The 213,301-nt window shown below is 72.1% G+C and carries 190 protein-coding genes, 1 other RNA gene, 3 pseudogenes and 2 riboswitches; of the genes and pseudogenes, 79 read left to right on the forward strand and 115 right to left on the reverse strand.

Annotated features, from left to right (window positions below):
- Positions 1–137: 137 nt before the first annotated feature.
- A complete protein-coding gene (locus HJG45_RS20045; protein WP_171614349.1) occupies positions 138–1,145 on the reverse strand; it encodes an IS1595 family transposase in 1,008 nt (335 codons plus the stop codon).
- A gap of 107 nt (positions 1,146–1,252) precedes the next feature.
- Between HJG45_RS20045 and HJG45_RS20050 the strand changes: the two genes are divergently transcribed.
- On the forward strand, positions 1,253–1,477 hold the full coding sequence (locus HJG45_RS20050; protein ID WP_171614351.1) for a DUF6471 domain-containing protein: 225 nt from the start codon (positions 1,253–1,255) through the stop codon (positions 1,475–1,477).
- 21 nt (positions 1,478–1,498) lie between these two features.
- Here the strand turns inward: HJG45_RS20050 and HJG45_RS20055 are convergent, their stop codons facing one another.
- Both HJG45_RS20055 and HJG45_RS20060 read right to left on the reverse strand, forming a co-directional pair.
- Positions 1,499–1,849, reverse strand: a complete 351-nt coding sequence (locus HJG45_RS20055) for a hypothetical protein (RefSeq protein WP_171614353.1) — start codon at positions 1,847–1,849, stop codon at positions 1,499–1,501.
- A complete protein-coding gene (locus tag HJG45_RS20060; protein ID WP_171614355.1) occupies positions 1,846–2,340 on the reverse strand; it encodes a hypothetical protein in 495 nt (164 codons plus the stop codon). Before HJG45_RS20060 ends, HJG45_RS20055 begins: the two co-directional genes overlap by 4 nt.
- A 113-nt stretch (positions 2,341–2,453) precedes the next feature.
- On the opposite strand from HJG45_RS20060, the gene HJG45_RS20065 reads away from it, so the two are divergent.
- The 3 genes from HJG45_RS20065 (at position 2,454) to HJG45_RS20075 (ending at position 5,010) form a co-directional block, all read left to right on the forward strand.
- Positions 2,454–3,497, forward strand: coding sequence for a hypothetical protein (locus tag HJG45_RS20065; protein ID WP_171614357.1), 1,044 nt, complete (start codon positions 2,454–2,456; stop codon positions 3,495–3,497).
- A 98-nt stretch (positions 3,498–3,595) separates the two neighbouring features.
- The gene (locus HJG45_RS20070; protein ID WP_171614359.1) at positions 3,596–4,105 is read left to right on the forward strand and encodes an NAD(P)-dependent oxidoreductase; all 510 of its coding nucleotides are present in this window, start codon (positions 3,596–3,598) and stop codon (positions 4,103–4,105) included.
- Positions 4,102–5,010, forward strand: a complete 909-nt coding sequence (locus HJG45_RS20075) for a glycosyltransferase (RefSeq protein WP_171614361.1) — start codon at positions 4,102–4,104, stop codon at positions 5,008–5,010. Before HJG45_RS20070 ends, HJG45_RS20075 begins: the two co-directional genes overlap by 4 nt.
- A 252-nt stretch (positions 5,011–5,262) precedes the next feature.
- Here HJG45_RS20075 and HJG45_RS20080 read toward each other — a convergent pair whose 3' ends face one another.
- Positions 5,263–6,342 (reverse strand): N-acetylmuramoyl-L-alanine amidase, encoded by a 1,080-nt coding sequence (locus HJG45_RS20080; RefSeq protein ID WP_254452675.1) that lies wholly within the window; start codon positions 6,340–6,342, stop codon positions 5,263–5,265.
- 981 nt (positions 6,343–7,323) lie between these two features.
- Here HJG45_RS20080 and HJG45_RS20085 point away from each other — a divergent pair.
- A complete protein-coding gene (locus tag HJG45_RS20085) occupies positions 7,324–10,470 on the forward strand; it encodes an Rne/Rng family ribonuclease (protein ID WP_254452676.1) in 3,147 nt (1,048 codons plus the stop codon).
- A 496-nt stretch (positions 10,471–10,966) separates the two neighbouring features.
- Here the strand turns inward: HJG45_RS20085 and HJG45_RS20090 are convergent, their stop codons facing one another.
- The 3 genes from HJG45_RS20090 to HJG45_RS20100 form a co-directional block, all read right to left on the reverse strand.
- Positions 10,967–11,302 (reverse strand): hypothetical protein, encoded by a 336-nt coding sequence (locus HJG45_RS20090; protein ID WP_171614364.1) that lies wholly within the window; start codon positions 11,300–11,302, stop codon positions 10,967–10,969.
- A gap of 39 nt (positions 11,303–11,341) precedes the next feature.
- Positions 11,342–11,575, reverse strand: coding sequence for a hypothetical protein (locus tag HJG45_RS20095; RefSeq protein ID WP_171614366.1), 234 nt, complete (start codon positions 11,573–11,575; stop codon positions 11,342–11,344).
- A gap of 144 nt (positions 11,576–11,719) precedes the next feature.
- Positions 11,720–12,073 carry an antibiotic biosynthesis monooxygenase gene (locus HJG45_RS20100; protein ID WP_171614368.1) on the reverse strand — a complete coding sequence of 118 codons (354 nt, stop codon included), beginning with the start codon at positions 12,071–12,073 and terminating at the stop codon, positions 11,720–11,722.
- Positions 12,074–12,183: 110 nt separating this feature from the next.
- On the opposite strand from HJG45_RS20100, the gene HJG45_RS20105 reads away from it, so the two are divergent.
- Entirely contained in the window at positions 12,184–12,888 is a 705-nt protein-coding gene (locus HJG45_RS20105; protein WP_171614370.1) for a helix-turn-helix transcriptional regulator, read from the forward strand.
- Positions 12,888–14,135 carry a nitrate/nitrite transporter gene (locus HJG45_RS20110; RefSeq protein WP_171614372.1) on the forward strand — a complete coding sequence of 416 codons (1,248 nt, stop codon included), beginning with the start codon at positions 12,888–12,890 and terminating at the stop codon, positions 14,133–14,135. Before HJG45_RS20105 ends, HJG45_RS20110 begins: the two co-directional genes overlap by 1 nt.
- Here the strand turns inward: HJG45_RS20110 and HJG45_RS20115 are convergent.
- Positions 14,096–15,307 (reverse strand): pyridoxal phosphate-dependent aminotransferase, encoded by a 1,212-nt coding sequence (locus HJG45_RS20115; protein ID WP_171614374.1) that lies wholly within the window; start codon positions 15,305–15,307, stop codon positions 14,096–14,098. The two genes, HJG45_RS20110 and HJG45_RS20115, sit on opposite strands and share 40 nt — an antisense overlap.
- A 24-nt stretch (positions 15,308–15,331) precedes the next feature.
- Positions 15,332–16,771 (reverse strand): gamma-glutamyltransferase, encoded by a 1,440-nt coding sequence (locus HJG45_RS20120; RefSeq protein WP_171614376.1) that lies wholly within the window; start codon positions 16,769–16,771, stop codon positions 15,332–15,334.
- 400 nt (positions 16,772–17,171) lie between these two features.
- On the opposite strand from HJG45_RS20120, the gene HJG45_RS20125 reads away from it, so the two are divergent.
- From HJG45_RS20125 to HJG45_RS20140, 4 genes are all read left to right on the forward strand, one after another.
- Positions 17,172–17,924, forward strand: coding sequence for a DsbA family protein (locus HJG45_RS20125; RefSeq protein ID WP_171614378.1), 753 nt, complete (start codon positions 17,172–17,174; stop codon positions 17,922–17,924).
- Between the two features lie 48 nt (positions 17,925–17,972).
- Positions 17,973–18,791 (forward strand): MBL fold metallo-hydrolase, encoded by an 819-nt coding sequence (locus HJG45_RS20130; protein ID WP_171614380.1) that lies wholly within the window; start codon positions 17,973–17,975, stop codon positions 18,789–18,791.
- Positions 18,792–18,929: 138 nt separating this feature from the next.
- Entirely contained in the window at positions 18,930–20,087 is a 1,158-nt protein-coding gene (gene argE, locus HJG45_RS20135; RefSeq protein WP_171614382.1) for an acetylornithine deacetylase, read from the forward strand.
- Positions 20,084–21,121, forward strand: coding sequence for a succinylglutamate desuccinylase/aspartoacylase family protein (locus tag HJG45_RS20140; protein WP_171614384.1), 1,038 nt, complete (start codon positions 20,084–20,086; stop codon positions 21,119–21,121). Before argE ends, HJG45_RS20140 begins: the two co-directional genes overlap by 4 nt.
- 38 nt (positions 21,122–21,159) lie before the next feature.
- Here the strand turns inward: HJG45_RS20140 and HJG45_RS20145 are convergent, their stop codons facing one another.
- Together HJG45_RS20145 and HJG45_RS20150 are read right to left on the reverse strand one after the other, a co-directional pair.
- On the reverse strand, positions 21,160–21,930 hold the full coding sequence (locus HJG45_RS20145; protein ID WP_171614386.1) for a molybdopterin-binding protein: 771 nt from the start codon (positions 21,928–21,930) through the stop codon (positions 21,160–21,162).
- 208 nt (positions 21,931–22,138) lie between these two features.
- Positions 22,139–23,185 (reverse strand): GNAT family N-acetyltransferase, encoded by a 1,047-nt coding sequence (locus tag HJG45_RS20150; RefSeq protein ID WP_171614388.1) that lies wholly within the window; start codon positions 23,183–23,185, stop codon positions 22,139–22,141.
- Positions 23,186–23,788: 603 nt separating this feature from the next.
- Between HJG45_RS20150 and HJG45_RS20155 the strand changes: the two genes are divergently transcribed.
- Positions 23,789–24,865 (forward strand): hypothetical protein, encoded by a 1,077-nt coding sequence (locus HJG45_RS20155; protein ID WP_171614390.1) that lies wholly within the window; start codon positions 23,789–23,791, stop codon positions 24,863–24,865.
- Positions 24,865–26,601: a glycosyltransferase family 1 protein gene (locus HJG45_RS20160; RefSeq protein ID WP_171614392.1), complete on the forward strand. Its 1,737-nt coding sequence runs from the start codon at positions 24,865–24,867 to the stop codon at positions 26,599–26,601. Before HJG45_RS20155 ends, HJG45_RS20160 begins: the two co-directional genes overlap by 1 nt.
- 122 nt (positions 26,602–26,723) lie before the next feature.
- Here HJG45_RS20160 and argJ read toward each other — a convergent pair whose 3' ends face one another.
- Both argJ and HJG45_RS20170 read right to left on the reverse strand, forming a co-directional pair.
- Positions 26,724–27,962, reverse strand: a complete 1,239-nt coding sequence (gene argJ, locus HJG45_RS20165) for a bifunctional glutamate N-acetyltransferase/amino-acid acetyltransferase ArgJ (protein ID WP_171614394.1) — start codon at positions 27,960–27,962, stop codon at positions 26,724–26,726.
- 96 nt (positions 27,963–28,058) lie between these two features.
- Positions 28,059–29,078, reverse strand: coding sequence for a peptidylprolyl isomerase (locus HJG45_RS20170; protein WP_171614396.1), 1,020 nt, complete (start codon positions 29,076–29,078; stop codon positions 28,059–28,061).
- Positions 29,079–29,346: 268 nt separating this feature from the next.
- On the opposite strand from HJG45_RS20170, the pseudogene secA reads away from it, so the two are divergent.
- From secA to HJG45_RS20185, 4 genes and pseudogenes are all read left to right on the forward strand, one after another.
- Positions 29,347–31,843: pseudogene (secA, locus tag HJG45_RS20175) on the forward strand (preprotein translocase subunit SecA); the annotation flags it as partial.
- Between the two features lie 116 nt (positions 31,844–31,959).
- Positions 31,960–32,079 (forward strand): annotated as a pseudogene (locus tag HJG45_RS29640) (SEC-C metal-binding domain-containing protein); the annotation flags it as partial.
- A gap of 41 nt (positions 32,080–32,120) precedes the next feature.
- Positions 32,121–32,807 (forward strand): RluA family pseudouridine synthase, encoded by a 687-nt coding sequence (locus HJG45_RS20180; RefSeq protein ID WP_171614400.1) that lies wholly within the window; start codon positions 32,121–32,123, stop codon positions 32,805–32,807.
- Positions 32,804–33,214, forward strand: coding sequence for a hypothetical protein (locus tag HJG45_RS20185; RefSeq protein WP_171614402.1), 411 nt, complete (start codon positions 32,804–32,806; stop codon positions 33,212–33,214). Before HJG45_RS20180 ends, HJG45_RS20185 begins: the two co-directional genes overlap by 4 nt.
- 218 nt (positions 33,215–33,432) lie before the next feature.
- Here HJG45_RS20185 and HJG45_RS20190 read toward each other — a convergent pair whose 3' ends face one another.
- On the reverse strand, positions 33,433–33,924 hold the full coding sequence (locus HJG45_RS20190) for a YaiI/YqxD family protein (protein WP_171614404.1): 492 nt from the start codon (positions 33,922–33,924) through the stop codon (positions 33,433–33,435).
- On the reverse strand, positions 33,921–35,162 hold the full coding sequence (locus HJG45_RS20195) for an acyltransferase (RefSeq protein WP_171614406.1): 1,242 nt from the start codon (positions 35,160–35,162) through the stop codon (positions 33,921–33,923). Before HJG45_RS20195 ends, HJG45_RS20190 begins: the two co-directional genes overlap by 4 nt.
- Positions 35,163–35,598: 436 nt before the next feature.
- Here HJG45_RS20195 and HJG45_RS20200 point away from each other — a divergent pair, with 436 nt between their 5' ends.
- Genes HJG45_RS20200 through HJG45_RS20210 form a run of 3 tightly spaced genes read left to right on the forward strand, consistent with a single transcriptional unit; the run spans position 35,599 to position 40,180 of the window.
- The gene (locus HJG45_RS20200) at positions 35,599–36,729 is read left to right on the forward strand and encodes an efflux RND transporter periplasmic adaptor subunit (protein WP_171614408.1); all 1,131 of its coding nucleotides are present in this window, start codon (positions 35,599–35,601) and stop codon (positions 36,727–36,729) included.
- A 20-nt stretch (positions 36,730–36,749) separates the two neighbouring features.
- Entirely contained in the window at positions 36,750–39,851 is a 3,102-nt protein-coding gene (locus HJG45_RS20205; protein WP_171614410.1) for an efflux RND transporter permease subunit, read from the forward strand.
- Positions 39,848–40,180: a DHCW motif cupin fold protein gene (locus tag HJG45_RS20210; RefSeq protein ID WP_171614412.1), complete on the forward strand. Its 333-nt coding sequence runs from the start codon at positions 39,848–39,850 to the stop codon at positions 40,178–40,180. Before HJG45_RS20205 ends, HJG45_RS20210 begins: the two co-directional genes overlap by 4 nt.
- Positions 40,181–40,344: 164 nt before the next feature.
- On the opposite strand, the gene HJG45_RS20215 is transcribed toward HJG45_RS20210, so the two are convergent.
- The 3 genes from HJG45_RS20215 to HJG45_RS20225 all read right to left on the reverse strand — a co-directional run bounded on the left by HJG45_RS20215 (position 40,345) and on the right by HJG45_RS20225 (position 44,099).
- Positions 40,345–41,817, reverse strand: a complete 1,473-nt coding sequence (locus HJG45_RS20215) for an MDR family MFS transporter (RefSeq protein ID WP_171614414.1) — start codon at positions 41,815–41,817, stop codon at positions 40,345–40,347.
- Between the two features lie 158 nt (positions 41,818–41,975).
- Positions 41,976–42,980, reverse strand: coding sequence for an NADPH:quinone oxidoreductase family protein (locus HJG45_RS20220; protein WP_171614417.1), 1,005 nt, complete (start codon positions 42,978–42,980; stop codon positions 41,976–41,978).
- Positions 42,981–43,112: 132 nt separating this feature from the next.
- On the reverse strand, positions 43,113–44,099 hold the full coding sequence (locus HJG45_RS20225) for a tripartite tricarboxylate transporter substrate binding protein (protein WP_171614419.1): 987 nt from the start codon (positions 44,097–44,099) through the stop codon (positions 43,113–43,115).
- Between the two features lie 59 nt (positions 44,100–44,158).
- Here HJG45_RS20225 and HJG45_RS20230 point away from each other — a divergent pair, with 59 nt between their 5' ends.
- The 12 genes from HJG45_RS20230 (at position 44,159) to HJG45_RS20285 (ending at position 57,283) form a co-directional block, all read left to right on the forward strand.
- Positions 44,159–45,289, forward strand: coding sequence for a CaiB/BaiF CoA-transferase family protein (locus HJG45_RS20230; RefSeq protein WP_171614421.1), 1,131 nt, complete (start codon positions 44,159–44,161; stop codon positions 45,287–45,289).
- 139 nt (positions 45,290–45,428) lie between these two features.
- Positions 45,429–46,745, forward strand: coding sequence for a hydantoinase/carbamoylase family amidase (locus HJG45_RS20235; RefSeq protein ID WP_171614423.1), 1,317 nt, complete (start codon positions 45,429–45,431; stop codon positions 46,743–46,745).
- A gap of 27 nt (positions 46,746–46,772) precedes the next feature.
- Positions 46,773–47,102: a transfer-messenger RNA gene (ssrA, locus tag HJG45_RS20240) on the forward strand.
- Positions 47,103–47,205: 103 nt separating this feature from the next.
- Complete coding sequence (locus HJG45_RS20245) at positions 47,206–47,697, forward strand: SspB family protein (RefSeq protein WP_408902029.1); 492 nt, start codon at positions 47,206–47,208, stop codon at positions 47,695–47,697.
- 294 nt (positions 47,698–47,991) lie between these two features.
- Entirely contained in the window at positions 47,992–49,593 is a 1,602-nt protein-coding gene (locus HJG45_RS20250; protein WP_171614719.1) for a fumarate hydratase, read from the forward strand.
- Between the two features lie 25 nt (positions 49,594–49,618).
- On the forward strand, positions 49,619–50,053 hold the full coding sequence (locus HJG45_RS20255; protein WP_171614427.1) for a RidA family protein: 435 nt from the start codon (positions 49,619–49,621) through the stop codon (positions 50,051–50,053).
- Positions 50,054–50,092: 39 nt separating this feature from the next.
- Positions 50,093–50,491 (forward strand): VOC family protein, encoded by a 399-nt coding sequence (locus tag HJG45_RS20260; RefSeq protein WP_171614429.1) that lies wholly within the window; start codon positions 50,093–50,095, stop codon positions 50,489–50,491.
- Positions 50,492–50,594: 103 nt separating this feature from the next.
- Positions 50,595–52,040, forward strand: coding sequence for a lyase family protein (locus tag HJG45_RS20265; RefSeq protein WP_171614431.1), 1,446 nt, complete (start codon positions 50,595–50,597; stop codon positions 52,038–52,040).
- Entirely contained in the window at positions 52,040–52,297 is a 258-nt protein-coding gene (locus HJG45_RS20270) for a ribbon-helix-helix domain-containing protein (protein WP_171614433.1), read from the forward strand. Before HJG45_RS20265 ends, HJG45_RS20270 begins: the two co-directional genes overlap by 1 nt.
- A 288-nt stretch (positions 52,298–52,585) precedes the next feature.
- Positions 52,586–54,385 carry an FAD-dependent oxidoreductase gene (locus HJG45_RS20275; protein WP_171614434.1) on the forward strand — a complete coding sequence of 600 codons (1,800 nt, stop codon included), beginning with the start codon at positions 52,586–52,588 and terminating at the stop codon, positions 54,383–54,385.
- Between the two features lie 7 nt (positions 54,386–54,392).
- On the forward strand, positions 54,393–56,231 hold the full coding sequence (locus HJG45_RS20280) for a 2-oxoacid:acceptor oxidoreductase subunit alpha (protein ID WP_171614436.1): 1,839 nt from the start codon (positions 54,393–54,395) through the stop codon (positions 56,229–56,231).
- Positions 56,228–57,283, forward strand: coding sequence for a 2-oxoacid:ferredoxin oxidoreductase subunit beta (locus HJG45_RS20285; protein ID WP_171614438.1), 1,056 nt, complete (start codon positions 56,228–56,230; stop codon positions 57,281–57,283). The genes HJG45_RS20280 and HJG45_RS20285 overlap by 4 nt, the downstream gene beginning before the upstream one ends.
- Before the next feature lie 59 nt (positions 57,284–57,342).
- Here HJG45_RS20285 and HJG45_RS20290 read toward each other — a convergent pair whose 3' ends face one another.
- The 7 genes from HJG45_RS20290 to HJG45_RS20320 all read right to left on the reverse strand — a co-directional run bounded on the left by HJG45_RS20290 (position 57,343) and on the right by HJG45_RS20320 (position 64,854).
- A complete protein-coding gene (locus HJG45_RS20290) occupies positions 57,343–58,527 on the reverse strand; it encodes a hypothetical protein (RefSeq protein ID WP_171614440.1) in 1,185 nt (394 codons plus the stop codon).
- Between the two features lie 384 nt (positions 58,528–58,911).
- Positions 58,912–59,118, reverse strand: coding sequence for a hypothetical protein (locus HJG45_RS20295; protein WP_171614442.1), 207 nt, complete (start codon positions 59,116–59,118; stop codon positions 58,912–58,914).
- A 5-nt stretch (positions 59,119–59,123) separates the two neighbouring features.
- Positions 59,124–59,948 carry a sterol desaturase family protein gene (locus tag HJG45_RS20300; RefSeq protein ID WP_217362987.1) on the reverse strand — a complete coding sequence of 275 codons (825 nt, stop codon included), beginning with the start codon at positions 59,946–59,948 and terminating at the stop codon, positions 59,124–59,126.
- A 90-nt stretch (positions 59,949–60,038) separates the two neighbouring features.
- Entirely contained in the window at positions 60,039–60,728 is a 690-nt protein-coding gene (locus HJG45_RS20305; protein ID WP_171614444.1) for a GntR family transcriptional regulator, read from the reverse strand.
- Between the two features lie 249 nt (positions 60,729–60,977).
- Positions 60,978–62,273: a sorbosone dehydrogenase family protein gene (locus HJG45_RS20310; RefSeq protein ID WP_217362988.1), complete on the reverse strand. Its 1,296-nt coding sequence runs from the start codon at positions 62,271–62,273 to the stop codon at positions 60,978–60,980.
- 123 nt (positions 62,274–62,396) lie between these two features.
- Complete coding sequence (locus HJG45_RS20315) at positions 62,397–62,687, reverse strand: DUF6166 domain-containing protein (protein WP_171614448.1); 291 nt, start codon at positions 62,685–62,687, stop codon at positions 62,397–62,399.
- A 19-nt stretch (positions 62,688–62,706) separates the two neighbouring features.
- On the reverse strand, positions 62,707–64,854 hold the full coding sequence (locus HJG45_RS20320; RefSeq protein ID WP_171614450.1) for an acetate--CoA ligase family protein: 2,148 nt from the start codon (positions 64,852–64,854) through the stop codon (positions 62,707–62,709).
- 258 nt (positions 64,855–65,112) lie between these two features.
- On the opposite strand from HJG45_RS20320, the gene HJG45_RS20325 reads away from it, so the two are divergent.
- Positions 65,113–66,366: an ABC transporter substrate-binding protein gene (locus tag HJG45_RS20325; protein ID WP_171614452.1), complete on the forward strand. Its 1,254-nt coding sequence runs from the start codon at positions 65,113–65,115 to the stop codon at positions 66,364–66,366.
- Positions 66,367–66,531: 165 nt separating this feature from the next.
- Complete coding sequence (locus HJG45_RS20330) at positions 66,532–68,184, forward strand: NAD(P)/FAD-dependent oxidoreductase (RefSeq protein ID WP_171614454.1); 1,653 nt, start codon at positions 66,532–66,534, stop codon at positions 68,182–68,184.
- Positions 68,185–68,197: 13 nt separating this feature from the next.
- Here the strand turns inward: HJG45_RS20330 and HJG45_RS20335 are convergent, their stop codons facing one another.
- The 5 genes from HJG45_RS20335 to HJG45_RS20355 all read right to left on the reverse strand — a co-directional run bounded on the left by HJG45_RS20335 (position 68,198) and on the right by HJG45_RS20355 (position 74,260).
- A complete protein-coding gene (locus HJG45_RS20335; RefSeq protein ID WP_368040644.1) occupies positions 68,198–68,803 on the reverse strand; it encodes an NUDIX hydrolase in 606 nt (201 codons plus the stop codon).
- Entirely contained in the window at positions 68,800–71,703 is a 2,904-nt protein-coding gene (gcvP, locus tag HJG45_RS20340) for an aminomethyl-transferring glycine dehydrogenase (protein WP_217362993.1), read from the reverse strand. Before gcvP ends, HJG45_RS20335 begins: the two co-directional genes overlap by 4 nt.
- 23 nt (positions 71,704–71,726) lie before the next feature.
- Positions 71,727–72,104 (reverse strand): glycine cleavage system protein GcvH, encoded by a 378-nt coding sequence (gene gcvH, locus HJG45_RS20345; protein ID WP_171614458.1) that lies wholly within the window; start codon positions 72,102–72,104, stop codon positions 71,727–71,729.
- Between the two features lie 16 nt (positions 72,105–72,120).
- Positions 72,121–73,227, reverse strand: coding sequence for a glycine cleavage system aminomethyltransferase GcvT (gene gcvT / locus HJG45_RS20350; RefSeq protein ID WP_368040645.1), 1,107 nt, complete (start codon positions 73,225–73,227; stop codon positions 72,121–72,123).
- A 49-nt stretch (positions 73,228–73,276) separates the two neighbouring features.
- A riboswitch (glycine riboswitch) is annotated at positions 73,277–73,369 on the reverse strand.
- Positions 73,370–73,372: 3 nt separating this feature from the next.
- Positions 73,373–73,484: riboswitch (glycine riboswitch) on the reverse strand.
- 230 nt (positions 73,485–73,714) lie between these two features.
- Complete coding sequence (locus HJG45_RS20355) at positions 73,715–74,260, reverse strand: hypothetical protein (protein ID WP_171614460.1); 546 nt, start codon at positions 74,258–74,260, stop codon at positions 73,715–73,717.
- Positions 74,261–74,384: 124 nt separating this feature from the next.
- Here HJG45_RS20355 and ispH point away from each other — a divergent pair, with 124 nt between their 5' ends.
- The 3 genes from ispH to rnhA all read left to right on the forward strand — a co-directional run bounded on the left by ispH (position 74,385) and on the right by rnhA (position 77,000).
- Positions 74,385–75,368, forward strand: coding sequence for a 4-hydroxy-3-methylbut-2-enyl diphosphate reductase (gene ispH / locus HJG45_RS20360; RefSeq protein WP_171614462.1), 984 nt, complete (start codon positions 74,385–74,387; stop codon positions 75,366–75,368).
- Positions 75,369–75,577: 209 nt separating this feature from the next.
- The gene (locus HJG45_RS20365; protein WP_171614464.1) at positions 75,578–76,558 is read left to right on the forward strand and encodes a homoserine kinase; all 981 of its coding nucleotides are present in this window, start codon (positions 75,578–75,580) and stop codon (positions 76,556–76,558) included.
- Positions 76,548–77,000, forward strand: a complete 453-nt coding sequence (gene rnhA / locus HJG45_RS20370) for a ribonuclease HI (protein ID WP_171614466.1) — start codon at positions 76,548–76,550, stop codon at positions 76,998–77,000. The genes HJG45_RS20365 and rnhA overlap by 11 nt, the downstream gene beginning before the upstream one ends.
- 145 nt (positions 77,001–77,145) lie before the next feature.
- Here rnhA and HJG45_RS20375 read toward each other — a convergent pair whose 3' ends face one another.
- Positions 77,146–78,144: a glycosyltransferase family 1 protein gene (locus tag HJG45_RS20375; RefSeq protein ID WP_171614725.1), complete on the reverse strand. Its 999-nt coding sequence runs from the start codon at positions 78,142–78,144 to the stop codon at positions 77,146–77,148.
- Between the two features lie 71 nt (positions 78,145–78,215).
- Positions 78,216–79,025, reverse strand: a complete 810-nt coding sequence (locus HJG45_RS20380) for a UDP-2,3-diacylglucosamine diphosphatase (RefSeq protein WP_171614468.1) — start codon at positions 79,023–79,025, stop codon at positions 78,216–78,218.
- Between the two features lie 233 nt (positions 79,026–79,258).
- On the opposite strand from HJG45_RS20380, the gene HJG45_RS20385 reads away from it, so the two are divergent.
- Complete coding sequence (locus HJG45_RS20385; protein WP_368040646.1) at positions 79,259–80,257, forward strand: diacylglycerol kinase family protein; 999 nt, start codon at positions 79,259–79,261, stop codon at positions 80,255–80,257.
- Positions 80,258–80,329: 72 nt separating this feature from the next.
- Here HJG45_RS20385 and HJG45_RS20390 read toward each other — a convergent pair whose 3' ends face one another.
- From HJG45_RS20390 to HJG45_RS20430, 9 genes are all read right to left on the reverse strand, one after another.
- On the reverse strand, positions 80,330–80,512 hold the full coding sequence (locus tag HJG45_RS20390) for a hypothetical protein (protein ID WP_171614470.1): 183 nt from the start codon (positions 80,510–80,512) through the stop codon (positions 80,330–80,332).
- Between the two features lie 167 nt (positions 80,513–80,679).
- Positions 80,680–81,699, reverse strand: a complete 1,020-nt coding sequence (locus tag HJG45_RS20395) for a TIM44-like domain-containing protein (protein WP_171614472.1) — start codon at positions 81,697–81,699, stop codon at positions 80,680–80,682.
- A gap of 97 nt (positions 81,700–81,796) precedes the next feature.
- Positions 81,797–82,204, reverse strand: a complete 408-nt coding sequence (locus HJG45_RS20400; protein WP_171614474.1) for a hypothetical protein — start codon at positions 82,202–82,204, stop codon at positions 81,797–81,799.
- A gap of 130 nt (positions 82,205–82,334) precedes the next feature.
- Positions 82,335–83,663, reverse strand: coding sequence for a TldD/PmbA family protein (locus HJG45_RS20405; RefSeq protein ID WP_171614476.1), 1,329 nt, complete (start codon positions 83,661–83,663; stop codon positions 82,335–82,337).
- A 136-nt stretch (positions 83,664–83,799) separates the two neighbouring features.
- The gene (locus HJG45_RS20410; RefSeq protein WP_171614478.1) at positions 83,800–85,065 is read right to left on the reverse strand and encodes a pitrilysin family protein; all 1,266 of its coding nucleotides are present in this window, start codon (positions 85,063–85,065) and stop codon (positions 83,800–83,802) included.
- A gap of 198 nt (positions 85,066–85,263) precedes the next feature.
- On the reverse strand, positions 85,264–86,832 hold the full coding sequence (ligD, locus tag HJG45_RS20415) for a non-homologous end-joining DNA ligase (protein WP_171614480.1): 1,569 nt from the start codon (positions 86,830–86,832) through the stop codon (positions 85,264–85,266).
- 33 nt (positions 86,833–86,865) lie between these two features.
- Positions 86,866–87,891 (reverse strand): ABC transporter permease, encoded by a 1,026-nt coding sequence (locus tag HJG45_RS20420; RefSeq protein WP_171614482.1) that lies wholly within the window; start codon positions 87,889–87,891, stop codon positions 86,866–86,868.
- A gap of 13 nt (positions 87,892–87,904) precedes the next feature.
- Positions 87,905–89,413 (reverse strand): sugar ABC transporter ATP-binding protein, encoded by a 1,509-nt coding sequence (locus HJG45_RS20425; protein WP_171614484.1) that lies wholly within the window; start codon positions 89,411–89,413, stop codon positions 87,905–87,907.
- 34 nt (positions 89,414–89,447) lie between these two features.
- Complete coding sequence (locus tag HJG45_RS20430; RefSeq protein ID WP_171614486.1) at positions 89,448–90,461, reverse strand: sugar ABC transporter substrate-binding protein; 1,014 nt, start codon at positions 90,459–90,461, stop codon at positions 89,448–89,450.
- A 185-nt stretch (positions 90,462–90,646) separates the two neighbouring features.
- On the opposite strand from HJG45_RS20430, the gene HJG45_RS20435 reads away from it, so the two are divergent.
- Positions 90,647–91,603, forward strand: coding sequence for a TIGR03557 family F420-dependent LLM class oxidoreductase (locus HJG45_RS20435; protein ID WP_171614488.1), 957 nt, complete (start codon positions 90,647–90,649; stop codon positions 91,601–91,603).
- An 18-nt stretch (positions 91,604–91,621) separates the two neighbouring features.
- Here the strand turns inward: HJG45_RS20435 and thrC are convergent, their stop codons facing one another.
- Together thrC and HJG45_RS20445 are read right to left on the reverse strand one after the other, a co-directional pair.
- Positions 91,622–93,031, reverse strand: coding sequence for a threonine synthase (gene thrC / locus HJG45_RS20440; RefSeq protein ID WP_171614489.1), 1,410 nt, complete (start codon positions 93,029–93,031; stop codon positions 91,622–91,624).
- A gap of 86 nt (positions 93,032–93,117) precedes the next feature.
- Positions 93,118–93,765: a TetR/AcrR family transcriptional regulator gene (locus tag HJG45_RS20445; RefSeq protein WP_171614491.1), complete on the reverse strand. Its 648-nt coding sequence runs from the start codon at positions 93,763–93,765 to the stop codon at positions 93,118–93,120.
- A gap of 100 nt (positions 93,766–93,865) precedes the next feature.
- On the opposite strand from HJG45_RS20445, the gene HJG45_RS20450 reads away from it, so the two are divergent.
- From HJG45_RS20450 to HJG45_RS20480, 7 genes are all read left to right on the forward strand, one after another.
- Positions 93,866–95,410, forward strand: coding sequence for an FAD-dependent monooxygenase (locus tag HJG45_RS20450; RefSeq protein WP_171614493.1), 1,545 nt, complete (start codon positions 93,866–93,868; stop codon positions 95,408–95,410).
- Between the two features lie 56 nt (positions 95,411–95,466).
- Entirely contained in the window at positions 95,467–96,441 is a 975-nt protein-coding gene (locus HJG45_RS20455; protein ID WP_171614495.1) for a tripartite tricarboxylate transporter substrate binding protein, read from the forward strand.
- A 44-nt stretch (positions 96,442–96,485) separates the two neighbouring features.
- A complete protein-coding gene (locus HJG45_RS20460; RefSeq protein ID WP_171614497.1) occupies positions 96,486–97,091 on the forward strand; it encodes a DUF938 domain-containing protein in 606 nt (201 codons plus the stop codon).
- A gap of 36 nt (positions 97,092–97,127) precedes the next feature.
- Positions 97,128–98,720 (forward strand): GMC family oxidoreductase, encoded by a 1,593-nt coding sequence (locus HJG45_RS20465; protein WP_171614499.1) that lies wholly within the window; start codon positions 97,128–97,130, stop codon positions 98,718–98,720.
- A 154-nt stretch (positions 98,721–98,874) separates the two neighbouring features.
- Complete coding sequence (locus tag HJG45_RS20470) at positions 98,875–99,627, forward strand: Sir2 family NAD-dependent protein deacetylase (protein ID WP_217362989.1); 753 nt, start codon at positions 98,875–98,877, stop codon at positions 99,625–99,627.
- Between the two features lie 69 nt (positions 99,628–99,696).
- Positions 99,697–100,068, forward strand: a complete 372-nt coding sequence (locus HJG45_RS20475) for a hypothetical protein (RefSeq protein ID WP_171614516.1) — start codon at positions 99,697–99,699, stop codon at positions 100,066–100,068.
- Between the two features lie 54 nt (positions 100,069–100,122).
- Entirely contained in the window at positions 100,123–100,413 is a 291-nt protein-coding gene (locus tag HJG45_RS20480; protein WP_171614518.1) for a hypothetical protein, read from the forward strand.
- Between the two features lie 84 nt (positions 100,414–100,497).
- Here the strand turns inward: HJG45_RS20480 and HJG45_RS20485 are convergent, their stop codons facing one another.
- The 8 genes from HJG45_RS20485 to HJG45_RS20520 all read right to left on the reverse strand — a co-directional run bounded on the left by HJG45_RS20485 (position 100,498) and on the right by HJG45_RS20520 (position 105,624).
- Positions 100,498–100,764: a hypothetical protein gene (locus HJG45_RS20485; protein WP_171614520.1), complete on the reverse strand. Its 267-nt coding sequence runs from the start codon at positions 100,762–100,764 to the stop codon at positions 100,498–100,500.
- Between the two features lie 56 nt (positions 100,765–100,820).
- Entirely contained in the window at positions 100,821–101,153 is a 333-nt protein-coding gene (locus HJG45_RS20490; RefSeq protein ID WP_171614521.1) for a hypothetical protein, read from the reverse strand.
- 76 nt (positions 101,154–101,229) lie between these two features.
- A complete protein-coding gene (locus HJG45_RS20495; protein ID WP_171614523.1) occupies positions 101,230–101,622 on the reverse strand; it encodes a hypothetical protein in 393 nt (130 codons plus the stop codon).
- A gap of 85 nt (positions 101,623–101,707) precedes the next feature.
- On the reverse strand, positions 101,708–102,676 hold the full coding sequence (locus tag HJG45_RS20500; protein ID WP_171614527.1) for an amidohydrolase family protein: 969 nt from the start codon (positions 102,674–102,676) through the stop codon (positions 101,708–101,710).
- Positions 102,677–102,745: 69 nt separating this feature from the next.
- Positions 102,746–103,396 carry a trans-aconitate 2-methyltransferase gene (locus tag HJG45_RS20505; protein WP_171614529.1) on the reverse strand — a complete coding sequence of 217 codons (651 nt, stop codon included), beginning with the start codon at positions 103,394–103,396 and terminating at the stop codon, positions 102,746–102,748.
- Positions 103,397–103,634: 238 nt separating this feature from the next.
- A complete protein-coding gene (locus HJG45_RS20510) occupies positions 103,635–103,952 on the reverse strand; it encodes a hypothetical protein (protein WP_171614531.1) in 318 nt (105 codons plus the stop codon).
- A 96-nt stretch (positions 103,953–104,048) separates the two neighbouring features.
- Complete coding sequence (locus HJG45_RS20515; RefSeq protein WP_171614533.1) at positions 104,049–104,246, reverse strand: hypothetical protein; 198 nt, start codon at positions 104,244–104,246, stop codon at positions 104,049–104,051.
- Between the two features lie 490 nt (positions 104,247–104,736).
- Positions 104,737–105,624: an HWE histidine kinase domain-containing protein gene (locus tag HJG45_RS20520; RefSeq protein WP_171614535.1), complete on the reverse strand. Its 888-nt coding sequence runs from the start codon at positions 105,622–105,624 to the stop codon at positions 104,737–104,739.
- Here HJG45_RS20520 and HJG45_RS20525 point away from each other — a divergent pair.
- Positions 105,566–106,861, forward strand: coding sequence for a hypothetical protein (locus HJG45_RS20525; RefSeq protein ID WP_171614537.1), 1,296 nt, complete (start codon positions 105,566–105,568; stop codon positions 106,859–106,861). The genes HJG45_RS20520 and HJG45_RS20525 overlap by 59 nt on opposite strands.
- Before the next feature lie 262 nt (positions 106,862–107,123).
- Here the strand turns inward: HJG45_RS20525 and HJG45_RS20530 are convergent, their stop codons facing one another.
- From HJG45_RS20530 to HJG45_RS20575, 11 genes are all read right to left on the reverse strand, one after another.
- Positions 107,124–107,918, reverse strand: coding sequence for a hypothetical protein (locus HJG45_RS20530; RefSeq protein WP_171614539.1), 795 nt, complete (start codon positions 107,916–107,918; stop codon positions 107,124–107,126).
- 77 nt (positions 107,919–107,995) lie between these two features.
- Positions 107,996–109,477 (reverse strand): carboxypeptidase M32, encoded by a 1,482-nt coding sequence (locus HJG45_RS20535; protein ID WP_171614541.1) that lies wholly within the window; start codon positions 109,475–109,477, stop codon positions 107,996–107,998.
- A gap of 25 nt (positions 109,478–109,502) precedes the next feature.
- On the reverse strand, positions 109,503–110,204 hold the full coding sequence (locus HJG45_RS20540; protein WP_171614543.1) for an SURF1 family protein: 702 nt from the start codon (positions 110,202–110,204) through the stop codon (positions 109,503–109,505).
- The gene (locus HJG45_RS20545; protein WP_171614545.1) at positions 110,201–110,572 is read right to left on the reverse strand and encodes a DUF983 domain-containing protein; all 372 of its coding nucleotides are present in this window, start codon (positions 110,570–110,572) and stop codon (positions 110,201–110,203) included. The genes HJG45_RS20540 and HJG45_RS20545 overlap by 4 nt, the downstream gene beginning before the upstream one ends.
- 1 nt (position 110,573) lies before the next feature.
- Positions 110,574–111,419: a cytochrome c oxidase subunit 3 gene (locus HJG45_RS20550; RefSeq protein ID WP_171614547.1), complete on the reverse strand. Its 846-nt coding sequence runs from the start codon at positions 111,417–111,419 to the stop codon at positions 110,574–110,576.
- Between the two features lie 144 nt (positions 111,420–111,563).
- Positions 111,564–112,193, reverse strand: a complete 630-nt coding sequence (locus HJG45_RS20555) for a cytochrome c oxidase assembly protein (protein WP_171614549.1) — start codon at positions 112,191–112,193, stop codon at positions 111,564–111,566.
- 37 nt (positions 112,194–112,230) lie between these two features.
- Positions 112,231–112,359, reverse strand: a complete 129-nt coding sequence (locus HJG45_RS29265; protein WP_302479787.1) for a hypothetical protein — start codon at positions 112,357–112,359, stop codon at positions 112,231–112,233.
- Positions 112,356–113,294, reverse strand: a complete 939-nt coding sequence (locus HJG45_RS20560; RefSeq protein WP_171614551.1) for a heme o synthase — start codon at positions 113,292–113,294, stop codon at positions 112,356–112,358. Before HJG45_RS20560 ends, HJG45_RS29265 begins: the two co-directional genes overlap by 4 nt.
- 124 nt (positions 113,295–113,418) lie before the next feature.
- Positions 113,419–115,059: a cytochrome c oxidase subunit I gene (gene ctaD, locus HJG45_RS20565; protein ID WP_171614553.1), complete on the reverse strand. Its 1,641-nt coding sequence runs from the start codon at positions 115,057–115,059 to the stop codon at positions 113,419–113,421.
- Positions 115,060–115,107: 48 nt separating this feature from the next.
- Positions 115,108–115,986, reverse strand: a complete 879-nt coding sequence (gene coxB / locus HJG45_RS20570) for a cytochrome c oxidase subunit II (protein WP_171614555.1) — start codon at positions 115,984–115,986, stop codon at positions 115,108–115,110.
- Between the two features lie 221 nt (positions 115,987–116,207).
- Positions 116,208–116,534 (reverse strand): helix-turn-helix transcriptional regulator, encoded by a 327-nt coding sequence (locus HJG45_RS20575; protein ID WP_171614557.1) that lies wholly within the window; start codon positions 116,532–116,534, stop codon positions 116,208–116,210.
- Positions 116,535–116,744: 210 nt separating this feature from the next.
- On the opposite strand from HJG45_RS20575, the gene HJG45_RS20580 reads away from it, so the two are divergent.
- Positions 116,745–118,079 (forward strand): Nramp family divalent metal transporter, encoded by a 1,335-nt coding sequence (locus HJG45_RS20580; RefSeq protein ID WP_171614559.1) that lies wholly within the window; start codon positions 116,745–116,747, stop codon positions 118,077–118,079.
- Between the two features lie 44 nt (positions 118,080–118,123).
- On the forward strand, positions 118,124–118,801 hold the full coding sequence (locus tag HJG45_RS20585) for a transglycosylase SLT domain-containing protein (RefSeq protein ID WP_171614561.1): 678 nt from the start codon (positions 118,124–118,126) through the stop codon (positions 118,799–118,801).
- A gap of 30 nt (positions 118,802–118,831) precedes the next feature.
- On the opposite strand, the gene HJG45_RS20590 is transcribed toward HJG45_RS20585, so the two are convergent.
- The 13 genes from HJG45_RS20590 to phnC (HJG45_RS20650) all read right to left on the reverse strand — a co-directional run bounded on the left by HJG45_RS20590 (position 118,832) and on the right by phnC (HJG45_RS20650) (position 134,071).
- A complete protein-coding gene (locus HJG45_RS20590; RefSeq protein ID WP_171614563.1) occupies positions 118,832–119,476 on the reverse strand; it encodes a class I SAM-dependent methyltransferase in 645 nt (214 codons plus the stop codon).
- Between the two features lie 218 nt (positions 119,477–119,694).
- The gene (locus HJG45_RS20595; RefSeq protein ID WP_254452678.1) at positions 119,695–120,582 is read right to left on the reverse strand and encodes a DMT family transporter; all 888 of its coding nucleotides are present in this window, start codon (positions 120,580–120,582) and stop codon (positions 119,695–119,697) included.
- 177 nt (positions 120,583–120,759) lie between these two features.
- Positions 120,760–121,227 carry a GcrA family cell cycle regulator gene (locus HJG45_RS20600; protein ID WP_171614565.1) on the reverse strand — a complete coding sequence of 156 codons (468 nt, stop codon included), beginning with the start codon at positions 121,225–121,227 and terminating at the stop codon, positions 120,760–120,762.
- Positions 121,228–121,511: 284 nt separating this feature from the next.
- Positions 121,512–123,116 carry an ABC transporter substrate-binding protein gene (locus HJG45_RS20605; protein WP_171614567.1) on the reverse strand — a complete coding sequence of 535 codons (1,605 nt, stop codon included), beginning with the start codon at positions 123,114–123,116 and terminating at the stop codon, positions 121,512–121,514.
- Positions 123,117–123,190: 74 nt separating this feature from the next.
- A complete protein-coding gene (locus HJG45_RS20610; protein ID WP_171614569.1) occupies positions 123,191–124,501 on the reverse strand; it encodes an NtaA/DmoA family FMN-dependent monooxygenase in 1,311 nt (436 codons plus the stop codon).
- 64 nt (positions 124,502–124,565) lie between these two features.
- Positions 124,566–126,182 (reverse strand): ABC transporter substrate-binding protein, encoded by a 1,617-nt coding sequence (locus tag HJG45_RS20615; protein WP_171614571.1) that lies wholly within the window; start codon positions 126,180–126,182, stop codon positions 124,566–124,568.
- A 95-nt stretch (positions 126,183–126,277) separates the two neighbouring features.
- Positions 126,278–127,918, reverse strand: coding sequence for a long-chain-fatty-acid--CoA ligase (locus HJG45_RS20620; RefSeq protein ID WP_171614573.1), 1,641 nt, complete (start codon positions 127,916–127,918; stop codon positions 126,278–126,280).
- Positions 127,919–128,005: 87 nt separating this feature from the next.
- Positions 128,006–128,614 (reverse strand): hypothetical protein, encoded by a 609-nt coding sequence (locus tag HJG45_RS20625; protein ID WP_171614576.1) that lies wholly within the window; start codon positions 128,612–128,614, stop codon positions 128,006–128,008.
- Between the two features lie 62 nt (positions 128,615–128,676).
- Entirely contained in the window at positions 128,677–130,311 is a 1,635-nt protein-coding gene (locus HJG45_RS20630; RefSeq protein ID WP_171614578.1) for a GMC family oxidoreductase, read from the reverse strand.
- Between the two features lie 67 nt (positions 130,312–130,378).
- Positions 130,379–131,251, reverse strand: coding sequence for a phosphonate ABC transporter, permease protein PhnE (gene phnE / locus HJG45_RS20635; protein WP_171614580.1), 873 nt, complete (start codon positions 131,249–131,251; stop codon positions 130,379–130,381).
- The gene (gene phnE, locus HJG45_RS20640) at positions 131,248–132,150 is read right to left on the reverse strand and encodes a phosphonate ABC transporter, permease protein PhnE (protein WP_171614582.1); all 903 of its coding nucleotides are present in this window, start codon (positions 132,148–132,150) and stop codon (positions 131,248–131,250) included. The genes phnE (HJG45_RS20635) and phnE (HJG45_RS20640) overlap by 4 nt, the downstream gene beginning before the upstream one ends.
- Before the next feature lie 20 nt (positions 132,151–132,170).
- The gene (gene phnD / locus HJG45_RS20645) at positions 132,171–133,103 is read right to left on the reverse strand and encodes a phosphonate ABC transporter substrate-binding protein (RefSeq protein WP_171614584.1); all 933 of its coding nucleotides are present in this window, start codon (positions 133,101–133,103) and stop codon (positions 132,171–132,173) included.
- A 179-nt stretch (positions 133,104–133,282) separates the two neighbouring features.
- Positions 133,283–134,071: a phosphonate ABC transporter ATP-binding protein gene (gene phnC, locus HJG45_RS20650; RefSeq protein ID WP_254452679.1), complete on the reverse strand. Its 789-nt coding sequence runs from the start codon at positions 134,069–134,071 to the stop codon at positions 133,283–133,285.
- A 154-nt stretch (positions 134,072–134,225) separates the two neighbouring features.
- Between phnC (HJG45_RS20650) and HJG45_RS20655 the strand changes: the two genes are divergently transcribed.
- Positions 134,226–135,197 (forward strand): tripartite tricarboxylate transporter substrate binding protein, encoded by a 972-nt coding sequence (locus HJG45_RS20655; protein ID WP_171614586.1) that lies wholly within the window; start codon positions 134,226–134,228, stop codon positions 135,195–135,197.
- A 209-nt stretch (positions 135,198–135,406) separates the two neighbouring features.
- Here HJG45_RS20655 and HJG45_RS29270 read toward each other — a convergent pair whose 3' ends face one another.
- Positions 135,407–136,336, reverse strand: coding sequence for a transglycosylase SLT domain-containing protein (locus HJG45_RS29270; RefSeq protein WP_368040647.1), 930 nt, complete (start codon positions 136,334–136,336; stop codon positions 135,407–135,409).
- Between the two features lie 418 nt (positions 136,337–136,754).
- On the opposite strand from HJG45_RS29270, the gene HJG45_RS20665 reads away from it, so the two are divergent.
- The 3 genes from HJG45_RS20665 (at position 136,755) to HJG45_RS20675 (ending at position 141,602) form a co-directional block, all read left to right on the forward strand.
- A complete protein-coding gene (locus HJG45_RS20665; protein WP_171614588.1) occupies positions 136,755–138,089 on the forward strand; it encodes an ABC transporter substrate-binding protein in 1,335 nt (444 codons plus the stop codon).
- Between the two features lie 245 nt (positions 138,090–138,334).
- Positions 138,335–139,222 (forward strand): TauD/TfdA family dioxygenase, encoded by an 888-nt coding sequence (locus tag HJG45_RS20670; RefSeq protein WP_171614590.1) that lies wholly within the window; start codon positions 138,335–138,337, stop codon positions 139,220–139,222.
- Positions 139,223–139,394: 172 nt separating this feature from the next.
- Positions 139,395–141,602 carry a TonB-dependent siderophore receptor gene (locus tag HJG45_RS20675; protein WP_171614592.1) on the forward strand — a complete coding sequence of 736 codons (2,208 nt, stop codon included), beginning with the start codon at positions 139,395–139,397 and terminating at the stop codon, positions 141,600–141,602.
- Positions 141,603–141,615: 13 nt separating this feature from the next.
- Here the strand turns inward: HJG45_RS20675 and HJG45_RS20680 are convergent, their stop codons facing one another.
- Positions 141,616–142,194, reverse strand: coding sequence for a tyrosine phosphatase family protein (locus HJG45_RS20680; protein WP_171614594.1), 579 nt, complete (start codon positions 142,192–142,194; stop codon positions 141,616–141,618).
- Between the two features lie 147 nt (positions 142,195–142,341).
- On the opposite strand from HJG45_RS20680, the gene radA reads away from it, so the two are divergent.
- From radA to HJG45_RS20715, 7 genes are all read left to right on the forward strand, one after another.
- Positions 142,342–143,784 (forward strand): DNA repair protein RadA, encoded by a 1,443-nt coding sequence (radA, locus tag HJG45_RS20685; RefSeq protein WP_171614596.1) that lies wholly within the window; start codon positions 142,342–142,344, stop codon positions 143,782–143,784.
- Positions 143,785–143,868: 84 nt separating this feature from the next.
- The gene (locus tag HJG45_RS20690; RefSeq protein ID WP_171614598.1) at positions 143,869–144,864 is read left to right on the forward strand and encodes a tripartite tricarboxylate transporter substrate binding protein; all 996 of its coding nucleotides are present in this window, start codon (positions 143,869–143,871) and stop codon (positions 144,862–144,864) included.
- Positions 144,865–145,001: 137 nt separating this feature from the next.
- Entirely contained in the window at positions 145,002–145,562 is a 561-nt protein-coding gene (locus HJG45_RS20695; protein WP_171614600.1) for a CvpA family protein, read from the forward strand.
- Between the two features lie 7 nt (positions 145,563–145,569).
- Complete coding sequence (gene purF / locus HJG45_RS20700) at positions 145,570–147,051, forward strand: amidophosphoribosyltransferase (RefSeq protein ID WP_171614602.1); 1,482 nt, start codon at positions 145,570–145,572, stop codon at positions 147,049–147,051.
- Positions 147,048–147,764, forward strand: coding sequence for an SDR family NAD(P)-dependent oxidoreductase (locus HJG45_RS20705; RefSeq protein ID WP_171614604.1), 717 nt, complete (start codon positions 147,048–147,050; stop codon positions 147,762–147,764). Before purF ends, HJG45_RS20705 begins: the two co-directional genes overlap by 4 nt.
- An 11-nt stretch (positions 147,765–147,775) precedes the next feature.
- Entirely contained in the window at positions 147,776–148,615 is an 840-nt protein-coding gene (locus HJG45_RS20710; protein WP_171614606.1) for a 23S rRNA (adenine(2030)-N(6))-methyltransferase RlmJ, read from the forward strand.
- A gap of 1 nt (position 148,616) precedes the next feature.
- Positions 148,617–149,597, forward strand: a complete 981-nt coding sequence (locus HJG45_RS20715) for an NAD(P)H-dependent glycerol-3-phosphate dehydrogenase (RefSeq protein ID WP_171614608.1) — start codon at positions 148,617–148,619, stop codon at positions 149,595–149,597.
- A 169-nt stretch (positions 149,598–149,766) separates the two neighbouring features.
- On the opposite strand, the gene HJG45_RS20720 is transcribed toward HJG45_RS20715, so the two are convergent.
- The 12 genes and pseudogenes from HJG45_RS20720 to HJG45_RS20770 form a co-directional block, all read right to left on the reverse strand.
- Complete coding sequence (locus tag HJG45_RS20720) at positions 149,767–150,654, reverse strand: TauD/TfdA family dioxygenase (RefSeq protein ID WP_171614611.1); 888 nt, start codon at positions 150,652–150,654, stop codon at positions 149,767–149,769.
- A 209-nt stretch (positions 150,655–150,863) separates the two neighbouring features.
- Positions 150,864–151,463 carry a class I SAM-dependent methyltransferase gene (locus tag HJG45_RS20725; RefSeq protein WP_171614613.1) on the reverse strand — a complete coding sequence of 200 codons (600 nt, stop codon included), beginning with the start codon at positions 151,461–151,463 and terminating at the stop codon, positions 150,864–150,866.
- A 55-nt stretch (positions 151,464–151,518) separates the two neighbouring features.
- Positions 151,519–152,235, reverse strand: coding sequence for an endonuclease III (nth, locus tag HJG45_RS20730; protein WP_171614614.1), 717 nt, complete (start codon positions 152,233–152,235; stop codon positions 151,519–151,521).
- Between the two features lie 178 nt (positions 152,236–152,413).
- Complete coding sequence (locus HJG45_RS29495) at positions 152,414–152,650, reverse strand: Hpt domain-containing protein (protein WP_368040649.1); 237 nt, start codon at positions 152,648–152,650, stop codon at positions 152,414–152,416.
- Positions 152,651–152,837: 187 nt separating this feature from the next.
- Positions 152,838–154,997, reverse strand: a pseudogene (locus HJG45_RS20735) (ATP-binding protein); the annotation flags it as partial.
- Positions 154,954–155,412, reverse strand: coding sequence for a hypothetical protein (locus HJG45_RS20740; protein WP_171614618.1), 459 nt, complete (start codon positions 155,410–155,412; stop codon positions 154,954–154,956). The pseudogene HJG45_RS20735 and the gene HJG45_RS20740, both read right to left, overlap by 44 nt.
- 89 nt (positions 155,413–155,501) lie before the next feature.
- Complete coding sequence (locus HJG45_RS20745; protein WP_171614620.1) at positions 155,502–156,422, reverse strand: hemolysin family protein; 921 nt, start codon at positions 156,420–156,422, stop codon at positions 155,502–155,504.
- On the reverse strand, positions 156,419–156,925 hold the full coding sequence (gene ybeY / locus HJG45_RS20750; RefSeq protein WP_254452680.1) for an rRNA maturation RNase YbeY: 507 nt from the start codon (positions 156,923–156,925) through the stop codon (positions 156,419–156,421). The genes HJG45_RS20745 and ybeY overlap by 4 nt, the downstream gene beginning before the upstream one ends.
- 46 nt (positions 156,926–156,971) lie before the next feature.
- A complete protein-coding gene (locus HJG45_RS20755; protein WP_171614630.1) occupies positions 156,972–158,078 on the reverse strand; it encodes a PhoH family protein in 1,107 nt (368 codons plus the stop codon).
- Entirely contained in the window at positions 158,075–159,472 is a 1,398-nt protein-coding gene (gene miaB, locus HJG45_RS20760) for a tRNA (N6-isopentenyl adenosine(37)-C2)-methylthiotransferase MiaB (RefSeq protein WP_171614632.1), read from the reverse strand. Before miaB ends, HJG45_RS20755 begins: the two co-directional genes overlap by 4 nt.
- A gap of 197 nt (positions 159,473–159,669) precedes the next feature.
- Positions 159,670–160,629, reverse strand: a complete 960-nt coding sequence (locus HJG45_RS20765; protein ID WP_171614634.1) for a 1-acyl-sn-glycerol-3-phosphate acyltransferase — start codon at positions 160,627–160,629, stop codon at positions 159,670–159,672.
- A 72-nt stretch (positions 160,630–160,701) separates the two neighbouring features.
- On the reverse strand, positions 160,702–162,753 hold the full coding sequence (locus tag HJG45_RS20770; RefSeq protein ID WP_171614636.1) for a protein-disulfide reductase DsbD: 2,052 nt from the start codon (positions 162,751–162,753) through the stop codon (positions 160,702–160,704).
- 291 nt (positions 162,754–163,044) lie between these two features.
- Between HJG45_RS20770 and HJG45_RS20775 the strand changes: the two genes are divergently transcribed.
- Positions 163,045–163,359, forward strand: a complete 315-nt coding sequence (locus tag HJG45_RS20775; RefSeq protein ID WP_171614638.1) for a hypothetical protein — start codon at positions 163,045–163,047, stop codon at positions 163,357–163,359.
- A 79-nt stretch (positions 163,360–163,438) separates the two neighbouring features.
- Positions 163,439–165,964, forward strand: a complete 2,526-nt coding sequence (hrpB, locus tag HJG45_RS20780; RefSeq protein ID WP_171614640.1) for an ATP-dependent helicase HrpB — start codon at positions 163,439–163,441, stop codon at positions 165,962–165,964.
- A 147-nt stretch (positions 165,965–166,111) separates the two neighbouring features.
- On the opposite strand, the gene HJG45_RS20785 is transcribed toward hrpB, so the two are convergent.
- Genes HJG45_RS20785 through alr form a run of 4 tightly spaced genes read right to left on the reverse strand, consistent with a single transcriptional unit; the run spans position 166,112 to position 169,184 of the window.
- Positions 166,112–166,474: a hypothetical protein gene (locus HJG45_RS20785; protein ID WP_171614642.1), complete on the reverse strand. Its 363-nt coding sequence runs from the start codon at positions 166,472–166,474 to the stop codon at positions 166,112–166,114.
- Between the two features lie 18 nt (positions 166,475–166,492).
- The gene (locus tag HJG45_RS20790; RefSeq protein ID WP_171614644.1) at positions 166,493–167,305 is read right to left on the reverse strand and encodes an ABC transporter ATP-binding protein; all 813 of its coding nucleotides are present in this window, start codon (positions 167,303–167,305) and stop codon (positions 166,493–166,495) included.
- Positions 167,306–167,310: 5 nt separating this feature from the next.
- Positions 167,311–168,099: an ABC transporter permease gene (locus tag HJG45_RS20795; RefSeq protein ID WP_171614646.1), complete on the reverse strand. Its 789-nt coding sequence runs from the start codon at positions 168,097–168,099 to the stop codon at positions 167,311–167,313.
- Positions 168,099–169,184, reverse strand: a complete 1,086-nt coding sequence (gene alr, locus HJG45_RS20800; RefSeq protein ID WP_171614648.1) for an alanine racemase — start codon at positions 169,182–169,184, stop codon at positions 168,099–168,101. The genes HJG45_RS20795 and alr overlap by 1 nt, the downstream gene beginning before the upstream one ends.
- 310 nt (positions 169,185–169,494) lie before the next feature.
- Here alr and HJG45_RS20805 point away from each other — a divergent pair, with 310 nt between their 5' ends.
- A complete protein-coding gene (locus HJG45_RS20805) occupies positions 169,495–170,094 on the forward strand; it encodes a hypothetical protein (protein WP_171614650.1) in 600 nt (199 codons plus the stop codon).
- A gap of 34 nt (positions 170,095–170,128) precedes the next feature.
- Here HJG45_RS20805 and HJG45_RS20810 read toward each other — a convergent pair whose 3' ends face one another.
- The 3 genes from HJG45_RS20810 to HJG45_RS20820 form a co-directional block, all read right to left on the reverse strand.
- Positions 170,129–171,646 (reverse strand): replicative DNA helicase, encoded by a 1,518-nt coding sequence (locus HJG45_RS20810; RefSeq protein ID WP_171614652.1) that lies wholly within the window; start codon positions 171,644–171,646, stop codon positions 170,129–170,131.
- Between the two features lie 221 nt (positions 171,647–171,867).
- On the reverse strand, positions 171,868–173,097 hold the full coding sequence (locus HJG45_RS20815) for a cyclopropane-fatty-acyl-phospholipid synthase family protein (RefSeq protein ID WP_171614654.1): 1,230 nt from the start codon (positions 173,095–173,097) through the stop codon (positions 171,868–171,870).
- Between the two features lie 104 nt (positions 173,098–173,201).
- Positions 173,202–174,344, reverse strand: a complete 1,143-nt coding sequence (locus tag HJG45_RS20820; protein ID WP_171614656.1) for an MFS transporter — start codon at positions 174,342–174,344, stop codon at positions 173,202–173,204.
- 191 nt (positions 174,345–174,535) lie between these two features.
- On the opposite strand from HJG45_RS20820, the gene HJG45_RS20825 reads away from it, so the two are divergent.
- The 3 genes from HJG45_RS20825 (at position 174,536) to fdxA (ending at position 178,495) form a co-directional block, all read left to right on the forward strand.
- A complete protein-coding gene (locus HJG45_RS20825; RefSeq protein WP_254452681.1) occupies positions 174,536–177,727 on the forward strand; it encodes a helicase-related protein in 3,192 nt (1,063 codons plus the stop codon).
- A 25-nt stretch (positions 177,728–177,752) separates the two neighbouring features.
- Positions 177,753–178,067: an RNA-binding S4 domain-containing protein gene (locus tag HJG45_RS20830; RefSeq protein ID WP_171614658.1), complete on the forward strand. Its 315-nt coding sequence runs from the start codon at positions 177,753–177,755 to the stop codon at positions 178,065–178,067.
- Between the two features lie 95 nt (positions 178,068–178,162).
- Positions 178,163–178,495, forward strand: coding sequence for a ferredoxin FdxA (fdxA, locus tag HJG45_RS20835; protein ID WP_171614660.1), 333 nt, complete (start codon positions 178,163–178,165; stop codon positions 178,493–178,495).
- 69 nt (positions 178,496–178,564) lie between these two features.
- On the opposite strand, the gene HJG45_RS28930 is transcribed toward fdxA, so the two are convergent.
- Both HJG45_RS28930 and HJG45_RS20845 read right to left on the reverse strand, forming a co-directional pair.
- Entirely contained in the window at positions 178,565–179,143 is a 579-nt protein-coding gene (locus tag HJG45_RS28930) for a response regulator (RefSeq protein WP_171614662.1), read from the reverse strand.
- Entirely contained in the window at positions 179,097–180,254 is a 1,158-nt protein-coding gene (locus HJG45_RS20845) for a sensor histidine kinase (RefSeq protein ID WP_171614664.1), read from the reverse strand. The genes HJG45_RS28930 and HJG45_RS20845 overlap by 47 nt, the downstream gene beginning before the upstream one ends.
- A gap of 248 nt (positions 180,255–180,502) precedes the next feature.
- Here HJG45_RS20845 and HJG45_RS20850 point away from each other — a divergent pair, with 248 nt between their 5' ends.
- Positions 180,503–181,651 carry a YbfB/YjiJ family MFS transporter gene (locus tag HJG45_RS20850; protein ID WP_171614666.1) on the forward strand — a complete coding sequence of 383 codons (1,149 nt, stop codon included), beginning with the start codon at positions 180,503–180,505 and terminating at the stop codon, positions 181,649–181,651.
- 96 nt (positions 181,652–181,747) lie between these two features.
- Positions 181,748–183,745 (forward strand): DUF4139 domain-containing protein, encoded by a 1,998-nt coding sequence (locus HJG45_RS20855; protein WP_171614668.1) that lies wholly within the window; start codon positions 181,748–181,750, stop codon positions 183,743–183,745.
- A 303-nt stretch (positions 183,746–184,048) separates the two neighbouring features.
- Here HJG45_RS20855 and HJG45_RS20860 read toward each other — a convergent pair whose 3' ends face one another.
- The 8 genes from HJG45_RS20860 to HJG45_RS20895 form a co-directional block, all read right to left on the reverse strand.
- Positions 184,049–185,059, reverse strand: coding sequence for a D-2-hydroxyacid dehydrogenase (locus HJG45_RS20860; RefSeq protein ID WP_171614670.1), 1,011 nt, complete (start codon positions 185,057–185,059; stop codon positions 184,049–184,051).
- Positions 185,060–185,073: 14 nt separating this feature from the next.
- Entirely contained in the window at positions 185,074–185,862 is a 789-nt protein-coding gene (locus tag HJG45_RS20865; protein ID WP_171614672.1) for a class II aldolase/adducin family protein, read from the reverse strand.
- Positions 185,863–185,878: 16 nt separating this feature from the next.
- A complete protein-coding gene (locus tag HJG45_RS20870) occupies positions 185,879–186,769 on the reverse strand; it encodes an amidohydrolase (RefSeq protein ID WP_171614674.1) in 891 nt (296 codons plus the stop codon).
- A gap of 16 nt (positions 186,770–186,785) precedes the next feature.
- On the reverse strand, positions 186,786–187,577 hold the full coding sequence (locus HJG45_RS20875) for an enoyl-CoA hydratase-related protein (RefSeq protein ID WP_171614676.1): 792 nt from the start codon (positions 187,575–187,577) through the stop codon (positions 186,786–186,788).
- Between the two features lie 78 nt (positions 187,578–187,655).
- Positions 187,656–187,916, reverse strand: a complete 261-nt coding sequence (locus tag HJG45_RS20880) for a hypothetical protein (protein WP_171614678.1) — start codon at positions 187,914–187,916, stop codon at positions 187,656–187,658.
- A gap of 59 nt (positions 187,917–187,975) precedes the next feature.
- Positions 187,976–189,454 (reverse strand): ATP-binding protein, encoded by a 1,479-nt coding sequence (locus tag HJG45_RS20885; protein WP_368040648.1) that lies wholly within the window; start codon positions 189,452–189,454, stop codon positions 187,976–187,978.
- Positions 189,455–189,480: 26 nt separating this feature from the next.
- Entirely contained in the window at positions 189,481–190,161 is a 681-nt protein-coding gene (locus HJG45_RS20890) for a response regulator transcription factor (protein WP_171614680.1), read from the reverse strand.
- A gap of 153 nt (positions 190,162–190,314) precedes the next feature.
- Positions 190,315–191,457 (reverse strand): trypsin-like peptidase domain-containing protein, encoded by a 1,143-nt coding sequence (locus HJG45_RS20895; RefSeq protein ID WP_171614682.1) that lies wholly within the window; start codon positions 191,455–191,457, stop codon positions 190,315–190,317.
- Positions 191,458–191,878: 421 nt separating this feature from the next.
- Here HJG45_RS20895 and phnC (HJG45_RS20900) point away from each other — a divergent pair, with 421 nt between their 5' ends.
- From phnC (HJG45_RS20900) to HJG45_RS20920, 5 genes are all read left to right on the forward strand, one after another.
- Positions 191,879–192,679 carry a phosphonate ABC transporter ATP-binding protein gene (phnC, locus tag HJG45_RS20900; RefSeq protein WP_171614685.1) on the forward strand — a complete coding sequence of 267 codons (801 nt, stop codon included), beginning with the start codon at positions 191,879–191,881 and terminating at the stop codon, positions 192,677–192,679.
- Between the two features lie 32 nt (positions 192,680–192,711).
- Positions 192,712–193,695, forward strand: a complete 984-nt coding sequence (gene phnD / locus HJG45_RS20905; RefSeq protein WP_171614687.1) for a phosphate/phosphite/phosphonate ABC transporter substrate-binding protein — start codon at positions 192,712–192,714, stop codon at positions 193,693–193,695.
- Entirely contained in the window at positions 193,692–194,579 is an 888-nt protein-coding gene (phnE, locus tag HJG45_RS20910) for a phosphonate ABC transporter, permease protein PhnE (RefSeq protein WP_171614737.1), read from the forward strand. Before phnD (HJG45_RS20905) ends, phnE (HJG45_RS20910) begins: the two co-directional genes overlap by 4 nt.
- Entirely contained in the window at positions 194,576–195,409 is an 834-nt protein-coding gene (phnE, locus tag HJG45_RS20915) for a phosphonate ABC transporter, permease protein PhnE (RefSeq protein WP_171614689.1), read from the forward strand. Before phnE (HJG45_RS20910) ends, phnE (HJG45_RS20915) begins: the two co-directional genes overlap by 4 nt.
- A 143-nt stretch (positions 195,410–195,552) precedes the next feature.
- On the forward strand, positions 195,553–196,554 hold the full coding sequence (locus HJG45_RS20920; RefSeq protein ID WP_217362991.1) for a tripartite tricarboxylate transporter substrate binding protein: 1,002 nt from the start codon (positions 195,553–195,555) through the stop codon (positions 196,552–196,554).
- Positions 196,555–196,579: 25 nt separating this feature from the next.
- Here HJG45_RS20920 and HJG45_RS20925 read toward each other — a convergent pair whose 3' ends face one another.
- From HJG45_RS20925 to HJG45_RS20950, 6 genes are all read right to left on the reverse strand, one after another.
- On the reverse strand, positions 196,580–198,001 hold the full coding sequence (locus HJG45_RS20925) for an amidase (RefSeq protein ID WP_171614691.1): 1,422 nt from the start codon (positions 197,999–198,001) through the stop codon (positions 196,580–196,582).
- Positions 197,998–198,972, reverse strand: a complete 975-nt coding sequence (locus HJG45_RS20930; RefSeq protein WP_174890531.1) for a nitronate monooxygenase family protein — start codon at positions 198,970–198,972, stop codon at positions 197,998–198,000. The genes HJG45_RS20925 and HJG45_RS20930 overlap by 4 nt, the downstream gene beginning before the upstream one ends.
- Positions 198,973–199,050: 78 nt before the next feature.
- Entirely contained in the window at positions 199,051–200,256 is a 1,206-nt protein-coding gene (locus HJG45_RS20935) for an HPP family protein (protein WP_171614693.1), read from the reverse strand.
- Between the two features lie 387 nt (positions 200,257–200,643).
- A complete protein-coding gene (gene typA, locus HJG45_RS20940) occupies positions 200,644–202,473 on the reverse strand; it encodes a translational GTPase TypA (protein WP_171614695.1) in 1,830 nt (609 codons plus the stop codon).
- Between the two features lie 214 nt (positions 202,474–202,687).
- Positions 202,688–203,050, reverse strand: a complete 363-nt coding sequence (locus HJG45_RS20945; protein ID WP_171614697.1) for a hypothetical protein — start codon at positions 203,048–203,050, stop codon at positions 202,688–202,690.
- A gap of 105 nt (positions 203,051–203,155) precedes the next feature.
- The gene (locus HJG45_RS20950; RefSeq protein WP_171614699.1) at positions 203,156–204,172 is read right to left on the reverse strand and encodes an adenosine kinase; all 1,017 of its coding nucleotides are present in this window, start codon (positions 204,170–204,172) and stop codon (positions 203,156–203,158) included.
- A gap of 154 nt (positions 204,173–204,326) precedes the next feature.
- On the opposite strand from HJG45_RS20950, the gene HJG45_RS20955 reads away from it, so the two are divergent.
- The 6 genes from HJG45_RS20955 to HJG45_RS20980 all read left to right on the forward strand — a co-directional run bounded on the left by HJG45_RS20955 (position 204,327) and on the right by HJG45_RS20980 (position 209,800).
- A complete protein-coding gene (locus tag HJG45_RS20955; protein WP_171614701.1) occupies positions 204,327–204,977 on the forward strand; it encodes an EI24 domain-containing protein in 651 nt (216 codons plus the stop codon).
- Between the two features lie 285 nt (positions 204,978–205,262).
- Complete coding sequence (locus HJG45_RS20960) at positions 205,263–205,787, forward strand: polymer-forming cytoskeletal protein (protein ID WP_254452682.1); 525 nt, start codon at positions 205,263–205,265, stop codon at positions 205,785–205,787.
- 65 nt (positions 205,788–205,852) lie between these two features.
- Positions 205,853–206,338: a hypothetical protein gene (locus HJG45_RS20965; protein ID WP_171614703.1), complete on the forward strand. Its 486-nt coding sequence runs from the start codon at positions 205,853–205,855 to the stop codon at positions 206,336–206,338.
- A 99-nt stretch (positions 206,339–206,437) separates the two neighbouring features.
- Positions 206,438–207,349 carry an AEC family transporter gene (locus tag HJG45_RS20970; RefSeq protein WP_171614705.1) on the forward strand — a complete coding sequence of 304 codons (912 nt, stop codon included), beginning with the start codon at positions 206,438–206,440 and terminating at the stop codon, positions 207,347–207,349.
- 113 nt (positions 207,350–207,462) lie between these two features.
- Complete coding sequence (locus HJG45_RS20975) at positions 207,463–208,431, forward strand: tripartite tricarboxylate transporter substrate binding protein (protein ID WP_171614707.1); 969 nt, start codon at positions 207,463–207,465, stop codon at positions 208,429–208,431.
- Between the two features lie 331 nt (positions 208,432–208,762).
- Positions 208,763–209,800: a cyclopropane-fatty-acyl-phospholipid synthase family protein gene (locus tag HJG45_RS20980; RefSeq protein ID WP_171614709.1), complete on the forward strand. Its 1,038-nt coding sequence runs from the start codon at positions 208,763–208,765 to the stop codon at positions 209,798–209,800.
- A gap of 202 nt (positions 209,801–210,002) precedes the next feature.
- On the opposite strand, the gene HJG45_RS20985 is transcribed toward HJG45_RS20980, so the two are convergent.
- Genes HJG45_RS20985 through HJG45_RS20995 form a run of 3 tightly spaced genes read right to left on the reverse strand, consistent with a single transcriptional unit; the run spans position 210,003 to position 213,106 of the window.
- Positions 210,003–210,296 carry a hypothetical protein gene (locus HJG45_RS20985; protein ID WP_171614711.1) on the reverse strand — a complete coding sequence of 98 codons (294 nt, stop codon included), beginning with the start codon at positions 210,294–210,296 and terminating at the stop codon, positions 210,003–210,005.
- Between the two features lie 14 nt (positions 210,297–210,310).
- A complete protein-coding gene (locus HJG45_RS20990; RefSeq protein WP_171614713.1) occupies positions 210,311–210,775 on the reverse strand; it encodes a DUF488 family protein in 465 nt (154 codons plus the stop codon).
- Between the two features lie 18 nt (positions 210,776–210,793).
- On the reverse strand, positions 210,794–213,106 hold the full coding sequence (locus tag HJG45_RS20995) for an NADP-dependent malic enzyme (protein ID WP_171614715.1): 2,313 nt from the start codon (positions 213,104–213,106) through the stop codon (positions 210,794–210,796).
- Positions 213,107–213,301 lie beyond the last annotated feature (195 nt).

Below are 213,301 nucleotides of genomic sequence, written 5' to 3' on the forward strand. Positions count from 1 at the left end.
ATCGTGCCCTTCCGACCGTCATAAGAACCCGCTCCGAGCGGTTCCGCCACGTCAGCTTCGTCCGTCATGCCCGCTATCTCGGCAGGCAAGCCCGGGCATCTCAAGGCCACTGATGGCTGACGCTTACGCCGTGAAGTCTATGTTTGGGGGATCACAGACGGGCCATTGACCATCGCCCTCTGCCAGTATCCACAGAAATCCACGCTCGGCCCCGCCATCATCGCCAGCCCGACCACACGCTTGACCTGCGCCCCGTTCGGATCGCGCCGATGATCCTCGCGCCAGCCGGCTTCCTGGGCGTAGCGCACGAGGTAGGTCCCGGCGATGTGGTGATGGTGGCCGATCTCGCCCCGGCGCATCCGCGAGAAGAAGCTTTCGGCGCCGTTCGTGTGGGTGCCGTCCAAGCTGTAGGCGACCTGATGGTTGATCCGCTTCACCACGTAATGGGCGTGCAGCGCATCCCAGGAGCTGGCTTCGTCGGCGTGGATTTCCGTCTCGGCCGCGACGCGGCTGCGGATGAAGGACAGGGCGGCGGCTTCGGACGGGAAGGCGGTCGGCAGGGTCAGGCTGTCGCGCTGCCGGATCACCACCACGCACTTGCGCTTGCCGGTCTGGTTCACAGCCAAGCGGCGGTCCTTGCGGTCCTCCTTGCGGTTGGCCGGCTTCACGTAGCCGCCGAAGTAGCCGCCGTCGATCTCGACAACCTCGCCCTTGCCGCCGAGCCGGCTCCCCTTCATCTCGGTTGCCATCGCCTCGCGCAGCTTATGCGCCAAGACCCAGCTCGTCTTGTACTGGACGCCGAGGTCGCGGGAGAGGGCCAGGGCGCTCTTGCCCTTCACCTCGTTGCAGAAGATCACGATGGCCGCCAGGTAGGTTTGCAGCGGCATCTTGTGGTGCGCGAACAGCGTGCCCGAGGTCAGGGAGAAGTCCTTGCGGCACGCCTTGCAGCGGTAGCGCAGGGAGCCGTTCGGCCGCCGGGCCTCGTAGCAGGTGGGGCAGCCGCAATGCGGGCAGACGGCCTTGCCGCCCGTGTCGGACCAACGGATGGACGCGAACATCGCCTCGGCATCCCGGTCCGACATGCGCAGGATGGACGCGATGGTCAGCGTCCTTGCGCGTGCGGAGAGGAGGAAATGCTGGGCCAATGTCGCCATATCCGGTGTCGATACATCGAATATGGTGATAATCTGCGTTGTGGTCAAGCCAGAAAACACCGAATATGATGATATCCACCCTGGATTCGGTGAGGCGCATGGATGACACGGACTGGCAGGCGAAAGTGAAGGGCATCCTCCGGGCCGAGCTAAAGCGGCGGAACCTCGGCTACCGGGAACTGGCCGAGCGGCTGGAAGCCCTCGGCGTGCATGAGAATGAGCGGAACATCGCCAATAAGATCAGTCGGGGCGGATTTTCGGCTGTATTCTTCGTCCAATGTTTGGAGGCGATAGGGACAAAGGAAATCAGGTTTGATTATTGATTCCGGATTCCCATGACTTGGTTATGTCCACTCCCATGTGGAGGCCAGCATCAAAGTTGGTTTGAAGTCAGAACTCCAGATCGAGGACTTTTGACGCCAGTAGAAAAAATACGAAGAGCCCGTATTTTCAGAACGCTTTTCACTTCTTTGCCCGTCCTTTGAATAAAGAACTACGTAATCTCCTGCCTTCACAGGAATTGTTTCAAACCAATAGGCGTGATTAACAGGACCACTATATACCTTTCCGTCAGGTGATCTTCTCGTGCATAATAGGATATACTTACCTATGGCAACATCTGCCACAGCCCGCAGAACAACCCGTTCACTCTCAAGATCGCCTGCGGCTTCCACGCCAACAATCTTCAGAGTCATGAGAGTACCTTCGCAAGCACACCGGTGATAACAAGAATTGCGGATAGTACGCAAAATACAACCCCAAGCGACCATGCATTGACTATTGAAAGGTAGCTAGGGGATGCGCCAAGCCCTGCAGAACCCACTGCCAGACAAACATACGACAAAATATCAATCCATTTTGACTTTTTGTTCTGCTCAGATAGTCTTGCAATCTCCACTCTTTGATCGTGGTATAAGGATGCGATTTTCTTTTGCTCAGCATTGTCTTGTTCAAGGCGCTCAATGTCTGCAATCAAAAAACGAGCAACAGCTGGTACTGCCACCTCCTCGTCATTAAGGTCCCTTCGTGCTGACTGCAGAAATCCACGCGCAGGCTCCTTCTTTTCCGTTGCCGCAGCGATGTCTGGAGAAATGGGAGTGCTCCCACTCTCTTCGGTCGCTGAAGTCGTCCGAGGTGCCATGGGAAAGCGATAAATTGCGCAAGGAGGGCGGTCAATCATGCCCACAAAGCCCATTCGCCGTGTTGAGCCCTCCGCGCCGTAGGGCAACGTCATAGGTGACGAGAACGCTGAGGTGCGCCTTGCGGCCACTACTAGCAGCCCTCGCGGCAGGCGCCGGCTTGTTCGCGTACATGGCGGGCAGTCGCTCACATGGGCGCCACCCAACTCAGCCAAGGTATGACACCGATCAGCGCCGCAGTACCGCCACTAACGGCGACCAAGAAAGCCAGCGGGATCAACCAGACTGGGCCAAGGCAGCGGAACGTGAAGCCGAGGACCGAGCCGCCCAACGCAAACGCGACGAAAGCGACGAGCAGGGGCGTCCCGGGCCAAAGCGCGATGGGCGTGAGAGGGAGGATAGCAAAACCGCCGCACAGCAGCCCCAACCCCGTGATGACCGGGTTGAGTCCAGTGACCGAACGGCCCGCGCGCTTGAAGCTATATTCGAGGAGTATAAACGCCAGAGCGCCGAAGAACGCCGACAGCGCCCACAGGAGGATGCGCGCAACGAGAACGTTGCCCGTCTGGCTTTGGCGTCCACGATTGTAGCCGGCGCCGTGCTCGTAACCTCCGTGTGGCAATCGCTCTCGGTCCAAGGACAGCTCAACGCGGCCGTCACCACCAACAGAGCTTGGATTGCCATAGAGCCCAAAATGGAAACGCCTATTGCCTTCAACGCCAAAGGCGGGCAGTTCGAAATCAGCGTAACTTTGAAGAACGTAGGCCACTCGCCCGCCACCGACGTACGCGTTGCGGCCCTCGGCAGCGCGTTGGAATTCGGAGTGCCCCGCTCTGCGGTAACAGAGATAACGCCCGCATGCGAACGAGCGCGCGATGATTTCCTGGCGCCTCTTGCCCTGTTCCCCGACGAAACCCAAACGCGCACATTTGAGGTGCGCATAAGCGAAGGCGTTTTGGAACGCAGTGTAATGCCTGATACCGGCCCACGGGGTGATACGGTGATCCCGCTTCTGTACGTTTGTACGACCTACAGGGACGCGGGCAATGGCGGGGCACAAGCACGAACTGGCCTCGCCTACACCATCGGCCTGAAGGGCGAGCGCATTGGTTCTATCAAGTCGGTTCCCATCGCGCCCACCAACGCGACCGCAAGCGACTTCCTGATTAAGCGAGACTTCTACGGCGCGAGCATTGTTGAATAAGCCGCTCGCCAGCAGGCCAGCCAACAAACTCAACACGCACGAAACATTGCGGGTCTTCGCACGTGGGGCGTGGTGGCAGGTGCTACCTGATACCGGACATGTCCTATGGCTGGGCGAAGCTGACCGCCGAATACCTCGCCCGCCTCGCCCATGCCCGGCACGGGCTGCGCACGGTCTGCTTCCGGCCCTTCTCCGGCTACGGCGAGGACCAGGACGCCGCCTATCCCTTCCCGGCCATCTGCCGCCGCGTGCTGGCGGGGCGCGGCGCGGCGGAGCTCGCCGTCTGGGGCAGCGGCCGGCAGATGCGCGACTTCATCCATGTCGATGACTGCATCCGCGGCGTGCTGACGATGATGGACCGGATCGAGGATGGCAGCGCGGTCAACCTCTCGACCGGCATCCTGACCAGCTTCACCGACCTCGCCGCCATGGCGGCCGAGTTGGCCGGTTGGCGGCCGGCGGTGCGCGGCCTCGCCGGGCAGCCGGAGGGGGTCTTCGCCCGCGGCGGGGATACGCGGTTGCAGGAGTCGCTCGGCTTCCGCGCCGCCATCCCGCTGCCGGAGGGCCTCGCCCGGGCGCTGGCGCATCTCGACCGGGCCGGGCCATGAGCATCCGGCGGGTCGCGGTCTTCCACTGCACCGCGCGGGTCGGCTCGGCCTGGTGCTGCGCCGAGGGGATCTCCCTCACCCTCGCCGCCATGGGCTACCAGGTGATGGATTGCGGCCATCCGGGCGCGGGCGGCCCGCCGGTCGAGGCGCTGCGCGGGGCTGACTTCATCCTCCTCGGCGCCGTCGAATGGTATGGCGAGATGCTGGAGCAGCGCTACGGCGCCGCCTGGGCGGCGCTGCCCATGCCGAAGCTCGCCTGGTACGCGGAATCGGCGCATCGGGACGACCGCGACTTCCCCTTCGGCCGCTACCGGGCCCTGGCCGACCGGCATTATTTCCCGGCGGCGCAGGATGCGATGGAGTTCGGCGGCACCTGGCTGCCCTTCGGCGCCGATCCGGTGCTCTTCGCGCCGCGCCCGGTGCCGAAGCGGCACGACGCCGCCTTCCTCGGCTCGCTCTACCCGAAGCGCGTCGAATACCTGCGGCGCATCGGCCTGCCGCTCGCCCGCATGGCACCGGTGGCCGATCCGGATCCGGTCCGCAGCTTCGCGCGGCTGGCCGAGGCCTATTGCAGCACCCGGATCTTCGTGAACCTGCCGGCCTATTCGCGGCTGCTGGTCACCAAGGTGACCGAGGTGATGGCCTGCGGCACGCTGCTGCTGACGCCGGCCATGGACCATCCCAGCGGCCTTGCGAATATGGCGCAATTCGAGGATCGCCGGCACCTGGTCTACTACCCGCCCGACCGGCCGGAGGTGCTGGAAGGCCTGATCGCCCATTATCTTGCGCGGCCGCAGGAGCGTGAGGCGATCGCCGCGGCCGGCCGCGCCGAAATCCTCCGGGCCCATAGCCTGGAGGCGCGGCTGCGGCGCCTGCTGGCGGATGCCGAGGCCCTACAGGGCTGACCTCCGCCGGGCACGGGCCACGGGGAGAGGCCGGGCCCCTCCCCGCACGCCGTATCAGGTGCCGAGATGCACGCCACCCCTCTGCTCATCGAAGCCCTCGCGCCGGGCTTCATGGTCGACTGCGATGTTCACGCAGACGAGGAGGGCAGTGCTGACGAGGAACGTGACCATGGGTGACAACTCCGCGTTGCCGTTCCTCCCATCGCTCCCCGTCATGTTGCACCGCAGCATGGGGCGCTGCAAGGAAAATCGTCAGAGTTCCGCAAGGGCCGCGTGGCGGGTGCCGAGATAGGCGGTGATCGTCTCGGCCAGCGCCTTGGCGAGCTTCTTGCGGTGGTCCACCCGGTTCAGCGCCGCCTCATCCGCCGGATGCGAGAGGAAGCCCATCTCCACCAGCGCCGAGGGCACGTCCGGCGCCTTCAGCACGACGAAGCCGGCGCGCCGGTGGGTATGGGGCAGCAGCGGCACCTCGCCACCGAGCGCCGCCACCGCGAAGCGCGCCAGCTGCTCCGAGCCGGAGCGCGTCTCCTGCCGCATGAGGCTGAGCAGGATCCGCTGCACCTCCGGCGGCACCGAGGGCAGGCGCAGCCCGCCGCGCTGGTCGGCAGCGTTCTCCCGCCTGGCCAGGGCCGCCGAGAACCGGTCGGTCGCCGTCTCCGACAGGGTGTAGACGCTGGCGCCGCGCGCCCCCGGCGCGGAATCGGCATGCAGCGAGAGGAACAGCGCCGCCTCCCGCTGCCGCGCCAGCTCGATCCGCTGGCCGAGCGGGATGAAGACGTCGCGGGAGCGGGTGAGCAGCACGCGGCATCGCCCCCCCGCCTCGAGCTGCCGCTTCAGCTCGAGCGCCGCCGCCAGGGTGATGCGCTTCTCCTGCGTGCCGCGGACGCCGATCGCGCCGGGATCCTTGCCGCCATGGCCGGGATCGAGCACCACCAGCGGCAGGCTGGTGCGCGGCCGCGCCGCTGCCGCCAGGCTGCGGCCATCGGCGATGCGCGCGAAGCCGGAGGCCGGCCCGGGCGCCAGCTCGATGATCAGGCCATGGCTGGAGACGCGCGTGACCGGCAGGGCGACCGGCCGCGTCAGCAGGATCGCCAGCCGGTGGCCGCTGCCGCGACGGTGCTGCTCCAGCCGCGTCACCAGCCCCTTGCCCGCCTGCCGCGCCGGCCAGCCCTTCGGCGCCTGCGGCATGTCGAGCAGCAGGCGCGGCGGGTCGAGCGCGGCCGAGAGCCGCCATGGCGCGGCATGCGCCAGCGGCAGCGTCAGCCGGGTGCGGCCCCGCGCCACGGTGAGAACCGGCCCGGCCCCCGCCGCCCCCGCGAGGACGGCGGCCATGAGGGTGAGCAGCCCTCGTCGTCCCAGATCGGGCCGCCCCAGATCGGAGGATCCCTCCCCCGCCGTCACGCCGCAGGCTCCCTCCAGCGGCCCGGACCCGTCCCCTGGTCCGGTCGAACTCTGCCCCATCCTTGCATCATCCCCCGAAGATGCAGGGCGTGGTCTACCATTCCGGACCGGGGCGGCGCCATGCCCGTGCCGTTCGGGACCCGTGCCGGCGATCACGGCCTCCAGCCGCGGCAGGACGTGCTTGCCCTGCGCCCCGGCAATGCGGTCGGAGGGTTGCGAGGCGGACAGGCAGGCTATGAAGGCACCGGCATTCGGCCCCGCGGGCAAGGGCTGCGGGACCGCCGTGGCGAATCGGCAACGGGCCTTCAGCCCGCCCCGCCGCCAGCAGCCTTGTGAAACCGGCCCCCCCTCGCCTATTGTGATTCGCCCCGGCGGCGCCCGCTGCCGGCGGAGATCTGGGCGCAGCCGCGCCGGCAGGCGTAACCCCGGCATCCGGGGGGCCGAGGATGCGGCGCGCGGCAATGGCCTGGCTTGGGGTGGCGGTTCACAACCGCGCCCGCGTTTCGCCGGGTTGCCATGTCGGGTCCGCCCCTTCCGGGGCCGTCCGGCTCGCCCTCTCCGCTCCTGCGGGACCTGTCGCGCCATGACCCTCGGCAGTCCCTGGAATACACGGGGCTGCTCCCGGTGCCAGCGTGACCGACGCCGTTTCGCCCGCGCGATTGCGGGCGTCGCGCCTTGCGCGTGGGCACGAACCTGGGGCGTCCCGGGGGACCGCTGCCTGCCGCGATCGGCGTGCCGGTGTCCCGTGGCTGCCCCGCCGAGAGAGGACGGGACGCCGGCGCATGGGAACACCTGCATGACGCAAGTCAGCATGATGGGTGTCGGCGCCGCGCAGTCGTCCTCGATCGGGCCACGCCACCCCGATCCGCCGTGCCGCGCCTCCGCGCCGGCCGGCGCGGAGCCACCGCTTCAATGACCAAGCGCATGCTGATCGACGCATCCCACGCGGAAGAGACCCGCGTGGTGGTGCTGGACGGCAACCGGCTCGAGGAATTCGACCTCGAAGCCGCAACCAAGCGGCCCCTCAAGGGCAACATCTACCTGGCCAAGGTGGTCCGGGTGGAACCCAGCCTGCAGGCCGCCTTCGTCGAGTATGGCGGCAACCGGCACGGCTTCCTCGCCTTCAGCGAGATCCATCCCGATTACTACCAGATCCCTGTCGCCGACCGGCAGCGCCTGCTCGAGATGCAGGCCGCCGAGGCGCGCGAGGAGGAGGAGGACGAGGATACGGCGCCGGAATCGGCCATGGACCGCGCCGAGGGCGGTGCCCGGCACGCACAGGCCGAACCCTCCGAGGCCGAGGCCGCGCCGACCTCGCCCCAGGATGATGACGCCCCAAGGGAGGAGAGCCAGGGGGAGGAGAGCCAGGGGGAGGAGAGCCAGGGGGACGAAGCCCAAGGGGACGTAAGCCAGGCGGACGACGAACACCGGCAGGACGCCGCCGAGGCGCCGATGCCCGCGGCGAGCGACGAGACGCTGGCCAGCACCGAGCTGGCCGCCGTCGGCCCCGACGTCCCGGCCATGGAGAGGCCGGACGAGCCCGCTCCGGAGACCGCCGCCCCCGCCGAGGCCACGGCGCCGGAGGAGGAGCCGGCCGCTGCCGAGGGCGAGTTCCAGCCGCCCGCGACGGAGGCCGCGCCGCTGGCCCGCGGCCTCGGCGAGCAGCCCGAGCTCGGCGCACCGCTGCGCAACGGTCACGATCGCAACGGCCATGACGGCCATGCCGGCCGCCACCACGCCGCCGAGGAGGCGGAGGAGGAGGATGCGCCGCCGCCCGAGACCATCGGCGGCGAGGGCACCGAGGATGTCTCGCGCGAGCGCCGCATCCCGCCCCGCTTCCTCCGCCACTACAAGATCCAGGAGGTGATCCGCCGCCGGCAGATCATGCTGGTGCAGGTGGTCAAGGAGGAGCGCGGCACCAAGGGCGCGGCGCTCACCACCTACATCTCGCTCGCCGGCCGCTTCTCCGTGCTGATGCCGAACAGCCCGCGCGGCGGCGGCGTCTCCCGCAAGATCACCTCGGCCACCGACCGCAAGCGCCTGCGGGAGGTGATCGACGAGCTCGGCCTGCCGCAGGGGATGAGCCTGATCGTGCGCACCGCCGGGGCGCAGCGGCCGAAGCCCGAGATCCGGCGCGACTGCGAGTACCTGCTCCGCCTCTGGGACAGCATCCGCGAGCGCACGCTGGAATCCACCGCGCCGGCGCTGATCTACGAGGAGGCGGACCTCATCAAGCGCAGCATCCGCGACGTCTTCTCGCGCGACGTCGAGGAGGTGCTGGTGGATGGCGAGGACGCCTTCCGCGAGGCGCGCGAGTTCATGCGCATGCTGATGCCGCAGCAGACGCGCAAGATCCAGCTCTTCCGCGACGGCGGCCTCTTCGCGCGGCACCAGGTCGAGCAGCAGCTCGACGCCATGCATTCGCCGACCGTGCAGCTCCGCTCCGGCGGCTACGTCGTCATCAACCAGACCGAGGCGCTGGTCGCCATCGACGTGAACTCCGGCCGCTCGACGCGCGAGCGGCATATCGAGGACACGGCGCTGCGCACCAACCTGGAGGCGGCGGACGAGATCGCCCGCCAGCTCCGCCTGCGCGACCTCGCCGGCCTCATCGTCATCGACTTCATCGACATGGAGTCGAGCAAGCATGACGGCATGGTGGAGCGCCGGCTGAAGGAGGCGCTGCGCCACGACCGCGCCCGCATCCAGGTCGGCCGCATCAGCCATTTCGGCCTGCTCGAGATGTCGCGCCAGCGGCTGCGGCCGAGCCTGACCGAGACCACCTTCGTCATCTGCCCGCATTGCCAGGGCCGCGGCCAGGTGCGCTCGGTCGAGAGCAGCGCCCTGCAGGTGCTGCGCGCCATCGAGGAGGAGGGCGCCAGGCGCCGCGCCTCGGAGATCGCGGTGCATGTGCACAGCAGCTGCGCGCTCTACCTGCTGAACCGCAAGCGCGACAAGCTGGCGCAGATCGAGGCGCGCTTCGGCATGTCCGTGGTTTTCGAGCCGGACGACACGCTGCTGCCGCCGGGCCTGCGCATCGAGCGGCTGCGCGCCGCCGATCCGGGCCGCCAGATCGAGGCGCCGCCGGCGGCGCTGCGCATGGACTACGCGCCGGAGCCCGAGCCGGAGGAGGCCGAGGAGGTCGAGGCGGAGGAGACGGAGGCCGAGGCCGCGGCGGAGGGCGAGGGCGAGAGCGAGGGCGACCGGGACAACCGCCGCCGCCGCCGCCGTCGCCGCCGCCGCACCAACGGGACCCGGTCCGACGAGGGCACGCAGGAGGCCGCCGGCGAGACGGAGGGCGATGAGGCCGAGGGTGAGGACGGCGAGGCGGAAGCCGCGACCGGCGCCGAGCCCTCCGCCCCCGCCGAGGCGCCGGCCGCGGGCGAGATGTCGGCGGATGCCGTCGAGGCGGGGACCGAGCCCGGTGGCGAGGCCGAGGGCGAGCAGGGCCAGCGCCGCCGCCGCCGCGGGCGCCGCGGGCGCAGCGCGCCGGAGGGCCGCGCGGAAGGCGAGGCACCGGCCCGGCCGGCGCAGCCCGTGGCCGCGCGCTATTCCGGCCCGACCCCGGCCGACCCCTTCGCCGGGCATGTCGATGACATCCTCGCCGCGATGGAAGCCGCGGAGGCCGCGGCCGAGGCGGCCGCCGCCGCCAGCCGCCGGGCCCGCGCCACCGCCGCGGCGGCGCCGGTCGTGGAGCAGGAGACGGCGGCTCCCGCCGAGGCGCCGCCCGAGGTCGAGGCCATCACCACCGCGCCGGAAGCCGGCCTGACCGAAGCGGCGATGCTGCCGCCGGCCGAGGCGGATGCCAAACCGGCGGATGTTCAGGCCGAGGATGGTGCGCCGACGCCCGAGGCCGAGGCTCCGGCCGCCGCCGTGGCGGCGGATGCGCCGGAACCGCAGGCCACCGCGCCGATCGAGCCGCCGGCCGCATCGGAGCCGGTATCGGCGCCGGAGGCACAGCCGGAGCCGGAGGTCGTCCAGGGCCAGATCATCCAGCCGGTCAGCATCGACGCGCTCGACGACGCCGCGCCGCGCCGTCGCGGCTGGTGGAAACGGTAAGGGGAGCCGCCAGGCTCCCCGCCAGGCGCGGTCCAGGACTGGCCTGGAGCGTGATCGCTTGGGGTGGAAACACCGAAAAGCGCGACTCACGCGATCAAACAACGGCCTGGACCATGATCCGTGACCCCGTGTGGGCGGATCATGGTCCAGAGCGTGGGAGGCCATGCCGCGCGAACGGCCCCATGCTCCGGCGTCCAGCCTGCAATCGGCGGATGGGGTTGTGGTGTCGGCCGGTCAGGCGCGCGATGCGGCGCCCTGGTCATGTCCCGAAGGTGCCATTACGGCGACGGTCCGCATGACGGTGGGATGGACGGCCGCCGCATCCACGGCGCTTGCGCGGCAGGGCAGGCACAGGCCGGCCTCATACCAACGGCCGTTGATGTCGGCACATCAACGGCCGCCATCGCTATCCCCGGGGCACCGGGCGGTTTGCCCGGTGAATTCTGGCTATGCCGATCGGGCGCTCGGCATGAATGGCCCATTCATGCCGCTGGCCTCACGCCCGCACGGCGACTGGCACGGCCTCGGTCATCTGCTGCAGGTCGCGCAGCGTGGAGCGCAGCAGCTCCACCTCCTCCTCCGAGAGCGGGCCGTCGCGCTCGTCGCCGGCTCGGCGCACCACCGTCGCCAGCTTCAGCACCGCCTCGGCCATGGTGGCGGCACGGGCATCGGCCAGCGCCGCGAGGGTGCGCGTCTCGGCCTCCAGCAGCAGGTCCAACAGGTCCTCATCCTCGGTCTCAGCCGATTCGACCTGGATCAACCGGGCGGACAGGGCCGGGATGTCGGCGGCGGGCGGAATCGGGAGCGGGCGGAGGGGAATGACCTGGGACATGAATGAAGCTCCGGCATGAAAGGGGAATGAGCGGGAAAATCAAGGGTTCTTCAGCCCGGCGCCGTTCTGCACCGGCAGGACGCAGACGGGCGGGCACTGCGTCACTTGGCCGCCGCGGGCCTGGAAGGCGGCGACAAGGGCCGCGACCTCGGCCTCGCCTGGTTTCGGCAAATCCTGGCACCGCGCCTTATGGGCGAGGATCGTGGCAAGGGTGGTTCGGCGAGCCTGCGCGGCGGAGGCAGCGGGGGACAGCGGGCGATGGGCGGCGCTCATCTTCAGTCCTCACAAATGCGCGATCCGCATATTGCATACGAAAATGTGAGGAACCCGACAAGCGTTATTCTCGAGATTTCGCGATCATTCGCCAGTCAAACTTGCATCGGTGGCGACAATTCCTGGCGGCGGTCGTTCGGACGCTCAGCCGCCGCCATGGACGGCCCGCGAATCCGCCGGCGCCTGCTCCCGCCGTTCCGTCATGCCGTAATCCCGCAGCACCGCCGCCACCCGGAGCCGATAGCCGGCGAAGATCCCGTCCCGTCCCGCCGCCTGCGCGCCGCGATGCGCGGCCTGGGCCCGCCAGCGGGCGACCGCGGCCTCATCCTCCCAGAAGGAGAGGCTCAGCAGCTTCCGCGGGTCGCTGAGGCTGCGGAAGCGCTCGACGGAGATGAAGCCAGGCATCGCCTCCAGCACCGGACGCAGCCGCGCCGCATGGTCGAGATAGGCCTCCATCCGGCCCTCGGCCGGCTCCACCTCGAAGATCACCGCGATCATGGCCCTTGGCTCCCGTCCCTCGACGCGCCAGCCTGCCACGGCATGGCACTGCCCGTCCTTCGCCCGGCCCCGAAGCGCCGCGGCCAGGACCGGGCTAGGCTGCCGCCATCATGACCAGCCCCGCCGCCTTCGCCGCCACCGCCGCCCTGCTCGCTGAGCCGCCGCGCGCCGCCATGCTGCAGGCCCTGCTCTCGGGCGAAGCCCTGACGGCGGGCGAGCTCGCCCGGGTGGCCGGCATCGGCGCGCCGGCGGCGAGCGCGCATCTGGCGCGACTCGTCGAGGGCGGGCTGGTCGCGGTGCATCCGCAGGGCCGCCATCGCTACCACCGCCTCGCCTCGGAAGAGGTAGCGGCGGCGATCGAGACGCTGGGCGGCCTCGCCGCCGCGGTCGCGCCGCCGCCCCGCCGCTGGCCGCATGGCGAGGAATTCCGCGCCGCCCGGCTCTGCTACGACCATATGGCGGGGCGACTCGGTGTCGCGCTGCATGCCGGGCTGACGGGGCGCGGCTGGATCGCCCCCTCCCCCGGCGGCTGGGCCGCCACCGCGGCCGGCGAGGCGGGGCTGGCCGCGCTCGGCATCGACCTGCCGGCGGCCCGCAGCGCCCGCCGCTTCGCCTGCGACTGCATGGACTGGTCGGAGCGCCGGCCGCATCTCGCCGGCGGACTGGGGCGGGAGCTCGCCGCCTGCTGCCTGCGCCGGCACTGGGTGGCCCGCCTGCCCGGCATGCGGGAGGGCGACCCGCTGGCCCGCCGCCGCCTGCGCCTCACCCCGGAAGGGGCGCGACGGCTGCACGAGGCGCTCGGGGTGGCGGCCTGATGCCGGGCGAGACCAGCCTGGCGCGGCCCCTGACCGGCCTCGCCCCCGCCGCGAAGCTGCTGGTCGCCCTGGCGCTGATGACCGGCGCGAGCCAGTTCCACCGCGCCGCGCTCGGCGTGGTCGGGCCGGAGCTCACCGCCACGCTGCAGGCCGGGCCGGGGCTGCTTGGGGCGGCGAACGGCGCCTTCTTCCTCGCCCTGCTGCTGCTGCAGGTGCCGGTCGGGCTGGCGCTCGACCGCATCGGGCCGCGCCGCACCGTCGCCTGGCTGGCGGCGCCGGCGGCGCTCGGGGCGCTCGGCCAGGCGCTGGCGCCGGAGGCCGGCTGGTTCCTCGCCGCCCGCTTCCTGCTCGGCCTCGGCTGCGCCGCCTCCTTCATGGCCTCGGTCGTGCTCTGCGCCCGCTGGCATGCCGGGGCGGGGCTGACCACCGCCCTGGCCCGGGTCTTCGCCCTCAGCCAGGGCGGCGTGCTGCTCGCCGGCGCGCCCTTCGCGGCGCTGGCGGGGGCGATCGGCTGGCGCGGCGCCTATGCGCTCTCGGGCCTCGTCACCCTCGGCCTCGCCCTGCTCTGGTGGGGCTGGGTGCGGGACGACCCGCCGGACCGCCCGGCGCCGCACCGCCCGGCCGAGACGCTGCTCCAGGCGCTGCGCGGCCAGCTCACCGTCTGGCGCACGCCCGGGCTGCTGCCGGTGCTGGCGATGCATTCCGTCGGCTATGCCGCCATGGCGACGGTGCTGGCCGTCTGGGCCGGCCCCTGGCTGGCCGAGGCCTATGGCTTGGCGCCGGGGCCGCGCGGCATGGTGCTGCTCGGCATGGGGCTGGCGATGGTCGCCGGGCTGCTCGGCATCGGGCCGCTGGAGCGGCGGCTGAACACGCGGAAATGGCTGGTCGCCGGCATGGCCGGCGGGGCGGTGCTGGTGCTGCTGGCCCTCGCCACCTGGCCGCACCCGCCCCTGCCGGCGGCCATCGTCCTGCTGGTCGGGCTCTGCCTCCTCTCCTGCTATCCGGTGGTGGTGGTGGCGCATGGCCGCTCGCTCTTTCCCGACCATCTGGTCGGGCGCGGCGCCACGACGGTGAACCTGGCGCAGACGCTCGGCTCGGCGGCGCTGCCGGCGCTGACGGGCTGGGCGGTCGCCTTCGCGCCGGCGGGACAGGCCTGGCCGATCGCCTTCGGGGTGCTGGCGGCCGCCCTCGCCCTCGGCCTCGCCGGCTATCTCACCGGCCGGGATGCGCCGCCGCGGCCGGGCTGAGCCTGCCGTCCCAGCCAAGCCGCCAGCCGGCGCGGCGCCTCGGCCATGTCGGCCTCCGGCCCGCAATAGCTGAAGCGCAGGAAGCGGCTGCCGCGGTCGCGGTCGAAATCGACGCCGGGCGTGGCGGCGATGCCGGCCTCGGCCAGCATGCGCTGGCAGAAGGCGACCGAGTCGTTGGTCAGGTGCCCGACATCGGCCCAGAGATAGAAGGCGCCATCGGCGGGCGAGAGCCGGTCGAAGCCCGCCCGCGGCAGCGCCGCGAGCAGCCCGGCGCGGGCGCGGCGGTAGCGCGCGACATTGGCCTCCAGCTCCTCGCGGCAGTCGAAGGCCGCCTCGGCCGCCACCTGCGCCACATGCGGCGCCGAGATGACCATGTTCTGCGCCAGGCACTCGACCGGCCGGACCAGGTCCTCCGGCAGCACCAGCCAGCCGATGCGCCAGCCGGTCATGGAGAAGTATTTCGAGAAGCTGTTGACCACGATGGCGCTGCCCGAGACCGCGGCGGCGGTCGTCTCGGGCACCTCGCCATAGGTGAGGCCGTGGTAGATTTCGTCCGAGATGAGCCGCACACTGCGCCGCTCGCACCAGGCGGCGATGGCGGCGAACTCCGCCGGTGGCAGCATGGTGCCGGCCGGGTTGCAGGGGCTGGCGAGGATCAGCCCGGCCGGCGCCGGGTCCAGCGCCTCGAGCATGGCAACGGTCGGCTGCCAGCGCGTCTCCGGCCCGCAAGGCAAGAGCTGCGGCCGCATGCCAAGGGCGGTCAGGATATTCGCGTAAGGCGGGTAGAAGGGCGCGGCCATCGCCACCGCATCGCCCGGGTCGAAGGCGGCGAGGAAGGCGAGCGGGAAGGCGCCCGAGGCGCCGACGGTCACCGCCACCCGCGCCTCCGGCACCGCGGCGCCGTAGCGCTCGGCATAGTGGCGGGCGATGCGGGCGCGCAGGCTGCGCAGCCCGAAGGCCTCGGTATAGCCCATGGGCTGCCCGGCCGAGAGGGCGCGGATCGCCGCCTCGGCGGCGCCGCGCGGCGCGCCGGTGCCGGGCTGGCCGACCTCCATGCGCAGGATGCCCGGCGCGCCGGGCGGCAGCGCCGCGGCGCGCTGGTTGGCGGCGCTGATCACGTCCATCACCAGGAAGGGCGGCGCTTCCGCCCCCCGGCCCACCTTGAGCGGCATGGCGTCCTTTCTACTCGTCCCCCTCTACTCGTCCACTGCGCCGAGCGCGACGCCGTAGCCGCGCGGATCGCTGGCGATGAGGCAGCGGTCCGGCCGCCCGGGCAGGTAGTTCTGGCAGGCGGCGAGCTGGGTGCGGGCGGTGCCGGGCGCGCCGGACTCGATCGCCACTTCGGGTGCCAGGCCCCGGAAGAGCTGCAGCGCCGCCGGCCCGGCCACGCCGATCGCCGCCGCCTCCTGGCCCGAGGCCGCGGCAGCGAGGCGGAAGGCCTTGAAATTCGGGTTGTAGGCGATGGCCGCCGAGAGCAGCGGCGGCTGCACCGCGCCGAGGCCGGGGGCGGCAGCGAGCAGGAAGCCCATCCCCGGCGCCATCCGGCCGGTGCCGAAGAGGTTGTTCATGGTGAAGGCGCAGGAGACCGCATTGCCCCGCCGGTCGAAGGCGACGAGCCCGGTCGAGGCCGGCAGCGTCCCGAGCCGGGCGGGCGGCAGGTTCGTCGCGGTGACGACGCTGCGCGGATCGCCGCCCTGGCTGCGGAAGGCCGCGACCGCCGCCAGGCCGCGCTCGGCGCCCGCGCCGATATCGGCGCCGCCGCGCAGCGCCTCGAAGGCCGCCGCCGCCGCCACGCCACCATCGGCCGGCGGCGGCAGGAAGGCGATGCGGTCGCCGCCGCGGCTGGCGAGGTCGATGGGCTTCTCGAGCCCCGGCAGCGCCGCCCGCAGCTCGTCGAAGGTGAGGCTGCCGCCGGCTTGGGGCGAGACCTCCGCCAGCCGCCGCGCCAGCATGCCCTGATGCAGGTCGCCGACGCCGGCGAGGCGAAGCTGGCCGAGGGTGCCGGCGAGCTCCGGCTGCAGCATGGTCTCGCCCGCCTGCTTCGGGCCACCACCCGGGCGGCCGAAGACTGCCGCGGCGCCGGGATCGGCGAGCAGCGGGCCGGCGACCGCGGCGAGATCGGCGGCGAGGCCGCGGCTCACCTCCGTGCCGAAGCGGGCGCGCTGCTCGGCCGGCGCCATCAGCTCCTCGAAGGGCCGGCCGGGCTTGCGGGTGTGCAGGGCGAAGAGGCCGCGGGCGAGCAGCGGCACCGCCGCCGGGCGGTCGGCGCCGGCCGGCACGCCCTGGCGCGGGCCAGGCAGGAAGACCACGGCCTCGGGCGCGCCCTTGTCGGGGTCGAAGACCAGGCAGGCGCCGCCGCCGCCGATCCCGACGCGCGAGGGCAGGGTCACGCTCATCACGAAGCCGGCGGCGACCGCCGCATCCACCGCCGTGCCGCCGGCCGAGAGCACCTGCCGCCCCGCCAGGGCGGCCGCCGGGTCCTCGGCCGCGATGCCGCCGAGGAAGCCGCGGACGAAGCCGGGCTGGCCCTCGGGCGGCCCGCCCGGGCCGAAGGGATTCAGCCCCGACAGGGTCTCGCAGCCCGGCAGGGCCAGGGCGCAGAGACCGAGGGCCGCGGCGCGCAGGCGATGCGTCATCCCGCGCGCGGGGGACCCGATGCCCGGCTGTTGGGTGGCCTGGGCCCTCATCTCGGCGCTGCTCGTCATGCTGGCGTCCCTGGTCCCCATCTCACGCGCCGGCGCGGCGTCTCCCGCTGCGCGCGCCTCACCTCGCGCGCCCCATCTCGCACAGGTGGCCGGCGCACACCCCTGGCGGTCGCCGCCCGACCGCGGCGCGGCGCACGCAGGTGCAGGCGCGGCCCATAAACGCCTTCGCCACCACCGGCAACCGCGGGATCGCGCGGAAACGCGCCCGGCCGTGTGGCGGCCAGGATCGGCACATAGGATCGGCGAACAGGATTTGCCTCGCCGGCCGAAGCGCGACACCCTAAGCCGGGCGCAGGGCGGCCGCAGCCGCCATGGTCCGGAGACGAGCACGATGATGCGCCTATCCCGGCTGGTTCTGCTGGCCGGCCTCGCCTTTGCCTCGCCCGCGCTTGCCCAGACGGCGGGGCCTGGCCTCACGCCCGCGCAGCGCCAGGAAGTCATCGCCGTGCTGCGCGATGCGCTGAAGCAGGATCCGAGCATCCTGCGCGATGCGCTGGTGGCGCTGGAGCAGGCGGAGAACCAGGAGCGCCTGGGCGCCCAGCGCGCCGCCATCACCGAGCATGCGGCGGCGCTGTTCCGCGATGCCGAGGATCCGGTGAAGGGCAACCCCCAGGGCAAGGTGACGCTGGTCGAGTTCTTCGACGCCCGCTGCGGCTATTGCAAGCAGATGCAACCGGCGATGGACGCGCTGCTGCAGCGCCAGAAGGATGTGCGGCTGGTGCTGAAGGACCTGCCGATCCTCGGCCCGAACAGCTTGCTGGCGAGCCGCGCCCTGCTCGCGGCGCAGCGCCAGGGCCGCTATGCCGAGCTGCACGAGGCGCTGATGCGGCTGCGCGAGGACCCGACCGAGCCGGTGCTGAAGCGCGAGGCGGAGAAGGTCGGGCTCGACTGGGCGCGGCTGCGCCGCGACATGGACGATCCGGCGATCGCCCGCCGGATCGAGGCGAATACGCGCCTTGCCGGCGCGCTGAAGATCCAGGGCACGCCGGCGCTGGTGATCGGCGACAGCCTGGTCCCGGGCGCCGTCGACCTGGCGACGCTCGAGAGGCTGGTCGGCGAGGCGCGCAACCGCCAGGGCGGCTGACGGGCGACTGACAGCCGGGCAAAGACCCCCATCCGGCGGAGGCGCCGCATGCCGCATTTCCTCTGCGCCACCTGCAGCACCCAATTCGCGGCGAGCGAGACGCCGCCGCCGCGCTGCCCGATCTGCGAGGACGAACGGCAATACGTGCCGGCCTCTGGCCAGCGCTGGACCACGCTCGAGGCGCTGCGCGCGGGCCATGCCAACACCTGGCGCGAGCTGGAACCGGGGCTGCTCGCCCTGCGCAGCGTCCCGGCCTTCGGCATCGACCAGCGGGCGCTGCTGGTGCGCACGCCCGCGGGCAACCTGCTCTGGGACTGCATCGCGCTGCTGGACGCGGCGACGGCCGGCCTCATCGGCGCGCTCGGCGGCCTCGCCGGCATCGCCATCAGCCATCCGCACTATTATTCGACCATGGTCGAATGGGGCCACGCCTTCGGCGTGCCGGTCTGGCTGCATGCGGCCGACCGCGCGCATGTGGCGCGGCCCGATCCCTGCCTGCGCTTCTGGGAGGGCGAGTCGGCGGCCGTGCTGCCGGAGATCACGCTGCACCGGCTCGGCGGGCATTTCGCCGGCGGGACCGTGGCGCATTGGCGGGGCGGCGCCGACGGCAAGGGGGCGCTGCTCTCGGGCGACATCCTGCAGGTGCTGCCCGATCGCCGCTTCATCGGCTTCATGCGCAGCTACCCCTGCCTGATCCCGCTGCCACCGGCGGAGATACGACGCATGACCGCGCAATGCCTCGCCCTGGACTGGGAGGCGATCTACGGCGCCTTCCACGAGCGGGAGATCGTGGCAGGCGGCAAACCCGCCCTCGCGCGCAGCGCTGGGCGCTACTGCGCCTGGGTGGAGCGGATGGTCGAACCCTGACCGCCCGGCCGCGCCGCGCCCGCACCCGCCCTGGGCGGCTTCACCGCCGCGGCATCGGGCGGTTTCGCGGCGCATCCGGCGGTGTCGCCGGATTGCCGGGGCCCGCGCCGCGTATAGACTGCCCATGGGAGACAAGGGATGCATGAAGAGGCAGTCACGCTGCTGCAGCGGCTCGTGTCCTTCGACACGACGAGCCGCAACAGCAATCTGCCCCTCATCCGATGGGTGGAAGCCTGGCTCGCGGCGCAAGGCGTCGAGAGCCGCGTGATGCTCGACGGCACGGGGGAGAAGGCGAATCTCCACGCGGTGGTCGGGCCGCATGTGCCGGGCGGCATCGCCCTGTCGGCGCATGTCGACTGCGTGCCGGTGGACGGCCAGGACTGGCGCGCCGACCCTTTCCAGCTACGGCGCGAGGGCGGCCGGCTGATCGGCCGCGGCACCGCCGACATGAAGGGCTTCGCCGCCTGCGCGCTGGCCATGCTGCCGCGCTTCGCCGCCATGGATCTCCGGCGCCCGGTGCATCTCTGCCTGACGCATGACGAGGAAACGACCGGCGCCGGCGCGCGGGCGCTGGTGCCGCGCCTCGGCGAGGATCTGCCGCCGCCCGCCGCCTGCATCGTCGGCGAGCCGACCGGCATGGCGCCGGTCATCGCGCAGAAGGGCTATGCGAGTTGGGACGTCACGGTCACCGGCCTGTCCGGGCATTCCTCCCGCACCACCGAGACGGCGAATGCGCTGCAGGCGGCGGCGGAGGGCGTTGCCTGGCTCAGCGCCCGCGCCCGCGACTTCGCCGCGACCGGCCGCCGCGCCGAGGGCTTCGTGCCGCCCTGGACGACGGTGCATGTCGGCACCTTCCAGGCCGGCACCGGCCTCAACATGGTGCCCGACCATGCCAGCTTCGCCTTCGAGGTCCGCAGCGTGCCGGGCGACGACCCCGAGGCGGTGGTCGCCGGGCTGCGCCGCTTCCTCGAGGAGACGGTGCTGCCGCCGCTGCGCGCCGTGGCGCCGGGCGTCGGCGCCACCATCACGCCGCGCTCGCTGCTGCCCGCCTTCGACCTGCCGGAGGATGCGACGCTCGCCCTCGAGGTGCAGCGGCTGACCGGCCGCAACAGCGTCGCGCGCGTCAGCTACGGCACCGAGGCGGGCTTCTTCGAAGCGGCCGGCATCGCCACCATCGTCTGCGGCCCGGGGCACATCGCCCAGGCGCACCAGCCGGAGGAATGGGTGGCGGAGGAGCAGATCGCCGCCTGCCTCGATGTGCTCGACCGCCTCGGCGGCACGCTGGCGGCCGGATGAGCGAGGAGCGGGACCAGCTCACCCCCGCCCTGGCGGCGCTGCTGCAAAGCGGCCCGCTGCCCCTCCGGCCGCGGCTCGATGTTCGGATCGCGCCGCCCGACCTGCAGCCCTGGCGCGGCGGCAACGCCATGCCCGGCGTCTGGAGCTTCACCGCCGCCGCGCCGGGCCCGCATGTCGCGGTGATGGCGGCGACGCATGGCAACGAGATCGGCGGCGCGGTGATGCTCGACCGTTGGCTGCGCGGCGGGCTGCGGCCCCGGCGCGGCCGGCTCTCGCTCATCCTCGGCAACCTCGATGCGCTCGCCCGCTTCGATGCCGAGGACCCGACGGCGAGCCGCTTCATCGACGAGGACCTGAACCGGCTCTGGGACGAGGAGACCCTCGCCGGCGGCCGCCGCTCGAACGAGTTGCGGCGCGCCCGGGCGCTGCGGCCGCTGCTCGATACGGTCGACCTGCTGCTCGACCTGCATTCCATGCTCTGGCCGTCCGAGCCGCTCTTCCTGACCGGCACGTCGCCGCGCGCGGCGCAGCTGGCGCACAGCCTCGGCCTGCCGGCGCTTGTGGTGGCCGATGAGGGTCATCATGCCGGGCCGCGCATCATCGACTATGCGCGCTTCTCCGACCCGGCGGGGCGCTGCACCGCGATGCTGCTGGAAGCCGGCTCGCACTGGGAGGCGGAGACGGTCGCGATGATGGAGGCCGTCGCGGCGCAGCTGCTGCGGCGGACCGGCCTCGCCGCCGCCGGGGAGCCGCTCCTCTCGCCGCCGTCCGCCGGGCCTACGCCGCGCATCGCCCGGGTCACGCGCACGGTGACGGTGCGGAGCCCCGGCTTCGCCTTCCTGCGGCCCTATCGTGGCGGCCATGTCGTCGCGGAGCGGAACACCCTCATCGCCCTCGACGGCGAGGAGGAGATCCGCACGCCGCACGACGATTGCCTCCTGGTGATGCCGAGCCTGCGGGTCATGCCGGGCCAGACCGCAGTGCGGCTGGCACGGTTCCTCGGCATTCCGAACGGCGAGCCGGCGCCGATCTGAGATCGGCGGCCAGGCTGCGCCGGTTCATTCGCTGTCCGTCATTCGGGTGCCGGCTCACCCTCCCGCGCCTCGCCGAAGCGGGCGAGCAGCGCCAGGCAGGCGGCGGCGGCCGCCTCGACCGCCGCGCCATCCGTGCCCTTCGCCACCAGCGCGACGCCGCCGCCCTTGCCGCGGTAATAGGGGTAGCTGCCGAGGTCGAGCGCCGGGTACTGCGCCTGGATGGCGGCGAGGCCCTCGGCGATCTGGCCCTCATAGACGTAATCCGCATGCACGGTGTGCGAGCGGATGGGCTGGCCGCCCGCGAGGCCCGGCGCCAGCGCCTCGAACATCGAGCGCATGATGCGGGGCACGCCCGCCATCACATGCACGTTCTCCATCGAGAAGCCGGGCGCCGTGGTCTCGCCGCAGCGGATCGGCACGGCGCCGCGCGGCAGCGTCGCCATGCGCAGCCGGGCGGCGTTCATCTCCACCGGCGGGTCGCGCCGGGCATAGTCGGCGGCCATGATGGCGCGCGTCTCCTCATGCACCTCCCAGGGGACGCCGAAGGCCTTGGCGACGCATTCGCTGGTGATGTCGTCATGCGTCGGGCCGATGCCGCCGGTGGTGAAGACATGCGTGAAGCGCGCCCGGCACTCGTTCACCGTGGCGATGATGGTGTCCTCGACATCGGGGATGACGCGCGCCTCGCGCATCGGGATGCCGATCTCGCCAAGGCGCGTCGCCAGGAATTGCAGGTTGGCGTCGCGGGTGCGACCCGAGAGCACCTCGTTGCCGATGATCAGCAGGCAGGCGGTGGGATTGGCGGTCATCGTGCTTCCTGGACGTCGCGGGGGAGCGGAGGGAGTTGGTCGCGGGGGAGCGGAGGGAGTTGCCCGACGAGGCCCCTCGGCGCCTCGCCGTCGTCCCGGCTCCGCAGGGCAGGCCGTTGCCGGGCGATGATAATACGCGGCCCCTCGCCGCCTAGGGTGATTCCACGCCGGCCCGGCAGGGCCAGGGGGCCATGCCTGCCCGGCGGGGTCAGAGGAAGTCCCGCAGCATGGCGACCAGCGGCTTGTCGGCCGGCGGCATGGCATAGCCGCCGAGCTTCTGCGGCCGCACCCAGGCCAGCGCCTGGCCCTCGACCGGCCGCACCACGCCGCTCCAGCGCCGGCAGAGATAGAGCGGCATCAGCAGGTGGAAGGCTTCGTAGCCATGCGAGGCGAAGGTGAAGGGGCCGAGGCAGGCCTCGGTGACGTCGATATCAAGCTCCTCCTTGAGCTCGCGGATCAACGCCTGCTCCGGCGTCTCCCCCGGCTGCACCTTGCCGCCGGGGAACTCCCAGAGCCCGGCCAGCGGCTTGCCCTCCGGGCGGCGGGCGAGCAGCACGCGGCCATCGGCATCGACCAGGGCGACGGCGGCCACCAGCAGCACCGGCTTCGCGCCGGACGGTGCCGCACTGGGCATGGCGAGGGGTGCGGCGGGCGCGGCTGAAGGTGCAGGCGGGGACGGCGCGGCGGGAGGGGCCGTCGCCTCCCCGGCCGGCCGGCCCTCGAACAGCAGCACCGGCATGGGGCCGCCGCGCGAGAGGAAGGTCTGCACCCCCTCCCCCGCCGGCGCCAGCCCCAGCCGGCGCAGCACGGCCTGGGAACGCTGGTTGTCCTTCAGCGCGCTGGCGCGGATGGTGGCGATGCCGAGCTCGGCCCGCGCCCAGGCGCAAAGCCGGGTCACCGCCTCCGACGCCACGCCATGCCCCCAGAAGCGGCGGCCGACCCAATAGCCCAGCTCGGCCGCGCGGCCGTCGCGTGAGCGGCTCAGCCCGACGCAGCCGATCAGGTGCTCCGCCCCGTTCTCCTCGCCGATGATCGCCAGGTGCCAGGCCTGCCCGGCGGCGATCTGCGCCCAGGTGGATTCGATCCAGGTCTCCGCCAGCTCCCGCGGATAGGGGAAGGGCACGCGGGCCAGGGTCTTGGCCACCTCCCAGTCATTGACCAGCCGGTGCAGCGCCGGCGCGTCCTCGAGCCGCAGGGGGCGAAGGGTCAGCCGCTCGGTCCGGAGTGGCGGGAAGTCGGGGAACGGCACGGTCACGGGATGGAGGCGCTCGCAGCGGGGGGGGCCAGGAATGGCCAGCCGCCCGCGCCTGTCAACGGAGCGGGAGGGCCGGCTGGCGCCGCGGCGAGGGACAAGGATGACGGCCACGCCACGCTCCCCTCATGGACAGCAATCGGTGGCGGCTGACGATCAGGGCGTTGCAGCTTCACGGCACTTTTTTTTCATTATAGTATCGAAACACGAAGACACTCGACTTGATCCGAGGTCAAGCAGCGCCGCGCTCCCCTGTCGCAAGCTGAAGGCCTGCGGTGGGCCTGCCCGGCGGCAACGAGACGGCGATCAACCACCCCTTGTTCCGGTGCGCCCGGCAAGGCCGGTCGCATGTCACCGGTCCGCAAGGAACGAGGGACGCGTACATGGCGAAGGACCATGGTCGCTTCGCTACGAATGAGCATCAACATTGCCGCAAGATTATCGAAGCAGAAAGGTTGCCGATCGTGCCTCTCGATGCCGGCGCCGCGGTGGCCAAGGCATGCCAATCCGGCCTGCATCGTCGGCACACCTCGCAAAGTGGCTCGAGAGCAGGGCATGACACGGTTGGATCACTTCGAGATGTCACCATCGCAACCCTGGCCGCGGATGGACGACATCGTCTTCACCTCCGATCTGCTGAAGATCGACGACCGCTTGGCAGAGAGGCTTCCCAATCCGCAGTCCATCAACATCGAATGGTTGCACGCCCTCTTCGCGCCGATCCTCGCCTCGCTCACCGGAAGCAACTGCCGCATTTACGCCGCGGAAGACTACCCCAATCCCTTGTCGCGGCTCGCGGTGTACCGTCGGCTGCAACGCGACTTCAGCTCGGCCGGGTGGGCATCACTCTATGATAGGCTCGACGACCCGGACGTCGAGTGCGCCCTCGCAAGCCGCTTCGCCGGCGCGCTGATCGTCTCCTTCGAAATGCCTCCTTACCTCGAAGCCATCCTGCGCCGGCACGAGATCGGCTTCATCGACCTGACGATCCATCCGATCCGCTACCTTGCGGACTATATGTTCGGGATCCGCAGCAACATCGAGGCGGTGAGCCAACGGCTGCACGCGACGCAGATCGACCCGGAGCATTTCCAGGATGCCGCGCGGATTTCCGCCGCCCGCTCGGTGCGGGTCTGGCGCCGCAAGCCGATCGAGCCGGGCTCGGCAGTCTTCCTCGGGCAAATCGAGATCGACGCCTCCCTTATCCACCAAGGGCGACTGCATGATGTGGAGGCAGTCGAAGGCGCGCTCCTTGATCTGTCCACCCGCCATCGCAAGGTTTATTACAAGGCGCATCCGCATCGGAAGGATCTCGATCGCATCAAGCAGCTGGTCGCCTCGCTGCCGCGCGTCGAATGGCTGGACGCGAATATCTACGACCTGCTTGCGTTACCGGAGATCGATGTCGTGGCGAGCCTTTCCTCGGGCACGCTGGTCGAGGCCGGCTTCTTCGGACGCAACACGCGGCGCTATCTTGCCAGGTCGCCGCTGGTCGACGTCAGCGGCGCGGCGCATGAGGAGGTGTTCAGGCGCGGCCAGTATGTCGCCGCGCCACCGGCCGTCTTCGGCAAGGCCTATTGGGCCTATCTGCTAGGCGCCTCCGATGAGGCACCTCCGGTGCACAGCTTCGACCTGATGCGCGATGCGCTCAGAACGACGCTCAACATGCAGTGGGGCCGCTGATGAGCGCCGCGGATGCTCCTGGGCCTGGCATCGTCTACGACCTCACACGCCTCGTCAAGCGCGCCGGAGCACGGACGCCCACGGGGATCGACCGGGTCGATCTGCGCTACGCCCTGCGCGCGGCCGCGGGGGAATGGGGCCCTGCCCTGCCGGCCCTGCAACTCGGCGGCGAGATGATAGCGGTTCCGCATTCGGCCGCCCGCCGGCTTCTCGCCCACCTCTCCAGTTGCTGGCTGGAAGGCGGCGCCAGCGAGCCGGCGATCGAGATGCTCCTGCGCGATGCCGGGCTGGCCGAGCCGGTGCCGGCAAGCCGGCGGCTTGCGGGCGCAAAGGCAGTCCAGACCTTCGCCCTGCAGCACGACCGCGCCTTCTACCTGAACGTCTCGCACCACGGTCTCGGGGAGGGCGAAATGCTCGCCCGGTTGCACGCGCGGCTGGGCGGCGGCTGCGTCTTCTTCGTGCACGACCTCATCCCAATCGAGTATCCTGAATATGTCCGCCCGGGCGATCAGCAGCGGCACGCGGCACGGATGGCAACCGTGCTGACGCTGGCTAGTCTGGTGATCGTGAATTCCGAGGCGACGCGCCGGTCGCTCGAGAACTGGGCCGAACGGAACGGCTACGCGCCCCCGCTCTGCCAAGTCGCCCATATAGGGATCGAGCCGGGCTTCGAGCAGCCGGCCCCTGCCGACTTGCCGCCGATCGAGACGCCCTATTTCGTGTATGTCAGTACGATCGAGCCTCGCAAGAACCACGTCACCCTGTTGCACCTGTGGCGGGACATGGCCAGGAAGCTGCCGGCCGAGCGCGTCCCGAAGCTGGTCCTGATCGGTCGCCGGGGTTGGGAATGCGAACATGTCTTTGCGCTTCTCGACCGTTGCGATCTATTGCAACCGCATGTCATCGAGCTGAGCCATCTCGACGACGCGACCATGCTCCGCTGGTTGCGGGGCGCCCGGGCCGCCCTCTTCCCCAGCTTCGCCGAAGGTTGGGGGATGCCGGTAGTGGAGGCTCTCTCGCTGGGCGTGCCGGTGATCTGCTCGCGCATTCCAGCCTTTGAGGAGGCCACGCAGGGGCTCGGGGAGATGCTGGATCCGCTCGATGTCCCGGCTTGGCACGATCGGATTCTGGCCTATGCCAGCGAGCCGGCCGACGCGCGCTCTACTCGGCAAGCCCGGCTGCGCGATTTCGCGCGTCCGCAATGGGCATCGCATTTCGCCGCGGTGCAGGCCGCGGTCGCGGCGAGAGACGGCAAGCGCCTACCCACCACCCGCCTGCCCGAGGCCTGGCAGTTGGCCGGGCCGGAGGTCACGCGCCCCGGGCTGGATGCGGACCCGACCTTCGGAAGCTACGCCGATGCGGTGTTGGCCGGCGACATGCGGCGCGATGCCAAGGATTGGGCGGCGGCCGCCCGGGCTTATCGACGTGCCCTCGAGTTACAGCCAGACGAGGGCCACATCTGGGTGCAGCTCGGCCATATGGCGAAGGAGGCAGGCGCGTCGCAGCTCGCCTACAACGCCTATAGCGAGGCGTTGCGCCTCTTGCCCGATGATGCGGACCTGCATTTGCAGTTCGGGCATTTCTTCAGAACCATCCGGCAAACGCCCCAGGCGCTCGCCTATTACGAGGCCGCCCTTCTGCTGGACCCGCACTCCGAGGATGCACGGCGTCACGTCGACGGGGTGCGGGCCGAACTGTTGAACCATCCGCCGATGGCAGCGCGGGTTCCGGCCTGAAGGGCGCAGCACTGGCCGGCGACGTTCCTCGGCGATGGGCGGACCGGCGATCGCAAGCCGTCGTGCCGGCTCCGCTTCGGGCGCGCGGCACGACAACGGCAATCATGCGGCTGGCAGGCTCCCTACGACCGATACGACCCGTTGATGTCGATATACCCATGCGTCAGGTCGCAGGTCCAAACCCTGGCCTGGCCCTCGCCGAGACCGATATCAACGGTGATCTCGACCTCCCGCCCCTTCATATGGGCGACCACCGGCGTCTCGTCGTAGCCGGGCACCACGCCGCCCTCGCGCGCCATCCAGGTGCCGCCGACCGCGACGCTCAGGCGGTCGCGGTCGGCCGGCTCGCCGGCCTTGCCGACCGCCATGACGATGCGGCCCCAATTCGCGTCCTCACCGGCGATCGCCGTCTTGACCAGCGGCGAGTTCGCAATGGCCATGGCGATGCGGTGCGCAGAGGCGTCGCTCACCGCCCCGGTGACGTTGATCTCGATCAGCTTCTGCGCCCCCTCGCCGTCGCGCGCGACCATGAGGGCGAGGTCCATCAGCACCGCATCCAGCGCCCGGGCAACATCGGAGAGGATCTCGCCGCCCGCCTCCGGCACCGCCGGGTGCCGCGCCTGGCCGGTGGCGAAGAGCAGCAGCGTGTCGCTAGTCGAGGTGTCGGAATCGACGGTGACGCAGTTGAAGCTCCGCGCCGTCCCGGCGGCGAGCAGCGCCTGCAGCGCCAGTGCCGGTATCGCGGCATCGGTGGCGACGAAGCTCAGCATGGTCGCCATGTCGGGCGCGATCATGCCGCTGCCCTTGGCGATGCCGGCGATCGTCACCGTCGTCTCGCCGATCCGGGCGGTGCGCACCGCCGCCTTGGGGAAGGTGTCGGTGGTCATGATGCCGCGCGCCGCTTCCGGCCAGCGATCCGATGCCAGCCCCGCATGCAGCGCCGGCAGGGCGGCGGTGAGCTTGCCATGCGGCAGGGTCTCGCCGATCACGCCGGTCGAGGCCAGGAAGACCTCCTCCGGCTGGCAACCGACGAGGCCCGCCGCCGCCTCGGCGGTCGCGCGCACCGCCTCGCGCCCGGCGCGGCCGGTGAAGACATTGGCGTTGCCGGCATTGACCACCAGCGCCCGCGCCGTGCCGCCCGGCAGGACGGCCCGGCACCACTCGACTGGCGCGCCGGGACACTTGTTCTGGGTGAAGACGCCCGCGACGGTGGTGCCGGGGGCGAACTCCATCATCGTCAGGTCGGCCCGCCCCTTGTAGCGGATGCCCGCCTCGATCGTGCCGAGGCGGAGCCCGGCGATGCGCGGCATGTCCGGCAGGGGCAGGGCGAGGGGGGAGACGGGCAGATCGGTGCCGGCCATGGCGGGCTCCTCAAGGCTAGCAACGCTGCGCTGGCAACGCTGCGCTGGCAACGGTTGATCCAACCGGGGGCGGCGGGCCGCCGCCCCCGCCGAGCCTCAGCGCCGCTGCGGCGCCGGCCTGGCGCCGCCGGCGGCGGGCGGCGCCGCCTGGTCGAGCAGCGAGCCGCCGGCGCCCGGCGCCGCCTGGCCCGGGATCTCCACCTTGGCATTCGCCCGCACCTGCTGCACCACCTTGTCCACCTGCTCCTGCAGCATCTGCTGGCGAAGCTGCTGGCGGCTCTCCTCGAAGCTCGGCACCGGCGCGGTGCGGCGGGCCTCGACCTTGATGACGTGCCAGCCGAAGGGGCTCTGGACCGGCGCGGCGCTGACCTCGCCGGGCTTCATGGCGAAGGCGGCCTCGGCGAATTCCGGCACCATGTCGGAGCGCTTGAAGAAGCCGAGGTCGCCGCCGTCGCGCGAGCCGGGATCGGTCGAGAGCCGCCGCGCCACCGCGGCGAAATCCTCGCCTCCCTTCACCGCGGCGAGCGCCGCCTTCGCCTCGCTCTCCGTCTTGAGGAGGATGTGGCGCGCATGCACCTCCTCCTCGCCCTGGCGCTTGCCGCTCTCCTGCTCGTAGCGGGCGCGGAGCGTGCTGTCGGTGACGCTGGTCGCCACCGCGCGGGCGAGGAAGCTCTGCTGCAGCTCCTGGTCGGAGGCGCGCTGCATGCGGCGTCGGACATCCGCATCCTTGTCGAGGCCGGCGCTGCGCGCGGCATCGGTCAGGGCCCGCTCGGTGACCGTCCGCTCGATGAGCTGCCGCTGCGCCTCGGGCGGGATCATCTGCAGCAGCATGGCGGGCGGGGTCTGCCGCATCTCGGCCGGCAGCACGTCCTGCGCGGTCGCGAGCACGTCGGACATGCGGATCTCATGGCCGTCGACCCGGGCGACGACGGGGTCGTCGGCGGCCGGCGGCTGGGCGGCGGTCGGGCCGGGCGAGGGCGCGGCGGCCTTCCCTGGGGCCTGGTTTCCTGGGGCCTGGTTTCCTGGGGTCTGGTTTCCTGGGGTCTGGGCCCGGGCGGCGAAGGGGGCCAGCGGCAGCAGCAGCGCGGCCGCCAGCAGGGAGGGATGGAGACGCATGCGGAACGGCACCCTTCGAACGGCGCGGGACAATGGCGGAAGCCCTTCCCGCCGGCAACAGCCGAGACTGCCGCCAGCGTTGACCTGGACGCCGCCCTTGCCTATCTGTCGCAGCGCGCCGGGGTCGCGCAGCACCCGCCGCCCGGTAGGGCCCGGGGCCCGGTTCGGCCGCCCCGCCCCCTATCCGTCACCACCCCGTCTCGCCTGCGGCACCGGCAGGCCCGTGGCCCGCGCGGGGCCGGCGCCATCCCGGAGTAGCAAGGCCCGCATGTTCGGACGCATCGCCCGCGCCATTTTCGGCACCGCCAACGACCGGGCCCTGAAGGGCCTGCAGGCCCGCGTGCCGGAGATCAACGCGCTGGAGCCGGCCCTCGCCGCCCTGTCGGACGAGGCGCTGCAGGCCCGCACGGCCGATTTCCGCGATCGCCTGGCCAAGGGCGCCAGCCTCGACGACATCATGCCGGAGGCCTTCGCCACGGTGCGCGAGGCGGCGAAGCGCGTGCTCGGCCTGCGCCATTTCGACGTGCAGCTCGTTGGCGGCATGGTCCTGCATGCCGGCAAGATCGCCGAGATGAAGACCGGCGAGGGCAAGACCCTGGTGGCGACGCTGCCGGTCTATCTCAACGCCCTCACTGGCCGCGGCGTGCACGTGGTCACGGTGAACGACTACCTGGCGCGGCGCGACGCCGAGTGGATGGGGCGGCTCTACCGCTTCCTCGGCCTCAGCACCGGCATCATCGTCCATGGCCTGACGGACGAGGAGCGGCGCGCCGCCTACGCCGCCGACGTCACCTACGGCACCAATAACGAGTTCGGCTTCGACTATCTCCGCGACAACATGAAGTACCGCCTGAAGGAGATGGTCCAGCGCGACTTCAACTTCGCCATCGTCGACGAGGTGGACAGCATCCTCATCGACGAGGCGCGCACGCCGCTCATCATCAGCGGCCCCTCGGAGGACAGTTCCGACCTCTACCGGCGGGTGGACGAGGTCGTGAAGCTGCTGGTCGCCGACAAGGCGACCTACGACAAGGACGAGAAGCAGCGCACCGCCAACCTGACCGAGGAGGGTTCCGAGCGGATCGAGGAGGCGCTGCGCGAGGCCGGGCTGCTCGAGGAAGGCAACCTCTACGACTTCCACAACGTCACGCTGGTCCACCACGTCAACCAGTCGCTGCGCGCGCATGTGCTCTTCGCCCGCGACGTGGACTACATCGTGCGCGACGACAAGGTGGTGATCATCGACGAGTTCACCGGCCGCATGATGGAGGGCCGGCGCTACTCGGACGGGCTGCACCAGGCGCTGGAGGCGAAGGAGCACGTCACCGTCCAGCCCGAGAACCAGACCCTCGCCTCCATCACCTTCCAGAACTACTTCCGGCTCTACCCGAAGCTTGCCGGCATGACCGGCACCGCCTCGACCGAGGCGGACGAGTTCGCCGAGATCTACAAGCTCGACGTGCTCGAGATCCCGACCAACGTGCCGGTCGCCCGCAAGGATGACGACGACGAGGTCTACCGCTCGGCGCGCGAGAAGTACGACGCGGTGATCACCCTGATCGAGGAGGCCCGCACCCGCGGCCAGCCGCTGCTAGTCGGCACCACCTCGATCGAGAAGTCCGAGCTGATCTCGGAGCTGCTGAAGCAGCGCAAGATCCCGCACAACGTGCTGAACGCCCGCTACCACGAGCAGGAGGCGGAGATCATCGCCCAGGCCGGCGGCCCCGGCGCGGTCACCATCGCCACGAACATGGCCGGGCGCGGCACCGACATCAAGCTCGGCGGCAATGCCGAGGCGCTGGCGCGGCAGGAGACCGGCCAGTCCGACGGCCCGGATTACGAGTCGGCGCTCGCGCGCCACAAGGCGGCGGTCGAGGCGGCGCAGGAGCGGGTGAAGCAGGCCGGCGGCCTCTTCGTCATCGGCACCGAGCGGCATGAGAGCCGGCGCATCGACAACCAGCTCCGCGGCCGCTCCGGCCGCCAGGGCGACCCGGGCAACAGCCGCTTCTTCCTCTCGCTCGAGGATGATCTGATGCGCATCTTCGGCAGCGACCGCATGGGCGGGATGCTGCAGAAGCTCGGCCTCAAGGAGGGCGAGGCGATCGTCCATCCCTGGATCAACCGGGCGCTCGAGAAGGCGCAGAAGAAGGTCGAGGCGCGCAATTTCGACACCCGCAAGAACCTGCTGAAATACGACGACGTCATGAACGACCAGCGGCGCGAGGTCTATGCGCAGCGCAAGGCGTTCATGAAGTCCGAGGACGTCTCCGAGACCGTCGCCGAGATGCGCCGCGAGAGCATCGCCGACATGGTCGACCGGGCGATCCCGGAGAATGCCTATCCCGAGCAATGGGACCTCGAGGGCCTGGCGCAGAAGGTGCGGGAGAGCCTCGGCCTCGACCTGCCCGTCCAGGACTGGGCGAAGGAGGAGGGCATCGACGAGACCCGGCTGCGCGAGCGGCTGGAGGCGGCAGCCGAGCAGCACTACGCCGCCAAGGTGGCGAATTTCGGCCCCGGCACCATGCGGCTGGTCGAGAAGTCGCTGCTGCTGCAGATCTTCGACGCCGTCTGGAAGGAGCACCTGCTGGCGCTCGACCATCTGCGCCAGGGCATCGGGCTGCGCGCCTATGGCCAGCGGGACCCGCTGAACGAGTACAAGTCCGAGGCCTTCGGCCTGTTCAACGCCATGCTCGCCGAGCTGCGGGAGCGGGTGACGAGCCTGCTGATGCGCATCGAGCTCCAGCCGGATGCGCCGCTGCCCTCGCCCGAGCCGGTGCGGGTGATGGACATGCGCCATCCGGAGCCGGCCATGGCTGAGCTCGAGATGGCCGGCGAGGGCGGGCCGGGCTACGCCCCCGTGCCGATGGGCACGGCCGATGCCCCACGCCGCGCCGAGGCGGTGGACCCCGCCGATCCCTCGACCTGGTCGCGCACCGCGCGCAACGCGCCATGCCCCTGCGGCAGCGGCAAGAAGTACAAGCACTGCCACGGCCGGGCCTGACCGCTGCCCTTCGTCGCCGGGGCGCGCCGGGGGGGCCTGCCATGCCCCGGCCCGCCGCGGCCCTCGATCCGCCCGTCCGCCTGCTCCATCGCGACGACCGGCTGCTGATCCTCGACAAGCCGGCCGGCCTCGCCGTGCATGCCGGCCCGCGCGGCGGCGCCTCGCTGGAGGACTGGCTGCCGCGCCTCGCCCTCGGCAAGCGCCGCCTGCCGCAGCCGGCGCACCGGCTGGATGCGGATACCGCCGGCTGCCTCGTGCTCGGCCGCACCAAGCCGGCCCTGGCCGCGCTCGGCGCGCTCTTCGCCGCCGGCCGGGTGGAGAAGACCTATTGGGCGGTGGTCCGCGGCGCCCCGCCGGGGGAGACGGGCGAGCTGGCGGCGCCGCTGGCCAAGCGCAGCACGGCGAAGGCGGGCTGGTGGATGGTGGTGGACCCGGCGGGCCAGCCGGCGGTGACCGCTTGGCGGCGGCTCGGCGGCACGGCGAGCCTGACCTGGCTTGAGCTCCGCCCCCGCACCGGCCGCACCCACCAGCTCCGCGTGCATTGCGCGCATCTCGGCTGCCCGATCCTCGGCGACCCGCGCTACGGCCCGCCCGGCGAGGCCGTGCCGCTGCACCTGCTGGCCCGCGCCATCGCCCTGCCGCTCGACCCGCCCGTCGCCGCCACCGCGCCGCCGCCGCCGCACATGCAGGCGGCGCTGCGGGCCTGCGGCTGGGAGGCAGGCGCATGATCCGGCGCCCCGCCTTACTGCTGTCGGCCCTGCTGCTGCCAGCCCTGCTGCTGCCAGCCCTGCTCCTCGCCGCGCCGGCCATGGCGCAGCAGCCGCGCTGCGGCTTCGGCCTTGGGCTGGAGGCGATGCGCCAGGCCGAGCAGGCGCTGCGGGCCGGCGCGGCGGCGCCCGGACTGCTGCCCGCCCGCGCGGCGGCGGAGACGGCGCAGGCGGCCCTCGCCGAGGCGGCTGGGCGGCTGCAGGGCTGCGGCTGCGCCCGCGCCGCGGAGCTCACCGGCGAGGCGGTGCGGCTGGCGGAGCAGGCCCCCTTCGAATCCTCGCTGGACCGCCTCGCCCGCGTGCTGGACCGCGCCCGCCTCTCGCTCGGCCTCGCCCGCGACCGGCTCGGCCGCGAGGGCTGCGGCTAGAGCGTGATCGCTTAAGGTGGACTCACCGAACAGCGTGACTCACGCGATCAAGCAACGGCCTGGACCATGATCCGCCACCCTGTGTGAGCGGATCATGGTCTGGAGCATTCCCCGTTCACCTGCGTTCACGGCAAATGCTCTAGCAGCTTGTTTGCAGAGCAAATTCACGCCTCCGGGCGAGGCCGCCCTGCGGCGATCTGCTTTGATTCGCCCCTGCTCTATTCGAAGCTCACCCAGGGCCGGGGCGGCGCCGCCCCGGCATCGCGCCTCGCCGCGGCGATTGCCGCATCGAGGGCCGAGAGGAAGCGCGAGCGGTCGGCCGCCGTCAGCGGCGCCGGGCCGCCGGTCTGCATCCCGCGCTCGCGCATCTCGGTGGCCACGGCGCGGCCGGCGAGGGCATTGCCGATATTGTCCGGCGTCCAGGGCCGCCCCTTGAAGCCGAGCGCCCTGGCGCCGCGCGCCAGACAGCGGGCGGCGAGCGGGATGTCGGCGGTGACGCAGACATCGCCGCGGGTGATCCGCTCGGCGATCCAGTCATCCGCCGCATCCGGCCCCTCGGGCACCAGCACCATCTCGACCAGCGGCAGGCCGGGCGGCCGGACCGGGCGGCTGCCATTGCTGACGACGCGCACCGGCAGGCCGAGCCGCGTCGCCACCCGGAACACCTCCTCCCGCACCGGGCAGGCATCGCCATCCACGTAAAGGATCATGCCCCGCTATTGGGGGTCGCGGCCGCCGGCCGCAAGCCCGCCGCCCCCGCCTCGTCGCCCCGCCCGGCCCGGCGCGCCGCCTGCCGTCGCCCGGCGGCGATGCCCGGCTGCTCCACCCGGAGCGCGGCGAGGCTCGCCAGCAGCACCAGCAGCGGGCAGGCGAGGAGGAGGAGCCCGCAATACAGCGCCTCGCTGCCGCGCCCGGGATCCAGCCAGGCGCCGAGCCGGTCGGCGACCAGCCACAGCACCAGCCCGTGCAGCAGGTAGAGGCTGTAGCTCGCCTGGCCGAGCCAGATCGCCGCCGGCCGGTCGAGGGCGCCGCAGAGGGTGTTGCCGCAGGCCACGGTGGCGAAGAAGACGGTCAGCAGCAGGGTCGCCGGCGGGGCATAGGCGGTGTCGAGGCCGAGCAGCACGATGCCGAGGCAGAGCAGCGCCGGCGGCACCGCCCAGCCGCTGCGGCAGGCCGCCCGCAGCGCCGGCTGCCGCACCGCATGCGCCGCGGCGATCCCGCCGGCGAAACTGGCCAGCACCGGTCCCTGAAAGGGCCAGCGATCGCCGGCCAGCGCCACCATGCCGGTGAGGAGGAGCAGGCAGGCGAGGACCGCCCCTGGCCGCATCGCCCGGAAGGCGAGCATCGCGGCGAGCGGCAGCACGGCGTAGAACAGCACCTCATAGGGCAGCGACCAGGCGGCATAGGCGAGCAGCCGCCCGGTCCCGGCGAAGCCGTCGAGATCGGCCGGCGCCGGATAGGCGAAGAGCAGCCAGGCGCCGATTCCCCGCAGCGTCTCGTCCAGGGGCTGCTGCCAGCGGAAGCCGGCCGAGGCCAGCACCGCCAGCAGCACGCCGGCGAGCGCCAGCAGCCAGGCGGGGTAGAGCCGCCAGAGCCGGCCGATCAGGAAGCCGCCCCAGTCGATCCGCCCGCGCCGCTCCAGCACCCGGCCCCAGAACAGGAAGGCCGTCACCATGAAGAAGAGCGCGACGCCGACCTGGCCGAGCTGCCCGTAGAGCCGCGAGGGCGGCAGCGCCCAGCCGCGGCCGAGCAGGAAGAACCAGGTGATGACGGCGTGGTGGACGAAGACGCCGAGGGCGAGCAGGCCGCGCAGCCCGTCCAGCGCCGGGTTGCGGCCCGCCTCGGCGGCGAGCACCAGGCGCGCCGCCGGCGAGAGCCGCAACACCAGCCCGGCCGTGGCGAGCGCCAGGGCGAGCAGCGCGAGGACGAGAAGCGGCGAGAGGATCATGCGACCACGGCGGCTCCCGGCACGACAGCGGCGGCGTCCCGGCCCGAACGCCATCCGCTCAGGGCGCGGCCGGGCAGGCTGCCGAGACGGCCTCCGGTTTCTCCATCTCCCGCGCCGCAGCGGGGCGCAAGCGCGGCGCCGCTCATCGCACCCGCAGCTCCGTCCGCGCCGCCTTCCCCAGCCGCATCCAATTGCCGCGGCGGGATCGGGCATCCGCTCAATTTTTCATCCAAACGGCTTGATCGTCGCATAAATCGGTCGACCGCGTGGGACGCCGCGCCGCCAGCCGTATAGGATGCGATGTCCCCGGGGGCCAACCGGGGGTGTTCCCGAGGTCTGTTCCCGAGGTCCGGGCCCGGCCTGGGCGCGAGGCAACTGCAATGCGCCCAACAATCATGGATCCTGGGGTCATGCATCCGGAGGGTTAAGGAGCCGAATGACGCCAAGCCTGCCGCCGCCGCTGCAGCGCACCCTCTGCGCCATCCTGCTCGCCCTCGGCCCGGCGGCGGGGGCCTTCGCGCAGACCTCCGGCAGCGCGGTGCCGGTCACCACGGATCCGGTGCGGATCGGCCCGGTGCCGGTCGAGATCCTCGCCAACGGCATCGTCGCCTCGGAATCGGTGGTCACCATCCGTACCCGCGTCGACGGGCAGATCGAGAAGGTCCTGGTCACCGAGGGGCAGATGGTCCGCCGCAGCCAGCCGCTCTTCGTGCTCGACAGCCGGATGAACCAGGCCCTGCTGGCGCAGCAGGAGGCGCAGCTCGCCCGAGACAAGGCGCAGGCGGCGCGGGCCGATGCCGATCAGAAGCGCTACCAGTCGCTGCGCGGCGAGAGCTTCGCCTCGCAGCAGCGCTTCGAGCAGGCGCAGGCGGATGCGCTCGCCGGCGTCGCCACGGTCCGCGCCACCGAGGCGCTGATCGCCCAGACCCGGCTCAGCATCGACTACGCCACCATCGCCGCCGAGATGGACGGGGTGCTCGGCGCCATCCCGCTGCGCGCCGGCAATTTCGTCCGACAGGCGGAGAACACCGCCATCACCACCCTCACCCAGATCGACCCGATCCTGGTCAGCTTCGCGGTGCCGGAGCGCTGGCTACCGACGATCCAGGGGGCCATGCGCGCCGGGCCGCCGGTGGTGGTCCGGGCCAGGGCGCAGGCGGATTCGGCGGCGGCGGCGGAGGGGCAGCTCGTCTTCGTCGACAGCGCGGTGGATACCAGCACCGGAACCATCCAGCTGAAGGGCCGCTTCCAGAATGGCGATCGCCGGCTCTGGCCCGGCCAGTACGTGGAGGTGAGCCTGGCGCCGCGGACCGATCCGGCGGCGATCACCGTCGCCGCCCCGGCGGTGCAGACCGGCCAGCATGGCCGCTACGTCTTCGTCCTCGCCCCTGACGGCACGGCGCGGCGCCGCACGGTCGAGTATCTCCGCACCGCCGGCGACCGGGCGGTGGTGAAGGGCGAGCTGGCGGCGGGCGAGAAGGTGATCGTCGACGGCGCGCAGCGGGTGACGGAGGGCATGCGCGCGGTGGAGCGCGCCCCGGCCGCGCGCGTCTCCAGTCTGCAATAGCACCGGGCGGGGCGGGACAGATGAACATCTCGGAACTCTGCATCCGCCGTCCGGTGATGACGGTGCTGCTCTCGCTGGCCGCCATCGTGGCCGGGGCCGTCGCCTATACGCGGCTGCCGGTCGCCGCCGTGCCGCGGGTGGATTTCCCGGTCATCACCATCTTCGCCAACTTCCCCGGCGCCAGCCCGGAGACCATGGCGACCAGCGTCGCCCTGCCGCTCGAGCGCGAGCTGTCGACCATCGCCGGCGTCGACACCATGTCCTCCATCAACGGCCAGGACACGACGCAGATCACGGTGCAGTTCGTGCTCGGCCGCAACATCGACGCGGCGGCGCAGGACGTGCAGGCGGCGATGACACGCGCCCAGCGTCGTCTGCCCATCGATATGACCATCCCGCCGAGCTACCGCAAGGTGAACCCGGCGGATGCCCCGGTGGTGCTGCTGACCCTTTCGGGCGGCGACGCGCCGCTCTACCGGCTGAACGACATCGCCAGCACCATCATCGGCCCTGCCCTCTCGCGCGTGCCGGGCGTGGCGCAGGTGCAGACCTATGGCGAGCAGCTCTATTCCGTCCGCGTGCGGCTCGACCCCGACCGCACCGCCGCCATGGGCCTCGCCTTCGACACGCTGCAGAACAGCATCGCGGCGGCCAATTCCAACACCCCGGTCGGGCTGCTGAACGGCACCCGGCAGCAGCTCACGCTGCGCGCCAACGACCAGCCGCAGAGCGCCGCCGAGTTCGGCCAGCTCGTCGTCGCTGGCCGGGCCCAGGCGCCGGTGCGGCTCTCCGAGATCGCCAAGGTGGCCGACGGGGTGCAGAACGAGCGCGTCGCCGCCTGGCGCAACGACAAGCGCGCCCTGGTGCTCGCCGTGCTGCGCCAGCCGGACGCCAACACGGTCGAGGTGGTGGACGGGGTGAAGTCCAGCATCCTCGCCCTGCAATCCGCCCTGCCGCCCGGGGTCGAGCTCAACGTCATGCTCGACCGCTCCCGCTCGATCCGCGACGCGGTGCACGACGTGCAGGAGAGCCTGCTGATCGCTATCGGGCTGGTGGTGTTGGTCTGCTTCCTCTTCCTGCGGCGGCTGACGGCGACGCTGATCCCGACCGTCGCGGTGCCCATCAGCCTCTGCGTCGCCTTCGGGTTGATGTACGTCCTGGGCTACGGCATCGACAACGTGACGCTGCTCGGCCTGACCATCGCGGTCGGGCTGGTGGTGGACGACGCGATCGTGGTGCTGGAGGCGATCGTCCGCCATATCGAGGCGGGGATGGCGCCGATGCAGGCGGCGATCCGCGGCGCGCGCGAGATCGGCTTCACCGTCCTCTCCATCACCCTCTCCCTCATCGCCGTCTTCCTGCCGATCCTGCTGATGGGCGGCGTGGTCGGGCGGGTCTTCAACGCCTTCGCCGCCACCGTCTCGCTCGCGGTCATCGCCTCCTGCATCGTCTCCCTCACCCTGACGCCGCTGATGGCCAGCCGTCTGCGCGGCCACCATGCGCCGGGCAAGCGCCCGCCGCTGCTCGACCGCGTGCTGGAGGGCGGCTTCCAGGGGATCGAGCGCGGCTATGCCTGGATGCTGGACAGGGCGCTGCGCTTCCGGCTGGCGGTCTGGGCGCTCTTCCTCCTCTCCCTCGGCGCCGCCGCCTATGTGGCGGTGGTCATCCCCAAGGGCTTCTTCCCGGTCGAGGATACCGGCTTCATCCTGATCAACACCGAGGGGCCGCGCGGCGCCTCCATGGCGGCGATGGCGGAGGTGCAGGGCCGGCTGAGCGAGGCGCTGCTGAAGACGCCCCATGTGACCAATGTCGTCTCCAACCTCGGCGCGGTGGGCGGCAGCATCTCCATCAACCAGGGCCGTCTCTTCGTCGAGCTGAAGCCGCGCCAGGAGCGGCCGCCGGTCGAGCACGTGATCCAGGAGCTGCGGCGGACGGCGAACGGCTTCCCCGGCCTCCGGGTCTTCATGCAGCCGATCCAGAACATCAATTTCGGCGCCCGGCAGACCCGCACCCAGTATCTCTACTCCCTGCAGGGCCTGCGGCTCGACGAGCTCTATGACTGGGCGCCGCGGCTGGAGGAGCGGCTGCAGAAGCTGCCGCAACTGCAGGACGTGAACACCGACCTGCAGCTCGACAGCCCGGTGGTGCTGGTCAATGTCGACCGCGACCGGGCGACGACGCTCGGCGTCACGGTGGACCAGGTGCGGCAGGCGCTGTTCTCGGCCTTCGGCGCCCGGCAGATCTCCACCATCTACGGCCAGGCGAATGCCTATCCGGTGATCCTGGAGGCGCTGCCGGAGGACCAGCGGGACGAGACCGGCCTCGCCAAGCTCTATGTCCGCTCGAATACCGGCAGGCTGGTGCCGCTCTCGGCCGTCGCCTCGATCGAGCGGCGCTCGGGCCCGCTCAACGTCTCGCATCAGGGCCAGCTGCCAGCAGTCGTCATCGGCTTCAACACCCCGCCCGGCGTCGCGCTCGGCGATGCGGTGCAGGCGATCCGCGCGGTCGAGCGGGAGATGGGCCTGCCGCCGAGCGTCGTCACCGGCTTCTCCGGCGCCGCGCAGGTCTTCCAGGAGGCGCTGGCCGGCCAGGGCATGCTGGTGCTGACCGCCGTGCTCATCATGTATGTCGTGCTCGGCGTGCTGTACGAAAGCCTGATCCACCCGCTGACCATCCTCTCGGGCCTGCCGGCGGCGGCGCTCGGCGCCTTCGCCACGCTCTACCTCTTCGGCCTCGACCTCTCGGTGATCGCGGTCATCGGCGTGCTGCTGCTGATCGGGCTGGTGAAGAAGAACGCCATCATGATCGTCGACGTGGCGCTGCAGCGGCAGCGGGCCGGCTCGCCGGCGCTGACGGCGGTACGCGAGGCCTGCCTGCTGCGCTTCCGGCCGATCCTGATGACCACGCTTGCGGCCGGCGCCGGCGCCATCCCGATCGCGGCCGGCTGGGGCGCGGCGGCGGAGCTGCGGCAGCCACTCGGCCTCGCCGTGGTGGGCGGCCTGGCGGTGAGCCAGGTGCTCACCCTCTTCGTCACGCCGGTGCTCTATCTCGGCTTCGACAGCCTGGCGCGGAAGCTGAGCTTCGGCCGCGGCGCGGTGCCGGCGGCGGCGCCGGCCGAATGAAGATCCCGCCCCTTCCCTTCACCGTCACCGACTGGTCGGCGATGCCGGAAACCCGGCATCCCGGCGAGACCGGCGAGGCGATCTGGAGGACGCTCGAGATCGGCGACCTGCGCGTGCGCATGGTGGAATACACGCCGGGCTACCTCGCCGACCATTGGTGCGACCGCGGCCATGTGCTGCTGGTGCTGGAGGGCGAGCTGGAGACCGAGCTGCGCGACGGCCGCCGCTTCGTGCTGCGGCCGGGGATGAGCTACCAGGTTTCCGATTTCGGCGACGCCGCCCACCGCTCCTCCACCCGCACCGGCGCGAAGCTTTTCATCGTCGACTGAGCGCGCCGCGGTCACGCCCGCAGCGCACCTCTCCATCCGTCGCCTCCCGTTGCCCTGCCGCGGCTTCGCCGCGGCAGGCTGTGACGGATCCCGGGCCCGGGGCGAATCCCGGGCCCCCCGCGAAGACGCGAAGCGGCTTCGTGGGGGTTAAGTCGTGGGGAGCATCATTCCGCCGGCAGGCGCTTGGACGGGCCGGTGCCGTGGCCGCTCACCGCCTCGCCCGCATCGGGGGCCAGCCGGGCGAAGAAGGGCGCCGAGGCGAGGATCACCAGCCCGGCCACCAGGAAGCCGGCAACGAAATCGGGCCCGGCCGGGGCGTGCCGGCCGGCCAGCTCCGCGCTCGCCTCCAGCGTCGTCGTCGCCAGCACCACGCCGAGCGCCGGGGCGAGCTGCTGCGCGGTGCCGGCGAAGCTGGTCGCCGCCGAGAGGCGCGGCGGCGGCACATCGGCGAAGGCCAGGGTGTTGAGGGCGGTAAATTGCAGGCTGCGGAACAGCCCGCCCAGCGCCAGCACGGCGAAGAGCAGCGGCGCGGGCCAGGCCGGGGTGAAGGCTGCCGGCAGCGCCACGCCGACCGCCGCCAGCAGTGAGGCGCCGATCAGCGCCTGGCGGAAGCCGAAGCGTTTCAGCACCGGCCGGGCCAGCGGCTTCATCGCCAGCGCCCCGAGGGCCGTGGCGAAGGAGACGAGCCCGGCCTCCGAGGCGCTGCGGCCGAAGCCGACCTGCAGCAGCATCGGCACCAGGAAGGGCGAGGTGCCGGCGCCGATGCGGAACAGGCTGCCGGCCAGGGTCGAGGTGTTGAAGGTCGGGATGCGCAGCAGCGAGATGTCGAGCGCCGGCCGCTTCGCCCGCCGGCAATGCCGGATCGCCGCCCAGCCGAACACCGCCCCGAGCACGAGCCCGGCCTGCGGCAGGCCGGGCGGCACCACGCCGCGGCCGATCGTCTCCAGCCCGAACATGAAGAGGGCGAGCGCCAGGCCGATCAGCAGCAAGCCGGGGAGGTCCGGCGGGCCGGGATTGCTGGGCGCGACGGGCGGGATCTTCCAGGCCACCATGACGAGGCCGAGGGCGCCGATCGGCACATTGATGAGAAAGACCGATTGCCAGCCGAAGGCATCCGTCAGGAGGCCGCCGAGCGGCGGGCCGCTGATCGGCCCGATCATCGCCGGCATGGTGAGCCAGGCCATGGCGCTCAGCATCTCGTCCTTGCGGATCTGCCGCAGCAGCAGCAGCCGCGCGACCGGCACCATCATGGCGCCGCCGACGCCCTGCAGGACGCGCGCGCCGATGAGCTCGGCGACACCGCTCGCCCGGCCGCAGAGGACGGAGGCGAGGGTGAAGACGACGATCGCCACCATGAAGACGCGCTTGGCGCCGAAACGGTCGGCCACCCAGCCGGAGACCGGGATGAAGACGGTGAGCGCGACGAGATAGGAAGTGATGGCCGCGCCGAGCCGCGCCGGCTCCACGTTCAGATCCCGCGCCATGGCCGGCAGCGCCGTCGTCACCGCGCTGCTGTCGAGGTTCTGCATGAAGAGGGCGCTGGCGACGATGGCGGCGATCAGCCGCGGATCGGCCTTCGTTTCGGGCGCGGGCAGTGGGCTGGGGGAGGCGGGGTCCGCCCCGCCGGAGTCGGTCATCCGACCAAACTAGCCCGCGGCCGGTCCCGGGGAAACCGCCGCGGCGCCTGGGCCATGGTCCGTTCACTCCGGTTCACGGACCATGGCCCAGGCCGTTGTTCGATCGCGTGAGTCTCGCCTTCGATGAGTCCACCTCAGGCGATCACGCTCCAGCCCCATCACGGCCGCAGCACCACCCGGCCGACGGCGTTGCGGCCCCGCACCTCGGCCATGGCGGCGCGGAATTCCGGCAGCGGGAAGCTCGCATGCACCTCCGGCTTCAGGGCGCCGGCCGCCCACCAGTCGATGAGCTGCTGCCAGAGCGCCCGCACCCGCGGCGCATGGATCTGCCGGTTGTCGCCCGGCGACCAGCCGACATAGGTGCCCCAATTCACCCCCGCGACGGCGATGTTCTTCAGCAGCAGCAGGTTGAGCGGCAGGCTCGGGATGCCGCCGGCGGCGAAGCCGATGGTCACCATCATGCCGCCATCGCCGAGGCAGCGGAGGTTGTCGTCGAAGACCGGGCCGCCGAGGGTATCGAGCAGGGCACTGACGCCGGCGCCGCCGGTCGCCTGCCGCACCGTCTCGCGGAAGGGCTCGGCGCTGTCGAGCACGAGGTCGGCGCCGCGCGACAGCGGAACCTGCCGCTTCGCCGCGCCGCAGCGGGCGATCACCCGGGCGCCGAGCGCCTTGGCGATCTCGACCCCGGCGAGGCCGACGCCGGCCGCCGCGCCATGCACCAGCACCCAGGGCGCGCCCTGGTCCGGTGCCAGCCGCGCCCGCCACAGCAGGGCCGAGGCGGCGGTCGGGTAGCTGATCGGCATGGCGACCGCCGGCGCCAGCGGCAGCCCGTCCGGGATCGGCATGACATGGATGGCGTCGGCGACCGCCTCCTCTGCCAGCCCGCCCCAGTCGAGCACGGCGAAGACGCGGGTGCCGGGCGGCAGCGGGTCCGGCACGTCCGGCGCGCTCTCGATCACCGTGCCCGCCACCTCGGTGCCCGGGGTGAAGGGCAGCGGCGGCTTGCGCTGGTACTTGCCGGCGACAACGAGCTGGGTGGCGAAGGAGACGCCAGCCGCCTCCACCCGGATCCGCACGCCGCCGGGCCGCAGCGCCGGCGGCGGCACCTCCTTCAGCTCGAGCGCGTCGAACTCGCGCCAGCTCTCGCAGACCAATGCGCGCATGCCAGTGTCTCCCCGCGGACTGCGTGGCGTTTTCAGACCATGATCCGTTCACTCCGGTTCACGGATCATGGTCTAAATTATTGTTTGATCGCGTGATTCACGCCTTCGGAGTCCACCTCAGGCGATCACGCTCTAGTCGAGCGTCAGCCGGGCCTCGCGCACGAGCCTGCCCCACCGCTCGGATTCCCGGGCGCAGAAGGCGGCGAAATCCGCGGGGCTGTCCGCCACCGGCTCGGCGCCGAGGGTGGCGAGCCGCTCCCGCACCTCCGGCATGGCGACCGCCGCGGCAACCGTCCGCTGCAGCCGCTGCACGATCGGCATCGGCATGCGCGGCGGCGCCCAGATCGCGTACCAAGTGGCGATGTCGAAGCCCGGCAAGCCGGATTCGGCGATGGTCGGCAGGTCCGGATAGGCGGCGATGCGATGCGCCGTCGTCACCGCCAGCGGTCGCAGCAGCCCGGCCCGCACGGCCGAGGCGCTGCTCGGCACGCTGTCGAAGATGAGCTGGACCTGCCCCGCGATCAGGTCCTGCACCGCCGGCCCGGCGCCGCGATAGGGCACGTGGACCATCTCGGTCCCGGTCATCAGCTTGAACATCTCGCCCGCGAGATGCAGCGCCGAGGCATTGCCGGAGGAGGCGTAGGAGACGCGGCCGGGATTGACCCTGAGATAGGCGATGAGCTCCGGGATGCTCCGCACCGGCAGCTGCGGGTTCACCACCGCGACCAGCGGCACCGAGGCCATGTTCGTCACCGGCGTGAAATCGGCGAGCGCGTCATAGGGCAGGCTGCGGTTCAGATGCGGGATGATGACGTGGATGGAGGCGTTCATCAGGAAGCTTTGCCCGTCCGGCGCCGCCCGGGCGATCGTCTCGGCGCCGATGGTGCCGGAGGCGCCCGGCCGGTTCTCCACCACCATGGGCTGGCCCAGCTCCTGCGCCAGCCGGGCCGCGACGACGCGGCCGAGGATGTCGGTCGGGCCGCCGGGCGGATAGGGCACGACGAAGCGCACCGGCCGGCCGGGCCATGCCGCGGCCTCCTCCGCCGCCCGGCCGCGGGCGGCCGGCGCCGCCAGCAGGCCGCCGAGCAGCAGGCGCCGCGCGAAACCCGTGCCCGTCATCCCTTCCCCTCCCCGCCGTTCCGGGCAGGATAGGCGGGAACCAGGACAGGGGAAACGCCATGGCCGAAAGGCTGCAGCCCTATCGGGACCTCTTCGTGCTCGATGCCAGCCAGGGCATCGCCGGGCCCTATTGCGCGACCCAGCTCGCCGCCTGCGGCGCCGCCGTGGTGAAGATCGAGCCGCCCGCGGGCGACTGGTCGCGCGGCCTCTCGACGCGGGAGGGCACGCAGAGCGTCATGCATGTCACCTTCAACCGCGGCAAGCGCAGCGTGGTGCTCGACCTGCAGGCGGAGCAGGGCCAGGCGGCGATGCGCCGCCTCGCCGCCCGCGCCGACGTGATGATCGAGGCCTTCCGCCCCGGCGTCGCCCGGCGCCTCGGCCTGGTGCCGGAGGCGGGGAAGCCGGATGTCGTCTTCCTCTCCATCTCCGGCTTCGGCCAGCAGGGGCCGCATTCGGAGCGGCCCTGCACCGACAGCGTGATGCAGGCCTATAGCGGCATGGTCTCGCTCAATATCGGCATGGACGGCGTGCCGCACCGCACCGGCCAGATCATGATGGTCGACATGGTCACCGGCCTCTCGGCCTTCATCGCCGTGCAGGCGGCGCTGGCCGAGCAGGCACGCGACCGGGGGGCGGGCGCCGCGCCGCAGCGGCGTGTGCTCGACGTCTCGCTCATGCAGAGCGCGGCGGCGCTGATGGCCTTCAACATCGCCGAGCAGGGGCTGCTCGGCCGGGTGCCGCCGGCGGCCAACCTGCCGGCCGGCACCTATCAGGGCAGCGACGGCCGCTGGTTCATGGTGGCGCTGCTGCGGGAGCCGGAATACCACCAGCTCTGCGACATCATTGGCCGGCCGGAGCTGGCGCAGGATCCGCGCTTCGCCAGCTTCGCCGCCCGGGCCGAGCACCGCGAGGCGCTGCTGCCGGAGATCCGCGCCGCCATCGCCGCCCGCCCAGCGGCGGAATGGGTGCAGCGCTTCCAGGCGGCGCGCATGCTCTGCGACCTCGTCAACACGCCGCTCGACTGGCTCGCCGACCCGCATGCCCGGGCGGTGGAGGCGGCGCTGCCGCTAGCCCAGCCGGGCCTCGGCACCCTGCCCTATCCGCGCCTGCCGGGGCTCGGGCCCTGGAGCGAGCCGGCGCCCGCGCTCGGCGAGCATACCGAGGCGGTGCTGGCGGAGATCGGCCTGTGATGCCGGCTTTCCCGCATCCCGGCCTGCAGCCGGCGCGGCGCCTGGATGGGTGCCGCTGCAAGTGCAGCGAAGCCAAGCAAGCCGGAGGCTTGCGCCCGGCGTCTGAGGGACAAGAAGGCTTTACCTTCCCGCGCCCAGCATGAGCCACGCCCTGACCGAGCTTGTCGCGGCGCAGGCGGCGCTGGCCCAGCGGCTGCTCGACCGGCTGGCGGAGATCGGCGCCGATCCGCCCGGCATCACCCGCGAGGCCTTCGGCCCCGGCGAGAACGCGGCGCATGCGCTGATCGCCGAGACGGGCGAGGCGCTCGGCCTCGAGCGCCGGGTGGATGCGGCAGCCAATCTCAGCCTGCGCTGGCCGGGGCGCGACCCGGCGGCGCCGCCGATCCTCATCGGCTCGCATCTCGACAGCGTGGTGCAGGGCGGCAATTTCGACGGCGCGGCGGGCGTGGTCGCCGGCCTCGCCGCCATCGCCGCGCTGCAGGCCGCCGGCATCCGGCCGCGCTGCGATATCGAGGTGCTGGCGCTGCGCTGCGAGGAGGCGGTGTGGTTTGGCCTCGGCCTGATCGGCAGCCGCGGCCTGCTGGCCCGGCTGCCGCCCGGGGCGCTGGAACCTGGAGCGCTGGAACCTGGGGCGCTGGAGCTGCGCCATGCCCGCAGCGGGGCGACGCTCGCCGAATGCATCGCGGCCTGCGGCGGCGATCCGGACCGGCTGCGGCAGGGGGTGCCGCTGCGCGACCCGGCGCGGCTCGGCGCCTATCTCGAGCTGCATATCGAGCAGGCGCCGCAGCTGGTGGAGGCGGAGGCGCCGGTCGGGCTCTGCCTCGCCAATCCCGGCAATGTCCGGCACCCGCAGATCCGCATCACCGGCGAGGAGGCGCATACCGGGCTGCCACACCGCTTCCGCCGCGACGCCGCCCTCGCCGGGGCCGAGCTCGCCTTGGCGCTGGAAGGGCTCTGGGTGCAGGAGGAGGCGGCCGGTCGGCCGATGGCGGTCACCATCGGCCGCTTCCACACCCAGGCCGAGCGGCACAGCCTGACCATGGTCTCCGGCCGCTTCGAGCTCAGCCTCGATCTCCGCGCCTATGACCCGGCGCATCTCGAGGCGCTGGAGGGGCGGCTGGCCGAGATCCTCGCCGGGGTCGCGGCGCGGCGCGCGGTGGGGATCGATCCCGGCCCGCGCAGCGCCGCATCGCCGGGGATGATGGACCCGGCGATCCTGGAGGCGCTGGCTGCCGCCGCGGCGCGGGCCGGGCTCACGGCGCCGCGGCTCAACAGCCCGGGCAGCCACGACGCCAACAACTTCGCCGCCGCCGGGGTGCCGACCGGCATGCTGCTGATCAGGAACCGCAACGGCAGCCACAACCCGGCCGAGGCGATGGAGACGGCCGACCTGATGGCCGCGACCGAATTGCTGACGGAATGGCTGGCGGAGCGGGCCGGCGATGCGGCGGCCTGATCCCGCATCGGCGATCCACCCGTCGCGGCCCTGGAATCGCGGCCCGGCCTAGCCTATATCTGCCCAGCCTGCCGAGAGCGATCCCGGCGGCTATGGTGATAAACGCGGCTCGGGATAAGCGTTGCGGACCCGGGGGCAGTGCCCGGCGCCTCCACCATCTCAACCGCCCGTGTCGGGGCGGTGGCGAGGGGGCGAAACAGGTTCGACGCGCGTGGTAATGGGGCCGTTTTTGCCCGGCATGGTTCCGCCGTCATCGGGCCAAATCTAAGTGCGAACGACAACGACGCACTCGCTGTTGCTGCGTAAGCAGTAAACAAGCGCGGTTCGGGGGGCACCGGGCAACAGAAGCCCCCCACTTTCCTCCTCGACCCCTCCTTTCCTCGTTGTCGCAGTCACGTTAACAAACCCTCCCGCTTCCGTGGGTTGATCTCCCCTCGGCCAAGAGGGGAAGGGTTGCATGATGAACGAGACGATTACCCCGGGCGAAAGCCTGTTGCCCTATTCGGACTGGGCGGAGGAGGCGTTGCGCGCCGTCGCCGTCGAAGCGCTGGACCATGCCGCCCGCAGCGGCCTGCCCGGCGAGCACCATTTCTACGTGACCTTCCGCACCGACTATCCCGGCGTCGCCATCCCGGGCCATCTGAAGGCGCGCTACCCGCAGGAGATGACCATCGTCCTGCAGCACAAATTCTGGGACCTCAAGGTGGATCGCGGCGCCGGCACCGTCTCGGTCGGCCTGTCCTTCGGTGGCGTGCCGGCGACCCTCGTTGTCCCGTTCAAGGCCATGACCGCCTTCGCCGATCCGCATGTGCGCTTCGGCCTGCGCTTCTCGACCCCCGAGCCTGCCGCCGCCGCCGCCCTCGCCCCCGTCGCGGAGGCCGCGGCGATGCCGGAGGAGGCGCCGCAGCCGCAGGTGGTCAGCCTCGACGCCTTCCGGCGCAAGCGCGACTGAGGGCTGGCCCGCGCCCAGCGGGACATGCGATGGGACATCCTGCATCAGGGGGCCATGCCGGTTGGCTTGCGGTCCCCGCTGGAGTAAGCCGCAGGCATCTGACGGCGCTGCTCCCCGCCCCTTGCACCCGGCATGGGCCGCGCGGCGCCGAGCGCGCGGAGACTGCCCGTGACCCCTCCCCAGGATGCCGCCGTGGAAACGCCCACGAAGGACGATCTGCGCGGCCCGGCGCAGGATGTCGATGCCGGCCCGGTGACCCAGCCGACCCGCCCCTCCGGCTTCCGCTACAGCCCGATGTTCCCGCTGGCCGCCGACGCCACCCCCTATCGCAGGCTGCCGATCGAGGGCGTCTCGACCATCGAGGTCGAGGGGAAGCGGGTGCTGAAGGTGACGCCCGCGGCGCTGGAGCAGCTCGCCTTCCAGGCCTGCCATGACGTCTCCCACCTGCTGCGGCCCGGCCATCTGCAGAGCCTGGCGAACATCCTGAAGGACCCGGAGGCGAGCGCGAACGACCGCTTCGTCGCGCTCGACCTGCTGAAGAACGCCGCCATCGCCGCCGGCGGCACCCTGCCGATGTGCCAGGACACCGGCACGGCCATCGTCTTCGGCAAGAAGGGCCAGCGCGTCTGGGTCGAGGGCGACGAGGAGGAGGCCCTCTCCTACGGCGTCGCCCGCACCTATACCGAGACCAACCTGCGCTATTCGCAGATGGCGCCGCTCTCGATGTTCGAGGAGGTGAACACCGGCAACAACCTGCCGGTCGACTTCACCATCCTCGCCTCGCCCGGCGAGCACCATGCCGACGAGTTCCACCTGATGTTCGTGCTGAAGGGCGGCGGCTCGGCCAACAAGACCTTCCTCTACCAGCAGACCCGCGCGGTGCTGAACAAGCCGAAGCTGCTCGGCTTCATCGAGGAGAAGATCAAGACCCTCGGCACCAGCGCCTGCCCGCCCTACCACCTGGCGATCGTCATCGGCGGCACCACGGCGGAGACCACGCTGAAGGCGGTGAAGCTCGCCTCCACCCGCTATCTCGACGGGCTGCCGACCGAGGGCGACGCATCAGGCCACGCCATCCGCGACCCGGAGCTGGAGGCGGAGGTGCACAAGCTGACGCAGAACCTCGGCATCGGCGCGCAGTTCGGCGGCAAGTATTTCTGCCACGACGTCCGCGTCATCCGCCTGCCGCGGCACGGCGCGTCGCTGCCCATCGGCATCGGCGTCTCCTGCTCGGCCGACCGGCAGATCAAGGCGAAGATCACGCCCGAGGGCGTCTTCCTCGAGCAGCTCGAGCATGACCCGGCGCAGTACCTGCCGGAGCAGACGGACGAGATCCTGGGCGGCGAGGTGGTGAAGATCGACCTCAACCGCCCGATGGACGAGATCCGCGCCGAACTCTCGAAGCACCCGGTGAAGACCCGCATCTCGCTCACCGGCACCATGGTGGTGGCGCGCGACATCGCGCATGCCAAGCTGCAGGAGCGGCTGGATGCCGGCCAGGGCCTGCCCGACCACATCAAGAACCACCCGGTCTACTATGCCGGCCCGGCCAAGACGCCGGCGGGCATGCCGACCGGCAGCTTCGGCCCGACCACCGCGGGGCGCATGGACAGCTATGTCGAGGCCTTCCAGAAGGCCGGCGGCAGCCTGGTGATGCTGGCCAAGGGCAACCGCAGCAAGGCGGTGCTGAACGCCTGCAAGCGTTATGGCGGCTTCTATCTCGGCTCCATCGGCGGCCCGGCGGCGCGGCTGGCGCAGGACTGCATCAAGAAGGTCGAGGTGCTGGAATATCCCGAGCTCGGCATGGAGGCGATCTGGCGCATCGAGGTGGTCGACTTCCCCGCCTTCATCGTCATGGACGACAAGGGGAACGACTTCTACGAGGGGCTGGAATAGGGCTGGCCCGAGGGGGAGTTCCGCCATGACCACCCGCCGCCACATCTCCTCCGGCTCCCGCTTCGAGGAGGAGATCGGCTACAGCCGCGCCGTCGTCGATGGCGAGCATGTCTGGGTCTCCGGCACCACCGGCTACGACTATGCCCGCATGACCATCGAGGAGGGCGTGGCGGCGCAGGCCGACCAGGCCTTCCGCAACATCGCCGCGGCGCTGGCCGAGGCCGGCGCCGGGCTGGACGACGTGGTGCGCGTGCTCTTCATCGTGCCGCGGCGGGAGGATTGGGAGCCCTGCTGGCCGGTGGTGAAGCGCTGGCTCGGCCGCGCCCGGCCGGCCGCCACCCTGATCCATGCCGGGCTGCAGACGGACGCCATGCGCATCGAGATCGAGGTCACGGCCCGCCTGCTGCACCCTGCCCACGCGCCGGCCCGCCCACCGGGCGCGGAGCGGCACGAAGGATGATATCAGGGACCGATTGCCGATTTCAGGAGCCGTAGCATCATGCGCTTTGCCGTCGACCGCCTCGACCACCTCGTCATCAACTGCCACGATATCGAGACGATGGCGAGCTGGTATCAGCGCGTTCTCGGCATGGAGCGCGAGGATTTCGGCAGCCCGCCGCGGGTCGCGCTGAAATTCGGCGGCCAGAAGATCAATCTGCGGCCGCATGACGCCAGCACCGAGGATTGGATCGCCGCCGCGACCTGCCAGCCCGGCACCCAGGATCTCTGCTTCATCGTGGCGGTGACGGTCCCCGACATCGTCGGGCAGTTCCATGCCTGCGGCGTGCGGATCGAGCTCGGCCCGGTGACGCGCCAGGGCGCCCTCGGCCCGATGGGCTCGGTCTATTGCCGCGACCCCGAGGGCAACCTGATCGAAGTCTCCTCCTACTCGCCCTGATCCCTCGTCCCAGGGGAGCGACGGGCACCGCCGGCGCCGCTCCGCGTTCGGGGAGCAGCATGTCCCGCCCCCGCGCCCGGGGCGGCGCCCAGGGAGACAGGCCATGGCCGACGAGACCCATCCCGCAACCGCCGCGGATGCCGCCGAGGGAACCCGCACCGAGACCGACAGCCTCGGCAGCATCGACATCCCCGCCGGGCGCTACTGGGGCCCGCAGACCGAGCGGGCGCGGCGCCTGTTCCGCATCGGCGGCGAGCGCTTCCCGGCCGGGCTGATCCGCGCCGTCGGCCTGCACAAATGGGCCTGCGCCGAGGCCAATTCCCGCCTGGGCGAGCTGCCGGCCGAGCTGGCCGGGCCGATCAAGCAGGCGGCGGAGGAGATCGCCGAGGGGCGGCGCGACGCCGAATTCCCCCTTCCCGTCTGGCAGACCGGCAGCGGCACCCAGACCAACATGAACGCCAACGAGGTGATCTCGAACCGCGCCAACGAGCTGCTCGGTCAGCCCCTCGGCACCCGCAAGCCGGTGCATCCGAACGACCACGTCAATCGCGGCCAGTCCTCGAACGACAATTTCCCGACCATGATGCACATCGCCGCCACCGAGGCTGTGGAGGGGCGGCTGCTGCCGGCGCTCGGGCGGCTGCATGCGGCGCTCTGGCGGCGCTCCCAGGAATGGGACGACATCATCAAGATCGGCCGCACCCATATGATGGACGCGGTGCCGGTCACGCTCGGCCAGGAATTCGCCGCCTGGGCGCGGCAGGTCGAGCTCGGCCAGGAGCGGCTGCGCGCCGTGCTGCCGCGCCTCCTCGCCTTGCCGCAGGGCGGCACCGCGGTCGGCACCGGGCTGAACCGGCATCCCGATTTCGACCAGGTCTTCTGCGAGATCGTAGCCGAGCGCACCGGCCTCGCCTTCCGCCCCAACCCGAACAAGTTCGAGGGCATGGGCGCGCATGATGCGTTGGTGGAGCTGCAGGGGATGATGAACGTCATCGCCGTCTCGCTCAACAAGCTTGGCAACGATATCCGCCTGCTCGGCAGCGGGCCGCGCTCCGGCCTCGCCGAGCTGATCGTGCCGGCGGACGGCCTCTCCTCCTCCATCATGCCGGGCAAGACCAACCCGACCCAGGCGGAGGCGCTGACCATGGTCTGCGCCCAGGTGATGGGCAACACGACGACCGTCACCTTCGCCGGGGCCCAGAGCTTTCTCGAGCTCAACGTCTTCAAGCCGGTAATCATCCAGGCGGTGCTGCAATCGGCGACGCTGCTGGCCGATGCGGCCGAAAGCTTCGCCGAGCACATGGTCCTCAAGCTCGAGCCCAACCGTGAGCGGATCGCCGAGAATCTCGGCCGGTCGCTGATGCTGGTGACGGCGCTGAACCCGCATATCGGCTACGACAAGGCGGTGCGGATCGGCAAGAAGGCGCTGGCCGAGAACCTCTCGCTGCGCGACGCCGCGGCGCAGCTCGGCTTCGTCAAGCCGGAGGATTTCGATCGCTGGGTCCGGCCGGAGACGATGATCGCCCCCGGCGCCTCGCTCGGCGATTGATGCGGCCGCCTGGCCATCTGCGCAAGCGCAGCTTCCAGCTGGCGGGCCACCGCACCTCGGTGGCGCTGGAGCCGGAATTCTGGGCCGCGCTGGAACGCGCCGCCCGGCGCCGGGGCCTCAGCCTGGCGGCGCTGGTGACCGAGATCGATACCGCGCGGACGGAGGCCTCGCACCCGCTGGCGAGCGCGCTGCGGCTGCACGCGCTGATCGAGGCCGGCCTCGGCGATGCCGGCGAGTCGCCCGCATCCCCACGCTGACGTGTCTGCCGCATGGGTCGCAGGCCTCCCTGCCCCGGCCCATGATCATCAACCAGCCTTTCCGGGCTGTCCGGCGGACTGACGCCATCGCCGAGAACGCCCGCTGCCCTCCGGGGTCGTTGCGGGACTTGCGGTTGTGGGGCAATCTGCGGGACGCCTGGAAGGGCGTGGGAGGAATAACTGGGTCTCGCGGCCAGCCATGCCCGGACGCTGCCGGGCAAGGGTGCCTGACACAAGGTCACGGCCGCGATGCAGCCCGAAGATCCCCGTGCTGAGGGAAACGTCCGCTTGAAGCCGACCGATATCCGTGACCCGGACACATTCCACAAGGTCGTTGACTGCCAGTGGGCCTGCCCGGCTCACACCCCGGTGCCGGAATACATCCGTCTCATCGCCGCGGGCCGGTACAGCGACGCCTATATGGTCAACTGGCATTCCAACGTCTTCCCCGGCATCCTCGGGCGGACCTGCGACCGGCCCTGCGAGCCGGCCTGCCGCCGCGGCCGGGTGGAGGAGGAGCCGGTCGCCATCTGCCGCCTCAAGCGCGTCGCGGCCGACAACAAATCCGACATCCGCGGCCGGCTGACGCCGATCCCGGCGGCGCGGAACGGCAGGCGCATCGCCTGCATCGGCGCCGGCCCGGCCAGCCTGACCGTCGCCCGCGACCTCGCGCCGCTCGGCTACGAGGTGCATGTCTATGACGGCGAGGCGCAGGGCGGCGGCTTCATCCGCAGCCAGATCCCGCGCTTCCGCCTCCCCGCCGAGGTGATCGACGAGGAGGTCGGCTACATCACCGACCGCGGCGGCGTGGTGACGCATTACGGCGAGCGGGTGGGCAGCCTGAAGGCGCTGCTGGCCGAGGGCTATGACGCGGTCTTCGTCGGCTCCGGCGCGCCGCGCGGCCGCGACCTCGACGTGCCGGGCCGCGCCGAGGCGGCGGCCAACATCCATATCGGCATCGACTGGCTCTCCTCCGTCTCCTTCGGCCACATCAAGGAGATCGGCCGGCGGGTCATCGTGCTCGGCGGCGGCAACACGGCGATGGATTGCTGCCGCTCGGCCCGCCGCCTCGGCGGCGAGCAGGTCTCGGTCGTCGTCCGCTCCGGCTTCGAGGAGATGAAGGCGAGCCCCTGGGAGAAGGAGGATGCGATGCGCGAGGGCATCCCGATCCGCAACTTCCTGGTGCCGAAGCAGGTGCTGCACGCCGAGGGCCGCCTCACCGGCATGGTCTTCGAGACGGTCAAGGCGGAATACGATGCCAAGGGCCGCCGGCGCCTGGTGCCGAGCGGCGAGCCGGACGTCACCATCGAGGCCGACGACGTGCTGGTGGCGATCGGTCAGGAGAACGCCTTCCCCTGGATCGAGCGCGATATCGGCCTGGAATTCGACCAGTGGGGCCTGCCGGTGCTGGATGCGACGACGCACCAGTCGACCCTGCCGCAGGTTTTCTTTGGGGGCGACGCCGCCTTCGGCCCGAAGAACATCATCTGGGCCGTCGCGCATGGCCATGCCGCGGCGATCTCCATCGATCTCTTCTGCCGCGGCGCGGATGTGCGGAACCGGCCGCCGCCGGATGCCCAGCTCGTCAGCCAGAAGATGGGAATCCACGAATGGAGCTATGACAACGACGTCTCGCTCGATCTCCGCTTCAAGGTGCCGCACGCGGCCGAGGAGGTGGCGCTGCGCGACATCGCGCTGGAGGTCGAGCTCGGCTACGACCGGGCGCTCGCCTTCAAGGAGGCGCAGCGCTGCCTGAACTGCGACGTGCAGACGGTCTTCTCCGCCAGCCTCTGCATCGAATGCGACGCCTGCGTCGATATCTGCCCGACCGACTGCATCACCTTCACCGCAGATGGCGAGGAGCAGGAGCTGCGGCAGCGGCTGAAGGCGCCGGCGCCGAACCTGGACCAGCCGCTCTATGTCGCGGACGGCCTGAAGACCGGCCGCGTCATGGTCAAGGACGAGGATGTCTGCCTGCATTGCGGCATGTGCGCCGAACGCTGCCCGACCGGCGCCTGGGACATGCAGAAATTCCTGCTGAAATCCGCCCAGGCCGTGCCGCCGGTGCATGCCCAGGCGGCGGAGTGAGCGAGCGATGCCCCGTCAAGCGGTCAACGACTTCGTCGTCAAATTCGCCAATGTCAACGGCTCCGGCTCGGCCAGCGCCAACCAGCTCTTCGCCAAGTCGATCCTGCGCATGGGCATCCCCATCGCTTCGCGCAACATCTTCCCGAGCAACATCCAGGGCCTGCCCACCTGGTTCGAGGTCAGGGTCAGCGGCGAGGGCCATCTCGGCCGCCGCGGCGGCGTCGACCTCATGGTGGCGATGAACCCGCAGACCTGGGACCGCGACATCGCCGAGATCGATCCGGGCGGCATCCTGCTCTATGACAGCACGCGGCCGATGCCCGCCTCGCGCTTCCGCGAGGACATCCAGGTCATCGGCGTGCCGCTGACGCAGATCTGCAACGCCAATTACACCGATGCCCGGCAGCGCCAGCTGCTGAAGAACATCATGTATGTCGGCGCCCTCTCCGCCCTGCTCGGCATCGAGCCGGTGGTGATCGAGCAGCTCCTGGCCGAGCAGTACAAGGGCAAGGAGAAGCTGGCCAAGCCGAATCGCGACGCCTTCCACATGGGCCGCGACTGGGCGCTCGAGCACCTGTCCTGCCCGCTCGGGCTGCAGCTCGAACGGGCCGATGCGGTGGGCGACCGCATCTATGTCGAGGGCAATGCCGCGGCGGCGCTCGGCGCGGTCTATGGCGGGGCGACGGTCTGCGCCTGGTATCCGATCACCCCCTCCACCTCCCTCGCCGAGGCCTTCGAGCGGCACTGCAAGCGCCTGCGCACCGAGCCGGAGACCGGCCGCAAGCGCTACGCCATCGTGCAGGCGGAGGACGAGCTGGCCTCCATCGGCATCGTCATCGGCGCCGGCTGGAACGGGGCGCGCTCCTTCACCGCGACCTCCGGCCCCGGCATCTCGCTGATGCAGGAATTCGTCGGCCTCGCCTATTTCGCCGAGATCCCGGCCGTCATCTTCGACGTCCAGCGCGCCGGCCCGAGCACCGGCATGCCGACCCGCACCCAGCAATCCGACCTGATGGCCGCCGCCTATGCCAGCCATGGCGACACCAAGCATGTCGTGCTGCTGCCCGAGGATCCGCGCGAATGCTTCGAGTTCGGCGCCGCGAGCTTCGACCTGGCGGACCGGCTGCAGACGCCGGTCTTCGTACTGCTCGACCTCGATATCGGCATGAATGACTGGCTCTGCGAGCCCTTCGCCTGGGATGACAGCCGGCGGCTCGACCGCGGCAAGGTGATGACGGCAGGGGCGCTGGAGGAGGGCCGCACCTTCGGCCGCTACCTCGACGTCGACGGCGACGGCATCCCCTACCGCACCTATCCCGGCACGCATCCGAGCAAGGGCGCCTTCTTCACCCGCGGCACCTCGCGCGACCGCTTCGCCAAGTACACCGAGGTCGGCAGCGCCTATGTCGACAACATGCAGCGGCTGCTGAAGAAATTCGACACCGCGAAGTCGCTGGTGCCGCACCCGGTGGAGCGCCGGGCCGCCGAGCCGACCAGCCTCGGCGTGCTCTATTTCGGCAGTTCCTCGGCGGCGATGAAGGAGGCGCTCGTGGCGCTGGAAGCAGATGGCGTGCATCTCGACGCCCTGCGCATCCGCGCCTTCCCCTTCCATGACGACGTGCTGGACTTCATCGCCCGCCACGAGCGGGTCTTCGTCGTCGAGCAGAACCGCGACGCGCAGCTCCGCACGCTGATCATGACGGAGGGGAATGTCGATCCCGCCCGCCTGATTCCCATCCTCCACTACGACGGCACGCCGATCACCGCGCGCTTCATCCGCGCCGCCATCGCCGATCGCGCCTCGACGCTGAAGGTCGTGCCCTTTGCCGGAGCCGCCGCCGAATGAGCTTCCTTCCCAAGCCCAAGCTGCACCATCCGAAGCTGCCGGTGAACGAGCTCGGCTTCACCCGGCGCGACTATGAGGGGGCGATCAGCACCCTCTGCGCCGGCTGCGGCCATGATTCGATCAGCGCCGCCATCATCCAGGCCTGCTGGGAGCTCTCGATCGCGCCGCATCGGGTGGCGAAGATGTCCGGCATTGGCTGCTCCTCCAAGACGCCGGACTACTTCCTCGGCGCCAGCCACGGCTTCAACTCGGTGCATGGCCGCATGCCGAGCGTGCTGACCGGGGCGAACCTCGCCAATCGCGACCTGCTCTATCTCGGCGTCTCGGGCGATGGCGACAGCGCCTCCATCGGCTTCGGCCAGTTCGCGCACAGCATTCGCCGCGCCGTGAACATGACCTATATCGTCGAGAACAACGGCGTCTACGGCCTCACCAAGGGGCAGTTCTCGGCCACCTCGGACAAGGGCTCGAAGGCCAAGAAGGGCGCGGTCAACACCGACGAGGCGATCGACCTGATCGGCATCGCGCTGCAGCTCGGCGCCACCTATGTCGCTCGCAGCTTCTCCGGCGACAAGGCGCAGCTCGTCCCGCTCATCAAGGGCGCGCTGCGGCATCCCGGCCCGGCCTTCATCGACTGCATCAGCCCCTGCGTCGCCTTCAACAACCATGAGGGCTCGACCAAGAGCTACGACTTCGTGCGCGAGCACAACGAGGCGATGAACCAGCTCGACGTCATCCTCGGCCGCACGCCCATCACCACCGACTACGCCCCGGGCGAGGTCCGCGAGGTGACGCAGCACGATGGTTCCGTCCTGCGGCTGCGCAAGCTGCACGAGGATTACGACCCGACCGACCGCGTCGCCGCCATGAACCATCTGCATGAGCGCAAGGCGGCCGGCGAGATCGTCACCGGCCTGCTCTATGTCGATCCCGAGCCGCAGGACATGCATGCGAACCTCGGCACGGTCGACCGGCCGCTGAACGCGCTGGAGGATGCGGCGCTGGTGCCCGGCGCCGTGGCGCTCGAGCGGATCAACGCCGCCCTGCGCTGATCACCGCCGCTTTCGGTGCCCTTCCCCGATCGGGTGTCCCCGCCCGATCGGGACCAACCCTACCGCTTCGTCGCGCAGCCGTTGCGCAGGTAGCCGGATTCCGCCTGCGTCAGGGGCAGGCCCTGCTGGAAGCGGAACACGGCCGCCGCGCAGGCGCGGTCGATGCGCTCGGCCGCCGGCGGCCGGTTGCTGACCTTCTGCGCCCGCGGGCGCGGCGCGGGCGGGGTGGCCGGTGCCCGCGGCGGCAAGGGGATCGGCGATGCCGCCAGGGCGACGGCGATGGGCGCGTCGGCGCCCGTCTCCGCATTGTTGCTGTCGGGCGCCTTCGGCGGCTCGGCCGGCTTCGCCACCACGGGTGGGGAAGGCGGCGCCTCGGCGAGCGGCGCCGCCCGCGGCGGCTCGGTACCGATGGAGGGGCCGGCCAAGGGAGCGGCGGCCGAGGCTCGCGCCGCGGCGAGCGTCGCCTCCAACTCGGCCGCGAGGGCGGCGACCGCCTCGGCGGCGGATGTCTGGGCAGGCCGCGCGGGCGGGTCCGACGCGCGTCGCTCGGCCGGCGCCGCACCGATGCCGGCCGGTGCGGCCGCGACGGATACCGTCCGCGGTGGCTCGGACGGCGCCGGGCTCGTCGTCAGCGTGGCGACCTGCGGCGCCGGATCCGGCTCGGCGCCCGAGAGCAGGATCACGCCGCTCACCACGCCGATGGTGAAGGTGCCGAGCAGCGCCAGGCCCATGCCGAGCCGGCCGCGCCAGGCGGCGGATCGCGCCGGCGGCGGATCGTCAAGGTCGTAGGGCGGCTCGATCATCGCCTTCGGCCGCCGGCCGCGCGGCGCCGCGCCCGGCACCACCCAGGCCGGATCGTCCGCCAGCGCGGCGCGGGCCGCGGCGATCCAGGCGCCCTTGCCCGGCACCGTCAGCGGCGGCAGCTCGGCGAAGCCCTGCGCCATGATGCCAGGGAGGCTGCGCCAGGCGGCGGCTTCGACGCGACCGTGCCAGACCGGTAGGTAGCCAGGAAAGGCCGGCCAGAAATAGGCGGCGCCGAGGGCCTGGCGCAGCCGCGCCTCGGCGCTCGGCGTGACATTCGGCGAGACGTCCAGCAGCGCGATCCCCGAGGTCGGATGCGCCAGGGCCCAGCAGCCGGTGGGAAAGGAGGATTTCGCCATGCCGGCGCGGCAGCGCCCGAGCATGACCCAGCCTTCCGGCAGGGCTCCCAGCAGGCCGGCATCGTCCGTCGATTGCTGCGACATGGCCCCGGGGGGATGCAGTCCTGACTCCTTGCTCAATTCCGGACTCCCCGCTTCCCACCCTCCCGCTTTAAGCGCGAGAACCGCCAGATGGGATTGAAATGACGTGATAGCGTCAAGAAGGATCGCAGCTGTGACCTTGCCGCCCTCACCGCGGCGACCTCCCGCCGGCAGGACATTCGGACGGTCGGACAGGCTGTCCTGAAATAGCCGTGCCTGTAGTCCCTCTCTGCCGCGCCCGACATTTTGCAGTGCAGCACGTTGCTGGCTGCGAATCGCGGCATCGCATGCAGCAGCATTAACCTTCACATACGCCGCGGGCAAATCCCGGCCATGCGTCAGGACTCGTTCTTGCCGAAGATGCTGCCGGAGGGAACGGTGCGCCGCCTAAAGGTCAGCGCGCCAGATCCAAAGGCCGATAAGGCCGCTCACCACGCCGCCGAGGATGGCGGTGCCAAAGCCGCGCAGGCCGAGATCGCCCGTGAGGGCGAGCCAGAGGATGAAGACGCCGATCGCCACCGCGATGCCGCCGATGAGCGAGGCGCGGGACGTCTTGATGGCGCCGCCGTCGAGCGGCGCGAGCTTCGCGGCCATCGCCGTCACTCCGCCGGCATCAGGCCCGGGCGCGGCATGCCGGCCCGCGGGTCGTCGAGCGTGTGCCGCACCCGCTTGAGGTCGCCACGGACGAAGCGCGCGTCATAGCCGTTGAGCAGATGGCCGAGCAGCCCGCGCCGGAGATCGCTGGTGCCGAAGAGCCAGTCGGCGATCGGATAGGTCAGGTTGAAATTCCGCTCCATCATGATAGCCGTGTTGTGGTGCGCGGCATGGTGGCGGCGGATGGTGTTGATGAAGGGAATGTGCCTGACGATCCGGTCATCCTTCACATGGCAGCAGAAGTGGAAGAACTCGTAATTCAGGTAGAGCGCGGTGTTGGTGATCAGCAGCAGCCAGCCGGCATCGGGGAAGCCGAGCGCCTGCAGCAGCAGGGCCGGCAGCAGCGACATCGCCAGGAAGGTGATGAGGGCATAGGGCGGGAAGAAGACGATGCGGAAGTCCCGCGCATTGTCGATGGTGTATTCGTGCTCGGTGAAGAACTGATGATGCGCCAGGGTGTGGCGCTTGTAGATCCCCATGAAGCCCTTGCAGGGGCGATGCATGACGTATTTGTGGATCCACCATTCGAAGACATTGGCGGCGACGAAGGCGACCGGCACGACCAGCCATTCGTACCAGGCCGGCGCCACGATCTGCCGCGCGCAGTACCAGATCGCGGCACCGCCGATGGCGTAGATCAGCGCGACATGCGCCCAGCCGTGATAAAGCCGCCCGATCCGCTCGCGGAAATCGGCCCGGAACGCCTGCTGCCGCCGCGAGAGACGCTCCCGCTTCAGGGCGGCGGTCGCCTGTGCCGTGGTGCCGTCCATCGCATTCTTCCCCAGGGCAGGATGTCAGTCTGATATATCAGACTGCATCGCCGGGGGTCAAGGCGGCCCCGCCCGGCCTGGCGCGCGGCGTCACTCCGAAGCGGCGAGGGCCCCGCGGGTGAAGGCCTCGATGAAATCGATCAGCGCGTCGGAGGCCGCCGCCGCCGCCGCCGCATCGCCCGCGGCGATGGCCCGCGCCAGGGCGGCATGTACCACCGCGGATTCCCCGAAGCCCGAGGCGCGCCGCGAATGCATGAACCAGAAGCGGCGAGACAGGCCGTGCAGCAGGGCCATGGCGGCGGCGGCGAATTCGTTGCGCGCCGCATCCAGCACCAGCAGGTTCAACTGCCGGTCCAGCCGCAGGAAGCCGGTCTCGTCCGCCGCCGCCGCGGCCTGCTCCATCTCCCCGGCGATCGCCAGGAACTGCGCCCGCTGCGCCGCATCGGCCCGCTGCGCCGCGGCGCGGGCGGTCAGCCGCTCGATCTCGCGCCGCACCTCCAGCAGCCGGAGCTGCTCCGCCACATCCACCGCGGCCACGACGATGCCGCGGCGCGGCAGGATATGCACCAGCCGCTCCCGCGCCAAGCGCTGCAAGGCCTCGCGCACCGGGGTGCGGCCGAAGCCGACCCGGCCGGCGATCTGGGCCTCGCTCACCACCTCGCCCGGCGGCACCTGCAGGGTGACGATCGCTTCCTCGATCGCGCGATAGGCCTGCTCGGTCAACGTGGCATCCGCCTCCGGCGGCCGGCCGCGGCGCGGCAGGGGTGTGGTGTCAGGCATGGCACAGCCTATGCGGGAAATCTGGCGTCACGCGCCCTCCATGCATTGACAGACGAACGACCATGGGACACCCTAGGTCCCGCGGGAGATATATCACCGCATCAGAAAAAGCCGAGTTTGGGGAGGTCAGGTAGCGGGCCGCGCGGGCGGTTTCCAGTTGGGGGCGATGGCTCCCGACGGAACGCCCTGCGTGGCCCGTTTGCTTTTCGCGCCGCGGCAGCGTCCCCATCCGGGCGCGGCGCCGGTTTGTTACCCGGCGGTCACGCGCCAGACGACATTGCCCACGTCATCGGCCATCAGCACGCTGCCATCCGGGCCGAGGGTCACGCCCACCGGGCGGCCGTAGGATTCGCGCTCGTCGGGCGCGAGGAAGCCCGAGAGGATGTCCCGCGCGGGCCCGGCCGGGCGGCCATCGGCGAAGGGCACGAAGACCAGCTTGTAGCCGCTCAGCGTGCTGCGGTTCCAGGAGCCGTGCTGGCCGATCGCCATGCCCTCGGGGAAGCCGGGCAGCGTGCCCGCGGGCAGCCAGCAGAGGCCTAGGGAGGCCGTATGGCCGCCCAGCGCGTAGTCCGGCGTGATGGCCTTCGCCACCAGGGCCGGGTCCTGCGGCACCCGGTCATCGACCGTCCGCCCCCAGTAGCAATAGGGCCAGCCATAGAAGCCGCCCTCGCGGACCGAGGTCAGGTAGTCCGGCGGCGTCTCGTCGCCGAGCCCGTCGCGCTCGTTGACGACGGTCCAGAGCGCGCCGGTCGTCGGCTCCCAGGCCATGCCGACGGGGTTGCGCAGGCCCGTGGCGAAGGGGCGCAGCCTGCCGCTCTCCAGGTCGTAGGCGTGGATGGCCGCGCGGCCCTCCTCCACCGCCATGCCCTCATCGGCGATGTTGGTGAGCGAGCCGACGCCGATATAGAGCGTCCGCCCGTCCGGGCTCGGCAGCAGGCTGCGCGTCCAGTGCCCCCCGGGCTTGAAGCGGGCGAGCACCCGCCCCGGGCCGGCGAGCCGCGTCGCGCCCGGCTCATAGGGGAAGGCGACCAGGCCGTCGGTGTTCCCGACATAGAAGGTGTCGCCGATCAGCGCCATGCCGAAGGGCTGGTTGAGATCCTCAAGGAAGGCGTGCCGGGTCTCGGCGACGCCGTCGCCATCCTCGTCCCGCAGCAGCGTGATGCGGTTGGCGCTGACGCCCATGGCGCCGGCACGCTGCATCGTGCTGACCATGGCGTAGTCGAAGAGCGAGCGAGGCGACCGCGTGACGCTGGTGGCCTCGGCCACCAGCACATCGCCATTGGGCAGCACCTGCAGCCAGCGGGGATGGTCGAGATCGGCGGCGAAGGCGTTGACCCGCAGCCCGGGCGCGGCTTCCGGCACCTTGCCGGCCGGCCAGCCCCGAGCCGAGGGCATCTTCAGCGTCGGCAGGCTGCCCTGCGGTCGCGGCTGCGGGATCGCCGGCGCATCGCCCCAGGCGGGATCAGGCGCGCCTTGCGTGAGCCGCCGGGCCGTCAGGGCCGCGCCGCCGACCACCGCGACGATGCGTGCAAACGCCGAAGACATGCTCAATGGCCCCTACTCCCGCTGCCTCGCCGCGACGGCCCCGCGCAGGCGGATGCGCGGGCCCCTCGACCGTGTAGCGCCGTGGCATCGGGACGGCCACGGGGGGGCAGGCGATGACAGCCCTCAGCCGGCCGGCAAGGCCGCCGCGATCTCCTCGCTCGTCAGCATCCAGGCATTGTCCAGCTCGGCGACCACGCGACGCATGAAATCCTCGGTCAGGGCCAGGGCGCGCGCCGGATCGCCGAGATGGTCGCAGAGCAGGGCGAGGGCGAGCTGCCGCGGCCCGTCGCCCTCATAGGTCCATTCGAAGCCCATGGGCGAGAAGGTCTTCACCTCGAAGCGCGGATCGAGCGGCGCGCCGTCCACCGTCACCTGCGCCCCGCCGAGGCCGCGGCCGCCCTCGTAGATCTTCATCGAGCCCCGTCCTCCGTCTTCAGCCGCCGGCGCGGACCAGCCCGTCCACGGCGAGGCATCCCCAGTCGCCGGCGATCAGCGGGTTCACCTCGGCTTCCTCGATCCGCTCCCCGGCCGCGGCGAGCAGCACCGAGAAGGCCGAGACCGCGCGCGCCGCCGCCGCGATATCGGCCTTCGGCGCGCCGCGGAAGCCGTCGAGCAGCGGGAAGCCCTTCAGGCTGCGCAGCATCGCCTCGGCCCGGGCCGGGCTCACCGGCGCGATGTCGAGCGCCACGTCCTTCCACAGCTCGGCCTGCACCCCGCCGGTGCCGACCAGCACCAGCGGACCGAACTGCCCGTCGCGCCGCCCGCCGAGGATCAGCTCGACGCCGCCGCGCGACATGCGCTGCACCAGCACCCCGTCCAGCCGCGCCGAGGGCGCGTGTCGCCGGGCGGAGTCCATGATCTCCGCGAAGGCCGCGCGCACCGCCGCGGCATCGCCGAGGCGAAGCCGCACGCCGCCGACCTCAGTCTTGTGCGCGATGTCCGGGCTGTCGAGCTTCAGCACCACCGGGAAGCCGAGCGCGGCCGCCGCCTCGGCCGCCGCCTCGGCGCTCGCGGCGCGGCGCTCCTCCACGACCGGCACGCCGACGCGGGCAAAGAGCGTCTTGGCCTCGGCCTCGGTCAGCACCGCGCCCTTCCCCGGCAGCGCCGCCAACGCCTCGGCCAAGCCGGCGGGCGCCTCGGGCTCGCCCGCGGGCGGCGTCGCGTAATGCTCCTGCCAGAGCCGCACGGCATTCATCAGCCGGCGCATGGAGCGAAATAGCGGCACCACCGGCGAGGCATCCGCCGCCACGGCGCCCGGGCCTTCGAGCTGCTCCGGGATCCAGGCGACGATGATCGGCTTGCCGCACTGCTCCGTCAGGCTGGCGATCTCCGCGATGCGCGAGGGCGTGGTCTGGTAGTGGGAGTAGACCTGCGGATAGACGATGACGCCGTATTGCGGGTCGGCGGCCATGGCCAGCACGCATTTGCCGAAGCTGGTCGGGTCGCCCGCCGCCTGCGCCGTCAGGTCGCAGGGGTTGCGCGGCGCGCCGAAGTCCGGGATCGCCGCTTCCAGCACCGCCTTGGCCGCGGCGCCGGGCTGCGGCATGGCGAGGCCCAGCGCCTCCGCATGGTCGGCGGCCATGATGCCGGCGCCGCCCGAGGCGGTGACGATGGCGACGCCCGGCGCCTTCGGCTGGCCGGCCTTGGCGAAGAGGCCGGCGGTCTCGAGCAGCGCGTCGAAATCCTCCACCTCCACCATGCCGGCGCGGCGGAAGGCGGCCGACCAGGCGGCGGCGCTGCCGGCCAGCGAGCCGGTATGCGAGACCGCCGCCGCCGCCCCGGCCTCGCCGCGGCCGAGCTTCAGCGCGACGATCGGCTTGCCCGCGCGCCGCGCCGCATCGCCCAGCAATTGCAGCCGCCGCCCGTCGCGCAGGCCCTCCACCGCCAGCGCCACGGCGCGGCATTCCGGCATGGAGAGCTGATAGGCGGCGAGGTCGCAGACATCGAGATCGGTGGCGTTGCCCGCCGTCGTCATGTGGCAGACCGAGAAGCCGCGCTCGGCCGCCTGCATCAGCGCGTAGCCGAGCGCGCCGGACTGGCTGGTGATGGCGACGCCGCCCGCCGGCGCGGTGAGGCGGGCATATTCCGGCATGAAGGTGACGCCGGCCTTCAGCACATGGTCGACGATGCCGAGGCAGTTGACGCCGACGAGTGGCAGGCCGGCCTCACGGCAGCGGGCGCGCAGCGCCGCCTCCTCGGCGACGCGGTCCGGCAGGCCGGTCTCGCCATAGCCCGAGGCATAGGCGATGACGCCGCCAGCGCCGCGGCGGATGCAGGCCTCGACCGCGCCCATGAGCTGCTCGCGCGGCAGGGCGATCAGCACGCAGTCCGGCGCCTCTGGGATGTCGTCGAGGCTGGCGAAGCAGGGGCGGCCATGCAGCTCGCGGCCGGCATATTTCGGGTTCACGCCCCAGACCGGCCCGGCGAAATTGGCGAGGTTGGTGACGGTGCGGCCGCCGAAGCGCGTCGGCTCGGCCGTCACGCCGATCACCGCGACGCTGCGCGGCGAGAGCAGCCGCCGCAACACCGCCGCGTCGCGCAGCGGCTCGGGTGCCGAACCGCCAGAATCCCGTCCGGTCATGCCTTGCTGCTGCAATCGTCCCTCCCAGGCCCCGCGCTGCGGCGCGATCTTCTTGCGACACCATTCTCGCGACACGGGCAGCCTAGACAGGGTGCGTCGGGGGTCAAGCCGCTGGCTGGAGGGTGATGCGGCGCGGGATGTTCCAGGCGCCCGGAATCCGTCACTCTCGCCGCCGCAACGGCTGCCACCCCCGCGGGCTCCGCGCCCCGGGGCCAGCCCAATCACGCCCCCATCATAACCAAGGAGGACCGGGACCTCATGCTCCACCGTCGGAAGGCGCTGCTCTGCGCCAGCCTCATCGCCCTGCCCCTGGTACTCCCCTGGGCCACGCCCCGCCCGGCCCAGGCCCAGGCGCAGCCGCCGGCGCATCTCTCGGACGAGGTGGTGCGCATCGGCGTGCTGAACGACCAGAGCAGCGTCTATGCCGATATCGGCGGCCAGGGCTCCGTCGCCGCGGCGCGGCTGGCGGCGGCCGAGTTCGGCAACAAGGTGCTCGGCCGGCCGATCGAGATCGTCTTCGCCGACAGCCAGAACCGCGCCGACATCGCCTCCGCCACCGCCCGGCGCTGGATCGACAGCGAGCGGGTGGACGTGATCGCCGACGGCTCGGCCAGCTCCTCCTCCCTGGCCATCCAGGAGGTGACGAAGGAGAAGAAGAAGGTCTTCCTGGCGAGCGGCCCGGCCACCTCCGACCTGACGGGCAAGTTCTGCAGCCCGACCGGCTTCCACTTCACCTACGACACCTACGCCCTGGCCTACGGCACCGGCCGGGCGCTGACCCAGCAGGGCGGCAACACTTGGTTCTTCATCACCGCCGACTACACCTTCGGCCATGCGCTGGAGCGCGACACCAGCGCCTTCGTCCGCGACGCCGGCGGCAAGGTGCTCGGCTCGGTGCGGCACCCGCTGAACACCGCCGACTTCTCCTCCTTCCTGCTGCAGGCCCAGGGCTCGCGCGCCAAGGTGGTCGGCTTCGCCAATGCCGGCACGGATTTCGACAACGCGCTGAAGCAGGCGGCCGAGTTCGGCCTGGTGAAGGGCGGCCAGCGCATGGCCGGGATGCTGGTCTTCATCAGCAACATCCATGCCCTCGGCCTGCCGGTGACCCAGGGGCTGGTGGCGACGACCAGCTATTACTGGGACCGCGACGAGCGGACGCGGGACTGGCACAAGCGCTTCGCCGCCGCGCATGGCGGCCGCGCCGCCACCATGGTGCAGGCCGGGACCTATTCGGCGGTGCGCCACTACCTGCGGGCGGTGGAGGCGGCCGGCACGGATGAGGGCGAGGCCGTCGCCGCCATGATGCGGCGGATGCCGGTGCAGGACATGAACAACGACAATGTCCGCATCCGCGAGGATGGCCGGGTGCTGCACGACATGCTGCTGGTCCAGGCCAAGGCGCCGGGCGAGAGCAAGAACCCCTGGGACTACTACCGCATCCTCACCCGCATCCCGGGCGAGGAGGCCTTCCGCCCCCTGGCGCAGAGCGAATGCCCGCTGGTAAAGCGGTGACGAAACCCTCAACCCATTGAAAAGATTGGAATCTTGCGGCCGGCCACCGATCGCCGGCCGCAAGATGAGTTGACAGGCGGGGCCGCTTCATGCCCCGATATAGTTAGCTTGCGATCTATGATCCGCCAGAGATCAGAAACACAGATCTATTGCCCGGAGAGAGGAATGGCCGAGACCAGCCCGCCCAGGAAGCCCCTGCCCACCCGCCTGGATGCCGTCATCGTCGGTGCCGGCTTCGGCGGCATGTACATGCTGCACCGGTTGCGCGGCCTCGGCCTCTCGGCCCGCATCCTCGAGGCCGCGGACGGCGTCGGCGGCACCTGGTACTGGAACCGCTATCCCGGCGCCCGCTGCGACGTCGAGAGCATGCAGTACTCCTTCTCCTTCGACGAGGCGTTGCAGCAGGAATGGCAGTGGAGCGAGCGCTTCGCCGCCCAGCCGGAGATCCTGCGCTACGCCAACCACGTGGCCGACCGCTACGACCTGCGCCGCGACATCCATTTCGAGACCCGCGTCGCCAGCGCCCGCTACGACGAGGCCGCGGATCGCTGGACCGTCACCACCGAGGGGGGCGAGGTGGTCTCGGCCCGCTTCTGCATCATGGCGACGGGCTGCCTCTCGGCGGCGCGGCTGCCGGACATCCCGGGCATCGCCAGCTTCGGCGGCGAGACCTACCACACCGGCTACTGGCCGCATCACAAGGTGGATTTCAGCGGCAAGCGGGTGGCGGTGATCGGCACCGGCTCCTCGGCCATCCAGGCGATCCCGGTGATCGCCGCCGAGGCGGCGCAGGTCACGGTCTTCCAGCGGACGCCGAACTTCTCCATCCCCTCGCGCAACGCGCCGATGGATGCAGAATACGAGAGCTGGTGGAAATCCGACTACGCGGCGAAGCGGCGGCAGGCGCGCATGATGCGCACCGGCATCCTCTACGACATCAACCCGCAATCGGCGATCGAGGTGGATGAGGCGACGCGCACCGCGGAATACGAGCGGCGCTGGGCCAATGGCGGCACCGCCTTCATGGGCGCCTATCACGACCTGATCCTCAACAAGGCGTCCAACGACACGGCGGCGGAGTTCGTCCGCAGCAAGATCCGCTCGATCGTCAAGGATCCGGAGACCGCCGAGGCGCTGGCGCCGAAGGATCACCCGATCGGCACCAAGCGCATCTGCGTCGATACCGATTACTACGAGACCTACAACCGGCCGAACGTCGCCCTGGTCAACCTGCGCAAGACGCCGATCGAGACCATCACCGAGACCGGCATCCGCACCAGCGACCGCACGCGCGAGTTCGACGTCATCGTCTTCGCCACCGGCTTCGACGCCATGACCGGGGCGCTGCTGAAGGTCGATTTCGAGGGACGCGGCGGCCGCCGCCTCTCGGCGGAATGGGAGCACGGGCCGCGCAGCTATCTCGGCCTGATGGTCGCGGGCTTCCCCAACATGTTCATGATCACCGGGCCGGGCAGCCCCTCGGTGCTCAGCAACATGATCGTCTCCGTCGAGCAGCATGTGGAGTGGATCACCGGCCTGCTCGGCCATATGCAGGCCCGCAACCTCACCCGCGTCGAGGCGACCGAGCAGGCGCAGGAGGAATGGGTGCGGCACGGCATGGAGGTGGCGGAGAAGACGCTCTATCCCTCCGCCGCCTCCTGGTACATGGGCGCGAACATCCCGGGCAAGCCGCGGGTCTTCATGCCCTATATCGGCGGCGTCGGCACCTATCGCGAGACCTGCGACGCCATCGCCGCCGAGGGCTATCGCGGCTTCGCCCTGGCCGGCGAGAAGGCGCCCGCCGCCGCGGCGGAATAGAGGGCGGCGGGCCTCAGAAGGACAACCGCCCGGCGGCCCGCAGCGCCAGCAGCAGGCCGCCGAGATGCATGGCATGGGTGAAGCGGCCGGCCGCCGCGCCGGACAGTGCCTCGGCGGCGGGCAGGAGCACCGTCTCCAGTTCCTCGCCGGCCTCGCGCGCCAGCGGCCCGGCCACGACCGCGCCCTCGGCCAGCACGACATGCAGGCGGTTGCTGTTATGCGCCGGGTCCGACCAGAGCGAGGCCACCAGCCGCAGCCGCGCCGCGGCATAGCCGGTCTCCTCCCGCAGCTCCCGCGCCGCCGTCGCGCAAGGATCGGCATCGCCGGCATCCATCACACCACCCGGCGGCTCCAGCACCCAGGCCTTCGCCCCCTGCCGCCATTGCCGCACCAGCACCATGCGGTCGTCCGCTGTCAGCGCGACCACCAGCACCCAGTCGGGATAGGTCATCACCCAATAGGGGTCGAGCACCGCGCCCTCGCGCGTCTCCACCGCCTCGGCATCGAGGTCGAGATGCCGGTCGCGCACCACCGCGCGGCGGGAGAGCAGCCGCCAGGGGCGCTCCGCCTCCGGCAGCGGTCCCGCCGGCCAGCCAGCCGGCGGGGTCTCCTCCGTCACTCCGCCGCCTGCAGCTGCATCTGCTGCGCATAGTCCTCGAGCGGCGCGCAGGTGCAGACCAGGTTGCGGTCGCCATGGACATTGTCCACCCGCTTCACCGGCGGCCAGAATTTATGCGCCCGCACGAAGGGCAGCGGGAAGGCGGCCTGCTCGCGGCTGTAGGGATGCGCCCAGTCCGCCGCCATGACCTCGGCCGCGGTGTGCGGCGCGTTCTTCAGCGGGTTGTCCACCTTATCGGCGCGGCCCTGCTCCACCGCCCGGATCTCGGCGCGTATGGCGATCATGGCGTCGCAGAAGCGGTCCAGCTCCTCCTTCGGCTCGCTCTCGGTGGGCTCCACCATCAGCGTGCCGGGCACCGGCCAGGACATGGTCGGCGCGTGGTAGCCGTAATCCTGCAGCCGCTTGGCGATGTCCTCGACCAGCACGCCGCCCCCCTGCTGGAAGCCGCGGCAGTCGAGGATGCATTCATGCGCCACCATGCCGCGCCGGCCGCGATAGAGCACCGGGAAATGCTCCTCCAGCCGCCGCGCCACGTAATTGGCGCTGAGGATCGCGACCGAGGTCGCGCGCGTCAGCCCCTCGGCGCCCATCATGCGGATATAGGCGTAGGAGATCGGCAGGATCGCGGCCGAGCCGAAGGGCGCGGCCGAGACCGGGCCGTAGCCCGTCGCCGGCCCCGCCTCGGCGAGCAGCGGGTGGTTCGGCAGGTGCGGCGCCAGGTGCGCCGCGACGCCGATCGGCCCGATGCCCGGGCCGCCGCCGCCATGCGGGATGCAGAAGGTCTTGTGCAGGTTCAGGTGGCAGACATCGGCGCCGATCGCCGCCGGGCTGGTCAGCCCGACCTGCGCATTCATGTTGGCGCCGTCCATGTAGACCTGGCCGCCATGCCGATGGATCAGGTCGCAGATGCCGCGGATCTCCTCCTCGAACACGCCATGCGTGCTCGGATAGGTGATCATCAGCGCCGCCAGCCGCGCCGCATGCTGCTCGGCCTTCGCCTGCAGGTCGGCGAGGTCGACATTGCCCTCCCGGTCGCAGCCGACGACGACGACCTTCATTCCGGCCATCACCGCGCTGGCCGGGTTGGTGCCATGCGCCGAGGCGGGGATGAGGCAGACATCCCGCCCCGTCTCGCCGCGCGCCCGGTGCCAGGCGCGGATCGCCAGCAGCCCGGCATACTCGCCCTGGCTGCCGGCATTGGGCTGCAGCGAGACGGCGGCGAAGCCGGTGACGGCGCAGAGCCAGCGCTCCAGCCGCCGGATCATCTCGATATAGCCCTCGGCCTGCGCCACCGGGGCGAAGGGATGGATCTCGGCGAAGCCGGGGAAGGTGATCGGGATCATCTCCGCGGTCGCGTTCAGCTTCATCGTGCAGGACCCCAGCGGGATCATGCTGCGGTTCAGCGCGACGTCCTTGTCCTCCAGCCGCTTCAGGTAGCGCAGCATCGCATGCTCGCTGTGGTGGCTGTTGAACACCTCCGCGCCGCAGAAGCCGCTCCGCCGGAGGAGCGAGGCCGGCGCGCCGCCCTCGGGCGCGAGGCCTTCCAGCGCGGCGCCGCCGAGCAGCACGGCGAGCGTCGCCAGCTCGGCGCGGCTGATGGTCTCGTCGAGGGCGAGGCAGACCAGCCCGCCCTCGCGGCGCAGGTTGAAGCCCTGCGCCAGCGCCGCCTCGACCAGCGCCCCGGCGCGCTCCCCCGCCTCGATGGCGATGGTGTCGAAGAAGGCGCCGTGGCGCAGCGCGAAGCCGCCCCGCCGTGCCGCCGCGGCGAGCAGCCGCGCCTGCAGCGCGACCCGCCCGGCGATGCGCTTCAGCCCCTCCGGCCCGTGCCAGACCGCGTACATGCTGGCCATCACCGCCAGCAGCACCTGCGCGGTGCAGATGTTGGAGGTCGCCTTCTCGCGCCGGATATGCTGCTCGCGCGTCTGCAGGGCGAGGCGCATGGCCGGGCTGCCGGCGGCATCGACCGAGACGCCGACGAGCCGCCCGGGCAGCAGCCGCTTCAGCCCGTCCTTCACCGCCATGTAGGCGGCATGCGGCCCGCCATAGCCGAGCGGCACGCCGAAGCGCTGGGTGCTGCCCACCACCACATCGGCGCCCATCTCGCCGGGCGGCGTCAACAGGCAAAGGGCGAGCGGGTCGGCGGCGACGATGGCGAGGCCGCCGGCGTCATGCGCCGCGGCGATCTCGGGCGCCAGATCCCGCAGCTCGCCGGTGGTGCCGGGATATTGCAGCAGCACCGCGAAGGGCTTTTCCGAGTCGGCCCGCGCCGCGATCTCGGCCGGCGGCACGACCACCACCTCGATGCCAACCGGCTCCGCGCGCGTTCGCACCACGGCCAGGGTCTGCGGGTGCAGGTCGGCGGCGGCGAGCAGGGTGCGGCCCTTCGCCTTGTGCGCGGCATGGGCCAGCGCCACCGCCTCGGCCGCCGCCGTCGCCTCGTCGAGCAGCGAGGCATTGGCGACCGGCAGGCCGGTGAGGTCGGCCACCATGGTCTGGAAATTCACCAGCGCCTCGAGCCGCCCCTGGGCGATCTCCGCCTGGTAGGGCGTGTAGGCGGTGTACCAGCCGGGATTCTCCAGCACGTTGCGCAGGATCACCGGCGGCACATGGGTGTTGTGATAGCCGAGGCCGATGAGCGACTTCACGCGCCGGTTCCGCTCGGACAGCGCCCGCAGCTCGGCGATCGCCTCGGCCTCGGTCGCCGGCGGCGGCAGGGCCGAGAGATCGGCGCCGGCGATCGAGGCCGGCACGGTGCGCGCGGCCAGCGCCTCGAGGCTCGGCACCCCGACCAGCTGGAGCATGGCGGCGATGTCCTCAGGACCGGGGCCGATATGCCGGCGGGCGAACTCGCCCTGATCCTCGAGCGCCGCGAGGGCGTCGAGCGGCGCCCTCTCCGCCATCATCCCGTCCGGGGCGCCGAGGCTCATGCCTCGCTCTCCACGAAGCGGGCATAGGCCGCCTCGTCCAGCAGCGCCGCGATCTCGGCCGGGTCCTTCGGCTCGATCTTGAAGAACCAGCCCTGGCCGGCGGGGTCCTGGTTGATCAGCGCCGGGTCCTCGGCGAGGGCGGCGTTCACCTCCACCACCCGGCCGGCGATCGGGGCATAGACGTCGGAGGCGGCCTTCACGCTCTCGACCACGGCGCAGGCCTCGCCGGCCGCGACCTCGCGGCCCACCTCGGGCAGCTCGACGAAGACCACGTCGCCGAGGGCGTTCTGCGCATGGTCGGTGATGCCGATCACCGCGGCGTCGCCATCCTGGCGCACCCATTCATGGTCCTTGGTGAATTTCAGCTCGGACATGGCGCGGCTCTCCGGATCAGCGCTTGTAGCGATGGGGAACGAAGGGGGTGGGGGCGATGCGGGCCGGCAGGGCCTTGCCGCGCACCATCAGGTCGAGCGGCGTGCCGTCCTCGGCCTGCGCGCGCGCGACATAGCCCATGGCCATCGGGGCGTTCAGCGAGGGGCCGAAGCCGCCGGAGGTGACCTCGCCGACCGGGCCGCCATCGGCGGCATGGATCGGGGTATGGGCGCGGGCGGGCTGCCGCCCCTCCGGCCGCAGGCCAACGCGCAGCCGGGCCGGGCCATCGGCCAGCTCCTGCCGCACCCGCGCCGCGCCGGGGAAGTCCCATGCCATGCGCCGGCGCTTGCCGATCGCCCAGGTGAGCGCCGCCTCCACCGGGCTGGTCGTCTCGTCGATATCGTTGCCGTAGAGGCAAAGCCCGGCCTCGAGCCGCAGCGAGTCGCGGGCGCCGAGCCCGGCCGGCTGCACGCCCGGCTGCTCCAGCAGCAGCCGCGCCAGCGCCTCGGCCCGGTCGGCGGCGACGCTGATCTCGACCCCGTCCTCGCCGGTATAGCCGGAGCGCGAGGCGAGCACCGGGATGCCGCCGATCTCCGCCTCGGCCACCCCCATGAAGGAGAGGGCGGCGAGCGCCGGGGCGAGGCGGTCCAGCAGCCCGGCGACGGCCGGGCCCTGCAGCGCCAGCAGGGCCCGCTCGGGCAGCGGGCGCAGGGTGACGCCGGCCGGCAGGGCGGCCTCGATCAGCGGGAAGTCCTGCGCCTTGCGGCTGGCATTGACGACGAGGAAGAGCCGGTCGCCGAGATTGGCCACCATGAAGTCGTCGAAGATGCCGCCCGCCTCGGTCGTCAGCAGGCCGTAGCGCTGGCGGCCTGGCTTCAGCCCCTGGATGTCGGCCGGCGTCACCCGCTCGAGCGCCGCGGCCGCGCCCTCGCCGCGCAGCTCCGCCTGGCCCATATGCGAGACGTCGAAGAGCGCCGCGGCGCTGCGGCAGTGCAGGTGCTCGGCCATGATGCCGGCCGGGTACTGCACCGGCATGGCATAGCCGGCGAAGCCCACCATGCGCCCGCCGAGCGCGCGATGCAGGCCGCCGAGCGGCGTTTCGAGCAATGTGTCCGGTTCTGCCACGGTCCCCCCTGCCACGGCTGCGTGGCGCGAGTTGCTGCTCCGTGGCCCCCCTCTGTCCGGTGACCTGAGAGATTCGGCCGGCTGGCTTGCGGCCTTACTCCGTCGGTGCCGGCCGCCCTGCGGCTGCCAGGCTTTCCAGAGGCCCCTTCCCCACGCGGCCCTTCTGCCTGAGCGTTTCCGGGGGCCGGTTGCGCCTTCGGCGGGGAGGCTGCCCGGCCATCACGGCCGGATGCCTCCCTCTCTCCCGCGCGGGATCAGCGGGAGCGTCAGGTCTAACCCGCCCCGCCCCGCCGGCGCAACCGCGCCGCGCCCGGCGATCGAGGAGCAGGAAGGCGAAACCTTCCGGTGCCTAGTAAGACGCCTGTCGCAACCGTTGCCGCCCGTTGCCCTGCCGTGGCTTCGCCGCGGCAGGCTGTGACGGTTCTTGAGCCGGAGGGACTCCCTGGGGGCCCCGCGAAGCCGCGCAGCGGTTCTGCGGGGAACTAGATCATCGCGGCCCGCGCCGACGGTTGAGGGCGAGGTCCTCCGGCGTCAGGTCGAAGGACACATAGACCTTGTAGTCGGTGCCGCGCCGCCCCTCCCCGACCGGCAGCGAGAGGCTGACCGGCGCACTCTCGGCGTTCATGCGGGTCTCGTTGCGGGCGAAGAGGATTCGGTCGACGAAGCTGTGTCGGGCCAGGATGCGCTCGTCCCGCGCATCGACCACGGCGACGAACCAGGGCAGGTCGACGACGCGCCCCTCGGTGCCGGCCCCACGCTCGATGGCGAAATTGGCGGTCAGCGTGACATCGATGCTACGATTCTTGCTGCCGGGGTTGCAGCCGCCGCTGATCCCGGAGAGCCGCGCATCCCATTCCAGCGTCGTCAGGTCCCGCACCGCGCCGGGGCGATAGCGCGTGAGATCCGCCCCTTCCGCCAGGATGCCCGGCCGCGGGCAGGCCACCGGCAGCCGCTGATTGCTCGCATCCCCGCACCCCGAAAGCGCCAGGGCCGCCATGATGCCCATGGCACCCAGGACAAACCGCACCCGCATCCCCATCTTCCCCCTTGAGCCCAAAGCCGCGCTGGCTAGTGTGCGCCCCTGGATACCATCCAGGCGCACCCTGCCCGCCGGCCGGCCGGCACGGCAACCCGTGGCCCGCGAGCGAACCCGACCCATGCACCAGATCACCACCGCACGCCCCAGGGACGCCGGCGGCAAGCCCAGCCTGAACGTCCTGCTGGCCGGCCCGCGCGGCTTCTGCGCCGGCGTGGATCGCGCCATCAAGATCGTCGAGGAGGCGATCCGCCGCTACGGCGCGCCTGTCTATGTCCGGCACGAGATCGTACACAACCGCTACGTCGTCGAGAGCCTGGAGCGCCAGGGGGCGATCTTCGTCGAGGAGCTGGACGAGGTGCCGGACGACGCGCCGGTGGTCTTCAGCGCCCATGGCGTGCCGAAATCCGTCCCCGCCGAGGCGAGCCGGCGCAAGCTCTTCTACCTCGACGCCACCTGCCCCCTGGTCAGCAAGGTGCACCGGGAGGCGGAGCAGCACTTCGCCCGCAGCCGCCACATCCTGCTGATCGGCCATGCCGGCCATCCGGAGGTGGTGGGCACGATGGGCCAGCTGCCGCAGGGCACGGTGACGCTGATCGAGGACGAGGAGCAGGCGCGCAGCGTCCCGGTGCCGATGGACCGGCCGCTCGCCTTCATCACCCAGACCACCCTCTCGGTGGACGACACCGCCGGCATCGTCGCGGCGCTGCGCCAGCGCTTCCCGGCGATCCACGCCCCGGCGAAGGAGGATATCTGCTATGCCACCACCAACCGCCAGGCGGCGGTGAAGGCGATCGCACCGCGGGCGGAGCTGATGGTGGTGGTCGGCGCGCCCAATTCCTCGAACTCGCTGCGGCTGGTGGAGGTGGCGAAGCGGGCCGGCTGCCCGCGCGCCATCATGGTGCAGCGCGGCCGCGACCTCGACCCCTCCCTCGCCGCCGGGCTCGGCACGGTCGGCATCACCGCCGGCGCCAGCGCCCCCGAGGTTCTGGTCGAGGAGGTGCTGGCCCGCCTTTCCGAGCATTTCGAGATCGCCATCGAGGAGGTGGTGGTCGCCGAGGAGCGCATCACCTTCAAGCTGCCCTCCGGCCTGCAGCCGGCTTGATTCCGATGCCCCTGATGCGTGACCGCCTCAGGGGTCCCATTCGATGTCCCTTTGGCGCCGGGCGCAAACCTCCGGTTTGCCTGGCTTCGCGCCACTCGGCGCGGGCCCCGTTCGGGGCCTCGGACCGGTCAAGGGACCGGTCCGCTGGCATGGTTCGGATGGCCTAAGGGGCATTCAGCTTTCGGCACGATCCGCTGTAGAAGCCCCGCATGGCCGTCTATACCGAAGTCACCGACGAGGCGCTGCGCGCCTTCCTCGCCGACTATGCCCTCGGCGAGCTGCTCGCCTTCCGCGGCATCACCGAGGGGGTCGAGAACTCGAATTACGCGCTGAAGACCGCGGCGGGCGACTTCATCCTGACCCTGTACGAGAAGCGGGTCGATCCGCGCGAGCTGCCCTGGTTCCTCGCCCTAATGGAGCACCTGGTGGCGCGCGGCATCGACTGCCCGCTGCCAGTGAAGGCGGCGGATGGCCTCGCGCTGCGCAGCCTCGCGGGGCGGCCGGCGGCGATCTGCACCTTCCTCCCCGGCCTCTGGCCCCGCCGCGTGCGGCCGGAGCATTGCGCGCCACTCGGCGGGGCGCTGGCGCGGCTGCACCTGGCCGGGGCGGATTTCGCCGAGATGCGGCCGAACAGCCTCGGCCCCGCCGCCTGGGGGCCGCTGCTGGAGCGCTGCCGGCCGGGCTGCGACGCGGTGCAGCCCGGCCTCGTCGCCGAGCTGGACGCGGCGCTCGCCGGCATCCTCGCCGTCTGGCCGGAGGGGGAGGCGCTGCCCGCCGGACAGATCCATGCCGATCTGTTCCCCGACAACGTCTTCTTCCTCGACGGGGCGGATGGCCGGCCCTGCGTCTCCGGCCTGATCGACTTCTACTTCGCCTGCACCGACCTGCTGGCCTATGACATCGCCGTCTGTCTGAACGCTTGGTGCTTCGAGGCGGACGGCTCCTACAACGTGACCCGGGCGCATGCGCTGCTCGCCGCCTACCAGCGGCTGCGGCCGCTCTCGGCGGCGGAGCGGGCGGCGCTGCCGGTGCTCTGCCGCGGCGCGGCGCTCCGCTTCCTGCTGACGCGGCTCTACGACTGGACGGCGACGCCGGTCGGGGCGCTGGTCACCCGCAAGGACCCGCTGGAATACCTGCGCAAGCTGCGCTTCTTCTCCCGTGCCGAGGGGCCCGCCTCCCTTGGACTCTGAGGAGACGGCGCAGCCGGTCGAGATCTGGACCGATGGCGGCTGCAAGCCCAATCCCGGCCCCGGCGGCTGGGCGGCGATCCTGCGCTACGGCGAGGTGGAACGGGAGCTCTCGGGCGGCGATCCGGCGACCACCAACAACCGGATGGAGCTGATGGCGGCGATCAGCGCGCTCGAGGCGCTGAAGCGGCCCTGCACGGTGGTGCTGCACACGGACAGCGAATATGTCCGCAACGGCATCAGCCGCTGGATCAATGGCTGGGTCCGCAACAATTGGCGCAACGCGGCGAAGGAGCCGGTGGCGAACATGGTGCTTTGGCAGCGGCTGCTCGCCGCCGCCAAGCCGCATCAGGTGGAATGGCGCTGGGTGCGCGGCCATGCCGGCGACCCGATGAACGAGCGGGCAGACCGGCTGGCGACCGAAGCGCGGCTGCGGCTGGGGTAAGAACGTCCCGCGAAGCCGCGAAGCGGTTTTGTGGGGGCCCCATAGAGTCTCCTCCTGCCCAGGAACCGTCACAGCCTGCCGCGGCAAAGCCGCAGCAGAGCAACGGGCAGCGACGGCTTTGATAGGCGCTTCAAGAGGCAGCAACTCACCGCATCGGCACAAGCTGGCAGCGGAAATCCGCGGCGCAGACCTCCCAGGAGTAGCGTTCGGCATGGCGCCGGCAGGCGGCGCGGTCGCAATCGAGCGCCGCGAGCGCGGCGCGCCGCAGATCCTCGTCCAGCACCCCGGCGCCGGAGCCGGGGATGACGTCGAGCGGCCCGGTCACCGGAAAGGCCGCGACCGGCGTGCCGCAAGCCATCGCCTCCAGCATCACCAGGCCGAAGGTGTCGGTGCGGGAGGGGAAGACGAATGCATCGGCGCCGGCATAGGCGCGGGCCAGCGCCTCGCCCTGCCGCCAGCCGGCGAAATGCACCGCCGGGAAGCGCCGCGCCAGCGCCTCGCGCTGCGGCCCGTCGCCGACCACCACCTTCGATCCCGGCAGGTCGAGGGTGAGGAAGGCCTCGATGTTCTTCTCCACCGCGACGCGCCCGGCATAGAGGAAGACCGGCCGCGGCAGCGGCCAGTCCTCGCGCGGCGCCGGGCGGAACAGGTCGAGATCGACGCCGCGGGTCCAGGGCCGCAACTGGGTGAAGCCGCGGGCGGCGAGCTCGCCGCGCAGCGAGGGCGTGGCGGCGAAGGTGCCGCGCCCGGCCTCGTGGAAGCGGCGCAGCACCGACCAAGCGAAGCGCGGCGGCAGGCCGATGCGGGCCTCGAGGTAGTCCGGGAATTTGGTGTGGAAGCTGGTGGTGAAGGGCCAGCCGCGACGCCGGCAGAGGGCGCGCATCGCCCAGCCCAGCGGGCCTTCGGTGGCGATGTGGACCGCGCTCGGGCGGAAGGCGTCGACCATGGCGGCAAGGGCGCGGCGCGGCCGCAGCGCCAGGCGGATCTCCGGATAGCTCGGCAGCGGCAGGGTGCGGAAGCGGTCGGGCCCGATCACCTCCACCGCATCGCCCTGCACCCGCAGCCGCCCGGCGATGGTGGCGAGGGTGCGCACCACGCCGTTCACCTGCGGGTGCCAGGCATCGGTGACGATCAGCAGCCGCAGCGCCCCGGCCCCGCCCGGCCCCGTCGCCGCGCCTTCCGGCACGGCCGCGTCGAGCAGCATCGGCAGGCCGGTCAGGCCGCGGCGATGGCCGGGCGCGCCGCGCCGGGCCAGAGCGACAGATGGTTCTCGCGCGCCCAGTCGACCAGTTCGAAGCGCCCGTCCGCATGCTCGACCAGCGCGGTGCAGCTCTCCACCCAGTCGCCGTCGTTCATGTAGAGCACGCCCTGCACCCGCCGCATCTCGGCATGGTGGATATGGCCGCAGACCACGCCGTCGAGGCCGCGCCGCTTCGCCTCGTTCGCCAAAGCGAGCTCGAAGCGGTCGATCGCCTTCACCGCCTCCTTCACCTGCCGCTTCAGCCATTGCGAGAGCGACCAGTAGGGATAGCCGAGGCGCCGGCGCGCGGCGTTGAACAGCCGGTTCAGGGTGAGCGCCCAGTCATAGGCCCAGTCGCCGAGATGGGCCAAAACCTTGGCGTAGCGGATGACGCCGTCGAACTCGTCGCCATGGATGATGAGGTAGCGCCGGCCATCGGCCGCCTCGTGCACCGCCTCGCGCAGCATGCGCACCCCCGCCACCTCGAAGCCGAGGCCGAGCCAGTCGCGGAACATCTCGTCATGGTTGCCGGGGATGTAGGTGACCTCCACGCCGCGCCGCGCCATGCGCAGGATCTGCCGCAGCACCTCGTCGAAATCCTCGGTCCAGTACCAGGATTTGCGCAGCCGCCAGCCATCGACGATGTCGCCGACCAGGAAGAGCCGCTCGCATTCCGTCCGCCGCAGGAAGTCGAGCAGGAAATCCGCCCGGCAGCCGCGGGTGCCGAGATGCACGTCCGAGAGGAAGATCGTGCGGTAGCGGCGTCTGGTCTCGGTCGTCTGCATCGCACCTGCCTTCGGCCCTCCCGTCCCGGGGCGGCCCCGGGCGGGATGCTTGCGCGTGCCGGCAGTAGCCCGATCCGCGCGACAGGTCGGTGACGCTTCAATGACGCGATCGGGAAAGGCGCTCCGCAACCCTGAATGTCACGCCCCTGCCATATCGTCGTCGCGCGAGTGTCGCCGAGGCGTCGCTAAAGCAGTTCGCCGCAGGGCGGGGAGACGCCCGGAGGCGAGACTCCGTGCCTGGCGCGAACCGCGGCCCGGTCGGGGCGGTCGCTGCGCAGCACCGGGACGGCAGCATGCTCATCCTGTTCAACCCCGCGGCCGGGACGCGCCGGCGGCGGCGCTTGCTCCGCGCCCTCGGCGCCCTGGCGCGGGCCGGACGGCCGGCAGAGGTCGCGGAGACCCGCCATCCCGGCCACGCGACGGCACTGGCGCGCGAGGCGGCGGCGGCCGGCACGCCGCTCGTCGTCGCGGCCGGCGGCGACGGCACGATCGCCGAGGTGGCGGCGGGGCTCGCGGGCAGCGAAGCGCGGCTCGGCATCCTTCCCTTCGGCACGGCCAATGTCCTGGCCTGGGAGCTCGGGCTGCCGCTGCAGCCGGAAGCCGCGGCCGACATCCTCGCCCATGGCTGCCCGTGCCTGCTGCGGCCGGGGATCGCGCGTTTCGGGAATGGCGGGCAGCGGCTCTTCGTGCAGATGCTCGGCGCCGGCTTCGATGCCGAGGTGGTGCGGCGGCTCGATCTCGGGCTGAAGCGGCGATTCGGCCGCGGCGCCTATGTTCTGCAGGGGATGCGCGAGTTGCCGCGCTACCGCCATCCGCGCTTCGTTGCCGAACTCGATGGCGAGGCGGTGGAGGTGGCGAGCGCCATCGTCAGCAAGGGACGGCTCTATGCCGGACGTCATCTGCTGGCGCCGGCGGCGCGGCCGGGCGCGGCGGGCTTCCAGGTGGCGCTGTTCCGACGGGGCGGCGCCTGGCGGGCGGCGCTCTCCGGCTTGGCCCTGCCGCTCGACCTGTTGCCGCGCCTGCCGGGGGTGGAGTTGCGCGCGGCGCGGCGGGTGGTTCTGCGGGGCGAGGCGGTGCCGGTGCAGGCGGATGGCGATTCGGCGGGCAGCTTGCCCGTCACGATCGTGGAGGCAGCCGGGCCGATCCCGGTGATGCTGCCGGCGTCGGCCCAGACCATGATCCGCTCACACAGGGTCGCGGATCAGGGTCCAGGCCGTTGTTTGATCGCGTGATTCACGCTCTAGGGAACGCAGCGGGCGGCGGCACGTCAGGGACGGCAGCAAGACACCGGTGACGGCGATGGCTCAGCCTTCGCGGCGGAGCGCCATCACGGCGGCGGCGAGGCCGCTGGCGAGGGAGACGGCACCGAAGGCTGGCGCGGCCAGCAGGGCGCCCGAGGCCAGCGCCGCGGCCGGCACCAGCGCCAGGGCCACCATGGACAGCCCGGCGACGGCGGCGAGCACGGCGAGGAAGCACAGGGCGATCATGAAACGGGACCTCCTGGAATAGGACAGATGGCAGCGTGCTGCCACGATCATGCCATGATTTGGCCCTTCTTCACCACAATTGCGACTGCGCCGCCCCGGCGAAAGGCCGAGACGGCGCAAATGTGACCAAAAGACGACGGCGGGAGCGGGGACGGCGCCCCGCCCGGTCAGCCCGTCTGCTGGATGGCGGCAAGCATCCAGGGGCCGCCCTGGCTCCGGGTGAAGGTCCAGAGTTCGGTGACCGTCTGGCGGCGGTTGAGATCCCCCTCCACCACGGCGCCGTCGCTGACCCGGCGGGTTACGTCGATCTGCGAGAAGCGCATGGCCACAGTGGCGAACTCCCGCTCCCCTTCCCGCCAAGCCTCGGCGAGGTCGCCCTTCTCCAGCACCGTGTCGCGCGTCTCGTTGCGCCAGCCGCGGCGGGCGAGGTCAGCAAGGTCGTTGCCGAAGAACTGCACCATCTCCGGCGTGGCAACGGCGCGCATCGCGCGCTCATCCTGCCGCGACCAGGCCTCGTTCACCACCTTCAGGGCATTCTCGAAGGCCTGGAAATCCGCCGGGCCGATCTGGATCGGCTGCCCGGCCGGGGCGGCCCCGCCGCCGCCGTAATTGGGGCGCGGCCCATGGCCGATCCGGTCACCGGGCCCCTGGCCGTAGCCTTGCCCCTGCCCCTGGGTCTGCCGCGCCATGCCACCGGGCGCGCCGGCGCCGGCATAGGCCGGCTGCTGCTGCCGGCGCCGGATGGCGTTCAGCACGAAGCGGGCGATCAGCACGATGATGGCGATCTGCAGCAGGAAGCCGAGGAAGCTGCCGAAGCCGGTGAAGCCGCCGAACAGCCCATGGCCGAAGAGCAGCCCGCCGAGCCCGGTGCCGATCAGGCCGCCGAGCAGCCCGGCCATGAAGGGTGAGCGCGAGAACATGCCGCCCGCCGGGCTGGTCTGGCCGATCGGCGGCCGGTTGTAGGGCGTCTGGCCATAGCTGCCACCGGGCCGCGAGGGTTCGGTCATGCTCCGGTCCATCTGCCGGGCAGTGCCGGGGGCGGTGTTGGTCGAGGGCGGCGCGCTCCAGGTGCGCGAGCCGCGGCTGCCCATGGAGCTGCCACCGCCCGGCCGCGCATCCGCGAGCGCCGGCGCCAGCGCGAGGACCGCGGCGGCGAAGGCCGCGAGCAGGAAGGCAGGACGACGCATGGCTTGGTGTCTCTCCGGCAATGGCTTTCTTGGCCGCAATATATAGGAGACGCGGGCAGGATTGCGACGGTTCCCCGCTGGAAGTCCGGGCTGTCCTTCAGCCGCGGCGCAGCGAGGCCAGCGTCGTCTCCTTCTCCGCCTCACTGAGCGGCACCATCTGCCGCCAGACCGCGACGGCCCAGGGATGCGCCGCCCGGGTCAGGCGCAGGAGGTCATGCTCGTCGAGGCTCGCCACATAGCTGCCGATGCGTTCCTCCTCGTCGTCCCAGCCGGCGGCGATGTCGACCACCACCGCCATTGCCTGCATCGCCGCTTCGTCCAGGTCGCCCTCGACGAAGGCGCCCATCTCGACCAGTTCCGGCACCTGATGCGCGGTGATGATGGCGAGCGTCGCCGCCTCGCGCAGCGGCAACTCGCCCTCCGCATCCGCCACCAGCTCGGCCAGCGCGGCAATCGCCTCGCGCTCCATTTGCTCGCGCGACTTGCGCCAGTCCTGGATCGCCATCGCAGTCACTCCCCCAGGCGCCGCCCGGCCGCCGCGCCCGTCCGGCGGACCGGCCGGCGCGACGCCCCCCCCTGCGGCGATCGATTCGAAGATCCCCTCCGCGGCCAGTCCTTCCCAGGACGCGCGGCGGTCAGGCCCCGGCCATCGTCAGCCCCTCGACCCGCAGTGTCGGGCTGTCGGTGCCGCGGCGGAATTCCAGGTCGTCGGCCGGCGTCAGATGCAACAGCATCTCCCGCAGGTTGCCGGCGATGGTGACCTCGCTCACCGGCTCGGCCAGCGCCCCGTCACGGATCAGGAAGCCGGCGGCGCCGCGGCTGTAGTCGCCGGTGATGCCGTTGACCCCGCTGCCGATCAGCTCGGTCACGTAGAGGCCGAGCCGGATATCGGCCATCAGCGCCGCCGGCGTCACGCTGCCCGGCTCAAGCCAGAGATTGGTGGTCGAGGGCGAGGGTGGGCTGCCGGTGCCGCGGCCGGCATGGCCGGTCGAGGTCATGCCGAGCTGCCGGGCGCTGCGCCAGTCCAGCACCCAGCTCGTCAGCACGCCGTCCTCGACGATGGCCCGGCGTACGCCCTGCATCCCCTCGCCGTCGAAGGGGCGGCTGCGCCGGCCGCGATGCCGAGTCGGGTCGTCCACCAGCGTCAGCCCGGGCGCCAGCACCCGCTGGCCGAGCCGGTCGCGCAGGAAGGAGGTGCCGCGCGCCACCGCCGCGCCGTTGATCGCCCCGGCCAGATGGCCGAGCAGCGAGGCGGCGACGCGCGGGTCGTAGACCACCGGCAGGCGGGCGGTCTTCGGCCGGGTCGGGTTGAGCCGCGCCACCGCCTTCTCCCCGGCGCGGCGGCCGAGCAGGGCGGCATCCTCGAGATCGGCGAGATGCACGGCGCTGGCATAGTCGTAATCCCGCTCCATCGCCGTGCCCTGGCCGGCGAGGGCGGTGACGGAGACGGACTGGCTGGTCCGGACATATTCCCCGGCGAAGCCGTTGCTGGCGGCGAGGGCGATGACGCTGCGCCCCCAGCCGGCCTCGGCGCCCTCCGAATTGGTCACGCCGGCGACCGCCAGCGCCGCCTCCTCGGCGGCGGCGGCGCGGGCGATCAGCGCCTCGGCATCGGGCTCGGTGGCATCGGCGAGGTCGAGATCGACCGCGACCAGCCCGTCCGGCGCCTCGGCGAGGCCGGCGAAGGGGTCCTCCGGCACCACCCGCGCCATGGCGACCGCCCGCTCGGCCAGGGCGGCGAAGCCCACCGGCGCGGGATCGGTCGTCGAGACGATCGCCTGCCGGCGGCCGACGAAGACGCGCAGGCCGAGATCGAACCCCTCCGCCCGCTCGAGCTGCTCGATCTTGCCGAGCCGCCGGGCGACGGAGAGCGAGGCGCTGCCGACCAGGATGGCGTCGGCGGCGTCCGCCCCGGCCCTGCGGGCGGCGGCGACGAGGTCCTGCAGGGTGGCGAGCTGGCTCATCGGACTCTCCTCGGGAACCCGGCCCAACCCAGGGGATGGGCCGGCCATGGGCGCGCGGGTATGCCATGGCCGGCCAGGGACGTCGCCCCGAACATCACCCCGGGCGTCCCCCGCGCGGCGCTGTCCCGGATGGGGATCAGGCGGCCAGCCGCTCGGCGATCTGCGGCAGGCCGGGCACCCGGCCGGCCGGACCGAGCGCGGCGAGGGTCGGCGCCGCGCGGAAGGCGGCGCGCGCCGCCTCCTGCACGTCCTCGATGGTGACGGCGGCGATCCGCGCCTTGGTCTCCTCCACCGGGATGACGCGGCCATGCACCTGGATCTGCCGGGCGAGCTGCTCGGTGCGGCTGCCGGTGCTCTCGAGCGACATCAGCAGCGAGGCGCGGAACTGCGCCTTGGCGCGGTCCAGCTCGTCCTGCGTCACGTCGGTCTGCACCTTGCGCAGCTCCTCGAGCGTCACGGGCACCAGCTCCTCCGCCTCCTTCTCGCCGGTGCCGGCATAGACGGCGAAGAGGCCGCCATCCTGGAAGGGATGCGCGAAGGAATAGATCGAGTAGACGAGGCCGCGCTTCTCGCGGATCTCCTGGAACAGGCGCGAGGACATGCCGCCGCCAAGCAGGGTCGAGAGCAGCAGCGAGGGGTAGTGCAGCCGGTCCTTGTAGCCGGTCGAAGGAAAGCCGAGGACGATGTGCACCTGGTCGAGGTCGCGCTCCTCGCGGAACTCGCCGCCGACATAGCGCGCGGCCTCGGGCGGCGGCGGCGCCACCTGCGGCAGGTCGGCGAAGTGGCGCTGCACGAGGTCCACCACCGCCTCGTGCTCCACCGCGCCGGCGGCGGCGACCACCATGCGCTCCGGCCCGTAATGGTGGCGCATGTAGCCGGTCAGCGCCTCCCGCTTCATGTCGCGGATCACCTCCTCGGTGCCCAGCGTCGGCCGGCCCATGGGCTGGCCGGGAAAGGCGGTGTTCTGGAAGTGGTCGAAGATGATGTCGTCCGGCGTGTCGTTCGCCTGGCCGATCTCCTGCAGGATGACGCCGCGCTCCCGCTCCAGCTCCTCCGGGATGAAGCTGGAATGCGTCAGGATGTCGCCGATGATGTCGGCGGCGAGGCCGACATCCTCCTTCAGCACCTTGCAGTAATAGGCGGTGTTCTCGCGCGAGGTGTAGGCGTTCAGGTGGCCGCCGACATTCTCGATCTCGCGGGCGATGTCGGCGGCGCTGCGGCGCTCCGTGCCCTTGAAGGCCATGTGCTCCAGGAAGTGGGAGACGCCGTTCTCCGCTTCGCTCTCATGCCGGGTGCCGGCGGCGACATAGGCGCCGATCGAGACGGTCTCGACCCGCGGCATGGTCTCGGAGACGACGATGAGGCCGTTGGGCAGGCGGGTCAGGCGGACGGCGTCGGACATTCGGGTTCCTCGGGACGGGGACGGCCGGGCCCCGCTGGGCAGGAGGACGGGCAAGCGGGAGCGGGCCGTCCGGACAGGCATTGGCAGCCTTCCATCTAGGGCGGATGCGTCGCCAATGCGACCGTTGCGCGCGGGCCGGGCGGTTATCCCTTTCGTCATGCGTGCGGTTCGGCACGGGGAAGCGCCGCAGCGCGGAGCTCAGCCCCGCGGCGGCGCCGGCAGGGGCCGCGCCGCCGCCGCGAAGCCAGTCCAGGGATCGCGCCGGCGCAGCCGCGCCGTGGCGGCGGCCAGGGTGAAGGCCTGCGGGTCGAGCCGCGGCGTCACCTCCCGCCAGGCGAGCGGCATGGCGAGCGTCGCGCCCGGCCGGGCCCGCGGCGACCAGGCGGCGACGGCCGAAGCGCTGCGGTCGTTCCGCAGATAGTCGAGATAGATCCGCCCGGCCCGGGCCTCCCGCTCGGCGCGCGTGGTGAAGCGCCCCGGCGCCTCGGCTTCCAGCGCCTCGCACAGCCCCTGGCAGAAATCCCGCACCGCCGCCCAGCCCGCCTGCGGCCGCAGCGGCACCACCACATGCAGCCCCTTGCCGCCGGTGGTCTTGCAGAAGGGCGCGAGGCCCTGCCCTTGCAGCCGCTCGCGCAGCGCCTGCGCCGCCTCGACCACCCGGTCGAAGGGCAGGCCCTCATCCGGGTCGAGGTCGAAGACCAGCCGGTCGGGATGCTCGATATCGGCCGCGAGAGCGCCCCAGGGATGGATCTCCGTCACCCCCATCTGCGCCAGGGCGAGCAGCCCCTCGGCGCTGTCGACGCCGAGGCAGGGCCGCGCCTCGCCCGGCACCTCCAGTCGCCGGATGGCGGCGGGCAGGCCCGGCATCGGGTGCCGCTGGAAGAAGCGCTTGCCCTCGATCCCGTCCGGGGTGCGGACCAGGGAGAGCGGCCGGCCGGCGATCTGCGGCAGCAGGCGCGGCGCGGCGGCGGCATAGTAGTCGGCGAGGTCCCGCTTGCTGATCCCCTCCGCCGGCCAGAGCGGCTTCTCCGGATGGGTCAGGCGAGGCGCCGCCGGGCCGGCGCTGCGCCGCGCGGGGGCCGGCGGCGCCGGTTCCGGCTCCGACCGCCGCGGCGGCGCGGCCTGGCGCTTGGCCGCCGCGCGCCGTTTCGCGGCCGGCTGGCCGCCGGCGATCTCCTCCATGCTGCGGCCCGTGGCGACGGAGGTCAGCGCCTCCTCCACCAGCCGGCCGCCCTCGCCCGGCCGCGCCTCGGCATCGCGGCGCTTGATGAGCAGCCATTGCGGCTGCCGCTCGCGCGGCCGCGGCTTCATGCGGACGAGGTCCCAGGCGCCGCGCAGCCGGGCGCCGTGCAGGCTGAATTTCAGGTTGCCCGCGGCCAGCGCCGCGGCGGGGTCCGCCACCTCCGGCGCCGGCTCCCAGCGCCCTTCGTCCCAGACCATCACCGTGCCGGCGCCGTAGCCGGCCTCGATCACCCCCTCGAAGCCGCGATAGTCGAGCGGATGGTCCTCGACCTCGACGGCGAGGCGCTTCTCGGCCGGGTCGAGCGAGGGGCCGCGGGTCACCGCCCAGGATTTCAGCACCCCGTCGAGCTCAAGCCGGAGGTCGAAATGCAGCCGCGAGGCGGCATGCTTCTGCACGACGAAGCGGCCGCCGCGGCCGGTGGCGGGGCGGGGCGCCGCCCCGTTGGGCACCTCCCCTGGCGGCTCGGCGGTGCGGGCGAAGTCGCGTTTCGCGCGGTAGCGGCTGAGCGGGTCCGGCCGGGTCATGGCGTCCCCACAACGTCCGCCCCGGCGGACAGTTCAGGCAGCGGAGCGGCGCCGGCTGCGCAGCCGCTGGGCATAGACGTTGATGACCAGGGCGAGCAGCAGCACCAGGCCGCGGATCAGGATCTTCAGGAAGCTGTCCATGCGGATGTGGTCCAGCCCGTTGTTCAGCACGCCGAGCACCAGCACGCCGAGGATGGTGTTGCCGATGCCGCCCTGGCCGCCGAACAGGCTGGTGCCGCCGACCACCACGGCCGAGATCGCGTCCAGCAGGTAATTGTCGAACTGGTTCTGCTGCGCGCTGCCGAAATAGGCGACGCCCAGCATGCCGGCGAGGCCGGAGCAGAGGGCCGAGATCACCAGCGCCGTGCCCACCACGGCGCGGACGCCGACACCGGAATGCTCCGCCGCCTCGCGGTTGCCGCCGACCATGTAGATGTAGCGGCCAAAGCGCGTATAGGTCAGCACCAGATGGCCGAGCAGCAGCACCACCCCGGCGACCACGACGACCCAGGGCACCGGCCCGATCGAGCCGCTGCCGAGGGTGAGCAACAGGTCGGGCACGCTGTAGGCGATCTGCCCGCGCACCAGCAGGGCGCCGATGCCGCTGGCGATCTGCAGCATGGCGAGCGTCATGATGAAGGAGGGGATGCCGATCCGCGTCACGCCGAGGGCGGTGACGCCGCCCAGGGCGAGGCTGCCGAGCAGCGCGACGAGGATCGCCAGCCCGCCCGGCAGGGGCAGGGTGGCGATGCCGGTGCTGGCATCCTGCACCGTCAGCACGGCGAGCAGGATGCCGGTCGCGTTCGCCACCGCCGCGACGCTGAGGTCGATCTCGGCGCAGAGGATCACATAGGTCAGCCCCACCGCGATGATGGCGGTGATCGAGACCTGCTGCAGCACGTTGCCGAGATTGGCCAGCGTGGCGAAGGAGGGGCTGAGGGCGCTGAACAGGGCGATCAGCGCGATGAGGGTGGCGAAGGGCGCGAGGTTGCGAAGCTGCCCGCGCAGCGTCTCGGCCAGCCTGCCGCGCGGCGTGGCCTCGGTCAGCTCGTTCGGCATCGGCTCCCCTCCCTCACGCCGCGGCCAGCAGGCGGTCCTTGCCCACCGCCTCGCCGGCGAACTCCTCGGCCAGCAGGCCGCGGCGCATGACCAGGATGCGGTCGGCGAGCGAGAGCACCGTCTCCGGCTCGGAGGAGACGACGAGGATGCCGACCCCCTGCTCCCGCAGCCCGCGCACGATGCGCACCACGTCGTCCTTGGCGCCGACATCCATGCCGCGCGTCGGCTCGCTCAGCAGCAGCACCCGCGGCAGGTGGGTCAGCCAGCGGGCGAGCGCCACCTTCTGCTGGTTGCCGCCGGAGAGCTGGCCGACCGGCAGATCGACCCGGGCCGGGCGGATGCCGAGGCGCCGCACATGCCCCTCGGCGATCCGGCGCTCCTGCCGGGGCCGCAGCAGGAGGCGGTTGATCCGCTCCAGCACCGCGATGCTGATGTTGCGGGTGACGCTCTCGCCGGCGAAGAGCATGGCGCGGCGGCTCTCCGGCACATAGGCGATGCCGGCGCGCTTGGCCCCCGGCGTGCCGCGCCCGAGCCGGGCCACCCGGCCATCGACCCGCACCGTGCCGCGATCCGGCCGCAGCTTGCCCGAGAGCGCCCGCGCCAGGTCGAGCTGGCCGGAGCCCATGAAGCCGTAGAGGCCGAGCACCTCGCCGGCATGCAGCTCGAGCGAGGCGGGGCCGAACAACCCCTCGACGCCGAGCTCCTCGACCGCCAGCACCACCGGGGCGCGGGAGCGCGGGGCGAGCGGGATCGCCTCGGAATAGCTCTCCTCCAGCCGCTCATGGCCGGCGCCGATCATGCGCTCGATCAGCCAGGGCTTGCCCGCCTCGCGCGCCGCGGCGCTGCCGACCCGGCGGCCGTTGCGGAAGACGGTGACGCTGTCCGAGACGCGCAGCACGTCGTCGAGGAAATGCGAGATGAAGACCACGCTCCGCCCATCCGCCCGCAGGCGGTCGAGCAGGGCGAAGAGCCACTCCACCTCGGGCGGCGAGAGGGCCGAGGTCGGCTCGTCGAGGATGAGGATGCGCGCGCCGGAGAGCAGGACCCGCGCCAGCTCCACCATCTGCTGCAGGCCGAGCGGCAGGCTGCCGGCCGGCACGGCGGGGTCGATGTCGAGGCCGAGCGCCTCGAGCTGCGCCCGCGCCGCCGCGCGCATGCGCCGCCAGGCGACGAGGCCGAGGCGGTTCAGCGGCTGCCGGCCGAGCAGGACGTTCTCGGCCACCGAGAGCGCCGGCACGATCGACAGCTCCTGATGCACCATGCCGATGCCGGCATCGCGCGCCTCGCGCGGGTTGCGGAAGCGGACCGGCCGGCCGTCCAGCCGCATCTCGCCCTCGTATTCCGCATGCACGCCGGCGATGATCTTCATCAGCGTGCTCTTGCCGGCGCCGTTCTCGCCGACGAGGCCGTGCACCTCGCCGGCGGCGAGCCGGAAATCGACACCCTCCAGCGCCGCGACGCCGGCGAAGCGCTTCGAGATGCCGCTGAGCTCGAGCCGCGGCGGGGCGCCAGGGGACACCATGCCAGGGGGCACCATGCCAGGGGACATGCCGCGGCTAGATCAGGAAGTGCTTTTGCATCCAGGCCATCCCCGCGGCATTGGCCCTGGTCACCACCGGCCCATCGGTGATGACATGCTTCGGGATGCCGCCCTCGCCGGTCTTCTCGCCCGCCACCACCGCCGCGACCCCGGCCAGGATGGCGCCGCCATGGATGCGGCAGGAGGGGTTGCGCACCGTCGCGTGCATGCGGCCGTCCATCACCGCCTGCAGGGCCGGCGGCATGGCGTCGCAGCCGCCGATCTTGATCTCGGTGCGGCCCTTCGCCTTCATCACGTTGTAGGCGGCGAGCGCCATGTCGTCGTTGTGGAAATAGGCGGCGCTGATCTTCGGGTACTTGGTCAGGTGGGTGTCCCAGATGCGCGCCACCTTGGTGACGTCCCAGTCGCCCGGCGTGGTGTCCAGCACCTCCACCTTCGGGTAGCGCTTCACCACGGCGTCGAAGCCGCGCGCCCGCCCCTGCGCGCCGGTATGGCCGAGCGCGCCCTGGGTCATGATGACGGTGCCCTCGCCGCCGATCGCCTGCATCAGCGCCTCGGTCACCGCCGCGCCCATGAGCTCGTTGTCGGGGGCGAGGAAGCTGTGGACGTTGATCTGCTCGAGCGGCGCGATCAGCGTGTCCATGTCGATCACCGGCACGCCGGCATCGATCATCTTGCGCACCGGCGCCGCCAGGGTGCCGATGCCGAAGGCCTGGATGGCGACGAAATCCCATTTCTGGGAGGCCATGTTGTCGATGGCGCCGCGCTGGCGGGTGGCGTTCAGCTCGCCGTCGAACCAGGTGACGTCCACATTGTAGAGCCGGCCCCAGTATTCCGCGGCGGCCTTGCCCTGGGCGCACCAGGTGGCCTGCAGCCCGGCATTGGAGAAGGCGGCGCGCAGCGGCTTCGCCGACCGCCCCATCTCGGCCGCGAGGGCCGGCGAGAGGGCGAGGCCGCCGAGCAGCGGCAGGGTGGCTGCGGCCTGCAACAGGCCGCGACGGCCGCCGGGCGGCTGGTCTTCCTGGTCCATGGCGTCCCCTTCCCCGACCCGGGCGATCCTCGCTGCCGCCGCTTGGGTGCCGGTAGCTTGCGCCAGCGTCCCGGGCCCTGGCAACGCCCTCGGGCAGAGGGGGCGGGGCCCTCCCGCCGGGGCTGGCGCTGCGAACATTCGCCGGCGCGCCGCGTTGCCGACGCTCTGCCGACGGAGCCCCACCCATGACCCATTTCGGCTACAAGCTGATGTCCGAGGAGCACGGCCCCAAGGAGCTGGTGCGCAACCTGCAGCGGGCCGAGCAGGCCGGCTTCGACCTCGCCGCCATCTCCGACCATTTCTCGCCCTGGATCGAGGAGCAGGGCCATGCGCCGCTCGCCTGGTCGGTGCTCGGCGCCCTCGCCCAGGCGACGAGCCGGATCGGGCTGATGACCGCCGTCACCTGCCCGATCATGCGCTACCATCCGGCCATCATCGCCCAGGGCGCGGCGACCATCGCGCTGCTGAGCGACGACCGCTTCACCCTCGGCCTCGGCGCCGGCGAGCGGCTGAACGAGCATGTCGCCGGCCAGGGCTGGCCGGGCATCGGCGAGCGGCACGAGCGGCTGTCGGAGGCCATCGACGTCATCCAGGGCCTGCTCTCGGGCGAGCTCAGCAACTATCGCGGCCAGTATTTCAGCCTCGACCAGGCGAAGCTCTACGATCGGCCGCAGCGCAAGGTGCCGGTCGCGGTCGCCGCCGGCGGGCCGGAGGCGGCGCGGCTGGCCGGGCGCAAGGGCGAGGGGCTGGTGGCGACCGAGCCGAAGCGCGAGCTGATCGAGGCCTTCCGCGAGGCAGGCGGCTCGGGCCCCTGCTATGCCGAGGTGTCGCTCTGCTGGGCCGAGACCGAGGCCGAGGCGCAGCAGACCGCGCATCGTTACTTCCGCTGGTCGGTCACCGGCTGGCCGGTGCAGGCGGAGCTGCCGACAACGCGCGGCTTCGAGGCGGCCTCGCGCCACATCACGCCCGAGATAGTGGCGCAGCAGGTGAGCTGCGGCCCCTCGGCGGAACGGCACGCCGAGAGCATCGCGAAATACATCGAGGCCGGCTTCGACCACATCATCCTGACGCAGGTGGGGCCGCAGCAGGAGGAGTTCATCGGCTTCTTCGAACGCGACCTCGCGCCCAGGCTGCGGCGCTGAGGCCAGCCCCCGCCGGCCTCAGCCCCGGCGGTTGCGGCGCGTATGGGCGCGGACGAAATCCTCGACCGCGGCGAGCTCGGCCGGCAGCACCGAATAGCGCTCCTCGCGCGCCGGCAGGTCGGCGAGGCGCGGCGGCAGGGGCGGCCGCCGTCCGGTCGCCCGCGCCACCGCATCGGGGAACTTCGCCGGATGCGCCGTGGCGGCGATCACCACCGGGATCGCCGGATCCGCCGGCGCATGCGCCCGCGCCGCGGCGGTGCCGATCGCGGTGTGCGGGTCGGCGAGGTAGCCGGCGCTCTCCCAGAGATGCCGGATCTCGGCCAGCGTCCCCGCATCGTCGAGCGCGAAGCCGTGGAACAGGGCGGCGGCGCGCCGCCAGGCCGCGTCCGGCACCGGCATGCGGCCCTCGGCGCGGAAGCGGCGCATGGTCTCGGCCGTCGCCGTCCCGTCGCGGCCGAGCAGCTCGAAGAGCAGCCGCTCGAAATTCGAGCTAACCTGGATGTCCATGCTCGGCGAGAGGCTGGGCTCCACTCCCTGCACCGACATGTCGTTGGCCGCGAGGAAGCGGGCCAGGATGTCGTTGCGGTTGGAGCCGACGATCAGCCGCTCCACCGGCAGCCCCATCTCCCGCACCGCCCAGGCGGCCAGGACATTGCCGAAATTGCCGGTCGGCACGCTGAAGGCGACCGCCCGGTCCGGCGCCCCGAGGGCGAGGGCGGCATAGGCGTAGTAGGGGATCTGCGCCGCGACCCGCGCCCAGTTGATGGAGTTCACCGCAGCCAGCCGCATCTCCTGGCGGAAGGGCGCGTCGTTGAACATCGCCTTCACCAGGTCCTGGCAGTCGTCGAAGCTGCCGCGGACGGCGAGGTTGGCGACGTTGTCGGAGAGCACCGTCGTCATCTGCCGCCGCTGCACCTCGCTCGTCCGCCCCTCGGGGTGGAGGATGACGATGTCGATGGCCGCGCGGTCGCGGCAGGCCTCGATCGCCGCCGAGCCGGTATCGCCCGAGGTGGCGCCGACGATGGTGATGCGCTCGCCGCGCCGCGCCAGCACCTGGTCGAACAGCCGCCCGAGCAGCTGCATCGCCATGTCCTTGAAGGCGAGCGTCGGCCCGTGGAACAACTCCAACACGAAGCTGCGGTGGTCGAGCTGCACCAGCGGCGCGACCGCCGGGCTGCCGAAGCCGGCATAGGCCGCCTCGGTGAGGCCGCGCAGCGTCGCGGGGGCGAGCGCATCGCCGAGGAAGGGCTGCATCAGCCGCGCCGCGAGCTCGGCATAGGGCAGGCCGCGCAGCGCCCGCCATTCGGCCGGCGAGAGATGGGGCCAGGCCTCCGGCAGGAAGAGCCCGCCATCCTCGGCGAGCCCGGCGAGCAGGACACCTTCGAAGTCGCGGGGCGCGGCCTCGCCGCGGGTGCTGAGATAGCGCATGGGGCCGGCAGGCTAGAGCAGACGCGGCGGCGCGGGAACGCCGGCGCGGCGCGGCCCTGCCCTGCGGCCGGCGAAGGGTGCCCGTCTCAGGGCAGGAAGAGCAGGTCGAGCTGGGCCGCGAACGCCGCTTCCGGGTCCATCACGTCACCCTCGGCGAAATAGCCGTTCCACAGCACCGCCAGCACCACCGGCGCGACCAGGAGCTGCGGATGGCGCAGCAGCGCCGCGTCCCGCAGCTCGCCCCGCGCCGCGGCCCGCGCCGCCAGGGCCCGGATGGCGGCGAGGCCGGGCGTGATGACGATGCGGCGGTACATCGCCGCCACCTCCGGGAAGCGCCCTGCCTCGGCCAGGACCAGGCGGATCACCGCGGCGCGGCGGGAGGTCTCCATCTCCCGCAGCACCGGCCCGAGGAGTCGCCGCAGCGCCTCGCGCACCGGCTCGTCCGATGCGGGCGCAGCGCCGGCGAGGCCGGCCAGCGGCGCGCCGACCGCCGCCTGCAACACCCCCTCGAACAGCGCCGCCTTGTCGGCGAAATGCAGGTAGAGCGTCCCTTTCCCGAGCCCCGCCCGGGCCGCGACATCGGCCATGCGCGTCGCCGCGAAGCCGCGCTCGAGGAAGATGTCGAGCGCCGCGGCCAGGATCGCCTCGCGGGTCCGGGCCGTGCGCGCCGGGCTCGGGCGGCGGGCGCGGCGCGCCGGGGGTGGGGAGGGCGACGAGGCGGAAGCATCGGGCAAGGGGCGGCTCACTCCCGGAATCGTGCGGCGAACGCCTGACCATTGGGTCAGTTTTATCTGGCATAAAGCTGACCCAATGGTCAGTCCATAGGAGCCGTCGATGCCCGAGCCCGACATCCTCATCGCCGGCGCTGGCCCCACCGGCCTGGTGCTCGCCCTCTCCCTCGCCCGCCAGGGCATCGCCTGCCGCATCCTCGACAAGGCGGCCGGGCCGGGCGAGGCCTCGCGCGCCATGGTGGTGCAGGCCCGCACGCTCGAGCTCTACCGCCCGCTCGGCCTCGCCGAGGCGGTGATCGCCGCCGGCATCCCGGTCGAGACGGTGCACATGCTGGAGGAGGGCGAGGAGGAGGCGCGCATCTCGCTCCGCGAATTCGGCGCCGGGCTGAGCCCCTACCCCTTCGCCCTGGCCTTCCCGCAGGACGACCATGAGCGCCTGCTCGAGGCCGCGCTGCGCGAGGCGGGCCTCGCGGTGGAATGGGGCACGGAGCTGACCGGCTTCACCGAGACGCCGGAGGGCGTCACCGCCACGCTGCGCCGCGACGGGGCCGAGTCCACCTGCCGCGCCGCCTGGCTCTGCGGCTGCGACGGCGCGCATAGCCGGGTGCGGGAGACGCTCGGCCTCGGCTTCGCCGGCGGCACCTATGAGCAGCTCTTCTATGTCTGCGACGCCCGCATCGAGGGGCCCTTCCGGCGCGACCTCTTCATCCATCTGGCGCCGCAGGGCCTGTCGCTGATGCTGCCGGTGCGCAGCCGCGGCGTGCAGCGGCTGATCGGCATGGTGCCGCCCGAGCTGGCCGGGCGCGCGGGGCTCGGCTTCGAGGACATCCGCGCCCCGGCCGAGGCGCTGCTCGGCATCCGCGTCGCCGAGGTGAACTGGTTCTCCACCTATCGCGTGCATCACCGCATGGCGGCGCGGTTCCGCCAGGGGCGGGCCTTCCTCGCCGGCGATGCCGGGCACATCCACAGCCCGGCCGGCGGGCAGGGCATGAACACCGGCATCGGCGATGCGGTGAACCTGGCCTGGAAGCTCGCCGCGGTGGTGCGCGGCCGGGCGGCGCCGGCGCTGCTCGACAGCTACGAGGCGGAGCGGCTGCCCTTCGCCCGCCAGCTCGTCGCCACCACCGACCGGGCCTTCCGCGGCGCCGTGTCGCGCGGCCTCGGCGGCCGGCTGCTGCGGCGCTGGCTGCTGCCGCATCTGCTGCCGCTCGTCGCCGGCACCGATGCCGGGCGGCACGCTTTCTTCCGCATCCTGTCGCAGATCCGCATCGCCTATCCCGACAGCGCCCTCAGCGAGGGGCGGGCCAAGGGGGAAGCTGGCAGCGTCGCGGGCGGCGAGCGGCTGCCCTGGGTGCCGGGCCTTGACAACTTCGCCCCGCTCGATGGGGCATCCTGGCGGGTGCAGCTGCATGGCGTCGCGCGGCCGGACTATGCGGCGGCGCTCGCCCGCCTCGGCCTGCCGCTCGATGCCTGGCCCTGGAGCGAGGCGGCGGAACGGGCCGGGCTGCGCCGCGACGCCGCCTATCTGCTGCGGCCGGACGGCTATGTCGGCCTCGCCGATCCGGCGCAGGAGGCCGACCGGTTGGCGGCCTATGCGGCGCGCCACGGGCTGCGCTTCGCCGCCGCCATGCCATCGCCCCTGGAATGACAGCCGCCGCCCCATCAAATGAGGCAGCGAGGCGCCCGCTCGCGCCGGAGAACCCGATGCGCCGCCGTCACGCCCTGGCCCTGCTGCTGCTGCCCGGCCTCGCCGCCGCGCAGGCGACCGATCCGCCGCGCCGCGGCAGCGGCCCCATCCGTCTCATCGTGCCCTTCGCCCCCGGCGGCGGCGTCGATGCGGTGGCGCATGTCCTCGCCCCGCCGCTCGCCGATGCGCTCGGCCGCGCCATCCTGATCGAGAACCGGCCGGGCGGGCACGGCATCCCGGGGGCGGAGGCGCTGGTGAACGCGGCGCCGGATGGCCGCAGCCTCGGCCTGACCAACACCGCGCCGCTCGGCATGGCGCCGCTGGTCGACCGCCCGCCCTATGACAGCGACCGCGACTTCACCCATGTCGCGCTCATCGCCGAGACGCCGAGCGTGCTGCTGGTGCCGGCCGGCAGCCGCTTCGCCGAGTTCGCGCCCTGGCTCCGCGCGGCGCAGAGCTGGCGGCGCGGTCTCACCTACGGCAGCCCGGCGCTGGGCAGCCTGCAGCATGTGCAGGGGGAGGTGCTGGCGAAGGCGGCCGACGCGCAACTCGCGCACATCGCCTATCGCGGCACGGGCGCGGCGCTGCAGGACCTGCTGAACAACCAGGTGGACAGCCTGATCGCGCCGCTGGCGAGCGTCATGCCGGCGGTGCAGGCCGGCCGGGTCCGCGCCCTGGCGGTCAGCAGCCCCGGCCCCGAGCCGCTGCTGCCCGGCATCCCGAGCTTCGCCGCCCTCGGCTATCCGCAGCTCACGGCGACCGCCTGGACCGGGCTGAGCGGGCCGAAGGGCCTGCCGGGCGAGCTGGTGGCGCAGTTGAACGCCGCGGTGAACCGCATCATCGCCCAGCCGCAGGTGGCCGGCGAGCTGCGGGCCGCCGGGTTGACGCCGCCGCCGCGGCCGCTCGATGCCGCCGCCTACCGGCGCCTGGTCCTGGATTTCCAGCAGGCCTGGCGGCCGGTGGTCGAGGCGGCGGGGATGGCGGCGAAGTAGCGCCCGGGGGTACGAGACGCCGCGCCCGCCGCTATGCTCGGCGCATGACCGATGCCCGCCGCCACGCGCCCGCGACGCAACGCAACCGCGACCCGATCCTCGCCGTCCTGCGCCATGCCCTGCCGGCGGCGGGGCTGGTGCTGGAGGTCTCGAGCGGCAGCGGCGAGCATGCGGTGCATTTCGCCGCCGCCCTGCCCGGCCTGACCTGGCAGCCGAGCGACCCGGACCCCGCCGCCCGCGCCAGCATCGCCGCCTGGGCGGCCGAGGCGCGGCTGCCCAACCTGCGGCCGCCGCTCGCCCTCGACGCCGCGGCGGAGCAGTGGCCCATCGACCGCGCCGATGCGGTGGTCTGCATCAACATGATCCATATCGCCCCCTGGGCGGCGGGGCTCGGCCTGCTGCGCGGCGCCGCGCGGCGGCTGCCGTCGGGCGGGCCGCTCATCCTCTACGGTCCCTACCGGCAGGGCGGGCGGCACACCGCGCCCTCCAATGCCGCCTTCGATGCCGGCCTGCGCGCGCAGGACCCGGCCTGGGGCGTGCGCGACCTGGAGGCGGTGGCCGAGGCCGCCGCCGTGGCGGGCTTCGGCGCGCCGGAGGTGGTGGCGATGCCGGCCAACAATCTCACCCTCGTCTTCCGCCGCAGGGATTGATGCGCCACCCTGGCGGCCAGGGAGAGACGCCAGGCTATGGAAGAGACCGACTATCTCGTCATCGGCGGCGGCTCGGCCGGCTGCGTGGTCGCGGCCCGGCTGGGCGAGAGTGGCGCCCGCGTCACGCTGCTGGAGGCCGGGCCGAAGGACCGGCATCCCTGGATCCACATCCCGGCCGGGATGATCAAGCTGCTGCAGAACCAGAAGTTGGTGAACTGGGGCTACACCACCGAGGCGGAGGCGGCGACCAATGGCCGCGAGATCCGCTGGCCGCGCGGCCGCACCCTCGGCGGCTCCTCCTCCATCAACGGCATGCTCTATGTCCGCGGCAATCCGGCCGATTTCGACATCTGGGCGCAGATGGGCTGCCGCGGCTGGTCCTATGAGGAGGTGCTGCCCTTCTTCCGCCGCAGCGAGCACTACGTCCAGCGCGGCGACCCGGCCTATCGCGGCCAGGGCGGCCCGCTGCAGGTCGAGGACTACCGCACCATCCTCCCCCTTACCCACCGCTTCATCGAGGCGGCGCAGCAGGCGGGCCATCCCTTCCGCAAGGATTTGAACGGGCAGGAGCAGGAGGGCGTCGGCTATTCGCAGATGACCCGCATCGGCCGCTGGCGCGGCTCGACGGCGCGCACCTTCCTCGCCCGGGCCAGGGGCCAGGTGCGCATCGAGACCGAGGCGCAGGCGAGCCGGCTGCTCTTCGACGGGCGGCGCTGCATCGGCGCGGAATACCGCCAGCACGGGGCGCTGAAGCGGATCCGGGCGAGGCGCGAGGTCATCGTCGCCGGCGGCGCGGTGAACTCGCCGCACCTGCTGCAGCTCTCGGGCCTCGGCCCGGCGGCGCATCTGCAGGCGCTCGGCATCGCGGTGGTGCAGGACATGCCGCAGGTCGGCGCCAACCTGCAGGACCACTTCGTCTCCCGCGTGCAGCACCGGGTGAAGGACAGCCTCAGCACCAACCAGCTCGCGCATGGGCTGCGGCTCGCCGGCGAGGTGGCGCGCTTCTTCGCCCTCGGCCGCGGCGCGCTGACCTTCGGCGTGACCACCGCCCAGGTCTTCGCCCGCAGCCGCGAGGGGCTGGCGAGCCCCGACCTGCAATTGCTGTTCACGCCCGCGAGCTACGCCCTCGGCCAGTTCGGCGTGCTGGAGAAGGCCCCGGGCATGACCTGCGCCATCTGCCCGGTGAAGCCGGACAGCCGCGGCACGGTGATGGCGGCCTCGCCCGATCCCTTCGCCCGGCCGGCGATCCGCCCCAACTATCTCTCGGCGCCCGGCGACCAGCGGCTGCTCGCCGAGGGCATCCGCATGGTGCGGCGGATCTTCGCCCAGCCCGCCATCGCCCGCTACAGCGTCGAGGAGACGCTGCCCGGCCCGGGCACCGCCTCGGAGGCGGAGATGCTCGCCTTCAACAGGCAGTACGGCACCACCATCTATCACCCGGTGGGCACCTGCCGCATGGGCGAGGACCCGGCGAGCGTGGTGGACAGCCGGCTCCGGGTGCGCGGCATCGCGGGGCTGCGGGTCGCCGATGCCTCGGTCATGCCGACGCTGACCACGGGCAACACCAATGCGCCGACCATCATGATCGGCGAGAAGGGCGCGGCGATGATCCTCGAGGATGCGGGCTGATACCAAGCGCCCTCGGTCGCCGGGCGCAAACCTCCGGTTTGCTTGGCTGCGCGACAATGAGTCGCGGGCCCCGTTCGGGGCCTCGGACCGGTCAAAGGACCGGCCCGTCGGGATCAGAGGCCATCCCTTCCTTTTCGCAGGAGTTCGGCATGTGTTGAACCACCAGATCGAGCAGCTGCGGGCCATGATCGAGGGCGCCCAGCGCATCGTGGTCTTCACCGGCGCCGGGATCAGCACCGAATCCGGCATCCCCGACTACCGCAGCCCTGGGACCGGCACCTGGGAGAAGATGAAGCCGATCTATTTCCAGGAATTCCTCGCCTCGCCCGAGGCGCGGCGGGAGGCCTGGCGGCGGCGCTTCGAGAGCGACGCCACCATGCGCGCCGCCGAGCCCAACCGTGGCCATCGCGCCGTCGCCCGGCTGGTGCGCGAGGGGCGCGTGCGGGACGTCATCACCCAGAATATCGACGGGCTGCACCAGGCTTCCGGCGTGCCGGAGGCGCAGGTGATCGAGCTGCACGGCAACACCACCTATGCCACCTGCCTCTCCTGCGGGCTGCGGCACGAGATCGCGGATATCCACGCCGCTTTCGCCCAGACGGATGCGGTGCCGGATTGCCGGCGTTGCGGCGGGTTGCTGAAGACGGCGACGGTGAGCTTCGGCCAAGCCATGCCACAGGGCCCGATGCTGCGGGCGCGGCAGGCGGTGCTCGCGGCCGATCTCTGCCTCGTCCTCGGCTCCTCGCTCGTCGTCTATCCTGCGGCCGGCTTCCCGGAGATGGCGAAGCGCAACGGCGCCGGGCTCGTCATCCTCAACCGGCAGGAGACCGGCCTCGACGACATCGCCGACCTTGTCATCCATGAGGGGATCGGCGACGTGCTCGGCGGTGCGGTCGGGGTGAATTAGAGAGGCTGGAGCATTTGCCGTGAACCGGAGTGAACGGGATCTGGCCTGTCGCTACCTGGGTGGCGCGCCGTGAGCGGCGAGGCTGCCGGAACGCGCCAGGATGTCCCGCCCCCCGAGGCCGGGATCGACGACAGCGAGGACACCCGCCCGCCGCCGACCACCGGCACTCCGGAGAGCGGTGCCTGGTTCAAGGCGCAACTGGCCGACTTGGAGATGTCGCAGAGCCAGTTCGCCCGCTGGCTGCGGGCCCGTGGCGATGACCGCAAGCCGCAGACCGTCCTGCGGCACATCCAGCGCATGGCTGCCGGCCAGGCCCGGGTCTCGGGCGAGATGCGGGTCATCCTCAACATGATGCGGCAGGGACGGCGGAACGCGCTCGAGCGGCAGGCCGCGAAGGTGGAAGCGACGTCGCAGGCCCTCGAGGTTCCGGACGATGCCTGACGTCGTCGGCGATACCATGGTGGCATGCTGGGAAAGGCTGGTACGGGTACGAGAATGAACGGCATCGCTCCTGGGATACTGCTCGAGAAGGCAGCCGAGTGTCCCGACACTACGCTCGTCGTGACCGTGGTCGACGCGGAGGCATCGATCGACTACGTGCGCACCACGCGGCCCACGGATCTCGTCATCATCGCCCGCAGACTGCTGCAGGAGTTTCTCGACGAGACGGAGTGGGCTGAGCCTGGCACGGTGGATCCCGATCTTCGAGGCCGTGTGGGCCGTGCGCTGCTCGAGCTTCCCGGGACTGATCCCGATGAGGCGGCGGACCAGGATGACAGCAAGTAGCTGCATGCGATGTGCCTGTCGCGGCGCAGGACTGGCCGGAAGCGGGCGCGATGCCCGGCACGCGGCAGCCGGCCTCGGTGAAGGTCATCGATTGCTCCACCACGGGCGCCGCGCGTCCAGAAGCTTTGCCACGAAGAAGCACCCGAACGACAGGCACAGCGCGTCAGCGCCCGGCGGATGAATCCAGCCCGGTAAGGCCAGGTTGTCGGCGCGGCGCCGCTCGCCGCGGCACGCAATCAGGATGCCGGCCACGTCTCGCGCTCGCGCCAGCATTCCAGCGGGCGGCCTCGCATAGTGCCCGATCCGGCTGACCGTGAGGCCGAGCGCCGTGCGTGTCCCCTGCTGGACCATGATCCGCTCACACAGGGTCACGGATCATGGTCCAGGCCGTTATTTGATCGCGTGAGTCACGCTTTTCGGTGAGTCCACCTCAAGCGATCACGCTCTAGAACCGTCGCATAGTGGAACAGCAGGCCCGGCGCATCCATGACCGGCGCGCCATCGACGCTGCGCAGGCCATGGCGCCGGACGAACTCAGTGAGGAAGCCGTCGCCGGGGATCAGGACCTCGGCACCCATGGCGAGCAGCATGCAGCTCTTGGACAGGTCAACGCGGGGAATGTCGACGAGGGAGCGGGCCGCCCACAGCGTCGGATCGTAGAAGCAGCCGAGGGCGAAGGCGTCGTAGCCGCCTCGCTCCGCCGCGAGCGCGGCCTCCCCACCTGCTTGCTCGCTGAGCATCCCAGATACCGGTGCCGGATCGCGTGGATCGGCGCGACATCGGCGCCGCAGGTCCCCGGTCGCAGGCCAGGCAGCGTCACCGTCCGGCCTGCTGGCAGCACCGCCCGGGCATGGCGCGCGAGGGTGGCGCGATAGATCGGTGCGCGGTCCAGGTCGCCGAAGCTCTGGTGCCAGATGCGCATCGCTCAGGCCATGGCGCCATGGCGCGCCGCATGCGCCCTGGCAAGTTCCACGGGCCCGGTACGCAGGCGGCATTGTACGCTCGCACGGTCTCGTCCAACGCCGCCGGCGTCGCCCCGATCTGCACCGCCAGTTCCTCCAGCGTCCCGCCGCTGATCGGCGGCTGGTCGGTTCGGATCACAAGCCGCAGGTTCGGCACCTCGAGATGGCGGGCATCGAGGATCACATGCGCCAGCCCGTCGCGCTGCTCGAAGATCCGGCGCGTGACGCTCTCGTAGTGCGCGTCCATCGTACCGGGCGCCTCATCGGTGAAGCGCGACCCGGTGAGGAACGGGGTGGGCAGAAAGTCGTGGCGACGTGCGGCCCCTCGCGGGTCACGACTGTCCTGGTGACCAGCCATAGGCCTTGGCGCAGGCGCCACCCATGAGCATCGACCGCTCGGCATCGGTCAGGCGCTCGGTGTCGAGGAAGGGTTTGACAGCCTGCTCGTAGTTCACGACGGCGAAGGCGCGGGTCCAGTCGGTGCCCCACAGGCAGCGATCGAAGCCCCAGGCATCGAATACGCGCGCCAGCGGGTCCCAGATGTCGGGGAAGGGGTACGGCTCCTGCGACAGCGTGCAGGCGCCGCTGACCTTGATCACGGCATTCGGGCGCCTGGCGAGCTCGAGCACCTTCGGGAGATCGGCCCAGGGTTGCGGCGGCGCCGGGGGCACGCGCGGCTGCACGATGCCGAGATGGTCGATGATGAAGCGCGTCTCCGGATGGCGATCGATGATCGCGGCGCCGGCGTCCAGATTGCCCCAGCACAGGATGTTCACCGGGAAATCGTGCTGCCTGGCGGCGCGCAGGATCCGGTCGATCCCGGGATCGCCCGGATCGCGTCCCGCCTCTTTCGGCAGCATGATGCGGATGCCGACGGCGCCAGGCGTCCGCTTCCATTCCGCGATGACATCGGCAACGGCCGGATCGTCCGGGTCGACGGGCTTGACGATGGCTATGCGGTCGGGATGGGCGCGTTGCACCTCCACCGCATAGCTGGCGTCGTAGCGATACATGGAGAAGGCCGAGATGAAGATCGCGCCGTCGACGCCGACCTTGTCCATCGCCGCCACCATCTCGTCGCCCGTGACATGGTCGGGCCAGTTCGGCACCGTGTGCCAGGGACGTTGCGGCGTATTGGCCTCGTAGGCATGCACCTGTGAGTCGATGATCTTCACCGGGCGGCTCCTCCGTTCCGCAAGAGCTTGGCGACCGCATGAGCCTGGTGTCCAGGGGGAGGCGATCACCGCTGCCGACCGGGCACCCCGCACGTCGCCGATGCCGCCGCCCTGTGCGAAAGACACGGAATGATTCGAAGCGGAATCGCACCTCGCCCATGTTGGCGAAGGACCACCCTCATCGGCGGGCCGGGGCTATTTCACCGCGAGCAGGCAGGCGTAGTTCTGGGCTGCGGTCGGGTTGTCGATCTCGATCTCGAAATGCTGCAGCGACCTGGGATCGGTGAAGCCTGCCTGGCGCAAGAGGTCCAGATGACCAGCCACCTCGAAGCGGCCGGCTTCGTATTCCCATGCGGTACCGTCCGGCTTGATGAAATCGCCGTTCACCAGGATGCCGCCCTTTGGAAGGATTTCCCAGCAGCGCCTGTAAACATCGGCGATGGCCTGCTGTCCCCCGAGGTCGTGCAGCGCCCAGGTCGATATGACGGCATGCGGCCGCCTGGCAAGCAGCTTTGGCCAGGACTGGTTCATCAGGTCAGCCTGGGTGAAGGTGACCCGCGATGTCAGGTCGCCAAGCGTTCGCCTGGCCACCTGGAAGAATGCCGCGGAGAAGTCGAGACCCTCGTAGTGCAGCGTTGGGTGTCGTTCCAGGATGTGCCGCGCCATGTAGCCTGGACCAAGGCCGAGCTCCAGGACATTGGGATCGCGCATGGGGAGCTGGTCGATTTCGGCCAGCACCATGTTGAACAGGGCCAGTCTCGGGGGCGACGGGACGAAGCGGTCGGCCCATCCCTGAACGAATTCAGCGTCGTGGAATTCATGCAGCGCGCCGACAAAGCCGGTCATGCCAGGCTCCTCCCTTCTCCCTGAAACGCGCCCTTGCGAAACCAGTCGGTGCCGTGCGCCGCCAGGGATCGAGCATCGTGCTCACCGCCGTCGGACAAGCGCGTGAACGAGGCATTCAGCGTCGGAACCTGACGGTTAGAGCGTGATCGCTTGAGGTGGACTCACCGAACAGCGTGACTCACGCGATCGAACAACGGCCTGGACCATGATCCGCGACCCTGCGTGAGCGGATCATGGTCTAGCTCGTGGGGATCGACGACGTCTTGGCGGACCCCTGCTCGACCGGCGTTTCATCCGTGCTGGGCGCGGCCTCGCCTGCGGCCTCCCCGACCAGCCCGCCATCCGGGTTTGCCTGCGGCCGCTCGTCCAGCAGCAGGGTCTGTATGTCGGGGGAACATCGCTGCCTAACGTGATCGGTGAGGCCCAACTCCCCGACCCTTGCCCGCAAGCGGGAGCGCTGCTCCGGCTGAAGGTGCTCCATGACACTGGCCAACGCATGGTCGAGCAGGGCGATGAGGGAGCGATCCGGAGATTCGTTCGTCGTGGTATCGGTCATGCGCAGAGCGCACCATGTTCGATGCCTGGTTCGCAAGGGGTTTGCCGCCGGAAACGAACCACTCCTGGGGATGGTAGGCACGGCAGAGGAGCGGCACTACGCCGCTGCGGTGCACGGGTGTTCGGGGATCTCGCCGCTGAGCCGCCTGGTCAGCGTCGCAGCGGCCTCGGCGAGGTCCGGTCGCGCGGCCGCGACGGCCTCCAGCGGATAGGAAGCCGGCGCACCCGCAAGGGCTTCGTTGGGCCCGAAGACCGGCATGGCGATCGCCCCGGCGTGCGGTGCGGCCTCCTGCATGTTCGAGAGCGATTGTCTGGTCGCGTTTGGCGAGTTCGGGTGGTTGCGGCGGGCCGGCAGGTGTCGCGTGCGCACGGGCTACCGAGCTGCGGCAGCAGAATTCGCCGGACCTGTTCGACTGCGATGTCGCCACCGGCGCCGGCACGGTTGTCGATGGGCGCCGGCTGGCCGAGCGCGGATTGCGGCGAGTTCTGCAGGACCAGGCTGCGCAACTCCGGCCGATTGCCGTAGCCCTGGAGGCGCCGATGTGCGAGCTGCCCGGCACACCCACCTTCCGGGATGGCGGCGTCGATCCCGTCCTCCCACCCGGGCGATGTCGCCGGACACGGCCCCGCCAGAGGGCCACAGCCGCCTTCGACCTGGTCCGTCACGCCGTCTAGAGCGTGATCGCTTGAGGTGGACTGACCGAAAAGCGTGCATCACGCGATCAAACAACGGCCTGGACCATGATCCGCGACCCTGCGTGGGCGGATCACGGTCCAGGGCACCCTCACGCCGCGAGCGGGGCGCCCGCGGCGACGGTCACCACCCGTGCCGCCGGCAGTGCGATCCGGCCGACCAGCCCCCCGCGGTCCCAGCACATCTCCAGCCGGCCGCCGAGCTGGCGGGTCACCGTCCCCTGCAGCACCCGCGTGCCGAAGCCGCAATTCCTGGGCGGCGCCGCGACCTCCGGCCCCCCTTCCTCCCGCCAGGTCAGGGCGAGCCACTCCATCGCCGGATCGGCCCAGCCCCATTCCAGGATCAGCCGGCCATTGGGCTGGGAGAGCGCGCCGTATTTCATCGCATTGGTGGCCAGCTCGTGGATCGCCATCGCCAGCGGCTGCACCGCCGTCGGCGCGATGGTCACCGGCGGGCCCTGCAGCACCGCCCGCGGCTCGCCCCGCTCGGTGCTGAGGAAGGGCGCCAGCTCGCCGCGCAGCAGGGCCTCGATGGCGACGCCGTGCCATTGCGTGTTGGAGAGCAGGGTGAGCGCCTGGGCCAGCGCGCCGATCCGCCCATCCACCTCGCGCACGAAGCTCTCGATATCCGGCGCCCGGGTCAGCCGCAGCGCGGCGCGCGTGGTGGCGAGGGCGTTCTTGGCGCGGTGGTCGACCTCGCGCATCAGCAGGTCGCGCCGGCGCTCCGCCTCGCGCTGCTCGGCGATGTCCTGCACCAGCACCACCATCCGGCCGGGCGCGCCGGGCAGCGGCGCGGTGGAGAGCCGCACCGGCAGGCGCGAGCCGTCGGGGCGGAGGAATTCGGTTTCGTAGGGGTCCCACCAGCCGCGCGCCCGCGCCTCCGCCATCGCCCGGTCGCCGAGGCCGCGCTGCTCCGGCAGGATGGCGCCGAGCAGGTTCCAGGACCCCGACTCGACCTGCGCCCGGCTGCTGCCCGTCATTTACCAGCAGGCGATCATTCGCCGCCACCGTCTCGCCGCCGATGGCGTCGAAGATCGCCATCCCGATGGCCCGGCTCTCGAAGACGCTGCGGAACCGCGCCTCGGCGGCCTGGCGCGCCTCGGCCGCGGCGCGGTCGACCACCGCGCGCTGCAGCGCCGTCTCGGCCGCCGTCGCCGCCCGGGTCTGGCGCAGGGCGAGCAGGGCGACGAGCAGCAGGATCAGCGCCGCCGCGGCGGCGGCCATGCCGTAGGCCAGCAGGTTGGTGCGCCAGCGCTGCAGCACCGCATCGACATCGGTGCCGAAGAAGACGTAGACGGGCCAGGTGCCGACCTGCGCGAAGGCGCAGATGCGCATCGCGCCCTCGGTGCCGAAGGAGCCGGTGAGGACGCCGTGGCGGCTGCCCTCGGCGATGCGGCGCATCAGCAGGCTCGCGGCGTCGATCCGCTCCCCCTCGATGATCGGGCCGGGCTCGCGCACCAGCAGCGCCCCGTCAGCCCGCATCATGCCGGCGAGGTGCCGGAAGCGCGGCGCCGCCTCGGCATAGAAGCGGGCGAAATAGGCCGGGCTGAGCGAGACATGGATGATGCCCGCGAAGCCGCCCGCGGCATCCGAGCGCCGGCGGCTGATGGCGAAGGAGGTGATGCCGGTCGCGCGCCCGGTGAAGACGGCGCTGACATGGGCGCCGGCCTCCGGCGTCTCCCGATGCGCCCAGAAGAAGTCGCGGTCGGCGATGGAGACGGCGGGGTTCCAGGGCCCGCTGCCGGCGCGGACATGCCCCTCGGCATCGGTCACCCAGATCGAGACCACCTGGCCCAGGGCCTGCTCCGTCGCCTGCAGGAAGGCGCTGGTCTCGGGCGCGGCGATGCCGGCGGCATCCATGTCCCGCAGGTGGTCGGTGACCCGGGCGAGGACGAGGTCGGCGCTGTCCAGCACCTTCGCCGCCTGCTCCTGCAGGATGGTGGCGGTGCGCTGGACCGTCTCGGTCCCCTCCTGCAGCACCTCGGCGCGATTCCACCAGGCGGCCGCAGTGAAGAGCAGGGCGGGGACGACGAGCGCGGCGGCCAGGACCACCTGCTGCACCTGGAGTATCGTCGCGGTCATCCGCACTTTCCCCCGCTCGGCATCCCGCAGCCGTGCGGCACGAGGCCAGAACCGGGTGGTGGCACCCGCAATCGGCGCGACGGGACCGAGAGCCGATGGCATGGTGTGACCATTTTGAACCGAACACGTAATTAATAACGGTAACGTGTGGTCTCTTCCAACCGAAAATTTGCCAAAGGCGGGGGTGACGACATCCGTGGCGGCTCATGCCAACGGCATAAATATTTCATTCACACCGAGCGCCCGAACGGGCGTTGCCGGTCGCGCCGCAAGGTGCGTCACGCCGCAGGCCTACTGTTCGCGCGACGCCATGTAGCAAGGGTTGCGCAGCAAACCGCCAGCGCCCGAGGGGCAGCGATGGCGGCCGTTGACAGGTCACCATCAACGGCCGCCGGCATCAGGCGAGCTGCCGCGGGCGCCAGATCGCCACGTGGTCCACCTCGGCAATGGCGGCGCCAGCGCCGTTCGTCACCAGCACCGCGAGCTCGACGATCTTGTGGCCCTTGCGCTCGGCATTGGCGGTGACCCTGGCCCGGGCCACGAGGCTGTCGCCGAGTCGCGCCGCGGCGCGGTTGCGCACCCGGCTGCCGGTATGGATCCACGGTCCCAGCACCACATTCTGCACCAGCGCCTGGTTGCACAGGCGCAGCACCATGCCGGGATGCACGAGGCCGGCTTCGGCATAGAGCGGGTCGGTCTCCCGCACCGCCGCCAGATAGGCGGCGGCCGCCTCGGGCGTGACCTCGAGCGGGGCGGTGCCGAGGATGGCGCCGGGCGCGAGGCTCGCCTCGCTCGCCGGCGGCCGTTCGGCCGGCGGCGCGCGCCAGGGCGGTGCCTTCCCCTCGGGCGATTCGGCGGGCGGCGTCGCGGCGGGGAGGTCCGCCCGGCCCGTGGCGCAGACCGTCTCGCCGCGCCGGACGGTCAGCGCCAGGCCCTCGCCGTCGGCCTCCGCCTCGACCTCGACCAGCTCCTCGTCATGCACCGGCGAGAGGAAGCGGCATTCGGCGGTGCCGCGCTCCAGCCACGCCCGGCCCCAGCGCTGCACGGCCGGGTGGCAGGCATAGGCGTAGACCTCGACGCCCGGCACCAGGGCTCCGCGGAAGCCGAAGCGGCGCGCCACCGAATCGTCGTGGATCTTGTTCTCGGACTGCGCCGACAGGTTATGGGCGCGGACCTCGTAGCGCAGGGCCATGGCGGTTCCTCCTGCGCCGCAGCCTGTCCCCTGCCCCGCGCCGCGGCAAGCCGCCCAACGGGGTCACTGCACCGGGATCACTGCAAATAGCGGCTGCGGAGATGCGCGGTGAAATCCTCGGGGTCGAGCGGCCTGCCCGTCGCCTGGCGCAGCAGGTCCTGGAAGCCGAGGCGCGCCCCCTGGCTGTGCACCTTCTCGCGCAACCAGCCCATCAGCGGCCGCATCTCGCCCCCGGCGAGCGCCGCGTCGATCTCCGGCCGGTCGCGCCGCGCCGCCCGCATGAGCTGCGCCGCCGCCATCGCGCCGAGGGTGTAGCTCGGGAAATAGCCGAAGGCGCCGTCATACCAGTGGATGTCCTGCAGGCAGCCCTGCGCGTCGTCCGGCGGGGCGATGCCGAGCAGCCCCCGCAGCCCCTCGCTCCAGGCGGCGGGGAGATCGGCAAGGGCGAGCCGATCCTCGATCAGCGCCCGCTCCAGCCGGAAGCGCAGGATGACATGCGCCGGATAGGTCAGCTCGTCGGCATCGACGCGGATGAAGCCGCGCGCCACCCGGCGCCAATGCGCCGCGAGGTTCGGCACGGAATAGAGCGCGGCATCGCCGCCGAAGGTCCGCTGCAGCTCGCCGCCGAGGAAGCCGAGGAAGGCGTCGGAGCGGCAGGCCTGCATCTCGACGATCAGGCTCTGGCTCTCATGCGCCGCCATGCCGGCCGCCTCGCCCACCGGCTGGCGCGCCCAGGCTTCGGGCAGGCCGCGCTCGTACTGGGCGTGGCCGGTCTCGTGCAGCACGCCCATCAGCGCCTTGGCGACATCCGCCTCGGCATAGAAGGTGGTCAGGCGGATATCGGTGGGCGTGCCGCCGCAGAAGGGGTGCAGGCTCTCATCCAGCCGGGCATGCGCGTAGTCGAGCCCGGCCCGCTCCGACAGGGCGCGGCAGAGGCGACGCTGCCGCTCCACCGGGAAGGGGCCGGGCAGCGGCACCGGCGCCGGGCGGCGGGCCTGGATCGCCTCGGCCTGCGGCAGGGCCTCGCGCAGGAAGGCCTCGTAGGCGGCGAAGACCGGCTCCACCTCGGCCGCGGTCACGCCGCGCTGGTAGCCCTCCATCAGCGCGTCATAGGGGGCGAGGCCGAGCGTGGCGGAGAGCGCCGCCGCCATCTCCCGCTGCAGCCGCACCACCTCCTCGAGCCGCGGCCGGACCATGGCGAAATCCGCCCGCGCCTTGGCCTCCCGCCAGCAGGCCTCGCAGGCGCTGTTGGCGATCGCCATCGCTTCGACCAGCGCGGTGGGCAGCGCCGCAGCGCGGGCATGGGCGCGTCGCATGAGGGCGAGGTTGGCCGAGTCCCAGTCGCCGCTCGCCTCGGCGGCGGCGAGGTCGTCCGCCACCTCCGGCGCGGTCAGCAGGTCGTGCCCGAGGCCGGCCAGCACCGCGAGCTGCTCGCCCCGCGCCGCGGCGCCGCCGGCCGGCATCATGGCGCTGGCATCCCAGTGCAGCATGGCCTGCGCCTCGCCGAGGGTGGCGATGCGGGCGAAGCGCGCCTTCAGGCGCTCATAGGCGGTCGTCATGGCAGGCTCCTCCCGGGGAAACGCGTCACGCCGGCGGCTGGCCCGCTCCGGTGTCGGGGCGCCGCAGCAGGAAGGCGATGGTCACGCCGACCAGCGCCGCCGCCAGGCCGTACCAGGTGATGGCATAGCCGAGATGCGGGTTGTTCGGCCGCGGCAGGCTGCGCGCCGCCGCCGGCAGCAGGTCCGGCGGGGTGCCGGGCGGCGCCAGCGCCACCAGGCCGAAGGGCGCAGGCGGCGGCAGGCCGAGGGCCGCGCCGATCGCCGCCGGATCGAAGAGGTAGAAGCGGCGCCCGGCCGGATCGTCGCGCGGCGAGTTCCAGTCGCGCTCGTCCGGCGCCCGGACATAGCCGGTGACGGTCACCTGCCCCTCCGGCCGCGCGATGCCCTGGCTGCGCTCCGCCGGCACCCAGCCACGATCGACCAGCAGGGGCGGCGCGCCGGGGCGCAGCAGCGGGGTCAGCAGATGCGCGCCCATCGTGGTGCCGCGCACCTCGAGACCAAGCAGCGCCTCCTGCGCATGGTCGAAGCGGCCGGTGGCGCTGACCTTTGCATAGGGCGGCGGCACGGCCGTGCCGAGCGGCTGCGCCGGCCTGGCCTCCGCGGCGGCGATGGTCGCCAGGAGGTCGGTCTTCCAATGCAGGCGCCGCACCTGCCAGGTGCCGAGGCCGAGCAGCACGGCGAGCAGGGGCAGCGCGAGCAGCACCAGCGCCCAGCGGCGCAGGGTCATGCCGAGGCCCGCAGCCGGTGCCGGTATTGCAGCGCCACCAGCAGCGCCTTGGCCAGCCGCATCACCAGCAGCGAGAGCGGCAGCACGAGCACCGGCCAGAGCACCGCATGCAGCCAGAGCGGCGGCCGGTATTTCGCATCCACCACCAGCGCCGCGATCACCGCCAGCGCGCCGACGATGAAGATCCCCGCCATGGCCGGGCCATCGCCCGAATCATGCGCCCGCAGGTCCAGGCCGCATTCCGGGCAGGTCTCGCGCAACGTCAGCAGCCCGGAAAAGAGCGGGCCGCTGCCGCAGCGCGGACAGCGGCCCAGCAAGGCGACCGGCACCAGCGGGGCGGCTCCCTGCGGAGCCGGACCCGCCGCCATCTCAGTGCTCCATGATCTCGCCGGCACCCCAGACATAGATGCAGACGAAGAGGAACAGCCAGACCACGTCGACGAAGTGCCAGTACCAGGCGGCGGCCTCGAAGCCGAAATGCCGCTGCGGCGTGAAGGCGCCGCGCGAGGCCCGGATCAGGCAGACGAGCAGGAAGGTGGTGCCGACCAGCACGTGGAAGCCGTGGAAGCCGGTGGCGAGGAAGAAGGTCGAGGGATAGATGCCGCCGGTGAAGGCGAAGGGCGCCTCGGAATACTCGATCGCCTGGAAGGTGGTGAAGCTGATGCCGAGGATCACCGTGAGCGCCAAGCCGAGGACAAGGCCCTTGCGGTCGTTGTGCAGCAGCGAATGGTGCGCCCAGGTGACCGTGCAGCCCGAGAGCAGCAGGATCATCGTGTTGAGGAAGGGCAGGCCGAAGGGATCGAAGGTGTGGATCCCCTGCGGCGGCCAGACCGCCACCGCGGCGCCGGAGACGTGCTGCGGGTAGAGGGCGAAATGGAAGTAGGCCCAGAAGAAGGCGACGAAGAACATCACCTCGGAGGCGATGAACAGCGACATGCCGTAGCGCAGGCCAATGCGCACGACGGGCGTGTGCATGCCGGGCGTCCGCGCCTCGCGGATCACGTCACGCCACCAGAAGAACATGGTGGCGAGCACGCTGGCGATGCCGAGATAGAGCATCCAGTGGATGCCGTAATGCGCCAGCAGGACGATCCCGAGCACGAAGGCGCCGCCGGCGAAGGCTCCGGCGAGCGGCCAGGGCGAGGGATCGACCAGGTGGTAGGGGTGCTTGTGCAGCGGCGCGGGCTCCGCCGCGAGATCCGTGGTGCTGGCCATGTCTCGTCCTGGTTCGATCCTGTCAGGCGCCGTGGCGCGGGGCCGCATCGCCGGTGGTGGGCATCAATTCCGAAATCGCCGCCCCGATCAAGCCCGCCCGGTTGAGGCGTGCCGGGGATGTCCCACGTCTGTCCGGGCAGCGGCTCATGGCGTGGCGCGCGGGGCGGCGCCGACATGCGGCCCGGCGCTCGCCAGGGCGCCGGAGCGGTCCGCATCGTCGAGGCTGCGGAAGAAGGTGTAGTTGATGGTGACGGTGTGGATGTCCCGCGTCACCGGGTCCTCGGCCATCTTCGGGTCCACCCAGAAGGAGATCGGCATGTCCACCTGCTGCCCGGCCTCGAGCGTCTGCTGGTTGAAGCAGAAGCAAGCCGTCTTGTGGAAATACTTGCCGACCACCTCCGGCGTGACGTTGTAGGTGGCGACGCCGGTGACCGGCACCGCGGCGGCATTGGCCGCCTTGTAGAAGGCCATCCCCTCCTCGCCGAGATGCAGCCGCATCGGCCCCTGCCCGGGCGCGAAGCTCCAGGGCAGGCCGGGATGGGTGTTGGCGTTGAAGCGAACGGTGACCAGGCGGTTCGAGGCGCCCGGCGCGGCCGTGCCGCCCACCTGCACCGTGCCGTTGTAGCCGGTGACACGGCAGAACATGGCGTAGAGCGGAACCGAGGCGAAGGAGAGGCCGACCATGCCGCAGACGGCCGCGCCGACGCCGATGGCCATGCGGCGGTTGCGGCAGCGGAGCGTATCGGCGCGGGGATCCGAAGGGGGCTGGGTCATGGCTCGCAGGTGGCGGCGTGGCGTGGGACAGGCAAGGTCAGCCCCGCAGGACGCGCGCGGTGCTGATGAAGAAGAACAGGATGACGAGGGCGATCAGGATGCCCAGCACCGCCCAGTTCTTCTGCCGGCGCCGACGCTCGAGATCGGCGCGCTGCTCGGGTGTCATCCGAGCAGCATCCGGTCCGCCGCCAGCGCGATGAAGAGCAGGCCGAGATAGGAGAGCGAGTAGCGGAAGGCCTTCCGGGCAGGCGCATCGCCGGTGAGGCTGCGCCCGGCCGCATCCTGCCGGTCGCGCCAGACGGCGAGGGCGTGCCGGAGGAAGCCGGCCCCGAGGAGCAGCGCCGCCGCGGCGTAGATCCAGCCGGCGAAGCCGAGCAGCGTCGGCGCCAGCGTCAGCGGCACGAGCAGCAGGGTGTAGAGCAGCACCTGCCGCCGGGTCTCCCGCGCGCCATGGGTGACGGGCAGCATCGGCACGCCGACCCGCTCGTAATCGGCATGCGCGAAGAGGCTGAGGGCCCAGAAATGCGGCGGGGTCCAGAAGAAGATGATGGCGAAGAGCAGCAGCGGCTCCGGCGTCACGCTGCCGGTCACCGCCGCCCAGCCGATCACCGGCGGGAAGGCGCCGGCGGCGCCGCCGATGACGATGTTCTGGCTGGTCCGGCGCTTCAGCCACATGGTGTAGACGAAGACGTAGAAGCCGATGGAGACCGCCAGCACTCCCGCGGCCACCCAGTTCGTCGCCAGGCCGAGGATGATGATGGAGGCGGCGGCGAGCGCGACGCCATAGGCGAGCGCCGCCCCCGGCTCGATCCGGCCGGCCGGGATGGGGCGCGTGGCGGTGCGCTTCATCCGCGCGTCGATGTCGCGGTCGTACCACATGTTGATCGCGCCCGCCGCGCCGGCGCCGAGGGCGATGCAGATCACGGTGGCGATGCCGAGCGCCGGCGGCAGGTGGCCGGGCGCCACCAGCATCCCGACCAGCCCGGTCAGCACGACGAGCGAGATGACCCGCGGCTTCAGCAGCGTGACCCAGTCACGGACCTCCGAGAGATCCTGCCGGATGACGGCATCCGAGGCGGAGGAAAGGGTCACGTCGCTCATGATTACGGATCTGGGCCTTGTACCAGGGGGATGCCCTGCCCCGGGGATAAGGAGGGGGGAACAGGGCGAAACCGGTGGTCACAGGAGGGGATGCCGGGGCGCCTGGCCCCGGCATCGGCGCGCGTCAGCGGACGTGCGGCAATTCCTCGAAAGTGTGGAAGGGCGGCGGGCTGCTCACCTGCCACTCGAGCGTGGTCGCGCCCGGGCCCCAGTAGTTATCCGCCAGATGCTCCTTCGAGGTGAAGGTGCGGTAGCAGACGTAGAAGAACACCAGCATCGACGCCGCGGAGATGTAGGAGCCGACGGAGGAAACCATGTTCCAGCCCCAGAAGGCGTCCGGATAGTCCGGGTAGCGCCGCGGCATGCCCTGGGCGCCGAGGAAGTGCTGCGGGAAGAAGATCAGGTTGGCGCCGATGAACAGCATCCAGAAATGCACCTTGCCCCAGAACTCAGGGTAGGGCTTCCCGGTCATCTTGCCGATCCAGTAGTAGAAGCCAGCGAAGATCGAGAAGACGGCGCCGAGGCTGAGCACGTAGTGGAAATGCGCCACCACGTAATAGGTGTTGTGCAGCACCACGTCGGCGCCGGCATTGGCCAGCTTCACGCCGGTGACGCCGCCGACGGTGAAGAGGAAGATGAAGCCGATCGCCCAGAGCATCGGCACCCGCATCTGGATCGAGCCGCCCCACATGGTGGCGATCCAGGAGAAGATCTTCACGCCCGTCGGCACCGCGATGACCATCGTCGCCGCCATGAAGTAGGCGCGCGTGTCGACGTCGATGCCGCTGGTGAACATGTGGTGGGCCCAGACGATGAAGCCCACCACGCCGATCGCCACCATGGCGTAGGCCATGCCGAGATAGCCGAAGACGGGCTTGCGGCTGAAGGTCGAGACGATGTGGCTGATGATCCCGAAGCCCGGCAGGATCATGATGTAGACCTCGGGATGGCCGAAGAACCAGAACAGGTGCTGGAACAGCACCGGGTCGCCGCCGCCCTCGGGCTTGAAGAAGGCCGTGCCGAAGTTGCGGTCGGTGATCAGCATGGTGATCACGCCGGCCAGCACCGGCACCGCGAGCAGCAGCAGGAAGGCGGTGACCAGCATCGACCAGACGAACAACGGCATCTTGTGCAGGGTCATGCCCGGCGCGCGCATGTTGAAGATGGTCGTGATGAAATTGGCCGCGCCCATGATCGAGCTGGCACCCGCGAGGTGCAGCGCGAACAGCGCCAGGTCCATCGAGGCGCTCGGGTGATACTCGTTGCTCGAGAGCGGAGTGTAGATCGTCCAGCCCGCGCCCGCGCCCTCGCCGATGAAGGGCGAGGCGGCGAGCAGCATGAAGGCCGGCACCAGCAGCCAGAAGCTGATGTTGTTCATGCGCGGGAAGGCCATGTCCGGCGCGCCGATCATGATCGGCACGAACCAGTTGCCGAACCCGCCGATCAGCGCCGGCATGACCACGAAGAAGACCATGATCAGGCCATGGGCGCTGACCACGGAGTTCCAGAGCTGGCCGTCCGAGAAATACTGCAGGCCGGGATTCTGCAGCTCGAGCCGCATCACTACGGACAGCAGCACGCCGATGACCGCGGCGAAGACCGAGAAGATCAGGTAGAGGGTGCCGATATCCTTGTGGTTCGTGCTGAAGAACCAGCGCGCCACGAAGCCGGGCGCGTGGTCGTGGTGCTCGTCATGCCCGTGCCCATGCGCCTGTCCGTGCGCGGCATGCGGGTCGTGGGCTTCTCTGTCAGTCGCGGTCGCCATGGATCCGTCCCGCCTGGAGGTCGATCGTTGTCAGTCCTGCCGCCGGGCTCACCGGGGCAGGGCTGCGAGCTGCTGCGCATCGGCCGGCGCGGCCGCGGCCACCGGGGCCGGGCTGCCATCGGCCTGCGCGTACTTGGTCTTCGCCTCGGCGGCCCAGGCATCGAACTCGGCCTTCGGCACCGCCTGCACCTGGATCGGCATGAACCAGTGGTTGGTGCCGCAGATCTGGTTGCACTGCCCGTAGAAGGTCCCCGGCCGGTCGGCCTTGAACCAGGTCTCCAGCGTGCGGCCGGGGATGGTGTATTTCTGCACGCCGAGCGCGGGCACGAAGAAGCTGTGGATCACGTCCTGGCCGGTTGTCAGCACGCGGACGGTGGCGCCGACCGGAATCACCAGCGGCTCGTCCACCGCGAGGTTGCGCGGCTGGCCCGGCTGCAGGTCCTCGGTCGGGATCGGGCGGCTGTCGAAGGCGAAGTTGCCGCTGTCCGGATAGGCGTAGTGCCAGTACCATTGCCGGCCCTGCACGTTGATGGTCAGGTCGGCGTCCCGCGCCCGGTCCTCATAATAGATGAGGCGGAAGGACGGGATGGCGATCACCACCAGGATCAGCACCGGCACGACGGTCCAGGCGATCTCGATGATGGTGTTGTGGCTGGTGCGGGACGGCGTCGGATTGGCCGCCTCGCGGAAGCGGAACACCACATAGGCCAGCAGCGCCAGCACGAAGGCGGTGATGGCGATGATGATCCACAGTACCAGCGTATTGAAGTCGTGAATCGCTTCCTTCACCGGGCCGGCCGCCGGCTGCAGGCCGAGCCCCCAGGGCGTCGGCTGGCCGACGACGGCCCCGGACTCATCATGACCCTGCGCCAGGGCCGTGCCGATGAGGGAAGCGGCCCCGAAGAGACCGGCCAGTGCGAGCCGCATTGCGAGCCCCGATGCCTTAGCGAACCATCGCCCGTTCACACGTCGCTTCCCATTCCCGTCCGGGCCGGCGACCCGCGCCGCCCTGTCGCATTCCTGCCGGCCGCAAGGCAGCCGGCGCACCGCTCCGCCAGGGGCAGAACAGACGCGGCCGGACCATAAGTCCCGGCATGGTCCTGCACAAGTGAGGCGCCCCCGGCCCGCAGCAAGCCTGGCGCGAATTCTCAGCTGCCGGCCTCCGACTCGGCATCGACTTCCGCGACATGATCGACCATGTCCGACAGCATTGATCGGATATGCTCGTCCTGCACCGCGTAGAAGACCTGCCGGCCCCGGCGGTCGGCCTGCAGCAGCCGCGCCGCGCGCAGCAGCCGCAGGTGGTGCGAGACCAGCGAGGCGGAGATGCCGATGCGGTCCGCCATCTCGCCCACCGCGGCCGGCGCGTCGAGGCAGGCGAGAATGATCCGCAGCCGCGTTGGGTCGCTCATCAGGCGGAACATCTCCGCCAGCTCGACCACTTGGTCCTCGCCGATCCTCGGCCGTCCGCGCATCATCCCCATCCCAGCATCGCTCGGCCCCACAGTTGCGCAGAGCAAGGCCACGCCACAAGCCGCCCTTGACACCGCCGCTGCCCGGGGGCACCTGCTGCACCACCCATAACCACCTGAAAAACAAGGATCGTCTGAACAGTTGAAGACCTGTTCAGCCATGCCGGCCGGCTTGTCCCCATGCTGACCCGGCCCGAGCCCGAGCCTGCCCCCATGCCAGGCCCGCTGCGGGACCCGTTGCCGGGACAGGATCGCGGCGGCGTCAGCCTGCCCGAGATGCACCGCAGCGTCCGCGTGCCGGATTCCGCGGGATGGCTGCGCCGGTTGCTGGCCTTCATCGGCCCCGGCTACCTCGTCGCCGTCGGCTACATGGATCCGGGAAACTGGGCCACCGCGCTCGCCGGCGGCTCGGCCTTCGGCTACACGCTGCTGACCGTCGCGCTGCTCTCCTCGCTGATGGCCATGCTGCTGCAGGCGCTCTGCGCCCGGGTCGGCATCGCCACGGGCCGCGATTTGGCGCAGCTCTGCCGCGACCGCTTCTCCCGCCCGACCAGCCTCGGCCTCTGGGTGCTGGCGGAGATCGCGATCTGCGCCACCGATCTCGCGGAGCTCATCGGCACCGCCATCGCGCTGCAATTGCTCTTCGGCATCCCGCTCATCATCGGCGTGCTGCTCACCGCCCTCGATGCGCTGCTGATCCTCTGGCTGCAGCACCGCGGCGTGCGCTGGCTGGAGGCGCTGGTGGCGGGGCTGATGTTCCTCGTCTTCGGCTGCTTCGCGGCGCAGCTCATCCTGGCTCAGCCGGACTGGGGGGCGGTCCTCGCCGGCTACCTGCCGCAGGCCTCGATCGTCACCGACGGGCAGCAGCTCTACATCGCCATCGGCATCCTCGGCGCCACGGTGATGCCACACAACCTCTACCTGCACACCGCCATCGTGCAGTCCCGCGACTATGGGGAGGGGGTCGCGGCAAAGCGGGAGGCGATCCGCTTCGCCGCCATCGACAGCTCGATCGCGCTGTCGCTGGCGCTGCTGGTGAACTCCGCCATCCTCATCACCGCCGCCGCCGTCTTCCATGCCGGCGGCCGCACCGAGGTCGCGGAGATCCAGGAAGCCTATGAGCTGCTGACGCCGATGGTCGGCACCGCCGCAGCAGCCACGCTCTTCGCCGTCGCGCTGCTCGCCTGCGGCCTCAACTCCACCGTGACCGCGACGCTGGCCGGCCAGGCCGTGATGGAGGGCTTCCTCGGCCTGCGGCTGCCGCCCGTCATCCGCCGGCTGATCACCCGCCTCATCGCCATCGTGCCGGCGGTGCTCGTCACCTGGTGGCACGGGGAGTCCGGCACGGCGCAGCTGCTGATCCTCTCGCAGGTCATCCTCTGCCTGCAGCTTCCCTTCGCGGTGGTGCCGCTGATGCTCGTCGCCTCGGACCGCCGGAGCCTCGGGGCGCTGGCAACGCCGCGCTGGCAACTCGGGCTCGGCTGGGCGGCCACCATCCTGATCGTGGCGATGAACCTGAAGCTGCTCTGGGACGCCGTGGCCGGCTGAGGCCGGCATTGACGGCGGGGCGCCGGGCGGCCGAGATCGCTGCCATGCGCCCCCTCCTCGCCGGCCTGCTGCTCGCCCCGCTCGGCCTCGCCCGGCCGGCGCTGGCCGAGGCGGATCCCTGGACCGCCTGCCGCCAGGCGATCGTCGCCGCCGAGCCGAGCTCCGGCCTGCCGCGCGGCCTGCTGCTGGCCATCGCCCTGGTCGAGAGCGGCCGCAGCGATCCCCGCAGCGGCCGTTTCGAGCCCTGGCCCTGGGCGCTGAACGTGGAGGGCGAGGCGCGCATCCTGCCGAGCCAGGCCGCCGCGGTCGCCGAGGTGGCGGCGTTGCAGGCGGCCGGCCGGCGCTCCATCGACATCGGCTGCATGCAGGTCAACCTGCTCTACCACCCGAAGGCCTTCCCGGATGTGGCGACCGGCCTGCAGCCAGAGGCCAATATCCGCTACGCCATCACCTTCCTGACGGCGCTGCATGGCCGCTTTGGCAATTGGGCGGAGGCGATCGCCAATTACCACTCGGCCGATGCGGCGCGCGGCGCCGGCTATCAGCGCCGGGTGCTGCTCGCCCGGCTCGGCGCGGTCTGGCAGGCGGGGGGCGGGGCGGTGCCGCTGCCGCCGGGCAGCGCCGCGGCGCTCTGCGCGCCGGGGCACGCGCCATCCCTGCTGATCGGCCCGCGGGCGCCGCGGCCGCGGCTCACCTGCCGCGGCGCGGCGCATCGCCGCTGAAGGCCGGCCACGGCCCTCAGGCCCAAGGCTTCAGGCCAAGGCCGGCTGCGGCACCCGCACCAGGGTGAACAGGCCGAAGGGCGGGCAGGGCGTGATCTCCGCCGCCGCCGCCGGATCCTCGAGCAAATCGCCGAGCGCGAAATCCGGGTGCCAGCCGAGCACGCGCGAAAGCGGCGCCAGCGTCCGCTCCGCCCACCAGCGCAGCCCGCCCTGGGCGGCGAAATGGTTGACGAAGAGGAGCTGCCCGCCCGGGCGCACCACGCGGCGCATCTCCCGGTAGAGGCGGCGCGCATCCGGCACCACGGTCGCGGTGAACATGGCCACCGCGATGTCGAAGCTGGCATCGGCGAAGCCCATGGATTCCGCATCCATCTCGGCCAGCCCATGCACGTTGCGCAGGCGGCGGGCGGTGACCCGTTCCTTCGCGCGCCGCAGCATGTCGCGCGACAGGTCGATGCCGACCACGCGCTTGCGGGGATCGTAGAGCGGCAGGGCCAGGCCGGTGCCCACCCCCACCTCCAGCACGCGGCTGCCCGGCAGGGCGTTCACCGCCGCCACGGCGCGCCGCCGGCCGGGGCCGGAGACGGAGCCGAACACCTCGTCATAGACGCCGGCCCAGCGGCGATAGGCATCGCGCACCGCCTCGGCATCCAGTGCCGCGCGGGGGTGGCCCATCCTGGCGTCCTGGAGCAGCCTGGCTTCGCGAATGCTCGTGCCCCCCATCATGTTGCAAACGGCAAGTCCGGCCGGAGCCGATCCGCGCCGGGCGGAAACCGCCCAGAGGCGTGAATCGTCTCTGAAATCAATGACCTAGCGCGCCCGCTGGCGGCAGGGCCAGCATCGAACTGCACTAGACCAGCGACAGGTCGAAGGCAAGCCCGGCGCCGCTCTCCTCACCCTGGCCGGCGATGATCCGGCAAGGCGACAAGAACACCGCCCAATGCAATCACCGCCGCGCCGAGCAGGGTGATCGGGTCGGGCGGCTCGCCGAAGACCAGCAACGCAGAGAGGCTCGCCCAGATCAACTGCGTATAGGACATCGGCGCCAGCAGGCTGGCGGGGGCGCGGGCATAGGCCAGCACCAGCAGCCCATGGCCGATGCCACCCAGCAGGCCGAGCGCCACCAGCAACGCCCAGTCGCCCGCCGCAGGCGGCGTCCAGACCAGCGGCAGCGCCAGGCTCGTGGCGAGCGAGGCGGCGAGGCCGGTATGCAGGATGGTGGTGCGCGGATCGTCGATGGTGGCCAGCCGGCGGGTGAGGATCTGGTAGATGGCGAAGGTGGCGGCGGTGCCGAGCGGCAGGATCGCCGCCCAGTGCATCGGCGCGCCGCCCGTCAGGAAGGGCGGGCGGAGCGCGATCAGCACGCCGAGGAAGCCGATGCCGACGCCGATCCAGCGGCGCGGGCCGACGCTCTCGCGCAGCCAGAACGCGGCGAGCGCCACGGTGAAGAGCGGCGAGGCGAAGCCGATCGCGGTGCAGTCGGTGAGCGGCAGATGCGCCAGCGCGCTCGAGAAGAGCAGGTTGCTCGCCGCCAGCAGCAGGCTGCGCGCCGCCTGCAGCCAGGGCGCGCGCGAGCGCCAGGGCAGCCGGCCGCGCAGCAGCAGGAAGAACAGCGTGGCGGCGAGCAGGCCGAAGAAGAAGCGCGCCCACATGAGCTGCGGCACCGCGAAGCGCGCGGTCAGCAGCTTCAGCATCGTGTCCATGCAGACGAAGACGGCGAGGGCGGTGAGCTGCAACGCGACGCCGGCGAGGCGGCCGTTCATCGGCCGGGGCAGGGCCAACTCATGCCGGGGCGCCTCGCCTCCCCTGCCCCAGACGCGTCGGCATCGCCCGCGGGATCATCGGCGCCCCACAACGCGCCCCGGTGGGCGCGCCGCATGGGCACCCCGGTGGGCACCCATGCGGCGCGCCCTTCGCCGGGACGTGCCGCGGACCGTCGCAACCTCCCGCGATGGATCTCAGGCCGCATCCTCGCGGCGGTCGCGGACGCGGACATAGGCGACCGAGGCATGCTCGGCGCAATAGGGCTTGCCGTTCACCGCCTCGGCCGCGCAGAAGCGGAAGTCCGGCGTGCCGGGCTCGCCGAGCGGCCAGCAGCAGCTCCGCGTCGCGGCGCGCGGGAAGGGGCGCACCACGGCGGCGGGCGGCGGCGCGGCGGCCGGCGCGGACTGGGCCAGGCGGCGCAGAGGGGCCGGCTCGCGCGGCTGCGGCGGCGCGGCGGGGCGACGCGTGGGGGCCGGCCGCGGCGCGGCATTGCCCTCGGCCTCGCGGCGGATCGGGCTGGGGCGTGCCGGCAGGTTCAGGCGATGCGCCTTGCCCACCACGGCGTTCTTCGAGATGCCCATGCGCCGGCCGATCTCGGCCGTCGAGTGCCCTTCCGCCCAGAGGCTCCGGAGCTGATCGATCGCCTCAGCCGTCCAGTCCATGTGGTTCTCCCGTAGCCCGACCCACTAGATGTTGCCACCCACAACATACGGTAGGCCAACGCGATGCTTTGCCACAAGTTCTGGCGGGCATTCTGCACACGAAAAACTGTGGAAGAGCATGGGGAGAAGGGCCGGAAAACCCGTACCAGAAAATGTTTGATTTTCTGATTTTACGCTGGCGGCAGCCGATTCTCGGCGGTGGATGATTTCCATACCCAGAAAAATGCATCGACGCGGTCTGTTGGCTCCCCGATGGCCGGCCAGCGGGGAGCCGGCAGCACCGCCTATTGCAGATCCACCGGGACGAGGTCCTGGAACCAGGACTGCGCCGAGGTGAAGCCCTTCACCTTGCGCGACATCGCCCGCGGATTCAGGTCGTGCACGATGTAGAGCCAGGGCGGATCGTCGACCAGCCGCTCATGCGCCCTGGCATAGGCGGCGTCGAAGGCCCCCGCGTCCCGCGCGGTCTCGAGCGCGGCGAAGGCTTCCTCGAAGCGCGGATCGGTCCACTGGCCCCAGTTGAAGCCGTTCGGCGGCACGAAGGCCTTCAGGAAGTAGCGCGCCATCACCCCGGCATCGGAGGAGGGCGAGGAAGGGTTGGCCGCGGTCGCGCCGTTCAGGATCGGCGCATCCGGCCCCTGGCGCACGGCGGTGAGCAGCGTGTTCCACTCCGTCACCTCGAAGGAGACGTCGACGCCGCAGGCCTCCTTCAGGTTCTGCTGCATGTACTCGTTCATCGGCAGCGGCAGCATCTGGCCGGAGCCGCTGGCCGAGATCATCACCTTGAAGGCGAGCGGCTTCTGCGGCGTGTAGCCGGCGGCGGCGAGCAGCGCCTTGCCCTTGGCCGGGTCGAAGCCATAGCGGTTCTCCGGCTTGCCGAAGCTCGGATCGGAGGGCTTGAGCCAGCCGAGGGAAGGCTCCGCCGTGCCGTTCAGCATCTCCACCAGCCCCTTGCGGTCGACGCAGTAGTTCAGCCCCTGGCGGACGCGGACATCCTTGAAGGGGGTCGTATTGCCGCCGAGCTGGAAGATCCAGGGCCAGACATGCGGGTAGGAGTTGGTGACGATGCTGAACCCGGCCTGCTTCAGGCTGGGGATCGCGTCCGGCGGCGGCACCTCGATCCAGTCCACCTGGCCGGAGCGCAGCGCGGCGAGGCGGGTATTCGCCTCCGGCATCGGCAGCAGCAGCACCCGGTCGAGCTTCGGCACCCGCGCCTTGTCCCAATAGGCCTCGTTCTTCACCAGTTCGGCCGAGACGCGTGGGGTGAACTTGCCGAGCCTGAAGGGGCCGGTGCCGGCCGCCGGCAAGGTCGAGACCTTGGCCCAGTCGCGGCCGGCCTTCTCCCAGCTCTGCGGACTGGCCATCAGGATGTAGACGGCCATGTAGGGGAAGTAGCTGGCGACCCGGCTGGTGCTGATCGCCACCGTCCTCTCGTCGATCTTGCGGTAGCCGGCGAGGATCGGGTTGCGGGCGCGGGTGATGCCGGCGCCGGCAGGCTCGAATTGCGGGCTGTTCGGCTTGAAGAAGCGGTCGAGGTTCCAGATCACCGCATCCGCCGTCAGCGGCGTGCCGTCATGGAAGGTCACGCCCTGGCGCAGATGAAAGATCCAGGTCTTCGGATCGGCCGGGTCCTGCTCCCACGTCTCGGCCAGGCCCGGGCGCAGCGTCGCCGGCCGGTCGGCGCGGGAGAGGTCCCAGAGCACCAGCCCCTCGAAGGCCGGATAGCCGAGGAAGCGCATGCCCTCGAAGCCGTTGTTCGGCATGCCGGTGGTGGTCGGCACATCGGCCGCGGTCATGGCGATGCGCAGCGTCTTCTCGGCCAGCGCCGGCGAGGCGGCGGCCAGAAGCGCCGCGAGGCCGAGGCCCGCGGCGCGGTGGAGATGTCTCATGCGGGGTCCTCCCGGGCGTGTTCGGCGCGGGAGTAGCAAGGACCGCGCCACGCGCGCGCCGGAGGCGGACGGCCTCAGCCCGGGTGGCGCAGGTTCTCCCGGAGCGTCCGCCCGGCATAGGCGGTGCGGTAGAGGCCGCGCCGCTGCAGCTCCGGCACCAGCAGCCGCGTCACCTCCTCGAAGGTCCCGGGGAAGACGGTGGGCGGCAGGATGAAGCCGTCGCAGGCGCCGGCGGCGAACCAGTCCTCCATCATGTCGGCGACCTGCGCCGCGGTGCCGGCGAGCAGGTCGCGCGGCCGGCGCACCGCCTCGGCGAAGCTGATGCCCTTCTGCCGCGCCACCTGCAGCATGCGGTCGCGGTGGCCCTGCACGCCCTGATGGCTCCCCTCCCCCGCCAGCGCCGCCGGGTCGCCGATCCGGCTGAGATCGGCGACCACCGACCAGGAGCTGGCGGCGAGCACCAGCTCCGGATCGACCAGGGATTCGAGATGCGCCGCCCGCTCCCGCGCGATCGCCTCGGTTTCGCCGATCACGACGGTGACGGAGGGCAGCACGGCGCAGTGGTCCGGGTCGCGGCCGATCGCCTGCATCCGGGCGCGGATGTCGCTGCGGAAGGCCAGGGCATCCGCCTTGGTGGCCGGGGTGCAGAAGATCATCTCCGCCCAGCGCGCGGCGAATTCGCGGCCGCGGGGCGAGGCGCCGGCCTGCATCAGCACCGGCCGGCCCTGCGGGCTGCGCGGGATGGAGAGCGGGCCCTCGGTGCGGATGTAGCGCCCCTCGTAATTGGCCCGGCGGATCTTGTCCGGATCGGCGAAGGTGCCGGCGACGCGGTCCAGCACCAGCGCATCCGGCTCCCAGCCATGCCAGAGGGCGTCGCAGGCCTCCAGCACCTCGTCGGCCATGTCGTAGCGCGCCTCCTTCGGCGGCAGGCCCGCCTGGCCGAGGTTGCGCGCCTCGAAGTCCCGCCCGGTGGTGACCACGTTCCAGGCCGCCCGCCCCTTGCTGATCAGGTCGAGCGAGCCGAGCCAGCGCGCCGCCACATAGGCCGGAGTGAAGCTGGTCGAGAGGGTGACGCCGAGGCCGAGGCGCTCCGTCACCCGCGCCATCTGCGGCAGCAGCACCATGGGATCGACCAGGGTGAGCTGGCCGCCACGGCCGACATAATCGGCATAGCTGCCCTTGTAGAGATCGGGGATGCCGAGCCCGTCGGCGAAGAAGCAGGCATCGAACAGCCCGGCCTCCAGCACCCGGGCGCAATGCTCCCAGCGGGCGGGCTCGAAGAGGTCGTCGAGCGTCGCCGCCGGATGCCGCCAGCTGCTCGGATAGCTGAAATTCGGACCCGCCTTCAGGTAGGCGACGAGGTGCATCTTGCGGCGATCGGCCATCCGTCCCTCCCCGATCCGGCATGGGCGGGGACGCGCCTCCCCGCCCAGCCGCGCGTCAACCAGGCTATTTCATGTCCACCCGGGTCAGGTCGATGAACCAGCTCTGCGGGCTGACGAAGCCGGCAACCCGGGGCGACATGGCGCGCGGGTTCAGGTCGTGCACGATCCAGAGCCAGGGCGGGTTGTCCACCAGCCGCTCATGCGCCTTGCGGGTCAGCGCCAGGCGCTTCGCCGGGTCGGTCTCCGTCTCCAGCGCGAGGAAGGCGGCATCGAATTCCGCATCCTTCCAATGCCCGGCATTCGAGCCGCGCGGGGAGACATTGTCGCCGAAGAACCAGCGCCCCATGGCCGAGGGGTCGGAGGAATGCAGGCTGATGTTCAGCGCATCCGCGCCCAGCCATTGCGGCTGCCCCGGCTCGGCCCGCAGCCCGCCGAGCAGGGTGTTCCACTCCACCACCTCGAAGCTGACCTTCACGCCGCAATGCTCGGCCAGGGATTGCTGCAGGAACTCGTTCATCGGCAGCGGCAGCATCTGGCCCGAGCCGCTGTTGGAGATGCCGACCTTGATCGAGAGCGGCTTCTGCGGCCCGTAGCCGGCCTCGGCCAGCAGCGCCTTCCCCTTGGCGGGATCGAGCGTGTAGCGGTTCTTCGGCGCGCCGAAGGCGGGGTCGCCGGCCTTGAAATAGCCGATCGAGGGCTCGGCGGTGCCGTTCAGCATCGCCACCATCTCCTTGCGGTCGAAGCAGTAATTGAGCCCCTGCCGGACGCGGAGATCGGCGACCGGGCTGCCCGCCTTCCCGGCGGCGAAGACCCAGGGCCAGATATGCGGGTAGCTGCCGGTCACCACCTGGAATTTCGCCGCCTTCAGGGAATCGATCGCATCCGGCGGCGGCACCTCCACCCAGTCCACCTGGCCGGAGCGCAGCGCGGCGAGGCGGGTATTGGCCTCCGGCATCGGCAGCAGCAGGACCTTGTCGAGTTTTGCCCGGCCGCCGGCATCCCAGTACTGGTCGTTGCGCGCCAGCTCGACCGATTGCCGCGGCACGAAGCGGGTGATGCGGAAGGGCCCGGTCCCCGCCGCCGGCAGGGCGGCGACCTTGGCCCAGTCCCGTCCCGCCTGCTCGAAGCTCTGCGGCGAGGTGAACAGGATATAGGCAGTCAGGTAGGGCCAGTAGGAGACGGGCCGGCTGGTCTCGAGCTCGACCGTATGGTCGTCGATCTTCCGCCAGGCGGCGAGGATCGGCACCCGCCCCCGGACGATGGCGCTGCCCGCGGCATCGAATTGCGGGCTGTCATTCTTCATGTAGCGGTCGAGGTTCCAGATCACCGCATCGGCGGCGAAGGGCGTGCCGTCATGGAAGCTGACGCCCTTGCGGAGGAAGAACCGCCATTTCCTCGGATCGGCCTCGTCCTGCTCCCAGCGCTCGGCGAGGCCGGGCTTGAGGTCGGAAAGCTTCTTCGGGTCCGAATGGTCCCAGCCCACCAGCCCCTCGAAGACCGGGTAGCCGAGGAAGCGCATGCCCTCGAAGCCGTTGTTCGGCATGCCGGTGGTGGTCGGCACGTCGGCCGCGGTCATGGCGATCCGCAGCACCTTGGGCTGGGTCTGCGCCCCCGAAGCGCCCGGCAGCGCGGCGAGCGGCGCCGCCAGCAGGGCGGCGAGGGCGAGGCGATGGCGTCTCATGCAAGGCTCCGGTCCCGGTGATGGGGGGCGCCTAGCAAGGATCGTGCAGGAGGCGGCGCGCCTCCTTCCCCCTCCCTTCCCCCCTCCCCCGCCGGCTACCCCGCGCTGCGCTCCCGGTACCGTTGCTTCAGGTCGGCCTTCCAGAGCTTGCCGGTCGCGGTCATCGGCAGGCTCTCGACCAGCTCGACCTGGTCCGGGATCCACCACTTCGCCACCTTGCCCTCGTAATAGGAGAGGATCTCCTCGGCGCTCGGCTGCATCCCCGGCTTGGGCACGACCAGCAGCAGCGGCCGCTCGTCCCATTTGCTGTGATGGATGCCGATGACCGCCGCCTGGGCGACGGCGGGATGGCCCATGATCAGGTTCTCGAGGGTGATGGAGCTGATCCACTCGCCGCCCGACTTGATCACATCCTTGGCGCGATCGACGATTTCGATGCAGCCGAGTTCGTCCACCGTCACCACGTCGCCGGTGCGGAACCAGCCATCCGCGGTATGCGCCGGGTCGCCCGGGCGGTTGAAATAGGCCTTGGCCACCCAGGGGCCGCGCACCTCCAGCTCGCCGAAGGCGACGCCGTCATGCGGGATCTCCTTCCCCTCGGCGTCGCGGACGCGGAACTCCACCCCGAAGACCGGCCGGCCCTGCTTGCGGGCATAATCGAGGAAGCGGTCCTCGTCCCAACCGGCATTCTGCGGCAGCCGGGCATTGGTCGAGCCGAGCGGGCTGATCTCGGTCATCCCCCAGGCATGCAGGATGCGCACGCCGTATTCCTTCAGGAAGCCGGCATTGATCGCGGTCGGCAGGGCGGTGCCGCCGACGACGAGACGCGGCGGCCGGGCGAAGCGCCGCCCCGGCTCGGCCCGCAGCCATTGCAGCAGCGCCGTCCAGATGGTCGGCACGCCGGCGGAGAAGGTCACGCCCTCTTCCTCGATCAGCCGATGGAGGCTCGCCGGGTCGAGCCGCGGCCCGGGCAGCACCAGCGAGGCGCCGGCGATGCCCGCGGCATAGGGGATGCCCCAGGCATTGACGTGGAACATCGGCACCACCGGCATCACCACATCTTCGGCGCCGATGTTGAAGACGTCCTTCTGCAGCACGGCATAGCCATGGATCACCGTCGAGCGTTGGCTGTAGAGCACACCCTTCGGCTCGCCGGTGGTGCCGGAGGTGTAGCAGAGCGAGGAGGCGGTGCGCTCATCCAGCTCGGGCCAGTCGTAGCGCTCCGGCTGGCCGGCGATCAGGCTCTCCTGGGCCAGCAGCTCGAAGCGGGAGCGCAGCGGGCAATCGGCCGGGATGTCGGCCTCGGTGCCCATGACGACGATCGTCTTCAGGCTTGGCGGCAGCTTGTCGGCCAGCGCCTCGGCCCCCTTCACCAGGGTCGGGTCGACGAAGAGATGCGTATCCTCGGCATCCTTCAGGATGAAGGCGATCTGGTCGGGGAAGAGCCGCGGATTCATGGTGTGCATCACCGCGCCCATGGAGGAGACGCCGTAATAGATCTCGAGATGCCGGTGGTCGTTCCAGGCCAGGGTGGCGATCCGCTCGCCCTGCCGCACGCCGCGGGCGGCCAGCGCATGGGCGAGCTGCGCGGCGCGGGCCGCGACCTCGGGCCAGCTGTGGCGGACCAGGCTGCCATCGGCCCGGGCGGAGACGATCTTGGCGCCGCCATGGTTGCGCGCCGCATGTTCGAGGATGGCGGAGATCAGCAGCGGGCGGTCCTGCATCAGGCCCAGCATTCTTGGAAGCTCCCTCTCGGTCCCGCGCTCCGGCGGGCTCGCAACGTTATGCGGTAGGGCGCCGGCGGGCGGCAAGGCTCGCCGCGATCAGGCCGGGACGAGGTCGCCGGCGCCGGGTTCGGGCAGGGCGGGACCGTGCAGCGCGAGGTCGAGCAGGCTCCGGCCATCCGGCAGACGGGCGGCCAGCATGGCGCCGAAGGCGGCATGCGGCTGCGGCAGGTCGAGATGCAGGTCGGCGAAGCGGCGCGGCGCCTCCCCATAGGGGCCGCCGATCGCGGCGACGACATCCGAGTAGTGGAAATGCGGCCCGCCCACGGCCCGGGCATTGACCCAGACCCGCGCCCCGGCCCGGACCCGGGCGAGGAAGACAGGATCGATCCAGCGCGCCACCGGGTCGATGGTGAGCAGCAGCGCCACCTGCCGGCCCTCGGCGCCGAGCCGCGCGGCGAGCCGGGCGGCGGCATCGCCGCCCCAGCTATGGCCGACCAGATGCACCGGCGCGCCGGCCGGCCGCGCCGCGATGCGGTCGAGGACGCGCCCGGCCTGCCAGTGCGCGGCATAGAGCAGCTCGCAGCCGGCGGCCTCCGGCATGGCCTCGACGCGGCGAAAGACGCTGCGGCAGGGCTGGAAGAGGCGGTCGCCGGCGCCGCCGAGGAAGGCGACCAGCGGGCGGAGGGGGGCGGCATCGTCGGGCATGGCGCGATCCTCGGGGCGCGATGCCGGGGACCGCAACCCGTCCGGCGGCGCCAGGCCCGATGTCAGCGACCGGCCCGCAGGAAGGCCGCCGCCCGCTCGCCGATCATCAGCGCCGCCGGCTGGATGTTGGAGGAGGGCACCAGCGGCATGACGCTGGCATCCGCCACCATCAGCCCCTCCACGCCCTTCAGCCGCAGATGGCTGTCCACCGGCGCCAGCGCGTCCTCGCCCATGCGGGCGGTGCCGCAGGGGTGGTAGACCGTGCCGCCGTCGTGCCGGATATGGGCGAGGATCGCGTCATCGTCCTGCACCCCGGCGCCGGGCGTCAGCTCCTCCTCGATCAGCGCGGCGAGCGGTCCCTGCGCGGCGAGGCGGCGGGCGTATTTCACCCCCTCGACCATCAGGTGCTGGTCGTGCGGCGCCTCCAGGTAGTTGGCGCGGATCACCGGCTTGGCCGCCGGGTCGGGGCTGCGCAGGGTGATGGTGCCGCGGCTGTCCGGGCGGCACTGGCAGGCACTGAACATGAAGCCCGGCCAGGGATCCGGCCCCTGATCATAGGTGGTGACGGTGAAGTTCACGAAGAGGTACTGCATGTCCGGCTCCTCGGCGCCGGGCAGCACGCGGGCGAAGAGATTGGCCTCGGCGGCGCCGATCGCCATCGGCCCGCGGCGGTCGAAGGCGTAGCGGGCGGCCATGCGCAGCTTGCCGAGCGGCCCGTGCCAGTACTCGTTCACCGTGCGGCAGGGCTTCACCCGGTAGCGCATGCGCTGCAGGAAATGGTCCTGCAGGTTCCGCCCGACGCCCGGCGCGTGCAACCGCGTCTCGATGCCCATCTCCTGCAGATGCGCGCCGTCGCCGATGCCCGACAGCATGAGGATGTGCGGCGTGCCGATGGTGCCGCCGCAGAGCACCACCTGGCGCCGCGCCTCCCAGCGCTCGAGCCCGGCCGGCCCTTGCACCAGGGCGCCGATGCAGCGGCTGCCCTCGAAGAGCAGGCGTTGGATGGCGCGCTCCGGCATGATGCGGAGATTGGGCCGGCGGCGCGCCGGGCGGAGGAACATGTCGCCGGAATGGCTGCGGAAGCCGCCCCGGACATTCATCTGCATCGGCCCGACGCCCTCGTGCCAGGCGCCGTTGAAATCCTTCACCCGCTGATGCCCCATGGCGCGCGCGGCGGCGATGAAGGCCTCGGCGCCGGGCGAGGTGTGGCGCGCCTCGGTGGCGTGGATCGGCCCGCCCGTGCCGCGCTCCTCCGAGGCCTCGCCGGTCCAGGTCTCCAGCCGCTTGAAGAAGGGCAGCACGTCGTCATAGCCCCAGCCGCGGGCGCCGGACTGCGCCCAGCGGTCGTAGTCGCGCGGCGAGCCGCGCAGGAAGACGAGGCCGTTCACCGCGCCCGAACCGCCCACCACCTTGCCGCGCGGCCAGTGGATGCTACGGCCGTCGAGCCCCGGCTCCGGCTCGGTATGGAAGCGCCAGTCGTAGCGGCCGCTGGAATAGAGCCGGGCGAAGCCGGCCGGGATGCGGATCCAGGGATCGTTCCAGGCCGCCGGCCCGGCCTCGATCAGCGCCACCTGCGTGGCCGGGTCCTCGCTGAGCCGGGTCGCGATGACGCAGCCGGCCGAGCCGGCGCCGAGCACCAGCACCTCGGTGCTGTGGACCGTGGCGACCGGGTCGCGCTGCAGGGCGCCTTCGGGCATCCGCCGTTTCCTCCTGGGATCTTTTGCCCGGAGGATGGCATGCCGCCCGCGGCGGCGACAGGGCCCCTCACCCCCCGGCCAGGCGCCGCCGCAGCCGGGAGGAGAGCTGGTCGATCGCCGCGACCATGAGGAGGATGAGCAGCACGATGCAGGAGACGCTCTGCCATTCCAGCGTGCGGATCATCTCCGCCAGCGTCAGGCCGATGCCGCCCGCCCCGACGATGCCGATGATGGTGGAGGAGCGGGTGTTGGATTCGAACAGGTAGAGCACCTGCCCGGCCATCACCGGCAGGACCTGCGGCAGCACGCCATAGCGCAGCCGCGCGACGCCGCTGCCGCCGGCGGCCACCACCCCCTCCTGCGGCCGCCGGTCCGCCGCCTCGATCGCCTCGGAGAAGAGCTTGCCGAAGGTGCCGATATCGGAGGTCATGATCGCCAGCACCCCGGCGAAGGGGCCGAGGCCGACGACGCTCACCCAGATCAGCGCCCAGATCAGCGCGTCGATGCCGCGGATACCATCCAGCAGCCGCCGCGCCGCGAAGCGGACCAGCGCGTGCAGCGTGGCGTTGCGCGCCGCCAGCAGGCCGAGCGGCAGGGCGATGACGGCGGCGAGCAGCGTGCCGAGGAAGGCGATGGCCAGCGTCTCCGCCAGCGCCGCCAGGATGCCGCGGAACTGCGCCCAGGACCCCGGATCGGGCGGCAGCATCAGAGTGACGAAATGCGCGAGATCACCGAGGCCGGCGAGCAGCCGCGCCGGCGCGATCTCGAGCCGCCAGATCCCGAGGCCGAGCAGCAGCGTGCCGCCGAGCAGCAGCGCCAGGGCGAGGCGCTGGCCGGGACCGAGCCGGCGGAAAGCGCCCGGATGCGCCGCCCGCAGCGCCGGCACCCGGGCCAGCGCCGCTGCCCGCAGCGGGGTCGGCGAGGATGCGGCGCCGCTCATGCCGCATGCCCTTCCAGCAGCCGGAAGCGCAGCCGGCTGGTCACAGCATCGATCAGGACCACGGTGAGGATGATGAGCACCAGCAGCGCCGCGACGTCGTTGTAGTAGAACTTGCGGATCGCCTCGATCAGGTCCTGGCCGATGCCGCCGGCCCCAACGAAGCCGAGCACCGCGGCGCTGCGGACATTGATCTCGAAGCGCAGCAGGGCATAGCCGAGGAAGCCCGGCAGCACCTGCGGCACCACCGCGAAGCCGGCCATCTGCGGCCAGGCGGCGCCGGTGGCGACCACCCCCTCGACCGGTCGCATGTCGACATTCTCCACCAGCTCGGTCACCTGCTTGCCGAGGGCGCCGAGGGTATGGATGGTGAGCGCCAGCACGCCGGGCAGCGGCCCAAGGCCGAAGGCGATGACGAAGACCAGGGCGAAGACGATGTCCGGCACGGTGCGGCAGACCTCGAGCCCGCGCGTGACGGTCCAGCGCAGCGCCCGGCCCGGGCCGATGTTGCCGGCGGCGAGCAACCCGCCGAGCAGCCCGCCCAGAGCCCCGAACAGCGTGCCGAGATAGGCCATCAGCAGCGTGTCGCCGAGCAGGCGGAGCCAGCGCCGCCAGCCCCAGAACCACTCCGCCGGATCGTGCCAGACCCGCGCCCCGGCCTCCGCACCGCCCTCGAGGGTCAGCAGCCGGTCGAAATAGCCGAAGACATTGCCGCCCTTGCTCCAGATCAGGCGGGGATCGACCTGCGCCACCCAGGCCGCGAGCCAGAGCAGCGCCAGCACCAGCCCGGCGGCCAGCAGGGCCCGGCGCCGTCGCTGCCGGCGATGGCTGCGCCAGGCCCCAGCCAGCGGCGCCAGCCGCGCCTCGGCCTCGCGCTGCGGCCGCGCCCCGCCATGCGACATGGACTCAGGCCTTCCAGGGATCAGCTTTTCTGCCGGCGCAGGCCGTCGACGAAGGTGATCAGCTCGATCACCGGCTGATAGGCGGCGTTGTCGACCGGCGCCCAGGGCTGCGCCTTGCCGTCGTAGAGATGCTCGAAGACATCCGGGTGCTTCTGCGGCAGCGCCAGCACGGCGCTGCGGATGGCGGCGCGCAGCTCGGCCGGCAGCGTGGTGAGATAGGCCATCGGCGAGTTCACGATGAGATCCGAGGTATAGAGGATGCGGAAGTCGTCGTATTTCGCCATTCCCTTGCGCTCCATGCGGCGCAGGTTGCTCTCCTCGGCGTTGTTCCACCAGTTGGCGACCATATCGACCGTGCCCTGCTGCAGGGCGATGATCGCGTTCTCATGGCTACCGGTGTAGATCACCTTGTCGAAGAACTGGTCCGGGTTGATGCCCATCTTGTTCAGGGCGAAGCGCGGCACGTTGTTGCCGGAGGTGCTGTTCGGATCGACGAGGCCGAGATTCTTCCCCTTCAGGTCCTCGACCTTTTTGTAGGGGCTGTCCTTCTTCACGTAGAAGACCGAGTGATAGCCCTTGCTGCCGTCCTGGTTCACCTTGATGCAGAAGGCCTCGATCGGCGCGCCGGTCTTCAGCGCCCGGGCGAAGGAGGCCGGGCCGTAGGAGGCGATGTGGATGTTGCCCGCCCGCTGGCCCTCGATCACCGCGGCATAGTCGCTGGCGATGCGCAGCACGACCTTGGTGCCGAGCTCCCGGCTCAGATAGTCGGTGAAGGGCGACCAGCGCTCGAGCACGCCGGAGGCGTTCTCCGCCGGGATGATGGCGAAGACCAGCTCGGCCGGGGCCTTCGCGGCCTGGGTTTTCGTGGCTTGGGCGCGGGCGGGGCGCGGCGCGAGCAGGCCGGTGGCGGCCAGCCCGGCGCCGGCGCCGAGCAGGGTGCGGCGGCTATGCATGGATCTCGGTCTCCGTCAGGGAATCAGGCCGCGGCCCGGGTTCACGGTCCTCAGGCGCCGGGCGCAAACCTCCGGTTTGCCTGGCTTCGCAGCATAGGCTGCGGGTCTCGTTCGGGGCCTCGGACCGGTCAGGCGACCGGTCCTTTGGCACCCGTCCTTTGGGGTTGGGCCGTGCCACATCAGGCCGCGACCGGGACGCGTTGCGGCGGCGCGGCGGCGGCCTCGGCCGCCTCCAGCCCGTAGAGCCGGCGGGCGGCTTCCTCGGTCAGCGCCTCGGGCGGGCCGTCGAAGACCAGCCGCCCGGCGGCGAGGCCGACCAGCCGCTCGCAATGGCTGCGGGCGAGGTCGAGGGAATGGATGTTCACCAGCACCGGGATCCCGTAGCGGCGGTTGATGTCCGCCAGCGCGTCCATCACCAGCATGGCGTTGCGCGGGTCGAGCGAGGCCACCGGCTCGTCGGCCAGGATGATCGCCGGCTCCTGCACCAGGGCGCGGGCGATCGCCACCCGCTGCTGCTGCCCCCCGGAGAGGCTGCCGGCACGCTGCCCGGCGAGGCCGGCGATGTCGAGCTGCTCGAGCGCCGAGAGGGCCATGGCGCGGTCCGCCTCGGGCCAGGCGCCGCTGAGGCTGCGCCAGGCCGGCAGGTGGTTCAGACGGCCGAGCAGCACGTTGGTCAGCACGTCGAGCCGCGGCACGAGGTTGAACTGCTGGAAGATCATGGCGCAGCCGGTGCGCCAGCCCCGCAGCGCCGCGCCCCGTAGCGCCGTGACGTCGCGGCCATGGTGCAGGATGCGCCCAGCGCTCGGTTCGGTCAGGCGGTTGATCATCCGCAGCAGCGTCGACTTGCCGGCGCCCGAGCGGCCGATGATGCCGAGCATCTGGCCTTCGGGCACGCGCAGATCGACGGCGTCCACCGCGGTCGCGGCGCCGAAGCGCCGGGTCAGGCCCTGTAGTTCGAGCATCGGCATCCCTCATCCCAGGGGCACTGTATGGCGGCGGCTATACGAGCCGCCGGTGACGTGCCGATGACCCTTCGGTGACATCCGTGTTGCGGTGCGGGGCTTGATCGCGGCGCCGCCGGCCCGCAGCTTGCGGCGCAACCAGACCCGGGAGAAATCGCCGATGCCGCTCCACCGCCGCGCCCTGCTGGCCGCGCCGCTGCTCCTGCCGCCCTTCACCCGCGCCGCCGCCGCTGAGGCCTTCCCGGAACGGGCCATCAGCGTGGTCTCCGGCTATGCCCCGGGCGGCGTCACCGACATCACCAGCCGCGCCGTCGCCGAGCGCATGGGCCAGGAGCTCGGCGTGCCGATGGTGGTGGAGAACCGCGCCGGCGCGGCGACCGCGGTGGCGAACACCGCCGTCGCCCAGGCCCGGCCGGATGGCTACACGCTGCTGATGGGCACCTCGACGCTCGCCATCAATCCCGGCCTGCAGCCCAGCCTGACGCCGAAGGAGCCGATGCGCGAACTGGCGCCGATCGGCATGGTCTTCCGCACCGCCTTCGTGCTGCATGTCCACCCCTCCGTGCCGGCCAAATCGACCGCCGAGCTGATCGCCTGGTGCAAATCCAATCCCGGCAAGCTCAATTTCGGCAGCAGCGGCACCGGCGCGGTGAACCACCTGGCGCTGGCGCTCTTCGCGCAGCGCGCCGGCATTGAGGTGACGCATATTCCCTACAAGGGCGGCGCGCCGGCACTGCTTGACCTGCGGGCGGGGCGGATCGGGGCGATGTTCCAGGCGGTGCTCGAGGCGCTGCCGAGCCTGCGGGAGGGCAGCACGCGCGGTCTCGCCATCTCCTCGGCCAAGCGCAGCGCGCTGCTGCCCGATCTGCCGCCGGTGGCGGAGGCGGTGCCGGGCTTCGACGTGGTGTTCTGGCAAGGGCTCTTCGCGCCGGCGGGGACGCCGGAGCCGGTGCTGGCGCGGCTTGGCCGGGCGCTGACCGCGGCGACCGAGGACGCCGCGCTGCGGGCCCGGATGGCGGAGCACGGCGTCGACATCACGACCGGCGATGCCGAGGTGCTGCGGCAGACCCTGGCCGCGGAGACGAAACTCTGGGGCGACCTCATCCGCACCACCGGCATCCGCCCGGAATAGGGCGGCGCTCGGCTCGGCGGACCGCGGTCCGGAATGCTGCGCATCCGACATCACACCGATGGACCGGTTCCTTGGTCGGTCCGAGGCCCCAAACGGGGCCCGCCACACGTGTGGCGAAGGCCCAGGCAAAGCGGAGGGTTGCGCCCGGCGTCTGAGGACGTTGCTATCGGGCCGGTCGCGGCAGGAACGCGACCGGCCGATGCGGGCGCTCAGCGCGCATCCGCGACCTCGACCACCGGCCGCGCGCCGAGCGCGATGAGGAGCGGCGCGTTCATCTCGCGCTGCGCGGCGATGCTCCGGGCGATCCAGGCATGCACCTCCGCCAGGGTCAACGGCTTCTTGCTCTCGCGGTCGGCGAAGAGCTCCCGGTTCAGGGCAACGCTGTCGGACCCGACCACCTGCACCGCCGGGCGGTTCGGCGTGCGGTCGAGCGCGGTCAGGAAACGCTGCGCCCCGGCCGGCCCGAGCAGGTGCACGAGGTAGAGGTCCGCCGGCCCCACCGGCCGCATCAGGGCGAGCTCGAGGGCGGCGCGGGCGCGGCTGATCTCCTGCGCCGCCAGCGCCGCGGCGTAGCGCGGGTTGTTGCGCAGCTCGAGGATGCGGGCCCGCAGCTTCGGCTTGCGGACGCTGATGGTGCCCGTCGCCGCATCGGTCGTCAGCATCGACGCCTCATAGGCGAGCCCGTGCTGGGCGCCGTGGTCGCGCACCGCCTGCAGCCAGGTGGATTCGGTGAACTGCATCAACCCGCGCGCGGTCGAGCGGCCATTCCTGGCCTGCGGATCAAAGCGGCTCTCCTGCCAGGCCAGGGCGGCGAGCAGCGCCGGCTCGATGCCGGTGCTGCGGACCGCGCGGTCGAGGGCGGAGACGACGATCGGGCGAACGCCCGGCACCGCCTCCTCAGCCGGCGTGGCAGCCTTGGGCCGCGCCGCGGCCTGCTGCTGGGCCGACTTGCCGGGTTTCGCCGGGGCGCGTCGCGCGGTCGACCGGGCGGGGCTGGCCGCCGGCTTCGACCGCGCGGCGCGCGCCGGCGTCGCAGCGGCCCGGCGGGGATGCGCCTGTTCGGCCTGCGCCTTGCCGGACCGCGAGGCAGCTTCCGCCTCCGGGGCCAGCACGGGAAAAGCGAGGAGCGCCGCGGTCACGGCGAAGGCACAGGCAAGCGTTCCGCGCCGCGGGAGCACGGCGCGTGGATCAATCGGTCGCATAGGAACCGTGCTCCCTGGGGGGGTTGGGGAGTGCGGGATCAGCGTCGCGGTCGGAAAAGCGCCAGGGGGTAGCGCTGGTTCCGCCACAGTCTCAGTTACGAGAGCAGTTGCGCGCTTTCTGGTGAGGGACCGAAGGCCGGGAGTCAACCTTGCGCCAGCCGGGAGCGCCGGCCGTAGCTGGGCTTGCAGGCGCCCCCGCCCGCCCGCCGCGGGCTTCGGGGCGCCTCGGCGGCCGGCTGTCACCAATTCGAGAGCGAGGCGGATTTCCTGGATGGCCGGCGCCGCCCGCCCGCATCATTCCGCTTGCCGCGTAGCATGACGCGATCCGGCCAATATAATTCAGGGAGGAACAAAAATGCACAATTTCACCCGTCGCGCGACGATCGGCCTCGGCGCCGCCGCGCTGGCCGGGCAGGCCATGGCGCAATCCGCCCCGCCGGGCGGCATCCCGCGCGCCGATACGCCGCCTTTCGGCGCCAAGCCGGAGGCCGGGGCGAGCCTCAGGGTCATCCGCCCCGCCCGTTTCGTCGAGCCGGACGAGACGATCTTCCGCGCGAATGCGCAGCGCTTCCAGGACAAGTTCAATGTCCCGGTGCGGGTGGATTTCGTCGGCTGGGAGGATATCCGCCCGCAGACCGCGGTCGTCGCCAATACCGGCACCGGGCCGGACGTGGTCATCGGCTGGTCGGACGACCCGCATATCTATGCCGAGAAGGTGGTCGAGCTCACCGACGTCGCCGACTATCTCGGGAAGCGCTATGGCGGCTGGTGCTTCCTCGGCGAGAAATACGGCAAGCGCCACAACAGCGAGGCCTGGATTGGCATCCCCATCGGCGGGAACATGGGCCCCTGCGTCTACCGGGTCTCGGCGGTGAAGGAGGCCGGCTTCGACGGCATCCCCGAGGACCATGACGGCTTCCTCAAGCTCTGCCTGGCGATGAAGAAGAACAACAAGCCGATCGGTTTCGCGCTCGGCAATGCGGTGGGCGACGGCAACAACTTCGCGCAATGGCTGCTCTGGTCGCACGGCGCCTATCTGGTCGACGAGGAAGGCAAGGTCGCCATCAACAGCAAGGAGACCGTGGAGGCGCTGAAATACCTGCAGGCGCTCTACCAGGCCTTCGCGCCCGGCACGCTGTCCTGGCTCGACCCCTCCAACAACCGGGCCTTCTCGGCGCAGGAGATCTTCCTCACCGCGAACGGCGTCTCGCTCTACTTCACCATGAAGAACGACCCCGGCACCCGCGCGGTCGCCGAGGACACGCAGCATGCGCTGATGCCGAAGGGCCGCGCCGTCGGCGCGCCGCAGACCTCGACGGTGATGAACGCCATGGTCTTCCGCCACACGCGCTACCCGAATGCCGCCAAGGCCTTCCTCGCCTTCATGATGGAAGCCGAGCAGTACGAGCCCTGGATGCAGGGCTCGCTTGGCTACTGGGCGCATCCGCTGAAGGCCTATGCGAAGAGCACGGTCTGGACCGCCGACCCGAAGAACACCGTCTTCCGCGACACCATGGAGAACCGCTTCTGGAGCGGCTATCGCGGCCCGATCAGCCAGGCCTCCGGCGCCGTCGCCGCCGATTACGTGCTGGTGCAGATGTGCGCCGGCGTCGCCTCCGGCCAGGCGACGCCGGAGGCCGCGGCACGCGAGGCGGAGCGGCGGGCGAGGCGCTACTACCGCAACACCTGATATTAACGGCCCCCTCGATCGCCGGGCGGGTTGCTCCGCAACCCTTGGCGACGCCGCGTCGCGCCGTGAGGCGCGCCAATGGGCGCGACCGGCGGCGCCCAGTCGGGCGCTCGGCAGGAATGACGCATTCATGCCGATGATACTGAGGCCAGCCGCCGCGAGCAGGTCTCCGGGGATGGTCACTTGACCAAATCCGGCCCCGGAGACCTAATATCCAGCCTGACATATCAGCCGGAGGATCTGCCATGGCCCTGCAACTGACGCCGCTGCACCCACTTTTCGCCGCCGAGGTGCAGGGCATCGATCTGCGCGAGACGCCCGGCCCCGAGCTCTGCGCCGAGATCGACCGGGCCATGGACCAGTATGCCGTGCTGGTCTTCCGCGACCAGCGGATCGACGACGACCAGCAGATGGCCTTCGGCGAGGCGCTCGGCCCGCTCGAGGGCTCGCGCGCCACGGTGGACATGCACAAGCACCGCCTGAAGCACAACCGGATGGCGGACATCTCCAACCTCGACACCGACGGCAACCTGCTGGCCGCGGATGACCGACGGCGGATGTTCAATCTCGGCAACCAGCTCTGGCACAGCGACAGCAGCTTCAAGGCGACGCCGGCGAAGTATTCCATGCTGCATGGCCGGGTGGTGCCGCCCGAGGGCGGCGAGACCGAGGTGGCCGACATGCGCGCCGCCTGGGACGCGCTGCCGGAGAAGACCAAGGCCGCGCTGCGCGACCTCGTCACCGAGCACAGCCTGATCTTCTCCCGCGCCTCGATGGGCTTCGACGAATACACTGAGGAGGAGAAGCAGGCCTTCGCCCCGGTGCGGCAGCGCCTCGTGCGCTACCATCCCGGCTCGGACCGGCATTCCATCTACCTCTCCTCGCATATCGGCCAGGTGCTCGGCATGCCGCGGCCGGAGGCGATGATGATGATCCGCAACCTGACTGAATTCGCCACGCAGCGGCAGTTCGTCTACTCGCACAAGTGGCGGCAGTGGGACCTGCTGATGTGGGACAACCGCACCACCATGCACCGCGCCCGGCCCTTCGAGGATCACAAATATCCCCGCGACATGCGCCGGGTGACGCTGACCGACGTGGCGCCGACGCTCGAGCAGCGCCTGGCGGCCTGACGCCAGGGCCGCCGCCGTGGCCGGGGATGCGGTCCCGGCCACGGCGCGGATAATGCCTCCATGACACGGCGCCACCCCCGTCACCGCATAACGGAGTCGTGAGCTAAAGGCCGTATTGCGACTCACTATCATTTTCATTAACACGCGAACCGTCATGGTTCGGAACCGATTGATGGTCGATACGTCCGGGCGCGCCGCCCCCGCCTCGCTGCCCCGCGCCGCTTGGCTGCTCCTCACCGGCCTCCTTGCCGCGCCGCAGGCAGCACTCGCGCAAGGAACGGGGCTGGGGAGCGGCGCGGGCGCCGCGCCCGGCGATGCGATCACCCTGCCCACGCTCTCGATCGAGGGCCGCCCGGCCGAGACGGCGCGCGGGCCGGTGCAGGGCTATGTCGCGCAGCGCAGCGCGACGGGCACCAAGACCGACACGCCGCTGATCGAGACGCCGCAATCCATCTCGGTCGTCACCAGCGACCAGATCGAGGCGCTGAACATCGGCTCGATCAACGAGGCGCTGCGCTACTCCCCCGGGGCCTTCGTCAGCGGCACCGATTATCGCGGCGAGTACTTCACCGTCCGCGGCTTCCCGGCCGATGTCTATCTCGACGGCATGCGGGTGCCGGCGCCGGTCACGGCGCAGAGCTTCCGCATCGAGCCCTGGGGCATGGAGCGGATCGAGCTGCTGCGCGGCACCAGCTCGGCGCTCTACGGCCAGGCTAATCTCGGCGGCATCGTCAACGCCGTCAGCAAGACGCCCTATCTTGGCCAGATCAACCAGGCCGCGTTGCAGGGCGGCAGCTTCGGCCGCATCCAGGGCATGTGGGATGTCGGCGGCCGGCTCGGCAGCGGCGACGGGCTGCTCTGGCGCATGGTCGGGCTGGTGCGCAGCGCCGGCACCGAATTCGACGCCACCAGAGACGACCGCATCTACGTCGCGCCCTCGCTGCGCTGGCAGCCGAGCAAGGACACCTCGTTGGTCCTGCAGGCGAGCTACCTGCACGACGACAACGGCGTCACCGGCCAGTGGCTGCCGCCGCAGGGCACCGCCCTCTACAACCCGAACGGCACCATCCCGCGCGGCCGCATCACCGGCGAGCCGGGCTGGGACACCTATCGCAAGACCCAGCTCGGCCTCGGCTACCAGCTCGAGCACCGGCTGACCGAGGCCGTCACCCTGCGGCAGAACCTGCGCTACACCTATGTCGATCTCGACTACAAGTCGATCTATGCGAGCGGCCTCAGCCCGGCGAACCAGTGGCGCACGGTCAGCCGCGTCGCCTCCTACCAGGTGCCGATCTCCCAGTCCCTAACGCTCGACAACCAGGCCGAGGCGCGCTTCGGCACCGGGCCGCTGCAGCACACGGCGCTGCTCGGCCTCGACTATCGCTGGCAGCGCGTCGCCAACCGGACCTGGGCGGCGGCGGCGACGCGGCTCGACGTCTATGCGCCGGTCTATGGCTACATCCCGGCCCTGCCGCTCGGCTCCACCAGCACCACGCTCAACAACCAGGTGCAGAACCAGCTCGGCCTCTACCTGCAGGACCAGATCCGCTGGGACAACTGGATCCTGACGCTGACCGGGCGGCAGGACTGGGCCAGCGTCGATACGCAGAACAAGCTCAGCCAGGCCTCCAGCACCCAGAACGACAGCGCCTTCACCGGCCGCGTGGCGCTGCTCTACGCCTCGCCGATCGGCGTCTCGCCCTATGTCAGCTACGCCACCTCCTTCCTGCCGACGCTCGGCACCATGGCGCCGCAGCGCGGCGGCGGCACCTTCAAGCCAACCACCGGCGACCAGATCGAGGTCGGCGTGAAGTACCAGCCGCCCGGCACGGAGAGCCTGTTCACCGCCGCGCTCTTCGAGCTGACGCAGCAGAACGTCACCACCACCGACCTGCTCTTTCCGCAATATTCGATCCAGACCGGCGAGGCGCGGTCGCGCGGGCTGGAGCTGGAGGCGCGCGTCGCGCTGACCGATGGGCTCAGCGTCATCGGCGCCTTCACGGCGCAGGATACCGAGGTGACCAAGAGCACCACCAACAACCTTGGCCGGCGGCTGGCCACCGTGCCGAACCACATGGCCTCGCTCTGGGGCGACTACAGCTACAAGGTGACCGACGAGCTGACCCTCGGCTTCGGCGCCGGCCTCCGCTATGTCGGCAACATCATGGCGAACAACGCGCCGACCGCGACCAGCCCGATCTTCCACGCGCCGTCCTACACGCTCTTCGACGCCATGCTGCGGGCGGATTACCGGCAGTGGCGGCTGACCGTGACCGGCACCAACCTCGGCGACGAGAACTACTTCGCCGCCTGCTACGCGACCTCCTGCAGCTACGGCGTCGGCCGGGCTGTCTACGCCACCCTCGCCTATCGCTGGTGAGTGGGCGCCGCGGTCACCCCCCGTCCGCCTCCGCGGCATCCACCTCCCGCCCGCGGCCGGCATTGCGCATGACGTCGGCGAGATGCGGGCGGATGGCGAGCTGGTGCCGGTAGAGCGCCGCCGCCGCCGCCGGCAGCGTGCCCTCCCGCCCCAGCATCGCATCGCCGATCTCGAGGATGCGGAGATTCGGCCAGGCCTTCTCGCGGATGCCGAGGATGCCTTGCAGGATGGTCTCGGCCGATAGCGCCGGGCGCGCCTGCGCCAGCATCAGCGCCATTGCCGCGGTCGAGCGCGAGATGCCGGCATGGCAATGCACCAGCAGGCGCGAGGCGGCTTCCGCCTCGAGGTCGCGGCCGAAGGCGAGGATCGCCCGCACATCCGCCTCGCCCGGCGGGACGATGCCCGCCGCCGGCTCGATGACGTCGTGGAAGCGGAGCTCGAGCTTGGCATGCTCGCCGAACTGGCCGAAGGCCTCCGGCACCGGCCAGTCGGGGTCGAGGATGGAGAGCACATGGCTCACCCCCGTCTCGCAATGGCCGCCCAGCTCCTCGATGCCGCAGACCGTCAGGCCGAAGGGGAAATGCGTTTGCATGCGGCCAGTGTGGGTCCGCCCGGCCGGCCGGTCCAGGGTGGGCGAGGTGAATCGGGTGACGCGGCGGCGCGGCGGGGCTATGCTGCGCGTTCACGTTTCGTGCCAGCCGCCACCCCCGGCCATTGACCCAGGAAAGGGACCGCCCGCTTGGCCAAGGACCGCAACCGCTTCGTCTGCCAGGCCTGCGGCGCCGTCTTCCCGAAATGGCAGGGCCGCTGCGATGCCTGCGGCGAGTGGAACACCCTCCAGGAGGAAGCCGCGCCCGTGGCGCGCGGCCCCGGTCCGGCGGCCCGCGCCGGCGGCGGCAAGCGCGTCGCCTTCGTCGGGCTGGAGGGGGAAACGGCGCCGCCGCCGCGCATCCCGACCGGCCTCGCCGAGCTCGACCGGGTGCTCGGCGGCGGCCTGGTCCCGGCCTCGGCGGTGCTGGTCGGCGGCGATCCCGGCATCGGCAAGTCCACCATCCTGCTGCAGGCGGCGGCGCGCATCGCCGGCAGCGGCCGGCGCGCCCTCTACATCAGCGGCGAGGAGGCGGTGGCGCAGGTGCGGCTGCGGGCGCTGCGGCTCGGGCTGGAGGGCGCGCCGCTGGCGCTGGCCGCGGCGACGGCGCTGCGCGACATCGCCGCCAGCCTGGAGGATGAGGACGAGGCGGCCCTCGTCGTCATTGATTCCATCCAGACGTTGTGGCTGGACGCGCTCGATTCCGCGCCGGGCACGGTCGCGCAGGTGCGCGCCTGCGCCGCCGAGCTGATCCGCCTCGCCAAGAGCCGCGGCTTCGCCCTGGTGCTGGTCGGGCATGTGACGAAGGAGGGGATGCTCGCCGGCCCGCGGGTGCTGGAGCACATGGTCGACGCCACGCTCTACTTCGAGGGCGATCGCGGCCACCAGTTCCGCATCCTGCGGGCGGTGAAGAACCGCTTCGGCGCGACGGACGAGATCGGCGTCTTCGAGATGACCGAGCGCGGGCTGGTCGAGGTGCCGAACCCCTCGGCCCTGTTCCTGGCCGAGCGGCGCGGCAACGTCGCCGGCTCGGCGGTCTTCGCCGGCATCGAGGGCACGCGCCCGGTGCTGGTCGAGGTGCAGGCGCTGCTCGCCCCCTCGGCCGGCGGCAGCCCGCGGCGGCAGGTCGTCGGCTGGGATGCCGGGCGGCTGGCCATGCTGATGGCGGTGCTCGAGGCGCGCTGCGGCATGACCCTCGGCATGAACGACGTCTATCTCAACATCGCCGGGGGCCTGCGCATCGCCGAGCCGGCGGCCGATCTCGCCGTCGCCGCGGCGCTGGTCTCGGCCGCCACCGACCGGCCGACCGATCCCGGCACCGTCTATTTCGGCGAGGTCGGCCTCTCGGGCGAGATCCGCCAGGTGGCGCAGGCCGAGGCGCGGCTGCGCGAGGCGCAGAAGCTCGGCTTCGCCGGGGCGGTGCTGCCGCGCCGCCTCGCCCGCGGCGGCCGGGCGCCGATCGCCCTCGACGGGCTGCAGCTCGCCGAGATCGGCCATATCGCCGATCTGGTGGCGCCCTTCGCGGCCAAGGCGGAGCGCCGGCCGCCGGCGCGGGAGCGCGGCCCCGCGGCGAAGGCCAAGGCCGAGGCGTGAGGCCCACGGGGGATTGTTCGGGGGGATTGTTCCCGCCCCCGCTCCACGGCCATCCTCGCCGCAACGACCTGCCGAGGAAGCGCCATGATCCCCGCCCGCCGCGCCCTGCTCGCCCTGCCCGGGCTTGTGCTTCCCTGGCTCGCCCTTGCCGATAGGGCGCAGGCGCAGGCCGGCTTCCCGGACCGCCCGGTCCGGTTGATCGTCCCCTTCGCGCCCGGCGGCAATTCCGACACCGTCGCCCGCGTCGTCGCGCCGCTGCTGGCGGAGCGGCTCGGCCAGCCGGTGGTGGTGGAGAACCGGGCCGGCGCCGCCGGCAACGTCGCCGCCACGCAATTCGCCCGCGCCCGGCCGGACGGCTACGCGATCCTGCTCGGCTCCAACGGCCCGCTCACCGTCAACCCGGTGATCCAGGCCAATCTCGGCTACGATCCCGGGCGCGACTTCACGCCGATCGGCCTGCTGGTGCGGACGCCGAACGTGCTCGCCGTGCATCCCAGCCTGCCGGCGCGGACCCTGGCCGAGCTGATCGCCCTCGGCCGGGCGGCGCCGGGCACGGTGAGCTGCGGCTCCTCCGGCACCGGCAGCACCTCGCATCTCGCCATCGCCAGCTTCAACGCGGCGACCGGCGCCGGCCTGCAGCACGTGCCCTATGGCAGCGGCGGCGCCATGGCGCCCGACCTCATCGCCGGCACCATCAAATCCGGCATGACCGAGATCTCGACCGCCCTGCCGCTGCACCGGGAGGGCGCGGTGCGCATCCTCGCCACTGGCTCGGCCGGGCGGCTGCCGGTGGTGCCGGAGGTGCCGAGCTTCGAGGAGGCAGGGCTGCCGGGCTTCCGCGCCGCCGCCTATCTCGGCCTGGTGGCGCCCACGGGAACGCCGCCGGCGGTGCTGGAGACGCTGGCCCGCGCCGCCGCCGCCGCCGTCGCCGATCCCGGCATCCGGCAGCGCTTCGCGGAGATGGGCAGCGAGATGGCGGCGCCGGCCGAGGCCTCCCCCGCCGGCTTCGCCGCCTTCCTCCGCCAGGAGGGGACCTGGACCCGGGAGGCGGCCGACCGGGCCGGGCTGCGGCCCGGCTGAGGCCTCGCCACAAGACCGCTTCGACGTTCGCCGGCGCGTCCCGCCGCCCTGGCGGCGCAGCCATGCCGTCGGCCGGGGCCAGCCCCCGCCGCCGCGCGTGGACACCATGGCGGGCACGCCGCTATATCGCTGACACGATGACCTGGGTCGACGGTGTGGTGCTGGCGGTGCTCGCCGTCTCGGCGTTGCTCGCCTATTTGCGAGGATTGGTGCAGGAAGTGCTCGGCGTCGGCGCCTGGATCGGCGCCGCGGCCCTGGCGCTGGTCCTGCGCCCGGTGACGGCGCCGCTGCTGCAGGGCACGGTCGAGCCGCCCTGGCTGGCCGATGCGCTGGCCGCGGGCGGCGTCTTCCTGGTCGTGCTGATCATCCTCAAGATCATCATCAGCTTCGTCGCCCGCACCGTGCAGGATTCCATGCTGGGCGGCACCGACCGCGCGCTCGGCCTGGTCTTCGGCCTGGTGCGGGGTGCTTTCCTCGTGATCCTCGCCTATATCCTCGGCGGCATGGTCCTGCCGGCGACCGATCGCTGGCCGGAGGCGGTCCGGGAGGCCCGGTCGCTGCCGCTGGTCATCGAGGGCGCGCAATGGCTGGTGGCGCGGCTGCCGGCGGAATACCGGCCCCGCGTCGCCTTCCCGCCGGACCGCCGGGCGCCGACCCAGGACGAGTTGATGCGACCGCCGGCGCGGAACCGGACGTGAGGACCCCATGACCGACCTGTCCACCCGCCCCTGGTCCTCCGACGAGGACAAGTTCCACGAGGAATGCGGCGTCTTCGGCGTCTGGAACGCGGCCGATGCCGCGGCGCTGACCGCGCTCGGCCTGCACGCCCTGCAGCACCGGGGGCAGGAGGCGGCCGGCATCGTCGCCCTGGACGAGGGCGGCATCTTCCATGCCCATAAGGGCCAGGGCCTGGTCGGCGACATCTTCTCCGACGCCAAGGTGATGGCCCAGCTCCGCGGCCGCGCCGCGGTCGGCCACAACCGCTACGCGACCACCGGCGAGACGGCGCTGCGCAACGTCCAGCCGCTCTATGCCGACTTCGCCTTCGGCGGCTTCGCCGTCGCCCATAACGGCAACCTGACCAACGCCCTCGGGCTGCGCCGCAGCCTGGTCAGCCGCGGCTGCCTGTTCCAGAGCACCACGGACAGCGAGGTCTTCATCCACCTCATCGCCATCAGCCTCTACTCCACCGTGGTGGACCGGCTGATCGACGCGCTGCGCCAGGTGCAGGGGGCCTACAGCCTGGTGGCGCTGCACAACGGCGCGCTGATCGGCGCCCGCGACCCGCTCGGCGTGCGGCCGCTGGTGCTCGGCCGGCTGGGCGGCGAGGGCGGGGCCGCCCCGTCCTGGGTGCTCTCCTCCGAGACCTGCGCCCTCGACATCGTCGGCGCCGAGTTCGTGCGCGACATCGACCCGGGCGAGATCATCGTCATCGACACCCAGGGCGTGCACAGCATCAAGCCCTTCGGCAAGCATCCGGAGCGGTTCTGCATCTTCGAGTACATCTACTTCGCCCGGCCGGATTCGGTGGTGGAGGGCACCCCGGTCTACGACACCCGCAAGCGCATCGGCGCCGAGCTGGCGCGGGAGAGCGGCGTGCCGGCGGATGTGGTGGTGCCGGTGCCCGACAGCGGCGTGCCGGCGGCCATGGGCTACTCGATCGAGAGCGGCATCCCCTTCGAGCTCGGCATCATCCGCAACCACTATGTCGGCCGCACCTTCATCGAGCCCACGGACCAGATCCGCAATCTCGGGGTGAAGCTGAAGCACAGCGCCAACCGGCCGATGCTGGAGGGGCGGCGGGTGATCCTGGTGGACGATTCCATCGTCCGCGGCACCACCAGCCGCAAGATCGTCGAGATGGTCCGCCAGGCCGGCGCCACCGAGGTGCATATGCGCATCTCCTCGCCGCCGACGACGCATAGCTGCTTCTACGGCATCGACACGCCCGAGCGCGGCAAGCTGCTGGCCGCCAAGCACGACCTCGAGGAGATGGCGCGCATCATCGGCGTCGACAGCCTCGCCTTCATCTCCCTCGACGGGCTCTACCGCGCCCTCGGCCGGCCGGGCCGCAACCCGGAGACGCCGAGCTACTGCGACGCCTGCTTCACCGGCGACTACGCCATCGCCCTCACCGACGCGCAGGACAACAACGACCGGCAGCTCTCGCTGCTGCAGGCGGGATGATGGACCGGCCGCTCGCGGGCAGCGTCGCCCTGGTCACCGGCGCCTCGCGCGGCCTCGGCGCGGCGGTGGCGGTCGAGCTTGCCCGGCTCGGCGCGCATTGCGTGCTCACCGCCCGCACCCAGGGCGCGCTGGAGGAGGTGGACGACGCCATCCGCGGCCTCGGCGGCCAGGCGACGCTCTTCCCGCTCGACCTGATCCGGGACGGCGAGAAGCTCGACATGGTCGGCCCCTCCATCGCCCAGCGCTTCGGCCGGCTCGACATCCTGGTGCATGCCGCGGCGCTGCTCGCCAAGCTGACGCCGACCGCGCACATCATGCCGCGCGACTGGCAGGAGGCGGTGGCGGTGAACCTCTCGGCCGCCTGGCGGCTGATCCGCAGCTGCGACCCGCCGCTGCGCGCCGCCCCGGCCGGCCGCGCCGTCTTCCTCACCGACGGGCTCGTCGCCGAGCCGCGCGCCTACTGGGGCCTCTACGGCTTCGGCAAGGCGGGGCAGGAGCATCTGGCGCGGAGCTGGGCGGCCGAGGTGGCCAATACCCCGCTGCGGGTGAACCTCTACGATCCCGGCGCGGTCGCCACCCGGCTGCGCATGGTGGCGATGCCGGGCGAGGACCAGGCGACGCTGCCGCAGCCCGCCGATGTGGCGCCCGAGATCGCCGCCCTCTGCCTGCCGGGCGAGGCGCGGAACGGCGCGGTCATCCGTCGGGGCGGCTGAGGCCGCCCGCCATGAATTACCGCCACGCCTTCCATGCCGGCAATTTCGCCGATTGCCTGAAGCACGCGCTGCTGGTCTGGCTGCTGCGCGCCCTGGCGGCGAAGGACAAGCCCTTCGCCGTGCTCGACACCCATGCCGGGACCGGGTGCTACGACCTCGCGGCGAGCGAGGCCGAGCGCACCGGCGAGTGGCGCCGGGGGATCGGCCGGCTGCTCGATGTCGAGGCCGGGCCGCTCGCTGACTATGTGGGGCTGGTCCGCGCCGCCGGGGCGCCCGGCGCCTATCCCGGCTCGCCCGCCCTGATCCGCGCCCTGCTGCGGCCCGGGGACCGGCTGATGGCCTGCGAGCTGCACCCTGAGGACCATGCCGCGCTCCGCGCCGCCTTCCGCGCCGACCGGCAGGTGGCGGTGCACCACCGCGACGGCTGGGAGGCGCTGAAGGCGCTCACCCCCTTCCCCGAGCGGCGCGGCCTCGTCCTGGTCGATCCGCCCTTCGAGCAGGAGGGGGAGTTCGCCCGGCTGGCGCAGGGCATCGCCCTGGTCGCGCATCGCTTCCGTGCCGGCATCCAGGCCTGCTGGTATCCGATCAAGCACCGCGCCCCGGTCCGCGCCTTCCATACCGCGCTGCGCGAGGCCGGGCTGCGCGACCTCGTCGCCGCTGAGCTCTGGCTGCGCGAGCCGACCGATCCGCAGCGGCTGAACGGCTGCGGCCTGCTGGTCGCCAACCCGCCCTGGCGCTTCGAGGCGGAAGCCGGCGCCATCCTCGCCGCCCTGCTGGAGCGGCTGGGCGAGGGCGAGCCGGGCCAAGAACAGGGCCAAGGCTGGGCGGTGACCCGCATCGCGGAGGAATAGGATGCCGAAGCTCGCCGTCCTCGGCGCCGGCGCCTGGGGCACGGCGCTCGCCATCCAGGCCGCCGCGGCGGGCCACGCGGCCGCCCTTTGGGCACGCGACCCCGGCCGGGCGGCGGCAATCGCGGCGGCGCGGGAGAATGCCCGCTACCTGCCCGGCATCGCGCTGCCGCCGGGCGTCGCGGTCACCGCCGAGGCCGCGGCGGCGCTCGACGGGGCGGCGGCGGCGATCCTCGCCGTGCCGGCGCAGCATCTGCGCGCCGTGCTCGCCGGCCTGCCGCCCACCCTGCCGCCGCTGCTGCTGGCGGCCAAGGGCGTCGAGCAGGGCAGCCTCCGCCTGCCGCTCGAGGTGGTGGCGGCGGCGCGGCCGGGCCAGGCCGCGGCCGTGCTGTCGGGGCCCAACTTCGCGCATGAGGTCGCGGCCGGCCTGCCCGCCGCGGCGGTGATCGCCAGCGCCGCGCCGGCGCTGCGGGACCGCCTGGGCGATCTGCTGGCAACGCCCGGCTTCCGGCTCTACGGCTCCGACGACCCGATCGGCGTGCAGGTCGGCGGCGCGGCGAAGAACGTGATCGCCATCGCCGCCGGGGCGGTGATCGGCGCCGGCCTCGGCGAGAATGCCCGGGCGGCGCTGGTGACGCGCGGCCTGGCGGAACTCTCGCGCCTCGCCGTGGCGCTGGGCGGCCGGGCGGAGACGGCAGCGGGGCTGTCCGGCCTCGGCGACCTGCTGCTGACCGCGACCGGCCCGGCGAGCCGCAACACCTCGCTCGGCATGGCCCTTGGCCGCGGCCGGCGCCTCGCCGAGGTGCTGGCCGAGCGGGCCGGGGTGACGGAGGGGGTCGCCACCGCCCCGGCGATCATCGCCCGGGCGGCGGCGGCCGGCGTCGAGCTGCCGGTCTGCGAGGCGGTGGCGGCGCTGCTGGCGGAGCGGCTGACCCTGGCGGCGGCGGTGGAGCGGCTGCTCTCCCGGCCGCGGCGGGACGAGTAGGGGCCGGGCGCATCCTATCCGGCCGCATCATGTGCGGACCGGTCCTTTGACCAGTCCGGGGCCCCGGACGCGGCCCGCTGGTCGCGCCGCGAAGCGCGCCTGACGACGCGACGCCGCGAAGGCCCAAGCAGACCGGAGGTCTGCGCCCGGCGTCTGAGGGCCGTTGAAACTAAGCCGCCTGCTCCAGCGTCGGGGCCATGTCGGCGACGGTGGTGCGGTGCAGGTCGCGGACCTGGCTGGCATCGTAGCGCCGGGCGCGGTGCATGGTGACGCGGTTGTCCCACATCACCAGGTCATGCGGCCGCCAGACATGCGCATGCACGAACTCCCGCTGCGTCGCATGCTCGGTCAGGTCGCGCAGCAGGGCGCGCGCCTCGGGCACCGGCCAGCCCTGGATCGCCCCGGCATGCGAGGAGAGGAAGAGCGAGAGCCGCCCCGTGCGCGGATGCCGCCGCACCAGGCGCTGCGGCACCGGCGCCCATTTCGCCCGCTCCGCCTCGGTGAAGTCGGTGAAGCCGAGGATGCCGCGCGAATAGATCTGGCTGTGCTCGGTGATCAGGTCGCGCACCAGGGCCTTGGTCTCAGCGTCGAGCGCATCCCAGGCGGCGCGCATGTCGGCGAACTCGGTATTGCCGCCGGCGCCCGGGATGACGCGGGCCGAGAGCAGGGAGTACTTGGCCGGCGTCGCCTTGAAGCTGCTGTCGCTGTGCCAGAGCATGTTGCCGAGGCTGAACAGCCGCTTGCGGTCGTCCCGCGCCATGACGCTGCCGTCGCGCTGCAGGTTGGAGATGTCGTTCACCTCCATCGAGAGGCGACGCTGCTCGCCCTGCACGAGGTCGCCGGTCGCCAGTTCCAGCGGGCCGAAATGCCGCGAGAAGGCGATCTGCTGCGCGTCGTCGATATCCTGGTCGCGGAAGACCAGCACGCCGTACTGGTCCATCGCCGCCTCGATCGCCACCGCCTCGGCCGGGGTGACGTTGCGGCGGATGTCGATGCCCGCCACCTCGCCGACGAAATCCGGTCGGGCGGGATTGGCGGGGTGGATCGAGAGGGTCATGGCTGGGGTTCCCTGGACGCCGGGGACTCTGCCCCGTTCTGCCAGGGGCCGATCTTAAACCATGCCCGGCGCAACGACCATGGCCGCGCGGCGCCTCGTGCCGATGGCCCTCATATGCCGGGCGCAAACCTCCGGTTTGCTTGGCGTCGCGCTACTGAGCGCGGGCCTCGTTCGGGCCTCGGGCCGGTCAGGCGACCGGTCCGTTGGTGTCATCCCGCCCGCTTGCGGAAGGCGAGCTGCACCCGGTGCGGCCCGTCCAGGATGTCGATCCGGTTGCGATGGATGTTGGTGAAGGCGTCGATCGCCAGCTTCGGGCTGCGCAGCACGTCCGGATGCGGCCAGAGATAGTCGTCGCAGAGGATCACGCCGCCCTCGGGCGCCAGGCGGAAGGCCAGGACGAGGTCGGTCAGCACATCCGCCGCCTCGTGCGAGCCGTCGATATAGATCAGTGCCGGCCCCGGCCCGCCGCGCCCGAGCAGCCGCAGCAGGCCGCTGGCGGAGTCGGTGCGCAGCACCTCCGCTTTCACAGCCTCGCCCGAGGCGGCGAGATTGGCCTGGAACCGCTCGAACAGCCCGGTCGTCTGCGCCGCGTCGTGCTCGGCGCCGCCGGCGAAGGTGTCGATGCAGGTGACGCGGCTCGCCGGGTGGCGCAGCAGGTTGGCGAGGAACCAGAGGGTGGAGCGTCCCTCGAAGCTGCCGATCTCGACCACGTGGCGCGCCTCGTCCGGCCGCCAGCCGAGTTCCTCGAAGAACAGCTTCTCCCAGTAGGGGATATGGCCGCTGAACCAGTCTTCCGTGAAATGCGGCATCGCCCTCCCTCCGTCGCACCTGCCCTCTCAACGGCAGCGGCGGCGATGGGATGCCTCAGCCGGGGCGCGTCACCCCCACCTGGCGGCATTGCCGCAGCAGGAGGCAGGTGCCGCAGCGCGGCCGCATGCCGGTGCAGATGGCCTTGCCGAAGGGCACCAGCCGCTCATTGATCTCGATCCAGTAGCGTTGCGGCAGGAGGGCCGCGAGCGCCTGCATGGTCCGTTCCGGCGTCGTCGTCGCTACATAGCCCCAGCGGTTCACGATCCGGTGGACATGGATGTCGACCGAGATGGCCGGCCGGCCGAAGCCGACCCCGAGCGTCAGCGCCGCGATCTTCGGTCCGACGCCGCGCAGCGCCTGCAGCCCCTCCATCGTGTCCGGCACCGCGCCCGCCTCGGCGATCCGGCGGGACAAGGCGAGGATGTCGCGGGCTTTGGGCTCGGGGAAGGTTGCGCCGGCGAGCAACTCGACCAGCTCCGGCTCGGGGACCGCCGCCATCGCCTCCGGCGTGCGGGCGCGGGCGAAGAGACGGAGGCAGACGGGGGTGGTGGTCTCGTCGCGGGTCCGGGCCGAGATCAGCGCGGCGACGAGCTGCTCGAAGGGCGTCCCGTGGCCCCGGTCCCGCAACTCGAACATCGCCGCCTTCGGCAAGCCTGCGGTTGCCTCGCGCAGCAGGCGGAAGACCAGGTCGATGTCGAAGGGATCCTTGTCCGGCCGGTCCGGGACGGCGGGGCGCAGCGGGTCGGCGGCAGCGGGCAGGGTGCGGGGCATGGCCCCATAACGCCCGGGCGGGGCATGCGTCCGCTCGGCCTGGAGCGTGATCGCTTGAGGTGGACTCACCGAAAAGCGTGCCTCACGCGATCAAGCAACGGCCTGGACCATGATCCGCGACCCTGTGTGAGCGGATCATGGTCCAGCGCGCCCCGTCCGCCCACTGCCGGTCCCTCGGTCACCCCGGCTGCACGGCCAGGGCCTGGCTTTCCGCCCGCAGGGCCGCGAGGGTGGTTTCGAGCGTCGTAGCCAGCTCGCCGAGACGGCTGCCGAGCTGCCCGCTGCTCGCCCCCTCCAGGCTGGCGGCCAGGTCGCCGAGCCGCCGGGCGCCGAAATTCCAGGCCGTGCCCTTCAGCCCATGCGCGGTGAGCCGGTGGTCCCGGCCCTGCTCGGCGGCGCTGCGGAGCGTGACCATGGCCTCCCGGGCATTCCGCCTCGAACTCGGCCAGCAGCCGCTGCCAAGTCTCGGGCGGGATATGCGTGCAGAGCGAGACCACCCGCTCCTGGTCGAGAAGCTCGGCGGCGGCGGGCGCCACGGCCGGGGGCGCAGCCGGCGCCGGCGCCGCGCGCGACCCACGGGTCACCGTGGCGATCGTGTCCTTGAGCTGCTCGGCGCGGATCGGCTTGGCCAGGAAGGCCTGCATGCCGGCCTCGCGGCACCGAGTGCGATGCACCTCGCCCGCATGCGCGGTGAGGGCGACGATCGGCGCCCCGGCGCTGGGACCGCCGCCGGCCCGGATGGCAGCCACCGCGGCGAAGCCGTCCATGCGCGGCATCTCGAGATCCATGAGGATCACGTCGAAGCGGTCCGCGCAGGCGGCGACGGCCTCCTCGCCTCCCGCGGCGGTGACCACGCTCATGCCCAGATGCTCGAGATGCAGCCTGGCGATCTCACGGTTGATCGGGTGGTCGTCCACCACGAGCACATGCAGCGGCGGCAGGGCACACCCCTCGGTGCCCGGCGCAGCAGGAGCCGGGGCGGCGGCGCTTACCACCACCTCGCAGGTGAGGCTGAAGCGGAAGCAGCTTCCCTGCCCCTCGGTGCTGGCGACGGTGATCTCGCCGCCCATGGCCCGGACCAGCCGGCGGCAGATGGCGAGGCCGAGGCCGGTGCCGCCGAAGCGCCGGGCGGTGCCGCTATCGGCCTGCACGAAGGGTTCGAAGATGGCGTCGAGCACCGAGGCCGGGATGCCGATGCCGGTATCCTCGACCAGGAATTCCAGCCGCATATGGGAGTGCGGGAGGGTCTCCTGGCAGCGGAGGCTGACGCTGACGCTGCCGCAATCGGTGAACTTGATCGCGTTCCCGACCAGGTTCAGCAGGATCTGGCGCAGGTTGGCAGCGTCGCAGAGCACCGCCGCGGGGATCCGCGGGTCGATGTGCCAGGCGAGCGTCAGGTCCTTCTGTGCCGCCCGCGAGCGCATCAGCCCGACCACCGCCTCGACGATCCGCGGCAGGTTGACCGGCAGCCGTTCGGCCGCGACATGCCCGGCCTCGAGCCGCGAGAAGGTGAGGATGTCGTTGAGCAGGCCGAGCAGCGCCTCGGCCGAGTGGCGGGCGAGCTGCAGCCGCTCCGCTTGGTCCAGGCCCAGCCTGCCGTCGTCGAGCAGGTCCAGCATGCCGAGGATGCCGTTCATGGGCGTCCGCAACTCGTGGCTCACCGTCGCCAGGAAGCCGTCCTTGGCGCGGTTCGCCAGCTCCGCCGCTTCGCGGGCGTCGTTGAGTTGCCGCTGCAGGGTCTTCATGGCGGAGATATCGGCGAAGGTGCTGACCACCGTGCCGTCGAGCATCCGCTGCTGCAGCACGCGCAGCCAGGCACCGCCCGGCAGGGGCAGCTCGAAGGGGGCACCGGTGAAGCGCTCGCCCTCGGCCAGGGTCTGCAGGGCGGCGGCCGCGATCTCCGCCGCCTCCGGCAGGCGCCGCCAGGCCTCGGCATAGAGCGCGGCATGGGTCTTGCCGACCGCCTCCCCCGGGCTGGTCAGGCCGAAGAGGCGGGCGAAGCGGCCATTCGCCACGCTGATCCGCCCATCCACGCCGAGCACCGTGACGCCATCCCCGTCCTCGGCGGTGAAGGGCATGACCTCGCGCAGCACGTGGTCGGTCGGATCGGGCGCCGCGGGTGCCGCGGCCTCGGCGGGCGGGGCGATCGGCGTCCAGATCCGCAGGCGGCCGATGCCTGGCACCGGCTGCGAGGCGACACGCACCCATTGCCCGCGATGCTCGAAGACATAGGGCTGGGTCTGGGTGCGGTGACGGGCGATCCCCTCGGCCACGCACTGCCCCATCGTGCCGAGCTCCTCCGGCCGCAGCCGGACGGCGTAGAAGCGCCGCAGATTCGCCGCATAGGGCTCGCCGACCGCGACATGCCCGGCATGCTCGGGGAAGAGCCGCAGGAAGGTCCGGTTCCAGAGCAGCGTCCGGTCCTGGGCGTCGAACAGGCAGAGGCCGATATCGAGGCTGTCGAGGATATCCGCCATGACGCGGCAGGATGTCAGGTCGCCCTCCGGCAGGGCTACGTCGCGGGCCGGCTGCGGAGCGGGATGGGCGCCGACCGCGGGGAATGTCTCCATGGCTACTATCTGTCGCCTCGGCCCTGATCCTGGCGACCTATAACGAATGCGACCATAACGGTTCAAGTTTTCGTCAGAAACACTCCAACTTTGGCGGCGGCGAAACCCGGCAGGTTCGGCAATGCGGCGCAGCGGGCCATCGGCGCGGTCAGTGGGAGAGCGGGTCGGGCAGCAGGCCGGGCAGCAGGTCATCCGGCCGCCGCGCCTCCCGTCGCGACCGCGCCGCCACGGGGCGGTTCGTCGCCGGCCGGTTCGCCGCCTCCTGGCGGAGCCGGATCAGCTCGTCCACCAGCCGGTCCATGGTCTGCCAGAGCGGCTCGTCGCCCTGCCGCTCGGCCAGGACGAAGCGATGCGCGGCGAGGGTGACGTTCAGCGTGCCGCGCGTGCTCTCCGGCCGGCGGCTACGCATCTGCACCAGCGCCTTCTCCACCTCCTCGATCGGGACACCGAAGCGGGCGGCGATGGCGGCGGGCGACTCGCCCTGGCGGCGGAGCGCCCGCGCCTTGGCGGCCTCGCGCGGGTCGAGGGCGATATCGGGCCGCAGCGCCTGGGTGCGCCGCGACATCTCGCCGGATCCGCTGCCGGGCGGCTTGCCCTTGAACGCCATGCACCCTCGCTCCTCGCCTGGACGGTGAAGCGCGCAGGCGGGAAATCGTTCCCCGCGCTGCTCGTCCTGGGGCTACCCTCCCCCGGGCGCTACTCCGCCGCCTGCCGCGTCGGCTGCGCCCCGGGGCGGCGCACGCGCACCCGGCGGATGCGTCGCGGATCGGCCTCCAGCACGCGGAATTCCAGCCCGGAGGAATGCGAGACCAGCTCCCCCCTGGCCGGGACCCGCCCGGCGAGGGTGAAGACCAGGCCGCCCACCGTGTCGATATCGGCCGCCCGCTCCTCCTCGGTCAGCAGCGGGCCGAATTTCTGCTCGAAGGCCGCGACCGGCATCCGGGCATCCACCTCGACGGTGCCGTCCGGCTTCTCGACCATCTGCGGCGAGGCATCCTCGTCATGCTCGTCGGAGATGTCGCCGGTGATGGTCTCGACCAGGTCCTCGATCGTCACCAGCCCGTCGATGCCGCCATACTCGTCCACCACCAGCGCCATGTGGATGCGCGCCATGCGCATCTGCAGCAGCAGGTCGAGCACCGGCACCGACGGCACGGTGAAGAGCGGCTTGCGCAGGATGGCCTTGAGGTCGAAGGCCCCCTCCCGCCCCACCGCGGCGAAGACGTCCTTGATGTGGACCATGCCGACGATCTCGTCGAGCTGGCCGCGATAGACCGGGTAGCGGCTGTGGCCGTCGCGCTGGATCAGGCGGATCGCCTGCTCGAGCGTGAAATCCTCCGGCATGGCCATGATGTCGGCGCGCGGCACCATGACGTCGTCGGCCGTCTTGTCGCGCAGCTTGAGCACGTTGCCGAGCAGGGCGCGCTCCTGCGCGCTGAACGCGTCGCGCTCGGCATGGTCCTTGCCCTCGCGGCGCGATTCCTCGCGCTCCTCGATGAGCTCCTCCATGCGGTCGCGGACGCTCTCGGCCTCGCGCTTGCGCAGCAGCCCCTGCAACCGCCAGAGCAGGCCCTGGCGGTGCTGGTGCTCGCGGGCCTCGCCATTGGTCAGGCTCATGCCATCACCTCGCGCCCGCCATCGGGACGCCAGGGATTGGGCAGCCGCAGCCGGTACATGGCACGCGCCTCGGCCCGCTCCATGCGGCGGGCCTCGCCGGCGGCGAGATGGTCATGGCCGACGAGGTGCAGCGCGCCATGCGCCACCAGATGCGCGAAATGCGCCTCCGGGCGCCGGCCGGCCGCCCGCGCCTCCCGCCGGACCACGCCGAAGGCGAGGGCGATGTCACCGAGATGCGGGCCGAGGCCCGGGAAGCTCAGCACGTTGGTGGGCTTGTCCTTGCCGCGATGCTCGCCGTTCAGGCGCTTCAGCGCGCGGTCATCGGCGAGCAGGACGCTGACGCTGCCCGCCGCCCCGGTCTCCCGCAGCGCCGCGGCCACGGCCCGTCGGGCGAGGGTCTCGGCCCGCGGCACCAGGCGCCGCCAAGCCGGCTCGGCCAGCACGACCTCCACCGCCAGCGCCGAGTGGGGCAAGGCCGGGTGGGGGTCTTCGTCGTCCTGCATGAACCCGGCATCGGCGAGGGAGATCTCCCCCGCCGGGCCGGGTCGTCTACTTCCCGGTTCCATCCTGATCCTTCTTCCCCCGACGGCCTGGCGACTCCGCCCCCTGGCCCTCGGTCCGCCCCTGAGCGGCGGCGTCTTCGCGGCCATAGGCCGCGACGATCCGCGCCACCAGCGGGTGGCGCACGACGTCCCGCTCGTCGAAGCGGGCGGTGCCGATGCCCTGCACCCCGTCCAGGATGCGCAGCGCCTCGGCCAGCCCGCTCCGCTGACCGCCCGGCAGATCGACCTGGGTCGGATCGCCGGTGATCACCATACGCGTTCCCTCGCCCATGCGGGTGAGGAACATCTTCATCTGCGCCGGCGTGGTGTTCTGCGCCTCGTCGAGGATCGCGAAGCAATGCGCCAGCGTGCGCCCGCGCATGAAGGCGAGCGGCGCGATCTCGATCTCCCCGGACGCGATGCGGCGGACCACCTGTTCCGCCGGCAACATGTCGTGCAGCGCGTCATAGAGGGGACGGAGATAGGGGTCCACCTTTTCCTTCATGTCGCCGGGCAGGAAGCCGAGCCGCTCGCCCGCCTCCACCGCCGGGCGGGAGAGGACAATGCGGTCGACCCGCCCCGCCTGCAGCAGCGCCACGCCCTGCGCCACGGCGAGATAGGTCTTGCCGGTGCCGGCCGGGCCGACGCCGAAGACCATCTCGTGCCGCGCCAGCAGGTCGATATAGGCCGCCTGGGCAGGGCTGCGCGGCGCGATGGCGGCCTTGCGGGTGCGGATCTGCGGGATGTCCTGCAACGGCAGGCGCGGATCGTTCTCCGCCTCGCCCTCGGCCATGCGCAGCGCCGCCTCGACATCCGCCACCGACACCCCCTGCCCCTGCTCCAGCCGTCGCCAGAGCGCCCGCAGCGCGGCCTCGGCCACCTCCGTCCGCTCCGGCGGCCCGGCGATGGTCAGCCGGTTGCCACGGGAGCCAAGCCGTACCCCGAGCCGCTGCTCGATCCGCGCCAGGTGGCGGTCGTGTTCCCCGTAGAGCAGGGGGAGCAGAGCGTTGTCGTCGAATTGCAGCAGGACGCTGCGCTGTTCGGGGGTGGAGGGAAGCGGGCGCGGCGGCGCGCCCCTTTCCCCGGGCCGGAGGGCGATGGCGGCGGTGGTCAAGCGGGCGCAGGCTCCTCTTCGGGCTGGACAGGGCTGGACGCCGCCCCGGCCGCCAGCAGGCCGGAGAGCGAATTGGGATGCGCGGCCAGCACCGTCACGGGCGCCTCGCGGCCGATGAGCGCGAGCGGTCCGGTCAGGTGCAGGGGCTGCAGCCAGGGGGTACGCCCGGCAACCTGGCCGGGATGGCGGCCGGGGCCGGTGAAGAGCACGGGGAAGGTCAGACCGACGCGCGAGCGGTTGAACGCGTCCTGCTGATCCCTCAGCAGCGCCTGCAAGGCCTGCAACCGCGCATCCTTTTCTGGCTCCGCCAGCTGAGATGGCGCGCCGGCGGCCGGCGTTCCAGGCCGCGCCGAATATTTGAAGCTGAAGGCCTGGGCGAAGCCGACGCGGCGGACGAGGTCGAGCGTCCGCTCGAAATCCGCCGGCGTCTCGCCCGGATGGCCGGCGATGAAGTCGGAGGAGAGGGCGAGGTCCGGCCGCGCCGCCCGCAACCGGTCGACGATGCGCAGGAAATCCGCCGCGGTGTGGCCGCGGTTCATCGCCGCCAGCACCCGGTCGCTGCCGCTCTGCACCGGCAGGTGCAGGAAGGGCATGAGCTGCGGCAGGTCGCGATGCGCTTCGATCAGCGCGTCGTCCATATCGCGTGGATGGCTGGTGGTGTAGCGCAGCCGCAGCAGGCCGGGGATCTCCGCCAGCGCCCGCAGCAGCCGGCCGAGGCCCCAGTCCCGGCCGTCCGGCCCCTCGCCGTGATAGGCGTTGACGTTCTGCCCGAGCAGCGTGACCTCGCGCGCCCCGGCCGCGACCAGCCGCCGCGCCTCGGCCAGCACCTGCGCCACGGGGCGGGAGAATTCGGCGCCGCGGGTATAGGGCACGACGCAGAAGGCGCAGAATTTATCGCAGCCCTCCTGCACCGTGAGGAAGGCCGTCACCCCCTGAGGCGCGGCGGCGTCCGGCAGGTGGTCGAACTTGTCCTCGGCCGGGAAGTCGGTCTCGATCACCGCCCCCGCGGCGCGGCTGGCGCGCGCCACCATCTCCGGCAGGCGGTGATAGGTCTGCGGCCCGAGCACGATGTCGACCCAGGGGGCGCGGGCGGTGATCTCGGCCCCCTCGGCCTGGGCGACGCAGCCGGCGACAGCGAGGACCATGTCGGCGCCGCCGGCGCGACGGGCCTGCTTCGCCTCGCGCAGCCGGCCGAGCTCGGAGAACAGCTTCTCCGTCGCCTTCTCGCGGATATGGCAGGTGTTGAGGATGACCATGTCGGCCCCCTCCGGCACCTCGGTCGGGGCATAGCCGAGCGGCGCCAGGACATCGGCCATCCGGGCGCTGTCATAGACATTCATCTGGCAGCCCCAGGTCCGGATGAAGAGACGCTTCCGGGGGGTGGTCGTGGTCATGCCGGGAACAAACTCCGCCGCCCCGGCGCAGGAAGGGTGCCGGGATCCGCGGGGCAGATGCGCAAGGCGCGGCGCGGGGTCAAGCGTCCGGTCGCCCCGGCGTCTGCCGGGAGAGGGATGGCCGGTGCGGCGGCGCGAATCGTCTCACGCCCCGAGCCTCGGCCAGGCGGGCCGCCGCGGTCAAGCGATGGTTTCGCTCATGGGCCGGCGGCCTCTCCCTTGGCCTCTCCGTTCGGGGCCGCCGGTGGCGCAATCGGCACCACCGGCCGGTTCTGCCGCAGCCGCTCGGCGCCCTCGCGCACGATCCGTTGCGTCTCCGCCGCCAGCGCCTTCCGGTTGGGCAGGCGGCCCGGCGGGAAGGGCTCGTGCAGCACCACCGTCACCCGGGCGCCGCTGCGCCGGGCGAGCTGCCAGAAATGGCTGGCGATCTCCATGTCGCCATACCAGGCGAAAAGCGGCCGGTCGCGCCGGCAGGCCGGCAGGCCGCCGAGCCGGTCATAGACCACCGAGACCGGCTGGACCTGCCGCGCCCCGTCGGCGATGGCGAAGAAGGAGGTGCGGAAGGGCAGCTCCCGCGTGCCGTCGTTGCTGGTGCCCTCGGGGAACAGGATCAGGCTGCCGCCGCCCGTCATGTGGTCGCGCATCGCCTGCGCCTCGCGCCCCGTGGTGCCACGGCTGCGGCTGACGAAGACGGTGCGGCCGAGATACGCGATGGTGCGGATCACCGGCCAGGTGCCGACTTCCGATTTCGCCACGAAGACCGCCGGCAGCACGCCGCCGAGCACCGGGATGTCGAGCCAGGAGGAGTGGTTGGAGACGAAGAGCACCGGTCCGTCCGGGCAGGGCCTGCCGATCACCTGCACGCGCAGCCCGATCAGCCGTGACAGCACCGCGTGGTAGAGCAGCGCGAAGCGGATCTTCGCCTTGCCTGGCAGGAGCAGCAGCACCGCCTGCACCGGCACGGAGAACAGGGTCCAGAGCGTCAGCAGCGCCAGCCGCCGCGCCGCCCGGACGCGGCCGCCGAGCGGCCGGTCGGCGAAGACGTCGAAGAGGCGCCCTCCCGGCAACCGGTTGCGGAAGCGGAGCGGCTTGCGCCGCCGCAGGCGGCGGGGGCGCAGGGCCTCGATCGGGGCTGGGGCGTCGGCCACGGCATCCATGATCCCTCCGCGATACCGCGCGGTCGGGGATGCGGCAATGACACCGACGCGTCAGGCCGGTGACGGCCGCGCTCAGCCGGCGCCGCGCAGCGCCTGCAGCACGAGGCCCTCGGTCAGCAGCTGCGGCAGCACCGCCGGCGCGCCGCCACCCGCGGGATAGAGCAGGTAGAGCGGCACCCCCTCCCGCCCATGCGCGCGCAGCAGGGCGCCGATCGCGGCGTCGCCATTGGTCCAGTCGCCCTTGAGATAGGCGAGGCGGCGCGCGGCGAAGGCCTCCTGCACCGGGCCCGATCGCAGCACGAGTTGCTCGTTGACCTTGCAGGTGATGCACCAGGCGGCGGTCAGGTCGACGAAGACCGGCCGTCCCTCGGCCTGCAACGCCGCGACCCGGGCGGCCGACCAGGGCTCGCTCCCGGCCTCGGCGGCGGGCGGCGGCGCCGTGGTGAGGCCCGGCAGCAGCGCCAGGGCGCCGAGCGCCGCCAGGCCGGCGAGGGCCCGCCCCGCCCAGCGGCCGCGGCCGGCGCCGCGCTGCGCTGCGCCGAGCGCCCAGGCGGCGAAGCCGATCAGCACCGCGCCGGCGAGCAGCAGCGCCAGCCCGTCCGGCCCGGCCTGCTGCGCCAGCACCCAGGCGAGCCAGGCCGCCGCACCGTACATCGGGAAGGCCAGCCCCTGCCGCAGCCGCTCCATCCAGGCGCCCGGTCGCGGCAGCAGCGCGGCGAGACCGGGGACGAGGCCGAGCAGCGCATAGGGCGCGGCCAGGCCGAGGCCGAGCGCGGCGAAGACGGCTAGCGTCTGCGGCGCCGGCAGGGCGAGGGCGGTGCCGATCGCCGCCGCCATGAAAGGCGCGGTGCAGGGGGTGGCGACGAGCACCGCCAGCACGCCGGTCATGAAGCTGCCGGCATGGCCGCCCTGCCTGGCCAGCGCCCCGCCGGCGCCGACCGGGCCGGCGATGGCGTAGACGCCCGAGAGGTTGAGCCCGACCGCGAAGATCAGCCAGGCGAGCGCGGCGACGAAGGCCGGGGCGGTGAACTGGAACCCCCAGCCGGCGGCGATGCCCGCGGCGCGCAGCCCGATCAGCAGCCCGGCCAACGCCAGGAAGCTGGCCAGCACGCCGAGCGTGTAGCTCGCGGCATGCGCCCGCACCTCCGCCCGCGCCGCGCCGGAGAGGCGGGCCAGCGCCATCGCCTTCATGGCGAGGATCGGGAAGACGCAGGGCATCAGGTTCAGGATCAGCCCGCCGAGGAAAGCTGAGAGCAACGCCCGGCCGAGCGGCAGCGCCGCCGCCGCGACCGGCGCGGCGCCGACCGGGGCCGAGACGGCATAGGCCGAGCGCTGCCCGCCGGCATCGGTCAGGACCAGGACGCCTTCGAGGCTCGCCGGCATCGGCGCGCCCTCGGGCCGGGTCAGCCCAAGGGTAAGGCGGCCGGGTTTCAGAGTGAGCGGCTGCGGCGCGGCATTGTCGAGCAGACCGCCCTCGGCCGGGAAGAAGGTCGCGGCCTTCACGCTGTCCGGCCCGAGCGCCTCGCCGGTCAGGGTCAGGCTGCCGCCGCGCCCCTGCAGCGCCGCCCCGGCAGCCCAGGGAGAGGCACGCGGCATCGCCGCCTCGGCCGCGGCGAAGAGCGGGGCGAGATGGGCATCGGCGCGCGGGCTGGCCTCGATCGGCAGTTCGAGGCGGAACCGCCCCTCCTCCGGGATGCAGAGTTCGGCGCAGACCAGCCAACTCGCCTCCGCCTCGACGGCGAGCCGCCCGCCCGGTGCCAGCCCGGCCGGGACCGTGGCACGGAAGGGCAGCAGCACCTCGCCCTCATAGCCGAAGCTCACCAGCGGGCCTGTCGGGATGCGCTCCGGCGCCGGCCAGCGGATCGGGCCGGCCTCGGCGCCCTCGGGGGCGAGCAGCCGGATCTCCGGCGGCGCCCCGGCATCGCCGGGATTGCGCCAGTAGCCATGCCAGCCCGGGGCGAGGCGCAGGCGAAGGCCGAGTTCCACCGCCTTCCCCGGTGCCACGGCGGCAGCGGCGGCGACGAGGCTGGCGGTTGCCTGCGGCGAGCGGACGGGCGCGCTCTCCCCCGCCCGGGCGAGCGGGGCGAGCAGCACCAGCAGGAGGGCGAGCAACAGGCGGGACATGGCGGAGGAGATAGACCGGATTGCCCGGCCGCCGAAACCGACGATGCGCGGCGCCTCCTGGCCTTGTTGCCGCTTCGCCCCAAGGCGCCGCAGGTTGGCGATCCGTTCCGCCGGCGGAAGCCTGGCGCCGGCCATGGAACTCCCGGCGGCAAGCCCCGCTACTGCGCTTTCGAGCCACCGGGCCGCCGTCCCATGGCGTCGCGCCCATGACATTGTGTCCAGGGCGTCGGTCCATCCAAGGCCCCGCCGCCGCCCGGCGCTACCCTCCCCGCCCAGGACAGGAGAGCCACCATGTCCCTCTTCACCGTCGAGGTCGCCGGCCGGCCCGTCCTCGTCTTCCATGAGCAAAGCCCGGAAGCCGCCGAGGAGCTGGTCGCCACGCTGATCGGCCCCGACCTGCAGGAATTCGAGGCCGGCGGCGAGCCGCTCTGGGACGGCCAGTCCGAGCTGCTGGTGCGCGCCGCCGGCACCGAGGAGGCAAGCCGCTGGCAGCAGGGCCTCGCCGAGGCCCGCGAGGGCGGCGACGGCCAGGATGAGGAGGAGTTCGCGGTCTTCCTCGTCGCCCTCGATGAGGAGGACGCGGACGGCGAGGCCGGGGAAGCCTGAGCACCCTTTCCCAAGGGCGCCCTTTCCGGGATGCCCTATTCGGGGTGACTGGGCCGCGCCCGCCCCTATAAGCGCCGGCATGCTGCCCCATCCTCCGGCCGACCTTCCGGTGACCGAGGCGCTGCCGGCGCTCACCGCCGCGCTGCGCCAGGGGCCGAACGCCCTTCTCATCGCCCCGCCCGGCGCCGGCAAGACCACGCTGGTGCCGCTGGTGCTGCGCGGCGAGCCCTGGGCCGCGGGCGGCAAGCTGCTGGTGCTGGAGCCGCGCCGCGTCGCCGCCCGGGCCGCGGCGCGGCGCATGGCCGAGCTGCTCGGCGAGGCCGCGCCTGGCCAGACCATCGGCCTTGCCACCCGGCTCGACCGGGCCGTCTCGGCCGCCACCCGCGTCGAGGTGGTGACCGAGGGGCTGCTGGTCCGCCGGCTGCAATCCGATCCGGGGCTGGAGGGCGTCGCCGGCGTCCTGTTCGACGAGGCGCATGAGCGCAACCTCGACACCGACCTCGCCCTCGCCCTCTGCCTCGACCTGCAGCGCGCCCTGCGACCCGAGCTGCGGCTGCTGGCGATGTCGGCGACGCTCGATGGCGGCGCCTTCGCCGGGCTGATGGGAGGGCCGGCGGGGCCGGCGCCGCGGATCGAAAGCCTCGGCCGCGCCTTTCCCGTCGCCATCGAGCACCGGCCGCGCGACCTGCGCGACCCCCGCGACCTGCCCGAGGCCATGGCCGGGACGATCCGCGAAGCGCTACGGGCGCATCCGGGCGACGTTCTCGCCTTCCTCCCTGGCTGGGGCGAGATCCGTCGCACCGCCGAGCGGCTCGGCGGCGTCGAGGCCGATGTGCTGCCGCTGCATGGCGAGATGCCGCCGGCCGAGCAGGACCGGGCGCTCACCCCCCATGGTGGGCCGAATCCGCGTCGCAAGGTGGTGCTGGCCACCTCCATCGCCGAGACCTCGCTGACCGTGCCGGGCGTGCGCATCGTGGTGGATGGCGGCTTCCGCCGGGCGCCGCGGCTCGACCCGGCGACCGGCCTCTCCCGCCTCGTCACCCTGCGCATCAGCAAGGCCGCCGCCGAGCAGCGCGCCGGCCGCGCCGGCCGCACCGCGCCGGGGGTGGCGATCCGGCTCTGGTCGGAGGCGATGCATCGCGGCCTGGCGCCGCAGGACCGGCCGGCGATCCTGGAGGAGGAGCTCTCGGGCCTCGCCCTCGACCTCGCCGCCTGGGGCGCGGCGCCGGGGGATCTCGCCTGGCTCGACCCGCCGCCCGCCGGGACGCTCGCCGCCGCCCGGGCGCTGCTCGCCGATCTCGACGCGCTGGATGCGGCGGGGACGGTCACCGCGACCGGCCGCCGCATGGCCCGGCTCGGCACCCATCCCCGCCTCGCCCGCATGCTGGCCGCCGCCGGGACCGAGGGCGAGAAGGCGCTGGCCGCCGATCTCGCCGCCCTGCTGGAGGAGCGCGACCCGATCCGCCGCGGCCCGTCGCGCGGCTCTGACCGGCGGGAGGCGCCGGCCGACATCACCCTGCGGCTGGAGCTGCTGCATGGCGGCGACCATCCCGAGGCCGACCGGGGCGCGGTGCAGCGCATCCTCCGCGCCGCGGCGCTGCACCGGCGGCGGCTGGGCGTGCATGGCTCGACCCTGCCCGAGGGCGATGCCGGCGCCCTGCTCGCCGCCGGCTTCCCCGACCGCATCGCCGCCCGGCGCGGCGTCATGGCCGGCGCCTTCCGCCTCGCGTCAGGTCAGGGCGCGCGGCTGCCGGCGACCGACCCGCTGGCCAAGGCGCCGCTGCTCGCCGTCGCCGATCTCGAACTGCAGGGGACCGAGGCGCGCATCCGCATGGCCGCGCCGATCGAACGGGCGGCGTTGGAGGCACGCTTCCCCGATCGCTTCCGGCGCGAGGAGGGCGCCGCCTTCGATGCCAGGGCCGGCGCCGTGCTGGCGCGGCGGCGGCTGCGCTTCGGGCCGCTGGTGCTGGAGGAGACGGCCATCCCGCAGGCCGATCCGGCGGCCGCCGCCGCGGCACTCGCCGCCGCGGTCGCGGAGCGGGACCTGCGCGACCTGCCCTGGGGCGCGGCGGCGCGGCAGCTCCAGGCGCGGGTGGGTTGGATGCGCAGGGCGGAGGGCGGGGACTGGCCCGACCTCTCCGACGCCGCGCTCGCCGCCGGCGTGCAGGACTGGCTGGCGCCGCATCTGCACGGGATGACCAGGCTCGCCGAGCTCGCCGGGCTGAACCTGCCGGAGCTGTTGCTGCAATCCCTCCCCTGGGAGCAGCGCCGCCGGCTGGACGAGGCGCTGCCCGCCAGGCTGGCGCTGCCGGCCGGCCGCAGCGCCGCCATCGACTATGCGCGCGAGGTGCCGACGCTGGAGGCCCGCGCGCAGCACCTCTACGGCATGGCCTCCCTGCCGCCCCTCGCCGGGGGGCGCGTGCCGCTGCAGGTGGCGCTGCTCTCGCCGGCGGGCCGGCCGATCGCGGTGACCGGCGACCTCGCGGGCTTCTGGAAAGGCGGCTGGCTGGATGCCCGCAAGGACATGCGCGGGCGCTATCCGAAGCATCACTGGCCGGAGGACCCGGCGACGGCCGCGGCCGCGGCCGACCCGCCGCGGCGCTGAAGGCGAGCCGGCGCCGGCGCTCATACCGAGCACACAGAATTCCAACCCGCGGCCCGCTGGGCCAAGCGCCCGAATGGGCGCCGCGGCTTATGCCGCGAAGGCCCAGGCAAACCGGAGGTTTGCGCCCGGCGTTTGAGGGGCAGGATACTACTGCCTCATCTCCTCCAGCACGCCGGTCGGCAGGCGCCGCTCGAAGCCCACCCGGAGCTGGTCGGCATTGATGTAGACCGTGTCGCCGCGGCGGATGAGGCAGGTCGGCCGCGTCTCGGTGCGCAGGTTGTAGATGGTCATGCTGCCGCAATAGAGCAGCTCGTCATCCGCCTGCCGCCTGCGGTCGCCGACCAGCACCGTGCCGGCGGGGAACAGCCAGGCATTGCCGAGCGCGCCGGGAAGCTCGACGTCGCGGGTGAAGCGCAGCGCGGCATAGCCGCCCGGCGGGCGCGGCTCTGGCTGCGTGCCCATGGCGCAGCCGGCGGGCAGCAGGGCAAGGAGCGCAAGCCAGGGTGGCATGCGGCCCGCCATGCGCGCCTACCGCCGCAGCTCCATGCGGATCGGCCCCTCCCGCTCGCCATTGGCGAACTGGTCGACCATCGCATTGCCGGTATGGCCGAGCGTGCCGGCGGGGCCGGTCCAGACGATCTTCCCCCTGTAGAGCATGGCCGCGTCGTCGCCGATGCGGCGGGCGCTCGCCATGTCATGGGTGATGGAGATCGCCGTCGCGCCGAGGCGCTTCACGCAGTCGACGATCAGCCCGTCGATCACCGCGCCCATGATCGGGTCGAGCCCGGTGGTCGGCTCGTCGAAGAAGATGATGTCGGGCTGGGCCGCGATCGCCCGGGCCAGCGCCACGCGCTTCTGCATGCCGCCCGAGAGCTCGGCCGGCGAGAGGTCGCCCACCGAGCCGTCGAGCCCGACCTGCGCCAGCACCTCCGCCGCCTTGTCGCGCGCCTGCGTGCGGCTGATGCGGTTCTGCGCCAGCAGCTTGAAGCAGACATTCTCCCAGACTGGCAGGCTGTCGAAGAGCGCGCCGTTCTGGAACAGCATGCCGATGCGGTCGCCGAGCGCCTCGCGCTCGCCGCGGGACATGCGCAGCACGTCCTTGCCGTCGATCTCGATCAGGCCGGCATCGGGCTCGATCATGCCGAGGATGCACTTGATCGTCACCGACTTGCCGCTGCCCGAGCCGCCGAGGACCACCATCGAATGCCCGGCGGCGACGTCCAGATCGACGCCGTCCAGCACCTGCTTGGCGCCGAAGGCCTTGCGCACGCCGCGCATGCGGATCTTCGGCACCGCCCCAACGGCAGGACGGGCGGCGGGGCGGGTTGCCGGATCGGCCATGTCCCTCATCGCGCGAAGAAGGCCTCGGTCAGCACGTAGTCGAGCGCCAGGATCAGGATGGAGGAGGCGACGACGGCCGTGGTGGTCGCGCCGCCGACGCCCTGCGCCCCGCCCTTCGAGGTATAGCCGCACCAAGTGCCCATCAGCGCGATGACGAAGCCGAAGACGGCCGCCTTGACCAGGCCCGAGACGACATCCTGCACCTGCAGCACGTCGAAGGTGGAGTGCAGATAGGCGGCGGAGACGAAGCCGAGCTTGTAGGTGCCGATCAGCCAGCCACCCATGACGCCGAGGATGTCCGCCACCAGCACCAGCAGCGGCAGGGCGATGACCGCGGCGAGCAGGCGCGGCGTCACCAGGTATTTCATCGGGTTGGTGGAGAGCGTGCTCAGCGCGTCGATCTGGTCGGTCACCCGCATGGTGCCGATCTCGGCGGCGAAACTGGCGCCGATCCGTCCCGAGACCATCAGCGCCGCCAGCACCGGGCCGAGCTCGCGCGTCAACGAGATGACGACGACGCTGGCGATGGCGGATTGCGCATTGAAGCGGGCGAAGCCGGTATAGCTCTGCAGCGCCAGCACCATGCCGGTGAAGACCGCGGTCAGCGCCACCACCGGCAGGGAGAACCAGGCGATCTCGACGAAGGCGCGCCAGAAGAGCCGGCCATAGAAGGGCGGCCGGACGAGGTGGCTCAGCGCATCGAGCGCGAAGAGGGCGACGCCGCCGACCGTGCGGCAGACGGCGAAGGCGGCGCGGCCGAGCGCCGCCAGCGGGTCGAGCAGATAGCTGTCCATCAGGCGATGCGATAGTCGCGGCGGTAGCGCCCGCCAAGGGCGGTGAGGATTTCGTAGCCGATGGTGCCGGCCCGCTCTGCGACCTCGTCCGGCGTGTTCCCGGGGCCGATGAGCTGCACCATCTCGCCCGGGCGGAGGTCCGGCAACGCGGTGACGTCGAAGGTGGTGAGATCCATGGACACCCGGCCGACCAGGGGCACCGGCCGGCCGCGGACCATGCCGACGGCCCGTCCGGACAGGCTGCGAAGGTAGCCATCGGCATAGCCGGCGGCAACGGTGGCGATCCGGCTCGGCCGCGGCGCCGTCCAGCCCGCGCCATAGCCGACCGGGGCGCCGGCCGGGATCTCCCGCACCTGCAGCACCGGCGCGGCCAGCGTCACGACCTGCCGCATGGGGTTGGGGCGGCCGGGCGTCGGGTTGATGCCGTAGAGGGCGCAGCCCGGCCGCGCGAGATCGGAGGCGAAGCCCGGCCCGAGGAAAAGGCCCGAGGAATTGGCGAAGCTCGCCGGCAGGGCGGGCAGCCGGGCGCGGATGGCGGCGAAGCGGGCGGATTGCTCGGCATTCAGCGGGTGCTCCGGCGCGTCGGCGCAGGCGAGGTGGGTCATGACGGCCTGCAGGGCAAGCCCGGCGAGACGGCCCGGATCGTCGGCCAAGGTCTCGAATTCGGCCGGTGGCAGGCCGAGCCGCGCCATGCCGGTATCGACGTGCAGCAGGGCGGGAAGTTGCCTGTCCGCCGCCGCGGCGGCAGCGCCCCAGGCCTCGACATCGCCGAGCCCGTTCAGCACCGGCAGCAGCCCGGCCCTCTCATCCGCGCCGGGGGCGAAGCCGTTCAGCACGGCGATCGAGGGTCCCGGCCCGATCGCCGCCCGCAGCGCCACGCCCTCGGCGAGATGCGCGACGAAGAAGTCCCGGCAACCGGCCGCGGCCAGCGCCCGACCGACCGCGGCGAGGCCGAGCCCATAGGCATCCGCCTTCACCACGCCCGCCACCCGGCCGGGCGCCGCGCGGTCCCGCAACAGGCGCCAATTGGTGGCCACGGCGTCGAGATCGACGGTCAGCACCGCCTGCATCGGCTCACCCCGCATCACTGAAGCGTCCTCGCGCCGCCCGCAGGCGCGTCGCCAGTTGGATCGTCCGGCCCGCGGCCGCTCCCGCCGGGCTTGGTCGGGCATGGACCGCAGCGCCTGCCGGGGCAAGCCCCGGCGGTCACGGCTGCGACGGAGGCTCACGCATGACCAACTCTTGATATTGCAGCGCAACCAGCAGCCTGGGCCGGCGTTGCTGCGGCCGCTACGCAATCATACCTGGTTTTGCCGCGCGGCGCTTTTCCACGTCCCGGATCGAAGCCGGTCCAACACAGGCTGCCGGAGGCAGCAGGCAGGAAGGACCCCAGTCATGGCCCATCACACGACCCCGTCGCATCGGCCGGACAGTGGCGCTGCACGGCGCAGCGCGGCGCCGGGCGGCACCGAGCCGATGCGGCAGGCCGGCCCCGCCCTGGCCGGGGTGGTGACCCAGACCGGCGATGCCGCGGCGGAAGGCGCGCGGCAGGTGGCCGCCGCGACGGCCGAGACCGTGCGGTCCATGGCCGCGCATCAGGCCGAGGCGGCGCAGCGCGGCGGCGCGACGGCGGCCGAGACGCTGGAGCGCACCGCCGAGGCGGGGCGGGAAGGCGTGACCCTTGCGGCCGAGGGCGGCCGGCGGCTCGCCGAGGCCGTGCGGGAGAGCGCCGGGCCGATGACGCGGGCCCTGCCGGGCGCGGGCGAGGCAGCGGCGCTGCGGGAGGTGCCGCTGGCCCTCGGCGGCCTCATGAACGACATGGTCCGCACGCAGCTGCGGATCGGGCAGGAGCTGTTCCGCCTCGCCGATCCGACGCCGCTGCTCGAGGCGCAGCACCAGCTGCTGTGCAGCTATTTGGACGTGCTCACGGCGGGACAGCAGGCTTGGCTGCAGGCGGCCCGGCAGATGGCGCCGCCCGGCCTGCGGCAGGGCTGACGCCGCCGCGGCAGGGGAAAATGGGCCGGAGCGCTCAATGCGCCTCCGGCCCGTGCACCTGGTCGAGATCGCCGAAGCGGGTGAACTCGCTCTCGAAGAAGAGCCGCACCGTGCCGGTCGGGCCGTGCCGCTGCTTGGCGATGATCAGCTCCGCCTTGTTGTGGGCGCTCTCCATGTCGGCCTGCCACTTCGTCAGCGCCTCCTCGTACTTGGCGGCGTTGTCGAAGGTGAGCTCCTTCGGAGCACGCTGCGCCAGGTAGTACTCGTCGCGGTAGACGAACATCACCATGTCGGCATCCTGCTCGATCGAGCCGGATTCGCGCAGGTCGGAGAGCTGCGGCCGCTTGTCCTCGCGCTGCTCCACCTGGCGGGAGAGCTGCGAGAGGGCGATGACCGGGACCGAGAGCTCCTTGGCGATGGCCTTCAGCCCCTGGGTGATCATCGAGATCTCCAGCACCCGGCTCTCCGGCCGCGTGCCGGCGGCCGGGCGCATGAGCTGCAGATAGTCCACCACCACCAGCTCCAGCCCGCGGGTGCGCTTGAGGCGTCGGCAGCGGGTGCGGAGCGCCGAGATGGTGATGGCCGGGGTGTCGTCGATGACCAGCGGCAGGGTGGAGAGCTCGCGGCTGACCTCGACGAAGCGGTCGAAGTCGCGCTGCGAGATGTCGCCGCGGCGGATCTTGTCGCCCGAGATCCGGGCACTCTCCGAGAGCAGGCGGGTGGCGAGCTGGTCGGCGCTCATCTCGAGGGAGAAGATGGCAACCGTGCCGCGTGGCTGCACGCCCTCCCCCTTCTCCTGCGCCTCGCGCACCAGCGCCTGGGCAGCGCCGAAGGCGATCTTGGTGGCAAGCGCCGTCTTGCCCATGGCCGGGCGGCCGGCGACGATCAGCAGGTCGGAGCCGTGCAGGCCGCCGGTCTTGGCGTCGAGGTCGCGCAGCCCGCTCGGCAGGCCGGAGACGCCGCCCGGAGTGGAGAAGGCCTTCTCCGCCAGCAGCACGGCATCGGTCAACGCCCGCTCGAAGGTGACGAAGCCGCCATCGGTGCCGCCATCCTTCGCTAGGTCGAAGAGCCGCTGTTCGGCCGCCTCGAGCTGCTCCTTGGCCGAGAGCTCCGCCTCCGCCCCGAAGGCGCGGTTCACCACCTCCTCGCCGACATCGACGAGCTGCCGGCGCAGCCAGCAGTCATGCACGATGCGGCCGTACTCGCCGGCATTGATGATGCCGACCATGGCGGAGAGGAGCTGCGCCAGATAGGCCGGGCCGCCCACCTCGTCGAGCAGGCCGGAATGCTCGAATTCCGGCCGCAGGGTTACGACATCGGCGAGCTGCCCCGCCTCGATCCGCCGCTGGATGGCGCGGAAGATGCGGCCATGCACAGGGTCGGCGAAATGCTCGGGCGCGAGGAATTCCGAAACCCGCTCATAGGCCTTGTTGTTCGCCAGCAACGCCCCGAGCAGCGCCTGCTCGGCCTGCAGGTTGGACGGGGGGATGCGCTGCGAGAGGCCGAGCAGCCCGCCGGTGGGGGCAAAGGACGGCTGTTCGATGGTGTTCATGCGGCCAGTCTAGCGCGGGACGCCCCCTGTGGATCGTGGGGATAGCTGTGGATAACGGGGACGGCCGGCATGCCGCACCCAGCCGTGACGGCGGCGCCACGCCGCCCCCGCCCCGGCCCCTGTTCCCTGCCCCCATCCCTGCCCCCATCCCTGCCCCGGACCGGTGGACGAATCATGGACGCGGGCGGCCGCGCCCGCCTGCCCCCCGCCCGGCAACGATCTCAGGCGTCCTCCTGGTCGACCCTCGCCCGGGCCCGCTCCGTCTCGAACGCCCAGTCGCGGGTCAGCGGCAGCGTCTCCCGCTCCCGCGTCAGCTGGATCTGCCAGTTCATGTGGTCGCTCTCGCGGAAGGCCAGCTCGCAGATCGCCAGGTAGAACTCCCACATCCGGCAGAAGCGCTCGTCATAGAGCGATTGGATGGTGTCGCGATTGGCGGCGAAGCGGCGGCGCCATTCCCGCAGCGTGATGGCGTAGTGCAGGCGCAGGATCTCGATATCGGTCACCCAGAGGCCGGATTTCTCGACCGCCGGCATCACCTCCGACAGCGCTGGGCAGTAGGAGCCGGGGAAGATGTATTTCAGGACCCAGGCATTGGTCACGCCCGGCCCGCTCGACCGGCCGATGGCATGGATCAGCGCCACCCCATCCGGCTTCAGGGCGCGGCGCACCACCTCGAAGAAGCGGCGGTAGTCAGGCAGCCCGACATGCTCGAACATGCCGACCGAGACCACCCGATCCACCGGGCGATGCCAGGTCCGATAGTCCATCAGCTCGAAGCGGACCCGGTCGGCGAGGCCCTCCGCCTCCGCCCGCGCCCGGGAATAGGCGAGCTGCTCCTCGGAGAGAGTGATGCCGGTGACCCGCGCCCCCCAGTCGCGCGCGAGCGTCAGCGCCATGCCGCCCCAGCCCGAGCCGATGTCGAGCACCTCGAGATCCGGCCGATCGAGCCGCAGCTTGGCGGCGATGTGCCGCTTCTTCGCCGCCTGCGCCTCCTCCAGCGTCTCCTCGCCGGTCTGCCAGTAGGCGCAGGAATACTGCCGGTCGCGGTCGAGGAAGAGGCTGAAGAGCCGCCCGTCCAGGTCATAATGGTGGGCGACGTTGCGCTGCGACCGCTTGGCCGGGTTGAACTGCGCCAGCCGGCGATGCAGCGTGCGCGACCGGGTGAGGAGCTGGTCGAGCGCCGAGGTCTCCTCGGACCAGACATTGGTGACCAGCAGCTCCAGCAGCTCGTAGATGCTGCACCCGACCGGCTCGAGCTCGCCATCCATATAGAGCTCGCCGAGGGCGAGGGCGGGGTTGCGCCCCAGCCGGCGCGCCGCCGCCCGGCTGCGCAGGGCCATGCCCGCCGCCGGGGCGGGGCCGGGGCCGAATTCGCGGATCGTGCCGTCGGCATGGCGGACCGTCAGGCGGCCCGTCCGGATCAATCGTCGCAGCAGGAATTCGAGAAGCATCCTTTCCGGCTCCCCCGTCTCGCGGGCCCGGGGCCCCGCCCGGGAACCGGCACTCCACCGGGGGCCACCGGGCAGGGGCAGGCCAGGCCGCCATCGTCGATGCGTCAGACCCGGCCTATCGTCGCATCCTGATTCGCAGGCGCAAGCCGCCCTGCCAGGGGAAGCGCGAGAGCGCAGAGCCCGGCCATCACCCAAAAGCCCCGCCCCCCCAGCGCCGCGTAAAGCGGCCCCGAGGCAAAGGTCAGCAGGCCCGAGGCGAGGCCGACGCCCAGCGAGGCATGCAAGGTCTGCGCCGTCGCCGCCTGGGCCGGCGGCAGACCGGCGAGAACCCGCATCGCCGCGAGATGCTGCGCCCCGAAGGTGACGGCATGCAGCAGCTGCACGGCGGCGAGCGCCGGCAGCCAGGTGGTCTCGGCGGTGACGCTCCAGCGCACCAGCCCCGCCGCCGCGGCCAGCATCGCCATGCCGGAGGCGCCCAGCCGCTGCACCAGCGGCCGCCCCCAGAGGAACAGCGCGACCTCGGCCATCACCCCTTCCGCCCAGAGCAGGCCGATGGTCCCGGGCGACAGCCCGGCAGCCTGCCAGTGCAGCGTGCCGAAGCCGTAATAGAGTGCATGGCTGCCCTGGATCAGGGCGGAGACCGGCAGCAGCCGGCGGAAGGCCGGGAAGGCGAAGGGAGCACGGAAGCCGCCGCCCCCGCTCTGGCCGGCCCGCAGAGCCGGCAGGCCGCGCGCGGCGAGGGCGGTCAGCGCCAGGGCGCCGGATGCCATCCAGACCACGCTCGTCACCCCGAACAGCCCGACCGCCTGGCCGGCCGCGACCGCCGCCAGGATGAAGGAGAGCGAGCCGGCCGAGCGCACCCGGCCATAGTCGAAGCCCCGCTCGCGCGCCGCGCCAAGGCAGAGCGCATCGGTCAGCGGCACGACCGGCGCGTTCACCAGCGCATGCAGCAGCGCGACCAGGAGCAGCGCCGCGAAGCCCTCGGCGAGGGCGAAGCCGGTCACGGCGAGGCTCGCCAGCGCCGCGGCGAGCAGCAGCACGCTGCGGGCATCGCCGAGGCCGTCGGCGCCGCGGCCGACGGCCGGCGCGGCGAGCAGCCGCACCACCGAGGCGCCAGCGAGCAGCAGGGCGATCTGCTGCGGGGACAGTCCCTGCGCGGCGAGCACCACGGGGAGGAAGGGCATCAGCACGCCGATGGCGGCGAACTGGGCGGCGAAGAGCAGGGCGAAGCGGGCGGGAACCGGCATCGGGCCCGGTCGGCCATTCCGCGACGGCCCGGCGACGGGCCTCCCTCTCGCCTGGGCCGGGCCGCCCGCGCCTCCATCTCGAAATCCCGGCATCCGCCTCCCCACCGCCCATCCCTGCCGCGACCTCGCGCCCCTTACGCCCCCGCCCCGCGGTTGCAAATCGCGCGCATCCGGCCCATGCATGGGCCCGCATGCCCGACACCCACACCCCCATGTTCGATGCCCGGGTCAAGGCCGTGTTGGGCCCCACCAACACCGGCAAGACGCATCTGGCCATCACCCGCCTGCTGGCCCATAGCAGCGGCATCATCGGCTTCCCGCTGCGCCTGCTGGCGCGCGAGAATTACGACCGGATGGTCGCCGCCAAGGGCGAGCGCCACGTCGCCCTGATCACCGGCGAGGAAAAGATCGTCCCGCCGGAGGCGAAGTGGTTCGCCTGCACGGTGGAGGCCATGCCGCTCGATCGCCGGGTCGAGTTCGTGGCGGTGGACGAGATCCAGCTCTGCGCCGATCCGGACCGGGGCCATGTCTTCACCGACCGGCTGCTCAATGCCCGCGGCATGGTCGAGACCATGTTCATGGGCGCCGAGACCATCCGGCCGCTGCTGCAGCGCCTGGTGCCGCAGGCCGAGATCGAGACCCGGCCGCGCCTCTCCCAGCTCACCCATGCCGGCCCGGCCAAGCTGACCCGGCTGCCGCCGCGTTCCGCCGTCGTCGCCTTCTCGGCCAGCGAGGTCTATGCCATCGCCGAGGCCATCCGCCGCCGCCGCGGCGGCTGCGCCGTGGTGATGGGGCGGCTCAGCCCGCGCACCCGCAACGCCCAGGTGGCGCTCTACCAGAACCGCGAGGTCGATTTCCTGGTGGCGACCGACGCCATCGGGATGGGGCTGAACATGGATGTCGACCATGTCGCCTTCGCCGCCCTGCAGAAATTCGACGGCCATGTCGCCCGCATGCTGACGGCGCAGGAGGCGGCGCAGATCGCCGGCCGTGCCGGGCGCGGCATGCGCGACGGCAGCTTCGGCACCACCGGCGACTGCCCGCCCCTGCCGGACGAGATCGTCGACAAGATCGAGAACCACAATTTCGAGTCGCTGCAGACGCTCGCCTGGCGCAACCCCGAGCTGGACTTCAGCGGCGTGGACGCGCTGATCGACAGCCTCTCGGCGCCGCCGCCCCTGGCCGGCCTCGCCCGCGGCCATGACGCGGATGATTTCGTCACCCTCGCCCAGCTGGCGCGGGAGGAGGAGGTTCGGAGCCTGGCGCAGGGGCGCAACCGCGTCCGGCTGCTCTGGGAAGCCTGCCAGGTGCCGGATTTCCGCAAGCTCGCCGACGACACCCATGTCCGGCTCTGCGGCCGCATCTTCAAGCACCTGGCCGAGGACGGCGCCCTGCCGGACGAGTGGGTGGCCGGGCAGATCGCCCAGTGCGGCAGCACCGAGGGCGACCTCGACACGCTGATGGCGCGGCTGGCGAATATCCGCATCTGGTCCTACATCGCCGCCCGCGCCGACTGGACGCGCGACGCCGCCAGCTTCCAGGCCGAGGCCCGCCGCGCCGAGGACGCCGTCTCGGACGCGCTGCACGAGCGGCTGACCGCCCGCTTCGTCGACCGCCGCGCCGCGCATCTCATCCGCCGCCTCGACGATGCCGAGGACAATCTCGCCTCCGCCGTGACCCGCCAGGGCGAGGTGGTCGTGGAGGGGCACGCGGTCGGCCGCGTCGCCGGCTTCCTCTTCCACCCGGAGGCGGAGGGCGCGACCGAGGAGGAGCGCAAGCTCGTCCTCCGCGCCGCCCGCCGGGCGCTGCGCGAGGAGATGCCGCGCCGGGTCGCCGCCGTGGAGACGGCGAAGGACGAGGCCTTCGCCCTCACCCCCGGCCACCGCGTCACCTGGACCAGCCCGGGCGCCGAGCCGGCCGAGATCGCCCGGCTGCGCCCCGGCGCCGAGCCGGGCAAGCCCCAGGTCGAGGTGCTGGCGAGCGAGTTCCTCGACGGCGCCCAGCGCGAGCGGGTGCGGGCGCGGCTGGCGAAATGGATCGAGGGGCTGGTCGGCAAGGAGCTGGCCATCCTCGCCACCATCGAGGCCAAGGCCGAGGCCGAGGGCGCGCTGCGCGGCCCTGCCTTCCAGCTCCGCGAGCATCTCGGCCTGGTCCCCGGCAACACCCTGGCCTCGGTGAACCAGGAGCTGCGGCAGAAGCTGAAGGCGATCGGCGTCCGCGCCGGCCGCTTCGCGCTCTTCGTGCCGGAGGCGCTGAAGCCGCGCGCCATGGCGCTGCGGGCCCAGCTCTGGGCCATGTCGCGCAATATCGACACGCCCGCCCTGCCCGCCCCCGGCCTGGTCGCGCTGCATCTGCGCGAGCCGGTGGAGGGCGAGACGCCGCCCGCCGATGCGCCACCGCCCATCGGCTGGCCGCCGGGCTTCGCCCAGGCGATGGGCTGGCTGCCCGCCGGCTCGGTGCTGGTGCGCCTCGACGTCGCGGAGCGCATCGCCGCTGAGCTCGGCTTCCTGACCCGGCGCGCCCCGGCGCCGCCGCCACCCGACCTCGCCAGCCGGCTCGGGGTGAAAACCGACACGCTGGCCCCGACGCTCGCCGCGCTCGGCTTCCGGCTGCTCGAGCCGCCGCCGCTGGCCGAGGACGAATACGGCCCGCCGATGCCGGTGCGCGTCGCCCAGCCGCGGCCGCAGCACCACCAGCCACATCGCGGCCCCCGGCATGGCCAGGGGCACGGTCCAGGCGCGCGGCCGGAGGGGCCGCGCCGCGAGGGGCAGCGGCCGCCCCGGCGCGGGGCGCCAGGAGAACACCAGCGCGGAGCGCCAGGAGAGTATCAGCGCGGAGCGCCAGGAGAGCAGCGGGAGGGCCATGGGCCCGGCGCCGGCCGGCCGCCGCGCGAGCGACAGGAGGCCCGGAGCGGCCGCGAGGGACAGGCGCCGCGCGACCGGCAGGAGCAGCGCGGCTGGCAGGACCGCCCGCCGCGGCGCGACCGGGGCGAGCGCGATCGGGGCGAGCGCGACCAGCGCCCGCCGCGCGAGGCCCGCGCCGTGCCGGATGCGCCGCTGCCGCCGCCGACCAGCGCCGCCATGATCTTCTACGGCCCGCCGATCCCGCCCGAGCTGCGCAAGGGCCCGGGCAAGCTCGAGGTCTCGCGCGGCGGCTTCGGCGGCAAGCCCTTCCAGAACCGCGACCGCGGCCCCGGCGGGCCGCCGCGCGGCCCGCGGCCGGACCGGCGCGAGGATGACCGCGGCCCGCGCGGCTCGCGGCCCGATCGCGGCGACCGGTCCGCGACCATGTCGCACGGCAAGCCGGCCGAGCCGAGCGGCCCGGACCCGGATTCGCCCTTCGCCGTGCTCGCCCGCCTGAAGCTGCAGCAGCAGCAGAGCTGACCGTCCCGGCGGGAAGGCGGGACGGATGGCCGAGGGCGGCGAGGACCGCGACTGGCAGCGGCTCGACAAATGGCTCTGGTGCGCACGGGTCGCCAAGACCCGCGCCGCCTGCAGCCGGATGGTCGAGGCCGGCAGCGTCCGGATCAATCGCCAGCCCACAGACAAGCCGCATGCCAGGCTGCGCCCCGGCGACGTGCTGACCCTGGCGCTGGGCTCGCCGGAGCGCGGGAGCGTGCGGATCTGGCGGGTGCTGGCCCTGGGCGGGCGGCGTGGCCCCGCCAGCGAGGCACGGGGCCTGTTCGAGGACCTTTCGGCACCGCCGCCTTCCCAGCAAGGCTGACCTGCGGCAGGGTGGATCACCCGCGGCTTGCCATCCCGGCCATCGCGGTCCATCTCTGCGCCGGCGCATCGCCGGGCGCGAGGGATCAGTCAGCCGTGACTTATGTCGTTCTCGAAAACTGCATCAAGTGCAAGTACATGGACTGCGTGGAAGTCTGTCCGGTGGACTGCTTCTATGTCGGCGAGAACATGCTGGTGATCCATCCGGACGAGTGCATCGATTGCGGCGTCTGCGAGCCGGAATGCCCCGCCGAGGCGATCGTGCCCGACAGCGACGACCGCGCGGCTGACTACGCCGAGCTGAACCGCACCTATGCGACGCAATGGCCCAACATCACCCGCAAGGGCGAGCCGCCGGCCGATGCGGATGAATGGAAGGACAAGCCGGGCAAGCGGGAGATGTTCAGCCCCGAGCCGGGCACCCCCTGAACTTCCACATTCTCGACTATCACGCCGCCCTGCCGGGTACCCCCGAGCGGAGCCGGACCTTGCTGGGCGTCAGATGCCGGTGGCCCGGTCGACCTCCCGCCGGCCGCCCTGGGGCCGCAGGCCTTGCGAGGCCTGCTGCAGCACGTCCCGCACCGCCGGGATGAGCCGGTCGCCATGCTGCGGCTTCTGCAGCCGCACCGTCGGCCAGCCGAGGCCACGCAGATTGGCCTGCGGCGCATCCGCATCGTAGCCCGTCACCACCACGACCGGCAGATTCGGGCTGCGGCGCCGCAATTCCTGAATGATTTCATAGCCCGCGAGCCGGCCGTTCAGGCGGAGATTGACCACCGCGACCGTGACCGAGGCCACGGGGATGCCCGCCATGGCATCGGCCGAGCCGATGATGAGAGTCTCGAAGCCTTCCGCCACCAGAAGGTCTTCCATCTCGAGCGCCAACAGCGCCTCGTCCTCAACGACCAGCGCCAGGGGCGCTCCTGCTTGCGCGTCCATCGTGCCTCGGTAGAGCATCCCGCCAGCATTGCAATGCCGACAGAAGAATCTGGATTTGCAATAGTTACCGAAGCCTGAGGCGCAATGGTCTTCACCGTGCCGGGAGCGGGCGGAAAACCAGGGTGAGGCGGGTGCCACGCCCGCTTCCGGCCCAGATCATGCGCGCCGAAAGTTGTTGCGTCAGGCGCTCCATCAGCCGCATCCCGGTCCCGCCGGAGGGCGCGCCGGGAAAGCCGCGCCCGTCATCCCAGAGCACCATCCGCACCTCGCCGCCACGCGCCGACTCGAGTCGCAGGCCGATGCTCCCCTCGCTGCCATCGAAGGCGTGCCTGAGGCTGTTGGCGACGAATTCGTGCACGATCAGGCCAAGCGGCGCCGCCTGCTCGGGCGGCACGATCTGCTGCCCCATCTCCAGCACCAGCCGGATGCGTCCCGGCGCATCCTCGTGAAAGCGCAGGAGCGTGCCGGCGAGCTCGCTGAGATAGGCGCCGAGATCGACCCGGTCGACATCGCCGGCGAGGTAGAATTTGTCGTGCAGCAGCCGCAGGGCGTCGACGCGCCGGCGCACCGCCTGCAGCGCCGCGAGTGTCTCCGGCGTGCCGGCGCAGCGCGCCTGCAGCTGCATCAGCCCAATGATGACCTGAAGGTTGTTCTTGACTCGATGCTGCAACTCGCGGAGCAGCCGCTCGACCTCGATGGACCGGGCGCGCAGCTCGTCGCCGACCCGCAGCCGCTCGACGGCCGCCGCGAGCATGTTGGCATAGGATTGCAGGAAGGCGACCTCGTCCTCGGTGAAGCGCCGCGGCTGGCGGCTGTCGATCTCGAGGATGCCATAGGGCGCCTTGCCGTCGGCGCCGGCGACGACGACATTTGCGACCGCGCACACCCCGTGCTCCTGCATGAAGCCGGGCAGGACGAAACGATCATCGGCGGCGCAATCCTCCGATATGACCGGCAGCTCGGTTTCGAGCAGCAGCGCCTCCAGCGTGCCCGCCTCGGCCCGCAGCGCCACCTCGCCGACCAGGCCCGGCCGCCAGCCGAAGCCGGCCCGCATCACCAGGGTGCGACCGTCGCTTTGCAACTCGAGCACCTTCGCGAGACCGGTATCGAATCCCTCCGCGATCAGCCGGCAGGCCTCATGCAGAAGCTCCTGCAGATCCTCCGATTGCAGCGCCCGCTCCCCGAAGCGCGCGAGCGCGGTCTGCTGCGCGAGCAGCCTTGCCTCACGGCGCTGGACGAGGTCGGACATGGCGTTGAAAAAGCAGGCGGCGCGCGGCAGTTCCGACAACATGACGGCGATGAGATCGTATGATGCGGCGCCTTGCCGCGGTCCCGAGGCCGGATCGACGCAGCCGCCGGCATTTCCCGCCTGAGCGGAACGACCCTGCGGCATTCCTAATGCCTATAAGAAACGAGACGCCGCAAGAGACTATAGGGCAGGCAGACATCGGCGTCCGGGCGCTCACGCCCTCCCACGATCTGCTCTAGGCTCGCCGCGTGTCCTCCTTCCTTCGCCACGCCCTGGCCGGTGGCGCCGCCACCGCCTCCGGCAACGGCCTCGCCCGCTTCGCCTATGTGCCTCTCTTCCCCGCCATGGTCGGCCAGGGCTGGGTCACCGGCGCCGAGGCCGGCACGCTCGGCGCCGCGGCGCTGCTGGGCTACCTGATTGGCACGCTGCTCGGGCGCGGCGCGGGCCGGCGGCTCGGCGTGCCGCGCACCCTCGATGCCGGCATGGCGCTGATCGTCCTCTCGCTGATCGCCTGCGCCTGGAATGGCGGCTTTCCCTGGTTCCTGGCCTGGCGAACCCTGGCGGGCGTCGCGGGCGGGCTGCTGATGGCGCTCGCCGGCCCGGCGACGCAGGCCTCGGTGCCGCTGCAGCAGCGCGGCACGGCCGGCGGCGTGGTCATCGCGGGCGTCGGGCTCGGCATCGCCACCGGCGCCCTCGCCGTGCCCGCCCTGCTGCCGGCCGGGCTTCCGGCCACCTGGCTTGGCCTCGCCGGCCTCGTCCTGCTGCTCTGGGCCTTCGCGCATCCGCGCTGGCCGGACATGGCGATGCGCGGCGTCGCGGCCGAGGCGCCGCCCCGCGCCCGGCTGCTGCTGCTGCTCTATGGGCTGCATGGCGCGGGGATGGTGCCGCCCATGGTCTATCTCGCCGACCTCGCCGCGCGCGGCCGGGGCCTCGGCATCGGCATCGGGGCGCTGCTCTGGCTGGTATTCGGCCTCGCCGGCGTCGCCGGCGGCGTGCTGAGCGGGCGGGTGGCGGACCGCCTCGGCGGCCGGCCGACCCTGCGGCTCTGGCTGCTGGTCCAGGTCCTCGCCCTCGGCCTCACCCTGCCGCCCTATGCCCCGCTCGTGCTGCCGGCGGCGGCGCTGGCAGGCTTCGCCGCGGTGGGCGTGACGGCGGTGACGCTCGGGGTGACACGGGAGATCGCCGGCCTGCGCGCGACGGGGCTGTGGGTGCAGTGCACGGCGGCCTTCGCCGTGGTGCAGACGGTCGTGGGCTTCGGCCTCGCCGCCCTCTTCGCCGCAACCGGCGAGAGCCATGCGGCGGTGTTCGGCGCCGGGCTCGGCTTCTCCCTCGCCGCCTTCGCCGCCGCGGTGGCGCTGGCCCGGCAGCAGCCGCAGCCACGGACGGCGCCGGCTTGAAACGGGCCCCGATCGGGTGGACTCACCCGACCGGCAGCGCCACCTGTCCGGCGTAACCCTGCCCCGCTCCCGGGCGCCCCGTCCGACGAGGCCTGCATGCGTATCCTCCTGCTCCTCACCGCCCTTGCCCTGCCGGCCGCCGCGGCCGAGCTGCCGGTGCGGCGCGTCACCCTCTCCAATGCCGGGCTGATGCAGATCGAGTGCGAGGGTGAGCTCGCCGCCGATGCCGGCCTCGAGCTGCGCGCGCCGCTCGAGGCAGTGGACGACCTGCTGAAATCCATGCTGCTGCGCGACCCCGCCGGCCAGGTCCAGGAGGTGCGGCTAGCGGCGCAGGACCTCGCCGCCGAGGCCTTCCGCGGCCTGCCGCTGCGCCCGGCGGATTTCGAGAGCCGCGCCAGCCTGATGCGGGCGCTGCGCGGCCAGGTGGTGACGGCGGGCGACGTGACCGGCCGGCTGCTCGATGCCGAGGAGGGCGAGGCCGGCCTGCGGGTGACGCTGCTGACGGAGGCGGGGCTGCGCCTGCTGCTGCTGCGCGAGGGCGAGCAGCTCCGGCTGGCCGATCCGGCGCTCGCCGGCCAGCTCGCCCGCGCCGCCGATGCCCTCGCCGCCGGCCGCAGCGCCGATATGCGGCGCCTCTCGATCCGCATCATCGGCGCCACCGCGCCGCGCCGGGTCGGGCTCACCTATGTCACCGCCGCGCCGCTCTGGAAGCCCTCCTGGCGCCTGGTGTTGCCGCCAGAGGGTCAGGGCCAGGGCGAGGCACGGCTGCAGGGCTGGGCGGTGGTGGAGAACCATTCGGGCGCCGACTGGGAGGGGGTGCAGCTCACCCTCGTCTCCGGCAATCCGGCGGCCTATGCGCAGCCGCTCTACACCCCGGTGCAGCTGGCGCGGCCGGTGCTGCCGGTGCGCGGCGCGGCCCCGGTCACGGTCGAGCCGGATACCGGCCCACGGCCGGCGCCCCCCGCCCCACTGGCCGAGGCGATGGCCGATGCGAAGCGCTTCGAGCGGAGCGCCGCGCCGGCCGCCGCAGCGGCGGCCCCGCCGGTGGCGGCGCTCGCCGAGGCCGCGGTCGAGGCCTCGCCGGGACGCATCGCCTTCGCCCTGCCCGGCCCCGTCACCATCCGCGGCGGCGAAACCGCCAACCTTCCCTTCCTCGACACCCGCCTGCCGGCCGAGCGGCTCTGGTGGGTGCAGGACCTCGCGGCGCGGCACCCGCTCGACGCCGTGCGGCTGACCAATGCGAGCGGCCATGTGCTGCCCGACGGGCTCGCCGCGCTCTACGGCGCCACCAGCGGGACGGAGGCCGGCGCCTGGCTCGGCGATGCCGAGCTGCGCGCCGTGGCGCCGGGCGAGCAGCGCCTCCTCGCCTTCGCCCGCAACCGCGACCTGCAGCTGTCGCAGGCGGCGGAGACGAGCGAGCAGCCGCTGCGCGTCGATGTACGGCGCAACCTGGTGGAGGTGGCGCTGGCGCGGCGCGAGGCCGTGGCGCTGGCGGTCGATCCGCAGGGCGCCCGCGGCCGCATGGTGATCGACCTGCCACGGCGGGAGGGGGCGAAGCCGCTCTTTCCCGTGGCCGCCGAGGGAGAGTTCGGCCTGCGCACGGAGACGCTGCTGGACGGCGCCGCCGCCACCCTGCGCTTCGCCTGGGAGCGGGAGGCGGTGCAGCGGGTGACGCTCTGGGACCCAGGCCTCGGCGATCCGGAGGTGCTGCCCTGGCGCGGCCTCGACCTGGAGCAGGGCCTGCGCCGCCTGCCCGGCGGCCCCGGCAGCCTCGAGACCCTGCAGGCCCTGCTGCAGCGCCTGCCCGCCGACGCCCCTGGCCGCGAGCGGCTGGCGGGGCTGGTCGCGGCGCTGGCCGAGGCGCGCCGGCTGCTGGAGAGGGCGCGCGGCGCCATCCGCGGCGCCGTGGTGGCGGAGGCGGCGCTCGATCGCGCCCGCGCCGCGGTCGAGGACCGCAGCGGCCCGGCGAAGGAGGAGGCGCGGCGGCAGCTCAACGCGGCAAGCCTCGCCGCCGGCCGCGCCGGCGCCACGGCGGATGCGGCCTGGGAAGCCTGGCAGCGCGCGGCGCAGGCGGTGCGGGCGCAGACGGGCTAGAGAAATCCCCGCAAAACCGCTTCGCGGCTTTGCGGGAACCCCATGGAGTCCCCTCCCGCCCAAGATGCGTCACAGCCTGCCGCGGCGAAGCCGCGCCCAAGATGCGTCACAGCCTGCCGCGGCGAAGCCGCGCCCAAGATGCGTCACAGCCTGCCGCGGCGAAGCCGCGGCAGGGCGACGAGCAGCGGCGGTTTTGATAGGCGTTCCAAGGCGCGCCGCCTCAGGCCAGCGGCATGAATGGCCCATTCATGCCGGGCGCCCGAATGGGGGCCGTTGGTGTGTCAACATCAACGGCCGTTGGTATCATGCCACCGGCCGCGCCAGGTTGGCGAGCGAGGCGCCGGCGAGCCAGCGGCGGAGGTTGTCGCAGAAGATCGCCGCCACCCGCTCCGGCAGCCCGTCCGAGGCGGCGGCGCTGTGCGGCGAGACGATGACGTTCGGCAGCGCCCAGAAGGGGCTGTCGGGCGGCAGCGGCTCGGCCTCGAAGACATCGAGGAAGGCACCGGCGAGGCGGCCCTCCTGCAGCGCCGCGAGCAGCGCCGCCTCCGCCACCACGCCGCCGCGCGAGACATTCACCAGATGCGCCCCAGGCGGCAGCCGGGCGAGCGCCGCCGCATCGATCAGCCCGCACGTCGTCGTGGTGAGCGGGCAGGCGAGCAGCAGCCAGTCGGCGCGCGGTAGCCAGTCGGGCAGATTGGCGAAGCCGGCGGCCACGTCGAAGCCGTCAGGCAGGCCGGCAGCGGGGTCGCGCCGGATGCCGACCGTCCGCAGGCCGAAGGCCCGGCAGAGCCGCCCGATCTCCTGCCCGATCGGGCCGGTGCCGATGACGAGCGCCGTCTGCCCCTCGAAGGCGCGCGGCTCGGCCGCGCCGTAGAGCGGTTCCCAGGCCCGGCGGCGCTGCGCCTCCATCACCCGCGGGAGCTGCCGGGCGAGGGCGAGCAACCCGGCGATGGCGGTCTGCGCCACCGCGATCGCGCTGGCGCCGGCGCTGTTGGTCAGCAGCAGCCCGCGTCCCAGCATGGCCTGGTAGACGGCCATGTCGGTGCCGGCGGAGAAGGTCTGCACCCAGCGCAGGCTTGGCAGCGTCTGCAAGAAATCGGTGAAGCGCAGGAAGCGCGGGGTCAGGCGGTGGCGGGTACCGCCGAGGAAGAGGTCGCGGGTGACGAAAGCGATCTCCGCCCCGGCCGCCGCCGGCAATGGCCCCTCCGGCGGCACCGGGATCAACCGGGCGGTCGGCGCCGCGGCGCGGATGCGCGCGCCGTGCCGCGCCGCCGCGACATCCGAGAGCAGGATGCCGGGCGCCGCGCCGGCCATGGCAGCCGCCGCGCTCAGTCGCGGTAGCTCGGATCGATGCGGTCGAGCTTGCGCAGCAGCGCCGGCCAGTCGAGCACGCCGAAGGGCCGGCGGACATGCGGCTGGTAGTTCATGTAGGTCTTCTCGACCACCTCGGGCGGCACAGCGATCATCGGGCTGTTGCAGGACATCGCCGCGATCTGCGTCTTGCAGGAAAGCTCGAGGCGATGCAGCGCGTTGAAGGCCTCGGGGATGGTGCGGCCGACCGTCAGCAGGCCGTGATTGCGCAGGATCATGGCGTTGTTGTCGCCGAGGTCGCGCACCAGCCGCTCCTGCTCCGACAGGTCGAGCACCACGCCGTTGAAGTCGTGGTAGCTGACATGGGCGAAGCGCATGCTGGTCTGGGTGTTCGGCAGCAGCCCGCATTCCAGCGTCGAGACCGCCATGCCCGCCCAGGTGTGGGTATGCGCGACGCAGGCGAGGTCGTGCCGCGCCCGGTGGATCGCCGAATGGATGACGAAGCCCGCGCGGTTGACACCGTATTGCTGCCCGCCGGGGAAGTCCGGCGCCAGCAGCACGTTGCCGTCATAGTCGATCTTCATCAGCGAGGAGGCGGTGATCTCCTCGTAGAGCAGGCCATAGGCGTTGATCAGGAAGGCGTCCTCGCCCGGCACGCGGACGGAGACGTGGTTCGCGATCAGGTCGCTCATCTGGTAGAGATCGACCAGCCGGTAGCAGGCGGCGAGGTCGACGCGCGCCTGCCACTCCTCCGGGCTCACCTTGTGGCGCAGGGAGGGGACGCGCCAGGTCATTCCATCAAGCATCGGGACTGTCCTTCCGTCAGAAGCCGTAGAGCCTGGCCGGGTTGTCCACCAGCACGGCCCGCAATGTCGCCGCATCCGGGCACCATTCGCCGAGCTTGTCGGCCAGTGCCGCATCCTCGGACATCACCCGGTCGAAATAGGCGATGTGCGGCCAATCCGTGCCCCAGACGCAGCGCGCGGCATTCGCCGCCAGCAGCGCCCGGGCATAGGGATCGGCCGCGGACCAGGGCGCCTCGCCGCCGGTGATCCGGTCGGCGCCCGAGATCTTGGTCCAGGCCCGCCCGTCGTGCAGCAACTCGCAGAGCAGGCGGAAGCCGGGATGCTCGGGCGTGTCCTCGCGCGTCGAGATGCGGCCCATATGGTCGATGACGAGCTCCATCCCGTGCCGCTTCAGCGCCGGCAGGGCCTCGGCGAGGTCACGGGCATGGATCCAGATCTGCAGGTGCCAGCCGCGCTCCCGCAGCCGCGGGCCGAGCGCCTCCAGGCTCTCCATGCCGACGCCGTTGCGGTAGGTGCGCTCGCCGCCCGCGCCGCGCAGCAGGTTGAGCCGCAGCCCGCGCACCCCGGCCTCGGTCATCGCGTCCAGCCTCCGGTCGTCGGTCTCCGGCGGCAGCACGGCGACGCCGCGGAAGCGATCCGGATGCCGCCGGAGCGCGTCCAGCATCGCCGCATTGTCGGTGCCCTGGGCACTCGCGGTGACGATGACGCCACGCGCGAAGCCGAGCCCGTCGAGATGCGCGAGGAAGGCCTCCACCGGCGCCTCGACGGGCGTGTAGCTGCGGTCGGCCGCGAGCGGGAAGCGGTCATAGGGGCCGAAGACATGCACATGGCTGTCGCAGGCGCCGGGCGGCACGGCGAAGCGCGGGCGCCGGCCGGGGGGCAGGTAGGGGAGGCAGGGGCGGGTCATGGCGGCGCGCCTCCCCTCACCGGCCCTGGAAAGCCGGCTTGCGCTTCGCGGCGAAGGCGGTGGTCGCCTCGCGGTAGTCCTCGGTGCCGCTGACCACGCCGACGCAGCTCGCGGCGAAGGACAGCGCCTCGGGGAAGCTGCTCGAGGCGCCCTGGCGGACCATGCGCTTCATCAGCCGGATGGCGACCGTCGGGCCGCTGGCCAGCCGCTCGGCCACCGCCATGGTGTGCGGCAGCAGCTCGGCATCCGGCAGCACCTTGTTCACCAGGCCGATCCGCTCCGCCTCCTGCGCCGAGACGAAATCGCCGGTCCAGAGCATCTCGAGCGCCTTCGGCGTGCCGATCAGCCGCGGCAGCATCCAGGCGCCGCCATCGCCGGCGACGAAGCCGACCTTGATGTAGCTCTCGGCGAAGCGCGCGCTCTCGGCGGCGAAGCGGAGGTCGCCCATCAGCGCCATGTCCATGCCGGCGCCGGTCGCCGCGCCGTTCACCGCGACGAGATAGGGCTTGTCGAGCTCCAGCACCGTCAGCGGGATGCGGTGGACGTGGTCGGTCAGGTATTTCGACCGGTCCCAGGGCCCCTGCCCCGCGGCGGCGTTGCGTGCCATGCGCTTCACGTCGCCGCCCGAGCAGAAGATGCGGCCGGCGCCGGTCAGCACCACGGCGCGGATCGCGTCGTCGGCGATGCATTCGCGCAGCGCCCGCTCCCAGTCGGCGAGCATCTCGAGGGTGAAGGCGTTGCCGCTGTCGGGCCGGTTGAGGGTGATGACGGCGACGCCGCCCTGCCTCTCGAACAGCAATTCGCTCACATCGCTTCCCCCGGGACCGTGGCGAGCTTAGGCACGGTGGGGAGGCGCCTCAAGCCGGCCCGGGCGGCCGGCCGGCGGTCACTGCGAGGCCATCGCCGCGCGCACCGCGCGCCGCAGCTTGGCGATCCCGGTGCGGACATGGCCGGTGCCGCAGAGCCGCTCGCCCTCGGCCGCGAGCGAGCGCGAGGGCTCCCGCTTCGCCGCCGGCAGCTCGGCCAGGCGCAGGACGAGGCTGTTGCAATACTCGGCCGTGTCCGTGGTCACGCGCGGGCTCGGTTCCGCCGCGGCGGAGAGCACGAGCGACAGCAGCAGCGTGGGCGGCGCCAGGATGGAGGACATCAGCCCGGACAGTGCCGCCTGCCTGCTCAAGATGCCGTGGGCAGGAGATGACGCTTCGGTCATGCCCGCGGCAGCCGGATCACCGCCCGCAGGCCCGGCCGCGCGCGCGCCGGCGCCGCATCCTCGAGCACCACCTCGCCGCCATGCAGATGCGCCACGGCGCGCACCAGGGAGAGGCCGAGCCCGGAGCCCGGCGTCGCGCGCGCCTTGTCGGCGCGGAAGAACCGCTCGCCGGCATGGGCGCGGTCCTCGGGCGAGAGGCCGGGCCCGTCATCGGCCACCATCACCTCGATCCCCGCCGGGGTCTGGCTGGCGGCGAGCGTCACCGTGCCGCCGGGCGGGGTGAATTTGATCGCGTTGTCGAGCAGGTTCGCCACCGCCTGCAGCAGCAGGTCGCGGTCGCCGACCAGGTCGAGCCGTTCCGGCAGGTCGGTCAGCATCCGTTGGCCGCGCGCCTCGGCTGTCGCCTCGTAGATCTCCGCCGCATCCGCCAGCACATGCGCCAGGTCGAAAGGCGCGAAGGCGGCGCGGCGCGCCCCGGCCTCGGCCTCGGCGATGCGCAGCAGGGCCTGGAAGATGCGGCTGATGCCGTCGAGATCGGCGATGCCCTGCTCCACGGCGGCCTGCAGCGATTCCTCGTCCGCCGAGGTCGCTAGCGCATCCTCGAGCTTGGCGCGGGCGCGCGCGATCGGCGTGCGCAGGTCGTGCGCGATGGCGTCAGAGACGCCGCGCACCCCCTCCATCAGCGAGGCGATGCGGTCCAGCATCGCGTTCAGCGTCTGCGCCAACCGGTCGAACTCGTCGCCGCGGCCAGAGATGGCGACACGCGAGGCGAGGTCGCCGCCGGCGATGGCGGCGGTGGTGGCGAAGACCGGCCGCATCCGGGCCTGCAGCGCGTGCCGGATCAGCCAGGCGCCCATCAGGGCGAAGACCAGGACGGCGCCGGAGGCCCAGACCACGCCCTCGGTCAGCAGCCGGCGCAGCTCGCTGCGCTCGGTCTCGTCGCGCCCGACCAGCAGCCGCAGCCCCGGCAGCTCCAGCCGGTGCAGCCGCGCATCCACCGCGATGCCGTCATGGATCACCCGGGTGCGGAACCAGGGCACGCCGTCCGTCTGGCCACGGGGCCAGCTGTCGAGGTTGCCGGCGATGCGCCGCACCCCCTCGGCATCCATGAGGAGGTAGATCGATTCGTTCTCGACATCGACCGCGAGCCGCTCGTCGATCGCCTCCGCCAGGCCCGAGGTGCCGGCCTCGCGCCAGCGCTCGGCCAAGGCGATCGCATCGGCGCGGATCGCGGCATCGGTCTGCCGGTCCAGCGCCCCGGCGGTCGCCCACCACAGCACGGCGACCAGCGCCACGGCGGCGATCGCGAACATCGCGGCGAAGAGCGCGGCGAAGCGGAAGCCGGCGCTCTTCAGCAGCCGCGGCGGCCCGGCAGCGAGGCCCGGCGACCCGGTCCGTCCGGCCGGCTTGCCGGCCGCGCCGCCCGGGCGGCGCGGCCGGACGAGCCGGCCCACCGGGAAGGTCGGGTCGCTCACCCGAGGCGCCGGCGCGGGGTCCCGCCTCAGGGCTCGGCCCGGATCATGTACCCGGCGTTGCGGACGGTGTGGATCAACGGCCGGTCGAAGCCCTTGTCGAGCTTCTGCCGCAGGCGCGAGACATGCACGTCGATGACGTTGGTCTGCGGATCGAAATGGTAGTCCCAGACCTTCTCGAGCAGCATGGTGCGCGTGACCACCTGCCCGGCATGCCGCATCAGATGCTCGAGCAGGCGGAATTCCCGCGGCTGCACGTCGATCCGCTTGCCCGCCCGCATGACGGTGCGCGAGAGCAGGTCGAGCTCGAGATCCGCGACCCGCAGCTTGGTTGCCGGCGCGTCCACCGAGGGCCGGCGGCCGAGCGCCTCGACCCGCGCCAGCAACTCGGCGAAGGCGAAGGGCTTGGTGAGGTAGTCGTCGCCGCCGGCCTTCAGGCCCTTCACCCGCTCATCCACCGCCGAGAGCGCCGAGAGGAACAGCACCGGGGTGCGGTTGCCCTGGCTGCGCAGCGTCTCGACCAGGCGGACGCCATCCACGCCCCCCGGCAGCATGCGGTCGAGCACCAGCATGTCGAATTGCTCGGAGGCGGCGAGGAACAGCCCGTCGCGGCCATTGGTCGCGTGCTCCACGGTGTGGCCGGCTTCCTGCAGGCCCTTGCGCACGAAGCGCGCGACCTCGGCATCGTCCTCGACCAGCAGAATCCGCATCGTTTTCCTGTCCCTGCCCAGCGCGGCGAAGGCCTGCCCGCGGCCATTGCGCCTCTTCTGCCTCCGAACCGGCTTGCGGCCAATTGTTGGGCAGATTGCTTCTACACCATCCGGGCGGTCCCGGTCCGGGGCCTGCGCGCCGGCGGGGGTCGCTCAGCCCGCGCCGCCGGGCCGCCGCCCCACCTGCACCGACAGCTCGCGCTCCCGCCCTTCCCGCACCACGGTGAGGCGCAGGGTCTGGCCGGGCGGCACCGCCGCCACGGTGCGCACCAGGGCGCGCGAGCTCTCGATCCGCTCGCCATTGATGGCGACGACGATGTCGTTCTGCCGCAGCCCGGCGCGGCTGGCCGGGCTGTTGCGCTCGATCCCGGCGATCAGCACGCCGCGATGGCTGCCCCGCCCCTCATCCGACAGCAGGTCCTGCACCGAGACGCCGAGCCAGCCCCGCTCCACCCGGCCATCCCGGCGAAGCTGCTCGATCACCGGCCGCGCCAGGTCCGAGGGGGTGGCGAAGCCGATGCCGGCGGAGGCGCCGGAGGGCGAGTAGATGGCGGTGTTGATGCCGATCACCTCGCCGGCGGCGTTGAACAGCGGCCCGCCGGAATTGCCCGGGTTGATCGCGGCATCGGTCTGGATGAAATCGTCGAAGGGCCCGGCGCCGATCTCCCGGCCGCGGGCGGAGATGATGCCGGCGGTGACGGTGCCGCCGAGGCCGAAGGGATTGCCAGCCGCCAGCACCCAGGAGCCGACCCGGGCGGCGGCGGAGGAGCCCCAGGAGACGCTCGTCATCGGCGTGCGCGGATCGACCTTCAGCAGGGCGAGGTCGGTGAGGTCGTCGGTGCCGACGACGCGGGCCTGCAGCTCCGAGCCATCCTGCAGCGCCACCACCACCTTGCTCGCATTCCCGACGACGTGGTTGTTGGTGACGATGTAGCCGGCCGGGTCGATGACGAAGCCGGAGCCGGCCCCCTGCACCTCCTGCCGGCGGTTGCGCATGCGGTCCCGGAAATAGCGCTCGAACGGCGTGCCGCGCAGCTCGGGCGGGATCTCGGCGCGCTGCTCGGAGGTGACGGCGATGTTCACGACCGCCGGCTGCACCCGCTCGGCGAGATCGGCGAAATCCGGGATCAGGCCACGCTGCGCCGCTGCCGGATGCGGCGCGCAGGCCGTCAGCGGCAGCAGGGGGCAGGTCAGGAGGAGGGCGGCAAGCAAGCCGAAGCGGCAGCGCGGCGAGGCGGAAGACAGGATGGCGATCCTCGGGTCAGGGTGCGCCGGGTCCCGCGGGACGGGGCGCATGGGCCGTCATCCTGAGCGGATGGATGCGTTCCTTCAACCTCTCAGTCCGGGGCGGGCCGCGGCCGGCCGGGCCCGGACCATGATCCAGATGCCGGTCAGCGCGCGAGGGATGAAGACGTCTTGGTTGCACTCCCCCCGATAGCCCCCCCTCCGCGGGCCGCTCGACCAAGCTGGCGACGCTGCGCATCCCCGGCATGCCGGCCGAGCCCGGCCGCCGGGGCGGATAGCGCCACCAGGCCACCGCGCCCCGGCATTGCTATAAGCGCCTTCGATGCGGGCCCCCACGGGGCGCCCGCTAGAGCAGATCGCGGGAGGGCGTGAACGCCCGGACGCGCGACTCTGCCCTGAAAACAACAGGCTGCGGCGGAGCAGCGTTCACTTTTGAACGCAACCCGCTGCAGGGATCCGGGCCGGAGGCGCGATGCTGGAATTGCGGGGGCTGACGCGCCGCTTCGGCACGGTGGTGGCGGTGGATGCGGTCAGCCTCGCCGTGCCGGCGGGGCAGATGCTCGGCATCATCGGCCGCTCCGGCGCCGGCAAGTCGACGCTGCTGCGGCTGGTGAACCGGCTGGTCGAGCCGAGCGCCGGCCAGGTGCTGCATGACGGCGTTGACGTCACGGCGCTGCACGGCCGGGCGCTGCGCGGCTGGCGGCGCGACTGCGCCATGGTCTTCCAGCAATTCAACCTGGTGCAGCGGCTCGACGTGCTGACCAACGCGCTGCTCGGCCGGCTCGCCTACCAGCACGGGCTGCGCCGCGCGCGGGTCCTGCTCACCGGTGGCTTCCCGGCGGCTGAGCGGGCGCGGGCGCTCGCCATGCTCAATCGCTTCGGCCTGCTGGCGGTGGCGCTGCAGCGGGCGGAGACGCTCTCGGGCGGCCAGCAGCAGCGCGTCGCCCTCTGCCGCGCCTTGCTGCAGGCGCCGCGGCTGATCCTCGCCGACGAGCCGATCGCCTCGCTCGACCCGGCCAATGCCCGGCTGGTCATGCAGGCGCTGCGGGAGGCGAACCGCGCCGAGGGCATCAGCGTGCTGGTCAACCTGCACCATCTCGAGACCGCGCGCGCCTATTGCGACCGGATCGTCGCCATGCAGGCCGGCCGCGTCGTCTTCGACGGGGCGCCGAGCGAGCTCGACGCGGCGCGGCTGCGGGCGATCTACGGCCTGACGGAGGCCGAGCTCGCCGCCGAGGCCGAGGCTGCCGCGGCCCGGCCGGCGATGGCATGATCGGGCGACGCCTTCCGAGAGGACTCCCCGGCATGCCCAAGCGTCGCGCCCTCGCCGCCCTGCTCGCGCTCCCCCTCGGCCCCGCTTTCGCCGCGCCCACGCGGGCGCGGCGCAGCGCTGATCCCGATATCACCTTCCCTCCGCCGGGGCCGCGGCCCTGGGGGGCGCAGATGAAGCAGATCCGCATCGGCCTGCTCGGCGGCGAGAACGAGGCCGACCGGCTGGGCCGGTTCGAGGACTACCGGGCGCTGCTGGAGGCGACCTTCAAACTGCCCGCCCGGCTCTACCCGGCCAGCGACTATGCCGGGGTGATCCAGGCCTTCGGCGCGCAGCAGCTCGACATCGCCAACATGTCCCCGGCCGCCTATGCCGCCGCCTGGCTCGAGACCAATGGCGGCGTCGAGCCGCTGCTGACCACCGAGGAGGCGGACGGCTCGATCAGCTATGTCGCGGTGATGCTGGCGCGGGCGGATAGCGGCATCACCTCGCTCGCCGAGATGCGCGGCAAGGCGATGGCCTGGTCCGACCCGAATTCCGCCAGCGGCTACCTCATCCCGCGTTTCGCGCTGCGCCGACAGGGCATCAATCCCGAACAGTATTTCGGCCGCACCGGCTTCGCGGGCGGGCATGAGCAGGCGATCATCGCCGTGGTGCAGAAGCAGTACGACGCCGCCGTCACCTGGGCCTCCGGCCAGGGCGACGTGAATGCCGGCTACACCCGCGGCACCTTGCGGGCGATGGTCGAGAAGGGCCTGCTGGACATGCACCAGTTGCGGGTGATCTGGACCTCCGACCCGATCATCAACGGGCCGCAGACCGTGCGCAGCGCGCTGCCGGACGGGTTCAAGGAGGATATGCGGCTGTTCCACCTCGCTTTGCCCCGGGCGCATCCGGACATCTACCGGCAGATCGAGCGCGGCGGCGGCGCCGGCTACCGCGAGGTCACGCATCAGGACTACGTCTTCATGATCGAGATGCGCAAGCAGGAGGCGGCGGAGCGCCGGCGGCGCCACTGAGCGCCAGCAGCACCGCGACGGCGCTCGCCGGGGCCGAGGCGACCTGGCGGGCGGCGCGGCGCGCCCGCCTCGGCCGGACGCTGCTCGGCCTCGCCCTGCTGCTCGCCTGCCTGCTCGTTGCCGCCTGGGTGAGCGAGGTGCGGCCGGCGACGCTCGCCGCGGGCCTGCCGCGGGTGGGCGAGTATTTCGGCAAGATCCTGCCCACCCTGCGCTGGCCGGTCCTGTTCGCCGGCAGCGAGACCGAGGGCAGCCTCGCCGCCTGGTTCTACCGACTGGATTCCTGGGCCTGGCTGCTCTTCGAGACCGCCAACATGGCGGCGCTGGCGACGCTGATGGGCGCCGGCGCGGCACTGCTGCTCGCCTTCCCCGCGGCGCGCAACCTCGGCGCCGGGATGCTGGCCCGCCAGCTCGCGCGCCGCGGGCTGGAAGCGATGCGCACGGTGCCGGAGATCGTCTTCGCCCTGATCCTGGTCTGGGCCTTCGGCGTCGGGCCGCTCGCCGGCATCCTGGCGATCGCGCTGCACACCGCGGGCACGCTGGGGAAGCTCTTCGCCGAGGCGATCGAGAATGCCGGGACCGGCGCCTGGGACGGCGTGCGCGCCGCCGGCGGCTCCTGGGCCCAGGCCTGCCGCTTCGCGGTGCTGCCGCAGGTGGCGCCGAACCTGTTGAGCTATGCCCTGCTGCGCTTCGAGATCAACCTGCGCGCGGCCAGCGTCATCGGCTTCGTCGGCGGCGGCGGCATCGGCGAGGAGCTCTACACCGTCATCGCGCAGAATTACTACGAGGAGATCAGCGCCATCGTCCTGCTCATCCTCCTCTGCGTCGCCGCCATCGACCTGCTTTCCGAGCGGCTGCGGCACCGGCTGATCGGCGCGCCGCGGTGAGCGGGACAGAGGTCGCCGCCTGGCGCGCCCGGCTGCCGGAGGCCTTCGCACCGCCGCCGCGCCGCCGCCTGTGGCGGGCGCTCGTCGCCGCCGCCTTCCTCGCCTGGCTTGGCTGGGCGCTGGCGCAGTTCGGCTTCACCCCGGCGCGGCTCTGGCAGGGGCTCTCGGGCCTCGCCGCCATCCTGCGGCTGATGCTGCCGCCCTCGCCCGGCGCGCTCTGGGGCGACATCCTGCGCGGCCTGGCCGAGAGCGTCGCCATGGCGCTGCTGGGGACGGTCGTCGCGGCGCTGCTCGCCCTGCCGCTCGGCTTCCTCGGCGCCCGCAACCTGGTGACCGCGACGCTGCTGCGCTTCTCCATCCGGCGGCTCTTCGACGGCTTCCGCGGCATCGACCAGCTCATCTGGGCGCTGGCCTATGTGCGGGCCGTCGGGCTCGGGCCGCTGGCCGGCGTGCTCGCCATCGCCACGGCCGATATCGCGGTGCTGGCCAAGCTCTATGCCGAGGCGATCGAGGCGGTGGAGCGGCGGCAGGTCGAGGGCGTCGCGGCGGCCGGCGGCGGCTGGGCGGAGCGGCTGCGCTTCGGCGTGCTGCCGCAGGTGCTGCCGGTGATGCTGGCCCAGGCGCTGTACTTCTTCGAGAGCAATACGCGGGCGGCGGCCATCCTCGGCGTGGTCGGCGCCGGCGGCATCGGGCTGCAGATCGCCGAGCGCATCCGCGTCCGTGCCTGGGACGAGGTGGCCTTCATCATCCTGCTGATGATCGTGACGGTCGCCGCCATCGACTGGCTCTCGGCCTGGCTGCGGCAGCGGCTGATCGGCGGGCGGCGGTAAGCCTCCCTTCAGCCGGTCCGGGGCATGGCTGCGGCGGAATTCCTGCCGGCGGTCTCGGCAACGCGCCGGAACCGCGATAGGCAGGGCCCGGCCGGCGCCAGGATGCCGGCCGCCGACGACCGGGACGAAGGACAAGGGACAGCATGACCAGGACGAAGGACTCGATGCCGCGGCCGATCTCCCGCCGCGCGACGCTGGCGATCGGCGCGGCCGCCCTCGCCGCCCCTGGCCTCGCCCGCGCCGCCGGCTACCCTGACCGGCCGGTGCGCATCATCGTCCCCTACACGCCGGGCGGCACCACCGACATCGCCACCCGCCTCGTCGCCGAGCCGCTGTCCAAGGTGCTCGGCCAGCCCGTGGTGGTGGAGAACCGGCCCGGCGCCAACAGCATCGTCGGCGCCGCCGCGGCGGCGGCGAGCCCGCCCGATGGCTATACGCTGGTCACCGTGCTGCCGGCGCATGCGGCGAATGCGACGCTGCAGGCGGGGAAGATGCCCTTCGACCCGATCGCCAGCTTCGCGCCCCTCTCCCTGATGGTGACGGCGCCGCTGGTCCTCGCCGGCAGCAACAAGATCGCCGGCAAGACCCTGCGCGACTACCTGGACTACGCCCGGAAGAATCCCGGGAAGGTCAATTACGGCTCGAGCGGCATCGGCGCGACGGCGCATCTGGCGATGGAGTTGCTGAAGATCGACACCGGCGTGCAGATGGAGCACATCCCCTATCGCGGCACCCAGCCGGCGCTGCAGGACCTGATGTCCGGCAATATCGGCCTGCTCTTCGACACCTATTCGACGCTGAAGTCGCAATTCGAGGCCGGCACCATCCGCCCGCTCGGCATCGCCGCGGCGACGCGCACTGCCTTCGCGCCGGAGCTGCCGACCGTGATCGAGGGCGGCATCCCGGATTTCGTCGTCAGCTCCTGGTGCATGCTGCTCGCCCCCGCCGGCACGCCGGCCGAGCTCGTCACCCGCCTCTCCGCCGAGGTCGGCCGCATCGTGCGGGAGCCGGCCATGGCGGCCCGGCTGCAGGATCTCGGCTTCGTCGTGGAGGGCCGCGACCCGGCCGCGACGGGCACCTTCCTGCGCGCCGAGACCGAGCGCTGGGGCAAGGTCATCCGCACCGCCAACATCACGGTCGAATAGGAAGGCGAAGCGGCGGGGGCCGCGGTCAGGCCTCCCGCCCATCCGCCGCCGCGGGCGGCAGCGCCGGCCAGCGATCCGCCCAGGGCTGCGCCGCCTCCCACTGCGCCGCCATGGCGCAGAGCAGCCCGTCCGAACCCGCCGGGCCGACGAGCTGGAAGCCGATCGGCAACCCGCTCTCAGCCGGCTGGCAGGGCAAGGCGAGGCCCGGCAGCCCGGCCAGGTTGGCGAAATTGGTGAAGACCGCATGGCCGCGCGGCCCGACCGCCTCGCCGCCGATGGTGGCGGGCGCCAGTTGCTCCGCCGGCCAGGGCAGCGCCGCGGCGGCGGGCGTCAGGATCAGGTCCCAGGCCTGGAAGAAGCCGGCCATGCGGCGGCGGAAGGCGGCGATGCCGTCGATGGCGGCGAAGAGCGTCGCGGCCGGCAGGGCGCGGCCGGCCGCGGCCATCTCGCGCAGCATCGGCGCCTCCGGCTCGCCGCCCCGCGCCGCCAGCAGCCAGGCGAGGCCGGCCTGGCCGACGGGGCCGAACATCGCGCCCAGTTCCTCGGCGGTGAAGGGCGCCTCGCCCTCCTCCACCCCATAGCCGAGCGCGCCGAGCCGGGCGGCGGCGATGGCGGTGCTGGTGGCGATCTCGGGATCGACCGGATTGGCGCCGAAGCGCGGCACGAAGAGGATGCGCTGGCGCGGCGGCGCGGGCGGCACCGCGAAGCCCGGCAGGGCGCGGCTCGCCGGGTCGCGCGCATCGCCCGGCGCCAGCAGGGCGAGCAGCGCGACGAGATCGGCCGTGGTGCGGGCGATCGGCCCGATCTGCTCGAGATCGAGCAGGATGGCCGGCAGCCCGTCGCAGCGCGGCACCCGGCCGGGCGAAGGCTTCAACCCGACGAGGCCGGTATGCGAGGCCGGCCGGCGGATCGAGCCGCCGCCATCCGTGCCGAGGGCGAGCGGCCCGAGCCCGGCCGCGACGGCCGCGACCGCGCCGCCGGAGGAGCCGCCCGGCGTCAGCGCCAGGTCCCAGGGATTGCGCGTCGGGCCGAAGAGCCTGTTGTCGGTATAGCCTTGCAGGGTGAATTCCGGGACGTTGGTCTTGCCGAGCAGGACGAGGCCGCCGGCCCGGGCGCGCGCCACCGGCAGCTCGTCCCGCGCCGGCACGACGTCCCGGAAGAGCGGGCTGCCCCAGGCGCAGGGCAGGCCGGCCATGGCGATGTTGTCCTTCACCGTCAGCGGCACGCCGTCGAGCGGCGAGAGCGGCAGGCCGTCGCGCCAGCGCGTCTCGCTGGCCCGGGCGGCGGCGCGGGCGCCGGCCTCGTCGAGCGCGATGATGGCGTTCAGCCGCGGGTTCAGCGCGGCGATGCGGCCGAGCACCGCCTCCAGCGCCTCGACCGGCGAGAGGGCGCGGCGGGCGAAGAGCCGGGCCAGCGCCGTGGCGGAGAGCAGCGCCGGGTCGCTCATGCGAAGATCCCGCGCAACCGCCCGAGTCCCTCGGCCGCTTCCGCCGCCATGCGGCGCACCACCTCGCCCGCCGGCTCCACCGCATCGAACAGCCCGACGCATTGCCCGGCCCAGACATAGCTGCCGGCGAGATCGCCCTCATCCGTGCCGCGGGCGTTCAGCGCGCCGAGGATCATGGCGACGACCGCCTCCTTCGGCGCGCCGGCGGTCTCGGCGGCGAGGATCGCCTCGGCATGCGGGCTGCGCAGCACCCGGCCCGGCATGCCGAGGCTGCGCTTGATGATCATGGTGTCGCCCGGCGCGGCCGCGGCGAGGGCCTGCTTGTAGGCCGCATGCGCCTGCGCCTCGGCGGTGGCGACGAAGCGGGTGCCCATCTCGACCCCCTCGGCGCCGAGGGCGAGCGCCGCCAGCAGCCCGGCCCCGGTGGCGATGCCGCCCGAGGCAAGCACCGGGATCCTCACCGCCGCGACCGTGCGCGGGACCATGACCAGCGTCGTCTCGTCGGAGCGGCCGATATGCCCGCCGCCTTCGTAGCCGACGGTCGCCACCATGTCGGCGCCGGCCGCCTCGGCCTTCCGCGCCAGCTCGGGGCCGGCGGTCAGCACCAGCGTCTTCGCCCCCGCCTCCTGGCAGCGGCGGAGATAGGGGGCGGGGTTGCCGGCGGTGAGCGCGATGATGCGCACGCCCTCCTCCAGCGCCGCCTCCAGCCCCGGCCAGATATCCTGCCGGCCGATCGGGAAGTTCACCGCGAAGGGCTGCTCGGTCAGCGCCCGGCAGCGGCGGATCTCGGCCCGCAGCGCCTCCACCCCCTCCAGCCCGGCGCTGGCGATCTGCCCCAGCCCGCCGGCATTCGAGACGGCGGCGGCGAGCGGCGCGGTGGCGACGCGGGCGAGGCCGCCCTGGACGATTGGGTAGCGGATGCCGAGGAGTTCGGTGACGCGGGTCCGGATGGCGGGCGGGGTGTCTTGCATGAGGGCTCGCGCGGCTGCTTTCCGGCGAGTGTAGCGTCTGCCGCAGTGCCGATAAGCCATGCCCCGGCGCGAAGGGGCTCAGCCGGCGCGGCGCAGCACCGGCCCGATGCGCGCGACGGGGCGGGCGGGCGGCGCCTCCGCCTCGGCCAGCCTGCCGCGATACAGCGCGGCGACCAAGTCGGACTGCGCCACCATGCCGGCCAGGCGGCGCTCCCGGTCGACGATCGGAACCTGATGCAGGCCGCCTGCCATCACCGGCACCAGCGCGACGATATGCGTGTCCATGGGGACGGTGCGGACCGGCGCGGCCATGATCTGGCCCACGACTTCCGGCTTCTCGGAAAAGGCGCCCGGCGCCGGCCGCAGGAAGCGCCGTAGCCGGCCCCGCAGCCCGTCCAGCCGGTCGAGATCGGCATGCTTCACGAAATCCGCCAGCGTGACGATGCCGATCACCCGCCGCGCCCGGTCCAACACGGGCAGGGCGCGGACCCTGTGCCGCCGCAGCAGCGTCCAGGCCTCCTGCAGGGGCGTGCCGAACTCCACCGCGACGACGTCGCGCGACATGATGTCGGCGCAGGTGATCTCGCCCAGGCAGCGGTGGTAGGACGCCATCTCCGCCTGGCGGAACAGGCTTTCCAGGTCGTCGCGGGCGATGTCCAGCACCTGGTCATGGCGTTGCAGCACGGCGTCCAGGTCGGCCGTGGTGAAGCCCAGCCTTTGCGTCGGCTCAGGATCCCGGGTCTGGTGGCTGTTCGCGGGCTGCGGCGCATGCGGGTAGCGCCGCCCCACCAGGTTGTTGAAGGCCATGGCGGCCAGGACCAGCAGCACCGAGTTGACGCCCACCGGGTTGAAGGCGAACTCCCAGCCTGCGGCCTGGATGGCCGAGCCACCCGTCGCCGTCAGCAGGGCGACCGCTCCGCCCGGTGGATGCAGGCAGCGCAGCGCCAGCATGGTGCCGATCGCCGCGGCCACCGCCACGGGGGCGGCGATCAACGGGTCGGCAATCCAACCCGCACAGATGATGCCGATACCCGCCGAGATCACATTGCCTGCCAGCACCGGCCAGGGCTGCGCCAGCGGGCTGGCTGGCACGCCGAACAGCAGCACGGCGGAGGCCCCCATCGGCGCGAGCAGCAACGGCGGAGCCCCGCCGGAGCCGACCAACAGGCGCGTGGCAAAGCCGGCGACCAGCAGGCCGAACAACGCGCCAGCGCAGGCGCGCAGCCGTTCCATCCAGCTGATCCGCAACGGCGCCGGCAGCAACTCGCGCAGAAAATCGGTCATCGCCGCAGCTCCAGGCTGCGGTCGTCATGCAGGAGGCCAGAAAACATGCAGGAAGGCTCGAAGCGGGGCAGCGTTCATACTGTCTCTGCCGGAAAGGGCAATCCGGAGTTGTCCGCGCGGAGTCCCACGGCCTTCAGACCGCTGCGGCCTGTCCTCGACAACGGCTTCGGCCCTGGCTGCGTGATCGGGACACCGCCTCACCTGCCTAACCAGAAATGGCGGAAGCAGATTGAGGAAAGGCAAGAGCGGCGCGCGGCATAAACCCCGCGAACAGGACGCTGCGGCGGGCTTCGATGACCCGGACGCGGGAACCTTGTCATTGCCGAAAAAGGAAGGGGCAAGGACCTCTCGGTCCCTGCCCCCGTCCGACTTGCCGCAGCGGCTGGCTTACGCCGCCTCGCTCTCCGCCCGGCGCGCGTGCTTCTTGCGCTCATGCGGGTCGAGATGGCGCTTGCGGAGCCGGATGGCGCCCGGCGTCACCTCCACCAGCTCGTCATCCTCGATATAGGCGATGGCCTGCTCGAGGCTCATCCGCCGCGGCGGCGTCAGCAGCAGCGCCTCGTCCTTGCCGGCGGCACGGATGTTGGTGAGCTTCTTCTCCTTGATCGGGTTCACTTCCAGGTCGTTGTCCCGGGAATGCTCGCCGAGGATCATGCCGACATAGACCTTCACGCCCGGATCGACGAAGAGCGTGCCGCGCTCCTGCAGGTAGAACAGCGCGTACTGCACCGCCTCGCCGTCCGAGTTGGAGATCAGGCTGCCGTTGCGCCGGCCCTCGATGGTCCCGGCCCAGGGGCCGTAGCCATGGAACAGCCGGTTCATCATGCCGGTGCCGCGGGTGTCGGTCAGGAACTCGCCGTGATAGCCGATGAGGCCGCGCGAGGGGATGAGGAAGGTGAGCCGCACCTTGCCGCCGCCCGAGGGCCGCATGTCCTGCATCTGGCCCTTGCGGAGCGACATCTTCTCGACGACGACGCCGGAATAGGCCTCGTCCACGTCGATCAGCGCCTCCTCATAGGGCTCCTCGCGGGCGCCGGTCTCCGGGTTCTCGCGGGTCAGGACGCGCGGCCGCCCGATGGTCAGCTCGAAGCCCTCGCGCCGCATCTGCTCGATCAGCACGCCGAGCTGCAGCTCGCCGCGGCCGGCGACCTCGAAGCTGTCGGCCTCCTCCGAATCCTTCACCTTGATCGCGACATTGCCCTCGGTCTCCTTGAAGAGCCGGTCGCGGATCTGGCGGGAGGTGACCTTCTTGCCCTCGCGGCCGCCGAGCGGGCCGTCATTGATGCGGAAGGTCATGGCCAGGGTCGGCGGATCGACCGGCAGCGCGGGCAGCGGCTCGGTCACCTCGGGGGCGGCGATGGTGTCAGGGATGGTCGCGTCCGAGAGGCCGGCGATGGCGATGATGTCGCCCGCCTGCACCTCCTCGACCGGCACGCGCTCGAGGCCGGAGAAGGTCATCAGCTTGGTCAGCCGGCCGCTCTCCACCACCGTGCCGTCCTGGCGCAGCACCCGCACCGGCATGTTGAGCCGCGCCGTGCCCTGCTCGACGCGGCCGGTCAGGATGCGGCCGAGGAAGTTGTCGCTCTCGAGGATGCTCGCGTTCATCGCGAAGGGCTTGTCGAGCTCGACCTTCGGCGCCGGCACATGGCTCAGGATCAGGTCGAAGAGCGCCGAGAGGTCCTTGCGCGGCCCGTCCATGCTCAGATCGGCCCAGCCCTGGCGGCCGCTGGCGAACATGGTGTGGAAGTCGAGCTGCTCGTCCGTCGCGCCGAGGGCGGCGAAGAGGTCGAAGACCTCGTTGTGCACCTCATCCGGCCGGGCGTCCTGGCGGTCCACCTTGTTGATGACGACGATCGGCTTCAGGCCGCGGGCCAGCGCCTTGGTCAGCACGAACTTGGTCTGCGGCAGCGGTCCCTCGGCGGCGTCGCAGAGCACGATGGCGCCGTCCACCATGGAGAGGATGCGCTCCACCTCGCCGCCGAAGTCGGCGTGGCCGGGGGTGTCGACGATGTTGATCTTCACGCCCTTCCACTCGACGGCGGTGGACTTGGCGAGGATGGTGATGCCGCGTTCGCGCTCCAGGTCGTTGCGGTCGAGCGCCCGCTCGGCCACCTGCTGGTTGGCGCGGAAGGCGCCGGCCTGCTTCAGGAGGTTGTCGACCAGCGTGGTCTTGCCATGGTCGACATGCGCGATGATCGCGACGTTACGGAGTTCCATACGGGGTCATGTCCCTGGGTGCCGCAACGCGAAACGACGCGCCCCGGTCGCAAGGGCGATCGGCTCGGGCGGCGCAGCAGGGCGGCATGTTGCGCCGCACAGATAGGGCGAGGCCGCCGGAAATGCGAGCCTTAAAGCCGCAGGGCAGCCGGAACCTGGGCGCAAGGCGTCACAGGCGAGGACGGCGGCGAGGGTTGCCGCCGTCCTGCCGGGTTCAGCGTCTGGTGTTGTCGCCCGGCATGTTGCCGGTGCCGCCAGGAGCCGTCTGCATCTGGCCCGGCCTGGCGCTCGGATCGTTGGCGCCGCGGCCGCCGCTGCCAGGGGCGAGCGGCACGGCCGAGCCCTGGGCCGGCTGCTGGCTGCGGCCCTGCATGTTCTGCGGCGTGCTGCCGAGATTGCCGGCGGCCGGGGAGCCGGGGGTGGCGGCATTCACGCCGCCGGTCTGGCTGCTGTCGCTGCTGCCCTGGGCGAGGATGATGCGAGGGAATGCCTCCGTCCCGGCCGGGCCGGCAGCGAAGGCAGGACTGGCGATAACCGCCGCGCCGAGCGCGACGGCAAGCATGTCGATACGACGCATGGGGCCTCTCTCTGGCGTTTGCGGGCGGCCTGCCGATTGCCTCGGCTGGGACGGAGCCTCGACTTTTCCTGCGAAATGCGAAGGACCCGTTGCGGCCTGCCCGCGTCAGCCCAACACGGAGGCGACGGGGTGGTTCCCCGTACCGGCCAGGATCGCCGTCTTGAGATCCCCCTGCGGCCGGGCGCCGAAATGCGAGATGATCTCGGCAGCGGCAGCGGAGCCCCAGCGGCCGCATTCCGGCAGGGGCAGGTCGCGCGCATAGCCGGCGAGGAAGCCGGCGGCATAGGCATCGCCGGCGCCGGTGGTGTCCACCACCCGGGTCGGCACGGCGGCGATCTCGTGCCGCTCCGCCCCGGCGACGACGAGGCTGCCCTGGGCGCTGCGGGTCAGCGCCGCCAACCCCACCTCCCCGGCGGCCAGCCGCGCCGCGGCCTCGAAATCCGTGGTCTCGTAGAGGGCGAGGAGCTCGCTCTCATTGGCGAAGAGGATGTCCACCTCCTCCCGCACCAGGCGACGGAAGGCCTGGCGGTGCCGCTCGACGCAGAAGGAATCCGAGAGGCTGAGGGCCACCTTGCGGCCATGCCGGTGGGCGATCCGCGCCGCCTCCATGAAGGCGGCCTGCGCCGCCGGCGGATCGAAGAGGTAGCCCTCCATATATAGCACCCGGGCGCGCGTCACCTCGGCCTCGTCGACATCGGCGGCGGAGAAGTCGACGCAGGCGCCGAGATAGGTGTTCATGGTGCGCTGCGCGTCCGGCGTGACAAGGATCAGGCAGCGCGCGGTCGGCGCGCCGCCGGCCAGCGGGGCAGTCGGGAAATGCACGCCGGCGGCCCGGATGTCATGCGCGAAGACCCGGCCGAGCTGGTCATCCGCCACCTTGCCGAGGAAGCCGACCCGGGCGCCGAGCGCCGCGGCGACGGCGCAGGTGTTGCCGGCCGAGCCGCCCGAGCTCTCGGTGCCCGGGCCCATGGCGGCGTAGAGCGCCTCCGCCTCCTCGGCGCCGACCAGGCGCATCGCGCCCTTGACCAGGTTGTGCGTCTCCAGGAAGGCGTCCTCCGCCCGGGCGAGCACATCGACGATGGCGTTGCCGATGCCGAGGATATCGAGGCTGGGTTCGCTCATCTCGGTCGCGACCTCACGGGGCTGGCGGGCGTTGCGGCCCGGGCTGGCCCTCGCGGCCGGCCTTGATGACACTGGGTCTGGCGGATAACCCGCAACGCCGCGTGGCGGCAACCGCCGCCTGGCCATTCTGCCTGGGCCATCGCTGGATGGGACGATGCTCGCCGCCTGCACCCTGACGCTTCGCCAATTGACGGACCCCGCCTTCCTCGCTCCCCTCGCCAAGGGGCTGCTCGGCGCCGTCGCGGTCTTCGCCGGGCTCGCCCTCCTCGCCGCCTGGGGGACCAGCGCGCTGGCCGGGGGCACCGGCTGGCTGGCGACCGCCGCCGCGACCTTCGGCGGGCTGCTCACCCTCGGCCTGGCCTATTGGCTCTTCATCCCGGCCATGCTGGCGATCTCCGGCCTGTTCCTCGATCCGGTGGCGGGGGCGGTGGAGCGGCGCTTCTATCCAGGCCTGCCGCCAGCGCGCGGCGCTTCGCTCGGCGCCCAGATCGGCTTCAACCTGAAGCTCGGCCTGGTGATGGCCGTGCTGTCCCTGCTCGCCCTGCCGCTCGTCTTCTTCGCGGCGCCCTTCGGGGCCGTGGCCTTCTGGCTGATCTCGACCGTCGCCCTCGGCCATGGCCTGTTCGAGGGAGTGGCGCAGCGCCGCATGACGGTGGAGGCGGCGCGGGCCCTGCGGCGCGGCCGGGAGTGGCGGGTGCTCGGGCTTGGCGCGGTGCTGGCGACGCTCGCCCTGGTGCCGATTGTGAACCTTCTCGTGCCGGTTCTGGGCACGGCGGCGATGACGCATCTCCTGCATCGTGGTTGACTGGAAATACCGGAGAAAAAATCCTCTCGGAAATGCGATCTCTCGGTTGTGTTACCGAGACCTTGCATGATAGCCGGGGACCTTGCGCGACACGCCGCGCCGGACCACCCGGACGCCTGGTTCGCTCATGCTCTGAAGGGGGGCAGCATGGCCATTTTCGGCCGCAAACGTGACGAGGGGCCGGCGTCGCCGGCCGCCGAGCCGGCACCGGTGGCGCTTCCGGCCAGCCGGGATTCCGATATCGGCGTGCCGCCTTTCCGCCCCGCATTGAAGGACTCGCCCAGCATGTCCATGGCTCCGAAGCCGACCGCCACGCCCGCCGCGCCGAGCGTCGGCATCCGTCCCACCCCGGTGGGGGCCCAGGTGGGGACGTCGACGGCGCCGGTCGGCGTGCCGTCCCGGCCGCCGATGCGCAGCGAGGCGAGCGAGCGCCGCACCCTCGTCGTCGGCCGCGGCATCAGCCTGCAGGGCACCGTCTCGGATGCCGAGCGCCTCGTCGTCGAGGGAACGGTCGAGAGCCAGATGATCCAGGCGAGCGAGCTCTTCGTCGCCCAGTCCGGCGTCTGCAAGGGCGAGCTGCAGGTCGAGGATGCGGAGATCGCCGGCCTGTTCGACGGCACCATCACCGCCCGCAACAGCCTCGTCATCCGCTCGAGCGGCAAGGTCAACGGCGTCGCGCGCTGCCGCAAGCTCTCCGTCGAGGAAGGCGGCCAGGTCTCCGGCCAGATGGAGATGCTGACCGACGCCCAGGCGACCGCCTCGCGGCCGGCCACGCCCGCCCCGGCGATGCCCGCGCCCGCCGAGGTCTGATCCCCAGCCCGCCGCCGGGCAGCCGGCGGCGGGCCGCTTCCCTCACCCATCCCCGCGGCCCGAACATGGCGAAGACGCCCTGGCTGCGCCTGCTGCTCCTGCTGCCCATCGCCGGCTGCGCCGCGCGCGGCGAGCGCGAGGCGGCCGCCCTCCGCAGCGCCATCGAGAGCAGCCAAGCCAGCCTCGCGGCCCTCGCGCCGCAGCAGCCCACGCCCCTGGCCACCCAGCCGGTGTCCCCCGTTTTCCCGCCGCCCGCCCCATCGCTCGGCGCCTTGCCGGTCGCGGCCTCCGCCGTCCCGACCGCCGCCGCGCAGCTTCTCGGCGCGCCGCCGGACGCGCTGCGCCGTTGGCTCGGCGAGCCGTCGCTGCGCCGCGCCGAGGGCAGCGCCGAGGTATGGCTCTATGCCGGCCCGGCCTGCGCGCTCGATCTCGTGCTCTATCCGGCGGCCGGCTGGCTCGGCGTGGCGCATGCCGCGGCGCGGGCGAGCGGGACCGAGCCGCGCACCGAGGCCGCCTGCCTCGCCGAGCTCGCCGCCCGGCGCAGCGCCTGAGCGTCGCGACGCGGGCGATCCGCCGCGAGGGGGCTGGACGCGGCGGCCGCGACTCCGCCCAATCCGCTCCTTCGAATCGAGCAGCCGCGGCACCGCCCCTTGTCCCTGTATCTCGACGTCTTCGTGCCGCCCTTCGGGCTGCTGCTGCTCGGCGCCCTGCTGCGCCGCCACCTGCTGCGGGAGGAGGCGGTCTGGGCGGGGATCGAGCGGCTGGTCTTCTGGGTGCTGATGCCCGCCCTGCTCTGCTCGGCGATCGCCGCGGTCGATCTGGCGACGCTGCCGATCGGCGGCATGGCGGGCGCGATCTGGCTCTCCCTGCTCGGCGGCGCGGCGCTGAGCCTGGGCCTGGCGCGGCTGGCGCGGGTCGACCATCCGGCGATGACCTCGGTCTTCCAGGGCGGCATCCGCTTCAACAACCTGATGGGCTTCGCCGTCACCGGCAGCCTGTTCGGCGCCGCCGGCACCTCCCTCGGCGCCATCACCACCGGGCTGATCGTGCCCTTCGCGCAATTGCTGACGACGCTCGCCTTCTCGCTCGGCGGCGGCAACGGCATCTCGTTGCTGCGGGCGCTGCGGCAGCTGGCGCTGAACCCGCTGCTGCTCGCCTGCCTCGCCGGCTTCCTGCTCGCCGCGCTGGGCGGCCTGCCGCATGGCCTCGCGCCGCTGGCCCGGACGCTGGGCCAGGCCTCAGTCGCGCTCGGCCTGCTCTGCGTCGGCGCGGCGCTCACGCCCGGTGCGCTGCGCAGCCGGCTCGGGCTGCAGCTGGCGACCGCGGCGATCAAGCTGCTGCTGGTGCCGGCCATGGTGCTCGGGCTCGGCCGGGCCTTCGGGCTGGAGCCGCTCGCCCTCGCCTCGGCGCTGATCTTCATGGCCCTGCCGACGGCGACGACGAGCTACGTCATGGCCCGCGCCATGGGCGGCGACGCGCCGCTGATGGCGGCGCTGACCACGCTCGAGCACCTGCTGGCGGTGATCACCCTGCCGCTGTGGATTCTCATTCTCGCCCCGTGACGGGAGGCCGGGCTTTCCGGTAGATGCGAGCAGCGGATCCCGGCCCGCGCCGCCCGCCCCGCCGGGGCGCGGCGAGCGGCAGCCGGGAGCGCTGGCGATGCAGGGCGAATGCGATGCTGGGACGGCGTGGACTGCTTTCGGGAACAGGGGCGGCGGTATTGGCCGCCGGCGCGGCGCGGGCGCAGGCCTGGCCGGACCGGCCGCTGCGCTGGGTGGTCGGCTATCCGCCGGGCGGCGCCAGCGACACCTTCGCCCGGCTGATCGGCGGCCATATCGGCACCCGACTCGGCCAGAACGTCGTGGTCGAGAACCGGCCGGGCGGCGGCGCCGTGGTGGCCAGCGAGGCGGTCGCCCGCAGCGCCCCCGACGGCTACACGCTGCTGCATGTCGACAACGGCATCCTGGTCTACAACCCGGCGCTCTACAGCCGCCTGCCCTACGACCCGGACAAGGACTTCCAGGGCGTCGGCTTCATCGGCCGCTTCCCGCTCTTCATCGTGGTCCGGCCGGACGACCCGGTGCGGGACTTCGCCGACTTCCTCGCCCGCTCCAAGGTCAGGGTGCCGAATTACGGCTCGCCGGCCGTGGCCTCGCCGCATCACCTGGCGATGGAGATGGTCAAGCGCCGCACCGGGTTGGAGGCGACGCATGTCCCCTATCGCGGCGGCCCGGCGGCGATGCAGGACCTGCTGGCCGGCAATCTCGACAGCGTGGTCATCGACTGCGCCTCGGGCATCCCCTTCATCGCCACCGGCAAGGTGAAGACGCTCTGTTGCTTCTCCGAGGCGCGCAGCCCGCGCGCGCCCGACGTGCCGACGCTGCGCGAGCTCGGCCATGCCAACGCCGTCGCCTATGGCTGGCAGGGGATGAGCGTGCCCACCGGCACCCCGGCGCCGGTCGTGGCGAAGCTGGCCGAGGCGCTGCAGGCCGGCGTCGCCGCCGATGACGTGAAAGCGCGCTACCGCGACCTCGGCATCGAGGCGGCGCCCTGGAGCCCGACGGAGTTCCAGCACTTCGTCGCCCGCGAGAATGCCGAGTGGCGGCCGCTGATCCGCGAGCTCGGCATCCGGCTCGACGGTTAGAGCATTTCCCGTTCACCTGCCTTCACGGCAGATGCTCTAGCCTCTTGTTTTCAGGGCATCTTCATCCGTTCGAGCGTTTCCACTCGAACGGGATCTGCTCTGAACCATGATCCGCTCACACAGGGTCGCGGATCATGGTCCAGGCTGTTGTTCGATCACGTGATTCACGCCTTTCGGCGAGTCCACCTCAAGCGATCACGCTCCAATGGCAGCGGTCCTCATGCGTGACCGCACGAGGCCCCTTCAAACGCCGGGCGCAAACCTCCGGCAGTTTGGCTTCGCGGCGGCGCGCGCATTTTGTTGGTAACTCGGATGCGGCAGATCCGGGGGCATGCCGCTCAGCCTGTTCCGCTCCCTCGCCCGCGCCCGGCGCCGCGGCAACCTCAACCCTCCGGCCGAATGGCTCAGGCAGCAGAACCGCGAGGCGGAGATGCTGCGCTGGAGCGTGAAGGTGCTGGGCAACGACCTGGTGCAGCGCCACTACGCCGCCGGCCTGGCCGGGCCCGGGGTGGCACTGCCGCAGGCCCCGGCGCCGGCCGGCCTGACCAGCCGCACCTGCCGGCAGGCCGATATCGAGGGCCCCTGGGTGCGCCACTGGTGCCGCGCCCTCGGCACGACGCCCTTCTACCACCGCAAGCTCTGGGAGGATTGCTACATCCTCCAGGTGCTCTGGGAGGCCGGGCTGCTGCAGCCCGGCCGCCGCGCCCTCGGCTTCGCCGTCGGCGAGGAGCCGCTGCCGGCCATCCTCGCCTCCCACGGGGTCGAGGTGCTGGCGACCGACATCGCCGCCGAGGATGCGCGGGCGCAGGACTGGATCGCCACCGGCCAGCACGGCCGCGGCACCGACCGGCTGTTCCGCCCGCATCTCTTCCCGAGCCGCGCCGCGTTCGACCGGCTCGTCAGCTTCCGCAGCGCCGACATGGCGCAGCTGCCCGAGGCGCTGCTGGATGGCAGCCGGGACCTGGTCTGGTCGGCCTGCTCGATGGAGCATCTCGGCTCGCACGAGGCAGGGCTCGCCTTCGTCGAGACGGCCATGCGCTGCCTCCGGCCCGGCGGCATCGCGGTGCATACCACCGAGATGAATCTGGACCCGGCGGGCCCGACGCTCGATCGCGGCAGCACGGTGCTGTTCCAGCGGCAGCATCTCGAGGCGCTCGAAGCCCGGCTGGCGGCGCGCGGCCACCGCATGCTGCCGCTCGACGACACGCATCCGGCCGGCGCGCTGGACCAGTTCGTCGATGTCGCGCCCTTCGAGGAAGGGCGCGTGCCGCTCGGCCCGATCACGCCGCCGCATCTCCGGCTGTCGATCGCCGGCTACCCGGCGACCTCGGTCGGAATCGTGGTCGTCGCGGGGCAGCAGGTGCCGTAACTATTCCGCAATTCCATGCTGTTATTGGTTGAACCTCAACCGGAGAACAGTGGACCGCCGGCCGATGTTGCAGCGCCTCCTCCGCCGCTTCCGCCACCGCCTGCAGCGCTATCTCCACTACCGCCCCGAGCGGCGCTACATGCGCGGCTGAGCGCCGCCGGCCTTCTGGCGGCATGGGGGCCATGGGGGGGGCGCGCCCGCCTCAAGGGGCGAGCGCATCCTTCAGCCATTGCTCGCCGACCGTGGGCAGGCCGGCCCAGGCGGTGTCGCCGGAGACCCGGGTGACCAGGATCTGCGCCCCGCCCCGCAGCTCCTCGGGCAGGGCCCGCAGCAGGTGGTCGCGCAGATAGCCCGGCGAGACGCCGGTCTCGAGCAAGGTGGCCCCGGCCGACAGCCGCCAGTGTTCCGGGGCAATCTGGAAGATCGCCTCGAAGAAGCGCGTCTCGTCCTCCGATTCGATGGCGGCGAGGTCATGCAGGATCAGGCTCAGGGCCATGCGAGTCCCCCTGGTCAGGCCGGGAGGGCGCCGGCCGCGCTGAGGTGGACAATGGCAAACCCACCATGGCTTGCAACAGCTTCCGCAACCAATGTGCGATGGCAATGGGCCGGGTCGCGCTCCAGGCAGAGCAGGCAGACCCGCCCCTCGCGCGCCGAGGCCGCCAGCTCGCCGAGCGCCGCCTGCGCCTCGGTGCCCGCCAGCCGCGCCCCGAAGATCCGCCGCATCTCGCCGTAGCGCCCCGCCCGGACCGCGGCCCGCCCCTCGGCCGGGGTGCCGAGGGCGCGCATGTGCCGGTAGCCGATGCCGGCCGCCTCCAGGGACTGCGACAGGGCACGCTTGGCGAAGCCGGGGCGGCGGCTGTTCGCCAGCTCCCGCACATCGACCAGGGTGGTCACCCCGGCCTCCCGCAGCGCCCCGATCAGCCGGTCGGGCGTCGCATCCTCGTAGCCGATGGTGAAGAGCGGCGAGTCCGCCATCCCAGGGACGCCAGGCCGTCAGCGGGTCGAGGCGGCATGCGCCGCGAGGCAGGCCATGTCGAGGAGCTGGCCGACGCCGGCATCGACCGGGACGATCTGCACCGGCTTCGAGAGCCCCATGAGCAGCGGCCCGATCGCCGTGCCGCTAGTCAGGTGCGGCACCGCCTTGGTGAGGATATGGGCGGCGTGCAGCCCCGGCATGACCAGGACGTTGGCCGCGCCGGTCAGGCGGCAGAAGGGGTAGAGATGCGCCATGAGGGCCGGGTTCAGCGCGACATCGGCCGCCATCTCGCCATCATACTCGAAATCCACCTGCCGCTCGTCGAGCAGCTTCACCGCCTCGCGGATGCTGCCGGGGATGGAGCCCTTGGGGTCGCCGAAGGTCGAGAAGGAGAGGAAGGCGACCCGCGGCTCGTGCCCGAGCCGGCGCGCCGCGGCGGCGGACTGGGTGGCGATCTCGGCCAGCGTCGCGGCATCCGGCCGCTCATGGATCGCGGTGTCGGCGACGACGACCGTGCCGGAGACGCGGGCGAGCAGCAGGGTCAGGCCGAACATGACGCTGCCCGGCACCGGATCGATCACCGTGGTGATGCCCTCCAGCGCCACCGCATAGCTGCGGGTCACGCCGGTCACCAGCGCATCGGCATCGCCCGTCGCCACCATGCAGGCGGCGAAGACGTTGCGGTCCTGGTTGACCAGGCGCTGGCAGTCGCGGAACAGGAAGCCGTGCCGCTGCTGCCGGCGGTAGAGGAACTCGGCATAGCGCCGGTTGCTGTCCGACAGCCGGGCATTGCGGATGACGATGCCCGAGGGCAGCGGCAGGCCGAGGGCGCGGGTCGTCGCCTGGATGCGGTCCTCCCGCCCGACCAGCACCGGCGTGCCGTAGCCCGCCTGCTGGAAGGCGATGGCGGCGCGGATGACCTTCTCCTCCTCGCCCTCGGCAAAGACGACGGTCTTCGGATTGGCCCGCACCCGCTCGGTGATGAGCTCGAGCGCATTGGCCGTCGGGTCCAGCCGGCCGGCGAGGCTGCGGGCGTAGCGGTGCAGGTCGGGGATCGGCCGCCGCGCCACGCCGCTGTCGATCGCCGCCTTGGCGACGGCGACCGGCACGCGGCTGATCAGCCGCGGGTCGAAGGCGTTCGGGATGATGTATTCCGGGCCGAAGCGCAGCGACTTGCCCGCCCCGGCCGAGCCCACCTCCTCCGGCACGTCCTCGCGCGCCAGCAGGGCGAGCGCCCGGGCGGCGGCGATCTTCATCGAGTCGTTGATGGTGCTCGCCCGGACATCGAGGGCGCCGCGGAAGATGAAGGGGAAGCCGAGGACATTGTTGACCTGGTTCGGGTAGTCCGAGCGCCCGGTGGCCACAATGCAGTCCGGCCGCGCCGCCCGCGCCTCCTCCGGCGTGATCTCGGGGTCGGGATTCGCCATGGCGAAGATGATCGGCTTGTCGGCCATGGCGCGGACCATCTCCTGCGTCACCGCACCCTTGACCGAGAGGCCGAAGAAGACATCCGCCCCTTCCAGCGCCTGGCTCAGCGTGCGGGCCTTGGTCTCCACCGCATGCGCCGACTTCCACTGGTTCATGCCCTCGGTGCGGCCCCGCCAGAGCACGCCCTTGGTGTCGCACATGATGATGTTCTCGGGCCGCATGCCCATGGCCCGCAGCAGCTCGGCGCAGGCGATGGCGGCCGAGCCGGCGCCGTTGATGACCAGCCGGGTCTCGGCCAGGTCGCGCCCGGTCAGGTGCGCGGCGTTGATCAGCCCGGCGGCGGCGACGATCGCCGTGCCGTGCTGGTCGTCGTGGAAGACCGGGATGTCCATCACCTCGCGCAGCCGCTGCTCGATGACGAAGCACTCGGGCGCCTTGATGTCCTCGAGGTTGATGCCGCCGAAGGAGGGGCCGAGGAAGCGTACGGCATTGACGAACTCGTCGGCATCCTCGGTGTCGAGGCAGAGATCGATGCCGTCGACATCGGCGAAGCGCTTGAAGAGGGCCACCTTGCCCTCCATCACCGGCTTCGAGGCGAGCGCGCCGAGATTGCCGAGGCCGAGCACCGCCGTGCCGTTGGAGATGACGGCGACGAAATTGCCCTTGGCCGTGTAGTCATAGGCGAGCTTCGGGTCGCGATGGATGTGCAGGCAGGGCTCGGCGACACCGGGGCTGTAGGCGAGGGAGAGATCGCGGGCGGTGATCAGCGGCTTGGTGAGGCGGATCTCGAGCTTGCCCGGCCGGCCCTCGGCATGCAGCGCCAGCGCCTCCTCCGGGGTGACGCGGGCGGTGCGGCCATCGGCGAGCGCGCCGGCGAGGCCGGCCTTCGGTGAATCGTCCATGGAACTTCGTCCTCCCGCTCGCCAGCCGGGGCGCCATTGGCCGCGGGCGCCCCTTCCCATCCGGCATTTAGCACTACCTGGGCACTTCAAGTCAGGCCTTGCCACCTCCATCTGGTCGCTGACGGACGTTGTGAGAGGTGGAGATGGCAGGATTGGGCGGCGTCGGCGGCGATCTCGATCGCTGGCTGGAGCCGT

It is taken from the genome of Roseicella sp. DB1501, assembly GCF_013112485.1.
GTDB lineage: Bacteria > Pseudomonadota > Alphaproteobacteria > Acetobacterales > Acetobacteraceae > Paracraurococcus.

Coding starts and splice junctions, on each gene's coding strand:
- HJG45_RS20050 (WP_171614351.1), top strand. CDS start 1,253: ATGGATGACACGGACTGGCAGGCGAAAGTGAAGGGCATCCTCCGGGCC.
- HJG45_RS20055 (WP_171614353.1), bottom strand. CDS start 1,849: ATGACTCTGAAGATTGTTGGCGTGGAAGCCGCAGGCGATCTTGAGAGT.
- HJG45_RS20070 (WP_171614359.1), top strand. CDS start 3,596: ATGTCCTATGGCTGGGCGAAGCTGACCGCCGAATACCTCGCCCGCCTC.
- HJG45_RS20075 (WP_171614361.1), top strand. CDS start 4,102: ATGAGCATCCGGCGGGTCGCGGTCTTCCACTGCACCGCGCGGGTCGGC.
- HJG45_RS20080 (WP_254452675.1), bottom strand. CDS start 6,342: ATGGCCGCCGTCCTCGCGGGGGCGGCGGGGGCCGGGCCGGTTCTCACC.
- HJG45_RS20085 (WP_254452676.1), top strand. CDS start 7,324: ATGACCAAGCGCATGCTGATCGACGCATCCCACGCGGAAGAGACCCGC.
- HJG45_RS20090 (WP_171614364.1), bottom strand. CDS start 11,302: ATGTCCCAGGTCATTCCCCTCCGCCCGCTCCCGATTCCGCCCGCCGCC.
- HJG45_RS20095 (WP_171614366.1), bottom strand. CDS start 11,575: ATGAGCGCCGCCCATCGCCCGCTGTCCCCCGCTGCCTCCGCCGCGCAG.
- HJG45_RS20100 (WP_171614368.1), bottom strand. CDS start 12,073: ATGATCGCGGTGATCTTCGAGGTGGAGCCGGCCGAGGGCCGGATGGAG.
- HJG45_RS20105 (WP_171614370.1), top strand. CDS start 12,184: ATGACCAGCCCCGCCGCCTTCGCCGCCACCGCCGCCCTGCTCGCTGAG.
- HJG45_RS20110 (WP_171614372.1), top strand. CDS start 12,888: ATGCCGGGCGAGACCAGCCTGGCGCGGCCCCTGACCGGCCTCGCCCCC.
- HJG45_RS20115 (WP_171614374.1), bottom strand. CDS start 15,307: ATGCCGCTCAAGGTGGGCCGGGGGGCGGAAGCGCCGCCCTTCCTGGTG.
- HJG45_RS20120 (WP_171614376.1), bottom strand. CDS start 16,771: ATGACGCATCGCCTGCGCGCCGCGGCCCTCGGTCTCTGCGCCCTGGCC.
- HJG45_RS20125 (WP_171614378.1), top strand. CDS start 17,172: ATGATGCGCCTATCCCGGCTGGTTCTGCTGGCCGGCCTCGCCTTTGCC.
- HJG45_RS20130 (WP_171614380.1), top strand. CDS start 17,973: ATGCCGCATTTCCTCTGCGCCACCTGCAGCACCCAATTCGCGGCGAGC.
- argE (WP_171614382.1), top strand. CDS start 18,930: ATGCATGAAGAGGCAGTCACGCTGCTGCAGCGGCTCGTGTCCTTCGAC.
- HJG45_RS20140 (WP_171614384.1), top strand. CDS start 20,084: ATGAGCGAGGAGCGGGACCAGCTCACCCCCGCCCTGGCGGCGCTGCTG.
- HJG45_RS20145 (WP_171614386.1), bottom strand. CDS start 21,930: ATGACCGCCAATCCCACCGCCTGCCTGCTGATCATCGGCAACGAGGTG.
- HJG45_RS20155 (WP_171614390.1), top strand. CDS start 23,789: ATGGACGACATCGTCTTCACCTCCGATCTGCTGAAGATCGACGACCGC.
- HJG45_RS20160 (WP_171614392.1), top strand. CDS start 24,865: ATGAGCGCCGCGGATGCTCCTGGGCCTGGCATCGTCTACGACCTCACA.
- argJ (WP_171614394.1), bottom strand. CDS start 27,962: ATGGCCGGCACCGATCTGCCCGTCTCCCCCCTCGCCCTGCCCCTGCCG.
- HJG45_RS20170 (WP_171614396.1), bottom strand. CDS start 29,078: ATGCGTCTCCATCCCTCCCTGCTGGCGGCCGCGCTGCTGCTGCCGCTG.
- HJG45_RS20180 (WP_171614400.1), top strand. CDS start 32,121: ATGCCCCGGCCCGCCGCGGCCCTCGATCCGCCCGTCCGCCTGCTCCAT.
- HJG45_RS20185 (WP_171614402.1), top strand. CDS start 32,804: ATGATCCGGCGCCCCGCCTTACTGCTGTCGGCCCTGCTGCTGCCAGCC.
- HJG45_RS20190 (WP_171614404.1), bottom strand. CDS start 33,924: ATGATCCTTTACGTGGATGGCGATGCCTGCCCGGTGCGGGAGGAGGTG.
- HJG45_RS20195 (WP_171614406.1), bottom strand. CDS start 35,162: ATGATCCTCTCGCCGCTTCTCGTCCTCGCGCTGCTCGCCCTGGCGCTC.
- HJG45_RS20200 (WP_171614408.1), top strand. CDS start 35,599: ATGACGCCAAGCCTGCCGCCGCCGCTGCAGCGCACCCTCTGCGCCATC.
- HJG45_RS20205 (WP_171614410.1), top strand. CDS start 36,750: ATGAACATCTCGGAACTCTGCATCCGCCGTCCGGTGATGACGGTGCTG.
- HJG45_RS20210 (WP_171614412.1), top strand. CDS start 39,848: ATGAAGATCCCGCCCCTTCCCTTCACCGTCACCGACTGGTCGGCGATG.
- HJG45_RS20215 (WP_171614414.1), bottom strand. CDS start 41,817: ATGACCGACTCCGGCGGGGCGGACCCCGCCTCCCCCAGCCCACTGCCC.
- HJG45_RS20220 (WP_171614417.1), bottom strand. CDS start 42,980: ATGCGCGCATTGGTCTGCGAGAGCTGGCGCGAGTTCGACGCGCTCGAG.
- HJG45_RS20225 (WP_171614419.1), bottom strand. CDS start 44,099: ATGACGGGCACGGGTTTCGCGCGGCGCCTGCTGCTCGGCGGCCTGCTG.
- HJG45_RS20230 (WP_171614421.1), top strand. CDS start 44,159: ATGGCCGAAAGGCTGCAGCCCTATCGGGACCTCTTCGTGCTCGATGCC.
- HJG45_RS20235 (WP_171614423.1), top strand. CDS start 45,429: ATGAGCCACGCCCTGACCGAGCTTGTCGCGGCGCAGGCGGCGCTGGCC.
- HJG45_RS20245 (WP_408902029.1), top strand. CDS start 47,206: ATGAACGAGACGATTACCCCGGGCGAAAGCCTGTTGCCCTATTCGGAC.
- HJG45_RS20250 (WP_171614719.1), top strand. CDS start 47,992: ATGTTCCCGCTGGCCGCCGACGCCACCCCCTATCGCAGGCTGCCGATC.
- HJG45_RS20255 (WP_171614427.1), top strand. CDS start 49,619: ATGACCACCCGCCGCCACATCTCCTCCGGCTCCCGCTTCGAGGAGGAG.
- HJG45_RS20260 (WP_171614429.1), top strand. CDS start 50,093: ATGCGCTTTGCCGTCGACCGCCTCGACCACCTCGTCATCAACTGCCAC.
- HJG45_RS20265 (WP_171614431.1), top strand. CDS start 50,595: ATGGCCGACGAGACCCATCCCGCAACCGCCGCGGATGCCGCCGAGGGA.
- HJG45_RS20270 (WP_171614433.1), top strand. CDS start 52,040: ATGCGGCCGCCTGGCCATCTGCGCAAGCGCAGCTTCCAGCTGGCGGGC.
- HJG45_RS20280 (WP_171614436.1), top strand. CDS start 54,393: ATGCCCCGTCAAGCGGTCAACGACTTCGTCGTCAAATTCGCCAATGTC.
- HJG45_RS20285 (WP_171614438.1), top strand. CDS start 56,228: ATGAGCTTCCTTCCCAAGCCCAAGCTGCACCATCCGAAGCTGCCGGTG.
- HJG45_RS20290 (WP_171614440.1), bottom strand. CDS start 58,527: ATGTCGCAGCAATCGACGGACGATGCCGGCCTGCTGGGAGCCCTGCCG.
- HJG45_RS20295 (WP_171614442.1), bottom strand. CDS start 59,118: ATGGCCGCGAAGCTCGCGCCGCTCGACGGCGGCGCCATCAAGACGTCC.
- HJG45_RS20300 (WP_217362987.1), bottom strand. CDS start 59,948: ATGGACGGCACCACGGCACAGGCGACCGCCGCCCTGAAGCGGGAGCGT.
- HJG45_RS20305 (WP_171614444.1), bottom strand. CDS start 60,728: ATGCCTGACACCACACCCCTGCCGCGCCGCGGCCGGCCGCCGGAGGCG.
- HJG45_RS20310 (WP_217362988.1), bottom strand. CDS start 62,273: ATGTCTTCGGCGTTTGCACGCATCGTCGCGGTGGTCGGCGGCGCGGCC.
- HJG45_RS20315 (WP_171614448.1), bottom strand. CDS start 62,687: ATGAAGATCTACGAGGGCGGCCGCGGCCTCGGCGGGGCGCAGGTGACG.
- HJG45_RS20320 (WP_171614450.1), bottom strand. CDS start 64,854: ATGACCGGACGGGATTCTGGCGGTTCGGCACCCGAGCCGCTGCGCGAC.
- HJG45_RS20325 (WP_171614452.1), top strand. CDS start 65,113: ATGCTCCACCGTCGGAAGGCGCTGCTCTGCGCCAGCCTCATCGCCCTG.
- HJG45_RS20330 (WP_171614454.1), top strand. CDS start 66,532: ATGGCCGAGACCAGCCCGCCCAGGAAGCCCCTGCCCACCCGCCTGGAT.
- gcvP (WP_217362993.1), bottom strand. CDS start 71,703: ATGGCGGAGAGGGCGCCGCTCGACGCCCTCGCGGCGCTCGAGGATCAG.
- gcvH (WP_171614458.1), bottom strand. CDS start 72,104: ATGTCCGAGCTGAAATTCACCAAGGACCATGAATGGGTGCGCCAGGAT.
- HJG45_RS20355 (WP_171614460.1), bottom strand. CDS start 74,260: ATGCGGGTGCGGTTTGTCCTGGGTGCCATGGGCATCATGGCGGCCCTG.
- ispH (WP_171614462.1), top strand. CDS start 74,385: ATGCACCAGATCACCACCGCACGCCCCAGGGACGCCGGCGGCAAGCCC.
- HJG45_RS20365 (WP_171614464.1), top strand. CDS start 75,578: ATGGCCGTCTATACCGAAGTCACCGACGAGGCGCTGCGCGCCTTCCTC.
- HJG45_RS20380 (WP_171614468.1), bottom strand. CDS start 79,025: ATGCAGACGACCGAGACCAGACGCCGCTACCGCACGATCTTCCTCTCG.
- HJG45_RS20390 (WP_171614470.1), bottom strand. CDS start 80,512: ATGATCGCCCTGTGCTTCCTCGCCGTGCTCGCCGCCGTCGCCGGGCTG.
- HJG45_RS20395 (WP_171614472.1), bottom strand. CDS start 81,699: ATGCGTCGTCCTGCCTTCCTGCTCGCGGCCTTCGCCGCCGCGGTCCTC.
- HJG45_RS20400 (WP_171614474.1), bottom strand. CDS start 82,204: ATGGCGATCCAGGACTGGCGCAAGTCGCGCGAGCAAATGGAGCGCGAG.
- HJG45_RS20405 (WP_171614476.1), bottom strand. CDS start 83,663: ATGAGCCAGCTCGCCACCCTGCAGGACCTCGTCGCCGCCGCCCGCAGG.
- HJG45_RS20410 (WP_171614478.1), bottom strand. CDS start 85,065: ATGTCCGACGCCGTCCGCCTGACCCGCCTGCCCAACGGCCTCATCGTC.
- ligD (WP_171614480.1), bottom strand. CDS start 86,832: ATGACCCGGCCGGACCCGCTCAGCCGCTACCGCGCGAAACGCGACTTC.
- HJG45_RS20420 (WP_171614482.1), bottom strand. CDS start 87,891: ATGCCGAACGAGCTGACCGAGGCCACGCCGCGCGGCAGGCTGGCCGAG.
- HJG45_RS20425 (WP_171614484.1), bottom strand. CDS start 89,413: ATGGTGTCCCCTGGCGCCCCGCCGCGGCTCGAGCTCAGCGGCATCTCG.
- HJG45_RS20430 (WP_171614486.1), bottom strand. CDS start 90,461: ATGGACCAGGAAGACCAGCCGCCCGGCGGCCGTCGCGGCCTGTTGCAG.
- HJG45_RS20435 (WP_171614488.1), top strand. CDS start 90,647: ATGACCCATTTCGGCTACAAGCTGATGTCCGAGGAGCACGGCCCCAAG.
- thrC (WP_171614489.1), bottom strand. CDS start 93,031: ATGCGCTATCTCAGCACCCGCGGCGAGGCCGCGCCCCGCGACTTCGAA.
- HJG45_RS20450 (WP_171614493.1), top strand. CDS start 93,866: ATGCCCGAGCCCGACATCCTCATCGCCGGCGCTGGCCCCACCGGCCTG.
- HJG45_RS20455 (WP_171614495.1), top strand. CDS start 95,467: ATGCGCCGCCGTCACGCCCTGGCCCTGCTGCTGCTGCCCGGCCTCGCC.
- HJG45_RS20460 (WP_171614497.1), top strand. CDS start 96,486: ATGACCGATGCCCGCCGCCACGCGCCCGCGACGCAACGCAACCGCGAC.
- HJG45_RS20465 (WP_171614499.1), top strand. CDS start 97,128: ATGGAAGAGACCGACTATCTCGTCATCGGCGGCGGCTCGGCCGGCTGC.
- HJG45_RS20480 (WP_171614518.1), top strand. CDS start 100,123: ATGAACGGCATCGCTCCTGGGATACTGCTCGAGAAGGCAGCCGAGTGT.
- HJG45_RS20485 (WP_171614520.1), bottom strand. CDS start 100,764: ATGGTCCAGCAGGGGACACGCACGGCGCTCGGCCTCACGGTCAGCCGG.
- HJG45_RS20490 (WP_171614521.1), bottom strand. CDS start 101,153: ATGCTCAGCGAGCAAGCAGGTGGGGAGGCCGCGCTCGCGGCGGAGCGA.
- HJG45_RS20495 (WP_171614523.1), bottom strand. CDS start 101,622: ATGGACGCGCACTACGAGAGCGTCACGCGCCGGATCTTCGAGCAGCGC.
- HJG45_RS20505 (WP_171614529.1), bottom strand. CDS start 103,396: ATGACCGGCTTTGTCGGCGCGCTGCATGAATTCCACGACGCTGAATTC.
- HJG45_RS20510 (WP_171614531.1), bottom strand. CDS start 103,952: ATGACCGATACCACGACGAACGAATCTCCGGATCGCTCCCTCATCGCC.
- HJG45_RS20515 (WP_171614533.1), bottom strand. CDS start 104,246: ATGCAGGAGGCCGCACCGCACGCCGGGGCGATCGCCATGCCGGTCTTC.
- HJG45_RS20525 (WP_171614537.1), top strand. CDS start 105,566: ATGGCGCCGAGCAGGTTCCAGGACCCCGACTCGACCTGCGCCCGGCTG.
- HJG45_RS20520 (WP_171614535.1), bottom strand. CDS start 105,624: ATGACGGGCAGCAGCCGGGCGCAGGTCGAGTCGGGGTCCTGGAACCTG.
- HJG45_RS20530 (WP_171614539.1), bottom strand. CDS start 107,918: ATGGCCCTGCGCTACGAGGTCCGCGCCCATAACCTGTCGGCGCAGTCC.
- HJG45_RS20535 (WP_171614541.1), bottom strand. CDS start 109,477: ATGACGACCGCCTATGAGCGCCTGAAGGCGCGCTTCGCCCGCATCGCC.
- HJG45_RS20540 (WP_171614543.1), bottom strand. CDS start 110,204: ATGACCCTGCGCCGCTGGGCGCTGGTGCTGCTCGCGCTGCCCCTGCTC.
- HJG45_RS20545 (WP_171614545.1), bottom strand. CDS start 110,572: ATGGCGGCGGGTCCGGCTCCGCAGGGAGCCGCCCCGCTGGTGCCGGTC.
- HJG45_RS20550 (WP_171614547.1), bottom strand. CDS start 111,419: ATGGCCAGCACCACGGATCTCGCGGCGGAGCCCGCGCCGCTGCACAAG.
- HJG45_RS20555 (WP_171614549.1), bottom strand. CDS start 112,193: ATGACCCAGCCCCCTTCGGATCCCCGCGCCGATACGCTCCGCTGCCGC.
- HJG45_RS29265 (WP_302479787.1), bottom strand. CDS start 112,359: ATGACACCCGAGCAGCGCGCCGATCTCGAGCGTCGGCGCCGGCAGAAG.
- HJG45_RS20560 (WP_171614551.1), bottom strand. CDS start 113,294: ATGAGCGACGTGACCCTTTCCTCCGCCTCGGATGCCGTCATCCGGCAG.
- ctaD (WP_171614553.1), bottom strand. CDS start 115,059: ATGGCGACCGCGACTGACAGAGAAGCCCACGACCCGCATGCCGCGCAC.
- coxB (WP_171614555.1), bottom strand. CDS start 115,986: ATGCGGCTCGCACTGGCCGGTCTCTTCGGGGCCGCTTCCCTCATCGGC.
- HJG45_RS20575 (WP_171614557.1), bottom strand. CDS start 116,534: ATGCGCGGACGGCCGAGGATCGGCGAGGACCAAGTGGTCGAGCTGGCG.
- HJG45_RS20580 (WP_171614559.1), top strand. CDS start 116,745: ATGCCAGGCCCGCTGCGGGACCCGTTGCCGGGACAGGATCGCGGCGGC.
- HJG45_RS20585 (WP_171614561.1), top strand. CDS start 118,124: ATGCGCCCCCTCCTCGCCGGCCTGCTGCTCGCCCCGCTCGGCCTCGCC.
- HJG45_RS20590 (WP_171614563.1), bottom strand. CDS start 119,476: ATGGGCCACCCCCGCGCGGCACTGGATGCCGAGGCGGTGCGCGATGCC.
- HJG45_RS20600 (WP_171614565.1), bottom strand. CDS start 121,227: ATGGACTGGACGGCTGAGGCGATCGATCAGCTCCGGAGCCTCTGGGCG.
- HJG45_RS20605 (WP_171614567.1), bottom strand. CDS start 123,116: ATGAGACATCTCCACCGCGCCGCGGGCCTCGGCCTCGCGGCGCTTCTG.
- HJG45_RS20610 (WP_171614569.1), bottom strand. CDS start 124,501: ATGGCCGATCGCCGCAAGATGCACCTCGTCGCCTACCTGAAGGCGGGT.
- HJG45_RS20615 (WP_171614571.1), bottom strand. CDS start 126,182: ATGAGACGCCATCGCCTCGCCCTCGCCGCCCTGCTGGCGGCGCCGCTC.
- HJG45_RS20620 (WP_171614573.1), bottom strand. CDS start 127,918: ATGCTGGGCCTGATGCAGGACCGCCCGCTGCTGATCTCCGCCATCCTC.
- HJG45_RS20625 (WP_171614576.1), bottom strand. CDS start 128,614: ATGCCCGACGATGCCGCCCCCCTCCGCCCGCTGGTCGCCTTCCTCGGC.
- HJG45_RS20630 (WP_171614578.1), bottom strand. CDS start 130,311: ATGCCCGAAGGCGCCCTGCAGCGCGACCCGGTCGCCACGGTCCACAGC.
- phnE (WP_171614580.1), bottom strand. CDS start 131,251: ATGAGCGGCGCCGCATCCTCGCCGACCCCGCTGCGGGCAGCGGCGCTG.
- phnE (WP_171614582.1), bottom strand. CDS start 132,150: ATGTCGCATGGCGGGGCGCGGCCGCAGCGCGAGGCCGAGGCGCGGCTG.
- phnD (WP_171614584.1), bottom strand. CDS start 133,103: ATGCATAGCCGCCGCACCCTGCTCGGCGCCGGCGCCGGGCTGGCCGCC.
- phnC (WP_254452679.1), bottom strand. CDS start 134,071: ATGCCGATGCTCGAACTACAGGGCCTGACCCGGCGCTTCGGCGCCGCG.
- HJG45_RS20655 (WP_171614586.1), top strand. CDS start 134,226: ATGCCGCTCCACCGCCGCGCCCTGCTGGCCGCGCCGCTGCTCCTGCCG.
- HJG45_RS20665 (WP_171614588.1), top strand. CDS start 136,755: ATGCACAATTTCACCCGTCGCGCGACGATCGGCCTCGGCGCCGCCGCG.
- HJG45_RS20670 (WP_171614590.1), top strand. CDS start 138,335: ATGGCCCTGCAACTGACGCCGCTGCACCCACTTTTCGCCGCCGAGGTG.
- HJG45_RS20675 (WP_171614592.1), top strand. CDS start 139,395: ATGGTCGATACGTCCGGGCGCGCCGCCCCCGCCTCGCTGCCCCGCGCC.
- HJG45_RS20680 (WP_171614594.1), bottom strand. CDS start 142,194: ATGCAAACGCATTTCCCCTTCGGCCTGACGGTCTGCGGCATCGAGGAG.
- HJG45_RS20690 (WP_171614598.1), top strand. CDS start 143,869: ATGATCCCCGCCCGCCGCGCCCTGCTCGCCCTGCCCGGGCTTGTGCTT.
- HJG45_RS20695 (WP_171614600.1), top strand. CDS start 145,002: ATGACCTGGGTCGACGGTGTGGTGCTGGCGGTGCTCGCCGTCTCGGCG.
- purF (WP_171614602.1), top strand. CDS start 145,570: ATGACCGACCTGTCCACCCGCCCCTGGTCCTCCGACGAGGACAAGTTC.
- HJG45_RS20705 (WP_171614604.1), top strand. CDS start 147,048: ATGATGGACCGGCCGCTCGCGGGCAGCGTCGCCCTGGTCACCGGCGCC.
- HJG45_RS20710 (WP_171614606.1), top strand. CDS start 147,776: ATGAATTACCGCCACGCCTTCCATGCCGGCAATTTCGCCGATTGCCTG.
- HJG45_RS20715 (WP_171614608.1), top strand. CDS start 148,617: ATGCCGAAGCTCGCCGTCCTCGGCGCCGGCGCCTGGGGCACGGCGCTC.
- HJG45_RS20720 (WP_171614611.1), bottom strand. CDS start 150,654: ATGACCCTCTCGATCCACCCCGCCAATCCCGCCCGACCGGATTTCGTC.
- HJG45_RS20725 (WP_171614613.1), bottom strand. CDS start 151,463: ATGCCGCATTTCACGGAAGACTGGTTCAGCGGCCATATCCCCTACTGG.
- nth (WP_171614614.1), bottom strand. CDS start 152,235: ATGCCCCGCACCCTGCCCGCTGCCGCCGACCCGCTGCGCCCCGCCGTC.
- HJG45_RS29495 (WP_368040649.1), bottom strand. CDS start 152,650: ATGGTCACGCTCCGCAGCGCCGCCGAGCAGGGCCGGGACCACCGGCTC.
- HJG45_RS20740 (WP_171614618.1), bottom strand. CDS start 155,412: ATGGCGTTCAAGGGCAAGCCGCCCGGCAGCGGATCCGGCGAGATGTCG.
- HJG45_RS20745 (WP_171614620.1), bottom strand. CDS start 156,422: ATGAGCCTGACCAATGGCGAGGCCCGCGAGCACCAGCACCGCCAGGGC.
- ybeY (WP_254452680.1), bottom strand. CDS start 156,925: ATGCAGGACGACGAAGACCCCCACCCGGCCTTGCCCCACTCGGCGCTG.
- miaB (WP_171614632.1), bottom strand. CDS start 159,472: ATGACCACGACCACCCCCCGGAAGCGTCTCTTCATCCGGACCTGGGGC.
- HJG45_RS20765 (WP_171614634.1), bottom strand. CDS start 160,629: ATGGATGCCGTGGCCGACGCCCCAGCCCCGATCGAGGCCCTGCGCCCC.
- HJG45_RS20770 (WP_171614636.1), bottom strand. CDS start 162,753: ATGTCCCGCCTGTTGCTCGCCCTCCTGCTGGTGCTGCTCGCCCCGCTC.
- HJG45_RS20775 (WP_171614638.1), top strand. CDS start 163,045: ATGTCCCTCTTCACCGTCGAGGTCGCCGGCCGGCCCGTCCTCGTCTTC.
- hrpB (WP_171614640.1), top strand. CDS start 163,439: ATGCTGCCCCATCCTCCGGCCGACCTTCCGGTGACCGAGGCGCTGCCG.
- HJG45_RS20785 (WP_171614642.1), bottom strand. CDS start 166,474: ATGCCACCCTGGCTTGCGCTCCTTGCCCTGCTGCCCGCCGGCTGCGCC.
- HJG45_RS20790 (WP_171614644.1), bottom strand. CDS start 167,305: ATGGCCGATCCGGCAACCCGCCCCGCCGCCCGTCCTGCCGTTGGGGCG.
- HJG45_RS20795 (WP_171614646.1), bottom strand. CDS start 168,099: ATGGACAGCTATCTGCTCGACCCGCTGGCGGCGCTCGGCCGCGCCGCC.
- alr (WP_171614648.1), bottom strand. CDS start 169,184: ATGCGGGGTGAGCCGATGCAGGCGGTGCTGACCGTCGATCTCGACGCC.
- HJG45_RS20805 (WP_171614650.1), top strand. CDS start 169,495: ATGGCCCATCACACGACCCCGTCGCATCGGCCGGACAGTGGCGCTGCA.
- HJG45_RS20810 (WP_171614652.1), bottom strand. CDS start 171,646: ATGAACACCATCGAACAGCCGTCCTTTGCCCCCACCGGCGGGCTGCTC.
- HJG45_RS20815 (WP_171614654.1), bottom strand. CDS start 173,097: ATGCTTCTCGAATTCCTGCTGCGACGATTGATCCGGACGGGCCGCCTG.
- HJG45_RS20820 (WP_171614656.1), bottom strand. CDS start 174,344: ATGCCGGTTCCCGCCCGCTTCGCCCTGCTCTTCGCCGCCCAGTTCGCC.
- HJG45_RS20825 (WP_254452681.1), top strand. CDS start 174,536: ATGCCCGACACCCACACCCCCATGTTCGATGCCCGGGTCAAGGCCGTG.
- HJG45_RS20830 (WP_171614658.1), top strand. CDS start 177,753: ATGGCCGAGGGCGGCGAGGACCGCGACTGGCAGCGGCTCGACAAATGG.
- HJG45_RS20845 (WP_171614664.1), bottom strand. CDS start 180,254: ATGTCCGACCTCGTCCAGCGCCGTGAGGCAAGGCTGCTCGCGCAGCAG.
- HJG45_RS20855 (WP_171614668.1), top strand. CDS start 181,748: ATGCGTATCCTCCTGCTCCTCACCGCCCTTGCCCTGCCGGCCGCCGCG.
- HJG45_RS20860 (WP_171614670.1), bottom strand. CDS start 185,059: ATGGCCGGCGCGGCGCCCGGCATCCTGCTCTCGGATGTCGCGGCGGCG.
- HJG45_RS20865 (WP_171614672.1), bottom strand. CDS start 185,862: ATGCTTGATGGAATGACCTGGCGCGTCCCCTCCCTGCGCCACAAGGTG.
- HJG45_RS20870 (WP_171614674.1), bottom strand. CDS start 186,769: ATGACCCGCCCCTGCCTCCCCTACCTGCCCCCCGGCCGGCGCCCGCGC.
- HJG45_RS20880 (WP_171614678.1), bottom strand. CDS start 187,916: ATGTCCTCCATCCTGGCGCCGCCCACGCTGCTGCTGTCGCTCGTGCTC.
- HJG45_RS20890 (WP_171614680.1), bottom strand. CDS start 190,161: ATGCGGATTCTGCTGGTCGAGGACGATGCCGAGGTCGCGCGCTTCGTG.
- HJG45_RS20895 (WP_171614682.1), bottom strand. CDS start 191,457: ATGCGCCCCGTCCCGCGGGACCCGGCGCACCCTGACCCGAGGATCGCC.
- phnC (WP_171614685.1), top strand. CDS start 191,879: ATGCTGGAATTGCGGGGGCTGACGCGCCGCTTCGGCACGGTGGTGGCG.
- phnD (WP_171614687.1), top strand. CDS start 192,712: ATGCCCAAGCGTCGCGCCCTCGCCGCCCTGCTCGCGCTCCCCCTCGGC.
- HJG45_RS20920 (WP_217362991.1), top strand. CDS start 195,553: ATGACCAGGACGAAGGACTCGATGCCGCGGCCGATCTCCCGCCGCGCG.
- HJG45_RS20925 (WP_171614691.1), bottom strand. CDS start 198,001: ATGAGCGACCCGGCGCTGCTCTCCGCCACGGCGCTGGCCCGGCTCTTC.
- HJG45_RS20930 (WP_174890531.1), bottom strand. CDS start 198,972: ATGCAAGACACCCCGCCCGCCATCCGGACCCGCGTCACCGAACTCCTC.
- HJG45_RS20935 (WP_171614693.1), bottom strand. CDS start 200,256: ATGACCGATTTTCTGCGCGAGTTGCTGCCGGCGCCGTTGCGGATCAGC.
- typA (WP_171614695.1), bottom strand. CDS start 202,473: ATGGAACTCCGTAACGTCGCGATCATCGCGCATGTCGACCATGGCAAG.
- HJG45_RS20945 (WP_171614697.1), bottom strand. CDS start 203,050: ATGCGTCGTATCGACATGCTTGCCGTCGCGCTCGGCGCGGCGGTTATC.
- HJG45_RS20950 (WP_171614699.1), bottom strand. CDS start 204,172: ATGAGCGAACCCAGCCTCGATATCCTCGGCATCGGCAACGCCATCGTC.
- HJG45_RS20955 (WP_171614701.1), top strand. CDS start 204,327: ATGCTCGCCGCCTGCACCCTGACGCTTCGCCAATTGACGGACCCCGCC.
- HJG45_RS20960 (WP_254452682.1), top strand. CDS start 205,263: ATGTCCATGGCTCCGAAGCCGACCGCCACGCCCGCCGCGCCGAGCGTC.
- HJG45_RS20965 (WP_171614703.1), top strand. CDS start 205,853: ATGGCGAAGACGCCCTGGCTGCGCCTGCTGCTCCTGCTGCCCATCGCC.
- HJG45_RS20975 (WP_171614707.1), top strand. CDS start 207,463: ATGCTGGGACGGCGTGGACTGCTTTCGGGAACAGGGGCGGCGGTATTG.
- HJG45_RS20980 (WP_171614709.1), top strand. CDS start 208,763: ATGCCGCTCAGCCTGTTCCGCTCCCTCGCCCGCGCCCGGCGCCGCGGC.
- HJG45_RS20985 (WP_171614711.1), bottom strand. CDS start 210,296: ATGGCCCTGAGCCTGATCCTGCATGACCTCGCCGCCATCGAATCGGAG.
- HJG45_RS20990 (WP_171614713.1), bottom strand. CDS start 210,775: ATGGCGGACTCGCCGCTCTTCACCATCGGCTACGAGGATGCGACGCCC.
- HJG45_RS20995 (WP_171614715.1), bottom strand. CDS start 213,106: ATGGACGATTCACCGAAGGCCGGCCTCGCCGGCGCGCTCGCCGATGGC.